Source organism: Streptomyces sp. SudanB52_2052 (assembly GCF_964272415.1).
In the GTDB taxonomy this organism is placed as follows: domain Bacteria; phylum Actinomycetota; class Actinomycetes; order Streptomycetales; family Streptomycetaceae; genus Streptomyces; species Streptomyces olindensis.
In genome coordinates, this window is record NZ_OZ186796.1 from 5,158,771 (window position 1) to 5,382,710 (window position 223,940).

The window sequence follows — 223,940 nt, forward strand, 5'->3', positions numbered from 1 at the left end:
CCGGGGCTACGCCGGTGCCGTGACGGCCGAGGTCAGCCGCGCCGCCCGTGCCGCCGGGGCGAAGGAGGTGGTCCTCTTCACGGACCTGGCGAACCCGACCAGCAACGGCCTGTACCAGCGGATCGGGTACCGGCCGGTCGCGGACTTCGCGGTCCACGACTTCGCGTAGGCCGGGGCGTCAGGCGGTGGTTCGGGGGACGACCTTGATGTTGAACGTGTGGGATCCGAGGCCGTTCGCGATGCCCATGAAGAGCAGGGCGAAGTGCTCCTGGCCGCGTGCCGTGGTGATGCCGCCGATGTCCAGCTGGGACGACTCGGGCCAGCCGAGGTCGGTGAGCAGCCGGCCGGTGGTGCGCTTGGCCTCGGCGTCGTCGCCGGAGAGGAAGACGGTGCTCGGGCCGTCCAGGCTGCCCGGGGCGATCATCGCGGTCGAGTCCATGGTGCACAGCGTCTTGACGACGGGCGTTTGCGGGAAGGCTTCCTGGATCTGTTCGGCCAGGCTGCTGTTCGGGTGGGAGAGCTCGGTGTAGTCGTCGGAGAGGCCGACGCCCACGTCGACGAGCACGGTGCCGGCCAGCGCCGGTGCCCCGAGGGAGCGGAGCAGGTCCAGGGAGACGTTGCCCGGGGTGGCGTTGACCAGCACCTCGGCGTGTGCCGCCGTCTCGCCCAGGCCCGCCACGGGCAGGCCCAGGCCGGTCCGCTCCGCAGGCCGGCGGGAGCCGAGGAGTACGTCGTGTCCGGCCGCGCTCCAGCCCTGGGCCAGTGCGCGGGCGACATGTCCGGTGCCGAGTAGTCCGATTCGCATGCTGTGACGCTAACCGGCGTCAGGGGACGGTGGATCGGGCCGCGGGCCCAGCCGCGACCGGCCCAGAGGCGTAGGCCCGAAGTCGGTGGTCCGCGTACGTCAGAAGCCTGTTCAGGGCCACAGCAGCTCCCGCGCCCAGCCCTCCCCGTCACGCCGGTAGCGGAGCCGGACGTGCCGGCGCCGTTCGTCGCCCTGGAAGAACTCGACCTCCTCGGCCCGCAGCCGGTACAGCGTCCAGGACGGCACCGGCGCCCGAGGCTCCCGGGACGCCCGCTCCCACGCCGACTCCGAGGCCCGGGCCAGGTCGTCCAGCGACTCCAGGACCTCGCTCTGCCTCCCGGTCAGCGCCGCCGCCAGCGCACCCGTCGAGCGGGCGTGGAGGTCGCCCTGGGACTCCTCGGAGGGGGCGGCCGAGACGGGGCCGCGCACCCGGACCTGGCGGCCCAGCACCGGCCAGTAGAAGCCGAGCGCGGCGTACGGGCGGGCGGCGAGGTGGCGGCCCTTGCGGCTGCCCGCGTGGGACGCGAAGGACCAGCCCGTCTCGTCCGCGCCGTGCAGCATCACGATCCGCACGTCGGGCAGGCCCGACTCGTCCGAGGTGGCCAGGGACATCGTGTGCGGCTCGGTCTGCCCGGCCGCCACCGCCGCCGCGAACCACTCGGTGAACAGGGGCAGGGGAGCGGCGGGGGCGGTGGCCGGGTCGAGGGGCGGGAGGTGCGTGATCTCCGGGTCCCAGACCCGCAGGGACCTCAGCAGCGCGTGAAGATCGGTTGCCATGCCCCGATTGTCACCGGTGGCGGTGGCGGTGGCGGTGGCGGTGGGGGTGGCGGTGGCGCCAGGGGCTCACACCTGCCCCAGGTCCGACGACACCCACCGCTCCGGCCGCATGCGCAGCACCAGTTGCTCACCGTGGTTCTTGGAGGCGAAGTCCACATAGCCGTCGACCTTCTCAGCCGGCAGGTAGCGCGCCGACAGCTCCCGGAGCTGGTCGAGGGTGGCGGGGGCCGTGTCGACGACCGGGCCCTCGACCGACACGTAGCGGATCGTCGGTTCGAGCCGGTCGACCATCAGGGAGAACCGGCCCGCCGCTTTGATCAGCTCGTACTTGCGGGAGTCGAGGCCGGTCATGATCCAGATGTCGCCGCCGGGCTCGTACTGGTACCAGATCGGCACCGTGAGCGGGGCCCGGCCCGCTCCGGCGTCGACCGCGAGGGCCGCGATGTGCGGCTCGGCAAGGAACTGTTCACGCTCTTCGCGGGTCAGGGCCATTCCGGTCTCCTTCGAACGGGGCGGTCGGTGTGCGGAGCATCACAACGCCCGTGCCGGGGGCGGGTGTTCCCCGGCCTCGTGCGGGTTCACCAGCGGACCGCCGTGAAGTCGACCGGCCGCGGCCGCAGCCGCCGGGTCCGTTCCGCCAGGGACCGCAGCCGCCCGGACATCTCCTCCACGGGCAGGCGGCGCCGGTCGCCGTGGCCCGGCAGCAGCCACTCGAAGCGCAGCCGTCCGGCCACCCCGGCCAGGGAGCGGGCCAGTTCCTCGACGGAGTACCAGGTCACGCTCTCCGCTACTTCCAGATCGCCGGTCGTGCGCGACCAGTAGAAGCTGTCGCCGCTGAAGCAGTACCGGTCGTCCGCGAGGTAGAGCACGGAGCCCCGGGTGTGGCCGGGCAGCGGATACGCGGTGACGCCGTCGCCGATGTCCTGCGGCTCCGTCCCGCGCAGCACCCGGTCCGCGTCCGGCGCGGCGTCCAGGTCGCCCTCGTGGATCCACAGCCGGGCGCCGAAGTGGTCCGCGTAACGGCGGCCGTGCGCGGCGTGGTCGCGGTGGGTGAGCAGGACGTCGGTGACGGGGCCGCCGGCCGCCTCGTACCGGGCCGCGAGGTCACGGCTCCAGCGCGGGGTGTCGATCATCATGGCCGTGCCGGACGGGCGTGCGAGCAGGTAGGAGTTGGCTCCGGCGGTGTGGGCGGAGTTGTGGCCGCACAGCAGCACACCGTCGTCCAGGGGCATCGGGAACGGGTCCAGCGACGGGTCGGGGCGGCCCGATGCCGGGCGGATGGAGCGGGTGGGGCAGGAGAACGCGGCCGCGTGTAACCGCCGTTCCTCCGCGGTGTCCTCGGGCTGCCGCAGGATCCGCGACCGTCCCTCCCGTTCGGTGATCAGCTCGGGTGCCAGTTGCCGGGCCGCGTCGCAGTTGAAGCAACGGTCGTCCACGTACCAGCCGTCCATGGCGGGGCTCCTTCGCGCCGGGGGGTGCGGCCCGGACCTCGGGGCCGCCGGACCAGGGTCCCCATCCGCCGCCCGAACCGGAAGCCCCTGCCGATCTTGTGGTTTCGTCCCTGAGCCCATCTCCCGACCGGCTACGACCGGTGAGGGTATGTGCTGGTTTGTCCGCAGACGGGTCTCACCCCGCCGCCAGCACCACCGTCCCCGACGAGCAGAACCAGCCCCCCGTGCCGGAGGCGACGGCCAGCCGTGGCAGCGCGCCGCCCCTCCGCCGCACCTGCCGCTGTCCGCATTCCCCGCGCAGCTGCCGTACCGCCTCCACCAGCAGGAACAGCCCCCGCATGCCGGGGTGCTGGGCCGACAGCCCGCCCCCGTCGGTGTTCACCGGCAGCGCGCCGCCCTCGACCCGCAGCCGCCCCTTCTCCACGAACGCCCCGCCCTCGCCCTTCCCGCAGAAGCCGAGGTCCTCCAGCGTCACCAGGGTCATGTAGGTGAAGGCGTCGTAGATCTCGGCGAAGTCGACCTCCGTCGGCCGCACTCCCGCCCGGGCGAACGCCAGCCGTCCGCTCACCGCCGCCGGGGACACCGTGAAGTCCGGCCACTCGGACATCGCCGCGTGCGAGACGGACTCCCCGCTCCCCAGCACCCACACCGGCGAGGTGCGGCAGTCCCGTACGTACTCCTCCGCCGCCAGCAGCACCGCGGCCCCGCCGTCGGAACGGAGGCAGCAGTGCAGCTTGGTGAAGGGGTCGGCGATCATGGGGCCGGACAGGACCTCGTCCACCGTGACCGGGGTGCGGAACATGGCCTCCGGATTCAGGGCCGCGTTGGCCCGGGCCTGTACCGCCACCTCCGCGAGCTGCTCGATCGTCGTGCCGTACTCGATCATGTGACGGCGGGCCGCCATGGCGTACTTGGCGATCAGGGTGTGGCCGTAGGGGGCCTCGAACTGCAGCGGGCCGCGCGCGCCGAAGGACAGCGTCCCGGTGCGACGGCCCGCCCTGATGTCCGCCCGGGCCGTGGAGCCGTAGGCGAGCAGCACCACGCGCGCGTGCCCGGCCGCGATCGCGTCCGCCGCGTGGGCCGCCATGACCTCCCAGGTGGAGCCGCCGACCGAGGTGGAGTCGACCCAGGTGGGGCGCAGTCCCAGGTACTCGGCGACCTCGACGGGGGCGAGGGTGCCCAGGCCCGCCGAGGCGAAGCCGTCGACCAGCGACCGGTCCAGGCCCGCGTCGGCCAGGGCGCGGCGGGCGGCCTGGGCGTGCAGGGCGTACGGGGTCGCGTCGTCCACGCGGCCGCAGTCCGAGAGGGCCACGCCGACGACGGCCACTTTCCTCCGGGCAACCATGAATCTGACGGTACATCAGATATGGCCGCCGGCGGGAGCGGCAGGACTCTGGGCATCGTCGCACCGCCGCCCTAATATGACGCCCCGTCAGATACGGAGGTGGTCATGGACGCCCGCTTCACCGCCGAGCAGGACGAGATCCGCCGCACCCTGCGCGACCTGCTCCACAAGCGGTGCGGCCCCGGAGAGCTGCGGGCCGCCGTCGACACCCCGGCCGGACACGACCCGGCCCTGTGGACCGCCCTCGCCGAACAACTCGGCCTGCCCGGCCTGGCCCTCCCCGAGCCCTACGGCGGTGTCGGCTGCTCGGTGACGGAGCTGGCCCTGGCCTGTGAGGAGACGGGCCGGGCGCTCGCCCCCTCCCCGCTGCTGGCCACGGCCGTTCTCGCCGCCCCGCTGCTGCTGGCCCTCGGCACCGACGCCCAGCGGGCGGCCCTGCTCCCGCGCATCGCCTCCGGCGCACTGACCGCCGCCCTCGCCGTACCGGGCCCCGCCCTCGCCACCGCCCTCGCGCTCACCGGCCACGACCCGGGCGGGGGCTGGGCGGGTGGCGGACGGGCCGGGGGCGTGCAGGCCCGGCGGGCGGAGGGCGGCTGGCGGCTGTACGGGCAGGCCGACCAGGTCCTCGACGGGCACAGTGCCGGTCTCCTCGTGGTCGCCGCGCACGCCGGAGGGTTCGCCCGGTCCCGGGTCCTGCTCTTCCTCGTGCACGCAGACGCGCCCGGCCTCACCCGCGTACGGCAGACCGCGCTGGACGCCACCCGGCCGCAGGCCCGCGTCCAATTCCGCGACGTCGAAGCCGAGTTGCTGGGGCGGGACGGCGACGACGTGCTCGCCGCCCTCGCCCGGCTCGGCGACACCGCTGCCGCCTGTCTCGCCGCCGAGGCCGTCGGGGCCGCCGACCGGGTGCTGGAGCGGACCGTGGAGTACGTGCGGCAGCGCGAGCAGTTCGGGCGGCCGATCGGCTCCTTCCAGGCGGTCAAGCACCGGCTGGCCGACGTCCACGTCCAGGTGCAGGCGGCCCGCTCGGCGGCGTACTACGCGGCCTGGGCCGCCGCCCGGGGGGAGGCGGCCGGCGGGCCCGCCCTGGCCCAGGCGCTCCAGGCCCTGCGCGAGGCCGCCGCCGAGGGGATCCAGTCGCACGGCGGCATCGGTTTCACCTGGGAGCACGAGGCCCACCTGTACTTCAAGCGCGCCGCGGGCGACGAGTTGCTCTTCGGGCCGGTGCACCGGCTGCGGGCGCACGCCGCCGACGTGGCGCACGTCTTCGAGGAGGCCGGCCGATGAGGGGCGCGCGGATCGTGCAGAAGGTGTCCTCCACCCGGGGCTTCGCGCGGGTGGCGCCGTACGTCGTCCCGGCTCTCGACCGGGCCGTGCACCGGCTCACGCGCGGAAAGGTGCTGCTCAGCGCCCAGCTCCTGCCGGGCGTGGTGCTGACCTCGACCGGGGCGAGGAGCGGGCAGCGGCGTCGTACGCCGCTGGCCTGCATGCCGGAGGAGGGCGGGCGCGGCTGGATCCTGGTCGGGTCCAACTTCGGGCGGCCGGGGCACCCCGCCTGGAGCCACAACCTGCTCGTCCACCCCGAGGCCGAGATCAACTTCAAGGGCCGGGACATCCCGGTCACGGCCCGGCTGCTGGAGGGCGAGGAGCGGGCGGCGGCCTGGAAGGCGGTACTGGCGTTCTGGCCGCCGTACGCGGCGTACCAGGCGCGGGTGGACCGGGAGATCCGGGTGTTCCGGCTCGTGCCGCGGTGAAAGCGCGACAGGCGGTGGTCCACGCGGGTGGACCACCGCCTGCCAGACAGGACTGGGGTAAGGGAAAAGGGCCGCCGGGGCCGGTTACTACTTCGTCGGCTTTCTCCCGGTGATGCCCAGGTGCACCAACAGCGCGAGGTTCGGCTTCAGTTCGGCCTGCTTCACGCCCCAGGAGGAGAAGCCCTTCTGGTGGGAGGCGACCGCCGCGAGCATCGCGACCAGCGAACCGGCGACGGCCGCCGGGTTCACGTCCTTGTCGACCCGGCCCTTGGCCTGGAGCTCGGCGACGGCGTCCGCGAGGGAGTTGTTCACCGAGTTGAGGATCTTCATGCGGAGCTTGTAGAAGCGCTTGTCGCCCTCGGCGGCGCCGAGATCCACGACCCGGAGGATCGCGTCGTTCTTGCGCCAGAACTCCAGGAACCCGTCCACGAGTTCCTGAGCCGTCTGCCAGCCGGCCTTCCCGGCCCAGGAACGGCCCTGAAGGAGTTCGGTCAACGCGGCGCCCTCGGTCGCCATTTGCTCGGCGATCTCCAGGACGGCGCCCTCGACGTCCGGGAAGTACTGGTAGAAGGTCGCGGGCGAAGTGCCCGCCTTCCGGGCGACATCGATGACTTTGACGTCCCGGTACGGGGAGGAGCTGAGCATCTCGCTGAGGCAGTCGAGCAGCTTCTGCCGGGTCGCCTGCCCACGCCTACCGGCCACGCGGCCGTCGACGGTACGCACTTGTCCTGTCATGCCGTCAGCTTACCGAGGCGTGATCGGGGCGCGATTCGGCCGACTGCAAATGGGGTGTAAGGGAGTGCGGGGGCTGGTGTGCCTGGTCTGCGGGGTGCGGCCTTCGCGGTTACGTTGGCGGCATGGCCGAAAACAGGGCATCGGTGTACGCAGAGGGCGTCCCCTGCTGGGTGGACGCGCAGCTTCCCGACGTGGAGGCGGGCAAGCGGTTCTACGGCGAGCTCTTCGGATGGACCTTCGAGGACTGGTTCGGCCCCTTCGCGCAGGCGCTGAAGGACGGTGAACCCGTGGCCGCGCTGGTCCGCAAGATGGACGGCCGGCTGCCCACCGTGTGGACGGTGTACTTCGCCACCCCGGACGCCCCGGCCCTGGCCCGGCGCATCCGGGACGCCGGCGGGCAGATCGTCTCGGCGCCGGTGCCGGCCGGCGAACTGGGCGTCACCGCGCTCGTCACCGACCCCGAGGGGGCCGTCTTCGCCCTGTGGCAGCCGACGGAGCACCCCGGCTTCGGCAGGCGGCACGAGCCGGGCACCTTCGCCTGGGCCGAGCTGTACGCCCGGGACACCGAGGCGGCCAACGCCTTCTACGGCGATCTCTTCCAGGAGGCTCTGTTCGGCCCCGAGGCCGAGCCCGACTTCGGCCGCGCCCCGGTCTCCGACGTCTTCCCGGCCGAGATGCCGCCCCACTTCCTCGTCCACTTCGCCGTCGAGGACGTACCGGCCGCGCTGGAGGACGTCACCCGGCTCGGCGGCCGGATCCAGGCCCCGCCCTTCGAGACGTCGTACGGCACGGTCGCCGTCGTCACCGACGATCAGGGGGCCTCCTTCGCGCTGCTGCGCCGCTGAGCAAGCACCCGCGGACACCCTATGGTCATCTTTTGTCCCTGTATATGGCGAGACACCCCAATGGTCACCAGGTTCGCAACCGCGGCTCCGGCCAGGAAGAATCGGGGTGCGTGCCGCCATGGCGGTGCGGTGGTGAGACGCTGCACGGGGTCGCGTGGAACATGTGGCTTGGCGCGGCTCGTACGGGGAGGTGGCAGGCAGAGTGGTGGATCAGCTGACGCAGCACGATCCGCGGCGGATCGGGCCGTTCGAGGTGCTGGGACGGCTGGGTGCCGGCGGCATGGGGCTGGTCTATCTCGCGCGCTCGGCGTCCGGCCGGCGCGTGGCGATCAAGACCGTCCGGACGGAGCTGGCCGAGGACCAGCTGTTCCGGGTCCGCTTCACGCGTGAGGTGGAGGCGGCCCGGGCCGTCTCCGGCTTCTACACGGCCGCCGTCGTGGACGCCGACCCGCGCGCCGCCGTGCCGTGGCTGGCCACCGCGTACGTCCCCGCGCCCTCCCTGGAAGAGATAGTGAACGACTGCGGGCCGCTCCCGGCCCAGGCGGTGCGCTGGCTCGCGGCGGGCGTGGCCGAGGCGCTGCAGTCCATCCACGGGGCCGGGCTGGTGCACCGGGACCTCAAGCCGTCGAACGTCCTGGTGGTCGAGGACGGACCCCGGGTGATCGACTTCGGTATCGCGTCCGGCGTCTCGAACACGCGTTTGACGATGACCAACGTCGCCGTCGGCACGCCCGCCTACATGTCCCCCGAGCAGGCCAAGGACTCCCGCAGCGTCACCGGCGCGAGCGACGTCTTCTCCCTCGGCTCCATGCTCGTCTTCGCCGCCACCGGCCACCCGCCCTTCCACGGCGCCAACCCGGTCGAGACGGTCTTCATGCTGCTGCGCGAGGGCCCGGACCTCGAAGGACTCCCGGACGAGCTGCGTCCGCTCATCGAGTCCTGCATGCAGATGGACCCCACGGCCCGCCCCAACCCGGCCGACCTCCAGGCGCAGCTGGCCCCGCACCTCTTCGGCTCCGGCTCCGACGACAGCGGCACGGCCTCCGCGTGGCTGCCCGAGCGGGCGGTGCACCTGATCGAGTCCCGCCGCAACGGCCGCCCGGCCGGCAAGCCCGCCACCGGCTCCGGCCGCAGCGGCGGCGGACGCCCCGCCCCCGGCCCGGCGCCCATCCCGCCCCCGCCCTCGCACGACCCCGTCGTCCCGGCGCCCGCGCCGGTGCCCGCGCCCGTCGGCGGCCCCGACACCGGCCCCGTCCGGCTGGCCGGCGCCCAGGTGCCCATCGGCCCGGGCCCGCGCGTCGCCGACGTCCGTGCCGCCGCCGTCAAGGCACCCCCTCCGGAGGCCGCCCTCGCCGCCTCCTGGTCCAAGCCCCGCCCCGGCGTCAACGGCACCGACCCCGCCGTGGGCCCGGCCGTCGCCGCGCCCCCGGCCCCGGCCGCGCCGCCCGAGCAGGCCGGCGGCTGGCGCCCCTGGCGCTTCCGCATGTCCAACGACGTCTGGGGCACCCCCGCCGTCGCCGACGACCTCGTCTACGTCACCTCCTTCGAGGTGCACGCCCTGGACGTGGCCACCGGCCGCCGCCGCTTCAAGACCCGGGACGTCGCCTGGTCCATGGCGGTCGCGGACGGCCGCATCCACGCCTCCGACGGGCCCACCCTGTTCGCCCTCGACGCCCGAGAGGGCACCGACCTGTGGCGCCTGCAGACGGACGCCTGGGTCTACTCCCTCAAGGCCGGCCGCGGCACCGTCGTCACCGGCACCCGGGGCGGCGGCGTCCAGGGCTGGGAGGCCTCCGGCGGCCAGAAGCTCTGGGAGATCACCGGCTGCCAGACCGACTTCGAGTCCCCCGAGGCCGGACCCGCCCTGCACGACGGCACGGTCTACGTGTGGCAGGACGCCCGGCTGCGCGCCCTGGACGCCCGCACCGGCGACGAGCGCTGGTCCTACCCGATCGGCGACGCGGCCTCCTGCGGCGGCGTCCCGGTCCGGATCGCCCCGGCGACCGACGGGTACGTGTACGTCTGCGCCGGCACCCGCGTCCTCGCCCTCGACGTGGCGGCCGGGCACGTGAAGTGGCACTTCGAGGCCCCGGCCGTCTTCCTCTCCCCGCCCACCTTCGTCCCGGGCCCGGCCGTCACCGGCGGCGGCATCTACCTGGCCGACTACCTCGGCACGGTCTACGCCCTCGACGCCACCGACGGCCGCGACCGCTGGCGCATCGCCACCGAGTCCCGCGCCTCCGTCGAGCCGGTCCTGGTCGCCGCAGGCCACGTCCACGTCGGCAGCGGCAAGGGCCTCTACACCCTCGACGCGGTCACCGGCACGCCCAAGTGGCGCTTCCAGGCGGGCGGCGACATCGTCGGCGCCCCCTCGGTGGCCGAGGGCCGCATCCACTTCGGCTCCACCGACCACCTGCTCTACACCCTGAAGGCCGACGACGGCCGGCTGCGCTGGAAGCTCGCCACCGGCGGCGAGATCACCGGCTCCCCGGTCGTCCGGGACGGGGTGGTGTACGCGTGCAGCAAGGACCGCTGCGTGTACGCGCTGGACGCGGAGAAGGGCACGGGCACGGCGCGCACCGCCTGACGCGCCCGGGGACGGCCGTCGCACGGCGTACGGAAGGGGTTCGGACGGCGGCCGTCGCATGGGGGAGCGGCTGGGGAGCGACCCGTTCACCGCTCTCACCCAAGACGCTACGCCCGGTACGCGACGGCCGCCAGGCGGTGGCATGACCGCGACAGCGCTGCCCGTCAGTGCCGCAGCTCTGCCGCGTCAGTCCCGCAGTTCGGTGAGGAAGCCGAGCAGCGCCTCGTTCACCTCGTCGGGCCGCTCCTGCTGCGTCCAGTGGCCGCAGCCCGGCAGCACGAGCGGCTTCCGGCGCAGGTTCGGCATCAGCTCGGGCAGCTTGTCGATCAGTTCGGGCGTGCCCGGGAAGGCGGGCACGAGGTCCCGGTCGCCGTACACGTACAGCGCGGGCGGGGACACCACCGCGCCCTGCCAGGGAGCGGTCAGCTCCCAGTTGCGGTCCAGGTTGCGGTACCAGTTGAGCGCGCCGGTGAAGCCCGGCGCGAAGCTCTCGGTGAGCCGGTCGAGGTCCTCCTCGGTGAGCCACGGGGGCAGCACCTCGGGGTTCGCGGCGTCCGCGAGCCAGCCGCGCTCCGGGTCGACGAGGGCCTGCTCGGGGCGGCCCGCGCCCGGGGCGTCACCCGAGGCGGAGTACAGCAGCTTGCGCAGGGTGGTGCGGGTGTCCGCGGTGAACTCGGCCTCCGCGACGCCGGGTTCCTCGAAGTAGTTCCAGTAGAAGCGACCGCCGAACCGCTCCCGCATGGTCCTCAGCGGTGGCTGCCCGCCCCGGAAGGGCGGCGGCACGCTCAGCCCCGCCACCCCGCGCACCACGTCCGGCCGCAGCAGCGCGGTGTGCCAGGCCACCGGCGCGCCCCAGTCGTGCCCGACGACGAACGCCCGCTCCTCGCCCAGCGCGCGGATCAGCCCGACCACGTCCCCCACCAGGTGCAGGATGCTGTAGTCGGCCACGTCCTCGGGGTGGTCGCTGCCGCCGTACCCGCGCTGGTCCGGCGCGACCACCCGGAAGCCGGCCTCGGCCAGCGGCCCGAACTGGTGCCGCCAGGAGTGCCAGGACTCCGGGAAGCCGTGCAGCAGCAGCACGAGCGGGCCCTCGCCCTGCTCCGCGATGTGCAGCTGAATGCCGTTCACGTCGATCATCCGATGCTCAACCACGCGTCGAGCATACGCGTGTAGACGTAAACCATTTCCTAACGCAACCGGTACTCCCGCCGCCGTCCCGCGAACAGCCGGGCCTGTTCCCGGGCTTGCGCGTTCCCGAGCGCGATGAGGTGCGGTGCCTGCGCGATGCCCCGGGAGCGTCCCGCCTCGGTCGCGGCCCACAGCGCCCGCACCGTCCCCTGCACGGCCTGAGTCGGATACCCGGCGACGACGGTGGCGCAGGCGGTCGCCGCCGTCAACGCCTCGCCCTCCTCGACGAGTTCCGACACGAGCCCCACCTCGTGCGCCCGCCGCGCCGAGATCCGCTCGGCCGTCCCCAGCAGCGCCATCCGCGCTACCTCCCCGTACGGCATGCGCTGCGCCATGAGGACGGACTCGTAGGCGCTGACCATGCCGTAGGTGGTGTGCGGGTCGAAGAAGGAGGCGGTGGTGTCGGCGACGACGAACTCCGCCTCGCCGAGCAGGTAGAAGGCGCCCCCGCAGGCCATCCCGCGCACGGCGGCCACCACCGGCTTCCACAGGTCGTTCGCCTTGGGGCCGACGCCGAGCAGCGGATCGTCCTGCGCGTAGGGCGAGTTCGGCTGCGGCACGACGGCGTCCCGGTCGATGCCCGTGCAGAAGGCCCGCTCACCGGCCCCGGTGAGGACGACCGCCCGCACGGCGTCGTCGAACCGCAACCGCCGCCACACCTCCGCCAGTTCGCGGGCCATGCCGAGATCGATGGCGTTGAGCCGCTCCGGCCGGTTCAGAGTCACGACGGCGACCCCGCTGTCCTCGTCGGACCTGACGAGCACCCCGCTCATGACCGCTCCGGGACCCACCGCGGCAGGCCGTCGTCGAAGACGACCCGCACCCGGGCGCCGATCCGGAGGCGCTCCGCGGGCAGGGAGCCGATCGCCGCGCCCGGCTCCGCGACCAGGTTGCCGACGAGCCGGATGCGCGGCGCCTCGTCCAGCTCGACGAGGACCACGTTGTAGGGCGCCAGCGCGGCGTAGTCGGGCAGCAGCGGCGGATGGGCCACCACGTACGACCAGACACGGCCCTGGCCGGACATCCGGCGCCAGTCCGTCGTGAACGACTGGCAGTGCGGGCAGCAGGGGCGGGGCGGGAAGCGGAGCTCGCCGCAGTCGGCGCAGGCCTGGACGCGCAGCTCGCCCTGTGCCGCGTACGTCCAGAAGGGGGCGCCGTCGGTGTCGGTGACGGGTCGCAGCATCTCAACTCCTCAGCAGCAGGGCGGAGGTCGGCACCCCTTCACCGGCGGTGACGAGACAGGTGGAGGCGCCGGGCACCTGCGCGGTGCTGGTGCCGCGCAGCTGCTTCACCCCTTCGGTGATCAGGTTGAAGCCGTGCACGTACGCCTCGGACAGCCCGCCCCCGCCGGTGTTCAGCGGGAGCATGCCGCCGGTCTCCAGCGCCCCGCCCTCGGTGAACGCCCCGCCCTCGCCGCGCCCGCAGAAGCCGTAGCCCTCCAGGGAGAGCAGCACCAGGGGCGTGAAGGCGTCGTAGATCTGGGCGACGTCCACGTCCTCGGGGGTCAGGTCGGCGTGCTTCCACAGATGCCGGGCGGCGCTCCAGGCCGGGCCCGTGAGGGGGTCGTCGTTCCAGTAGTTGACCATCCCGTGGTGCTGGGCGGGCAGCGACTGGGCGGTGGAGTGGACGTAGACGGGCTTCCGGCGGCAGTCGCGGGCGCGCTCGGCGGAGACCACGACACAGGCCAGCGCCCCGTCCGTCTCCAGGCAGTTGTCGAAGAGGCAGAGCGGCTCGCTGATCCACCGGGACGTCATGTACATCTCGCGGGTCAGGGGCCGGTCGTACATGATCGCGTCCGGGTTCTGGTTGGCGCGGTTGCGGCAGGCCAGGGCGACGTTGAACAGGTGGTCGCGGGTGGCCCCGTACTCGTGGAGGTAGCGGCGGGCGAGCATGGCGATCTCGTCGACGGGCCGGAGCAGCCCGAACGGCCGGGTCCACTGGGCCGGGGTCGGGAGCTGGACGGTGGTGTTCGTCCACGGCCGCGGCCCGCTGCCCCGCTTGCGGGACCGCCAGGCCACCCCGACGCTCGCCTGGCCGCTCGCGACGGCGGCGGCGAGATGCGCGACCGTCGCGCACGAACCCCCGCCCCCGAAGCCGACCTTGCTGAAGAAGGTGAGGTCGCCGAAGCCGCAGGCCTTGGCCAGCTCCACCTCGTCCGTCTCCTCCATGGTGTAGGAGGCGAGCGCGTCGACCTCGCCGGGCGCGATCCCGGCGTCGTCGAGGGCGGCCAGCACGGCCCGGCAGGCGAGGGTGCGTTCGTCCTCGGGGAGGTGCTTGGCGAAGGGCGTCTGGCCGATGCCGACGACGGCGGTGGCGTCCTTGAGGCCTGCCGATCCTGCTGCCATGCTGCGCGCACCTCCGGCCCGAACGGTCGCTGACAGGGCGTCAGATTACCGTTAATCTGACGGTCAGTCAGCTCCTCGGGTTCTCGGGAGGCTTGCGGTGCGAGCGGACACGGAGTGGGGAAGCGTTCCGGGCCTGGTGAGGGCGGCGGCCGAGCACTATGCGGACGTCGAGGCGGTCGTCGAGGGCCGGACCCGGATCACGTACGCGGAACTGGGCGCGCGCGTGGACCGCGCGGCGGCGGCCTGCGTGGCGAACGGGCTCGGACCGGGCGACCGGGTCGCCGTCTGGGCGCCGAACACGCTCGACTGGATCGTCGCGGCCCTGGGAGCGGTGTCGGCGGGCGGCGTCCTGGTCCCGCTCAACACCCGCTTCAAGGGCACGGAGGCGGCGGACGTCCTGCGCCGCAGCGGGGCCCGGCTGCTGTTCGTGACGGGCACCTTCCTCGGCACCTCGTACGTGGCCTCGCTGCGCAGGGCGGCCGGGGAGGGCCCGGGCGACGGCCCGCTGCCCGGCCTGCCCGCCCTGGAGCGCGCGGTGGTCTTCGCCGAGGACGCCCCGGCCGCCTTCCTCACCTGGAAGGACTTCCTGGCGAGCGGGGAGGGGGTGGGCCCTGCGGAAGTCCGCCGCCGGGCCGCCGCGGTCGACGGCTCCCACCCCTCGGACATCATCTTCACCTCGGGCACGACGGGCCGGCCCAAGGGCGCGGTCATCACCCACGCGCAGACGCTGCGGGCCTACGACATCTGGGGCGACCTGGCGGGCCTGGCCCGGGGCGACCGCTACCTGATCGTGAACCCCTTCTTCCACACCTTCGGCTACAAGGCCGGGGTGATCGCCTGCCTCATGCGGGGCGCGACGATGATCCCGCAGCCGGTGTTCAACGTGACCACGGTCCTCGCCAACATCGCCGCGGAACGCGTCTCCGTCCTGCCCGGCCCCCCGACCCTCCTGCAGTCCCTCCTCGACCACCCGGCCCGGGACGCCCACGACCTCTCCGCACTGCGCCTGGTGGTGACGGGCGCGGCGGTGGTGCCGCTGCGGCTCGTCGAGCGGCTGCGCGGGGAACTCGGCGTCGACACGGTCCTCACGGCCTACGGCCTCTCCGAGGCGGGCGGCGTCGTCACGATGTGCCGGCGCGGCGACGACCCGACGGTGATCGCGTCGACGTCGGGCCGGGCGATCCCCGGCACCCGGGTGAGGGTCGTGGACGCCGAGGGCCGCTCTGTGGGCCCCGGCACGCCGGGCGAGGTCCTGGTCCGCGGCTTCAACGTCATGACCGGCTACTACGAGGACGAGGCCGCCACCGCCGAGGTCCTGACGCCGGACGGCTGGCTGCGCACGGGCGACGTCGGCGTCCTGGACCCCGCGGGCAACCTGCGGATCACCGACCGCCTCAAGGACATGTTCATCGTCGGCGGCTTCAACGCCTACCCCGCCGAGATAGAGCAGCTCCTCGGCCTCCACCCGGACGTGGCGGACGTGGCGGTGATCGGCGTACCGGACGCCCGGCTGGGGGAGGTGGGCCGGGCCTACGTCGTACGGCGGCCCGGGGCGCTGGTGACCGCCGACGACCTGATCGCCTGGTCCCGCCGCGAGATGGCGAACTACAAGGTGCCGCGCACGGTGGAGTTCGTGGCGGAACTCCCGAGGAACGCGAGCGGCAAGGTCGTGAAGGGGGCGCTGCGCGAGCGGGTCACCGGCTGACCGGCAGGGCCGGGGTCCCGGTCACCGACATCATCAGCGAGTAGAGCGTGGTGTCGGCGGCGATGAACATGCGGTTGCGCCGGGCGCCGCCGAAGCGGATGTTGGCGACGGTGCCGGGGACCAGGACACGGCCGAGGAGCGTGCCGTCGGGGTCGTAGCAGTGCACACCGCCGTCCATGGCGGCGGCCCAGAGGCGGCCGGCGTCGTCGAAGCGGATGTTGTCGAAGTTCCCGTGCGCGCACGCGGCGAAGACCTCGCCGCCGCCGAGCGTGCCGTCGTCGCGGACGTCGAAGACGCGGATGTGGTTGGCGAGGCTGTCGGACACGTACAGCCGGCGCTCGTCGGGCGAGAAGACCAGCCCGTTGGGCCCCTGGAACCCGTCGGCGACCAACCGCACCTCACCGCTGCCCGGATCCACCCGGTACACGTTCCGCGCGCCGATCTCGCTCTCCCCGCGGTGCCCCTCGTAGTCCGTGGCGATCCCGAACTCGGGGTCGGAGAACCAGACCGACCCGTCCGACCGCACCACGGCGTCGTTCGGGCTGTTGAGCCGCTTGCCCTCGAACCGCTCGGCGATCACCGTGACCGAACCGTCGTGCTCCGTCCGCGTCACGCGCCGGTTCCCCTGCTCACAGGTGATGAGACGCCCCTGCCCGTCCAGGGTGTTGCCGTTCGGGAACCCGGCGGGCGAGCGGAAGACGCCCACGGCCCCCGTCGTCTCGTCCCAGCGCAGCAGCCGGTCGTTGGGGATGTCGCTCCACACGAGATACCGCCCGGCGGGCACGTACACGGGCCCCTCGGCCCACCGGCACCCCTCGAACAACGTCTCCAGCGCCGAGTCCCCGGCCTGGCAGCGGCCCGTGCGGAACCGTTCGTCGAGGGTCTCGTACGTCTGGGGTTGCTCACCGGGCATGCCGCCACCTTCGGGTCCGGGCCGATCGTGATCGTCGCGGACCCACTATCGCGCGCCGGGGGCGTCGGCGCACGGGCCGAGACCCCCGGACCCGGGTATGGTGAGCGGTATGGCAACGAAGAAGTACACCGTGACCCTCCCGGAGGAGCTCGCCGAGGAGATCCGGCAGGAGGTCGGGTCCGGCGGCTTCAGTGCCTATGTCACGCGGGCCATAGAGCGTCAGCGGGAGCAGGACCGCCTGGGTGAGCTGGTGGCGTGGCTGGAGGAGGAGCACGGCCCCGTCACCGACGACGAGCTCGCGTCGGCCGAAGCCGAGCGCAGGGAGTTCGAGAGCCACTTCACGGAGCAGGGTGAGCATCGCCGGAAGGCGAGCTGATGCTGCCGTCCTGCTATGTGCTGGATTGTGAGGCGCTCTCGCGGGCCGTGCTGGGGGACCGGGTGATGCTGGCGCGGCTCAAGGACGCCCATCGCTCGGGCATTCGCGTCGTGACCAGCTCCATGACGCTGATCGAGGCGTACCACGGTCGGGTACGGCGTGCCGCTTGGGCGTGGGCGATGTCGCGGGTCGTGGTCGAACCCGTGACGCGGGACGTCGCCGACGCCGCCGTCACCCTGCTCCAGGACACGGGCCTGCACGGTCACAAGTACGCCATCGACGCGGCCCTGGCCGTCATCGCGGGCCGGCAGCCCGGAGGTGTCGTGCTCTTCACGTCCGACGAGGACGACATGGGAAAGCTCTGCGGGCCGGGCGTCAGGTCCGTTCCGCTGTAGCGGAGCGCCCCCGCGTCCGGGCACACATCGGCCGCGACGGCTCCCCCTCCGCGCCGCCGCGGCCGAACCCCGTGTGGAGGTGGCTTACTTCGTCGGCTTGAACGGCTCCGACGTGGCGTGCAGGTCCTTGGTCTCCAGCGGCTCGCCGGTGGCGTGCAGGTCCTCCGTCTTCGCGGTGCCCTCACCCGTGGCGTGCAGGTCCTCCGTGGAGGCCTCGCCGTCCGTCGTACCGGTCGCGTGCAGGTCCTGCGGCTTGAGCTCGTCGCCCATGATCGTCAACTCCCCTTGGCATGGATCAAGCAGTGCGGTCGAACGGGCCCGCCCGGTCACTCCCCCGAGTCCGACCGGACGGGCCCTGCGCGGCGACCCGTCTGCCCCCCGACGCGACGGATCGACTACGTCCAGCATGTCGGGCGGCGATAAACGAATGATGAACGCCCCGAACGGCCTCAGGCCGCCCGCACCGGAGTGAGCAGCGCGCGTACCTCGGCGGCCTCCGGAGAGCCCAGTTCCTCGTAGATGACGGCCGCTTCCTGCCAGCAGACCTGGGCCCGGCCGGTCTGGCCGATGCTGCTGAGCGCCCGGCCGAGGACGGTGAGGACGTTGCCCCGCCGCCACTCCCCGCCGATCCCGCGCAGCACGGTCAATGCCATCTCGGCGTTGGCGGCGGCCTGGGCAGGACGCCGGGCGGCGAGGTCCACCTCGGCCAGCCGGAACAGGCTCATGCCCTCCCACAGGCGCTGCCTGCTGTCCCGGAACACCTCCAGCGCCTCCTGGAGCCGGTCGGCCGCATCGCCCAGCTCGCCGCTCTGGGTGAGGGCGAGCCCCAGGGCGTAACGGGCGTTCGCCCCGCGCATGGTGTTGCCCATGGCGTCGTAGATGTCGATGCCCTCCTGGGCCAGTTCGACCGCGCTCTGGGTCCGTCCGGTCGCCAGATGGATCCGGGAGAGGTTGCACAGCGCGGCGGCCTCGCCCGGGTGGTTGCCCAGCGCCCGGAAGTGTTCGATGGCCCGGGAGAGGTGCTCCTCTCCGTCCTCGTGCCGGTTCTGGTACAGCGCGATGATGCCGCGGGCGTTGCGGGCCCAGCAGACCGTGAACAGGTCGTCGGCCTCCTGCGCGAGGAGGATGGCCCGCTCGGCCTCCTGGTCGGCCCGCTCGAAGCGGCCGCTCACGTGGTGGACGTTGACGAGGGTCGTCAGCGCACGGGCCTCCGCCTTCGCGAGGTCGAGCTGCCGGGCCGCGCCGAGGAGCGCCTCGGCCGTCGTCTCGTACTCCTTGGAGTTGGCCCCGGACTCGGAGAGGTCGTGCGCGGCCCACAGCAGATCGATCGCCCGCGGGAGGGTGTCCGGCTGCCCGGCGGACTGCCGCACGCACGCGAGGAGGCAGATGGCCTCCGCGTACAGCCAGTCCTGCGCCGCGTGCCTGCTGTCGAAGCGCAGCCCCGGGTACGAGGTCGGTTCGAGGTGGTCCACCAGCCGGTCACCCGGCCGTTCGATGGCGTACACGCCCGCCGACGACGCCAGGTAGAAGTCCAGCAGACGGGACAGGGCCGCGCCCCGCTCGCTCGGCGGCAGCTCGTCCCGCTCCGCGCACGCACGCGCGTAGAGCCGGACCAGGTCGTGGAAGCGGTAGCGGCCGGGGGCCGCCGATTCGAGGAGGGACGTGTCGACGAGGGACTCCAGCAGGTCCTCCGTGCCCTCCGCGGGCAGGTCCAGCACCGCGGCCGCCGCCGCGAGGGAGATGTCCGGGCCGTCCGCCAGGCCCAGCAGACGGAACGCGCGGGCCTGGGCCGGCTCCAGCTGGCCGTAGCCCAGTTCGAAGGTGGCCTTGACCGCGAGGTCGCCGGCCTGGAGTTCGTCCAGGCGGCGGCGTTCGTCGGCGAGCTTCGCCGCGAGGACCGACACCGTCCACGTGCGGCGGGCCGCCAGGCGGGACGCCGCGATGCGGATGGCCAGCGGCAGGAACCCGCAGGCCGCCACCACGTCCAGGGCGGCCTCCCGCTCGGACGCCACCCGTTCCTCGCCCACGATCTTCGTGAACAGCGCCAGCGCCTCGTCGGGGGACATGACGTCCAGGTCGACCAGGTGGGCGCCCGCCAGGTCCACCATCCGCACCCGGGAGGTGACGAGGGCGGCGCAGCCGTCCGTGCCGGGCAGCAGGGGGCGTATCTGGGCGGCGTCGCGGGCGTTGTCGAGCAGGACCAGGACGCGGCGGCCGGCCAGCACCGAGCGGTACAGGGCCGCGCGTTCCTCCAGGGAGTCGGGGATCGCCGAGTCGGCCGTGCCGAGCGCGCGCAGGAACGAGCCGAGGACCGTCTCCGGCTCCGCCGCCCGCGCGCCCGCGCCCTGGAGGTCGACGTACAGCTGCCCGTCCGGGAACGCCGCGCGCGCCTGGTGGGCCACGTGCACGGCGAGGGTCGTCTTGCCCACGCCGCCGATGCCCGCCAATGCCGAGACCGCCATGACCCGGCCCTCGGCGGAGGCCAGGAGGTCGCCCAGCTCGCGGACGAAGCCGGAGCGGCCGGTGAAGTCCGGCACCGTCGCCGGCAGCTGCGCCGGGCGGACCGGGACGGAGGCCGGCTCGGGGGCCGGGGAGGAGGGCTCCGCCAGGCCCGGGTCGGCCCGGAGGATCCGCTGCTGCAGCTCGCTCAGGCCGGGGCGCGGGTCGACGCCCAGTTCGTCGGCGAGCAGACGGCGGGTGTCGGCGTACACCGCGAGGGCCTCGGCCTGGCGGCCGCTGCGGTACAGCGCCAGCATCAGCAGCTCGCGCAGCCGCTCGCGGAGCGGATGGGCCGCCGTGAGGGCGGTGAGCTCGGAGACGGCCTCCGCGTGGCAGCCCTGCTCCAGGTCCATGTCCAGCCGGGATTCCAGGAGCTGGAGCCGCCACTCCTCCAGGCGGACGCGCTGGGCCTCCGCGTACGGGCCCGGTATCCCCGCCAGGGTCTCCCCGTCCCACAGGGCGAGGGCGCGCCGCAGCACCTCACGGGCGTGGCAGAGGTCGCCGGCCGACCGGGCCTTCTCCGCCTCGGTCGCCAGGTCCTGGGCGACGGCCAGGTCCAGGGCGCCGTCGGCGAGGCCGCGGACCGCGTACCCGCCGGACTCGCTGACCAGGACGCCCGGGTCCAGCACCTTGCGCAGCCGGGAGGCGTACGTCCGCAGCGCCGCCAGGGCCTGCGAGGGCGGTTCCTCGCCCCACAGGGCGTCGATCAGCTCCGCCGCCGTCGCCGTACGGCCCTCGCGCAGCAGCAGGGCGGCGAGCAGGGCGCGTTGCTGGGGGGAACCGGTGGTGATCGCCTCGTCGCCGCGCCAGGCGCGCACCGGTCCGAGCACGCCGAAGCGCAACGCCGCGGAACCCCCCGACCCCGCCGACCCCGCCGGGAAGCCGGTACGCCGCTGCTCCGGTACGCGCGGCACACCGTCCGGTACACCGTCCATGCAGTCCCCCTAGACATCCTGAGCAACCCCGCCAGTTTGCCTTGTGTGCGGCGGATACGTCAGCCGTGGGAGACACCGATCACAGGGCGGCACACGGGAGTCCACGAGGTCTGCACAGTCTCTCCGCAGGGGCCCGTGGGCGGATGGAGCCGATCAGGCCATGCCGTCCGGAACCGGCCCCCGTACGCGTAGCTGACGACCCGTCAGATCAGCGCTACCGTGAACCGCATGGACACCCACGACAGCACGTTTCCGCTGATCATCTCCGTGGACGACCACACCGTGGAGCCCGCGGACGTCTGGCAGGACCGGCTCCCGCGGCAGTACCGGGGCGCCGGTCCGCGGATCGTCCGGGCGCCCGTGAAGGAGATGACCTTCCTCGGCGGGCGCTTCAGGCCCGTGATGGGTGAGCCCGGGGACGACGGTCCCGTCGGTGACTGGTGGGTCTACGAGGAGTTGCGCCGGCCCCTGACCCGGCTCGACACCGCCGTCGGATACGACCGGGACGAGATCAGGCTGGAGGTCATCACCTACGAGCAGATGCGGCCCGGCTCCTACGACGTCACCGCGCGCCTCGCCGACATGGACGTCAACCACGTCCAGTCCGCCCTGTGCTTCCCGACCTTCCCGCGCTTCTGCGGCCAGACCTTCACCGAGGCGAAGGACCACGAGCTGGGCCTGCTCTGCGTCCGCGCCTACAACGACTGGATGGTGGAGGAGTGGTGCGGCCCGAAGGCGCGGGGCCGGCTCATCCCGCTCACCCTCATCCCTCTGTGGGACGCCGAGCTGGCGGCGGCGGAGGTGCGGCGCAACGCCGCCCGCGGCGTCCGTGCCGTCGCCTTCTCCGAGATCCCGCCCCACCTCGGCCTGCCCTCCGTCCACACCGACGACTGGGACCCCTTCCTCGCCGCGTGCGACGAGACCGGCACGGTCGTCGCCATGCACATCGGCTCCTCCAGCCGTATGCCCTCCACCTCAGCCGACGCCCCGCCCGCCGTCGGCTCCACCATCACCTACGCCAACTGCTGCTTCTCGATGGTCGACTGGCTGATGAGCGGCAAGTTCGAGCGGTTCCCGAACCTCAAGGTCATGTACGCCGAGGGGCAGATCGGCTGGATCCCCTACATCCTGGAGCGCGCCGACGTGGTGTGGGAGGAGAACCGGGGCTGGGGCGGCGTCGCCGACAAGGTGCACCGGCCGCCGTCCGAGCTCTTCGCCGAGCACGTGTACGGCTGCTTCTTCGACGACGCCTTCGGGCTGCGCAACCTCGACTCCATAGGCGTCGGCAACGTCCTCTACGAGACCGACTACCCCCACTCCGACTCCACCTGGCCCAAGTCCCGCGAGGTCGGCGAGGCGCAGATGGGGCACCTGGAGCCGGACGTCGTGGAGCGCATCGTGCGCGGCAACGCCATCGACCTGCTGGGGCTCACGGCCGAGGGGCTGTGGCCCGGCGCCGGCGGTGCGCAGTGACGCTGCCGTACGGGATGCAGCTTCCCGTCCAGTCGCAGAGCACGATCTACGCCGAGTCCTGGGAGGCGGGCGCGGGCCCCGAGGACCTCCTCGGCATCGCCCGCGCCGCCGACCGGGCCGGCTTCGCCTACCTCGCGAGCTGCGACCACGTCGGCATCCCGCGCCGGCTGGCCGCCGCGATGAGCACGGTCTGGTACGACCCCGTCGCCACGCTCTCCTTCCTCGCCGCCGCCACCTCCCGCGTCCGGCTGCTCAGCCACGTCGCGGTCGTCGGCCTGCGACACCCCCTGCTCACCGCCAAGCAGTACGCCACCCTCGACCACCTCAGCGGCGGCCGGCTGATCCTCGGGGTGGGCGCGGGGCACGTCCAGGAGGAGTTCGAGGCCCTGGGCGTGGACTTCCGGCAGCGCGGGCCCGTGCTCGACGAGTGCCTCGACGCCCTGCGCGCCGCCCTCGGACCCGACGAGTTCCCCGAGCACCACGGCAAGCTCTACGACTTCGAGGGCCTCGGGCAGCGGCCCCGCCCCGCACAGGAACGCGTACCCCTGTGGGTCGGCGGCTCCTCGCCCGCCGCCGTACGACGGGCCGCGCTCAAGGGCGACGGCTGGCTGCCGCAGGGGGATCCGAGGGAGCGGCTGCCCGGGCAGATCGCCCGGATCCGGGAGCTGCGCGAACGGGCGGAGGCGCGGGGCCCGTTCACCGTGGGCGCGATCACCGAGCCGCTGTACGTCGGCACGCCCGGCTGGGACGTGGGCCGACGGACCCTCACCGGCCGTCCGCGGCAGCTCGCCGAGTCCCTGCGGGCGTACCGGGCGATGGGCGTGCACCAGATCCAGGTGCGCTTCCGCAGCCGGAGCCGTACCGAACTCACCGACCAGATCGCGGCGTTCGGCGCCGAGGTCGCCCCCGAGCTGTGAGGAGAGCGCCATGGGCAAGCTCGACGGACGGGTCGTCATCGTCACCGGCGCCGCCCGCGGCCAGGGCGAGCAGGAGGCCCGGCTGTTCACGGCCGAGGGCGCCCGGGTGGTCGTCGCCGACGTCCTCGACGAGCAGGGCGAGGCCCTCGCCAAGGAGATCGGCGCGACGTACGTCCATCTCGACGTCGGCCGGGAGGACGACTGGCAGGCCGCCGTCGCCGCGGCCAAGGATGCCCACGGCCATGTCGACGGGCTCGTCAACAACGCCGGCATCCTGCGCTTCAACTCCCTCCTCGACACACCCCTCGACGAGTTCATGCGGGTCGTCCAGGTCAACCAGGTGGGCTGCTTCCTGGGCATCCGCGCGGTCGCCCCGGAGATGGCCGACGGGGGCACGATCGTCAACACGGCCTCCTACACGGGCCTGACCGGGATGGCCGCCGTGGGTTCCTACGCGGCCACCAAGCACGCCGTCATCGGCCTGACCCGGGTCGCCGCCCTGGAGCTGGCCGGCCGGGGGATCCGCGTCAACGCCGTCTGCCCCGGGGCCATCGACACGGCGATGTCCAACCCGGCGCGGCTCGACCCGGACGCCGACCTCCAGGAGACCGCGAAGGGCCTCGACCGGCTGTACCGCAAGCTCGTGCCGCTGGGGCGGGTCGGTCAGCCGGAGGAGGTGGCGAGGCTCGCGCTGTTCCTCACCTCGGAGGACTCGTCGTACATCACGGGGCAGCCGTTCGTGATCGACGGGGGGTGGCTGGCGGGCGTCAGCATTATCTGACGGCTCGTCAGCTATTGACGCTCATGAGGGCCGGTGGAACAGTCGGAGCCATGCATCTGACGAACCGTCAGATAAGACCCGTGGGGCGGTGAACCTCCTTGGAATTCGGCATCTTCGTACAGGGATACGTCGGCAAACGGGCCGAGATCGACCCGCTCGCCGAGCACAAGGCGCTGATGGAGGAGACCGAGTACGTCATCCAGGCGGACAAGTCGGGCTTCAAGTACGCCTGGGCCTCCGAGCACCACTTCCTGGACGAGTACTCGCACCTCTCCGCCAACGACGTCTTCCTCGGCTATCTGGCGCACGCCACCGAACGGATCCACCTCGGCTCGGGGATCTTCAACCCGCTGGCCCAGGTCAACCACCCCGTGAAGGTCGCCGAGAAGGTGGCCATGCTCGACCACCTCAGCGGCAACCGCTTCGAGTTCGGCAGCGGGCGGGGCGCCGGCTCGCACGAGATCCTCGGGTTCCTGCCGGGCATCACCGACATGAACCACACCAAGGAGATCTGGGAAGAGACCATCGCCGAGTTCCCCAGGATGTGGCTCCAGGACGAGTACGAGGGCTTCCAGGGCAAGCACTGGTCGCTGCCGCCGCGGAAGGTCCTGCCGAAGCCGTACGGTCCGGCGCACCCGGCCATGTGGTACGCGGCCGGGTCCCCGCCGTCCTACGCGATGGCGGCGCGCAAGGGGCTCGGGGTGCTGGGCTTCAGCGTGCAGAAGGTCTCCGACATGGAGTGGGTGCTGGAGCAGTACAAGACGGCGATCGTGGACGCGGAGCCGGTCGGGGCGTTCGTCAACGACAACGTGATGGTGACGACGACGGCGATCTGCGCCCCGACGCACGAGGAGGCCGTGCGGATCGCCGCCAACGGCGGGCTGCACTACCTGCCCTCGCTGGTGTTCCGCTACCACGACACGTTCCCGCGGCCCGAGGGGTTCCCGGTGTGGCCGGAGACGCTGCCGGAGTACACGGAGGAGCTCGTCGAGGCGCTGATCGAGGAGGAGTTGCTCATCTGCGGGGATCCGGACGAGGTGCTCAGGCAGTGCAAGCGGTGGGAGCAGGCCGGGGCGGACCAGTTGAGCTTCGGGTTGCCGGTGGGGGTGCCGAAGGAGGAGACCCTGCAGACGATCCGGCTGGTCGGGGAGCACGTGATTCCCAAGATCGATACGGATCCTGTGCATCGGACTTCGCGGTTCCGGCGGGGTGGTTGAGCGTTCGTTGGCGGGTGCGGGTGGTGTGTGGCTGGTCGCGCCCACGCGGCGGAGCCGCAAATCGACACAGCCCCGCGCCCTGAAGGAACCGGACTCAGGGAGTTGAGTGGTCATGCTCGATCACGTCATCAAAGGCGCGACCGTCGTGGACGGGACGGGCGCCCCGGCGTACACCGCAGACGTCGGCATCCGCGACGGCCGGGTCGCCGTCATCGGTCGGGTCACCGAGGGAGCGCGCACCAGTGAGGACGCGACCGGCCTCGTCCTCACCCCCGGCTTCGTCGACCCCCACACCCACTACGACGCCCAGCTCTTCTGGGACCCGTACGCCACCCCGTCGCTCAACCACGGGGTCACCACCGTCGCCGGCGGGAACTGCGGGTTCACGCTCGCGCCGCTCAACCCGGAGCGGCCCGAGGACGCCGACTACACGCGGCGGATGATGTCGAAGGTCGAGGGCATGGCGCTGGTGGCGCTGGAGCAGGGGGCGCCCTGGAACTGGCACTCCTTCGGGGAGTACCTGGACGCCCTGGAGGGGCGGATCGCGGTCAACGCCGGTTTCATGGTGGGGCACTGCGCGCTGCGGCGGTACGTGATGGGCCCGGAGGCCGTGGGCGGGCAGCCGAGCGCAGCGCAGCTCGATGCCATGGTGCGGCTGCTGCGGGACGCCATGGACGCGGGGGCCTGGGGGCTGTCCACCACCCAGTCGAGGAGCCACTCGGACGGCGACGGGCAGCCGGTCGCCTCCCGGCACGCCCGGCCGGCCGAGCTGCTCGCGCTGTCGCGGGCCGTCGGGGAGCACGAGGGCACGCAGATCGAGGCCATCGTCGCGGGCTGCCTCGATCAGTTCAGCGACGCCGAGATCGACCTGTTCGCCGAGATGAGCGCGGCGGCCGGGCGGCCGCTGAACTGGAACGTGCTGACCATCGACGCGGCGGTGCCCGAGCGCGTGCCCCGCCAACTCCTGGCGAGCGAGCGGGCGAGGAAGGCGGGCGGCCGGGTCGTCGCCCTCACCATGCCGATCCTCACGCCCATGAACATGTCGCTGGGCACCTTCTGCGCGCTCAACCTCATCCCCGGGTGGGGGCCGATCCTCGGCCTGCCCGTCCCCGAGCGGATCGAGAAGCTGCGCGACGCGGACGTGCGGGCCGAGATGCTGCGGCGCGCGAACTCCAAGGAGGCGGGCGTCTTCCGGCGGCTCGCCGACTTCGGGCGGTACGTCATCGGCGACACCTACAGCGAGGCGAACGCCGGGCTGACCGGGCGCGTGGTGCGCGAGATCGCCGAGGAACGCGGCCAGGAACCGTTCGCGTGCCTGGTGGAGATCTGCGCCCACGACGGGCTGCGCACGGTGCTGTGGCCGATGCCGCCCGACAACGACCCGGCGTCCTGGGCGCTGCGGGCTCAGACCTGGCGGCACGAGGACGTGCTGCTCGGCGGGTCCGACGCGGGCGCCCATCTGGACCGCATGTGCGGGGCGCCGTACACCACCCGGTTCCTCGGGGACTGCCTGCGCGGGCGGAAGCTCGTCCGGCTGGAGCAGGCCGTGAGGATGCTGACCGACGACCCGGCCCGGCTCTTCGGGCTGCGGGAGCGGGGGCAGGTCCGGGAGGGCTGGCACGCCGACCTCGTCCTGTTCGACCCGGAGCGGATCGACGCGGGCCCGGCCACCCTGGTGCACGACCTGCCGGGGGACAGCCCACGACTGGACTCCCGGGCGCTCGGCGTGCGGGCCGTGTGGGTCAACGGGGTCGAGACGATCCGGGACGACGTGGTGACGGGTGCGGTGCCGGGGCGGGTGCTGCGGTCGGGCCGGGACACGGAGACGGTGAGCACCGGGTGAACCAGGTGAACCAGGCGACGGGCCGCCAGTCGCTGTTCGTCGGCGGTTCCTGGGAGGAGCCGGACGGCGGGCACTACGAGGTGGTCGACCCGGCGACGGAACGGACCGTCGGGTGGGCGCCGGAGGCCTCGCGGGACCAGGTGCTCGCGGCGTGTGCCGCGGCCCGCGAGGCCTTCGGGCCCTGGTCGCGGACGTCTCCCGAGGAGCGGGCGGCCCTCCTGGGCCGGGCGGCGGGCGTCATCCGGGAGAACCTGGTGGCCTACGCGGAACTGGCCCGGGCCGAGACCGGCGCGACCACGGGCACCGCACGCGGCATGCAGGTCGGCGTCGCCGCCGCCCGCTTCCGGCGCTACGCGCGCGTGGAGCCCGCCGAGTGGGCGATCCCGCCGCAGATCAACGAGGCCGGGCCGATGGGGAGGGCGGGTGTCATGGGCGCCCTGGCCGTCCGGCAGCCCGTCGGGGTCGTCACCTGTATCACCTCGTACAACAACCCCTGGGCCAACCCGGCCGGCAAGATCGCCCCCGCCCTGGCGATGGGCAACACGGTCGTGGTGAAACCGGCCCCGCAGGACCCGCTGTCGGTCTACCGGATGGCGGAGGCGCTGGAGGCCGCCGGGGTGCCGCCGGGCGTGGTGAACGTGGTGTCCGGCCGGTCGACCGGGGTCGGCGAGGCGGCCGTCGCGTCCCCGGACGTTGACATGGTCAGCTTCACCGGCTCCACCGCGGTCGGGCGGCGCATCGCCGAGGTGTGCGGGCGCGACATGAAGCGGCAGCTGATGGAGCTGGGCGGGAAGGGCGCGGCGATCGTCTTCGACGACGCCGACCTCGCCTCGGCCGTGGCCGGCATCGGGACCACGTTCTCCTTCTACAGCGGACAGATCTGCACGGCACCGACGCGGGTGCTGGCGCAGCGAGGGGTCTACGACCGGCTGGTGGAACAACTGGCCGCCTACGCACGAAGGTTGAAGGTGGGTGACCCGAGGGAGCCGGACACGGTGGTCGGGCCGGTGATCTCCGCGGCCCACCGGGACCGGGTGGAGTCGTACCTCGAACTGGGCCGCAAGGAAGGCGCGGTGGTCGTCACCGGCGGCGACCGCCCGGACCTGCCGGCCGGCTTCTACGTCGCCCCGGCCCTCCTCGCCGACTGCACCAACGACATGCGCGTGGCCCGGGAGGAGATCTTCGGGCCGGTGGTGGCCGTCATCCCCTTCGACGACGAGGAGGAGGGCGTCGCGCTCGCCAACGACACGGACTACGGCCTGATCGACTACGTCTGGTCGGGCGACGTGGCCCGCGCGTTCCGGGTGGCGCGGCGGCTGCGGGCCGGGGGCGTCGGCATCAACACCGTGGGGCGGAACATGGAGGCGCCCTTCGGCGGCTTCAAACGGAGCGGCGTCGGCCGGGACGTCGGCTCGTACGCGCTGCACGCGTACAGCGAGGTGCAGGCGATCGTGTGGCCGGGGTGAGGGCCGTCAGGAGCCGTTGCCCGGGCGCAGATCCACCCGCACCGTCAGCAGATCCGTCCCCAACGCCCGCACCCCCAGGCTGTTGACCCGGGGCAGCCGCCGCAGTCGCGCCACCGGATCGTCGTCCGGCATCAGCCGCGCCGTCCCCTCGTGCCACCGGCCCCGGATCCGCACCCGCACGCGCGGGTCGGCCTTGATGTTGCGCACGTACTGGGAGCGTTCGCCGAACTCGGACACCAGCCAGAAGGAGTCGCCGACGCGGCGGCCGCCCACCGGTGTCCGGCGGGGCAGTCCGGAGACGCGGCCCCTGGTCTCCAGGACCGTCTGGAACGGCAGGCGCCGCAGCAGCGGGTTGACCCGGCGCTGGAAGGTCGTGGTGGCGCGGAACCTCAGATCGGTGCGGCGGGGCATCGGCGGGGGCACTCCTTCACACGAAGCTCTCACGGTTTCTGCAATGGTTCCTGCTTCAATGATGCTCGCCGAAGAGGCGGGACGGGAGCGGGTGACCGGTGATGCGGATCGTGACCTGGAACCTGTGGTGGCGCTTCGGGCCGTGGCAGGCCCGGCAGAAGGCCATCCTCACGGCCCTGCGGGAGCTGCGCCCCGACGTCGTGGGACTGCAGGAGGTGTGGGCCGCCGACGGCGAGAACCTCGCCGAGTGGCTGGCCGGTGAGCTGGGCCTGCACTGCGCCTGGGCCGCCTCGCACGCCCCGGAGCGCTGGCGGCGGCGGATCGGGGACCCCACCGTCGACATAGGCAACGCCGTGCTCAGCCGGTGGCCGGTCGTCGACCGGGACGTGCTGCCGCTGCCCGCCCCGGCGGACACGGACGACGGCCGGCTGGCCCTCTACGCCCGCCTGGCCGGCCCCGGCCACGACATCCCCTTCTTCACCACCCACTTGACCTCCGCGGTCCACGCCTCGGCGGTCCGCCGCGGCCAGGTCGCCGCGCTCGCCGCGTTCATCGCCCGGCACCGCGGCGACACCCCGTTCCCCACCGTCGTCACCGGCGACCTCAACGCCTGGCCCGACTCCGACGAGGTCCGCCTCCTCGGCGGCTACAAGACCGCCCCGGCCGTGCCCGGCCAAGTGCTCCTGGACGCCTGGGAGTACGCCGACCCGGCCGCCCCCTCCGCCACCTGGGACGCGGCCAACCCGTACGTCGCGCCGAGCCACGAGCCCAGCGTGCGCATCGACTACATCCACGTGGGCCCGCCCGGCCCCCACGGCCTCGGCCACGTCCGCTCGGTACGCCGCGCCTGCGCCGGCCCGGTCGACGGCGTCTGGCCCTCCGACCACGCGGCGGTCGTCGCCGACCTGGCGGCCACGGACGGCGACTGACCCTCGGGAGGGGTCCCGGCCGGGGCCGGGTTTCATGGCGGGCATGATGCGCAGAACGTCATCCACCGCCGTCGCCCTCGTCGCCGCCGGTGTGTTCACCGCTCTCACCTCGTGCTCCTCGGACTCTGCGGACGGCTCCGCGGCCGAGGCCCGGCCGGGCGTGTCCGGCTCCGGGTCGCCGGCGACCGGCCCCACGCCGACTCCCACCGAGACGGCCCGGCCGTCGCCCTCGCCGACCGGGCCGTGCGCCGACGGGACGTGCGAGACCGAGGTCGCCGTGGGGGACGTCGTGACGGTGCCGGCCAGGTACGGCCTCGGGCCGATCGAGGTGACGGCGATCACCGGCGAAGGGGTCGAGATGGCCGCGCCGCTGACGGGGCCGGGCTACAGCGTTTCGGGCTGTTCCGGTGGCGGCGGCGTGTCGTCGGCGGGCGGCGGCGGCGTCGAACTGCGCTGCGACCGGGGAACCGTGGCGACCATCAACGACGCCATGAGCCTGGAGATCGTCGAGATCCGCGACACCACCGCCGTCCTCCGTATCGAACCCGCCGGGTGACGTACGGCCCTCACGCCGAGCCGCGCCCCAGGAAGATCGGGTTCGTGAAAGCCGCCAACGCCCCGGGCACCGGGCCCGCCGCCGCCTCGTGGCGCAGTTCCGCCCGAACGTAGGCCGCGTACGCCGGGGTCGTCCGCCACTCGACGGTGCCCGAGCCGGACACCGGCAGCGGGGCGCTGGTGTGCAGGACGCCCTGGTCGGTGACGAAACGGACCGTGCAGCGCGGGGCGCCCGTGACCTCCAGGCGGACGGTGACCGGGGTGTCGGGGGCCACCCGCAACCGCTCGCCGATGCCCGCGTGCTCGCCGCGCCCGCCGGACGCCCGGAACGACAGCTCGACCCTGGCGGACTCGGCGACGTACGACCGTCCCGCCCGGATGCCCTCCTGGATGGCCCGGCGGGTCAGGTCGTCGGCGAGGACGACGGTCTGCGGGCTGCCCACCGGGTCCGGGGAGCGGTGCGCGTCGCTGCTGCCCATCGCCGGGATCCAGTCGCGGCCGTCCCGCACGGACGCCACCAGCATGCTGTCCCAGTCGGCCAGGGCCACCTCGTCGTCGGGCGTGTACGGGCCGTTCCACACCTCGATGGCGTCGGCCTCGCCGAAGCCGAACTTCCAGTTGCAGCCGACGCAGGTGGCGTGCGGGTGGGCCGGGACGACCAGGCCGCCGGCGCGCCGGATCTGCCGGGCGAACCGGCCGAAGCGGTTGTCGCGGGCCCGGTAGCGCCAGTCGACGAACGTGCCCGGGTCGGTGCCGAGCGCGACCACGTGGCCGTTGCGCGTGGTGACCTCCTCGCCCAGCATCACCAGCAGGTCGTCCCCGGCGACGTCGGCCCAGTGGGCGTGCGCGGAGTGCGTGTTGTGCTCGGAGGAGTTGATGAAGTCCAGCCCCGCCGCCCGCGCCAGTTCGCCGATCTCGGCGGGGGTGCGGCGGCCGTCGGAGTACCAGGAGTGCAGATGGCAGTCGCCCCGGTACCAGGCACGCCCCCGGCCCCTGGCCCGCTCCGGCGGATACACCGGCCGGGCGGTCTCGCCCGGCTCGCCGTACGTCAGCGTGATCGTGATCTCGTAGTTCAGGCCCTGGGGGGTGACCGTGTACGGGCCGAGCGCGATGTGCCACGTGCCCTCGCGCACCGGGCCGGGGAGGTAGCCGGGGGTGGCCTCGTCGGCGCGGAGGAAGAACTCCGTGCGCGCCCCGCCCGACCAGCCCCGGAAGCCCCGGCCGCCCAGTTCGGTGCCGCGCTCGTCGAAGACGCCGATGTCGAGGGCGTTGCCGGTGGTGCCGGCCGGGACGGACGGTCGGTCGTAGGTGTAGGCGACCTTGATCTCCCGGACCCCGGCCGGGACCTCGACCGGCACGTACACGAAGTCGGGCGACCCGGGCGGCAGCGTGCCCCGCACCGTTCTGGTCTCCTGGTCGCCGTCGTCCTGGCCCCGGCCGGCCGCTGAAGCGAAGCTCACGCTTCCCAACGTAAGGGCGGCGGCCGCTCCCGTCACGAACAGAGCGCGCCGGCCGGGTCCGCCGTGGTGGTCCTCGCACATGCTGCTGCTCCCAAGGTGTCGTCCGCTGACATGACATGGGTGGTGCAGGGGTGGTGCGCGCAACCCTGGTATTCAGCCGTGAACCGGCGTGCAAGGGAAGGGAACCCGGCGGCGGGCAGGAGCGGAACAGGCCATCCGACGGTGGGCACAATGCCGACCAGTCGGTATGGACAGGGGGCACTACCTGGGGTAGGGATGACTCATGCGCATCGCCGTGACGATCTTCCTCACCGACGAGACGATCACTCCGACCCGGCTCGCCCGGGAACTGGAGGACCGCGGTTTCGCCGGGCTGTACCTTCCGGAGCACACGCACATCCCCGTCGAGCGGACCACCCCGTACCCGGCGGGCGGCGAGCTGCCGCGCGAGTACGGCCGAACGCTCGACCCGTTCGTGGCGCTCGGCCAGGCCGCCGCCGTCACCGAGCGGCTCGGGCTCGGCACGGGCATCACGCTCGTCGCCCAGCACGACCCGATCGACCTGGCCAAGCAGGTCGCGACCCTGGACCACCTCTCCGGCGGGCGCTTCACCCTCGGGCTCGGCTTCGGCTGGAACGTCGAGGAGGCCGCCGACCACGGCGTGGAGTGGCGCACCCGGCGCGAGCTGGTCCGGGACCGGATGGGGCTGATGCGGGCCCTGTGGGCGGAGGAACCCACTCCCTACGAGGGGGAGTTCGGCGGCGTCCGCGCCAGCGAGGCGCATCCCAAGCCCGTGCAGCGGCCGCGCGGCCCGGTCGTCGGCCCGCGCACACTGCTCGGCGGGGCCGCCGGGCCCAAACTGTTCGCCCACATCTGCGCGTACGCCGACGGCTGGCTGCCCATCGGCGGACGCGGCCTGTCCGAGGCCCTGCCGCGGCTGCGCACCGCCTGGACCGAGGCGGGCCGCGACCCCCGGGCCCTCCAGGTCGTCCCGTACGCCGTGCACCCGACCCCGGGCAAGCTCGCCCACTACGCCGACCTCGGCATCGAGGAGGTCGTGGCGCAGTTGCCGCCGGCGGGGGAGGCGGAGGTGCTGAAGGCGCTGGACGGCCTCGCCGGGTCTCTCTGACAACTGCCTTTCCCGGCAGCCCAGTTCTCCCTACATATACTGCGAGTAAAGAACCGGGTCGGGCACAGGCCCCAGCGCGGCTGACCACCGCGCCCGAAGGGCGTGCTGCACCCGGCGTCGAGTCGCCCACGGGGGGAGCGTCATGAGAATCGCCTGGCTGTCCTGGCTTGTCCGGCATTTCAACGAGTACGGGTACAGCCAAGGGCTGCTGCGCGCCGCCATCGGCACGCTGGCCGTGCTCGTGACCGCCGCGCTGGTCTGGTTCGCCCTGCACCGCAACAGACCGGCCGCGACAGCCGCCGCCGGCCTCACCGCCGCGCTGGGCATCGGGTGGCTGGCCTTCCACTGACGGGGCCACCCGGGCTGATCAGCGCACTCGTATGCTCGAAGGATGACGACTTCCGCGACCTCCGGAACCGGCCCCACCGAGAACTCCCTGCGTCGCGCCCTGAAACGGGCCAGGGACGGCGTCTCCCTCGACGTCGCCGAGGCGGCGGTCCTGCTCCAGGCCCGGGGCGAGCAGTTGGAGGACCTGTCGGCCTCGGCCGCCCGGGTGCGGGACGCGGGCCTGGAGGCGGCCGACCGGCCCGGCGTCATCACGTACTCCAAGAGCGTCTTCATCCCGCTGACCCGGCTGTGCCGGGACAAGTGCCACTACTGCACGTTCGTCACCGTCCCCGGCAAGCTCCGCCGGGAGGGCCACGGGATGTTCATGTCCCCGGACGAGGTGCTGGACATCGCCCGCAAGGGCGCCGCCCTCGGCTGCAAGGAAGCCCTCATCACCCTCGGCGACAAGCCCGAGGACCGCTGGCCCGAGGCGCGCGAGTGGCTCGACGCGCACGGCTACGACGACACCCTCGCCTACGTCCGCGCCATCTCCATCCGCATCCTGGAGGAGACGGGCCTGCTGCCCCACCTCAACCCGGGCGTCATGTCCTGGACCGACTTCCAGCGCCTCAAGCCCGTGGCGCCCAGCATGGGCATGATGCTGGAGACCACCGCGACCCGCCTGTGGTCGGAGCCGGGCGGCCCCCACCACGGCTCGCCCGACAAGGAGCCCGCCGTCCGGCTGCGCGTCCTGGAGGACGCCGGGCGTTCCTCCGTCCCCTTCACCTCCGGGGTGCTGATAGGCATCGGCGAGACCTACGAGGAGCGCGCAGAGTCCCTGTTCGCGCTGCGCAAGGTGTCCCGGGCCTACCACGGGATCCAGGAATTGATCATCCAGAACTTCCGTGCCAAGCCGGACACCGCGATGCGCGGCATGCCCGACGCGGAACTGGACGAACTGGTCGCCACGGTCGCCGTCGCCCGCCTTCTGATGGGCCCGAGCGGCAACATCCAGGCCCCGCCCAACCTCGTCGACGACGAGTACGAGCGGCTGATCCGGGCCGGCATCGACGACTGGGGCGGCGTCTCCCCGCTCACCATCGACCACGTCAACCCCGAGCGCCCCTGGCCGCAGATCGAGCAGCTCGCCGAGAAGTCCCGCGCGGCCGGGTTCGAACTGCGCGAACGGCTCTGCGTGTACCCGGAGTTCGTGCGGCGCGGCGAGCCCTGGCTGGACCCGCGGCTGCGCCCGCACGTGGCGGCGCTGGCCGACCCGGAGACCGGCCTGGCCCGCCCCGAGGCCCTCCCGCGGGGGCTGCCGTGGCAGGAGCCGGAGGAGGTCTTCGTCGCCTCCGGCCGCACCGACCTGCACACCTCCATCGACACCGACGGCCGTACGTCCGACCGCCGGGACGACTTCGACGAGGTCTACGGCGACTGGGGCGCCCTGCGCGAGGCCGCCGCCCCGGGCATGGCACCCGAGCGCATCGACACCGACGTACGCGAGGCCCTGCGCACGGCCGCCGACGACCCGACCCGGCTCACCGACGACGAGGCGCTGGCCCTGCTCCACGCGGACGGACCGGCCCTGGACGCCCTCGCGCGCGTCGCGGACGACGTCCGCAAGTCGGCCGTCGGCGACGACGTCACCTACATCGTCACCCGCAACATCAACTTCACCAACGTCTGCTACACCGGCTGCCGCTTCTGCGCCTTCGCCCAGCGCCGCACCGACGCCGACGCCTACACCCTCTCCCTCGACCAGGTCGCCGACCGGGCCCAGCAGGCGTGGGACGTGGGCGCGGTGGAGGTCTGCATGCAGGGCGGCATCCACCCGGACCTGCCCGGCACGGCCTACTTCGACATCGCGCGGGCGGTGAAGGAGCGCGTCCCCGGGATGCACGTGCACGCCTTCTCGCCGATGGAGGTCGTCAACGGCGCGACCCGCACCGGTATGTCGATCCGCGAGTGGTTGACCGCCGCGAAGGAAGCCGGCCTGGACACCATCCCGGGCACGGCCGCCGAGATCCTCGACGACGAGGTCCGCTGGATCCTCACCAAGGGCAAGCTGCCCGCCGCCGACTGGATCGAGGTCGTGACGACCGCCCACGAGCTGGGCATCCGGTCGTCCTCGACGATGATGTACGGGCACGTGGACCAGCCCCGCCACTGGCTCGGGCACCTGCGCACCCTCGCCGGTATCCAGCAGCGCACCGGTGGCTTCACGGAGTTCGTGACGCTGCCGTTCGTGCACACCAACGCGCCCGTGTACCTGGCGGGGATCGCCCGTCCGGGCCCGACGATGCGGGACAACCGCGCGGTCACGGCCATGGCCCGGCTGCTGCTGCACCCGCACATCCCCAACATCCAGACCAGCTGGGTGAAGCTGGGCACGGAGGGCGCGGCCGAGATGCTCCGCTCCGGCGCGAACGACCTGGGCGGCACGCTCATGGAGGAGACCATCTCCCGGATGGCGGGCTCGTCGTACGGCTCGTACAAGTCGGTCAAGGACCTGATCGCCGTGGCGGACGCGGCCGGGCGGCCCGCCAAGCCCCGTACCACCCTCTACGGCGAGGTCCCGGAGGAACGGCAGCGGGCGGCACAGGCGTCGGACGGGCACCTGCCGGAGCTGCTGCCGGTGCTGGACTGACGCAGCTCGCTACTGGCCCCCGGCGTCCGCCGGCTGATGTGCCGTCACGGCGCGGTCGGCCGGGGCGCCGGGGGATGCCGACCGCGGCGGAGGGGTGCCCCGGCCCAGCAGGAGCAGGAGCAGGCCGAGGGCGCAGGCGATCGCCGGCCAGTAGACGTAGCGGTAGTTCGTGGCGGGCATGATCGGCAGATAGCCGAGGATGTAGGCCGCCGAGCTGATGCCCAGCGCCCGGACCGGCATCGCGAAGGTTCCCCGGCCGGGCCGGACGGCGAGCATGAGCGCCACGGCGAGCCAGAACCAGCCGCGGAACAGCCACCGCACGTCCGTGGCCATGCCGGTGACGTACGTGTCGAGCATGTCCTCCAGCCGGGGGTGCGCCACCTCGATGCCCTGGTCGTTGCGGCTGACCCCGGGGTGGTACGGGTAGCCGGTCTCGAACAGCAGGCTGGTGAAGAGCTGCAGCCGGTACTGGAGGTAGTGCGGCACGTGCCCGCTCATCTCGCGCAGCCACAGGGACGTGATCTCGCCCGAGTCCCCGCGCAGCCCGTCCGCCGGGCGTTCGTAGCAGGCCCAGTAGGCGTCCGACAGGGCCCCGACGCGACGGCACTCCCGCGCGGCGGCCACGAGCCGGTCCCTGAGGCCGGGTGACACGTCCGCCGACCGCAGCTCGTCCACCCTCAGCACGTGCACCAGGTCGTCGATCATGATCTGCGCGCCCTGTTTGGTCTGCAGCGGCTGCGAGAACAGGGAGATGGCGGCGGCCGGCACGACGAGCCCGGCGACCAGCGCCGCCGTGCACGTCACCCACGTACGGCGCCCGGGAGCCCGCCACAGGGCGAGGACCAGCATCACGAAGACGGGGATCGCGGCGACGAAGGCGTTCTTGCGCACGAGCATCGCGTAGGCCAGGAACAGCACGCCCAGCCAGAGCAGCCCCCACCGCACGGCGGGACGCGGACGCCTGTCCCGCAGCCGCAGCCCGGTGAACGCGACCGCGCACGCGGCGAGCAGCGCGAACGCCGCGTGCACGTCCTTCCACACCACCCCGGCGAAGGTCAGCACGAACGGCGTCAGCCCGAGGCCGAGCACGGCGAGCGAACCGCCCCGGCTCCCGGTCAGCCCCCACACGCACCAGGCCAGCACCCCGAGCGCGCCCCAGAAGACGACGGCCTGGAGGACGAGCATGGAGCTGATCGAGCCGGTCACCGCGATCAGCGCCCGCCACACCAGGCTCAGTACGGGCGGATGCCAGTCGGTCAGGGGCCTCTTGCGCTCCGCCTGCTGGAGCTGGTCGAGGCTGTCGGGGCTCAGATAGCCCGGGGCGAAGACCAGGATCGTGCTCAAACAGCAGAGTGCGGCGACGGCGGCCAGACTCCACATCCAGCGCTGCGCGAACGGCAACCGTCCCTTTTGTCCCATATGTCGGATGCTAACGGCTCAGGGAGCGACGAAGACGTAGCGCCGGTAGGCGTAGAAGCGGAACAGGGTCGCCAGCGCCCAGCCGAGGATGCGGGCGGTGTTGTCGCTGAGCGCCGAGTCGAGCCCGAGCAGATGCCGGGAGGTGAAGACCGTCCCCGCGGTGATGGCCAGCCCGACCCCGTTCGCGACGAGGAACAGGGCGAGTTCGCGCGTCACCTGCTCGCGGTGCCGGTGGCGGTAGGTCCAGTAGCGGTTCCCGGCCCAGCTGAACAGGGCCGCCGCGGCCGTCGCGACGACCGACGCCTGGACGGGGGAGTCCCGCATCACCCCGCCCCCGGCGCCGCCGGGCAGCCCGAAGACGAGCAGGTTGTAGCCGCCGTTGTCGACGACGAACGCCAGGGCCCCGATGACGCCGAACTTGGCGGCCTCGCGCCAGATGCCCCGGAGGGTGTCGCGCACGCGCAGTGTCACAGATGCGAGGACCGGCACACGGCGAGCGTAACGACCCGGCGCGCCCTCACCGTACAGACGCGCTCATATCGCATGATTTCCTACCGAATGAGACATCGGTCCGAGGGAGGAGTGGTCGTGGAACCGACGATCGCGTGTGTCGTGCCGTGTCACAACGAGGAGGCGGCCGTCGGCAAGGTCGTCCGCGACCTGCGGGCGGCCCTCCCCGAAGCCGACATCTACGTCTACGACAACGCCTCCACCGACCGCACCGTGGAGATCGCCCGGGAAGCGGGCGCGATCGTCCGGACGGAGCCCCGCAAGGGCAAGGGCAACGTCATCCGCCGCGCCTTCGCCGACGTCGACGCGGACGCCCTGCTCATCGTCGACGGCGACGACACCTACGACGCCTCCCGCGCCCGCGACCTCGTCGACCTGCTCTTCGAGGGGCCGTACGACCAGGTCGTCGGCGCCCGCCGGGTGACGGTCGACGGGGCCTACCGGGCCGGGCACGCGGCCGGCAACAAACTGCTCACCGGGGCGGTGCGGTCCCTGTTCGGCAACGACGTGACCGACATGCTCAGCGGCTACCGGGTCTTCTCGCGGCGGTTCGTGAAGTCCTTCCCGGCCCTGGCCCGCGAGTTCGAGACCGAGACCGAGATGACCATCCACGCGCTGCACCTGCGGCTCCCCACGGCGGAGGTCGCCGTCGACTACCGCGTCCGGCCCGCGGGCGGCGAGAGCAAGCTGCGCACCTACCGGGACGGCTGGTGCATCCTGCGGGTCATCCTCGACCTGGCCCGCCGCGAGCGGCCCTCCCTCGTGCACACCCTGATCGCAGGCGTGCTGGCCCTGGTCTCGGTCGTCCTCGGCATCCCCGTCGTCACCGAGTTCGTGCGGACGGGCAGCGTGCCCCGCCTCCCCACGGCGGTCCTCGCCGCCGCCATCATGACCATCGCGGCGCTCGTCTTGCTCGTGGGCTACATCCTGGAGTCGCTCACGCACATGCGGCAGGAGCAGTCCCGGCTGGTGCACCTCGCCTACCCGGCGCCGGTGCGCTCCCCGCGCCACATCGCCCACGGCGTCGGCACCGGCCCCGTCCCGGTCCGCAAACCCCTCGGCGGGCCCTGAGCCGCCAGGGGACCGGCACGCGCGCAGTACGATGATCGGAACCCCGGGGTGTGCGGGGTCCCGTGACTGAGGAGATGCGTGCCGGTGCCTGCCCGACTTCCTTCGTGGGCCTGGGTGACCGGGCTGACCGTGGGAGCGATAGCCGCGGTGACGGTCCTGGCCGTGCAGGCGGACCTGGGCCCGCACCCCACCGCCACCTCGGCCAAGCCGAGCAGCACGGCATCGGCGGGCGTGCAGCCCACTCCCACCGCCTCGGCCCCGGCGCGGGTGCCCGACGGCTCCGGCACCGGCCGGCGCATCGTCTACTCCCTCGGTGAGAAGCGGGTGTGGCTGGTCGACGCGAGCGAGGCGACCCGCCGCACCTTCACGGTGTGGCCGGGCACGGTCAGCCCCGACCCCGGCACGTACACGGTGTCGTCGCGCAACGCGGCCACGACCGGCTCGGACGGCGTCCAGATCGAGCACATCGTCTACTTCGCCGCGAAGTCCGGCGTCTCCGTCGCCTTCTCCAACGCGGTCGACGGGGCCTCGCCGCCGCCCGCCGCGTCCGGCACGCAGACGGGCGGGGTCCGGATGCGGAAGGCGGACGGCTCGGCCCTGTGGGCGTTCGGCACGGTCGGCACGACCGTGACCGTGGTCAAGTAGCGGACGACTCCGAGCGCGGGGCCGACAACTGGTTGACGATCAGCACGACCCCGCTGAACAGGAAGATCCGGGTCGCGGCGTCCAGCCCGTTCCAGCTCTTCGACTGCCACATCGAGAACCACTCACCGCCGATCGCGATGAACCCGGCCCCGAACAGCAGCATCACCATCAGCAGCCCGTACGTCGACATCCGCCGGGCACGCGCCGCGTCGCGTCTGGCCCACAGCCAGCTCCCGTATATGAGGACGAGCGCGGCGACGGTCTCCCACACGATGATCGCGACATAGGCGGCGTCCTGGAGCCCCTGGTTCGTGATGGCCCGCCACATCAGGTCCTCGTCCTTGAACGTGGTGTCCATGGCCAGCACATGACGGACGAACTGCTGGTTGGTTCCGAAGTCGGTGATGTTCCCGAAGGCGACGAGCGCCATGTAGAGGGCGATGGTGGCGGTGAGCAGCAAGGCGGCGAGGGACAGCCCGCCGCGTGAGGTTGTGGAGGTGGCCATGTCGATCATTCTTCCCGGGCACGACCGCGGTTGTCCCCCCAACCGCTGAGCGAGAATGACGACGCGGGACGGCCGGCGAGGCGAGGGGGACGGAACGGATGGCGCAGACGAGACCGTCGGTGCAGGAGCTGATACGCCGGCGGAGCCGGGCCGGATTCGTCGGCCGGTCCGCCGAACGGTCCGCCTTCCGCGCCAACTTCGACACCGCGCCGCACGACGAACGCCACCGCTTCCGCTTCCACGTGCACGGCAACGCCGGCGTCGGAAAGACCTTCCTCCTCAGGGAGTTGGAGCAGATCGCCCGCGAACGGGGCGCGCTGACCGCGTACGTCGACGACAGCGCCGGCAGCGTGCCGGAGGTGATGGCGGAGATCAGCCGCCAGTTCGCCGCCCAGGGCAGCCGCCTGAAGGACCTGGACCGCCTGCTCGCCGCCCACCGCGAGCGCCGGCACGAGGCGGAGCTGGCGGCCCTCACGGCCCTGCACACGGAGACGGAGGAGACCGGCGGGCCGTCGGCGGGCGGGCGGCTGGTGGCCCGGGCGGGGGTGGTGGCCGCCGGGATGGTGCCGGTCGTCGGCCCGCTGGCGGGACTGCTGGACCCGGACCAGGTCGCCGAGGGCGCGGGCCGGTTGCGCGCGAGCCTCGTCGCCCGCTTCCGCGACCACGAGGACCTCCAACTGGTCCTCGCCCCGGAGCAGGTCCTCACCCCGGTCCTCCTGCGCGAGCTCTCCGACGCGGCCGCGCCCTGGATCGCGCTCTTCCTCGACACGTACGAGCGGACGGGCCCCTACCTGGACCCCTGGCTCCACACCACGATGACGACCGACCGCCACGGCCCCCTGCCCGCCACGACCGTGGTGGTCACGGCGGGGCAGCGGCCCCTGGACGGCTCCCGCTGGGGCGGCCTGGCGGACTTCGTGACGGACCTGCCCCTCGCTCCCTTCACGGAGGCGGAGGCGCGCGGCCTGCTGGCCGCCAGGGGCGTGACCGCCGAACCCGTCGTCGAGGAGGTCCTCCGCCTCACCGGCGGCCTCCCCGTCCTCGTCTCCACCCTCGCCGAGGCCCGCCCCGCCGACCCGGACGACGTCGGCGACCCGAGCGCCACGGCGGTGGACCGTTTCCTGAAGTGGGAGCGCGACCCGGCCCGGCGCGCCGCCGCCCTGTGCTGCGCCCTGCCCAGATGGCTCGACGGCGACGTGTTCCGGGCGGCGGCCGACTGCCCCGACGAGGACGCGGACGCCGTCTACGACTGGCTGCGGTCCCTACCGTTCGTCACCGACCGCGACGGCGGCCGCCTGCGCTACCACGACGTCGTACGGGCACCGATGCTGCGCGCCGAGCGGCGCCGGTCGCCGCGCGGGTGGGCGGAACGACAGCGGCGGCTGGCGCGGGCGTTCCGGGACTGGCGCGAGGAGACCCGCGCGGGCCGGGACACCGGGGAACTGTGGGCGGACGAGACCTGGCGCGAACTGCGGCTGGCGGAGACGTACCACCTGCTGTGCGCCGGGGAACGGGACGCGCTGGCGCGGGCGTTGCGGGACTTCGTCGCCGCGTGCGACGCCGGTGCGGGCGTGGCGGCACGGTGGGCCCGCGCACTGCTGGACGCCGGGCAGGACGCGGACGCCGAGGAGACGGCCCGGTGGGGCAGGGACCTGACGGCGGCCCTCGACACCGAGGGCGTCACCACCGCGCTCGGGCTCCTCCTGCGCCACGCGGCCCTCGACGCGCCGACCCAGGCCCGGGCCCGGGTCGTACGGGGCGACGAACTGCGCGGCGCGGGCGCCCACGCGCAGGCCCTCGCCGAGTACGACCGGGCCGTCGCCCTCGACCCCGAACTGGCCCTCGCCCACCGGCACCGCGCCGCGGTCCGGGGAGAACTCGGCGACCACGAGGCGGCCATCGCCGACCTGGACCGGGCCGTCGCGCTGGAGCCCGGCGACGCCTGGCACGTCGCCCTGCGCGGCGAACACCACCGGATCGCCGGGCACGACGCCGAGGCGATCCGCGACCTGACCGAAGCCGTCCGCCTCGACCCCACCGCCGAGTTCGCCTGGGCCTCCCGGGGCGCCACCCACGCACGCGCCGGAGACCTGGACGCCGCCCTCGCCGACCTGGGGCGGGCCCTGGACCTCAAGCCGGACTACGCCTGGGCGCTCGCCCGCCGCGCCCGGGTGTGGCGAGCCCGGGGCGACTCCGCACGCCAGCTGGCCGACCTCGACGACGCCCTCGCCCAGAGCCCCGACTGGGCCTGGGCCCGCTGCGAACGCGCCGACGCGCTGCGGGCCCAGGGCCGCGACGAGGAGGCGGTCGCCGACCTGGACGTCGCCCTGGCCCTGGACCCCGCCTACGCCTCGGCCTACGCGAGCCGGGGCGCGTCCCTGGCCCACCTCGGCCGCCCGGCGGAGGCACTGGCCGACCTGGACCGGGCGGTGGAGCTGCGGCCGGGGTACGTCTGGGCGCTGTGCCGCCGGGCCGTCCTTCACGCGGCCATGGGCCGGCAGGAGGAGGCCCGGGCCGATGTGGAACGCGTTCGCGCGCTGGATTCCGAGGCGGCGCAGCACTTTTCGGATACCGACCGCGCGGTACTGGGCTCTGTCCTCGAGGGGTGAACAGCATGCGAATTACCTGTGTGCGGGCGTAATCCGACCGTGACGAATTGCGTGCCGCTGGGGTAACCTTCGAGTCAAGAGGCATGTGGTCTGGTCGAGTTGTTTCCGGGAGGTGTGCGATGGTGCGGCGGCTGATCCCTGACGAACCCCACCGTCCGGCACCCTCACTCCCGGCTCCCAGCCTTCCCCGGTCCTAGCGCGCCCCTGCCGGGCTGCCGGACCGTCCCCACCCCCCCTGGGTTTTTCCTTCCAACACCCCTGCATTCAAGGAGGCATCGGTGTTCGACGAGCGCAAAGAAGCGGAAATGAGGCTGTACTCGGAAAGGCTGGCACGGGAACTCGCGCAGAAGAAGCAGGGCGAGGAGACCGCCGAGACGGAGGACAGCGAGACCGCGCCTGAAACACCCCTCGGCCAGGGTTGAAGCAGTACACAAGCCAAGGTGCTCAAGGCAGCTGCTGAGGCGGACGATCGTCCGGTCTCCTGTCTCAGCAGCTGCCTTCTTTTTGTTATGGCGGGATGTGCGGTTGCCGAGCAGGGTTCACCCCAGGTGCAGATCAGTTTTGGCCAAAGTGCCGAGGGGGCGCCAGGGAAACAGCGCTGGCAGACCCCGGCGCGGTGCCTGCCTTGCGTGCCGATCTTCCTGGACGTTCATGGTGCAGCGTGAGCGGCCGCCGGGCGGCGACCGGTTGATTGATCGCTCCCTCGGCGCGCAGGCAAGGCAATGGGAGGACAGCGTTCCGCGCAGTGTGCGGGTTTGAAGAGTTCTGGTTGGTTACAGTCTCCGAGCACCCAAGAAGTGGCAAAATCTCTACACCCGGGGGATCCGTGTTAACCCACAAGGGAGACATGTCCATCCGTATTGGAACGCTGACCTCGCGTGAGCGGCAAGTTCTCTCGCTGCTCCCTACCGGCATGACCAACCGGAGGCTCGCGGCGGAACTCGGGGTTGCCGAGCGGACGATTCGGGCGCATTTGACACACATAGTGCGGAAGTTGGACGTGGAGTCGCGGGTGGCTGCGGCTGTGGTCGCGGACAGGCATCGCGACATTCTCCTGGGAATGCGCGACATGCCTGATGCGGCAACGCCTGAAGAGGCAATATCCCGCTCCGGAGCGCATGTGCCAGGCTCCTAGGGGTCAACACCGGCAGGCATAAGCAGACAGCTGCTCAATGTCTGTTATGGAAGGGAGTTGTCCGGTGAACAGGAAATTGGCTGCGGTCGTCGGCATGACTGTATGCGGCGCCGCTCTCATGGTGTCCACTCAGGCGTGGGCCCAGGAGACGCCTGATGCACGACTGGCGTCCGAAAACGCGGTTGCGCAGATGGCGGGCAGAAATGACGCCGAGCCACAGGCGCTGCTTTCTGTCGCAGCGAAGGCCGCAAAGGCGGCGCGCTCAGTGACGCGCAACTTGGCCGGCGGCGACAACGTATCGCCGGTCACTGTCCCGGACGTACCTGTTGACCGCGCGTTCGATCAGTAGACGAAACGGGAGAGGCAACCATGAAGATGAAGAGGACTGCTGCCGCCGTGGGTATCGCAGTGGCCGGCGCTGCCGTTGCCGTTGCGGCCCAGAGCTCGGCCCAGGCTGCGCCGGTGAAGCCGGTCTCCGCACCGGCGGCTGTTCAGCCGGCGGCGGCCAACGCCGAGGAGCCCCAGGCGATCCTGTCCGCGGTGACCAAGGCGGCCCAGAAGGCCGCCGTGCACGCGAAGGCTGCTGCCAAGTCGGGTGCCGGCAAGAGCCTCGGCAACATCAGCGAGATCGGTAGCCTGTTCGGGGCCCCGCCTGCCAACGGAGCCCCGCAGGGCGGCGTGGACTCCGTGGACGTGGCCTTCGACAAGTGACCCACACGCACCGCAAGGCCAGGAGGGCGGCGCTGCTCATCGGCGGCGCCCTCCTGGGCGTCCACATGCTCATGTCCGCTCTTTCACAGGCGCCCTTGAGTCCCGCAAAGCTGCGCTACTACGACACGGTCTCCGGTTACCTCGACCCATACTTCACGCAGAACTGGATGCTCTTCGCACCCGATCCGCTGATGGACGACCGGGGGATCCTTGCCCGTGCACGGTGCGCGGACGGGAAGACAACCGAGTTCTACGACGTCACGACACCGTTCGTGGAGCAGGTGCGCGCCAATAGATTCTTTCCGTCGCGGATGTCGCGCATTGTCACAGCCAGTGTCCAGCAACTCAGCAACGGGGACGAACTGCTGATGCGACTGCGAAAGGAGGCCAGAAACGACAAGAAGCCGGTCATGCCACTGCTGCCGCACGAAAGGCGGTCGCAGAGCGAGGCCGTCACCTTCGTGTCTCGCTTCGCCCTGGATCACATGTCCTCCGCGTGCCAGGGCGACCCCGAGAAGGTACAGATCCGTATGTACATCCACGAGTTGCCTCCGTGGTCCAAACGGAACGACTCCAAGGCGGAAGGAAAGGTCAGCGTCCAGGACTTCCCCTGGAACAGCGTGAGGGGACTGCGATGAGCAATTTCATGGCGACGGTCGACCGATGGTCCATCCGTCCGGTGAGCGTCCTCGGCGCCTCGGGAACCCGATGCCTGCTCGGTTTCGTGGGCTTCATGTACTACGCGAGCCAGTACGCCGATCGCCGGTACCTGTTCGGCCCGGACGGGGTCCTGCCGCACCGTGATTTCACCGAGCAGATCGCTGGCACATTCAATCTTTACGCGTGGAGCGACTCGTCCGCCTGGTCCGAAATCCTATTCCACGCGGGAGCGTTGGCCGCCTTGGCGGTGATGCTCGGTATCGGCGGTCGGGTCGGCTTGGCGGTGCACTGGGCGCTGCTGTGGTCGGTCTATCAGCGTCAACCCGCCCTGCTGGACGGCGGCGACAATCTCGCCTACGTAGTGATTCCGATGCTTCTGTTGACGCGTTGCTACGACCGTTTCAGCCTCTCCGTGGGACTGGTGGACCGGCTGAAGACCCGCCTGCCGGGTGCGGTCCGGGCGCTGTCGACGCCCCTCCACAATCTGGGCGTCCTGGCCATCGCCGCACAGATAAGTTTGGTCTACGTGGTCAGCGGGCTGTACAAGGTGATGGGGGACGTATGGCAGGACGGCACAGCGCTCTTCTATATCATGCGGGTGCCTGAATTCGAGCTGCCGGGCGTTTCCAGCCTCGTGTACGGAAACGACTGGCTTGTCTACCTGGGCACATACGCGACGGTTCTGTTCATGGTCTACTTCCCGCTCGGAATCCTCATCCCGGTCCTACGGCCCTGGACTGCTGTGATGTCCATCGGCTTCCACATCTCGATCGCCGTGTTCATGGGGTTGACCGGGTTCGCTTTGACGATGGTCGCCTGCGACCTCGTCTTCCTGTCCGCCTCCCTGGATCGTGCCCTGTCCTGGGTCCAACTCGTGCGCCGACGTGCGGCACATCAATGGCGCGCCACGCGTGCCGGAGTGACCGCAGCCGATACAGCTGCGCTGTCGGCGCCCGAGGCGGAAGGAGTGCCCCGTTGACGGTCGCCACCTGCGTCCTGGCGAGTGAGGGCATCCGATCGCACACCACACCAGGGCACGATCCGGACGTGTTCGCGGAGATGGGCTCCCTGACCAAGGTGGTGACCGGCACCATCCTCACTCAACTGGCCAAAGCCGGTGCGCTCAACGTGCACGACCCGCTCAGCACCTGGTTGCCGACCGCCGCCGACACCAAGATCACGCTCGATCATCTGGTACGCCACACCTCTGGCCTGCCGCGCCTGCCACCCGATATCCACTTCAGAGACCCCTACCGGTCCTTCGGCGACGACACACTGCAAGCCCTCCTGCCGAACCTGGACGCCCTCGTCACCCGCCCGCCAGGGGAGGAAGAGGAGTACTCCAACCTCGGCTACGCCATTCTCGGCGCCGCTCTGGTCGCCGCAGCCGGCCGCCCCTATGAGGAACTCGTCGGCGAGTACGTCTTGGCACCGCTGGGCATGGAGGCCTCGGCGATGACACCCCGGCCACCTGAGCACAGGTCAGTACGGCGCGGGCTCCTAAGCCGCCCAGTCAAACCCTGGACGCTCGACGGTGCGATCCTGCCCGCCGCCGGGCTCTGGGCTACCCCGCGCACCATGGCCGCACTGCTCAGGCTGGTCACTGACCGGGCCCTCGGCGATCCGGCGCCGACGTGGCAGCACTCCGGACCGTTGACGTGGCACAACGGCGCCACTCGCGCTTCGTCAGTCTTCGCCGGGGCGTTACCTGACGGACGCTGGCTCCTCATGCACCGCCTCCACGGCTCCCCGTCCAAGACGGACGAGGCTGCGATCGCATGGTTCAAGACCGAAGGACACCAGGAGGAACGATGACCGATACGCGGCTCCCAGTTCTCCTCTACGACGGGGACTGCGGGTTCTGCACCCGCACTATCACCACCCTTCTCGCCACGCCCCGCCGACCGGTGAACGTGCGGACGTGGCAGGAGAGCGACCTCGAGGATTTGGGTACGGACCGACCGCGAGCCATGCGGGAGATGCTGTGGGTGCACCGCGACGGGCGAGTGACGGGCGGTGCTTTGGCCTTCGCGGACCTGTTCCGCCATCTCGGCGGCCCGTGGCGCGTAACTGACCTGCTGCTGCGAACTCCGCCCACGAGGTGGCTTGCAGCTGGCGCATACCGGCTCATTGCCAAGAACCGGCACCGCATGCCCGGCGGGACCGCAGCCTGTGCAGTGCCACGACGGTGAGGCCGTCGGCGGGCCGCTGACTCGGGCGCTGCGAGCCCTCCGGGGCGGAGTCAGTGCTCAGTGAATCCGCCCCAGCAACTCCTGGCCTCACTCGGTGCCGGACGACGCTGTCTGGGTGTCCGGAAACATGAGCCTGGCCCCTGCGCTGATAGCTCCCAGGGACCCCAGAGCGAGGCCGTAACGCAGCCACCTCATGCCACCTTGCCAGTCATGAGGGGCCCCGAAGACCACCCATGACGCGATGGCAATGCCGGCCAACATGGTCGCAACGCCGACGACACGACTTAATGCAGGACTCATGCGCCCATGATCTCCTGGACGCCTTGAGTGACTCAAACGCCCGGAGGGCTGAGGATCAGTTTTCCGCCGTGAACCTCAGGAACTCGGACCAGGCACCGTCGCTGAAGGCCAGACGGGCGCCGTCCTTGTTCTTGGAGTCGCGGATGCGGATGGCAGGGTGCGAGGTGGTGGATATCGCGGCTTCGAGGCAGTCAGGGCCGTCGTTGCTGCTGCAGCTGCTCTTGAACCAGACGAGCTCTGTGGTCACCTCACTTCTCCCAGAACTTTTCCGATGAAGGCCAGGGACTCTTCGGGTGAGAGGGCCTGCGCGCGGATCATTCCATAGCGCATGTCGAGGATCTGGGCGTCCCGGGGATCGCTGATCATGCGATTGTGCAACTGGGCCTCGAAGTGCCCCAGGGTCTTGCCCTCGTGCAGCTTCAGCACCCGGAACGGACCTGCCATCCCCGCCTGGTCCTCCCGGTCCGTCGGCATGACCTGGATCGACACGTGCCGCAACTTGGCGACATCCAACAGGTGTTCGAGCTGTCGGCGCAGCACCATTCTGCCTCCGACAGGCCTCCGCAGCGTGGTCTCTTCCTGGACAAAGGTGATGAGCGGTCGAGGCACGCGATCGAACACGGCCTTCCGCGCCATGCGTTGCGGCGACGTGCCGCTCGATCTCGTCCTCGCTCAAGGCTGGTCGCCTCATGGCGTACAACGCCTGGGCGTACTCCTGCGTCTGGAGATTCGCCAGATCCCTCACCTTCTTCGGATACCGCGCCTTCTCTACGTCCTCCTTCATCACGGCAAGCTTTCCGCCCGCCCTCAACACCTCATCCGCCTTGTCGAGAAAATCCGGCTTGGGAATGCGCCGCGCCCGCTCCACGGACGACACCATCTCCTCGCCGTACCCGATGGCCGACCCCAACTCCGCCTGCTTCAGGCCCGCGGCCTCGCGCCACATCTTGATCTGCCGCCCGACCGCCCTGAGTGCGGCCGCCGCTTCCTCGTCCTCCACGCGTTCCCTCCTGACGTACGAGCCGGACGCCCCCGCCAAGTGTCCGGACAGTCACGCTCCGTACCGGGGTCGTTGCTGTTCAGGGTAGGGACGAATGGCCACGCTGGGTGACATGAGTCAGAAATCCCTCGCCGAAATGTCCACCCCCGTACGCCACTTCACGATTCAACTGTCAGCCACTCGGAGGGGAGCACGACTGGCCCGCCTGCTCACCGAGCGCCAACTCGACGAGTGGGGTGAGCCGTACGAGGCCGCGGGGCACGTGGTGGCGGAGCTGGCGTCGAACGCGGTGCTGCACGGACGCGTCCAGGGAAGGGACTTCCGGCTGGGACTGAAGCTGCACCCGGACCGCACCCTCCGCGTCGAGGTCACCGATGCCCGGGGCGACCGGATGCCGCGGATCCCGGACCCGGTGGCGGACGACGCGGAACGGGGCCGCGGCCTGCGGATCGTCTCGGCGTACGCGGCCCGTTGGGGCGTGGAGGCGGCACCGGCTCACGCCAAGACCGTGTGGGCGGAACTGTCGCCGGATCGCGGCCCGTCATGACCCGGCCGGTCCCGACGCCAAAGACCAAAGAACCCGGGAAAGAACCAACCCGCCCCCACCACCCCCGCGGCTCACCCGCAGGAGTGAACATCACCAACTCGGCTGGCGTGGCGGGGAGTCGGTGGTGCACCGTCGGCACAGACAACCGAACAAACGAATACGGCCCCCGCCGGGACTGGCATCCCAGTGCGAGGGCCTGATCACCAAGGAAGACAAGGCCCTTCCCGATGACTGACCAGCAGCCTAGCGCGCCCGCACGCCCGGAGTCCGGCACTTCCGGCGTCCAGCACGTGACGGAACGCCACGACGAGAACTTCACGGTGGTAGGCAACCACCTCGCCCAGCACCCGGACCTGTCGCTCACGGCGATCGGCCTGGCGGTCCACATCCAGTCGCTGCCCGCCGGGACGCCGGTCGGCATCAAGGCTCTGGCGGCCAAGTTCCGCGAGGGCGAGATCCGGATCGCCGCGGCCCTGCGGGAGCTGGAGACCCACGGCTACCTGACGCGCGCCAAGGAGCGTCTTCAATCGGGCCGAGTCGTAACCCGCACGGTCTCGTACAACAAGCCCCACCGCCCGGTCGTCCGAGAGCGCCGCCCGGCCTCCCCGCCGCCCAGGCCGGAGCCCGCCGCCCCGAAGCCCGACGGCCCCGCCGCCGACCTCCTCACCGGGCTGCGCGCACTCGACTCCCGCCTGCTGCTCAGCGAGCGGGACGTGCACCGCCTGGCCCCGCAGGTGTCGGCCTGGCTGGAGCGGGGCGTCCCCGCGACGGCGGTACAGCGCACCCTGACGACCGGCCTCCCCCAGGACCCGATCCAGCACCCGGCGGCCTTCCTCTCCCACCGCCTCACCACCCTCCTCCCACCGCCACTCCCGACGGCACCACCACGCCCGGCCGCCGCCCCGCGCCCGCACCCACTCCAGACGTGCGACGGCTGCGACCGGGCCTTCCGGGCGGCGCGGCCGGGCCGGTGCCGCGACTGCCGGACCGGCGAGCGGAAGGCGGCGTAGCGCAGTGAGTGCTCAGAGCGACGGCCCGTACGGGCCGCTGATCCCCATGCCTCAGCTGACGCCGGACGCGCTGCGTGATGCCGTCGCGCGGATCGCCCCCAGCCGGCTTCCCACGCTCACGCAGCACCTCTTCGAGGCCACGACCAATGCCCAGCAGACCCAGAGCCTGGCACCCCTGCGCGCCTTCGCCCACCCCTGGGGTGTGTTCGTCGCGCTCGAGCGTCACCCTGCTCGGGCCGAGCGCCTGCGCGAGCTGGAGCGCATCGTGGACGCGGGCGAACAGGACTCGACCGAGGCCATCGCGGAGATCCACGCCATCCGGGAGACCGTGGAGGCAGAGGCCGGGCTGTGACGGACTGGTCCTGGGGCCGCCACCCGTGTGCCGGCTGACAGCAGCCCACTCAGAACCACTCACCCCACACCCACACTGTTCCGCCCCCTGAACCCCCCGTCCCCCTTCGAATACAGTGCAGAGCTGTCGGACGTATGGACGGTTCCCTGGGGAGGACTAGGTGGGTGCGACTGCCGGTGCCGTCTGGGGCCGTACGGAGCAGCAGGACTTTCGGAGTCGGGTGCGCGGGACGTTGCTCGGCGTGGCCGTCGGGGACGCGCTGGGGGCGCCCGTCGACGGGATGACCATCGCGGGGATCCGGGAGGCGCACGGGGCGGAGGGCCTCGTGGACCTGGCCCCCGCCTACGGCAGACGCGGTGCCGTCACCCACCTCACGCAGCTCACCCTGTTCTCCGTGGACGGGCTGATACGGGCCCAGGTGCGGCGGGACACCGGCGCCTGGCATCCGCCGACCGATCTGCACCGCGCGTACCTGCGCTGGGCCGCCACCCAGCGGGACTGGGGGCCCGACGAGCGCCGCAAGGACGACGGGTGGCTCGCGCGGGAGGAGTGGCTGTACGCGCGACGGGATCCCAGTCGCGCGCTGCTGCTGGGACTCGGCGACGACACCATGGGGACCCCGGACGCGCCCAAGAACCCCGGCGAGGCCGGGCCCGAGGCGGCTGCCCGGTCCGCGCCGTTCGGGCTGCTCGTGGGGTGGGAGCCGCAGCTCGTCGTCCAGCTCGCGGTGGAGTGCGCGGCGCAGACCCACGGGCATCCCACGGCCTGCCTCGCGGCGGGCGCGTACGCCGTGATCGTGCACGCCCTGGCCCTCGGCGAGAGCCTCGACGGTGCCGTGCAGCGGGCCTTCGCCCTGCTCGCCGCCCGGCCCGGGCACCAGCCCGTGTCCGACGCGCTGCAGCACGCGCTGGGCGCCGTACGGCAGGGCATGCCCGGGCCCGAGCGCGTCGCCGAGCTGAGCGGGGCGGGGACGGCGGAGGGGCTCGTCGGCGCCGCCGTGTACTGCGCGCTGGTCGCCGCCGACGTCCGGCACGGGCTGTGCCTCGCCGTCAACCACGACGGGCCCTCCGCCGCGACCGGCGCGCTGACCGGCGGCCTGCTCGGCGCCCTGCACGGCGAGACGGCCCTGCCGCCGGCCTGGCTGGCCGAGCTGGAGGGCCGTCCCACGATCCTGGAACTGGCCGACGACTTCGCCATGGAGATGACCCAGGGCCCGGCCCTGCACGGCCCGGCGGGCTCCTCCCCGGGCTGGCTGGCACGGTACCCGCGGGGCGCCTAGGCGACCTCTTCCCGCCCGGGCCGCTCCCAGTGCTCATCGGTCTGGCATGGTCGCGTCACCGTGCGGCGGTCGCCCCGTCACCTTCGGTCCTGAGGATCTGCACGGCCCGATCCCGGGATCACCCCCCGGCGCTGCCCCACCGGGTCTCGTCCGTTCATCCCCCCTTCGTGGAGGCACTGTGCGCAACCTGCGCGGGACACAGACGGCCGCGATCCTCGCGGCCCTGACGGCCGTGGCGGTCCTGCCCACCTCGGCCCAGGCGTACGACCCCGGGCTCCCGGGACTGACCGCCACCGCCGAGACCCCGGCCCTGTACGGCGACGACGCGGGCGGCAACGCCGACGCCGACGACCCGGCGATCTGGCGCAACGCCGCCGACCCCGACGCCAGCCTGGTGATCGCCACCGCCAAGGAGGGCGGCCTGCGCGTGTACGACCTGGCGGGCAGGGAGGTGCAGTCGATCCCGGCGCCGCCCGCGCCCACTCCCGACGACAAGCCGGGCCGCTTCAACAACGTGGACCTGATCTCCGGGTTCCCGCTGCCGACCGGCCGCGCCGATGTCGCCGTCGTCACCGACCGGGGCCGCGACCACCTGCGCATCTACCGCATCACCCCGGGCGCCGCGCAGCCGCTGACGGACATCACCGACCCGAACGCCCCGCTGGTCTTCTCCAGGACCCCGGACGAGGTCAACGACCAGGCCACGCCCTACGGCCTGGCCACCTGGACGGACAAGGCGACGGGCCGCTCCTACGCGGTGGTCAGTCAGCGCAGCCGCACCCGCCTCGCCCTGCTGGAGCTGAGGACGACCGCCACCGGAGCCGTCACCTACCGGCAGGTGCGCACCTACGACCTGCCCGCCTCCTTCACCCTCCCGAACGGCACCTCCTGGACCCCGTGCGCCGACCCCGGCGACCTCCCGCAGGTCGAGGGCATGGTCGTGGACCCGGTGAACAAGGTGCTCTACGCCGGTCAGGAGGACGTCGGCATCTGGCGGCTGCCCGCCGACCTCGGGGGCAGGCCGAAGCTGATCGACAAGGTGCGGGAGTACGGCGTCCCGGCGACGTACGACGAGGCGACCGAGGAGTGCGTCGCGGGCGCCGACCCGGGCTACGGCGGTACGCACCTGTCGGCCGACGTCGAGGGCCTCACCCTCCTCGACGAGGGCTCCGGCGACGGCTACCTGCTCGCCTCCAGCCAGGGCGACGACACCTTCGCCGCGTACGACCGCGAGGTGTCCGACGACAACGAGTACGAGAGCGGCTTCCGGGTCGCCGCCGGCACCGTCGACGGCTCCGAGGAGTGCGACGGCGCCGCCGTGCTGAACGCCCCGCTCGGCTCCCGGTACCCGAACGGCCTGCTCGTCGTCCAGGACGGCCACAACACCCCGGACGAGACGGACGCGGACGGGGAGGTCCGCGACAACACGAACTTCAAGTTCGTCGACCTGGGCAAGGTCACCGGGGCCCTGGAGGAGGAGGACTGAGCCGTGCGTACGCCTCCGCCCCGAGTGGCGGAGGCGTACGTCCCTCTCTACCGGCGCACAGGGAGAGGCGGTCAGTCCTTCACCGGCGTGCGGACCGCGTCCTCGACGCCGCCCGCCGGTGCCGGGATCGCGGCCGCCGCGGCCCCGTCCCCGTCCGTGTTGATCTTCTCGATGATGGCGAGCCGCTCCGGGGTGTCCTCAGGCTTCATGAAGCCGACCAGGATGTAGAGGACCAGCGACACCGCCAGCGGGATCGACACCTGGTACTGGAGCGGGACGCCGCCCTCGACGTTCCAGTTGATCGGGTAGTTCACCAGCCAGAAGGCGAGCAGGCCCATCGACCAGCTGACGAGGGCCGCCGTCGGGCCGGAGCGGCGGAAGGGCCGCAGCAGGCCGAGCATCATCGGGATGGCCATCGGGCCCATCAGGCCGGCCACCCACTTGATGACGACCGTGATGATGTCCTTGAAGGTGGGGGAGTTGACCTGTGTCGCCGCCGCCATGGACAGGCCGAGGAAGACGACCGTCGCGATGCGGGCGACCCGAAGTCCCTTCCCCTCGCTCCACGCCCGCGCCCGGCGCCACACCACGGGCGCGCAGTCCCGGGTGAACACCGCCGCGATGGCGTTGGCGTCGGAGGAGCACATGGCCATGGTGTGCGAGAAGAAGCCGACGATGACCAGGCCCAGCAGACCGTGGGGGAGGAGCTGTTCGGTCATCAGGGCGTAGGAGTCGGAGCCGTCGGGCTTCTGCGACTCGACCAGCAGCGGCGACATCCACATGGGGAAGAACAGCACCAGCGGCCAGACCAGCCACAGGATCGCCGACAGCCGGGCCGACCGCTCGGCCTCCTTGGCGTTCGGGGTGGCCATGTAGCGCTGGGCCTGGTTGAGCATGCCGCCGTTGTACTCGAAGAGCTTGATGAACAGGAACGCCAGCAGGAACACCGTGCCGTACGGGCCGACCAAGGGTTTCTCGTGGCCCTGGAGTTCGGGGGAGTCCCAGACGCCGAAGAAGCCGCCGTGGTCGTCGAGCCGCACGAACACCGCCACGAACATCGCGATGCCGGCCAGCAACTGGATGACGAACTGGCCGAGTTCGGTCAGCGCGTCCGCCCACAGGCCGCCGATCGTGCAGTAGATCGCCGTGATGCCGCCGGTGATGAGGATGCCCTGGTTGAGGGAGATCCCGGTGAAGACGGACAGCAGCGTGGCGATCGCCGCCCACTTCGCGCCCACGTCCACGATCTTCAGCAGCATGCCCGACCAGGCCAGCGCCTGCTGGGTCTTCAGGTCGTAGCGGTTCTTCAGGTACTCCAGCGGGGAGGCCACATGGAGCCGTGAACGCAGCCGGTTGATGCGCGGGGCGAACAGCTTCGAGCCGATGGCGATGCCGAGGGCGATGGGGAAGGACCAGGTGACGAAGGACGTGACGCCATAGGTGTAGGCGATGCCCGCGTACCCGGTGAACATCACCGCGCTGTAGCCCGACATGTGGTGCGAGATGCCGGAGAGCCACCACGGCATCTTGCCGCCGGCGGTGAAGAAGTCGCTGACGTTGTCCACGCGTTTGTGCGACCAGACGCCGATCGCGACCATCACGGCGAAATAGCCGATGAGCACGGCCCAGTCGAGACCGTTCATGTGCGCCCTCCCAGGGATCAGCCCGGCGCTCATCGTGGGCGCTACCGCGTGAACACGACAAGTGACCGTATGGTCAAAGGGAGGTAAAAATGTTCGGTGTGCTGGCCTTGGTTCATCTATATGAACTCAGCGCATCAGCTCCCCGGCGTTGACCAGCAACGACTGCCCGGTGATCGCCCGAGCCCGGTCCGACGCCAGGAACACCGCAGCGTCGGCCACGTCCGAGTCCGCGGCCAGTTCGGGTAGGGCCACCCGCTCGGTCAGCCGCTCCAGCACGGCCGCCTCGGGCACGCCCTCCGCCTGCGCGGTGAGCCGGACGAACGCCTTCACCGGCGGCCCCCACATCCAGCCGGGCAGTACGGTGTTGACCCGGATCCGGTGCGGCCCGAGCTCCCGGGCCAGCGAGTACATCGCACTCGTCAGCGCCCCCTTCGACGCCGCGTACGCCGCCTGCCGCACCTGCGACGGGGCCGCCACCGCCGACTGCGTCCCGATGAACACCACCGATCCGCCGCCCGTTTTCAGCGACGGCAGGCAGGCCCGGGTCATCCGCAGGGTGCCCAGCAGGTTCACGTCCAGGACGGCGCGCCAGGCCTCGAAGTCCGCGTCCTCCAGTCCGCCGAAGTGGCCGTCGAGCGCGGCCACGTGCACGACGGCGTCGATCCGCCCGAACCGCTCCACCGCCAGCCCGGCCAGCGCCTCGCACTGCGCCTCGTCGGAGATGTCGGTGGCCCGGTACGCCGTGCGCGCCCCGTCGGGGTCCAGCTCCTCGGCGGTCTTCGCCAGGTTCGCCGCCGTGCGGGCGCCGAGCACGGCACGCCCGCCGTCCCGCACCACGGCCGCCGCGACCTGCCGTCCGAGCCCGGCCCCGACCCCCGACACCACGACGGTCTTCCCCGCGGGCAGCGACATGGCAGGACCTCCCCGGACCTCTGGCGCATTATCTGACGGGCCGTCAGAGTATGGGTCAGCCGCCAACGAAGGGGAAGGGCATGAGCGACGACACCCGCAGCGAGCTGTACGCAGAACTGGCCGCCGTCGGCCCCTACGGCACCCGCCCCGGCCACGCCCTGATCACCATGGTCGAGCCGCATCCGGGCCACGAGTACGCCTACAACCGCTGGTACGAGGACGACCACTACTACGCCGGCGCGATGGCCATGCCCTGGATGTACGCCGGCCGCCGCTGGGTCGCGACCCGCGACCTCCAACTCCTGCGCTACCCGGAGAAGTCGGCGATCGCCCAGCCGGTGACCGCCGGCTGCTACCTCTCCACGTACTGGATCACCGCCGGCCGCTACGACGACCACATGCGCTGGACCGTCGCCATCAACAAGCGCCTCAACCGCGACGGCCGCGTCTACCACGACCGCACCCACGTCCTCACGGCGTTCCAGGACCACGAGGCGACGGTGTACCGCGACGGCGCGGCCGGACCCCGGGACGTCCACGCCCTCGACCACCCCTACCCGGGCCTGGTCCTCCAGGTCGTCGAGTCCGACACCCCCGAGCAGCGCGCCGCACTGCTGGAGTGGCTGCGCACCCGCCACCTCCCGAAACGCCTCGCGGGCTCCCCGGCCGCACTGGTGACCGTCTTCCGCCCCACTCCCCTCCCCGGCGACCGCATGACCTACGTCAAGCAGGTCGAGGGCGTCGACACCCGCCTGACCCTGCTGTGGTTCCTCCAGACGGACCCGAGGGAGTGCTGGGAACACTGCTTCACGGACCTGGACACGGCCGTGGCGGAGTCCGGGCTGGGCAGGGTGGAACTGGTGGCACCGTTCGTCCCCACGGTGCCGGGTACCGACACGTATGTGGACCGGCTGCGCTGAGGGTCAGCGCAGCTCCTCCGGGCAGGGCGTGCCCCGGGGCAGTTGGTACGGCGCGGCCAGGCGGTACGTGCCCGCCTTCGGGGCCAGCAGCTCCGTCCAGCGGTCGCCGTGCGCGTCCTCCTCCGTCTCCGTCAGGCAGCCGTTGACGTTGACGTACGTCTTCGGCTCCCCCTCGGGGCGGTCCCGGGACTCCTCCGTCTCCTGGGGCGGCTTCAGGCTCTTGCCCTCCGCGTCGACGATGCTCAGCCACGGCGAGTACGGGATGCGGACCAGGATCCGGCCCGCCTTCCTCACCTGGAGGACCATCTCGCCCTGCTCGGCCCGGTCGACGACCGCGTTCGGCTCGGCCAGCGGCGTGGGGGCGGTCACCTTGAACAACTGCCAGTTGGCGTCGCCCCAGATCTGTTTCAGATAGGGCAGGCCGCGCTGCACCAGGGCCCGTTCGCGCTCGCCGCCGTCACCGTCCGGCTCGTCCTTCGGCAGCACGACGTAGTGGACCGCCCAGCGCTTCAGCCACTCGTGGTAGTTCGCCGAGTTGAGCGTGTCGTCGTAGAAGAGGGGGTTGCGTTCCATGTCGGCCTGGCGGTTCCAGCCGCGGGCCAGGTTGACGTACGGGGCGAGGGCGGAGGCCTCCCGGTGGGAGCGGGCGGGGACGACCTCGACCCGGCCCTTCTCGGCGCCGACCTCCTGCAACTCGTTCACCAGCGGCGCCAGCTCGCGCGACCAGGACGCCGCCGGCGCCGTGTGGACGACGTCGTCGATCGACTTGAAGCCGATCCACGCCGTGAAGCCGACGAAGGCCACCACGACCGCGTACCACTTGCGGCTGCGCGGCACCGTGAAGGGGAGCGCGGCGACCAGCGCGACACCCGCGAACAGCATGGCCAGCCGCGTGATGTTCGAACCGATCTGGGAGCTGATCAGCCACACCAGCACGACCCCCAGGCCGTACACCGCGGCCGTCAGCCGGACCGTCTTCCAGTCCCGCGGCACCAGCGCGAAGACCAGGATGGAGAACGCGAGCGGCAGGATGACCGAGGCGTAGGTCATCGGCTGCGTCCCGGAGAAGGGGAACAGCCAGGCCGACACCGCCACCACCGCGCTCGGCGCCAGGCCCAGCGCCCAGGCACCGGGGCGGCGCTTCTGCAGGAACAGCGCCACGGCCACGAGCCCCACGAACAGGCCCGCCACCGGGGACGACATCGTGGCCAGCGCGGCCAGCGGCGCCGCGCACAGGGCCTTCGCCCAGCGCTTGTAACGCCACCGGTACGGCCAGCAGAACACCACGGCGACCGCCCCGAGCGCGAACATCATGCCCAGGCCGAAGGTCACGCGGCCCGACACGGCGTTGCAGAACAGCCCGAACACCCCGGCCATGGACGCCCACAGGGGGTTGCGGACGGCGCGGCTGCGGAGCAGGAGCAGCGTGAGCAGCCCGGCCGACACCGTCCCCGCGATCATCATCGTCGTCCGCACGCCGAGCACCGACATCAGGTACGGCGACACCACGCTGTACGACACCGGGTGCATGCCGCCGTACCAGGCGAGGTTGTACGCCGAGTCCGGGTGCCGGCCGACGAACTCGGCCCAGGCGTCCTGCGCGGCCAGGTCGCCACCGCTGTTCGCGAACGTGAAGAACCAGACGACGTGGAGGATGCCGGCGAGCCCGGTGACGGACAGGACCGGATGCCGCAGCATGCGCTCACGCAGGGTCAGCAGGGCGGGGTGCAGCCGGGACACGACGTCACGGCCGGGTGCGCCGGTCTCCTCCCGCGAGGTGCCCTCCGGCCCCGCGGGCACACGTATTCGCGGGCCGGATACCGGGCCCGGATCGGCGTCGTCGGCGCGTGTCGGCTCCGCAGTGGCCACTCGAAGGCACTCCCCGTGTCCCGATCTTCTGTTCTCGGCTCGTTCTTCCTCCCGGCCGTGTTCCGTTCCCCGCGGTTCACGGCCGTGGCCGCCGCGAACGGCGACCTGTCCCGGTTCGGGACGCTAGCACGCACCCCGCCGGGCGGCGCCCGGACGGGCCGTTACCGGCGGGGTGCGGTCGTTGCGGGCCCGCGGCCCGGTCAGCCGAGGCGCGTGAGCTTCGCCCCGAAGCCCGGCTCCACCAGGTCCTCCTGGAGGGCGACCGGGACCTTCACGGCGCTGGTCGTGCCGTCACCGACGGTGAGCGTGCCCACCTTGGTGCCGGCCTTCGCCGTGTGCGGCAGGTCGTCCGCGGCGAACGTCAGCTTGACGGACAGGCCCGCCCAGCCGACGGCCGTGACGTCCTCGGTGACGGCGACCGGCGTACGGCCGCCGAGACCGTCGTCCGCGTAGCCGACGACCGTGCCCTTCTTCAGGATCGTCGCCGACTCCAGCGCGCCCTGCGCGGCCCGGATCAGCTTGTCGCCCTCGTGGAGCGCGGCACCCAGGATGGTGTTGTCCGGCCCGCCGGCGGGCTGGCGCACGACTGCGCCGATGATCCGCCGCGTCTCGCCGTCGACGTCCTTCTTCGCCGAGAAGACGAGGTTGCCGAGGGCCGAGGTGGTGGTGCCGGTCTTGATGCCGGTCACGTCGTTGGAGCCGACCAGGCGGTTCCAGTTGTCGTGCTTGGTGCCCTTGTAGTCGACGTACGACATCATCGCCGCGACCTCGCGGAAGGCGGGCTGCTGCATGGCCGCCTTGGCGAGCTTCACCTGGTCCACCGCCGTGGAGACGGTGGTGTTGTTCAGGCCCGACGGGTCGGTGTACGTCGTGTTCTTCATGCCGAGGTCCTTGGCGGCGTCGTTCATCTTCTGCACGAACGACTTCTCGGACCCCGCGTCCCAGCGGGCCAGCAGCCGCGCCACGTTGTTCGCGGACGCGATCAGGATGCTCTCCAGAGCCTCCCGCTCGGTGATCTTGTCGCCCCTCGTCACGTCGACGGTGGACTCCTGGCCGGCGTCGGACTGGTCCTCGGCGGCCTGGTCGATCTCGATCTTCGGCCCCTCGTCGCCGCTCTTGAGCGGGTGGTCGCGCAGGATGACGTAGGCGGTCATGACCTTGGCGACACTGGCGATCGGCACGGGCTTCTGCTCGCCGGACGAGCCGAACGTACCGATGCCCTGCACGTCCAGCGCGGCCTGGCCCTGGGCGGGCCAGGGGATGTCGACGTCGCCGCCCTCGAAGGTGTAGCTGTCCTTGGCGGTGAGGTCGAGGGTGGGCGTCGGGAGCGGGCGCACGCTCTGCACGACCGCGAAGACGACCACCAGCAGCAGCACCAGCGGCGTCCAGATCTTCACCCGCCGTACGGCCGTCCGCAGCGGGGTGTCCGGGGGCGGCGGGGTGTTCGTCAGCTCGGCCAGCAGATCCAGCGGCGGCTTCGGCGGCAGCGGCTGCTGCGTGGTCCGTTCCGGGCCGACGGTGGGGACGGGGGCGGTCGCGTCGGCGGGGGCGGCCTTGGGCGCCTGCGGGGCCTGTGCGGACGCCGAGGGCTTCCGGGTCGACGGGTCGTCGAGGGGCTTGAGCGCGACGAACTTGCTCGTCCGCTCGGACTCCTTCTCGGGAACGTCCTTGGCGGTGCCGCCGAGCTTCAGCATGGTGGTGGGCTGATCGACGGGCGGTCGCACGGCCTTGAAGACGGCGGTGGGCTGATCGACGCCGCCAGAGGCTTCGCCATCGGGCTCGGCGTCGTCGCCACCGTCGCCGGAGCCACCGTCCGCGTCCGCGTCCGCGTCTGCATCCGCGCCGGGCTTCGCAGCGGCTGCGGCGCCGCCGGGGGCACGGGGGTCGACGGGCTTACCGACCTTGCCGTCCTCGGCGGCACCGACGTCCGACTGAACGTCCGCGTCGGCCTCCGGCTGCGCCTTCTCGCCGGTCTTGGGTTCGGCTTCCGGCTGGGCGCTCGTGTCGGCCTGCGGCTGTGCCTTCTCGTCGGTCTTCGGTTGGGTCTTCTCGGCGGCTTTCGGTTCGGCTTCCGGCTGGGCGCTCGTGTCGGCTTCCGGCTGGGCTTTCGCGTCGGCCTGCGGCTGTGCCTTCTCGTCGGTCTTCGGTTGGGTCGTCCCGTCGGTCTTCGGTCCGGCTTCCGGCTCGGCGTTCGCGTCAGCCTTCGGTTCGGCCTTCCCGTCGTCCACCGGCTCGGTCGTCCCGGCGGGCCTGGGGTCGGTCTTCGACCCGGCCTTCGATTCGGCCTTCGATTCGGCCTTCGACTCGGCCTTCGACTCGGCCTTCGGCTCGGCCGCAGACACGGCAGGGTCCGCTTCGCTGCCGGAGTCGGTCTCCGCAGCTCCCGAACCACCGGCGCTGCCGGAACGGTCCGCCTCAGGCGCACCGGCCCCGTCAGGGCCCTTCCCGGCCTTCTGGGACACCGCTCCTGCGGCTTCCCGGCCGTCAGCACCCTGCCTCGCGTCTCCGGCCGCCTCCTGGCCCTCCTGGGCGTCCGCGCCGTCGACGTCCGTGGTCGCGTCCGGGCGCTCGGCCTCCTGGCCGTCCTCGGCGTCCCTGTCGGCCTCAGGGGACCCGGTGGGCTTCCCGGCCTCCTGGGCGTCCGCGGAGGCCTTGTCGGCGCTCTTGGCGGCAGCAGGCGCCTTGTCCTCGTCCGCCGAAGCGACCCACGCGGCCACGGCGTCCCGCAGCCGCCCGTCACCGGCAGCGGCGTCACCCTCCGGCTCAGCGGAGCCGGAAGCCTTCCCGGAGCCGGAGGACGCGCCGCCCTCGGCAGCCCCGGCGGAACCGTTCTGCCCGGCGTCAGCCGCCGCGTCCTCGGCGCTCGCGTCGCTTCCGTCCCGCTCGGCGTCGTCCGACGCGCGCTCGCTGCCCGAGTCGCTCTCACCCTGCCCGGCGCCGTCCGCCGCAGCCTCGGCGCCCGAGTCGCTCTCGCGCCGCCCGGCGTCAGCCGACGCGCCCTCGCCGCCCGAGTCGGTCTCGCCCCGATCGGTGTCCGTCCGGCGTTTCGCGGGCGGCGGGGTGTCGTCGGACGTGCGTGCGGACAGTACGCGGGTCGCCGTGTCGACACCCCCGCGTCCAGAGGACCTCTCCGCGTCCCGGGCCACCGCGAGGCGCGGGTCGCGCGGTTCGCGCGTGTCCGTCGCCTCGCTCCTGGCCTCGGGAACCGGACCCGCGCTCCCCGACGTCGGTTCTGCCGACGACTCGCGCTGCTTCGACCTGTCGGGGGACTCGCCCGCCACCGATGCCTCCTCCTCGCGCCGCACTCCCCGCGTGCGCGTACGAACCGTGAACCGCCGCCCTGACACCGCTCTCCGGCGCTGTCCGAACCATGTACCAGTGTCCTGTGCGCGGACCGGACCCATCCGGTAGACGAGAACGACATACCTACTGGTTCCACTACGAACCGGTCACGCACCCTCGACAGACCAATGTGAGAGGGGTCACCCTGTCATTCATCCACGCGGGGAGGCATGGATGGGCAGGAGCCGCAGAACACTTCCGGAGGAGCTTCTGTTGCTGGCACTGGACCCGACCACGGGTACCACTGCACAGCCGCAGTCGCTCGACCTCGGTCTGGCCGGAGCACAGCTAGTAGAGCTGGCGCTGGCCGGACGGATAGCCCCAGACGGGGATCGTATCGCCGTGGTCGTACCACGGCCGACTGGAGATCCAACTCTGGACTGCGCGTTGGAGTTGCTGCGAAGGCGCGGCGCTCCCGTACGGGCCGTCCACTGGATCGGCGGGCCACGCTTGGGGCTCCGCCAGACCTACCTCTCGCATCTGGAGCGGTGCGGCATGGTGCACGCCGTGGCCGGCCAGATGTGCGGAGTGCTGCCGACGACTCGCTACCAGGCGACGGACAACGAGATCAGCCGGGAGATCAGGGCCCGGCTGGATTCGGCGATCCGCACCGGCGTACCGCCGGACCCGCGGACCGCGGCGCTCGCCGCACTGGCCCACGCGGTCGGCCTCGGCAAGCACCTGTACCCGGGCAACGAGGGACGTTCGTCCCGCTCCCGCTTGCGGGACCTGATCAGGCACGACCCCATGGGCGGCCTCGTGGCGCACGCCGTGATGGACGTCCAGAACGGCGTGGCGGCCCAGCCGCGCCGCAGCCCGGCCCCGCCCGGCCGTCAGGCCGCCGGCGGAACCCGGGCCGCAGCGGAACCCGCCCGCGGTGTTCCGATGCAGCCGCGCCGCGGCACCATGGCGCGCGCCGCGGCCCACTGAGCCGCGCCGCGCCGGCAGCACGGCAGCGCACCACCAGCACACGGCACCGCACCAGTACGACCGACGACCGGCACACGCAGCACGGGACCCCAGAACCCGGTCACCGGGAGCCGCTGTCCGAGCGGGGCGGAGAGAGCGCGGACTCTCGCCGCCCCGCTCGGCGTGCCGTGCCCGAACTGGCGTGTACCCGTCGCATATCCACCGTTTCCCAGCGGTAGGAAGCACCTTGGTGGCAGTCTGCTCAACAGCAGATACGCAAAGTAGAGGCACGCAGCCGGAGGTGCACGTCCCGTGGCGTCCAATGTCAATCCCACCGTCAGGCGGCGCCGGCTGGGCCAGGAGCTCCGCAGGCTCCGGGAGCTCAAGGGCATGACGGCCGAGGAAGTGGCCGAGCGGCTGCTGGTGTCGCAGTCGAAGATCAGCCGCCTGGAGAACGGGCGGCGCAGCATCAGCCAGCGCGACGTGCGCGACCTGTGCGGGGTCTACGAGGTCGAGGACCAGCGGATCGTCGACTCGCTGATGCAGATGGCCAAGGACTCGCGCCAGCAGGGCTGGTGGCACGCCTTCGGCGACATCCCCTACTCCGTCTACATCGGCCTGGAGACGGACGCCGAGTCGCTCCGGGTCTACGAACCCCAGATCATCACCGGCCTGTTGCAGACGCGGGCCTACGCCGAGGCCATCATCCGGGGCGGTTCGCCCGAGGCGTCGGAGGCGGACAACGACAAGCGCGTCGAGGTCCGGCTGCGCCGGCAGGGCCGTATCACCGCCGAGACGGACCCGCTGCGGCTGTGGGTGGTGCTGGACGAGGCGTCCCTGCACCGGGTCGTGGGCAACAAGGAAGTGATGCGCGAGCAGCTGGAGCATCTGATCGAGATGTCGCAGCTGCCCCACATCACCGTGCAGGTGCTGCCGTTCGATGTCGGCGCGCACGCGGGCATCAACGGCCAGTACTCGATCCTGGAGTTCGCCGACGCGGCCGACTCCAGCGTGGTCTACATCGAGGGCGTCACCAGCGACCTGTACCTGGAGAAGCCGCTCGACGTGCAGAAGTACACGGTGATGTACGAGCACCTGCGCGCCCAGTCGCTCAACGTGGACCAGTCGCGGCAGCGCATCGAGCGCCTCGCGAAGGAATACGCCCGCTGACCTGCCGTCGGACGGGGACCTTTCACCGGGCAAAGCGCGGGATCTTACACCCCTGACACGCCTGACTGGAAGTCTCCGCTGGAATATGCCATCCGGTCGAGTGAATGGCTGCTCCGAACGAGGATGTGGGCGAGTAGCGTCGATCACGCCAACCACCAGCACGGGTTGGCGTAAACGCAACTGGCAACGGAGCGAACATGGCAATTCGTCTGGGCGCCACGGAAACGTGGACGACGTCCTCCTACACCAACAACAACGGCGCCTGCGTGATGGTCAGGTCGACCGTCGAAGAGGCCCTGGAGCTCGGGGACACCAAGATCCCCGAGGGCCCCAAGCTGGCGTTTCCCGCCGACGCGTGGAACGCCTTCGTGGCCTCGGTCAAGGCCTGACCCCGGGATCGACACCCGCACAAGCAGCACCGACAGAGCCCTCTCGACCAGCATCGCCGTCCTTGCCGAGAGGGCTCCGCTTGTGCCCACGGCCGACCGAGCGGGTCAGCCCACCGGGAACGCCACGTCACACACCGGATCCTCGGCCCCCGCCGCCGCCCAGTCCGCGAAGTACAGCTCCCGGCACGGACCGGTCGCGGCCAGCCCCCGCGCCGCCATCCACTCCTCCACCGCCTCGAACGCGGCCAGGATCTGCGGGTACGCCACCTGCGCCTTGGTGATCCTGGTGTACGCCAGCCGCCCGGCGGGCTCCACCCGCACCGCCGTCTCCCAGGCCCGCCCCCGCCGCTCCGCCCAGGCCCGCGCCGCCGCTTCGTCGGCGACCGGCACACACGCCTCCGCCGGGCCGTCGCTCTCCATCGACACCTCGGAGTGGTAGGCGACGTACGGCACCCCGGCCACGCCGCCGCACTCCCGGGCCGCCTCCTCCAGCCGGCCCAGCGCCGCCCCGATCCACGCCGGCAGCTCGTCCGCCAGCGTGTGCCGCTTCTCGGTGATCACCACCTGCGCGGGCGTCTCCACCGTCTCGACCGTGAACGTTCCGTACATCTCGGAGCTCCTCCCCGACAGTCGTCCACGGAGGTACGCGGCGAGCGTCCGCTGTCCCGCCACCCGCACCTCGACATCCGCCCAGTACGCGCCGAGCAACTCGGCCGCCGCGGGCCCGTCGCCCGCCGCGACCACCTCGGCGATCCGGGCGAGCGGCATGTCCAGCCGCCGCAGCATCGCCACCAGCCGGGCCCGTTCCACCTGGCCGACGCGGTAGTAGCGGTAGCCGGTCGCCTCGTCGACGTGCGCCGGGGCCAGCAGCCCCAGCCGGTCGTAGAGCCGCAGGGCCTTGGCCGAGAGCCGGGCGCGCGCGGCGAACACCCCGATGGTGAGCAGGTCCCGGTCCGGTACGTCCACCACGGCATCCTCCGTCATCGGGCGGCTCCTCCGCCCGACGAGGAGGACGCTCGGGCCTGCCCCAGGGGCAAGGTCAAGCGGTGGTGTCTCAGGCCAGCTGGGCCTCGATCGCCGCCACGACCTCCGCCGACTCCGGCTCGGTCTGCGGGGAGAAGCGGGCGACGACCGTGCCGTCCCGGCCGATCAGGAACTTCTCGAAGTTCCAGCGGATGTCCCCGCTGTGCCCCTCGGCGTCGGCGAAGCCGGTCAGGCGCTCGTACAGCGGGTGCCGGTGCTCGCCGTTGACCTCGACCTTCTCGGTCATCGGGAAGGTCACGCCGTAGGTCGCGGAGCAGAACTCGGCGATCTCCTCGGCGCTGCCCGGCTCCTGGCCGAGGAACTGGTTGCAGGGCACGCCGAGCACGGTGAAGCCACGCTCGGCGTACCGCTCGTGGAGCTTCTCCAGCCCGTTGTACTGCGGGGTCAGGCCGCACTTGGAGGCCACGTTCACCACGAGCACCGCCCGACCCGCGTACTGGGCCAGGTCGGCGGAACCGCCCTGGAGCGCACCGATCTCGACATCGAGGGGAGAGGAACCGTTGGTAGTCGTCATGAGCGGATGCTAGCCGCGGCGGGTGTCGGGCCGGTGCTGGGCCTCCACGAGGACCTGTCCCGCCGCCGTCCGCGCGTACAGCACCGATCTGCCCGCCCGCCGCCGCTGCACCAGCCCCGCGTCGAGCAGCACCCGCAGATGCCGCCCGACCGAGCCGAGGCCCTGTCCCGTCACGGCGACCAGTTGGGTCGTGCTGAGCGGGGAGTCGAGCAGGACGAGCACCGCGGCCCGGGCGGGCCCGAGCAGCGCGCCGAGGCTCGCGGGCGCCTCCCGGGCGGCGGGGTCGGTGAGTGCGCCCGCGCACGGATAGATCAGGGCGTACCGGCCGGGCTCCTCCCAGGACACCCAGCCGCCCTTCGGGGTGACCGGCACGAAGAGCAGCTCGGCGCCGGAGATCTCACGCGGCGGATACTCGTGCAGGTTCACCTGCAGCCGGTTGCCGCCGAGCCACCGCGTGCGCCCCGGCCGCAGCGAGTCCACCACGGCCGCCCAGCCGCCCCGGCTCACCCGCGCGGTCCGGGCCACCACGTCGGCCTCCAGGACCCGCCGGCGCCGCTCCCAGTCCGGGCGCACGGCCCGCTCCCAGACGTACTCCAGCAGCGCGGCCGCACGCTCGGGCAGGTCGTCGCGGTCCAGTACGGCGGGGAGCGGGCCGGCGAGGGAGACGGTCAGGTGGGCACGGGCCCGGCGCGGATCGGCCGCGCGCACCCGCGCCACGCCGTCCGCGAAGGTCTCGCCGTCCCGTGGTGTCGGGGTGAGGAAGTCGGCGATCCAGTCCTTGCCGAGCCCGGCCCGCACCAGCCGCGCCGTCACCGGGTCGGCCGCCAGCCGGGCCCGGTAGTCCGGCAGATGGGCGTCCAGCCACACGCGTTCACCGGGGTGGGCGGCGACGCCCGCGTGCAGCAGCTTCAGAGCGGCGAACGTCTCGGCCAGCGGGGAGACGCAGAAGCGGCTCGCGGCGAGGGTGTCGGCGTTGATCTGCCACCAACCCATACTCGCCCCACCACCTTTCGCGCCCCCGCGAAACACTAACGGGGGTATCGGCGCTCCTCACAGACTCTGCGCATGCGCGGCTACCGGCAGCTCTTCCGCACCCCGGAGTTCACCCCACTCTTCCTCGCCTCGTCGGCCAACGTCATGGCCCAGACGGTCGGCGGACTGGCCCTGGGCGTCCTGGTGTTCCGGGCGACGGACTCGCCGCTGCTGTCGGCGCTGAGCATGTTCGGGCAGTCGCTGCCGCAGGTGCTCGGGGCGACGTTCCTGCTGTCGGGCGCCGACCGCCTGCCCCCGCGGGCCGCCCTGACCGGCGTCTCCGTCGTCCTGGCCGCCGGCACGGCCGTCCTCGCCCTGCCCGCGCTGCCCGTCTGGGCCGTGTTCGCCGTCCTCCTCGGGCAGGGCCTGGCCGCGTCGCTCGGCGGGGGAGCGCGCTGGGGGCTGGTGAACGAGATCCTCTCCAAGGACGGCTACCTGCTGGGGCGTTCGGTCTTCAACATGATGGCCGGGGTCGTGCAGATCCTCGGCTTCGCCACCGGAGGTGTCCTGGTGGCGGTCCTCTCACCCCGGGTGTCCCTGCTGCTCGCGGCGGCGCTGTACGGCGTGGCGGCCGTCGTGGTCCGGCTGTGCCTGACCCCGCGCCCGCCCCGCGCGACGGGCCGCCCCTCGGTGTCGGCGACCTGGCGCGCCAACGTGCTGCTCTGGTCGTCCCCGCCCCGCCGCCGGGTCTATCTGGCCCTCTGGATCCCCAACGGCCTGGTCGTCGGCTGCGAATCCCTCTTCGTCCCCTACGCGCCCGAGGCCGCCGGCACCCTGTTCGCCTGCGCCGCGCTGGGCATGCTGGCCGGGGACGTGCTGGTGGGCCGCCTGGTACCGCCACGGCTCCGTCCCCGCCTCGGCTTCCCGCTGCTGCTGCTCCTGGCCGTCCCGTACGTGCCCTTCCTGCTGCGTCCGCCGCTGCCGCTCGCGGTGGCCGCCGTCACGCTGGCGTCCGTCGGCTTCGGCGCGAGCCTCGTGCAGCAGGAGCGGCTGGTGGCCCTGACCCCCGAAGGACTGACCGGCCACGCCCTGGGGCTGCACTCGTCGGGAATGCTCACGATGCAGGGCGTCGCGGCGGTACTCGCGGGATCGGTGGCCCAACTGACGTCCCCGGCCCTGGCGATGACGGCGATGGCGGTGGCGTCGGCCGCGGTGACGCTGGCGCTGACGGCGGCGGGACGGCGGGAACGACGGCGGGAACAGCGGGCGACGACGCCGGTGCCCGAGCAGTGAACCACCGCCCAGGTCCCGCTACTTGGCGCCCATGGTCTTCCCGGTCTCCGCGAAGACCTCGGGAACCTCGTTGTCCACCACGACCCGTGACAGCAGCGCGGCCAGCCGGTCCCGCTCGGCGCCGCTGAGCCCGGACGGCAGCGCCTCCATCCGGCGGCAGGTCTCGGCGTAGAACCTCTCGGCGAGCGCGGCCCCTTCCTCCGTCAGCCCCACCCGCACGGCCCGCCCGTCCCTCGGATCGGCCTCCCGCCGGACCAGCCCCCGCCGCACCGTCCGGTCCACGAGCCCGGTCAGACTCGACTTCGCCAGCCCCAGCGTCTCGCCGAGCTCGCTCATCCCGTACGGCTGCGGCATCAGCACGCAGAGCAGCTGTCCCTGCTGCGGCGTCAGCCCGTACGACCGGCTGGCCTCCGCGTACACCCCGTCCACCAGGAACGCCGCCCGTACCAGCGCGGCCACGACTCCGACCCGCCCGCCTGCCCCTTTCCCCATCCGGTCAGGGTACCGACCGGTCAGTTCCGGAGGTGGGTCCCGGAGGTGGGTCCCGGACGTCACTCCTCGTCCGGGGCCTCGCCCTCGATGAGCCGTTCCGCGATGTCGTCGGCCCACTCCTGCGCCCAGCGGCGGAGCCCCGTGACGGCCCGGACGTCGAGGCCCTGGGCGGCGAACGCGCTGTCGTCGAGCCAGTCCGTGCCCGTCAGCCGGGCCTGGAGGTCGGTGAGGTCGAAGGTGTCGGGGGCGTGCCGGCGGCCCAGTTCCTCCAGTTCCGGGTGGCTCCAGCGGGCCGAGGCGGCGTGTACGTCGACCAGGTCGCGGGCGAGTCCGCGGTCGGCCAGGTCCCGCACCCGGGTGCCGACGACATCGTCGAGGGACAGGGCCGGCCCGAGCTCCGTGACCACGGGCGGGCGCCACAGCACCTCCTTGCGCAGCCCGACCTCGAACTCCACGCCGCTCGCCGCGTCGGTGACGAGGAACTGGGCGGCCAGCGGGTCGGTCTCCAGGGTCCGCACCAGCCAGCCGCGTGCCACCAGCCCGGTCCGGACCGCGTCGGCGATGGCGTCCATGCCGGCGGGGTGCTCGGTGGCGACGTCCACGTCCCGCCCGGCCCGCGCCACGAGCCCGTGGGCCAGCACCGCGTACCCGCCGGCGAGGACGAGCGAGTAGGCGTCCCCCACCGCGATCAGATCACCGAGGAGCCGGCTGACCGGCTCGGGGACAGGGGGCGGGGCGGACATGTCCTGATTATCGCCGTGGGGCCGCGGAGGGCCCGGGTGATCGACCCGGACGGGTGAGGGCACGGATGATCGACCCTGACGGTTGAGGGCCGGGGATGCTCGCGCACGCTCGGGGGGCGCGGCCGGCCCCCGAGGTGCCGCACCGAACCACGGACCTACGGCTTCCGCCCGACACCGCAGTACGCGTCCACAGCGGCCGCCGCCTCGACCCCGTCGGAAGGCCCGGGCCGCCACTCCGGTACCCGCACGACCCCCGGCTCGACCAGCTCCAGCCCGTCGAAGAACCCGGCGATCTCGGCGACCGGCCGGACGTAGTACGGCACGGCCCCACTGGCGTTGTACGCCTCGGACGCGGCGATCATGCCCTCGCTCGTCGCCGTGCTGTCACTGATCACCAGATGGCTCCCGGCCGGCAGCCCGGCCATGAGCCGCCGCACCAGCTCGCGCGCCCGGTCGTACTCGGCGACGTGCCCCAGCGTGTTGAGGATCATCAGACCCACCGGCCGCGAGAGGTCGAGCGTGCCCGCCGCGGCCTTCAGGACGGCCTCGGGGTCGTACAGGTCGGCGTCCAGGTACGCCGTCCTGCCCTCGGGCGTACTGGTGAGGAGCGCACTCGCGTGCGCCAGGACGATGGGGTCGTTGTCGACGTAGACGATCCGGGAGTCCGGGGCGACGCGCTGGGCGACCTCGTGCGTGTTGTCGGCGGTCGGCAGCCCGGTACCCACGTCCAGGAACTGCCGCACACCCTGCTCCCCGGCCAGATACCGGACGGCGCGCCCCAGGAACCGACGGCTCGTGACCGCCACGTCGACCAGACCCGGGAAGATCGACTTGATCTGGTCGCCGATCTCACGGTCGACCTCGTAGTTGTCCTTGCCGCCGACGAAGTAGTTCCGGAAGCGGGCCGAGTGCGGCTTGGAGGTGTCGATACGGGCACGCAGGCTGTCGTCGGGCACGGCAGGGCCTCCTGGGGGTGGGGAAGGGGCACCGGTCCACCAACCTAGGTGAACTTCCCCAGGAGATACGCAAGTTGCCGATCACGTCGGCGACCCGCCGTGGCGTTTCGGCCACGGAGACCGGCCGCCGCCGTCACACTCCCCGGGAGGCGAACCCGCCCAGCTCCCCGCCGCCGGACCGGCCACGGTCCCCGCTCCGGTCGGTCACCAGCCACACGCCCCACGCCAGGGCCCACAGCGTCAGCCCCGCCACGAACGGCGTACCGAAGACGATCAGCAGCCCGGCTCCGATGTTGGCGCCGACACTTCCCGCGGTCAGAATCCGCCAGCCCACACCGACCATGAGCCCGACCGCCACCAGCGGCCCGATCACCCCCCACCAGCGCGGATCCAGCGCCCCGCGCCGCGCACCCCGCACGAGCACGCTCAGCCCCAGCCCCACCAGCACCAGCGCCAGACCACCGACGACGGCGGCGACGCCGTCCCCGATGTCCCACGGCTGAAAGGCGTAGTCGAGCTCACTCGCCGGCAGCCCCTCGTAGTTCTGCTGCCCCATCAGCCCCCAAGCGGCAACGGGCACCCCGACGACGATCGCGGCCCCGGCCGAGAACATTCCCCGATTCCTCATGCGGCCAGGATCCTGGCCGGAGAGGGGGGCGTCATGAGCACGCGTACTCAGGTACGGAAGCCCTGCTCTGTCGGTCCGGTCGCGTAGGGTTCCCGCCATGGCACTCGCGGACATATCGCGCGTCGAGATCGAGAAGGCGATCGAGGAGTGTGACCGGCTCGGACGCGACGCCTTCCTGGCGGCCTACGGGTTCCGGCGGGCCCGCCGCTACGTGTTGGTGCACGGAGGCGGGCAGTACGACTCCAAGGCCATCGTCGGCGCGGCTCACGGCTTCCTGCCCGGCGAACGGCCCCTGACCCCCGACACACCGGGTTTCTCCGGCGGAGCGAAGCACGCCGCCCGCCTGCTCGGGCGCCTCGGCTTCGACGTCGTCGAGGAGCCGACCCATGACGGGCCGACCCACGACGGGTCGACCCACGACGGGTCGACCCACGACGAGTTGATCCACCGCGTCACCCACCTGAAGGTGCACCGTTCCGCCGGCCGGCCGGCCCTGTACAAGCCGATCGTGCTGCTGTGGGCCATGGGGCGGGCCCTGCGCGGCGAGGCCCGACTCCTGCCCTGGTCCGACACGGAGGAAGCCGTCAAGGACCTGTTGGCCAGGCACGGAAGGAGGGGCGAGCGCCTGCGCGCCGACTACCCGATTGCCTCGCTCCACCACGAGGGCGTATGGGAACTGCGCGACTTCACCGGGCCGGTGACCACCGCCCACGGTGACGCGGGGGTGAAGCGGTGGTTCGCCGAGAACCAGCCCCGCGGCGGCCTCGTCCAGCCCCTCCACGAGCTGTTCCGCGACTCCGCCGTGACCCGTCTCGCCGTGCTCGACGACCTCCTGGACACCTTCTTCGAGGACCTCGACCCGGCCCCCCTCCTCGCCGACGTGGGCCTGGACGACGGCGAAAGCGACGGCGACGGCGACCCGGCCGAACCGCGCCCCGCTCCGGCCCGGGCACCGGAGCAGTGGCTCCTCACCGCCGCGGAGTACGAACGCGGTTCCAGGCTCGTGGAGGAGAAGGAGGCCAGGAACCGCGGTCGCCGCCGCGCCCGGACCACCCTCGGTCCGGTCCGTTCCCGGGCCGCCCGCTACCTGGTCCTCGGCCGCAGCCAGGGCCGTTGTGAGAACCCCGACTGCGCGGGCCAGCCCGCCGACGTCACCGACCGCAACCACCCGATCCTCGAGGTCGACCACGTCATCGGCCTCGCTGAGGGCGGCCGCGACCACCCCAGCCAGATGGTGGCCCTCTGCCCCAACTGCCACGCGGTCAAGACACGGGGCCGCACACGGGAGGCGCTGCGGGACGTGCTGCTCAGGGTGGCGAGGGAGCGGCACGAGGCCGGTGGAGGGCGTAGCGCGGAGGCCCCCGAGGCGTCCGGGTAGGACGGCCTACCGCGACGGCAGCGCGACGGCCCGGTTCGGCCGTCGCGCTGGGGTGGGGTGGGCTGGGGGTTTTCCGGCTCGGGGGCTCAGCCGGGGGACACCGCGCGGCCCGTCTGGGGGGAGATCGCGCCCGGGCACAGGCCTCGGGAGGCCAGGGTCTGGGCGATGCGGGGGATCGCGGCGAGGGTGTTGGCGGACCAGTCGTGCATGAGGATGACCTGGCCGTTGGTGAGGCGGGCGGCGGACTGGACGATCGCGTCGGTGCTCGCGCCGTTCCAGTCCTGGGAGTCCACGTGCCAGATGATCTCGGTCAGGCCGTGGCGGGCCGCGACCGACCGCACCGTCGCGTTCGTCTCGCCGTACGGCGGGCGGAACAGTTTCGGGGTGCCGCCTCCCGCGGTGGCGATGGCCTGCTGCGTGCGGGAGATCTCGGAGTCGATCTGCGTCTGGCTCAGCCGGGTCAGGTGCGGGTGCGTGTAGCTGTGGTTGCCGACCCACATCCCCGCGGCCACCTGGGCCCGGACCAGCGACGGGTTGGCGGCGGCGTACTGGCCCTGGTTGAACATCGTGGCCCGCAGCCCGTTGTGCCGGAGCGCGTCGAGCAGTCTCGTCGTGTTGCCGGACGGGCCGTCGTCGAAGGTGAGCCCGACGTACCCGGTGCAGGCCGCGGCCGGTGCCGCGCCGGCGGGGGCGGCGGCGGTGAGGGTGGCGGCGGCGGCCGTCACGAGGACCGTCAGTGCCGTGACCAGTGCGCGCGGGGAGCGTGAGCCGGTGCCCATCGTCACGGTCCCGTGTGCACGGTGATGTTGGAGCTGCCGCTGCTCCGGTACCCCTCGGTCGCCATGATCATGTAGTACTTGAAGCTGCCCATGGGCATGCCGGCGCGCGCCCACGCGTCGAAGTGGTTCCCGGCGGTGATGGTGCCGCCCGTCCGCTTCGACTGCCGGACGCTCCAGTACTGGTCGAAGGTGCGCGTGCCCTCCACGGACGGGGCGTTGTACCGCGTCGTCTTGTAGATGTCGTACGTGCCGCCGTCGCTGGTGACGGTGCCCTTGTACGTTCCCGTGGGCCGGTACGTGCCCCAGTTGTCGACGATGTAGTACTCGACGAGCGGGTTCGCCGTCCAGCCGTAGAGGGTCAGGTAGGCGTTGCCGGACGGGTTGAACGTGCCCGAGTAGGTCACGGTGCGGCGGGCGCCGGTGCTCCAGCCCTTGCCGGCGACGAAGTTGCCGGTGTTCCGCCAGGAGGTGCTGTAACTGCCGGCCCCGGACAGGGTCATGGACACCGTTCCCGGTGCGTCCGTCCAGAACGAGTAGTAGTAGCCGTTGTGGGTGCCGGTCTGGTTCCTGTTGACGACCGTGTCGGCGTGGGCGGTACCCGGCAGCGCGAGGGCCGCCGCCGCGACCAGCAGCATCGTGCAGACACTGCTGATGAGCAGCCGCAGGCGGCCTGATGACTTCTTCATGGGGGTGCTTCCTCCTCGTCCTCGTGGGGTGGGTCGATGGGGGAGCTCTGTCATCGGGAGTGTTGGCCTGGCCCTGTCAACTGTCAATAGTTTCGGCGGGGGTTACGAAATGTTCGTGGTTCGGCAGTGTTCGAGGGCGGAGGGTTTCCGCTGTTCAGCTCGTATGCGGGGTGAGCTGTAACCGTGTTCGGAGGAGGAACCCTGCCCTTCCGGCCCGGAGGGCAGGGTTCCGGTACTCGAATGTTTCGAACCGCTTCCGGATCAGAGGGAGTTGGTGACGCTCCTCCGTGCGCGCATGATCCGCCCCATCCTCTCCTCCAGTTCTGCACGCTCCCGCGCCGCCCGCTCCGCCTGGGCCCGCTGGTGCTCGTGCTCGAGGCGGCGCATGCGGTCGTCCGTGTCCAGCCGGACGCGGTGGCGCTGGACGTCGTGTTCCAGGCGGGCGCAGGTGTGCTGGACCTCCAGTTCCTCCGCGAACAGCCGGCGGCTCGTCCGGTGACGGGCGCCGAGGAGCGTGTCGTACGTCGTGGCGCCGCTGAGGACCTTGGCCAGGACGGGCATCGCGTCCAGGCAGAGCAGCAGCAGGTGCAGCACGATCGTCAGGAAGAGGGCGAAGCCGTCCGACGCGGCGACCTCCTTCAGGCCGTGGGCCCGCGTGAGGATGCCGTCGGTGTCCAGGTCGGCGGCCCGCTGCCGCGTCTTGTCGTCGATGGCCTTCTGGAGCAGGGGCTGATAGTCGTCCGCCGCCCTGTCCTTGCGGGCGGAGAGGGCCTGGCCGTGGTCGACCATGGCCTGAAGCTGCTTCTCGTACGTCTTGACCTTGCTGTTCTTCTCGTACTCCGACGTGGCCTTGCGGGCTCGCTCGCAGGTGATGGTGACGTCCCGGACGCCGCCCCGCCAGATCCAGTACTTCGGGCCGCACAGACGCTGTTCCGTGGCCAGCTTGTCGTCCAGCGTCTTGTTGATGTCGGCGACCTGGGTGCGCAGGGCCGCCGTCCGGTCGCCGTTGGTCCTGATCTGGCGCGCCAGTTCGGCGGGGGAGCCCGCCACCTTCAGTTGATAGCGGGCGCACTCGGGGCGGTCGGTGGTGGCGGCGCCGTCGGTGGGGTTGCAGGAGACGAGCATGCCCCGGTAGTCGGCGACCTTCTGCTCGTTGCCGACGGCTATCTCCTGGCGGATCTCCTTGTCGAAGATCTGGAAGAGGATCGGCTCGGCGATGAACAGGCCCAGCAGCACCGAGAGAAAGAAACGGACGGCCAGCGTCCATTTGCGGACCGTGGTGCCGTGCGTGCTGGACACCAGCCAGCTGTCCAGCGCCAGGACCACCCAGAACCAGATCACGGCGACCCCGACGACCGCCGCGAGGGGCAGGTCGGAGCGGAAACTGGACAGGGCCAGGACCATGGAGAGCGCGCCCAGCAGGGCCGTGTTGACGACGAGCGCCCCGTACCAGGTGTAGCGGGTGCGTTCCTCCGGCACCCAGGCCAGCAGCGGTTCCTCGATGCCGATCAGCCGGCGCAGCCGGGGCGCCCACCCGGAGGCCGGCGGCACCGGCCGCGCCTGGCTGCCCCGGTCCTCGTCGAAGGCGGCGCTGTCGGCCGGGCGCAGCGGGGTGTCAGTGGCCAAGGCTGCCCTCCTGGTTCGCCGGGTCGAAGTCGTCGGCGTCGTCGCCGTCGTCCGCGGTGGGCTCGGCCGCGGGGGCCGTCCGCCCGGGGCCCCCGCGCAGCTGGCCCTTCACCTCGCCCTTCAGCTCCGCGTTCGGCGTCTCCGGCCCGCCGACGCCGACGCCGACGCCGGCTGCGGCGCCCTGCGACGCGGTCTGGTTGAACGGGACGTCGCCGACGCTGTTGATGAAGGCGCCCGCGTCGTACATCGTGCTGTCGAACAGGCCCCGGTCGATGGCCTGCTTGCCCAGGGTGGCCCGCACCGTGAGCTGCTCCTTCGCCCACTCCCGCTGGTCCCGCTGGAGTTCCTTGGCGTCCGTGCGTTCCTCCTGGCGCCGGCGCAGCCGGTCCTCGTGCTCCAGGTCCCAGCGCCGGGCGGCCTCGTGCCGCCGGGCGGCGGTCTCCTCCCGCTCCTCCTTGCGGGTCAGCTCCTGGCGGTGGTCGTCGCGTTCGACCTGCCAGCGCAGGTCCTCCCGGTCCAGGCCGCGGCGGGTCAGCTCGTACTCCCGGCCGAGCCGGAGCCGGTCGTCCTTGCGCGTGTCCCAGCGCTCCTCGGCCGCGTGCAGCCGCTGGGACAGCTCGTCGGCGCTGATGTCGCCGTTGCGCCAGGCCAGATAGTCGGCGGCGACCGGGTCGGAGCCGACCAGCTTGATGTCCTGCTCGATCTCTTCCCGGGTGAAGCGGTTGCGCCGGCGCTCGATCTCCAGCTCGTAGTCCTGCTGCTCGGCACCGGCGCCGCGCTCGAACGCGGTGCGCAGCGTCTCCTCCTCCTGCCGGTGGCGCTCCTTGCGCATCGCCTGGAGGTTGCGGATCTCCTCCCGCTTCAGCTCCAGCTCGGCCTCGCGCAGGGCCCGGTCCAGGGCCGCCTGCTGCTCCATCTCCTCCTGCCGGCGGTCGCGTTCGCGGTTCCGGCGGGCCTTCTCCATCTCCTCGACGTACGCGGACATCTCCTCGGGCGTCAGCACCTCGACCGCCCCGCGCCGGGCCCGGATCCCCGACACGACCGAGGGCCGCATCTCGTGGTACGCGGTCAGCCGTGCGTCGATCCGGGCGCGCACGGCGGCGGCGTCGACGAAGGGCAGGTCGCTGCCGTCCTCGGTGAGCCCGGGCACCTCGCGCAGATGCGCGAGGAGCAGCGCCTCGACGTCGGTGACGCCGTCGCGCACGACCGCGCACGGGTCGGTGACCGTGCAGTAGAACGAGGCCCGTACGGTGAAGTCGCCCGCCTCGGCCGACGGGATCCGCGTCTCCACCACGACCGGGACCTCGATGCGCCGGTCCACGACCGTGACCGAGCTGGCCTCGACGACCACCGGGTCGTCGGCGCGCAGCTGCCCGTGGTCCTCGACGTACTCCTCGCCGACCCGGAAGACCCGCACGTGGTGCGCGGCGACCGTGGGCAGCTCGTCGTCGCCGCGCGTCATCCGCTTGCGCCAGAGGCCGCCGCGCTTCTCCGCCCGCCCGTACTCCCGCTGCTCGACGAGCGGGTAATTCTCAGCCATGCCTGTCAGTCCTCCGTGCTCAGTACGGCGGTAAGGAAGGTCTCGACGAGGCCGGTGACCGCCTCGTCGGCGCGGGCGGCGACCTGCCGCAGGGCCGCGGCCAGCGGCGGACCGTCGTCCGGGGGCAGGGCCGCGCCGAGGGAGCGGCCGAACCGCCCGGCGACCCGCTCGGGCCGTTCCGTCACGGCCGGCAGCTCGCGCAGGGTGGCGTTCAGGGCCGCCAGCGCCCGGCCCCGGCGCGGCAGGTTGTCCAGGACGCCCGCCCAGAGCTCGCCGATCGTGGCGGTCTGCCGCTCGTCCCGCTCCATCAGCGACGCGCACACCAGCCGCCCGGTCCGCGCGTCACGCGCCCGCAGGACCGTCAGGGCGGCCCGGAGGACGTTGTCCTTGTGCCGCCCGGTCAGCGTCTCGCGCTGGGCCCGCAGCCGGTACGCGAGCGGCCGGAACACCGCGCCCGTGTCCTGCCCGCACTCCGCGAGCACCGCGACCAGCCCGGCCAGGGCGAACGCGGCGTCCACGGACCGGCCGCCGCTGCGGATCAGCCGCAGCAGGATGGTGACCGCGTCCGTGGGGAAGCGCACGCCGAGCGCCCCGCTGAACGCGGCCGCCGCGCTCGACCTGAGCGCCGGGTCGTAGGAGCGGGCCCAGCCGCGTGCCACGCCCAGCGCGGTGGCGGCGAGGCTCTCGTCCAGGCACATGCACTGCAGCACCAGCGTGGCCGTCGACTGCCCGGCCGGCCCGGCGGCACCGCCCGCCCAGGGGTGCAGGTAGTTGTCGGCGACCTCGTCGAAGGCGGGCCGGGTGAGCAGCGCGAGCCCCTGGGCGACGGACAGCTGGAGCCCCAGCCCCGGCTGCGCGGCCACGAGCTCGGTGAGCCAGTCCCGTACGCCGTTCCAGTAGGGCGTCGAGCGGCCGGCCCACAGCTCCTGGAGCGCCCACTGCCGGTACTGCGGGTGCGGGAAGACCAGCGCGGTCCGGGTGAGCGCGCCGTTCTTCCGCTCCTCCACCGCGACCAGCTCGTTGCGGGACAGCGACTGCCGCCGGTCGACGGCACGCCGGGCCGCCGCGGCCTGCTCCTCCGGGGTGACGGGCTGCGGGAAGGCCGGGGCCACCCATTCCTCCAGCCGCTCCTGGCAGGTCTCGAAGTCGCGGTAGCCGGCGCCGTTGACGAAGGCCAGCGTGGTGACCTCGGCCCACTCCTGCGGCGTACGGTCCCCCGCGAACCAGTCGCGCACGGGCTGCGCCGCGCTGCTGCCGTAGTCCTGCCAGACCTCGTCCGGCGCGGCCCCGCGGGAGATCCGCTCGGCGGCCGCGGCGACCTCCGCGATCCGGCAGCCGCCGGGCATCAGCGACACGGCCCGCTCCACGGTGTCCCGCGCGCACCCGGCCCGCACCAGCCGCACCCGCAGCACGGCCGCGAGGTCCGGGAGCTGCCAGGGCACATGCTCCACGGACTCCACGGCACCCCCGTCGCCGGAGCGCACGGTGGTGACGACCAGGTGGGCGTCGTGCTCCCGGACGGTGTCCCGCACCCGCCGCCAGTCGAAGTCCGCCGTCTGGGAGCTGTCCTCGCCCATCCGGTCGAGCAGGAGGTAGCCGACGCCCTTCTCGAACGCGACCTTCCCGCTCGCGAGGTCGTCGAGGCTGCGGCCGGGGGAGAGCACGACGTACTCCGATCCGTCCGCGAGGGCGTCGACGAGCGCCACGGCCCCGGACCGCTTGCCCGTGCCGGCCGGCCCGACCAGGACCACGACCCCGTCCTGCTCCAGGGCGAGCGCCGCCCGCTCGAAGCATGCGGGCTTGACGTACGGCGCGAGGATCGCGTCCGCTTCCCCCGCGTCGAGGCGGCCCACGGCACGGCGGCGGGCGTTGTCGGAGCCGGCGGTGCCCAGGCCGAACTGGGCGCCGGAGGCGTTGAGTTCTCCGTAGAAGTACTGGTTGACGTTGTTGTGGTGGACCTGCCCGGGAGGGGTGGTGGCGGGGGCCTGCGGGTCCGCCGCCGTCTCCGGCGCGTCCTGCGGGGCTTCGGGCTCGCTCGTGCCCTGCGGTTCCGGCTTCGAGTTCGGGTTCGGTTCCGCCGCCGGTTTGGGTTCCGTCTCCGGTTTGGGTTCCGTCTCCGGTTCCGGTTCTGTCTCCGGTTCCGCCGCCGGGTGCGTTCGGGCTTCGGCCGGGGGGTCCGGCGCGTCCTTTGAGGGGAGCGCCTCCGGTTCGTTCCGGGGCGCGGCGCGCTGCTCGCTGTGTTCCTCGTGTTCCTCGTTCATCCTTGGCCGTCACTCAGGTCACTTGGAGATCCCGAAGACGGCACCCTGGGCATGAACGGTTCCGTTGATGACCTGAACTACCGTGTCTCCAGGCGCAGTTGGGGCACTCGGGGGGCGCGTGTCGGAGACTGTCGCGCCCCCTGCGCTTCCTGACGCGCCGGGCTGGTCGTCCCCGTGGCCGTGCCCCGCGGCACCCCCGAGGTCCAGGGCCTGCACGTCGTATCCGGGCACCCGGACCCACGCCCGCCCCTCGTACTCCTTCTCCGCGATACGCACCTCGCGGAACTCCTGCGGCCGGATCGTCGTGTACGCCTCGCCGATCACGTCGTTGAAGACGGTCGCGGAGACCGCGAGCGCCAGGTGCGCCTCCGGCGCCGAGGCCAGCGCGGCCTTCAGCACCCTGCTGTCCAGCAGCCGGCCGATCTCGACCGGGGCGCGGCCCTCGAAGCCGTTCGCCGCGGGCGAGGCGGTGCCGAAGTGCACGGCCGCCCGCAGCCGCAGCCAGGCCTCGTCGCGCCGGTTGCGGTTGAACGTACGCAGACCGGCCTCCAGGTGACGCATGAAGGGGTCGACGAGACAGGGCTCGGACGCCCCCTGAGGCAGCACCGCGAACACCGAGTCCCCGCCGACCTGCGTCACCCACTGCTCCCAGTCGAGCCCGGCCTCGGTGGCCGCCTCCCGCAGCAGCCGCCGGATCGCCTCCTGCCACTCGCGCTGCGTCACCACGTCGACGCCGCCGTATCCCTTCGCGTCGACCGCCAGCAGCAGTCTGCGACCGAACGTTCCCATGCCTGAACTCCCCGCTCACTGAAGTGGAGCCGCACCCCGGGATCTGGGCCGGGGGCGCACTCCGGCAGACACCGGCGTCCGCTCCCCCCAGAGGCGGACGCCGGTAGGCCAGTCCTACACGCGCCGTCCGCCGCGAACCCCGTCGAAATACGGGATGCGGAAAGGTGCGGAAACATACAGCGGTCGCCCCAAGTTACGGACGGGTTCGGGTCGTTGGGGCGGACGGTGGCCGGTCACCGTCCCGAATCCCGGAGAAATCCCGGGTTCCGTGGCCGGTTTCAGGGCGTACTGGAGGCGCCGCACAGCCCAGCGGCCACAGACCGAACAGCCCACCGGCACAAGAAGGACCCAAGAAGGACCCAAGAAGGAGCAGCATGCCGTCGTCCACCGGTGCCCGCCCCGACAGCCGTCCCGCGCAGTTCATGTTCACCGCCCTGCAGACCACCCACCAGCACGCCGACACCAAGGCCGGGATCCTCGCGGCGGCCCAGGCCGCGCTGGTCGGCACGGCCGGGTACTGGAGCGCCCCGGCCCTGCGCGCCGCGGCTGAGGGCGGCCCGGTGGGTCTCCTCGCGGGCCTGCTGCTCGCCCTGTTCCTCTGCGCCATGTTCGGCGGTGCCGGCTTCCTCGCCGCCACCCTGCGCCCCCGGGTGCTGCGCCCCGCAGGCGCCAACCGCTACAGCTTCGTCCACCTCGCCTCGGGCCCGGACATCCTGCCCGCCCGGAACGCGGTGGACGCCGACCCGGACAAGGAGCGCGGGGAACTGTCCCAGACCATCCGGTTCCTGTCCCAGGTGGCGGTGCGCAAGTACCGGTGTGTGACGGCGGCGGTGCTGTGCACGACGGTGATGGGGGTCAGCGCCGGGCTGCTCGTGGTGCTGCGGCCGGTGCTGCACTGAGCGTCGCTCTCCGACTGACGGTCACTCTTCGGGCGACAGGTCGCCGATCTCCCTGAGCCGGTCCAGGTCGCGTATGACGGTGGAGCCGTACCCGGTCTCCAGCAGGCCGTCCCGGCGCAGGTCGCGCAGTCCCTTGTGGACGGTCGTCTCGGCCGCTCCGGTGAGCGCGGCCAGCTCGGGCTGGGTCAGCCGGCAGCCGAGCACCATGCCGCCCTCGACCGGACGGCCGTACCGGGTGGCGAGTTCCACCAGGAGCCGGGCCAGCCGCACCTTCGCCGGATAGCCCTTGAAGTCCAGACGCCTGCGGTTGGCCCAGCGCAGCCGGTCCGCGAGGATCCCGGTCAGGGCGAGATGCACCTCCGGGCGCCGGGCCAGCAGCGCGTGCAGGGCGCCCGCTTGCACCACCCGGGCGGTCAGCGGGCCGCACGCCGTCACCGTGGCCGACCGCGGGGACCCGTCCAGCGCGGCCATCTCACCGACGCTGTCACCGCCGACCCGGACCGCGAGCAGCGACTCCTCGCCGTTCTCCACCCGGGCCGTCACCTTGGCGAAGCCGGACAGCAGCACCAGCACGTGCCGGTCCCGGGCGCCCTCGCTGAGCAGGACCTTCCCGGCCTGGAACCGTGTCGGCACGCCCAGGTCGAGCAATTCGGCCCGGGCCTCCGGCGGCACCGCCCCCAGCAGACTGCGCTCGGGCCACTCCACGGAGCTGTACGGCATGGCAGGTTCCCCCGGCCGGTCGGCGAACCACGAGTCAACTGAATCCTGCCCGCTGACCGGGACCGGGGGAGGGGTACTCACGGGTATGGGAGCCGGACTGGGTGGCCAGGTGGTCAGTCCTGGCGGACGATGTTCCTGCCCGGGCCGCCTGAGAGGGTGTCCGTGCCCCGGCCGCCGTACAGTTCGTCGTTCCCGCTGTTCCCGTACATCGTGTCGTCGCCGTCCTCCCCGTGGAGGATGTCGTGGCCCTTCCCGCCGTAGAGGAAGTCGTCGCCGGCCCCGCCACGGATCAGGTCGTCGCCGTCGCCGCCGGACAGGTGCTGCCGGTCGGCCTCACCGAGGAGCGTGTCGTCGCCCGCGCCGCCGTCGGCGTCGCTGTCGTGGCCCGAGGAGCGGATCGTGTCGTCGCCGTCGCCGCCCTGCGCGATGGATCCTGCGCCGCCGCGGAGGGTGTCGTCGCCGGCGTCCCCCCGTACCACGGTGACCTCGCCGACCGTGAGGCCGTCGTTCCCGGCGCCACCGGAGACGCCGTTGCCGCTGACGTCGCCGGTCTCGGTGTACGTGTCCCGGCCGGCGCCGAGGTCGAGTGAAGCGAAGTAGTACGCCTGGTCGGTGGCGTTGGCGTAGGAGACGGCGTCGTCGCCGTCGCCGAGGGACATCCGCAGGGTGGGGTACGGATCCTGGCTGTCCAGGGTGCCGACCGTGCAGGCGACCTTGGTCCGGTCCGTGTCACTGGGGTACGTGCAGTCGGTCCCCGCGTCGACCGGGACGGCGTCGTCGATCAGGTAGGTGATCCGCTCGGAGTCGTCGGTGATCGTCGCGGTGACGGTCACGTCGTTGGTCTGCCCGGCGGCGGCGCTGTAGACGATCGCCCGCCCGTCGGACGCGACGGAGGCGGCGGGTGTCGCCGCAGCGGCGGTGCCGCCGAGGAGGAGCGGGGCGGCCATGCCCGCGCCGATCAGCAGCGTCAGCGCCGACGAGACACGTGACGAAACACGTAAGGAGCGGCGGCCGGCCTGGGAAGAGGACATTGCAAAACCTCCGTGAGAGGAAATGGTTCTTGCAATGTGGTGTGACCGCCGGGAATTGGGTTTGGTTGTGTGACGATATTCCCGAAAGTCAACAGCCCATTCCCCGTCAACCCTGATTAACCGTCAATTCATGTGCTGGACCGGCGATTACGGCGAATCCGCGTCGTGGTCGTCCAGGACCTCCTCGATGACCCGGCGGTGGACGGCCGCCTGCTCGGCGTCCGTGTCGATGTCCTGCGCCAGGCAGATCAGGCCCTTCCACAGGGCCCACCCGCGTGCCCGCGCCCAGGCCGCGCGGTCCTGGCCCACGGCACGGCGGAACGCCTCGCGGCTGTCGCCGGTGAACATCGTCCAGGCGATCACCAGGTCGCAGGCCGGATCACCGACGCCAGAGGTGCCGAAGTCGATGACGGCGGCCAGTTCGCCGTCCCTGACCAGCAGGTTGTTGGCGGCGATGTCGCCGTGGAACCAGACCGGCCGCCCCCGCCAGGTCGCCCGCACCGCCGCGTCCCACACCGCGGCGGCCCGGTCGGTGTCGATGCGTCCGGTGAGTGCCGCCAGGGCGCGGCGCGTCTCCTCGTCGTAGTGGGCCGGGGGTGCGCCCCGGTAGAAGCTGTGCGTCCCGGCGAGCGGCCCGCCGGTGGGGTCGACGGCCCACAGGGCGAGGAGGAACTCGGCGACCGACTCGGCGAACCGCGGCAGGTCGGCGATGCGTTCGGGGCGGGCCACGTCACCGTCCAGCCAGCCGCGGACCGACCAGTCGTAGGGGTAGCCCTCACCCGGCCGGCCCTGTGCCAGGACCGGCGGAACGGGGACCGGCAGCGACGGCGCGAGCACCGGCAGCCAGCGGTTTTCCTTGGCGACGGCGGGGACGTAGTGCTCGGCGGTGGGCAGCCGCACGGTCATCGTGTCGCCGAGCCGGTACGTCCGGTTGTCCCAGCCGTCGACCTCGACCGGCCGCACGCTCAGCCGGCTCCACTGCGGGAACTGCGCGGCGATCAGCCGCCTCACCAACGCCGCGTCGATACCCGCCCGGCCGTCGGCGGGGAAACTGCTCGTCATACCGGAATGGTGTCCACCACCCTCCGGCCCGGGCAACGGAATTTCCCGCGCACCGAAAGGACTTGTCCCGCCCGGCGTCGTGCCAGGGAGTTCGTCGACCGTGCGCCCCCGCTGCTCAGGGCAGCACGCGGTAACGCACGTGGGTGACCTGACTCGCCGACCGCGACGTCACCTGCTCCAGATTCAGCGGCGGTACGTCCTCGAACAGCCGCGTGCCGGCGCCGAGCGTGAACGGCACGATGTGCAGCCGCAGCTCGTCGACCAGACCGGCGGCGAGGTACTGGTTGATGGTGGTCGTTCCGCCGAGGACCAGGACGTCGCCGTCACCGGCCGCCGCACGCGCCCGGTCCAACGCCGACGCGATCCCGTCGGTGACGAAGTGGTACGTCGTGCCGCCCCGCATCGGCTGTGGCTCACGCGGGTGGTGGGTCAGCACGAACACCGGCGCGTGGAACGGCGGATCGTCACCCCACCAGCCGTTCCACCGCCGGTCCCACGCACCCCGCACGGGGCCGAACATGTTCCGCCCCATGACGAACGCCCCGGCGGCGGTCATCGCCTCGACCTCGGCCCGGTTCTCGTCGGGAGTCTCGAACATCCAGGCGTGCAGCCTGTCCCCGGAGCCGTCACCGCCGTCGTCACCGAACGGCCGTTCCTCGCTCTGGTCGACCCCCGCCGCATACCCGTCGACCGAGACGGTGATGTCACAGATGACCCTGCCCATGGCTCTCTCCTCCAGGCGGCGAAGAATCTTCCAGGTCTTCCCGCGCGCGGGTCCCCCCGCGTGCTGGGGCTGCGCCGGACGCTCGGACGCCCGCGCCGGACGCCCGTGCCCGTCAGGTCTCGTCCGCGGTGACGGGCTCACCTCGGCCGGGACGTCCACCGGCAGGCGCGTCCGCGTAGGCGCCGCCGCCGTGTTGCTGTGTGCCGGCGTCCGCGTAGGCGCCGCCGCCGTCCTGCTGCGTGCCGGCGTCCGCGTAGGCGCCTCCATGCTGCTGCGTGCCGGCATCCGCGCCCGCGCCGCCGTGCTCCTGCGGGTCGGCACCCGCCTCCGCGCCACCGTGCTCCTCCGCGCCGGCGTCCGCGATCCGGTTCGGCAGCTTCGCCGCGACGGCGATCGTCAGCGCGGCGAGGGCGGCCGCGACGCCGAAGGCCAGCTTCATGCCGCTCACCTGCGCGGGCACGGCGGCGACGCCGTCGGCGGCCAGACGGCTGGCGCGCGCGGACATCACGGTCACCACCAGCGCGGTCCCGAACGCCGCCGCGACCTGCTGCAACGTGCCGAGCATCGAGCTGCCGTGCGAGTACAGGTGCGGGGGCAGCGCCCCCATGCCGAGCGTGAACACCGGGGTGAACGTCGCCGCCAGGCTGACCATCAGCAGCGCGTGCAGCCCCAGCACCTGCCAGTACGGCATCGTCATCGAGACCTGCGTGAACCCGGCGAGGGCGAGCACCATGCCGATCGAGCCGGGCAGCACCAGCGGACGACTGCCGAACTTGTCGAACACCTTCCCGACGGTCGGTCCCAGCAGTCCCATGACCAGACCGCCCGGCATGAGCAGCAGGCCGGTCTCCAGCGGGCTGAGCCCACGCAGGTTCTGCAGGTACAGCGGGAGCAGGATCATCGACCCGAGCATCGCCAGGAACCCGATGGACATCAGGGCCAGGGACAGACCGTAGGTGCGGTGCCCGAGGGTGCGCAGGTCCATCAGCGGCACACCGGTGCGCTGCAGCTTGAGCTGGCGGAGTACGAACACCGCGATGGCCGCGGCTCCCGCGACGGCGATGCCGATGGCGAGCCCGACACTGCCGTCACTGTCGCCGAAGAGGCTCAGGCCGTACACCAGTCCGCCGAAGCCGAGCGCCGCCACGCCGACGCTGAGCCAGTCGATGGAGCTCACCTGCGGGTCGCCTATGTTCTCCACCTTGCGCAGCCCGAACACGGTCACCAGAGCCGCGATCGGCAGGACGACCACGAACAGCAGCCGCCAGGACCCGACCTGAAGGATCAGCCCGGACACGGCGGGCCCGAGCGCCGGCGCCACCGAGATCGCCAGGGTGACGTTGCCCATGACCCGGCCGCGGTCCTGCTCGGGCACCACGATCATCAACGTGGTCATCAGCAGGGGCATCATCACGGCCGTGCCCGCGGCCTGCACGATCCGGCCCAGCAGCAGCACCTCGAAGGTCGGCGCGACGGCTGACAGGGTGGTGCCGGCGAGGAAGACGCCCATGGCGATGGCGTAGGCCTGGCGGGTGGTGACCCGCTGGAGGAACCAGCCGGTGACCGGGATGACGGCGGCCATGGTCAGCATGAAGGCGGTGGACACCCACTGCGCCGACTGCTCGGTGATGTGCAACGACTCCATCAACCGCGGGATCGCGTTGATCATGATGGTCTCGTTGAGGATCACCACGAACGTGGCCAGCACGAGCAGCCGCACCACCGTCGGTGTGCGGCCCGCCCGCACGGCCGGACGTTCTCGGGTCACAGCTGACATGACAGCACCTCGCTGGGGTTCCTGGTCGCAGTCGCCTCGCAGCCAAGGGCCGCCGGCCGGAAGTGGATCGATGACACCGATGAAGACCGGCACACCCGGCAGAACTCATCGGTCAGCCCCCGAGTCTCCCTCAACCTCGCTCGGATCTCCCACGAATTTCCGCGCCGAGGTGCTGGAACAACTGGGTGGTGAACCCTTGGCCAACGCATTACTCTCCCTTCGACCAATCAAGAACTTCACAAGAACTTCATGGGGGACATGCATGCGCGCATCCACGCGCCTTGCCCTGCTCGGCACCAGCGTCGCCCTGGTGGCCACCGCCATCGGCAGCACCACCGCCCAGGCGGAGGACGGCGGCTCGGGGGACATCACGATCGACAAGGTCGTCGTCAACGGCGGCAAGCCGGTCGTGGTCGGTACCACCAAGGCGGTGACCGCCAAGGTCACCGTGACCGCGTCGGACGACTCCGGCATCAAGGAGACGACGTACATCAGCGCCTCCGGCCCGAAGCCGAACTACGCGCAGATCTGGTACGACGACGGCGAGATCACGTGCGTCGAGGTGAGCGCCACGACGTCCACCTGCACGGGCACGCTGACCTTCGACCCGCAGGCGGCGACCGGCTTCGTCGACAACAACGCGGCGGCCACCTGGAACCTCAGGACGCTGGTCTCCGCCCATGACTACGACTACATCCACCGGGACGCGGCCACCACGTTCAAGGTGCAGCGCCACTCGAAGCTGACGGTCGACGCCTCGCCCGAGCCGGTGAAGAAGGGCAAGACGATCACGGTCACCGGAAAGCTCTCCCGGGCCAACTGGGAGGACAACCTGTACCACGGCTACACGAACCAGCCGGTGAAGCTGCAGTTCCGCAAGAAGGGCAGCGACACCTACACCACGGTGAAGACGATCAAGTCCAACTCGACGGGCAACCTCAAGACGACCGTCACCGCCTCCACCGACGGCTACTTCCGCTACAGCTTCGCGGGCACGGCGACGACTCCGGCGGTCAACGCGACGGGCGACTTCGTCGACGTCCGATAGCCGCGGGCGGCCGGGCCACCAGAGGGCGCACATAGGGCCGACACATAGGGCCGGCTCGGGAGGAGACCCCTCCCGAGCCGGTCTTTCTCTGTGCGAGACGCAGCGTCTTGCGTGAGTGAGGTGCATGGGGTAACGTTCCGCAGCACGACAACCGAGACGGCACGTCTCGTCTCATCGCTCAGCTCCAGACCCTCACACCCTGTCGTCGACGAAAGAAGACACCACTTGTTCCGAACTCCCGAAGCACCCTCCGCCCCCACCGCCGCCTCCCAGCTCACCGTCACCGACGTCAGCAAGCGCTACGGCGATCACCTCGTCCTGGACCGCGTGTCCTTCACCCTCCGGCCAGGGGAGAAAGCGGGGATCATCGGGGACAACGGCTCGGGCAAGTCCACGCTGCTGCACCTGCTCGCCGGCACCGTCCAGCCCGACAACGGAGAGGTCGGCGTCGTCGCACCGGGCGGCACAGGGCACTTGGCGCAGACCCTCGACCTGCCCGACACGGCGTGCGTCGGCGACGCCATCGACCTCGCGCTCGCCGAACTGCGCGCTCTGGAACGACGCCTGCGGACGACGGCTGCCGAGCTCCACGGGGCTGATCCAGCGACCTACGACCGGTATGCCACCCTGGAGGCGGAGTACGAGGCGCGCGGCGGATACGACGCCGACCGCCGTGTCGACGTCGCCCTGCGCCACCTCGGCGAATCGACCGGCCTGGACCGTTCGCGGCGGCTCGGCACCCTCTCCGGCGGCCAACGCTCCCGCCTGGCCCTGGCCGCGACGCTCGCCGCGTCCCCCGAACTGCTGCTGCTCGACGAGCCCACCAACGACCTTGACGACGAGGCCGTGGCCTGGCTGGAGGAGCGGCTGCGCGGCCACCGGGGCACACTCGTCGCCGTCACTCACGACCGGACCTTCCTCGACCGGGTCACCCACACGATTCTGGAGGTCGACCACCACACCCGTTCCGTACGCCGCTACGGCGACGGCTACACGGGCTACCTCACCGCCAAGGCCGCCGAACGCGCCAGGCAGCAGCGGGAGTACGAGGACTGGCGCACCGAGGTGGCCCGTCAGTCCCGGCTGGCCGACTCCCACATCGGACGCCTCGACGCGATCCCGCGGAAGGGACCGTGGGCGTTCAGCGGCGCGGGCGCGTTCCGGGCCCGCTCACGGGCCCACGGCGCCATGAGCCGCATCCGCAACGCGCGCGAGCGGTTGCAGCGCCTCACCGACCACCCGGTGTCGGCGCCCCCCGAGCCGCTGCGGTTCTCGGCGGACATCGAAGGGTCGGCGGACCGCGCGGTGGAGGTGGCGAACGTGCGCGTACCGGGACGCCTGGTCCTCGACTCGCTCCACGTTCCCGCAGGCGGCCGACTGGTGGTGACCGGCCCCAACGGCGCGGGCAAGACGACGTTCCTCCAGGTCCTCGCAGGCGAACTCACCCCCGAGCCGGGCGCCACGGTGCGCCGGCCCGCGAGGATCGGGTTCCTGCGCCAAGTGGCAGCCCCGACCTCCCCCGAGGAGGAGAGCCGCCCGCTGCTCGCGGCCTTCGGGGAGGACCGCGCCGACGCGCTGCTCGCCCTGGGTCTCTTCCGCGAAGCCGACCTGACCCGACCCGTAGGGGCCCTCTCCACCGGCCAGCGTCGCCGCCTCGAACTCGCCCGCCTGGTCACGGGCACACACGACCTGCTCCTCCTGGACGAGCCGACGAACCACCTCTCACCCGCCCTGGTGGAGGAACTCCAGACGGCCCTCGCCGCCTACCAGGGCACACTCATCATCGTCACCCACGACCGACGGCTGCGGTCGGCCCTGCCGGGAGCGGTCCACGAGCTCGGCGCGGTTCGGTGAGCGGAGGGGCCGTGGCAGCCCTCGGTGGGTGAGTGGTTGAGCGGGCCAGTGGACGCTGCCACGCTCAGCTCATGGACCTTGTTGCGTTATTACCGCCGTTCGTGGTCGCTGTGCTGCTCATCTCGGCGTCACCGGGGCCGGCGATGCTCTTGATCTTCCGGCAGGCGGCGTTCCGCGGATGGCGGGCGGCTGTCCCCACCGTCCTGGGGCTCGAAGCGGGCCTGTACTTGTGGGCACTGGCCGCCGGCGCCGGTCTGGCCGCCCTCGTGGCGGCCTCCGAGTTGGCGTTCGTCGTACTGCGCCTGGTCGGCGCGGTGTTCCTGGTCTACCTCGGCATCAAGGCCTGGCGCACGGTGTGGCGTGGCCGGACCGGCCCCGGGCCTGCACCGGCGGACACGGACGCGCCGATCGCGCCGCCCGTGAGCCGAGGGGGATGGTGGACGGCCTTCGGCGAAGGAACAGTGGTGATGCTGGCCAACCCGAAGGCCGCCTTCTTCATGATCGCGTTCTATCCGCAGTTCGTTCCGGCAAGCCGTCCACTGTTCGCCACCACCGCGCTGCTGGCCGCGGTGCAGGTGCTCGTCGAGACGGCGTTCTACCTCGGCCTGGCCGCCGTCGTGGGTCGCACCGGAGCCTGGTTCCGCCGGCCCAGGGTCCGGCGCCGCGTCGACGCGGTCAGCGGAGGCGTACTGGTCGCCCTGGGCCTGCGCCTGGCGACGACCACACGCTGAACCATCGGCTCTTCCTGACTGATCAGGACGAGACAGATCATGGGTCGAGCCAGGGCCGGACGGAGGCGAGGGCCTGCCAGTGCCCTAGGGCCTGTCGTTTGGATCACGCCGCAGACGCGTGGTCTGGCACGCACATCTGCCGCGTTGTCGTCACTCGCCGACGCTCCGCGTCGACTCCCTCCTCCGCCTTGCAGCTGCACGCACCAGACCCCGCTCACCGGCACCGAACAGAACCGTCGCTTTCCTGCGACCTGATCCAAACGACAGGCCCTAATCGTGTTGACCGCCCCCGGCAGGCAGTGCTGGAGTCGGCACGTGGACAGCATCCCCGCCAACCGCCGGTTCTGGAACCGGATCAGCAGCGCCTACCAGCACGAGCACGACCCGCGAATCGGCGCCACACCCCGGCTGTGGGGCATGTACTCCATCCCCGACGCGCACCTGCACGCCCTGGGCGACGCCACCGGCAAGCGCGTCCTCGAACTCGGCTGCGGCGCCGGCCAGTGGTCCAGGGCGCTCGCCGCCGAGGGCGCCACCGTGATCGGGCTCGACCTGTCCGAAGCCCAACTGACCGCTGCCGCCCGCGCGATGGGAGCGGTCCGCTACCCACTCGTGCAAGGCGCCGCCGAACAACTCCCCTTCGCCGCCGACAGCTTCGACCTGGTGTTCTGCGACTTCGGTGGGCTCAGCTGGGCGCCCCCGCACCTGGCCGTCCCGCAGGCCGCACGCGTCTTGCGCCGAGGCGGGCGCCTGGTGTTCAACGTCGCCAGCCCATGGTTCGAAGCCTGCTACGACGAGGCCGCCGCCCGCGTGACCACGACGTTGCAGCAGGACTACTTCGGCCTGAACACCATCGCCGAAGACGACGGCGCGACCAGCTATCAGCTCACCTACGGCGACTGGGTCAGGGTCCTGCGCGGCGCGGGTCTCATCATCGACGACCTCATCGAGCCGCGGCCCGAACTCGGAACACGCAACGGCTACAACGAAACGGACCCATCCGACTGGGCACACCGCTGGCCGGCGGAACTGCTCTGGGTAACCCACAAAGCGTAAATCGCCGCGCCGAGACGTGCTGCATCCCCTCGCCAGGGTGACCGGTTCCGTGGAAGACGTAGGCGCGTTTGTCGAAGCCTGGGCCCGCTGATCTCGGGTCCCAGCGCCAGCGGCCGGCGTCCGCCTTCACCGGCCAGGTGGATCTGCGGGCAGTGAGTACGGCTCCTGGCCGGGAGACGCAATTCCTGATCAAAGATGTGGGGATATGGGTGGTCGTTCGTGCGCCATGCCAGATCGCACCGCCCGCCAGGTCGCACCGCCCCACGAAGCCGCCGTCAGCCGGAGTCGCCGGCATCGGCGGGGCGAGTGGGCTGCCGGCGCCGGTGGCGGGACCGTACGTCCGTTACATCCGTACTCCGCCCGGGAACTCGTCCGCCTCGGTTGTCTCCGCCGGTCGGCGGCGGTGGCCGGTGCGCCCCGTCGAAACGGGAGGCTGGGGCATTGCCCCATCGCGCCGAAAGGCGCGGTACGTGGTCCACCCACGCCATGTCGGCCGTCGCGATGAGCGACTGGCCGGCCACGGTCGCGGGGGTCACACCAGTGAACGCCACGACGTCCCGGTGCAGATGCGACTGGTCGGCGTAGCCGCAGTCGGCCGCGACCCCGGCCGCCTCCTGGCCCCCGGCCAGGCGGGTGGCGGCCCAGTCGAAGCGGACGAGCTTCACGGCGCGCTTCGGCGGCAGGCCGAGCTGCGCGTGGAAGCGGGACCACAGGCGCTTGCGGCTCCAGCCCAGCTCCTCGGCCAGCCCCTCGACCCGCACCTGGCCGTGCCCGGCGACGATACGGTCCCAGGCCCAGCCCAGCTCCGGCTCGATGGCGGGCCCCGCGGCGGTCAACCGGGCGAGCAACGCTTCGACGAGCGCGAAGCGTTCCTCCCACGAGGCGGCCTGGGCCAGCTGCTCGCGCAGCCGGGCCGCCCGCCGCTCTCCCCATAGGTCGTCCAGGGCCACCACCGAGCTCTCCAGCTCAGCAGGGCCCACGCCCAGCACGGCCCGCGCGATGGCGGGGGACAGGCGCACCTGCACCCACTCGACGTTCGCGGCCCGCACCCGCGCCGCACCTCCGACGCCGAACCCGAGCCCGGTGACAAGACTGCCGCGGTGCTGCCGCCCCGTCGACTCGTCGATGCCGAGCCCCGACTCGCCGCAGGCCAGCGCCAGTGTCAGCACGGGGTGCGGGTCGAGCCGGTGGTCGACCGGATCCGGGCCGCGGTCGCGCAGCCCCGCCAGGACGACGCCGGGTACACGGCCGGGCCGGGCCGGGCGCGTGACCTCCCACACAGGGGCAACGACGCGCTGGCGCACGGCAGTCGACATGCGTCCATGCTACGGGCCCGCCAGAACGGAACGTCCGGACGGAACACCCGGACTGACCGTCCGGACTGACCGTCCGGACTGACCGTCCGGACTGACCGTCCGGACGGAACATTTCTCCAATCCAGCGGGCCGCAGCCGCGGCGAAGGTGAGCGCATGACTTCCACCGGAACCACCGCGCCGCCACCACCGGGCGTGGCCCGTCTGTTGCGCCCGTACGCGGGCGGCTTCGCCGTCGTCGTCGTCCTGCAGGTCATCGGCGCCGTCGCCGGCCTGGCGCCGCTGCTCGCGGTCGTCGAGCTCGGCCGTACGCTGCTGGCGCCGGGGCCGACCGACGACGGGCACGTGCGCCACGTCGTGCTCGCGGGAGCGGCAGGGCTGCTCGTACGGCTGCTGTTCACGGCCGCCTCGTCCGGCGTCGGACACCTCCTCGACACCCGGGTGCAGCTGTCGCTGCGCCGGCAACTCGCCGCACGGCTCGGGCGGGTGCCGATCGGCCGGCTGGCGCGGCGGCGGACCGGGGAGCTGGCGAAGCTGGTGGGTGAGGACGTCAGCGCCGTGCACCCGTTCATCGCCCACACGCCGGGCGAGCTGGTCTCCGCCTTCGTGGTGCCCCTGGTCTCGCTCGGCTACCTCTTCACCGTGGACTGGCGGCTGACGCTGATCACGCTGGTCCCCGTGCTGCTGGCGGTCGCGCTGGTGCCGCTGATGATGACTCCCACGCGGCTGCGCGAGCAGAAGGAGTTCGACGCCGCGATGGGGCGGATCTCGGCGTCGGTGGTCGAGTTCGTGCAGGGCATCGCGGTGGTGAAGGCGTTCGGCGGGTCGGAGCGGGCGCACGGCAAGTTCCGTAACGCGGTGGACGACTTCACCCGGAGCTTCTACCGGATGGTGCACGGCCTTTCCGGGCCCGCCGCCGGGATGCAGGTGGCGCTGTCGCCGCCGTTCGTGCTGCTGGCGGTGCTGGTCGGCGGCGCGTACCGGATCACCGGGGGCGGGCTCGCCCCGGCCGACCTGCTGCCTTTCATGCTGCTCGGCCTCGGGCTGACCGCACCCGTGGCCGCGCTCGGGCACGGCTTCGACGACCTGCAGGCAGCGCGGCGTGCCGTCGGCCGCATCCGGGACGTACTCGCCGAGCCGTCGCTGCCCGAGCCCGTACGGCCGGTGGCGCCCGAGGGACACCGGGTGGAGCTGCGGGACGTCCGCTTCGCGTACGAGGGCGCCGGGACCGGGCGCGAGGTACTGCGCGGTGTCGACCTGGTGCTGGAGCCGGGGACGATCACGGCCGTGGTGGGGCCGTCCGGCAGCGGCAAGTCCACGCTGGTGCAGCTGCTGCCGCGGTTCTACGACCCGACGCACGGCTCCGTGCTCCTCGGCGGCGTCGACCTGCGCGAGGTGGACAGCCAGGAGCTGTACCGGCGGGTGTCCTTCGTCTTCCAGGACGTCCGGCTGCTGCGCGCCTCGGTCGCGGACAACATCGCCCTCGCCGTCCCGCACGCCGACCGCGACGCCGTCGTCCGCGCCGCCCGCCGGGCGAGCATCCACGACCGCATCCTCGAACTGCCCCGCGGCTACGACTCGGTGATCGGCGAGGACGCCCGCCTCTCCGGCGGCGAGGCGCAGCGCGTCTCGATCGCCCGCGCCCTGCTCGCGGACACCCCCGTCCTGGTCCTCGACGAGGCAACCGCCTTCGCCGACCCGCAGACCGAGCAGGCGGTGCGCGAGGCGCTGGCGCAGACCCGGGAGAAGCGGACGACGCTGGTCATCGCCCACCGCCTGGAGACGATCGCCGACGCCGACACCGTCGTGATGCTGCGCGACGGCGAGATCGTGGAGCGGGGCACGACCGCGGAACTCCTCGCACGGAACGGAGCGTTCGCCGAATTCTGGAAGACCCACGCCTGTGCGATGGAAGCCGATGCCGTGGAAGCCAGTGCCGTGGAAGCCAGTGCCATGGAAGGGGAAGAGGCCCGATGATCAGCACACTGCTGCGTGTGCTCGGCCACGAGTACGCCGGGCCGGTGCGCCGCACCATCGCCCTGATGACGGCGACCGCCCTCGCCGAGGGACTGTCGTACGCCCTGCTGGTGCCCGTACTGCGCGCGCTCCTCGGCAGCACACCCGAGGACGCCCGGCCCTGGCTGGCCGCCTTCGGCGCGGCGGTCGCGGTCTACGCGGTGCTGCGGTACGTCAGCGACCGCTCCGGTTTCCGCGTGGGCACGACGATGCTGCACGGCATGTACGAGCGCCTCGGCGACCACCTCGCCCGGCTGCCCATCGGCTGGTATCAACCCAGCCGCACCGGCGAGGTGTCCGTCCTCGCGAGCCAGGGCGTGCTGCAGGCGATGAGCGTGATCGCACACCTGCTGGCGCCGTTCATCACCGCCTTGGTGACTTCGCTGACGATCGTCGCCGTGATGCTCGCCGTCAACTGGCAGCTGGGACTCGCCGCCCTGGCCGCCGTACCGTTGGTGGCCGCGGTCCAGCTGCGCACCGCCCGCGCGACGACGGCAACCGACACGGAACGAGTGGAACGCGAGCGCGAGGCCACCGGCCGCGTCATCGAGTACCTCCAGGCCCAGCCGGTACTGCGCGCCGGCGGCCGCACCGGCGAGCGATTCGGTCTGCTGGACGACTCCCTGGAGGAACTGCGCCGCGCCTCGCGTCGCTCTGCCCTTTCGGCGCTGCCGGGTGTGCTGGGTCTCGCGGTCACGGTGCAGGCGGTGTTCACCGCGCTGCTCGCACTCGGTGCGTACCTCGCCCTCGGTGGGGACATCGGTACGGCCGAGGTGCTCGCGGTCCTGGTGCTCGCCGCCCGCTGCGCCGACCCCCTGCTGTCCCTCGCCGAGATGAGCGGTGGTATCCGCGCCGCCCGCGCCGAACTCACCCGCCTCGACGACGTCCTCACCACCGAGCCGCTGCCGGAGCCCCGCGCGCCGCGCGAACCGTCCCGCCACGACATCGAGTTCGACGCGGTCACGTTCCGGCACGGCGACCGCGTGATCGCCGACGGGGTGACGCTCTCCGTACCCGAGGGCGGGCGACTCGCCGTCGTCGGGCCGTCGGGCGCGGGCAAGACGACGCTGCTGCACCTGCTCGCCCGCTTCTACGACGTCGACGCGGGCGCGGTCCGGATCGGCGGCGTGGACGTACGGGAGATGGACACCGCGGCGCTGATGGCGCGGATCGCCATCGTCTTCCAGGACGTCTACCTCTTCGACGGCACGATCGAGGAGAACGTGCGCCTCGGCCGCCCGGACGCCACCGACGCCGAGGTACGGGCCGCGGCCGCCGCGGCCCGCCTCGACGAGGTGATCGAGCGGCTGCCCGGCGGCTGGTCGGCGGACGTGGGCGAGGGCGGGGCGCTGCTGTCGGGCGGCGAGCGACAGCGCGTCTCCATCGCCCGCGCGCTGCTGAAGGACGCCCCGATCGTGCTGCTCGACGAGGTCACTTCGGCCCTGGACCCGCTGAACGAGGCGGCCGTGCACGCCGGCATCGAGGAGCTGATGGCGGGCCGGACCGTGGTGCTGGTGGCACACCGCATGGCGACTGTGCGCCGGGCCGACCGAGTCGCCTTCCTGGACGCAGGGCGGATGGTCGAACAGGGCACCCACGAGGAGTTGCTGCGCCGGGGCGGCCGGTACGCCACCTACTGGGAGCTGTCCCTGGCCGGGGCGCCGGGGGACTGAGACGGCCGTGCGGATTGCGGCCTCCCGGCCGCGCCGGGTTGCCCTTCTACGCCCCCGTCCGGTGTCGTTGATGTCAGCTGTAGATGTCAGAGCCTTCTGATCTGTAGCTCTACGGAGCTCGATCACTACTGGACGCGGACGGTTGCTGTACCCCGCTGTCGTCTCGATGTCTGAACCCGGCAGCCGCCAGCCGTCTGGACCGCTACGCGCCGGGAGCCCGGTACTGGACTTGTCCGGCTTTGCGCAGGGCATCCATGGTTTCGTCAATGGTCAGGAGAACGGTCGTCTCGAACGAGCTGAGTGCGCCGCCTCCGCTGATCGCCAGGGCGACCGCAGCCATGGAGACGTTGTCAGGGGCCTCCCACAGGTTGTAACCGTCGCGGGTGCCGAACGCGTACCAAAAGCCGTGGAGCTTGCCGCCGACGGACTCGATGTACGACTGAGCGGCCTTTGCGCGGTCCTCGGGGTGGCCGATGAGTCTCGCCCAAGTCTCCGGCGTGTAGCTGAACCTCGATAGATAGAGCGGCATCATGTCTCCCTTTCGTCCCAGCAAGGGATGCCCCCGCAGGGTGGGATACCTCTCTGAGGCCGCCCGCGTATCCCCCGAACGGCCGAGATGATGACACCGCATGCTCAAGGACGGCGACCTGGACCTGAACCGCCTCCAGACGGACCTGCACGCGCCGGCTGGGCCCAGGCCCTGCACGAAGCCCGGGAGGCCCTCCAGCGCCGGGTCGCCACGAGGTTCTCGGTGCCGGCCGCTCCACCTGCGCCGACCTCCGCGCGGGAGCCACCCGCCTGCTGGAGATCAACCACACACTGCCCGCTCCTGCCGACCGCCTCTACCTGGTGCTCTCCGAACCGCCCGCCGAGGACTGGTCGGCCGACACCGTGTTCGGTGTCTTCGGGGTTCAGGTCCTGTGGCGCACCCCCGACAGTTGGGGCGGCCACGACGCGGAAACCGCCCTGGGCTCCGGAGAGGCGTAACCACTTTCGACAGAAGGGCACTTCTTCCGTGCCCGCTCGTGCGCTCCTTGGGTGCCCGAAGGGGAGCCAGAGCCCGATGTCCCGGAGAAGACCGGGCCGGGAGTCCGTGCCGGATGATGCTTATCCGCTGGAGAGATTTCGGGGATCAACTCACCGTCCGCTCACGCAAACGGCCCCGGACGAGGAGCCCGAGGCCGAGTAGAACCCCTTCCTGGGGAAGAAACTCCAGGTCAGAGCGGTAACGCGTTGTGCCCCCGGCAGGATTCGAACCTGCGACACCCGCTTTAGGAGTTCGATCCGGGCCTGCTCCGGCTGTGGTCGTCGGCTGGTACGGCAGCCGGACAGGGACGCTGGCGTACGTTCTCGTTCGGCGGCGTTGATGTCAGCCGTGGATGTCAGGGGCTTCCACGATCTGGCGGGCCAACTCGTCAACCACCTGTGAAGGTATGTCCTCACGCCCTCAGGGCGGTGCCACGAGCCGTCTTCATCTCGCCATAGGCACCCCCGCACACGCCCACCTCGTCCGTGTGACGGCCGCTTCGATCTTGGCTGCGTATTAGCCAGCGGCATGGCTCTAGTTCCTCGGCTTCATAGGCACGCAAACCAAGCATGTGGGAGCCGGCGCTTAGAAGATGCGGGCACGCCTTGGTAAGTCCACCCGATCGGCCTACGCCGACACCGTGCTGGGCTGTTGCCGGTCGCACCTGTCCGCCGTCGTTGCCGTCAGGATTGCCGTCACTGCGGGGGATCTGGCCGGGCGGATGTCTGCTGCTGTCGGCACGCGAGCGGTACGTGCGGTGAACCCTGTTCGGGCGGTGTGCGCTCCTTCGTGCGCTGGTTGCGACCTTGTGTGTCTCGCCTGGCCGCAGCACGGTTTCAGTTGGACGCTGCTCGGTGCCTGCAAGACCACCAAGGAAGGGCGGTACGTTGTGGGTTCAGCCAGTCAGTGGGCACGTGAGACCTTCGGAGACATAGCCAGCGAACTGGCCGACATCATCCCAGCCTGCCTCGTCCGGGCTCATGATCGAGCACGCACAGGGCAGGAGGGCGTCCATACCCAGACGCTCGAAGCATACGGGCATGGCCTCTACGCGGTGCAATACGAGGAACTGGCCGCCGGCATCTCGGAGCTTGGGGAACCAGTGCGCCTGCAAGGCCGCACGATGATGCTCGTCCGCGGGCAACTTATCTACCCCCTCCGCTACGCGAAGAAGGACGTGCCCGTCACGGCTGCACGTCTCCGTCGAGCCACAGGCTTCCGAGCAGACCTGATCCGCCGCCACGGCCCGCCGGCCATGCAGCAAGCATTCGACTTGGGCCTGGGGGAGCTTGAGGACACCGAGGTGCACCCAGACCTGGAGCTGCTTCCCGAAGACGTGCGGCTCGTCCTCGTCGCCTACGCCTGCTCCATGGAGAAGGGCGTCATGCGCATTGAGTGGGGCTCTGCGGAGCTACGTCGGGAGGACCGATATCTGATCTGGCACCGTCATGAGCCGCTGCCCGTTGCAGGTTGACCCGAAGCCGTGAGCGGGCCGACACGAGCCCCACCGGCTGGGGATGCCAGTTCCCCGCGTGCAGGCATAACCCTCCCAGTGTGGCAGATCATCGCCCGGAGCCCAGGCCGGAGCGGGGCTGGGGGTGGTCACCTGTGGGTGCCGTCTGTCGGCCTTGGACGGCCCAGGGACGGCCCAGGGGCCTGAGCGGTCGTGCTCACTACCTGGCCTTCTGGAGCTGACACGGAAGGTACGGCAGGGGCTGGACTTAGCGAAAACTGAGAAATCTGCGCCAGGTCGGGTGTTCAATCTCGTCATGTCGGGGCTGCACTAGATCGAGCCCCACTGAAGACGATGCAATGCCGGGAGAGCCGATGATTCTGCGCGAGTTCCTCTACGTTGACACGGATAAAGTCCGCGCCCTGCTCGCTCAACTCGACGGCGGAATCGCGGAAGAATCACGAGAGACGGAGCGCAAGGAGAAAAGGACAACCGTCGGTCCACGCTCGGCGGCTCAACATCTACAGGGAACCGGCAGCGAGAGCTACACCAACAAATCTCTCGGCGACGCACTATTTCCAACGCTGGAAGAAGCATTGGAATCTGAACTCCTGTTGCACGACATCTCAGAGGAAGCGTCGGAGGTGGACCTTTGGGAATCAGGCAACCTGAAGACCAAGTATCCTCCAGGCTCTCTCGTTAGAATCACCGCCCCTGGCTCCCTGTTTGACACAAGGTATGCGGCCTCCGTGTTTGCTGCTTTCGGGTACGTAAATGTTGGACTCAAGGGCATCGGAGCCTCGCCATCAAATGAGCCGCAGCGAGCAGGAAAGGGTAGGCAGGCCCAGCAGCGACCTAAGCCCGTAAAGAAGAGCGACGGGGGCGGCGACCAGCTGGAGGACGCAATCCCGGACTTCCCCGCGATCGATGGGACGGACGGAAACACACTGCGGTCTTTCGTGCAGATTTCAAAGGGTGTATTCACTCCGGGCCTACATATCAATTTGACCCCCGCCAAGGGCGCTCTGGTGAGTGCTCGACTCCAAGAGGGTCGCCAGTATCTCGACACTGAAGCAGAAATTCTCTTCGCCCGCTACGGCACTGAACGTCAGAATTGGACACTCGTCGGTAGCATCGGGAGCTACGGGACTGAAGAAGTCGAGCTACCGGATACGGATTTTCACAATTCAGACGGAAGTATTAATCGCGGAGAATTCGCCGAGGCTATGAACGCCCAGATGCGAAACCTGGGGAGGATGGGTTTTATCGATTTGCCCCAGCATCCGGGATTTTCTCTCATTCCATTCGCCGTCTATCGAACCATTCCTCGCAGTACCGAATTGGCGCAGACGCGACCATAGGCCAGCAAATCTCAATGGCCGATCAAGTCAGCGGGGCGCCCCCCCCCACCGATTAAGGGCGGCGCCCCGTCTGGGACAGGTTTCGAGCCTCATCCTTATCAGGTCGATCGAGGGGCCCCAGCGAGCCTGCTGATTCATAGTCCAGCGGCCCAGTGCTAGTCGCCATAGTCCGTCCTGATCCGGCCCCGTACGCGGCTGTTGGTGTCAACCGCTGATGTCAGGGGTGACCTGGTGCTTGACGGATGCTTGTGCCTCGGTATCCGTGGCAAGTTGCGGAGCGGTACGGCCCCTTCTCCCGGGGAGTAGCAGCTTCACCATTCGCAAGCATCGAGCGCCGACTTCGCGCAACCATCGCGCCACATGACGATGGAGATGCCACCACCTCGGCGCGTACCACAATTCCGCCCGACATGCCTCAATGAAGGCGTTGACCGCATCTTGTGCCTCGTGGACCGCTTTTCCCAAGTCTTCATCGCTCGTCTCGATTCCGAGCTGGTGTGCCCGACTGACGGCTTGGTCCAGGCGCTGGGCAAGAGGAAGGATCGGCTCGGTGCCGACGAGTTCGACCTCGAACTGTGCGTACATACGCTCCGCGTGGGCCCCTCTGGCATAGGCGCCCATCTCCCTGCGAAGAGCTCGTCTCGCCTCAAGGATGCCTACCTCCCCCTCAGCCATGAGCAGGCGGAAGTGCGTAACAAGCTCGACTCTCGCCTGCAAGTCGCCGATCGCGGCTACTGCGAAACGCGTGTACACCTCCCGCCGCTCCTCTCGACTGCCAAGGCGCACAAGGCGAATCTTCGGTTGACGAAGCGCACCGATTGCTTGCCCACCTATCCGAGCAGCACTGTTCAGCATGACAGGATCCACTGGCCCTCCCCCTGCACAGAGGAGCCATCTTGCTGTACGTCCTCACCTAGCCGCCAGTCGTTGGCCATGCCGTGACGGTGCGCTCATGACCTACCTTCACCCCAATAACATCCTTCGCTCCCATCCCGTCCGCCGTCGACCCACACACCGTGGAGCAGGCGTGGTGCATGGCGTCCAGGTGGAGCGCGCCACTGTACGAACGACCTGGACGCCATGCGCCGCGTCTGCTCGGCTCTGCCTGGGTCGATGGCGGACGGGATGGGAGCTCCCCGCGCACGCCACTACGGACCCGCAGTCGGGGACGGCGCCCCCTCCATCCCGGTGCCGGCCGATCCCCCGCCGGAGGCACTGTTCTGACCGCGGGCGTCATGTGCGGTGATCGACTCACGGCTACCGGCCCTATCCACACGTGGGCGCGCGTCGGCGCAGCCCGCCGGAGCGGGCCGAAGGCAGGAGCGGCGGCGGAGCGGAGCCGGGAAGCGCGCCCGGCGGAGCGGAGCGCAGCCGGGGCTTGAACCAGTAGAGAAAGTTGTAACTCAGTCCGTGGCGCGGGGCTTGAAGTCGTATGTGCAGGCTGGGAGATCGACGCCCTGACGGTGAGCCATCGGCAGGAAGACCACTGGCCGGATCGTCCAGGTGATGCGGGTGCTGGCGTGGATCACGGAGACCGTGCAGGGTTCCATGCGTAAGAGGGCTCGTCGTGTATCGATGCGGCCGTCGTAGAGCCAGGCCCAAGCCTCGTCGGAGGCGTCCGGGTCGAGTGCTGGCGAGATCGTGCGCAGGGCGACCGCTACCCATCTGTCGGCCTGCGGTGCCGAGTAGGCGTCGAAGGATGCCCGGAGTGCCGGCCACCCTTTCTCGTCGTTGACGTCTTGCGTCCAGCACTCGCACCAGAAGCCCCGCTGGGGCTTGTCCATCAGCACGGGTGTCCTCCCGGCTGGGTGTCCGTGAAGAGTTCGGCGGTGACGGTGTAGCCGCTGTGGCTGCCGTGGACAACGACCCGGTGTGCGATGACGCTGACCATGCCCAAGCCGCGGCCGTGTACCGCGTCCTCGCTTGGCTGCTTGACCTTCGGGGCGGTGCCCGTCCCTCCCTCGTCGGTGACCGACAGGGCGACCACCTTGGGGGAGACCGCCAGGGCCAGGTGGAAGCTGCCTGCCCCACGGCTCGCCGTGTGAAGGATCGCGTTCGCGCTCAGCTCGCTCACGATCAGTTCGGCGTCGTCGGCCAGGGGAGATCCGCGCAGGATGTCCCGTGTCCAGCGTCGCGCCCGGCTGACCTCTTCCGGAAATCCTGGGCAAGTGAGTCCCCAGACCCGGGCGGTGCTCGTATACTCGTGCATACAAGTTCCTTCGTGCTGGTAGGCCGCCATGTGCAGCGGGTTCGGGCTAGACGAGTTTCACGCCGTCGTGGGCGCGGATGGCCGGCGGGGATACCGCGTCCAATGCGTCCAGGACGCGGATCGCGTATGCCTCGTCGGCGAGTTCGATGACTTCTTCGCGGGTGGCCCAGCGCAGTGCGCGGGTCTCGTCCCCGGTGGTGGGCGTGCCGTCGGCGGCCTCACAGCGGAAGACCATGGAGACGATCAGGCCCTTCATGTTCTTGTAGATACCGGTCAGGGTCGCGGGAAGTGCGATCTTGATGCCGGTTTCTTCGAGAACTTCGCGCTGGAGGGCCTCGGGGATGGTTTCCTCGCGTTCGAGGATGCCGCCCGGGGGTTCCCAGTGGCCGTTGTCGCGGCGTTTGATCAAGAGGGCGCGGTCCTGGTCGTCGACGATGACTCCGGCGACGCTCACGGAGTGCGGACGTTCGGTGCTCACGTTCCTCGGCCCTCTCGGATGGCTAGGCTCTCCACCGTAGCAACAAAGCTCGCCCACTCGTCTAGATACCTAAAGGAGTACACGTGCCGTCTCTTCCTTCCGGCCTCCTCGGCGATCTCGATCCCACGAGCGACCGTGCGGTCTTTCGGCAGATCGCCGACCAGCTGCGCGAGGCCATCGACCGTGGGCGATTCAAGGAGGGCGAAAAGCTGCCCTCCGAGGCCGAACTTGTCGAGCACTACGGGGTTTCCCGTATGACGGTTCGAAACTCCTTCTCGGTCCTCCAGGGCGAGGGCCTGGTGCACGCCGAGCACGGCAAGGGCGTCTTCGTGCGACCACGCCCGCCTGTACGACGGCTCGCCTCCGACCGGTTCGCCCGGCGCCACCGCGAGCAGGGGAAGTCCGCGTTCATCGTGGAGGCCGACGCCGCCGGCAGTCACCCGCAGGTGGACAGCCTGGAGGTCAAGGAGGAGAAGGCGAGCCAGGACGTCTCCACCCGGCTCGGGTCCGTGCGACGGGTGCTGGCCCGGCGTCGCCGCTACCTGCTGGACGGGCGGCCCGTGGAGTTCGCTACCTCGTACCTGCCGCTCGACATCGCGCGCGGTACGCCGATCGCCGAGCCGAACCCCGGGCCCGGCGGCATCTACGCCCGGCTTGAGGAGCTGGGCCACCGCCTCGACCACTTCGAGGAAGAGATCCGTGCCCGGATGCCCTCGCCCGATGAGGTCCGGACGCTACGGCTGGCCTCCGGTGTGCCGGTCATTCACCTGATCCGGACCGCGTTCGACCAGGAGGGGCGGGCCGTGGAGGTCTGTGACACGGTCATGGCGGCGGACGCGTACGTCCTGTCGTACCAGCTCCCGGCGACGTGAGCGCCTGATCGGTGGTGGTGCGCGGGGCTGCCTGCCCGAACTCGTACACCCCAACAGGCTTACTCGTATAGACGAGTGGGCAAGTTGTGTGGCAAGGTGGTCGTCGTTCCCGGAGATCGGGTTCGAACACCGCATCTTGTATAGACGAGTAGATGGGAAGAAGCCTTGCGCACCATCCGTGTAGAGACCTCCGCCGCGACGATCCTGCTGACCGAGGCGCCCGAGCCCAAGGTCCGCGACCGGCAGACGGGCGAGATCGCCAAGGACGCGACCAGCGGTGAGGCCCTGATGACCATGGGCGTCGTCTACCTGGAGGACGGCGAGTCGTCGCTGATCAAGGTCACCGTTCCTGAGAGCGGAGTGTCCGAGGGGCTGACGCTCGGGTCTCCGGTCTCGCTGCCCGGGCTGGTTGCCCGGCCGTGGGAGAGCGTTTTCAACGGGCAGCAGCGGCACGGCATCGCCTACCGTGCCGCCGCCGTGACACCGGCCGCGTTCCCGGCCTCCTCTGGGGCCGCTGCCTGATGACCGATCTGACGACGCTCCTGGAGGTGGGTGGTCCTGTCGCCGCACTCGGCGGCGGGGCCGCCTACGCCCGGGCCAAGCACCCCGGGGTGTACTGGTCCACGGTCGGCCTGCCGATATCCACCACCCGACTCCTCAGCTCGTACAGCTCGGTCATGGAGGCCTGCGGCCTGACCGTGACCCCGTCCCGGCTGCGGATGCTGGCGGTCAAGGCCACCACTCGCCGTGAGGTCCGTCCCGTACCCCCGCGTCGGGGCATCATCCGCCCCACCTCGACCGGGCTGCGGCTTCGGCTCCGGCTTGCTCCGGGGCAGGAACCGGCAGACGTCGCCGCCTCGGCGGAACGGCTGCGGCATGCCTGGGGCGTCCACGCCGTGTACGTGACCACGGTCAAGCCGGGTGTGGTTGAGCTGCGGCTGGTCGGCTTCGACGTGCTGCGGCGAGTGCGGATGCCGCGCAAGGTGGACGCTGGGTTCCTTCAGGTGCCGGTGGCTCTGCGGGAGGACGCCATGCCGTTCATACGCGACTACCGGACCGTGCCCCACCAACTCACCCTCGGCGCCACCCTGTCGGGCAAGTCCATGTACCTGCGGCACCTGATCGCCGGACTCGCCCCTCAGCCGGTCGCCCTGGTCGGGATCGACTGCAAGCGCGGAGTGGAACTGGCGCCGTTCGCCTCCCGCCTCTCCGCGCTGGCGACCGAACCGGAACAGGCAGCCGACCTGCTGCCCGTGCTCGTAAAGGAAATGGAGGACCGCTACGACCTGATCAAGGCCCGGCAAGGCATCGCCCCGGACACCCCGGCCGAAGAGATCACCTCCGACATCTGGGGACTGCCCGAGTCCGAACGCCCCGTTCCCCTCGTGCTGTTCGTGGACGAGGTAGCCGAATTGTTCCTCGTCGCCAGCAGGAAGGACGAGGAACGGCGCGACGAGATGGTGACCCAGCTCATCCGGCTCGCCCAACTCGGCCGCGCCGCCGGTATCTACCTGGAGGTCTGCGGGCAGCGCTTCGGCGCCGAGCTGGGCAAGGGCGCCACCATGCTGCGAGCCCAGCTGACCGGCCGCGTCTGCCACCGAGTGAACGACGAAGCCTCCGCGAAGATGGCGCTCGGCGACATCGCCCCCGAAGCGGTCATGGCCGCCTGTGCCATCGCCCCCGAACGACCCGGCCTCGCCGTGGCAGGTGACACCTCGGGCGGCTGGTCGCGCATCCGGACGCCGTACCTGCCCCTCGGCGATGCCGCCGAGACCTGCCGCGAGTACGCCCACCTGGTGCCGGACCTGCCCGTACTCAAGCCCTTCCAGCCCGAGGTGACGGTACGGCCGGTCGAGTCCCCGGCCCCGATCACCGAACCTCGCCCGGCAACCGGCTGACCTCCTCCACCAACCCGGTCGGCGTGACCGTCTCACGCCAAGTCCCTACCCCTCGCATGCCTGAATCCGGAAGGAGCCGCATCATGCGCGCCCAACTGGCCCGCGTGGACGCGGTGCTCATCCAAGCCGTCATCGCCGCCGCACTGTCCTTCGCCCACCTGCACGACATCGCCTCGGCGGCCGGGCAGGACGGATGGAAAGCCTGGGCCTACCCGATCAGCGTCGACCTGCTGCTCGTCGCCGCCTGGCGCCGACTGCGGTCCGGGGAAGCGAAAGCGGCCGGGTGGTGCTGGTTCCTCATCGCGCTCACCGCCTCACTCGGCGCCAACGTCGCCACCGCCGGCCTTCTCGACATGAACCACGTCCCGGCCTGGCTGCGCATCCTCGTGGCCGGGTGGCCTGCGGTCGCCTTCCTCGGCGGCACCCTGCTCGCACACTCCGCACCGAAGACGATCGACCACGCCGCCGAACCCGACACGGACGACGACGAGGTCCACGACCAAGCGGAGGAACTCGAACTCCTCCCCGAGCCACCCGTCCACCCGGCCTCCGAGCATCCCCCGCGCCAGCGACCGGCGAACGAACCGGAACGGTCTGAGCGTCCCGCCCCACCTGTGCCTGCCGCCCTCGTCGCGCACGCCCGCAAGGTCGCCGCCGAACACCACACCCGCACCGGAACGCCCATCGACACCGCGACCCTGCGCGCCCGCCTCGGCGTCCCCGCACCCATGGCCGAAGCCATCGCCACCCACCTCTGAAAGGAGACCTGCGTGACCGCCAACCGCCGCTTCCGCCACGTCGTCCGCATCGGCCCTGTCCAGGTCGGCACCTACTACGACGGCCGGGGCCGAGAGAAGCACACCGCCGCCTGCACCGCCCCCCGCTGCGGCTTCTCCACCGACTACGACGGCCGTGCCGCCGCTGAGCTTGCCGCCCGCACCCACCGCTGCCCCGTCCGCTGAAAGGGAGTCTGCCCGTGACTGTCAGCCTGCCGCTGGTCGTCGTCCTCGGCTTCTTCGCCTGGGGAGCAGTCAGGTTCCTCGGTGTCCGCGTCTGGATCGTCGTCCTGATCGCCCTCTTCGGCTTCTGGCTCTCCCGCACCTTCCTCGCACCCGCCATCGAGTCCGGCACGCGCTCCGGCGTGAGCGTCATAAACGGCTCACACACCTAGACGAGTAGATAAGGAGTCCCTGGCCCGTGTTTCTCCCGAAGCACCCCGACAGCCCGACCCCGCCGCCCGCTCACACCCACACCCCGACCGAGACAGCACCCGTTCGGCGCTCGCTGCCCTCGGTCTCCATCGATCAGCAGACCGTCGTCGCCCTGGTCGTCGGCGGGGTCGTCCTCACCGCGCTCCTGGCGGCCGTCGCCGTCACGGCCATCTCCGTTGCCGTGGCCGCCGTCGTCCTGCGCTCCATGCTCCGCGACCACCACCGCCGCTGAGGCGCGCTGGCCTCCGGGGCGGCGGCACACGACCAAGCATTTCGCCGCCCCGGGGCCTGTTCCTCCCGACCGAGCCAGTCAGAAGGGGAATCGCCATCTTCACCCGCACCACCCCGGCCCCAGTCCCGGAACTTGCGAACCTGGCCGCGCAGGGCACCCTGCCGGGTATCCTCCGTCAACTCTCCGGACTCGGCGGCTGCACCAACCCGATCCGCCTCGACGGCCACCGCACCGAGTACGACGTCGACACCACGACTGGCGAGATCGGCAACGTCCTCCACCGCCTCGACTCGACCAGCCTCCCGGCCGGGCAACTCCTCGTCCGCTGCAACAACCGCCGCACGACCCGCTGCGCCGCCTGCGCCGAGGTCTACCGCCGCGACACCTTCCACCTGATCACCTCGGGCCTGCGCGGCGGCAAGGGCATCCCGGAACGGGTCGCCGCCCACCCGCGCGTGTTCGCCACCTTCACTGCGCCTAGCTTCGGCCCGGTCCACAACCGCCCTTCCAGCGGGCGTCCCTGCCGCTGTGGCACCCACCACGACCAGGATGACGACGCACTCGGCACCCCGCTCGACCCGGACACCTACGACTACGAAGCCGCCGTCCTCTGGAACGCCCACGCCGGTCCGCTCTGGCGGCGCTTCTCGACCTACCTGCGCCGAGAGGTCGCCAAGCGCGCCGGCCTGTCCCAGCGGCGCTTCCGCGAGCACGCCCGCGTGTCCTTCGCCAAGGTCGCCGAGTACCAAAAGCGCGGAGCGGTCCACTTCCACGCGGTCATCCGCATCGACGGCCCCAGCGGTGGCGACACCCCGCCTCCTCCCTGGGCCACGGCCGAGCTGCTCACGGACGCCATCCGGGCTGCCGCTGCCAAGGTCCGCGTGGACGGCCCGGTCATCGACGGCCGCACCCACACCTTCACCTTCGGCCGCCAACTCGACGTCCGCACCATCCGCTCGGCCGACTTCAACGACGGCCAGGAGCTGACCGAACGGGCCGTTGCCGCCTACATCGCCAAGTACGCCACCAAGGGCGCCGAGGCAGCGACGGGTGCCCTCGACCGCCCGCTCAAGTTCGCCGCCGAACTCGCCCAGCTTGACATCAGCGACCACGCCCGCCGCATGATCCGCACCGCCTGGACCCTCGGCGCACGCAAGGACCTCGAACACCTCCGCCTGCGCGCCTGGGCCCACATGCTCGGCTTCCGCGGCCACTTCTCCACCAAGTCCCGCCGCTACTCCACCACCCTCGGCGCCCTCCGCGACGCACGCGCCGAATGGCGCCGAGCCCAAGCCGCAGCAGCCAACGGCCCCGAGCCCGACACGACGTACGTCCTCGCGCACTGGGTCTTCGCAGGAACCGGCCTGTCCGACACCGAAGCCTGGCTTGCCGCATCCCTTGAACCCGCCCCCGGAACTGAAGGAGAGCCGACCCATGCATGACGACGAACTGCTGACGGTGCCTGACGTGATGGAGCGGCTCAAGCTCGGCCGCTCCACCGTCTACGACCTCATCCGCTCTCGTCGCCTGCCCTCGATCACCATCGGTCGGTGTCGTCGCATACCCGCGCGGGCCGTTCGCGAGTACATCACCAACGAACTGGAGGCGGCCGCCTGATGGCCCAGCAACGCAAGCGGAACCCCAACGGGGCGGGCACCATCACCAAGCGGAAGGACGGCCGCTTCCAGTGCGCGGTCTACGTCCTCCAGCCGGACGGCACACGTGCCCGCAAGTTCGCCTACGGCAAGACCTGGGCCGAGTGCGACGCCAAGCGCCGCGAACTGCTCGACAAGGTCGACCAGGGCGTGCCCGTGCCCACCAAGTCGGCCAAGCTCTCGGACTGGCTCCCGTACTGGCTGGACAACGTCATTAAGCCCCGGCGGAAGCTCAGCACGTTCGACAAGTACGAGGCGCACGTCCGGCTCTATCTGGTGCCCCTACTCGGTTCCAAGCGGCTCGAATCGCTCGGCGTCGCCGACGTCCGCCGCTTCCTCGTCCGCTTGGAGAAGGAGACCACCTCCGCAACGGCCAAGGAATCGCACCGAGTTCTGCGTTCGGCGTTGTCCTCAGCCTGCCGCGAGGAACTGATCACGCGTAACGTCGCCAAGCTCGTCGAGCCGCCCCGCACGGATAAGCCCGACCTGAGCCCATGGGCCCTCGACGAGACGCTCGACTTCCTCGCGGCCTCCCGCAAGGATCCGCTCTACGCGGCCTTCGTCCTCGCCATCGCCATGGGACTCCGCCGGGGAGAGATCGTGGGCCTGCGCTGGTCGGATGTCGACCTGGACAACCGCGTCCTCTACGTCCGCCACCAGGTCCAGCGCCGCCGTGGCGTTCTGTACGACGACGACCCCAAGAGCCGCCGTCGCCGGGCGGTGCCGTTGCCTGCCCTCTGCATCGCGCCCCTACGCTGGCACCGCCTACGGCAGGCGGACGCTCGCGCCAAGGCGGGGGAGAGGTGGCAGGAGTCGGACTACGTCTTCGCCACCCGCACCGGCCGCCCCGTCGAGCCGCGTAACCTGTACCGCTCCTTCACCCGCGTCGCCCAGTCCGCCGGCCTCCGCGTGATCCGGCTGCACGACGCTCGCCACGGGACGGCCACCTTGCTCACGGCGGCCGGGGTCGCGCCCCGCGTTGTCATGGAGATCCTCGGTCACTCTCAGATCAGCATCACCATGGATGTCTACACCCACGTCGTCCAGGACACGCAGCGCGAAGCCATGAGCCACATGGACCGGCTGCTCCGGAGACGCCCCATCCGCGAGTGACTGCGCGCGTTGATGTCAGAAGTGGATGTCAAAGGCCCGGCACCTCCGAAATTTCGGAGGTGCCGGGCCTTTGACCTGGTGCCCCCGGCAGGATTCGAACCTGCGACACCCGCTTTAGGAGAGCGGTGCTCTATCCCCTGAGCTACGAAGGCAGTGGCAGCGGACGCAAGGAGCGGCGTGCCTGTGGTCGGGAAGACCACAGGCGTCAGCGTACCGGATGCGGGTCGGGTGGGTGTGGGGGTCAGGTCAGGGGGACGTGGGTGAAGCGGGTGGCGGTGTGGAGGTCCGATTCGATGTGGGTGGCTGTCGACATGAGTTCGGGGAGGAGGTCCGTGACGCATTCGCGGAGGGAGCGGCGGGCCGCGTGCATCGCCGTGCTCAGGGCTGCCACCACCCGGCCGGCGCGGTCGCGGATGGGGACCGCGAGGGAGCGGAGGCCTTCCTCCAGTTCCTCGTCGACCAAGGCGTAGCCGTCGGAGCGGACCGAGGCCAGAATGTGCTGGCTTGTCCGGTCGTCGGTCCTGTCTGCCAGGAGGACTCGGCCGCCTGCCGTCGCCTTCGCCGGGAGGCGCGTGCCCACCGTGATGTTCACGCTCATCACCCGGCCCGTCGTCACCCTCGCCGTGTACTGGATCTCCTCGCCGGAGTCCGAGAGCACCGCCAGGGACGTCGACTCGTGGATGCGGGACGTGAGGTCGGCCAAGTGGGGCTGGGCGATCTCGGGGAGGGACGTGCGGGAGAGGGGTGGGTAGCCGAGGGAGAGCACCCGGGGGGTGAGGGTGAAGGTGCGGGATTGCCGGGTCGTCACCAGGTTCAGGTGTTCGTAGGTGATCAGGGCCCGCCGGGCCGTCGCCCTGGCCAGGCCCGTCGCCCGGGCCACCTCCGTGAGCGTCAGCTCCGGCCTGCCCTCGCCGAACGCCGTCAGGACCGTCAGGCCGCGCGCCAGGGATTCGATGAAGTCGCGGCCGAGTCGGAGTTTGGACTCGCCCGTCCACAGCGCCAGGTTCGAGGGGGGCGGGCCGGGCTCGGGGGGTGGAGTGCGGCGTAGCTCCTCCTCCATCTCCGTCACCGCCGACCGCAGTCTCGGGAGGAGGGTCGTCCGCAGGTGGTGGGCCGTGTGGCGGCTCGTGTGGCTGACGATGCTGGCCACGCATGCGATCCGGCCCTCCCCAGCGGCTGCTTCGCCGTCCGTGTGAGGGGAGCGGATCGGTGCCGAGATCGCCACCAGGCCCGGTTCGATCAGCTGGTCGTCCACGGCCCAGTCGTTCGCGGACGCCTCCTCCACGCGGCGTACGAAGTCCTCGTCGTACCTCGCGTCCGCCCCGTACGTGCGCGGCGGTACGGCCGTAAAGGACAGGTCCCTCGGGTCCGCCGCCCTGCGTTCGCGCCAGCGCTGCCAGTCCGCCGGCGTCCACTCCGTCGCGAACAGGGGGCCCGGCGCGGTGCGTTCCGCGGGGAGCAGGTCGCCGATGCGGAAGCTCAGGGACATCGCGCGGCGGCGGGTCGCCTGGTGGATGAAGCGGATGCCGTCGCGGTCGGCGACCGCCAGGGAGACCGACTCGTCCAGTTCGTCGGCCAGGGCGTCCGCGTGCGGGGAGAGGAGGGCGGGGAGGCGCAGGGCCGCCAGGTAGGCGTTGCCGAGTTCCATGAGGCGGGGGGCGAGGTGTACGTCCCGGCCGTCCACGCGGACGTAGCCCATGCGGGCGAGCGTGGCCGCGATGCGGTCGACCGTGGAGCGGGCGAGGCCGGTGGCGCGTTCCAGGCCGCTCAGGCTCAGCGTGCCGTCCGCCTCCGTCAGCTCCCGCAGTACCGCGATCCCGCGGATGAGCGGAGTGACCGCCTCCGTCGGCACTGGTGGTTCCTCCGTGGGCACCGGGGGTTCCTCCGCCGGTACCGGTGGTTGCGGTGGCTGCGGTGACTGCGACGTGTCCGGCTCCGCGCTCAGCGCAGACCGCCCTCCGGCGGTCCCCTCCGCCCGCGCAGACCGTCCTCCGGCCGTCCCCTCCGCCCGCGCAGACCGTCCTCCGGCCGTCCCCTCCGCCCGGACAGATCGCCGCGCGGCCGTCGCCCCGCCCCGCTCCCCGTTCTCGTCAGCCGGTCGGGCGGACCCCTCGGGGGTCTCGGGCATGGGCTTCGCTGGCATCGGCTCTCCGGTACGGCGGTCGCGGCACGCCTACGGTAATCCGGACTCGGCTCGGCGGAGGGACCGCCGGTCGGCCGCTGATCCGGCCCTACTCCCTGGTCACCCGTACTCGATAGCCCCCGTCCGGCCCCGCCTTCGCCCCCACCACCGTGATCACGACCCCCCTCCGCGCGTCCCTGAACGTCTCCCCGGCCCTGAACGGCGCGTCCGAGAGTTCCGCATGGACGTTCGGGGCCCGGGTGCAGCCGCCGCTGTCGCGGCGGGAGTCGTGGACCGTGACCGGGCCCATGCCCGTGTCGACCTCCGCGTCGACCTTGTAGATCAGGATGCCGGGGCGGCACACGGTCTCGTCGTTGCCCGCGCGAGTGCGCAGTTCGACGGCGTAACTGGTTCTGGTGTTCAGGGGGACGACGACCAGCTTGGGGCCCCCGGCCCGGGCCAGCGGTGTCAGGGTGTACTCCGTGGTGCCGGGGGAGGCCGCGCAGTGCACCTGGTCGGCGTCCAGCCAGCCCAGTTTCCACTTGTGCCAGCCGAGGAAGTCGTTGTTGGCGCCCCAGTCCTCGCTCATGATGTCCCAGTGGCCGACCGCGCCCCCGCCCTCCGCGGTGTACAGGTCGGGCAGGCCGAAGACGTGGCCGTTCTCGTGGGGGAGGACGCGGTAGCCGGTGCGGCCGTAGGAGCCGGAGCCGTCGTCCTGGCGGGAGTAGACGAACGAGGCGTTGGCGAGGGGGACGCCGTCCGCACGCGGGGCCTCGGGGTTGCCGGCGAAGGTGACGGACAGGACCGTGTCCAGGGCGGAGGGGCCGGCATTGGGGGTCACGAGCACGTTCAGCAGGTCGTAGTTGCGGAAGTCCACCTTCGGGTCGGCGGCGGCGACGATGTCCCGGACCAGCCCGCGGTAGCCCGGGTCGAAGGGGGCGCCCCGCTCTATGCCGTAGTCGCGGAAGGACTTGGGCATCCGCAGCCAGGACGGGATCGGGGTCTCGGGGCGGTAGTCGAGGCGGCCGTAGGAGCTGATGCGGAACCACTGGCGGGTCTGCGGGAAGAACTCCCGGAAGCGGTTCAGGGCCCTGCCCTCGCCGGGAGCGTCGGAGAAGTCGATCATCAGGGTGAGGGCGCGGACGGTGCCGGTGGAGCGGGCGTAGCCGTCGGAGGTGGGGATGCCCTCGGACATCTGGACCTCGCGGGCGCCGCGGATCATGCAGGGGCCGTGCGCGGAGTCGCGGGAAAGGGCGATCGGGCCCGCTCCGGCCGCCGTGCTGCCCGGGGCGAGGCGGCCCGTGCCGGCCGAGGTGCTCACCGTGAAGGTCAGGGCGGTCACGCAGGCCAGCGCGGCCAGGCGGCGCCGGGATATCCGGCGGCCGAGCGGCCCCGCGCTGCCCGTCCGGGGGCGCCGGGGCTGCGGCTGCATGGACGTGACCTGCAAGGGACCTCCCGCGCCGTGGCAGCCGCCGGTGTCCGACTGCACCCTTGCGATCACCCTGCGTCGCGGGGTGTGGAGGCGCGCGCTGGAGAAGACCGGTCGTGGGTTTCCGGCGGGTAGCTCCGCCGGACCGGGGCGCAGCTCCTGCATGTGGGCCAGGTCACAGATAAATTCCCCGACGGTGGGAAATACCGGGGACCCACTCCCCGTTTAGCCATGTGTCGAGCGAAACGGGGAGGCCTTCCCCGGATCCCGGCCCGACAGTTCGAGATCTCAGTACCACTCACCACGAACCAGGAGTACGCCGTGCAGACCGCCACCCCCGTACAGCGCAAGGCGCCCCGGCCGCGCGCCGACGCCCTGCGCAACCGGGAGCGGATCGTCACCGCCGCCCGGGAGATGTTCGTCGAGCACGGCCCCGAGGTGCCGCTCGACGAGATCGCCCGCCGGGCCGGCGTCGGCAATGCCACGGTGTACCGCAACTTCCCGGACCGCGACGCGCTGGTCCGCGAGGTCGTCTGCTCCGTCATGGACCGTACGGCCGCCGCGGCCGAGCTCGCGCTCACCGAGAGCGGCGACGCGTTCGAGGCGCTGGAGCGCTTCGTGCACGCCGCCGCCGACGAGCGGATCAGTGCCCTGTGCCCGATGGTCTCCAGCACGTTCGACCAGCACCACCCGGACCTGGAGGCCGCGCGTGAACGGGTCGAGTCACTGATCGCGGAGGTCATGGACCGGGCCAGGACGGCCGGACAGCTCCGCTCCGACGTGGACGTCGGAGACGTCATGATCGCCGTCGCCCAGCTCAGCAGGCCCCCGGCCGGTACGGACTGCTTCCGTGCCGACCGCTTCGTCCACCGTCATCTCCAGCTGTTCCTGGACGGGCTACGGGCTCCCGCCCGTTCCACCCTGCCGGGTGCGGCCGTGACCATGGAGGACCTGCGCCGCCCCTGACCGAGCAGCCCCTGACCGACCTGACCTGTTAGTTCAGTCCTCCCCGACCGTCTGAAACCGGAGTCTGAGGACCCGGCAACAGTCCCTACGGCCGTCCCCACAGGCACGAGCCGTTCCCTTTCGTCATCTTTTTTCCGTCACGAAGTCCCGAAGTGGGTACCTCCATGTCTGAAACAGCCTCAAAGGCTTCTGTGAACACCCCGGCCGAACCGGATCCGGGCCGCTGGAAAGCGCTCGTCTTCATCGCGCTCGCCCAGCTGATGGTCGTCCTGGACGCCACCATCGTGAACATCGCCCTGCCCTCCGCCCAGCAGGACCTCGGCATCTCCGACGGCAACCGGCAGTGGGTCGTCACGGCCTACGCCCTCGCCTTCGGCGGTCTGCTGCTGTTCGGCGGCCGGATAGCCGACCTGTGGGGCCGCAAGAAGGCCTTCCTTGTCGGCCTGGGCGGCTTCGCCGCGGCCTCCGCGCTCGGTGGCGCGGCCACCAACGAGGCCATGATGTTCGGCGCCCGCGCCCTCCAGGGTGTCTTCGGCGCCCTGCTCGCGCCCGCCGCGCTCTCCCTGCTCGCCGTGATGTTCACCGACGCCAAGGAGCGCGCCAAGGCGTTCGGCATCTACGGTGCGATCGCCGGTGGCGGCGGTGCCGTCGGTCTGATCCTGGGCGGCTTCCTCACCGAGTACCTGGACTGGCGCTGGACGTTCTTCGTGAACATCCCGTTCGCCGTCCTCGCCGCGGCCGGTGCCTACTTCGTCATCCGTGAGCCGGAGGGCGGCCGCAACCGCTCCCCGCTCGACATCCCCGGCGTGATCCTGTCCACCCTCGGCCTGGTCGCCCTCGTCTACGGCTTCACCCGCGCCGAGTCGGACGGCTGGAGCGACTCCGTGACCGTCGGCATGTTCGTCGCCTCGGCCGTGCTGCTGCTGGCCTTCGTGGTCGTCGAGTCCAAGGTCAAGGCGCCGCTGCTGCCGCTGCGCGTGGTCACCGAGCGCAACCGCGGGGGCGTCTACCTCTCCCTCGGTCTCGCGATCATCGCGATGTTCGGCCTGTTCCTCTTCCTGACCTACTACCTGCAGATCGTGAAGGGCTACTCGCCGGTCAAGACCGGGTTCGCCTTCCTGCCGATGATCGCGGGCATGATCACGGGCTCCACCCAGATCGGCACCCGCCTGATGACTCGGGTCGCGCCGCGCCTGCTGATGGGCCCGGGCTTCCTGGTCGCCGCGCTCGGCATGCTGCTGCTGACGCAGCTGGAGATCGGCTCCTCGTACGCGGCCCTGCTGCTGCCCGCGATGCTGCTGCTCGGCCTCGGCATGGGTACGGCGTTCATGCCGGCCATGTCGCTGTCCACCCAGGGCGTCGAGCCGCGGGACGCCGGTGTCGCCTCCGCGATGGTCAACACGTCGCAGCAGGTGGGCGGCGCGATCGGCACGGCCCTGCTGAACACCATCGCCGCCTCGGCGACCACCTCCTACATCGCCGACCACATCGTGGGGGCGACCAGCCGGTCCCAGCAGCAGCTGGTCCAGCTGGAGGGCATGGTGCGGGGCTACACCAGCGCCATCTGGTTCGCCGTCGGCATCCTCGTGGTGGCCGCCGCGATCGCCCTGACCTTCGTCAACGCCGGCCGCCCGAACATGGCCGCGGTGACCGGCTCCGACGAGGGCGCGGCGGACGAGGTGCAGATCCCGGTCGTCGCCCACTGACGGCCGTACCGGGAAACACCCCTTCGGGCCATCCGTAGGCACGGGGAAGGGGACGCCCCGCACCTACGGAATCCAGGACCTGCCCCGGCTCCCGTGTGAGTGGAGCCGGGGCAGGTCCGTGCTCGCTCCCGTGTGAGTGGAGCCCGGGCAGGTCCGTGCTCGCTCCCGTGTGAGTGGAGCCGGGGCAGGTCCGCGCTCGCTCCCGCGTGAGTGGAGCCGGGGCAGGCCCGCTCCCGGTCCCGCGTCAGCGGAGCCAGGGCAGGTCCGCGCCCGCTTCGGTCGGCTGGAGTCCCTCGGCGATGATCCGCATGATCTCGCCGAGGGACTTCTGCTGTTCCGGGGTGAGCCGGTCGAAGACCGCCTGGCGCACGGCCTCGACATGGCCCGGCGCGGTCCGCCGCAGCACCTCGTAGCCCTCCTCCGTCAGCACGGCGAACTGGCCCCGCTTGTCGTCGGGGCAGTCCTCGCGGCGCACCCAGCCGTTCTTCTCCAGGCGCGCGATGGCGTGCGAGAGACGGGAGCGGGTGATCTTCGCCAGCATCGCCAGCTCGGTCATCCGCAGCCGCCGCCGCGGCGCCTCGGCGAGCTTGACCAGGAGGCCGTAGTAGACGTGCGGCATGCCCGCGTCGCGCTGGAGCTGACGGTCGAGATGGTCGTCGAGGAGGGTGGCGCCCTCCATGAACGAGCGCCAGACGCGCTGCTCCTCGTCGGTGAGCCAGCGCGGTTCCTGGGGCTCCGCGGTGGAGCCGGTTGCCGGTGCGGATGCGGGTGCCTTCATGTGTTCCACTCTACGTGGCCCCTCCTTGAACTTTAAACAAATGGCCCGTACAGTTTTGTTAGGGAACCATGTTTTGGAAGGAGCCGCAGCATGTCGGCCGCCACCCAGGAGCGCATGCCCGCTCTGTACCTCAGCCACGGCGCCCCGCCCCTGGCGGACGACCCGGTCTGGCCCGGTGAGCTGGCCGCCTGGTCCGCCGAACTGCCCCGGCCCAAGGCGATCCTGATCGTCTCCGCCCACTGGGAGGAGGCCCCGCTCGCCCTCGGCGCCACCGAGACCGTCCCGCTCGTCTACGACTTCTGGGGCTTCCCGGAGCACTACTACCGGGTGACGTACGAGGCTCCCGGCGCACCTGAGCTCGCCGAGTCCGTACGGAAGCTGCTGCGCGCCCCCGGCATGCCCGTCCAGGACGTCCCCGACCGCGGCCTCGACCACGGCGCGTACGTCCCGCTGGTCGAGATGTACCCGGAGGCCGACATCCCCGTCCTCCAGGTCTCCATGCCGACGCTCGACCCGGTCCGGCTCATGGAGATCGGCCGCAGGCTCGCCCCGCTGCGCGACGAGGGCGTGCTCATCGTCGGCTCCGGCTTCTTCACCCACAACCTGGCCGCGCTCCGGCAGGGCGGCACCCCCGCCTGGTCGGCCGAGTTCGACGACTGGGGCCGGCGGGCGCTGGAGGCGCGGGACGTGGACGCCTTGCTCGACTTCACCCGCACGTCGCCCGCCGGGCGGCTGGCCCACCCGCGCACCGAGCACTTCGCCCCGCTGTTCGTCACCATGGGCGCGGCCGACGCGGCCGGTGAGCTGGGCGCCCAGAAGTCGGTGATCGACGGCTTCTGGATGGGGCTGGCGAAGCGGTCCGTGCAGTTCGGCTGAGGCCCCCGGGTCTACAGCGGCTTCTCGTACCAGGCCACGTCCCAGTACCGCCCGAACTTGCGGCCGACCTCCCGGTACGTGCCGACGTGCCGGAAGCCGAAGCGCTCGTGCAGCCGGGCCGACGCCTCGTTCGGCTGTGCGATGCCCGCGTAGGCGCGGTGCAGGTCCTCGCCGGACAGGGCCTCGAAGAGCGCCTTGTAGAGAAGGGTGCCGATGCCCCGGCCGCCGGCGTCCGGGGCGACGTACACGGTCGTCTCCACGGAGGTCGCGTAGGCGGGCTTCGCCCGGAAGGGGCTGGATGTGGCGTAGCCCAGAATTCCCTGTGTGTCGCGGTCCACGGCAACCCTCAGGCGGTACGGCCCGTCTTCAGGGTGGGAGAGCAGCCAAGGGCGGCGCTCCTCCGGAGTGAAGATCACGGTGTCGAATGTGATCGCTGTCTCACGTACGTAGTGGTTGTAGAGGGCCGTGAGGGCTTCGAGGTCCTCCTCGACTCCCGGCCTGACCTGCACCTCTGTACGTTCCGACGGCATCTCGCCTCCCTGCGTGGCCGGACAGGGTACTGCATGATCAGAAAAATCGGGGGGCGGGTTGGGAATTCTGTCCTGATTCCAGTCGTTGTTTCCATCGGATGCAGGGCACCCGAGGAGAGTCCGGAGAGTCCCGGAGACGGAGTCCAGCGTCCGAAGGACCACCCGCTGACCTCACCATCGCAAGGGAGCACGCATGGCAACCCGTGCCGTCGCCCGTCGTCAGTCCGCCACCGGCGAGACGGTCGACGCGGCAAGCAGTGTTCGCGCCCATGGCGGCGAGATCGCCGACCGCGACCTGGTCGGCATGTACCTCGACGAGATCGCGCGCACACCGCTGCTCGACGCCGCCAAGGAAGTCGAGCTGTCCCAGGTCATCGAGGCGGGTGTGTTCGCGCGGCAGGTCCTCGACGGGTACGAGGAGACCAAGGCGGACGCCACCCGCGAGGAGCTGGAAGCCCTGGTCGCCGACGCGGAGCGGGCCAAGGACGTCTTCATCCGCTCCAACCTCCGCCTGGTCGTCGCCGTGGCCCGCCGCTACCCCCGCAGCGGCCTGCCGCTGCTGGACCTGATCCAGGAGGGCAACGCCGGCCTGGTCCGCGCGGTCGAGAAGTTCGACTACCGCAAGGGCTTCAAGTTCTCCACGTACGCCACGTGGTGGATCCGCCAGGCCATCACCCGCTCGATAGCCGACCAGTCCCGCACGATCCGCCTGCCCGTCCACCTCGTGGAGGAGCTCGGCCGGATCCGCCGTGTGCAGCGCGAGTTCAACCGTGAGCACGGCCGGGACCCGGAGCCCGCGGAGATCGCCGCCGAGCTCGGCTCGACGCCGGAGCGCGTCACCGACGTGCTGGACTGGGCCCGCGACCCGGTCTCGCTGAACATGTCGGTGGACGACGAGGGCGAGACCCAGTTCGGCGACCTCCTGGAGGACACCTCGGCGGTGTCGCCCGAGCAGTCGGTGCTCACGCTGCTGCGCAGCGAGGAGCTCGACGACCTCATCGGCCGCCTCGACCAGCGCACGGCCTCCATCATCAAGATGCGCTACGGCATCGAGGACGGCCGCGAGCGCACGCTGACCGAGGTCGGCAAGGAGCACGGCCTGACCCGCGAGCGCATCCGGCAGATCGAGAAGCACGCACTGCTGGAGCTGAAGAAGCTGGCCCGCAGCACGGGGTTCGACGCGGCGGCGTGACGTCGGCGAGCACGGTGAGCGTCCGGGCGCACCGCTCGTGCCCATGGCCTGTGGGTGACGGGCAGTGTACGCCCGGTGGCGACCGCGTACGCCGGGTGGCGAAAGACCGCGCAAACATGGCGTTGTAACGCCGCTTCAACCCGCAGGGCTCCGGGAACAAGACTTCCGGGCCCACCAGTTCGGGCCCGGGGCCACGCCCCTGGCCCCTCAGAGCCAAGTCCCGTCGCACTCCCCCCGGCGCCGGGACTCTCCCAAGGCCGGGCTTCGGCGTCCCTCCCCCCGGGCGCCGGGGCCCGGCTCTCTTCGTGCCGGGAGTCCTCGCCGGCGGAGTGCTGGTCACGACGGAGTGCTGGTCACGGGCAGAGTGCTGGAGGGCGGGCCACCCCGTACCTGAACCACGGGGTGGCCCGCCAGATGGCAGATTGTGTCACATGGGCATAGCCTGCAGGGCGTGAGCAGCACCACCCCGACCCCGCCGCAGGCCTCGCTGACCGAGCGGCGGAAGGCCGAGACGCGGATGGAGATCGCCCGGGCGGCGGCCGGTCTCTTCGTACGGCACGGCCTGCGCGCCACCCGCGCGGAGGACATCGCCCAGGCCGCGGGCATCGCCCCGCGGACGTTCTACCGGTACTTCGCGACCAAGGAGGAGGCCGTCGCCCCGCTCTACGCGGCCGGCGCGCAGCGCTGGGTGGCGGCGGTACGGGCGGCTCCCGCCGACGCGGGCGTGCTCCAGGCCCTGGAGGAGGGGGTGCGCCACACCCTCACGCCGGGGGTCGGCGTCTCGGCGTCCTCCTGGGAGTGGGTCCGCACACTCCTGCGCCTGGCCGAGGCGAACCCCTCCCTGCGCAGGGTGTGGGCGGAGGTGTGCCAGGACTCGGAACGCCTGCTGGGGGAGGTCCTGGTGGAACGGGTGACACGTGTCGGGACGGCCGGGGGTTCTGCGCGTGCCCTCGGTGACGACAACGTTGCCCGGACGCTGGAGGCGGGGGTCGGCGTGCCGCGATCCGGGGCTCGCGCGTCGGAGACTGGGGCCGGCGTGCCGCGATCCGGGGCTCGCGCGTCGGAGACTGGGGCCGGCGTGCCGCGATCCGGGGCTCGCGCGTCGGAGACTGGGGCCGGCGTGCCGGGTTCCGGGGCCCCCGCCCCGGAAGCCGGGGGCGCCATGCCGCGCCCAGGTGCCCCCACCCCGCGACCTGGCGCCACCGTGCCCGAACCGCGCTTCGCCGCCGCCGTCGCGAGTGCCGCCGTGCGGGCCGCGCTGGAGGGCTGGGCCGAGGGGGACGGGCCCGTGGAGGGCCCGGGGAGCCCGGCGGAACTGGCGCTGCGCAACCTCGCGGCGCTACGGGACTTCCCGTGGGGGCCGTGACGCGGGAAGTCGGGCCGTGACGCCGCGGGTCAGGCAGGTCATGCCCCGTCGGTGGTTCCCCCCGCCGCCCTGCTCAGCCGGGCCCCCAGCTCCCGTACGGCCGTCACGAGTTCCTCCGGTCGGCGGACCGTGAAGTCGCACTCCAGCATCGCGAGGCGGAACGCCACCCACTGCACGGCGTCCCCGACGGAACCCCGCAGGCGGCTGCTGCTCTCGTCCAGCGGCTCGGGCGTGCCCAGCCACCTCGGCAGCCGAGCGGCGACGACGTCGGCGGGCGCGGCGAACTCGACCTCGAAGTCGTAGGACTCCTGGTGCCGCTGCATCGACTGCCGCAGGTACTCCGCCGCACTCCCCGTCGGCAGCTCGCGCGGCATGAACCGCGCCCCGGTGGCGAACGGTTCGCTCACCCGGTCGACGCGGAACGTGCGCCAGTCGTCCCGGTCGATGTCGTACGCCACCAGGTACCAGCGCCGCCCCGTCGACACCAGCCGGTACGGCTCGGTCAGACGCCGCGACTCGGTGCCGTCCGCCGCCCGGTAGGCGAACCGCAGCCGCTCGTGCCCGGCCACCGTCGAGGCCATGACGGTCAGCGTCTCGGGCGCGATGCTCGGCCCGTCCCCGCTGGTCAGCGGGGTCGTCGCGGCCTGAAGTGTGGTCACGCGGTGGCGCAGCCGGCCGGGCAGCACCTGCTCCAGCTTGGCCAGCGCCCGTACCGACGCCTCGTCCAGGCCCTCCACGGCGTGCCCGGCCCCGGCGCGCAGCCCGACCGCGATGGCCACCGCCTCCTCGTCGTCCAGGACGAGCGGCGGCATGGCCTTGCCCGCGACCAGCCGGTAGCCGCCGTCGGCGCCCTTGGTGGCCTGCACGGGGTAGCCCAGCTCACGCAGCCGGTCGATGTCGCGCCGGACCGTGCGGCGGGAGACCCCGAGCCGGTCGGCGAGCTCGCCGCCGGGCCATTCGCGGGGCGTCTGGAGGAGGGAGAGGAGCGTCAGCAGCCGGGCCGGTGTGTCCGTCGTCATACCGATGAGGATGCCGTACGAGTAGGACATGATCTGACCTAATGGCACCCTAGCTTCGAGGTATGACCTCCACCGAGCAGACCCTCAGTACCACCGCGGGCGGCGGCACGGACCGCCGTCGCTGGTTCGCCCTCGCGATCGTGATGACCGCGGCCTTCATGGACCTCGTCGACGTCACGATCGTCAACATCGCCATCCCGTCGATCCAGCGGGAGGAGGGCGCCTCCTTCAGCCAGATCCAGTGGATCACCGCCGGATACGCCCTCGCGTTCGCCGCCGGGCTCATCACCGGCGGGCGGCTCGGCGACATCCACGGCCGCAAGCGGATCTTCCTCGTCGGTATCGGCGGCTTCACCGTGGCCTCCGCGCTCTGCGGCCTCGCGGTGAACCCGGAGATGCTGGTCGCCGCCCGCTTCCTGCAGGGCGGCATGGCGGCGCTGATGGTGCCGCAGGTGCTGTCGATCGTGCACGCGACCTTCCCGGCGCACGAGCGGGGCAAGGTCTTCGGGCTGTTCGGGGCGGTCGTCGGACTCGGCGCGGTGTCCGGTCCGCTGCTGGGCGCGCTGCTGACCGAGTGGAACCTGTTCGGGTGGGGCTGGCGCTCGATCTTCCTGATCAACCTGCCCGTAGGGGTCGCCGGGCTGATCCTCGGCGGCCGTTTCATCACCGAGTCCAAGGCGCCGCGGGCCCTGAAGCTGGACCTGGTGGGCGTCGCGCTCGTGACGCTGGGCCTGCTGATGCTGCTCTACCCGCTGATCCGCGGCCGCGAGCTGGGCTGGCCGGTGTGGGGGTACGGGTCGATGGCCGGCGCGCTCGTCGTCCTCGCGGCGCTGGTGGCGTACGAGCGGCGCAAGAGCGCACGGGACGGCTCCCCGCTGGTCGAGCTGTCGCTGTTCCGGGTCAAGAGCTTCGCGGCGGGGATCGCCGTGCAGACCGTCTTCGGTGTCGGGCTCGGCGTGTTCTTCCTGGTGTGGACGCTGTACATGCAGGTCGGGCTGGGCTGGAGCCCGCTGAAGGCCGGGCTGACCGGGGTGCCGTTCTCGATCGCGGTCTCCGTGGCCGCCGGGATGTCGGTGCAGAAGCTGGTGCCGCGCTTCGGGCGCAAGGTGCTCCAGGCAGGCGCGCTGGTCATGGCGGCCGGGGTGCTGCTCTACGTCTGGGAGTCCGCGCACTACGGCCTCGCCGTGACCCCGTGGCAGATGGCCCTGCCGCTCGTCGTGATGGGCGTCGGCATGGGCCTGATCGTGGCACCGCTGACCGACGCGATCCTCTCCGAGGTGCCGCGCGAGCACGCCGGTTCGGCGTCGGGGCTGATCAACACCGTGCAGCAGATGGGCAACGCGCTCGGGCTGGGGCTGGTCTCGGTGGTCTTCTTCGGCACGATCTCCGAGCACCTGCGGCCGGAACAGGTGGGTCCGGCCTTCGCGGACGCCTTCCGGAACGCGCTGGGCTGGGTGGCCGTGGTGATGGTCGCCATCTTCCTGCTGATGTTCGCGCTGCCGAAGCGGCCCGCGCAGCACGTCGAGGGGGAGCAGGCACCGGCTGGGCATCAGGAACCGGCGCTGGTCTGACGACGGGGGAACGGGCCGGCACCGCAGGGTGCCGGCCCGTCTGCGTTTCCGATCACGCCCGATTGGGTCCGAACCTGTTTACTTTGCGGAAATCTCGGCGTAGCCTCCCGCTGAAACCACACGTTCGGGCACGAGGCGGAGGCGAACAGACATGTACGCACCGGAACGGCAGCAGGAGATCCTCCGGCTCGCCCGTGACGGCGGCCGAGTGGATGTCGTGTCGCTGGCCGAGGAGTTCCAGGTGACGGCGGAGACGATCCGCCGGGATCTGAAGGCCCTCGACCGCGCCGGACTCGTCCGCCGGGTGCACGGCGGGGCCATCCCGGTCGGGCGCCTCGACTTCGAGCCGGACATCGCCGAGCGGGAGTCGACCGCGGCCGACGAGAAGGACCGTATCGCCAAGGCGGCCCTCGCGGAGCTGCCGAGCGAGGGCACGATGATCCTCGACGCCGGCACGACGGTGGCCCGGATGGCCGCCGCCCTCCCGCTGGAGGCCTCGCTCACCGTCGTCACGCACAGCCTGCCCATCGCGGCCCGCCTCGCCGACCACCCCGGCATCCAGCTCCACCTCATCGGGGGGCGCGTACGGCACCGCACGCGCGCCGCCGTGGACGCCTGGGCGCTGCGGGCCTACGGCGAGATCCGCGCCGACGTGCTGTTCGTGGCCGCCAACGGCTTCTCCGCCGAGCACGGCCTGACCACCCCCGACCTCGCCGAGGCCGCCGTGAAGCGCGCGGCTGTGGCCGCCGCCCGCCGCGTGGTGCTGCTCGCCGACTCCTCCAAGCACGGCCAGGAGCACTTCGCCCGCTTCGGCGACCTGAGCGATGTGGACCTGCTGATCACCGACAGCGGGCTGAGCCCCGAAGACGCCGTCGCGATCGAGCGCGGCGGCACGGAAGTAGTGCGCGCATGATCCTCACCGTCACCCCCAACCCGTCCCTGGACCGCACCTACGAGGTGCCGTCCCTCGACCGCGGCGAGGTCATCCGCGCCACCGGCGAGCGGATGGACCCGGGCGGCAAGGGCGTGAACGTCTCGCGCGCGGTCGCCGCGGCCGGGCAGCGCACGGTGGCGGTCCTGCCCCTGGGCGGCGCCCCGGGCGCACTCGTCGCCGACCTGCTCGACGCGCAGGGCATCGAGGTCGCGCCGGTCCCCGTCGCCGGAGCCACCCGCTCCAACATCGCCCTCGCCGAGGCCGACGGCGTCCTGACGAAGATCAACGCGCCCGGTCCGGAACTGTCCGAGGCCGAGCGGGAACTGCTCCTGGAGACCGTACGGCAGCAGTCCGGCGAGGCCTCCTGGATCGCCTGCTGCGGCAGCCTCCCGCGCGGCCTCGCCCCCTCCTGGTACGCCGAACTGGTCGCCCGCACGCACGCCGCCGGGGCGCGGATCGCCCTGGACACCTCAGGGCCCGCGCTGCTCGCGGCCCTGCGCGAGCGGCCCGACGTGGTCAAGCCGAACGCCGAGGAACTCGCGGAGGCCGTCGGCCGCCCCCTCGCCACCGTCGGCGACGCCGTGAAGGCGGCCGAGGAACTGCGCGAGAGGGGCGCCCGGGCCGTCCTCGCGAGCCTCGGCGCGGACGGACAGCTGCTGGTGTCCGACGAGGGCACCTGGTTCGGCAGCGCCCGGGTGGCCGCCGTCCGCAGCAACGTGGGCGCCGGCGACTCCTCCCTCGCCGGTTTCCTGATCGCCGGCGGCAGCGGCCCCGAGGCCCTCGCCTCCGCGGTCGCCCATGGCGCGGCGGCCGTCCAGCTGCCCGGCAGTGTCATGCCCAAGCCCGGTGACCTGGACCCGGCCGCGGTGACGGTCACGGCGGACATCCCGGCGGACCGCGTGTTGAAGGAGCCGGTGTCATGACGTACTTCGAGCTGCCCGGACCGGCCCGTGAGCGGCGAGTCTCCCCGTTACTCCCCGCCCGCACCCCCGCCTCCGCCCCCACCCCCGTCACCCCCCACCGCACCCCCGTCCCCACCCCCGCCCACCCCACTGACCGGGCGATACGCGTGCTAAGGAGCCCGCGATGAGCGACATGATCACCGCGGACCTGGTCGATCTCGACCTGTCCGCCGACACCAAGGAAGCGGCGGCGCGATCCCTCGCCGAGCGCATGGTGGCCCTGGGCCGGGTGACCGACCTGGACGGCTTCCTCGCCGACGTGGCCGCCCGCGAAGCCCAGATGCCGACCGGCCTCGACGGCGGCATCGGCATCCCGCACTGCCGCAGCGAGCACGTCACCGAGCCGACGCTCGCCTTCGGGCGCAGCGCGGCCGGCATCGACTTCGGCGCCGCGGACGGCCCCGCCGACCTGATCTTCCTGATCGCCGCGCCGGCCGGCGCCGACGACGCCCACCTGACGATCCTGTCGTCCCTGGCCCGGCAGCTGATGAACAGCGAGTTCACCGACGCCCTGCGCGCGGTGGACGACGCGGCGGCCGCGGCGGCGCTGATCCGCGGCGACGAACCCGACGCACCCGCCGAAGCGGGGGCCGAAGACACCGTGGCGTCGGCGGGAGCGGCCTCTTCCGCCGCCGCCACGGTCACCGACGACGCCACGGCCGGTGGTGACGGCACGGCCGGTGGTGACGGCACGGCCGGTGGCGAGGAGCGCCCCTTCCGGATCGTCGCCGTCACCTCCTGCCCCACCGGCATCGCCCACACCTACATGGCGGCCGAGTCGCTGGAGAACGCCGGCCGCGAGGCGGGCGTCGAGATCACCGTCGAGCCCCAGGGCTCGGCCGGCTTCACCCGCCTCGACCCGCAGGTCATCGCGGCGGCCGACGCCGTGATCTTCGCCCACGACGTGCCCGTACGGGAGAAGGAACGCTTCGCCGGCAAGCCGACCGTCGACGTCGGCGTGAAGGCGGGCATCAACCGCCCCGCGGAACTCATCGCCGAGGTCCGCGAGAAGGCCGCCCGCGGCGAGGTCACCTCCGGCTCCGCCCCGGCCAGCCCCGTGGAGCGCTCCGGCGACTCCGGCGAGGGCTACGGCACCAAGCTGCGCAAGTGGCTGATGTCCGGTGTCAGTTACATGGTGCCGTTCGTCGCGGCGGGCGGTCTGCTCATCGCCCTCGGCTTCGCGATCGGCGGCTACAAGGTCGACAAGGCCCCGTCGGTGATGGAGCACTTCATCTGGACGCAGGCCGACAGCTGGGCGGCCCTGCTCTTCCAGATCGGCGGCGTCGCCTTCGGCTTCCTCGTCCCGGTCCTGGCCGGCTACATCGCCTACGGCATGGCCGACCGGCCCGGCCTCGTGCCCGGCTTCGTCGGCGGCTCGATCGCACTCACCATCAACGCCGGCTTCCTCGGCGGTCTCGCGGCCGGTCTGATCGCCGGCGGCGTGGTGATGGCGATCCAAAAGGTGAACATCCCGGCGGCGCTGCGCGGCATCATGCCGGTGGTGGTGATCCCGTTGATCTCCTCGGCGATCGTCGGGTTCCTGATGTTCGTCGTCATCGGCAAGCCCATCGCCGAGGCGCAGAAGGGCATGACCGACTGGCTGAACGGCCTGTCCGGCTCCAACGCCATCCTGCTCGGTGCCCTGCTCGGCCTGATGATGTGCTTCGACCTCGGCGGTCCCGTCAACAAGGTCGCCTACACCTTCGCCACCGCCGGTATCGCCGTCGCCAGCCCCAGTGACTCGGCGATGAAGATCATGGCCGCGGTGATGGCGGCCGGCATGGTCCCGCCGCTGGCGATGGCCCTGGCGACGACCGTGCGCAGCAAGCTCTTCAACCAGACCGAGCGCGAGAACGGCAAGGCGGCCTGGGTGCTCGGCGCCTCCTTCATCTCCGAAGGCGCGATCCCCTTCGCCGCGGCCGACCCGCTGCGCGTCATCCCCGCCTCGATGGCGGGCGGCGCGATCACCGGCGCCCTGTCGATGGCCTTCGGCGCCACCCTGCGCGCCCCGCACGGCGGCATCTTCGTGGTCCCGCTGATCGGCAACCCGTTCCTCTACCTGATCGCGATCGCCGCGGGCGTCTGCGTCACCACCGCCCTGGTGATCGTCCTGAAGGGCATGCGCAAGCAGGCCCCCGGCGTCACGCCGGCCTCCGGCGAGGGCGCCGCGGCCCAGGCGGCGGAGCAGAAGCAGCCGGTGGCGGCATAGGGAGCTGGGCCCCTTTGGGGCACTGTGATCCGTTCATGCCACCTGCGAGATAGATCACGAAAATCACGGCCCGGGACCGAAGTCCCGGGCCGTGGTGTCTACTGGGGCGCATGCCCGAGCACGTCTCCCGATGGCCCGAAGGCCACCCTCTCCCCGCCCTCCCGCAGCAGCGGCAGACGGGGCCCCGGTCGGAGTCCGTGGAGCTGACCTCCGAGGAGAGAGACGCTTTCACGGAACTGGTCCGGCAGCTCGGCGACAGAAGCGCCTAGGACCCGTTCAGGAGAGCTGCGCCGCCCGCCGCTCCATCGCCTCGCGCGCCGCGTCCTCGCTGGCGTACACCTCGCACATGTGCCGCCCGTCCGGCGTCGCCGTGTGCTCGACCTCCCAGAGGGAGATCTCCGCGCCGTCGCGCAGCAGGAACGCGTGCTCGTAGAGCGAGAAGCCCAGCCCCGCCCGGCCCGCGCGGCACGGGCGGCCGAAGGCCTGGGTGATCTGGTGACCGGACGCCGTGGCCAGCAGGGCCGCCGTGTCCGCGCCCGGCCGGTCCGCGTTCTCCGCCCGGCGCAGTAAACGGCGCGCGTGGTCCGCGGAGTCGTCCCGGGCGTAGGCGTGCCGCGGTGGGGCGACCGGGGACAGCTGCACCGTCACCGGCAGTTCGAAGTCAGGGGCGTCCGGGGGCAGCGGCAGCCGTGCGGTGGCGGCGCGCAGCTCCTCCTCGTCCACGTACACCTCGTGCTGCGGCTCGCTGCCCGGCGCCGTGTTGTGGACGAGCTCCCACAGGGTGAGTGCCGAGCCGTCGGCGAGCAGCCACGTGTGCCGGTACGTCTCCCGGTGCAGGCCCGCGCTGTGGTGCGCGGAGTGCAGCGAACCGTCGTGCGCCAGCGCGCAGTCCAGCAGCCTTATCGTCTCGTCCGGCAACTCGAAGGAGTTCAGGGCACGGCCGAGGAGTCGCGCGAGGTGCTCCTCCGGAGACTCGGGCGAGTCGTGGGGTTCGTACGCTGCCGTCTCGTACGGAACGCTCAAGGTTTCTCCCGGCGTTGCTGCATGTCACCTTGTGGGTGCATACCGTAGCCCCTCGGTCGGACATCATGTCCGGGAACCGAGAAAACGTACGTCCGGGAAAACGCGCGGGCCGCGCGAAAAGTTCCCGCGCGGCCCGGTCGGTCCGTCAGAATCCCCAGCTGGGGCCCTACTCGAAGTCGATCAGGAGGCGCTGTCCGCGACCCACTGGCTCCACGGCATGTTCCATCCATTGAGCCCGTTGTCCGGCGACACCGTCTTGTCGGGGGAGTTCTTCACGATCACCACGTCCCCGATGAGGGAGTTGTCGTAGAACCACTTGGCGGGCGTGTTGCCCCCGGCGCCCTGGACGTCCGCGAGGCCGACGCAGCCGTGGCTGGTGCCCTGGCGGCCGAAGGGCGGGTTGCCCTTGTTGTACCAGTAGTTGCCGTGGATGAAGGTGCCGGACGTCGTCAGGCGCATCGCGTGCGGCACGTCCGGGATGTCGTACTCGCCGCCCAGCCCGACCGTCCGGCTGTTCATCCGCGTCTGGACGAACTTCTCCGAGATCACCATCTGCCCGTTGTACGTGGTGTGCTGCGGGCTGCCCGCCGAGATCGGGATCGTCTTGATGGTCTTGCCGTCCCGCACGACCGTCATCGTCTGGGTGTTGGCGTCCACCGTGGAGACCTGTGCGCGCCCGACGGTGAAGGTGACCGTCTTCTTCTGCACGCCGTAGACGCCGTTCGCGCCCTCGACGCCGTCCAAGTCGATCTTCATCGTGACCTTGGAGCCGGCCTTCCAGTACTCCTCGGGCCGGAAGTCGAGCCGCTGCCCGTTGAACCAGTGCCCCACGACCTTCTGCCCGCTGCTGGACGTGACCGTGATGTGCGCCTGCACGGTCTTGCGGTCGGTGATGGCCTTGTCGAAGGTGAACGACACCGGCATGCCCACGCCGACCGTGGTGCCGTCGTCCGGCGTGTACGTCCCGATGAAGCTGTTCGCCGACGTCACCGTGGTGAAGATCGAGTTGGCCGCGGCCGTGCGGCCGTCCGCGTCCTTCGCGGTCGCCGATATCTGGTACTTCGTGCCGCGCTCCAGCTGCTCCTTCGGCTTCCACACCTTGCCGTCGGCGGAGACCGAGCCCGGCACGGCCTGCCCGCTGTCCGCCATCGTCATCTTCACGTCGGTCAGCTTCCCGTCGCTGACCTTCACGCCGGTGGTGTTGATGGAGGCGCCGGTCGAACCGTCCTTCGCCGAGATGGCGATCTTCGCGACGGACGTCTTGGTGGCGCCCTTGCCGCCCTTCTCGTCGTCCTTGGCGTTGGCGCTGCCACCGCAGGCGGTGAGCGTCAGGGCGCCGACCATCAGGGCGGCACAGGCCCCCAGTGTGCGCCGCGCTGCAATGTCCGGCGTTGTCACGGGCTGCTCCCAGTTCGTGTGATGTGCGAGATCCGCTCCAGTACGTGAGGGAAGAGGGGGCGGGCGGCCGGTCGGGTTCCGTCCGTGCGCGGTGAACGCCGTCACGTGACAGAACCGCGACAAAGTCCCGTTCCGCTGTCGATCCGCTGTGCGCCGCGAGCCGGTTCGGCGGGACCGGTGCAGTGGGGCCGGTTCCGCGGGGCCGGTTCAGTGGGGCCCGTACAACTCCGCGTACGACGGCCACGTCCCGCCCGGCCCGTCGACCGTCTCCGCGGCCCGCACCGCCCGCACGATCGCCCGGGTCACGACGTCCGCGCCGGCGGCGAGGACCTCGTTGAGGGCGAGCGGGTTCGCGGCGTCCAGGGCGCGGTCTCCCGTCGCCAGGGAGAACACCGTGTCCCCGTCGTTGAGGAGGTGCACTGGACGCACCGCGCGGGCGATTCCGTCATGGGCCGTACCGGCCAGCTTCTGCGCCTGCGCCTTCGTCAGGTCCGCGTCCGTCGCGACCACCGCGAGCGTGGTGTTGAGCGGGGGAGGAGCGCTCCGCGCGGCCGTCCCGGCCAGGCGCCGCCGCGCGGCCTCGTGGACCCGCGCCTCCGGATACTCCACCCGCCCCTGGAACAACTCCCCGTACAGCACCCCCGTCTCCGGATCCACCACCGATCCCGCCGCGTTGGCCACCACCAGCGCCGCCACCGTGATCCCCGAGCCGAGCACGGTGCTCGCGCTGCCGACGCCGCCCTTCACCACTCCGACCACCGCGCCCGTGCCGGCGCCCACGCACCCCTGTGCCACCGGCGCGCCGGCCTCGCTCGCCGCGGCGGCCTCGACCGCGGCCCGGCCGGTGGCCGCGTCCGGCCGGGCCCGGAAGTCGCCGCCCCGGCCCAGGTCGAAGACGCAGGCGGCGGGCACCACCGGCACCACATGCGCCGGGTCCGCCCCGACCCGGATCCCGCGCCCCCGTTCCTCCAGCCACGCCATCACCCCCGACGCAGCGTCCAGCCCGTACGCGCTGCCGCCGGTCAGCACGACCGCCTCGACCTTGCGCACCACGTTGCGTGGATCGAGCGCGTCCGTCTCCTTCGTGCCGGGACCGCCGCCGCGCACGTCCACGGCGGCCACGGCGCCGCCCTCCGGGGCGAGCACGACCGTGGTGCCGGTGAGCCAGCCGTCACCGGCGCGGGTCGCGTGCCCCACGCGCAGGCCGGAGACATCCGTCAGAGCGTCAACCAGAGCCTCAACTGTCATGGCGCACAGTCTTCTCCAGTCGCCCCGGCTCGCGGGCGCACCCAGGCATGCCACGTCGTCGGCCCGCCGCCCGCCCCGGGCCGGCGGCACGCTCATCCGGCCGGCGCCGCCGCCCCCTGCCCCGCGCTCCGCTCAGCCGGCCGGCGCCGCCGATCCCCTGACCCGCGCCCCGCGGACGGCCAGTGTCTCGCCCGCCGCCACCGACAGCGCGCAGACCACGCCCGCCGCGAACACCGCCCAGTCGCCCAGGAAGCTGCAGCAGATCACCAGCAGTGCCGTCGTCGGCAGTACCAGCTGCTGGGTGAAGCCCGCCTTGAAGTGGCGCGAGTGCAGAGCCCACAGCATCAGCAGATAGAGGGCCGTCGGCAGGGTCACGGCGGCCGAGGCCGCGAGCGTGGAGATGTGTGCCTTGCCGACCGTCTGCTCCACCGCGACCTCCAGTCCGGCGCCGATCGCGGCCGCCGAGGCGAAGACGAGGTAGTGCCCGTAGCCCCACAGGAACGCCTGCCGGTTGGAGCGCAGATGGCCGTGGACGGGCACCACGAAGTAGAGCCACCACGCGGCGAAGACGACCAGCAGACCGCCTGCCGCGATGGGGAGGAGCTCGCCCAGCGCGTCGTTCTCGTCGATGCCCGACTTCACCGCGATCGTCGCCGCGGCGATCGTCTCGCCCAGCACGATGATGGTGAACAGCCCGTACCGCTCGGCGATGTGGCGCGGATGCCAGGCCGTGGTGTATCCCCGCTCCGCGATCGGCGGCACGCACATCTCCAGCAGCGCCATCACCAGGAACCACCAGGGCCGGGCACCCTCCGGCAGGAACAGCAGCCCCAGCCAGCCGACCTGGCACAGCAGCACGCCGCCGGCGTAGCGCAGGGCGGTCGTGCGCTCCGGGCCCTCGCTGGAGCGGGCCGCCCGCAGCCACTGCGCCACCAGGGCGAGCCGCATGACGAGGTAGCCCAGCCAGACCACGAGGAACTCGTGCTCCTCGAACGCCCGCGAGACCCCCGCCGCGAGGACCAGCACACCCGCGATCTGCACCAGCGTGACGACCCGGTAGAGGACGTCGTCGTTGTCGTACGCCGAGGCGAACCATGTGAAGTTCATCCACGCCCACCACAGGGCGAAGAACACCATCGCGTAGTCGACGATCCCCTCGCCCGCGTGTCCCTCGGCCACCGAGTGCACCAGCTGGACGCCCGCCTGGGCGACGGCCACGACGAAGCACAGGTCGAAGAAGAGCTCCAGCGGCGAGGCCGTCCGATGCGCCTCGTCGCGGCCGCGGGCCCGGAGCCTGCGCAGGGGGCCCCGGCCGCCGGGAGCGCCGGAGGGGGCGGGCGGGGGAGTGGTGCCGGAGGTCATGATTCCCAGCACAACAGAAGGCGCGGGGTTTTTCTCCGCGACCGTACCCTGGACGCATGAGCACCGCCCCCGAATCCGAGCCGCGCGAGCCGAAGCCCGCGCTGGTCTTCGACGACCCGCTCGACCAGCAGTCCTCCGACGACACCGACCGGGGCTGGGGCGAGCGCACCGACTCCGGCGGCGGCGCCGCCGACCTCAGGCGCTTCCTCGACGAGAAGCCGCCCCACCACCTCTGAAGCAGCCGGGCGGCGCCCCGTGCCCGCGGCGTGATCCGAGCGACAGGACCTAGGACCGGTCGTGTCCCGCACCGCGCTGTGCGACCAGCGCGTCCCGGATCTCCTTGAGCACCTCCAGCTCGGTCACCTCGATGACCTCCTGCGTGCCCTCCTTGGCCTTCCGGCGGGCCTCCACCCGGGCCAGGTACTTCGCCATGGGCAGGACCATCAGGAAGTAGACGACCGCCGCGGTGATCACGAAGCTCAGTGTGGCACCGAGGACGGAGCCCCACAGGATCTGGATGCCCTGCTCGCCCTCGCACGTCGAGCTGAGGCACGAACTGTAGTGGTCGAGGTTCTTGGTCCCGATGGCGCCGACGACCGGGTTGATGATCCCCTTCACCACGGCGTTGACGATGTTGGTGAAGGCGGCGCCGATCACCACCGCCACCGCCAGATCGACGACGTTCCCGCGCATCAGGAAGGCCTTGAAGCCCTCCCAGACACTCGGATCCTTCTTCTCGCTCACCTCGGGGCCTCTCCTCGCACAAGCAGCTTGTGGAACAAAACGCTCCGCAACCTACGTCAACACTGCGCCGAACTGAGCACCTGGGTCCCTCGAACGAGGGACTTGACGGGACCGTGCACAAGCCGATCACCACAACGTCACCGCCAGGCGCGCCGTGGCACTCGCGCCGGCCAGCCGGGCGGCGGTGGCGCGCGGCACCGAGAGCACGACCAGCGCACCGCCGTCGGAAGCGCCCTCCAGGGGCTCCGGCACCTTGGTCACCCTGGCCCCGCGCGCGACCACCCGGGCGTCGCCGCCCGTCACCGTCTCCTCGGCGGCGATGACGTCGACCCGGTCGCCGGGCCGCAGCAGCCGTACGGTGGCCGCGTCGGCGATCCGGACCGGGGCCGTCACCGCCCCCGCGGCGCGGCGTGGGGGCGCGGGCCGCTCACCGGACGGCACCGTGGTCGTGTGCGCGGGCGGGCGGGTCCGGGGATGCCCGCGGGCTCCCTCGGCGTCACGCGGCCCCGCCGCCACGAGTGCGGTCGCGGTGACCGCGAGCCCGACGGCCAGGGCCCGGCGCCGGTGCCGGGTGAGCCGGCCGGAGCGGCAGCGCCCGCCCACCCGTACCGGATCGAATCGCGGCACCTCGCGGGTCGCGGGCACCTCGGCCCCGGGCGGGCACGCGGGGAGGGACCACGAGGGAGACGAGGGCACGTACGAGGACCGAGCGAGGGACACGGAGACCACCACCTGCGACGAGGGACCGGCTTGCGCTCCCCACGATGAGGCTTCGCCGGCCCGGCCGCTCAGGCCTGTGGACGTACCGCCGCCCTGTGGACAACTCCCTCACCCGAACGGCAACTTCCGCTCCCTCGCCCCAACGGCGACTCCCGCTCCCTCACCCGAACCGCGGCCTCGCCGCCACTTCCCACCCGCAGAGCCCTACGGCAGCGCGAACCCCGGATCCATCCCGCCCAGCGCGCTCACGCACAGGCAGTCCCGTTCGTCCACCTCCGGCAGCCCGGCCACCGCGTCGAACAGCACCCCGCGCAACCGGTCCACGTTCGCCGAGAACACCCGCAGCACCTCGTCGTGCGAGACGCCCTCCCCGGTCTCGGCCCCCGCGTCGAGGTCGGTGACCAGGGTCAGGGACGTGTAGCAGAGCTCCAGCTCACGGGCGAGCGCCGCCTCGGGGTGGCCCGTCATGCCCACCACCGACCAGCCCTGCGCCTGGTGCCACAACGATTCGGCACGGGTGGAGAAGCGCGGCCCCTCGACCACGACCAGCGTGCCGCCGTCCACCGGCTCCCAGTCCCGGCCGCGCGCCGCCTTCAGCGCGACGGCCCGCCCGGCGGGGCAGTAGGGGTCGGCCAGCGACACGTGCACCACGTTCGGCACCGACCCGTCGGGCAGCGGCAGCCCGTCGAAGTAGGTGTTGGCGCGGGACTTCGTGCGGTCGACCAGCTGGTCCGGCACCAGGAGCGTGCCCGGCCCGTACTCGGGACGCAGACCGCCCACCGCGCAGGGGGCGAGCACCTGGCGCACGCCGACGGACCGCAGCGCCCACAGGTTGGCCCGGTAGTTGATCCGGTGCGGAGGCAGGTGGTGGCCCCGTCCGTGCCGCGGCAGGAAGGCGACTCGCCGGCCGGCGACCTCGCCGAGGAAGAGGGAGTCGCTGGGCGGTCCGTACGGGGTGTCGACCTGGATCTCGGTCACGTCGTCGAGGAAGGAGTAGAACCCCGAGCCGCCGATGACACCGATCCCGGCGCCCTCCACGTCCGGCCCGCCGCCGGTGCCCGCTCCGCCACCCGCGTTCGCCCTGCCCGCTCCGCCACCCGCGTTCACCGTGCTCGCCCCGCCACCCGCGTTCGCCTTGTTCGCCATGCCCGCACCATAACCGCATGCGGAAACGCCGAGGACCCTGCCGCCGGAAGGGCGACAGGGTCCCGCAGAGATCAGGCGTTACGCGGCGGTGGTGCTGCTGCTCGTGGAGCTGCTGCCCGCACTCGACGAGGAGCTCGACGAGCTCGACGAGTCGGAGGAGGACGACGAGGAGGAGCTCGATGACTTCGACGCCGGCGAGCTGCTCGACGAGGAGCCGCGGCTGTCGTTCCGGTAGAAGCCGGAGCCCTTGAAGACAATGCCGACCGCCGAGAACACCTTCTTCAGGCGGCCCTTGCAGCTGGGGCACTCGGTCAGGGCGTCGTCGGTGAACTTCTGCACCGCCTCGAGGCCCTCGCCGCACTCGGTGCACTGGTACTGGTAGGTGGGCACTGTCTTCCTCCTGGCACTCTCACTCGATGAGTGCTAACGACGGTCCATCTTGACGTATTCCGGCCGTTCAGTCCACTGCCACCGGCACGCGGTGACCCACGCCACGTGCGACGGTCCGGCCGTGGGCCCTCGGGGACAGCCGGGAACGCAGGGCCAGGAGGGTCGCCAGGGCGAGCACCGTGCCGCCCATCGGCACCAGGAAACCGGCGCCGTCCCGGAAGCGGTCCTCCAGCTGTCCGGCGACGGTGACGGCGGCGGCCTGGCCCAGTGCCACCGCGCCGGTCAGCCAGGTGAAGGCCTCGGTGCGGGCACCGGCCGGGACCAGGCTCTCGACCAGGGTGTAGCCGGTGATCAGGGCGGGCGCGATGCACATGCCGACCAGCAGGCCGAGGCCGGCCAGGACCAGGACCGAGTGGGCGGCCCACAGGCCCGACGCCGTGAGGGCGAGCGCCGTGTAGCCGATGACCAGGCGCCGCTGCGGGGCCGCCTTCCAGGCGATCGCGCCGCAGACGATCCCGGACAGCATGTTGCCCGCGGCGAAGACGCCGTACAGGACGCCGTTCAGGCCCGGCTCGCCGATCGACTCGGTGAACGCGGCCAGGGAGACCTGCATCCCGCCGAAGACCGTGCCGATGCCGAGGAAGGTCACGATCAGCACGCGCACCCCGGGAACGCGCAGCGCGGAAGCGTGCTCCACGCGCGCGTGCCCGCCGCCCGACACCGAGGGCTGGGTGCTCTTCTGCGCGGCGAACAGCAGACCGCCGATCAGGGTCAGCGAGGCCTCCGTCACCAGGCCGGCGGCCGGGTCGACGGCCGTGCACAGGGCGGTGGCCAGCAGCGGTCCGACGACGAAGGTCAGCTCGTCCGTGACGGACTCGAAGGCCGCCGCGGTGGTCATGAGCGGCGAGTCCTTGAGCGTGACGCCCCAGCGGGCCCGCACCATGGGGCCGATCTGCGGCACCGAGGCGCCGGTCGGGACGGCCGCGACGAAGACGGCCCACAGGGGGGCGTCGGACAACGCGAGCGTGGTCAGGGTCAGCCCGGACAGCGCGTGCAGCAGCACCCCGGGGATCAGTACGGCACGCTGCCCGTAGCGGTCGGCGAGGCGGCCGCTGTAGGGGGCGAACAGCGCCATGGAGACGCCGGTGACGGCAGCGGCGGCGCCCGCCGCTCCGTAGGAGCCGGTGGTGTGCTGCACCAGCAGCACGATGGAGATCGTCAGCATCGCGAACGGCTGGCGTGCCGCGAAACCGGGGAGCAGGAACGTCCAGGCGCCGCGGGTGCGCAGCAGCCGTCCGTATCCCGGGCGGGCGGAAGCCGTCGAGTTCTTCGAGGTCATCGAGTTCTTCGACTTCTTCGAGGTGACCGTGGACGCCACGGCCCGTGCCTTTCTGCCGCCTGGTAGCGCGGCCCGGTCAGCGGGCGGCGCCGAGAGCTGTCCTCTTGCGCGGAACTGCGGTAGATGCCGGGGCCCGGTGAGGAGGGGCGACCCGACCGCCATACGGTCGCGCCAGCTCTGCGTCAGGCAGAGGTGGTTCGATCTGGGTAGGCCTTCATCGTACAGGGATCACGTGCCGGTGCACCTGTGAAAGAGAGCACCGGCAACCCGCTCGCCTTACAAACACAAACGGCGCGAAACGCCTCTCAGCGGCTCGCCCCGTCCGTGCCCAGCCAGCCGGCCAGCTTGCCGCCGTGCCCGACCGCCCGCAGCCGGCTCTCGGTCGCGTCCCGGACGGGGTCCGTGGCGACCACGAGGAGCTCGTCCCCCCGCTGCAATATCGTCGTCGGCAGCGGGACGAAGGACTCGCCGCCGCGCACGATGAGCGTGACGGCGGCGCCGTGCGGCAGGCGCAGTTCGGCCACCTCCACGCCGTGCATCTTCGACTCCTGGGGGATCGCCACGGACAGCAGGTGCCCGCGCAGCCGCTCCAGCGGGGCCGACTCGATGCCGAGGTCGGCGGCCTCCGAGCCGTCGCCGAGGCGCAGTTTGCGGCCCAGCCACGGCAGTGTCGGCCCCTGGACCAGGGTGTAGACGACGACCAGGACGAAGACGATGTTGAAGATCCGGCGGCTGGCGTCGACGCCCTCCACCATGGGGATGGTCGCCAGGATGATGGGCACCGCCCCGCGCAGCCCCGCCCAGGACATCAGCGTCTGCTCCTGCCACGGCACCCGGAACGGCGTCAGGCAGAGCACCACGCTCAGCGGACGCGCCACCATGGTCAGCACGAGCCCGATGACCAGCGCGGGCACGATGTCGTCGCCCAGTTCGTGCGGCGTGACCAGCAGTCCGAGCAGGACGAACATGCCGATCTGGGCCATCCAGCCGAGCCCGTCGGCGAACCCGCGCGTGGCGGGCCAGTGCGGCAGCCGCGCGTTGCCCATCACCATCGCGGCGAGATACACCGCGAGGAAGCCGCTGCCGTGCGCCAGCGCGCCCGCCGCGTACGCCACCACGGCGATCGCCATGACCGCGATCGGGTAGAGGCCGGAGGCGGGCAGCGCCACGTGCCGCAGACCCCAGGCGCCGAGCCAGCCCACCGCGAGACCGATCGCCGCGCCGATCGCCAGCTCCAGCAGGATCACGCCCAGCAGCACGTACCAGTGGTCGACCGGGCCCGCCGTGGACAGCGAGACCACGAGGATGACCACCGGGGCGTCGTTGAAGCCGGACTCCGCCTCCAGCGTGCCCGTCACGCGCGCGGGCAGGGGGATCTTCCGCAGCACGGAGAACACGGCCGCCGCGTCGGTCGAGGAGACGACCGCACCGATGATGAGCGCCTGCCGCCACTCCAGGCCGATCAGGTAGTGGGCGGCCGACGCCGTGATGCCCACGCTCACCGCGACACCGGCCAGCGCCAGTGCCGTGGCGGCCGGCAGGGCCGGCTTGATCTCCTTCCACTTCGTGCCCAGACCGCCCTCGGCCAGGATCACGACCAGGGCCGCGTACCCGATGACCTGGGTCAGCTCGGCGTTGTCGAAGTGGATGTCCCCGATGCCGTCCTGGCCCATGGCGACGCCTATGCCCAGGTAGACGAGCAGGCTGGGGAGCCCGCTGCGCGAGGAGATCCGTACCGCTGCGACGGCGACGAGCAGGACGAGCGAGCAGACGAGCAGGAGCTGGTTGAGGTGGTGAACAGTCAGCGGCCGAATCCTTCCCTGGCCCTCGCGCACACGCGGGGGCTCACGTACATCGCACATGAAGCTGTGGCGCACCGCGCCAACTACTTCGTTACCTTACCTAACTCTTGACGATTTCTTGACGCTTCGGAGGGCAAGATCGAACGTCCGTCCGTGCCGGTTCCCGACTCCGCGTCAAGGGGCGCAAGGCCCTGCGCCTATCGTTGCTCCAGCGCTCAGTTAAAAGCACAGCCGAACCTGCCGCTCGCGTTAGGACAGCAAGGACAGCGATGCCCCCGAACACCACCGCCTCCACGGGTCAGCAGCCCGGCAAGTCCGGCAGGAGAAAAGGGCGCAAAGCCCGCCTGATCGTCCTCGTCCTGGTGCTGGCCCTCATCGGGGGCGTCGCCTTCGGGGCCTACTGGTCCATCAGCACCGTCCGGGCCTCCTTCCCGCAGACCAAGGGCACCCTCACGCTGGAGGGCCTCTCGGGACCCGTCGAGGTCAAACGCGACAACTACGGCATCCCGCAGATCTACGCCAACTCGGACGCGGACCTGTTCATGGCGCAGGGCTTCGTCCAGGCGCAGGACCGGTTCTACGAGATGGACGTACGCCGTCACATGGCCGCCGGGCGCCTGTCGGAGATGTTCGGCAAGAGCCAGGTCGACAACGACGAGTTCCTGCGCACCCTGGGCTGGGCCCGGATCGCCAAGGAGGAGTACGACACCAAGCTGTCGGACGCCTCGAAGAAGTACCTCCAGGCCTACTCCAAGGGAGTCAACGCCTACCTCCAGGGCAAGGAGGGCAAGGACATCTCCCTGGAGTACGCGGCGCTCGGCTTCACCAACGACTACAAGCCGCAAGCCTGGACCCCGGTCGACTCGGTCTCCTGGCTGAAGGCGATGGCCTGGGACCTGCGCGGCAACATGCAGGACGAGATCGACCGCGCCCTGCTGACCAGCCGCCTCGGCCCGAAGCAGATCGCCGACCTGTACCCGCAGTACCCGTACAGCCGGAACAAGGCGATCGTGCAGGAGGGCCAGTACAGCGAGCTGACGGGAGCGTTCGAACAGGGCGGCACGAGCGGCACGTCCGGTACCTCCGGCACGAGCGGGACCGGCGGCACCTCCGCCGGCGCCGCGGGCACCCAGGGCACCGCTTCCGGCGCGTCCGGCACGAGCGGCACCGCCTCGGGCACCTCGGGCCTGGACAGCCAGCTCGGCGGCCTCACCAGAGTCCTGGACGACCTCCCGCCGGCCGTCGGCGTGAACGGCGACGGCATCGGCTCCAACTCCTGGGTGGTCAGCGGGAAGCACACCATCACCGGCAAGCCGCTGCTGGCCAACGACCCGCACCTGTCGCCCTCGCTGCCGTCGGTCTGGTACCAGATGGGCCTGCACTGCCGCAGCGTCTCCAGCACCTGCCAGTACGACGTCACGGGCTACACCTTCGCCGGCATGCCCGGCGTGATAATCGGTCACAACCAGGACATCGCCTGGGGCATGACCAACTCCGGCGTCGACGTCACGGACCTCTACCTGGAGAAGATCACCGGCGACGGCTACCTGTACGACGGCAAGGTCAGGCCCTTCGAGACGCGCGAGGAGACCATCAAGGTCGCCGGCGGCTCGCCCAAGAAGATCGTCGTCCGCGAGACCAACAACGGGCCCTTGCTGTCCGACCGCGACGAGGAGCTCGTGAAGGTCGGCAAGAAGGCCACCGTCGACACCGCGGCGCCCGATCGGGGCGACGGCTACGGCGTCGCGCTGCGCTGGACCGCCCTGCAGCCGGGCACCACCATGGACGCCGTCTTCGCCATGGACAGGGCGAAGAACTGGACCGACTTCCGCAAGGCCGCCGCCCTGTTCGATGTGCCCTCGCAGAACCTGGTCTACGCCGACACCGAGAACCACATCGGCTACACCCTGCCGGGGAGGATCCCCCTGCGCGCGGAGGGCGACGACGGCTCCCTCCCGGCGCCCGGCTGGGACCCGAAGTACCGCTGGACCGGCTACGTCCCGCAGGACGCGCTGCCCTACGAGTTCGACCCGGAGCGCGGCTACATCGTCACCGCCAACCAGGCCGTGATCGACCCGGACAAGTACCCCTACACGCTCACCACGGACTGGGGCTACGGCACGCGCAGCCAGCGGATCACCGACCTGATCCAGTCGAAGATCAAGGACGGCGGCAAGATCTCCACGGACGACATGCGCCAGATGCAGCTGGACAACAGCAGCGAGATCGCCCGGCTGCTGGTGCCCACGCTGCTGAAGATCGACACCGGCGACAAGGACGTGCGCGAGGCGCAGAAGCTCCTGGAGGGCTGGGACTACACCCAGGACGCCGACTCGGCGGCCGCCGCCTACTTCAACGCCGTCTGGCGCAACATCCTCAAGCTCGCCTTCGGCAACAAGCTGCCCAAGGAGCTGCGGGTCAAGGGCCAGTGCCTGTGGGTCGACCCGGTCAACACCACCGGGCCCGCCGACGAGGCGGAGAAGGTGCGCGAGTGCGGCCAGCGCGACCCCGACCAGGCGCAGCCGGACGGCGGCGACCGCTGGTTCGAGGTGGTCCGCAAGCTGATGGACCAGCCGAAGAACGAGTGGTGGGAGACGCCCAAGGCGGGCACCCGCCCCGGCGCCGCCGACCGCGACCAGCTGTTCAAGCGCGCGATGATCGACGCCCGCTGGGAGCTGACCGCCAAGCTCGGCAAGGACATCGACACCTGGAGCTGGGGCCGGCTGCACCGCCTGTTCCTGAAGAACCAGACCCTCGGCACCGAAGGCCCCGGTTTCCTCCAGTACGCCCTCAACCGCGGCCCCTGGGAGCTCAGCGGTGGCGAGGCGACGGTCAACGCGACCGGCTGGAACGCGGCCGGCGGCTACGGGGTGGTGTGGGTGCCGTCCATGCGGATGGTCGTGAACCTCGGCGACCTCGACAAGTCCCGCTGGATCAACCTCAGCGGCGCCTCGGGGCACGCGTACAGCGCCCACTACGTCGACCAGACGGACAAGTGGGCCGACGGCGAACTGCTGCCGTGGTCCTTCTCGGACCGGGCGGTCGAGAACGGCACGACCGACAAGCTGGTCCTGAAACCGTGAGCCACTGACTCCGGCAGACGGAAACGGCCCTCCACGCGCGCGTGGAGGGCCGTTTCCGCGTCAGGGCTCCGGCCGGAACCGCCGCACCCCCGACGGCGTCACCACCGCGTGCACCGGCCGGTCGTGCGGCTCTTCCGGGACGTGTTCGACGACCTCGGAGTCGTACAGCAGCACCACCAGCGCCGGGTGCGTTCCCGCCCGCTCCAGCCGCGCCAGGACCCGGTCGTACGAGCCGCCGCCCCGCCCGAGCCGCATCCCGCGCGCGTCCACCGCGAGGCCCGGCAGCAGCACGGCGTCCGCGGTCGTCACGGCATCCGGGCCCAGGCGCTCGCCCGCGGGCTCGAAGAGGGCCATCCGGCCGCCGTGTTGGACACGCGCCAGCGAGCCCTCGCCCTCGTACGCGCCCCAGTCCAGGTCGTTGTCGGGCAGCAGCACCGGCAGCAGTACGCGCACGCCCCGGGCGCGCAGAGTGTCCAGGAGCGCGAGCGTCCCGGGCTCACTCCCCACGGAGACATACGCGGCGACCGTGCCGGCCCGCGCCAACTCGGGCAGCTCCAGGGCCCGCCCGGCCAGCGCGGCCGACGTTTCCCGCAGGTCATCCGCCGTCAACCTGTTCCTCACCGCGAGGATCTCGCGCCGCAAACTCCGCTTGTCAGGCTCGCCCGGACGTGCGATGTGCCTCAATGGTTGCTCCCGTACCGTCGCAATACGCTCATATGAGCGCCTATGAACCGGAGCCGCAGATTCCATCCAAAGGCACCGGATAGGGTGGCGGGCATGACTCAGTCGCACCCTCGGATCAGCAAGGCTGTCATTCCCGCAGCAGGCCTCGGCACCCGGTTCCTGCCGGCCACCAAAGCCACTCCCAAGGAGATGCTGCCGGTCGTGGACAAGCCCGCGATCCAGTACGTGGTCGAGGAGGCCGTCGCGGCGGGTCTCGACGACGTCCTCATGGTGACGGGCCGCAACAAGCGCCCCCTCGAGGACCACTTCGACCGGAACTACGAGCTGGAGTCGGCGCTCCAGAAGAAGGGCGACGCCGGCCGTCTCGCCAAGGTGCAGGAGTCCAGCGACCTCGCGACCATGCACTACGTCCGCCAGGGCGACCCCAAGGGCCTCGGCCACGCCGTCCTGTGCGCCGCCCCGCACGTGGGCCACGAGCCCTTCGCCGTCCTCCTCGGCGACGACCTGATCGACCCCCGCGACCCGCTGCTCCAGCGCATGGTCGAGGTCCAGGAGCAGCGCGGCGGCAGCGTCATCGCGCTCATGGAGGTCGCCCCGGAGCAGATCCACCTCTACGGCTGCGCGGCCGTGGAGACCACCGAGGACAGCGACGTCGTCAAGGTCAGCGGCCTGGTCGAGAAGCCGGACCCGTCCGACGCCCCGTCGAACTACGCGGTCATCGGCCGCTACGTCCTCGACCCGCACATCTTCGACATACTGCGCCGGACCGAGCCGGGCCGCGGCGGCGAGATCCAGCTCACGGACGCCCTCCAGCAGCTCGCGGCCGACGAGAAGATCGGCGGCCCGGTGCACGGCGTGGTCTTCAAGGGCCGCCGCTATGACACCGGCGACCGCGGCGACTACCTGCGTGCCATTGTCCGACTCGCGTGCGAACGTGAAGACCTGGGCCCGGACTTCCGGACCTGGCTTCGCAGTTACGTAGCCGAGGAGATGTAACACGTTGAGCAGCGCCGCGCCCCGCGTCACGGACAAGGACCACTCGGGCCCCGACCACCTCTGGTCGGTGGACGAGCACCTGGAGGACATCCTCGCCACCGTCCGCCCCCTGGAGCCGATCGAACTGCACCTGCTCGACGCCCAGGGCTGCGTCCTGGTCGACGACATCACGGTGCCGGTGTCCCTGCCGCCGTTCGACAACAGCTCCATGGACGGCTACGCGGTGCGGGTCGCGGACGTCGCGGGCGCGAGCGAGGAGTTTCCGGCGGCCCTGGAGGTCGTCGGGGACGTCGCCGCCGGCCAGGCCGAGCCGCTCCACGTGGGCCCCGGCCAGGCCGCCCGCATCATGACCGGCGCCCCGCTGCCGCCCGGCGCCGAGGCGGTCGTGCCCGTCGAGTGGACCGACGGCGGGCTCGGCGAGGGCCCGGTGCGAGGGATGCGCGCCCGCAGCCTCGGCCCCGAGGGCGCCACCGGGCATGTGCAGGTGTACCGCCCGGCCGAGGCCCGGGCGCACGTGCGGGCCAAGGGCAGCGACGTGAAGGCCGGCGACCGCGCCCTGGAGGCCGGCACGGTCCTCGGCCCGCCCCAGATCGCCCTGCTCGCCGCGATCGGCCGCGGCACGGTCCGCGTCCGCCCGCGCCCGCGCGTGGTGGTGCTCTCCACCGGCAGCGAACTCGTCCAGCCCGACACGGAACTGCGCACCGGTCAGATCTACGACTCCAACAGCTTCGCCCTCACCGCCGCCGCCCGTGACGCCGGCGCCATCGCCTACCGGGTGGGCGCCGTCGCCGACGACGCCGAGACCCTGCGCTCCACCATCGAGGACCAGCTGGTCCGCGCCGACCTGATGGTCACCACGGGCGGTGTGAGCGTCGGCGCGTACGACGTGGTCAAGGAGGCCCTGTCCCACGTGGGCGACGAGGACGAGCCCGGCAGCGGCATCGAGTTCCGCAAGCTCGCCATGCAGCCCGGCAAGCCCCAGGGCTTCGGATCCATCGGCCCCGACCACACCCCGCTGCTGGCCCTGCCCGGCAACCCGGTGTCGTCGTACGTGTCCTTCGAACTGTTCGTCCGCCCCGCCATCCGCACCCTCATGGGACTCGACGACGTCCACCGGCCGACGACCCGGGCGACCCTGGCCGCCGACAAGGCGCTGACCTCCCCGAAGGGCCGCCGCCAGTTCCTGCGCGGCACGTACGCGGACGGCCGGGTGACCCCGGTCGGCGGTGCCGGATCGCACCTGGTCGCGGCCCTCGCCCACGCGGACGCGCTGATCGTCGTCCCCGAGGACACGGAGTCCGTCGAGCCCGGCTCCGAGGTCGAGGTGGTCCTGCTCGGCCGATAGGCGCTGGTTGGGGGTACCGTGTCGCGCACAGCAGGCCCGGACCGGGAGCGCCACACAGCATGAGCACGCAGGACCCACGCACGCAGGACGGCCCCACGCAGGACCGGCTCACGCACCTCGACGACGCCGGAGCGGCCCGCATGGTCGACGTGTCGGGGAAGGACGTGACCGCGCGCACCGCCCGCGCCAGCGGCCGCGTCCTCGTCTCGCCGCGCGTGATCGAGCTGCTGCGCGGCGAGGGCGTCCCCAAGGGCGACGCCCTCGCGACCGCGCGGATCGCCGGGATCATGGGCGCCAAACGCACCCCCGACCTGATCCCGCTCTGCCACCCCTTGTCGGTGTCCGGTGTGAAACTGGACCTGTCGGTCGCGGACGATGCGGTGGAGATCCTGGCCACCGTGAAGACCACGGACCGCACGGGCGTCGAGATGGAGGCCCTCACCGCGGTCTCCGTCGCCGCGCTCACCGTGATCGACATGGTCAAGGCGGTCGACAAGGGAGCGGTCATCACGGACGTACGGGTGGAGGAGAAGACGGGCGGCAAGTCGGGCGACTGGAGCCGGGCATGACACTGGACGCTTCGATCGGCGGTGCACTGTCCGCGCCGTACGCCGCTCTCGTCATCACGGCCTCGAACAGGGCCGCCGCAGGTGTCTACGAGGACAAGGGCGGCCCGCTGATCGCCGACGGGCTGACGCGCTTCGGCTTCGAGGTCGAGGGTCCGCAGGTCGTCCCCGACGGCGACCCCGTGGAGGCGGCCCTGCGCGCCGGTGTCGAGGCCGGCTACGACGTCATCGTCACCACCGGCGGCACGGGCATCTCGCCCACCGACCGCACCCCGGAGGCGACCCGCCGCGTGATCGACCACGAGGTGCCGGGCATCGCCGAGGCCATCCGGGCATTCGGCCGGGAGAAGGTGCCGACCGCGGCGCTCTCCCGGGGCCTGGCCGGAGTGGCGGACGGCACACTGATCGTCAACCTGCCCGGTTCCAGCGGCGGCGTGAAGGACGGCCTGGCCGTCCTGGAGCCGCTGCTGGTGCACGCCGTCGAGCAGCTCCGCGGCGGCGACCACCCCAGACCCAGTAGTGGGGGTGCGAGCTGAACAGCCCATCCTGGCCCGTCGAGCTGGTGGACGGCGACATCGTCCTCCGGCCGATAAAGCTGCGCGACCAGCGGGCGTGGCGTGAGGTCAACCGGCGCAACCGCGACTGGCTGCGCCCCTGGGAGGCGACCATCCCGCCGCCCTCGCCCGGCGGGCCGCTCGCCCACCGCCCCACCTTCCGCCAGATGGTCCGCCACCTCAGGTCGGAGGCGAACGCGGGCCGGATGCTGCCCTTCGTCATCGAGTACCAGGGGCGGCTGGTGGGGCAGTTGACGGTGGCCGGGATCACCTGGGGCTCGATGTGCTCGGGGCACGTCGGCTACTGGGTGGACGAGGCGGTGGCCGGGCGCGGGGTGATGCCGACGGCGGTGGCGCTCGTCGTCGACCACTGTTTCCGCACGGTCGGACTGCACCGCATCGAGGTCTGCATTCGCCCGGAGAACGGGCCCAGCCGCCGCGTCGTGGAGAAACTCGGATTCCGGGAGGAGGGGATCAGGCCGCGTTATCTCCACATCGACGGGGCCTGGCGCGACCACCTCGTCTTCGCGCTGACGGCGGAAGAGGTGCCGGACGGGTTGCTGAGGCGCTGGCACCGGGCACGATCGGAGAGTAATCCGGGAATCCGGCATCACCCCGGAAATTGAATACGTGTTCGAAATTGATCGCCCGATGACCGGCTCGGGGCAATGAATTCCCGCCCCGGACGGTCTGCTGATCGCATCGATCACAAAAAAGTTCGAAATATCAGCCAGATCGTGCGACACACCGGCTCAATTGGCGGATGGCCTCACGCAAACCCCTCTACGGTGTGAGACGTGAGCAGCAGCGGCCTCATCTACGCAGTCATTGTCGGGGCCTGGGCCGCCTACTTGGTGCCGATGTGGCTCCGTAGGCAGGACGAGCTGAACGAGGCCCGTCCGACGGAACGCTTCAGCACCGCCATCCGGCTGCTGTCCGGACGGGCGGGGATGGAGCGCCGGTACGCCAGGGACCTGCGGGCGCGCTCCACCGACGAGGGGGAGCAGGACGCCGACGACCTGGACGTCGTCACCGAGTCGGTGGACGTCCGGGCCTTCGCCGTGTCCAAGACCCGTCCGCAGACCCAGGCACCCGTACCGTCGCCCGCCCCCGAGCAGCCGGCCCGCCAGGCGCCGCACGCGCCGAACACGGCGGGTCCCGAGCGCGGGGGCGGCCGCGTGCCCGCGGCCCGGCGCGGCCTGTCACCGCAGGCCCAGGCGGCCGCGGCACGAGCCCGGCGCTCGAAGGTACTCGCGCGCCGCCGGCGCACCACCACCATGCTGTTCCTCGCCTTCACCCTCGGTGCGATCGTCGCCGCGGTCGGCGGGCTCGCGTTCCTGTGGGCCCCCGGCGTGCCCGCCGTCATGCTCAGCGTGTACATCGCGTACCTGCGCACCCAGGAGCGCCGCCGCTTCGCCTACCAGATGGACCGCCGCCGGGCCGAGGCCGCGGCCCAGCGGCTGCGGGAGCGGCAGCGCCAGCCCCGCCGGCGCGCCTCGGCCGACGAGGAGACCGACGAACCGGAGGAGGGACCCGAGCCGGTGACCGACCCCGGCCTCTCGGCCCTCGCCGCGGACCGGCGCGCCCTCGTCGAGCAGACCGACCACGCCGAGTGGGTCGACCAGCAGCGCGAGCGGCAGCGGCGGCCCGGCCAGGGCGACAGCTGGGAGCCGGTGCCGGTGCCCCTGCCGACGTACGTGACCGCCCCGGTCGCGCCCCGGGCCACCGGTGACGTGGACCTCGGCGCCCCCGACACGTGGAGCTCGGCCCGCTCCAGCGCGGTCGCCCCGGACGCGGAGCGCGAGGCCGACGCCGCGGACCCGGCCGAGGAGGACCCCCGGCCGCAGGACAGGACGGACGACGACGGGCGTACCGACGCCCGCCGCGCGGCCTCGGCGCGACGGGCCCGGGAGCGCGGGCGCACGCCGCTCTTCGACCAGTACGAGGACGGGGAGCGCCCCCGGGCCGCCAACGAGTAGCCCCGCGAACCCGCAGGTGACCGCCCCTCGGGAACGGATTTCCAAGCAGGCCGATCGGGGTGCTAAAGTTTCACTCGTTGCAAGGGCCTGTGGCGCAGTCCGGTAGCGCACCTCGTTCGCATCGAGGGGGCCAGGGGTTCAAATCCCCTCAGGTCCACGCAGCTCAGAGCCCGGTCGGGAAACCGACCGGGCTCTGACGTGTGTTCAGGGTCACAACTGTCAGAGGCTCTTCGCGAAGCAGCGGCTCGACTCGTAGTGGCGGTAGTAGCCGAACTTGGCGCACGGCTCGTAGCCGCTGGACGTGTACAGGGCGATGGCCTCCGGCTGCTTGGTGCCGGTCTCCAGGACCATGCGGACGCGGCCGGCGGCCCGGGCGTCCTCCTCCAGGGCGGCCAGGATGCGGCGGGCGAGGCCCCTGCCGCGCAGCTGCTCGACCACGTACATGCGCTTGAGCTCGGCGTCGCCGTCCTGGTTGCCCTCGTCGTTCGCGTCCTGCGCGCGCCAGCCGCCGGAGGCGACGGGCGTGCCGTCCTCGTCGTACGCGATCAGGTAGATGCCGTTCGGCGGATCGAAGTCCGCGGCGGCCATGGGCGTGGCGTCGCCGTCGTCCCCGTAGCGGACGGCGTATTCGGCCTGGACCTGGTCGTTCAGCTTCACGGCGTCGGGGTGGTCGAAGGAGACCCGGCGTATGTGCATGCCAACCACCGTATGCGATCCGGAACTGGACTCGGTCCAGAGTGCCGGTATCGTGCCCGGGTGCTCACTGTGACCTCTGTGAATGTGAACGGGTTGCGGGCCGCCGCGAAGAAGGGCTTCGTGGAGTGGCTGGCGGCGACCGACGCCGACGTGCTGTGCCTGCAGGAGGTGCGCGCCGAGCCGGAGCAGCTGCCCGAGCACGTCCGCGCGCCCGAGGGCTGGCACGTGGTGCACGCGCCGGCCGCCGCCAAGGGGCGGGCCGGGGTGTCGCTGTACAGCCGCCGTGAGCCCGACCGGGTGCGGATCGGGTTCGGGTCGGAAGAGTTCGACGGCAGCGGGCGGTATGTGGAGGCGGATCTGCCGGGGGTCACCGTCGCCTCGCTGTACCTGCCCTCGGGCGAGGTCGGCACCGAGCGGCAGGACGAGAAGGAGCGCTTCATGGGCGAGTTCCTCGCCCATCTGAAGGAGCTCCGGGAGCGGGCCGCCGCCGACGGGCGCGAGGTGCTGGTCTGCGGCGACTGGAACATCGCCCACCAGAAGGCCGACCTCAAGAACTGGCGCGGCAACACCAAGAACTCCGGCTTCCTGCCCGAGGAGCGGGAGTGGCTGTCCCAGGTCTTCGACCCCGCGGACGGCGGCTACGTCGATGTCGTACGTGCGCTGCACCCCGACGTCGAGGGGCCGTACTCGTGGTGGTCGTACCGGGGGCGGGCCTTCGACAACGACACCGGTTGGCGGATCGACTACCACGTGGCCACCCCGGGGCTCGCCGGGCGGGCGGTGAAGGGGTTCGTGGAGCGGGCCGCGACGCATGCCGAGCGATGGTCCGACCACGCGCCGGTGACCGTCGTCTACGAGCGTTAGCGCCTGCGCATCCGCCGGTCCAGCGCCAACGACAGTTCCGCCTCCACCACGCTCCGGGCCAGTGGGCGCAGGCGGGGCAGGTCGGTTTCGGAGGCGTGGCGCAGGACCAGGTCGGTGAAGAGTTCGGCGAGGGCGTCGGCGTGGGTGCGGACGTCCTTGGCCGCCGCGAGGACCTCCGCGAGGGGGATGCCCTCGCGGACCAGGGCCGAGGAGACGTCCAGGAGGCGGCGGCTGATGTGGACGATCTCGCCGCCGTCGGCGCCGAGGTAGCCCAGTTCCATGGCGGCCGCGAGGTTCTCGGGGGTGGCCTCGCCCGCGAAGTGGTCGGCGAGTTCCTCGGGGGTGAGGTGGACCGGTTCCTCCTCGGTGGGGGCGCCGACGCCGAGCAGGTCGCCGACGTCCCGGCCGTGGTCGAAGGCCTCCGCCAGCTCCGCGATGCCGCTGAGGGTGTGGCCGCGTTCCAGCAGGGCGGTGATCGTGCGGAGCCGGGCCAGGTGGTCGTCGTCGTACCAGGCGATCCGGCCCTCGCGGCGGGGTGGCGGGATCAGCTTGCGTTCGCGGTAGAAGCGCAGGGTGCGCACCGTGATCCCGGCCAGGCGGGCCAGCTCTTCCATGCGGTATTCACGCTTCTCTGACATCTGGGCACCTTAAGGCGTACCGCGGGTAACTTTCCTCGCCCGCCCCCTACCCATCAGTACGGTACTGCCCTACTCTCCCATTGCGCCAGTGTTCACTGGCGCGGTTCTCGTGGTGTGTGGAGGTGTCGGCATGGGCGAGCGCGAGCACGAGCACGTGCGGGTCGCGGTGGTCGGGTCCGGATTCGGCGGGTTGGGGGCCGCCGTGCGGCTCCGGCGCGAGGGCGTCACCGACTTCGTCGTCCTGGAGCGGGCGGGCAGCGTCGGCGGCACCTGGCGGGACAACAGCTACCCGGGGTGCGCGTGTGACGTGCCGTCGCATCTGTACTCGTTCTCCTTCGCGCCCCACCCGGACTGGCCGCGCACCTTCTCGGGGCAGGAGCACATCCGCGCCTACCTGGAGCACGTGACGGACACCTTCCGGCTGCGGCCGCACCTCCGCTTCGACTCGGAGGTGAAGCGGATGAGCTGGAACGCCGAGCGGCTGTGCTGGGACATCGAGACCAGCAGCGGGAACCTCTCCGCCGACCTCGTCGTGTCGGCGACCGGGCCGCTGTCCGATCCGAAGGTGCCGGACATCCCCGGCCTGGACTCCTTCCCCGGCAAGGTCTTCCACTCCGCCCGCTGGGACCACGACTACGACCTGCGCGGCAAGCGCGTCGCCATGGTGGGGACCGGGGCCTCGGCCATCCAGATCGTGCCGTCGATCCAGCCGGACGTCTCCCGGCTCACGCTGTTCCAGCGCACCCCGCCGTGGGTCATGCCGCGCATGGACCGGGCCATCAGCGGTGCCGAGCGGTGGCTGCACCGGCAGCTGCCCTTCACCTCGCAGCTCAGGCGCGGGCTGCTGTGGGGCATCCGGGAGTTGCAGGTCCAGGCGTTCACCAAGCATCCGAACGAGCTCGGGTTCGTGGAGCAGCTCGCCAAGCGCAACATGGCGCGGGCCATCAAGGACCCGGCGCTGCGGGCCAAGCTCACGCCGGACTACCGCATCGGCTGCAAGCGGATCCTGCTGTCCAGCGACTACTACCCGGCGCTCGCGCAGCCGAATGTGGACGTCGTCGCGAGCGGGCTGGCCGAGGTCCGCGGCTCCACCCTCGTCGCCGCCGACGGCAGCGAGGCCGAGGCCGACGCGATCGTCTTCGGCACCGGCTTCCACGTCACCGACATGCCCATCGCCGAGCGGGTCGTGGGCGCGGACGGGCGGACGCTCGCCGAGGCCTGGAAGGGCGGCATGGAGTCCCTGCGCGGCGCCTCCGCGGCCGGCTTCCCCAACTGGATGACGATCATCGGGCCCAACACGGGCCTCGGGAACTCCTCGATGATCCTGATGATCGAGTCCCAGCTGAACTACCTGGCCGATTACGTCCGCCAGCTCGACGTGCTCGGCGGCCGGGTCGCCCTCGACGCCCGCCCCGGCGCCGTGCGTGCCTGGAACGACCGGGTGCAGGAGCGCATGAAGCGCACGGTGTGGAACACCGGCGGCTGCACCAGCTGGTACCTCGACGCGAGCGGCCGCAACACCACCATCTGGCCCGGCACGACGGCCGAGTTCCGGCGGGCGACACGGCGCGTGGACCTCGCCGAGTACGACGTCCTGCGGGCGCCCGTGGCCGGGACGGGCGAGCAGCAGGCCGCGGAGAAGGCCGGGGTGGACGCGTGAGCCGCCTCCTGCACGTCGACTCCGGTCCCTACGCCCCGCCCGTCCCGGCGCGCGAACTGACCGCCGTCTCGGCGGACGGCGCCCGGCTGCACGTCGAGATCCATGGTCCTGAGGGCGCCCCCGCCGTCGTCCTCGCCCACGGCTGGACCTGTTCCACCGCCTTCTGGGCGGCCCAGATCCGTGACCTCGCGACCGACCACCGGGTCATCGCCTACGACCAGCGCGGGCACGGCCGCAGCCCCGCGAGCCCGGCGTGCGGCACCGACGCCCTCGCCGACGACCTGGAAGCCGTCCTCGGCGCCACCCTCGCCCCGGGCGAACAGGCCGTGATCGCCGGGCACTCCATGGGCGGCATGACCGTCATGGCGGCCTCCGGGCGAGCCGCCTTCCGGGAGCATGCCGCCGCCGTCCTGCTGTGCAGCACGGGCAGTTCGCGGCTGGTCGCCGCCTCCACCGTCGTCCCCATGCGGCCCGGGCGGGTGCGGACCTGGCTGACCCGGCGGATCCTCGGCTCGCGCGCTCCGCTCGGGCCGGTCACGCCCCTGGCCCGCCGGATCCTCAAGTACGGCACGATGGGCCCTGGTTCGGCGCCGCACATGGTCGAGGCGTGCGCCCGGATCGTGCACGCCTGCCCCCGCACGGTCCGCCACGCCTGGTCGCAGGTGCTGGACCTGCTCGATCTCGACCAGGGCGTAAGGGAGTTGACCGTGCCCACGGCCGTCGTCGTCGGTACGGCGGACCGGCTGACCCCGCCGGCGCAGGCCCGGGCCCTGTGCGAGGCGCTGCCGCGCTGCACCGGGTTCACCGAGCTGCCCGGCATCGGCCACATGACCCCGGTCGAGGCGCCCGAGCTGGTCACCGGGAAGATACGCGAGCTCGTCACCACACACATCCAGGTCGTATCCGAGGAGAGCGCATGAGCAGGGTGAGCCTCGAAGGCAAGGTCGCCGTGGTGACCGGGGCGGCGCGCGGCGTCGGGGAGCTGCTGGCCCGCAAGCTCTCCGCGCGCGGCGTGAAGATCGCCCTGGTCGGCCTGGAGCCGGACGTGCTCAAGCAGGTCTCCGGGCGGCTGCACAGCGACAGCGACCACTGGCACGCCGACGTCACCGACCACGAGGCGATGGCCCGGGTCGCCGAGGAGGTCAAGGAGCGGTTCGGCCGGGTCGACATCGTCGTCGCCAACGCCGGTGTGGCGACCGGGGGTCCGTTCGTCGACTCCGACCCGGAGTCCTGGCGGCGGGTGATCGAGGTCAACCTGGTCGGCTCGGCGGTGACCGCCCGCGCCTTCCTGCCGATGCTGCTGGAGAACCGGGGCTATCTGCTGCAGATCGCGTCCCTCGCGGCGATCACGCCGGCGCCGATGATGACCGCGTACTGCGCGTCCAAGTCGGGCGTGGAGGCGTACGCGCACAGCCTGCGCGCCGAGGTCGGGCACCGGGGCGTGAAGGTCGGCGTCGGGTACCTGTCGTGGACCGACACCGACATGGTGCGCGGGGCCGACCAGGACGACGTCATGCGGGAGTTGCGGCAGCGGCTGCCCTGGCCGTCGAACAAGACCTACCCGCTCGGCCCGGCGGTGGACCGGCTGGTGGCCGGGATCGAGCGGCGGTCGAGCCATGTGTACGGGCAGTGGTGGCTGCGCGGGATGCAGGGCGTGCGCGGATACCTGCCCGCAGTCATCGGGACGGTGGGACAGCGGGAGATGCGGCGGTTCGCGGACCGGCTCACGGGCATGCGCACGGGCCTGGTCGGAGCCGGTGGAGCGGCCGATGAGCAGCAGTGGACTACGCTGCGTAAGTGATCGATATGCGCAGGGTCGCGACCCGTGTGAATCTGAACGAGCCAGATCCCCTCACCCCCAACGGGAGTGAACCCACATGGGTATGAAGGACCAGTTCCAGGAGAAGTCCGAGCAGTGGCAGAACCAGGCCCGTCAGAAGGCGGACCAGGCTCGCGAGCAGATGCAGGGCCGTGGCCGCCGGCGTGACGAGGACATGGACCCCTCGCAGCCGCAGCGCGACCGCGAGCGTGACCGTGACCGTGAGCGCGAGCAGGATGACCGCTTCGACCAGGACTACGACGCCTGACGACGCGTGCTGAGCGGACTGGGGCGCCCCCGTGCGGGGCGCCCCTTTCCCCTGTGGGTCACATCCTGGGCGGCAGCTTCGGACGGGAGCGGTCCGGTACGTCGCTGTAGGTGGGCGGCGTCGCGGGCGGGTTGGTCTCCAGCAGCCCGAGGGCCAGCTCCACCGCGTCGGTCAGCTGGGCGTGCCGCCCCTCGGCCCAGTCCAGCGGGGTGCGCAGGACGTCGATGTCGGGGGCGACGCCCTTGTTCTCCACGGACCAGCCGTAGGCGTCGAACCAGGCCGCGTTCATCGGCACCGTGATCACCGTGCCGTCGCCCAGTTCGTGGCGGCCGGTCATGCCGACCACACCGCCCCAGGTGCGCTGTCCGACGACCGGGCCGAGCTTGAGCAGCTTGAACGCGGCGGTGATCATGTCGCCGTCGGAGGAGGTCGCCTCGTCCGCCAGGGCCACCACCGGGCCCCGCGGCGCGTTCGAGGTGTACGACACGGGCTGGGCGTCCCGGGTCAGGTCCCAGCCCAGGATCGTGCGGCTCAGCGTCTCGATGACCAGCTCGCTGATGTGGCCGCCGGCGTTGCCGCGCACGTCCACGATCAGCGCGGGCCGGGACACCTCCATGCGCAGGTCGCGGTTGAACTGCGCCCAGCCCGACCCGCCCATGTCCGGGATGTGCAGATAGCCGCAGCGGCCCCCGCTCAACTCGCGCACCACCGCACGCCGTTTCGCCACCCAGTCCTGGTAGCGCAGCGGCCGCTCGTCGATCAGCGGCACGACGGCGACCCGCCGGGGCGGCCCGTCACCCTCCGCCGGGGCGAAGGTCAGCTCAACCGTCGTCCCGCCCGAGCCCGCCAGCAGCGGATACGGGCCCGCGTCCGGATCCACCGGGCGGCCGTCGACGTGGGTGAGGAGCGCGCCCTCGCGGATGCCCGTACCGGCCAGCGGGGAGCGGGCCTTGGAGTCGGAGGAGTCGCCGGGCAGGATCCGTTTGACCATCCAGCCGCCGTCGCGGCGTACGAAGTTGGCGCCCAGCAGGCCCTGGCGGCGCTGGTAGTGCGGCGGGCCCTCGTTGCGCCGGGCGGGGGAGACGTAGGCGTGGGACGTGCCCAGCTCGCCCAGCACCTCGCGCAGCAGGTCCGCGAACTCGTCCGGGGAGGCCACCCGTTCGACCAGCGGGCGGTACTGGTCCAGCACCCCGTCCCAGTCGATGCCGCACATGCCCGGGTCCCAGAAGTAGGCCCGGATCAGCCGCCCGGCCTCCTCGTACGCCTGCCGCCACTCCGCGGCCGGGTCGACCGTGTGCAGGATGCGGCGCGCGTCGATCCACACCGTCGAGTCGGCGTCGCCGGGCTCGTTGGCTGGGACCGCGCGCAGTTCGCCCTCGTCGACGATCACCATCCGGGTGCCGTCGCCGCTGACCGCGAACCAGTCGAGGTGCACGGCGAGTTCGGACTTCTTGGCCTTGGTGATGCCGAAGTGCTCCAGGGTCGGCCGGCCGCTGGTGTCGTCCGGGTTGGCGAACGTCTCGCCCAGCGCGCCCGAGATCGGCCAGCGCAGCCAGACCAGGCCGCCGCCCGCCACCGGGTGCAGTGCCGAGTACTTGGAGGCGGCCACCGGGAACGGCGTGACCCGGCTCTCCAGGCCCTCGACCTCGACGGTGACGGTCCCGCTGTCGCCGTTCTCGTCGTCCTCCACCGGGTCCAGGCCACCGGCGGCCGGGCGGCCCTCCGGGTTCACCGCGAAGGGGGAGGGCGTCGCCGAGGACAGCGGCACGAGGTACGGGCGGCAGCCCAGCGGGAAGGACAGGTCGCCGGTGTGCACGTCGTAGACGGGGTCGAAGCCGCGCCAGGACAGGAACGCCAGGTAGCGGCCGTCGCGGGTGAAGACCGGGTTCTCGTCCTCGAAGCGGCCGTTGGTGACGTCGACGACGAACCGGTCCTTGATCCGGGCCAGTTTGATCTGCCGCAGTGTCCGCCCGATGCCCGGGTGCGACCAGGTCAGCCACGCCCCGTCCGGGGAGAACGCGAGGTCGCGCACGGGCCCGTTGATCGACCGGATCAGCTCGGTGACCTCGCCGTCGCCCTCCTCCGTGACGTCGACGAGGAGCAGGCGCCCGTCGTGCGAGGCGACCGCCAGCAGCTCGCCCTCCGGGTCCGAGACCAGTTCGCGCACCCGGCCCAGCGCGCCCCGGGCCAGCCTGCGGGGCGCCCGGTCGCCGCTCGCCCGGGGCAGGGAGGCGATCTCGATGGCGTCCTCGCCCTCCGCGTCCGTCACGTATGCCACCCGCCCGCTCCCGCCGAGCATCTCCGGCATCCGCACCCGGACGCCCGGGGTGTCGGTGAGGGTGCGGGCCGGTCCGTCCCGGTGGGTGAGCCAGTACAGGCTGCCGCGTACGACGACGGCGCTGGCCCGCCCCGTCTCGTCGACCGACACCCCGTCGACGTGCTGGGAGGCCGCCACCTGGTACGGGCGCCGCCCGGCGCGCGGTCCGCTCAGCCGGACGTCGAGCCGGCGCGGCTCGGAGCCCGGGGACAGGTCGTCCACCAGCCACAGGTCGCCCGCGCACTGGTACACCACCCGGGTGCCGTCGCTCGCCGCGTGCCGGGCGTAGAAGGCGTCGTGGTCGGTGTGGCGGCGCAGGTCGGAGCCGTCGTAGGCGCACGAGTAGAGGTTGCCGACGCCCTCGTGGTCGGAGAGGAAGGCGATCCGGCCGCCGACGAACAGGGGTGAGTGCAGATGACCGCCGAGGCCTTCGAGCAGTCGTTCGCCGTGCAGCCACAGCCGGCCCGTGGCGCCGCCGCGGTAGCGCTTCCAGGCGGCCGGTTCATGGGGCGGGGTGCCGGTCAGGAGGAGGGTCCTGCGCTCGCCGTCCAGGTCGGCGACCTGGATGTCGGCGACCGGGCCCCAGGGGAGTTTGCGGCCCGGGTCGCCGTCGGGGGAGACCTTGTAGGCCCAGGTGAAGTAGGAGAAGGGCTCGCCGTGCGAGGCCACGGCCAGGATCTCGCCGTCCGGGGTCCAGCCGCAGACCCGGGTGTCGGCGCTGCCCCAGTGGCTCACCTGCCGGCCCGGGCCGCCGCCCACGGGGACGAGGTGGACCTCGGGCACCAGGCTGCGCCAGCTCGTGTACGCGAGGTGCCGGCCGTCCGGCGAGAAACGGGGGTGGCCCGCCTTGGTGCGGTCGACGGTGAGCCGCCAGGCGCGGCCGGGGCCGTCGAGCGGGGCGAGCCAGAGGTCGTCCTCGGCCACGAAGCACAGCAGGTCGTCATGGAGGTGCGGCAGACGCAGATAGGTCACGTCTTCATGCTTTGCCGGGGGACGGAGTGGAGCAAGTCCAGACAAAGAGGATGCCGGGTCGGCTCGTGACCCAGGACACGTACGAAACCGTTTCGTTTTCATAGCGACCTGCGCTACATTCGTCACGTACGAAACCGTGTCGTTCGGAGCAGGAAGGGTGAGAGAGATGGCTGAGGTCGCCACCGCGCGTCGCAGTCGGATCACCCCCGAGCGTGAGGCCGAGCTGTACGAGGCCGTGCTCGACCTGCTCCGCGAAGTCGGCTACGACGCCCTCACCATGGACGCCGTGGCCGCTCGCACCCGGTCCAGCAAGGCCACGCTCTACCGCCAGTGGGGCGGCAAGGCGCAGCTGGTCGTCAAGGCGATCCGGCACACCAAGCCGGGCAAGGACCTCGGCGAGATCGACACCGGGTCGCTCCGCGGCGACTTCCACGCCCTCATGGAGCGCGCGGACGACGCGGAGATGGAGCAGAACGGCGCGCTGATGCGCGGGTTGGCCATGGCGATGCACGCCAATCCGGACCTGCACAGCGAGTTCCGCAGCCAGATCATCGAGCCGGAGGTCGCCGACTTCCGCATCGTGCTGCAGCGTGCCGTCGACCGGGGCGAGGTCCGTCCGGACTGCCCGGCGCTGGACTTCGTGGTGCACATGATGCTCGGAGCGTTCGTCACCTGCGCGGTCCTGGACGACAAGCCCCCGACGCGGGCCTTCCTGACCTCGTACATCGACGCCGTGGTCCTCCCCGCCCTCGGCGTTCCCACTCACTAGTCCCCTGAGCTAGCCCCCACCTGACGTCTCCGCTCACGTCGTCGGGCTGATCACCCCTGCCCTGAAGACCTCACGACCTGACCGGGAGTACGCCCTCGTGGCCACTTTCCTCTACAAACTCGGCCGGATCTCCTTCCGGCGACGGCATCTGGTCGCCCTGATATGGGTGGCCCTGCTGACTCTCGCCGGTGTCGGCGCGGCCAGCGCCCCCGCCGCCGGGAACAGCTCGTTCTCCATCCCCGGCACCGAGGCCCAGAAGGCCTTCGACCTGCTGGAGCAGCGCTTCCCGGGCATGAGCGCCGACGGCGCCACCGCACGCGTCGTCTTCAAGGCGCCGAGCGGCGAGAAGATGACCGACCCCGGCAACAAGGCGACGGTCCAGGAGACCGTGAAGGAGCTGGCCGACGGCTCCGAGGTCGCCTCCGTCACCGACCCGTACCGGGCGAAGGCCGTCAGCAAGGACGGCACGATCGCCTACGCGCAGGTGTCGTACAAGGTCTCCGGCATGGAGCTGGACGACGCCGCGAAGGACGCCCTGCAGGACACCGCCCAGGACGCGCGGGAGGCCGGGCTGACCGTCGAGATCGGCGGCGACGCGCTCCAGGCGGTCCCGCACACCGGCAGCAGCGAGATCATCGGCATCGCCGTCGCCGCGGTCGTCCTCGTCATCACCTTCGGCTCGCTGGTCGCGGCCGGGCTGCCGCTGCTGACGGCCCTCATCGGCGTCGGTATCGGCGTCTCCTCGATCACGGCCCTGGCCAGCGCCCTCGACCTCGGCTCGACCACCTCGACGCTGGCGATGATGATCGGCCTGGCGGTCGGCATCGACTACGCGCTGTTCATCGTCTCCCGCTACCGCGCCGAACTGGCCGAGGGGCGCGACCGCGAGGAGGCGGTCGGCCGGGCCGTCGGCACGGCGGGCTCCGCGGTGGTCTTCGCCGGACTGACCGTGGTGATCGCCCTGGTGGGCCTGTCCGTCGTCAACATCCCGATGCTGACGAAGATGGGCATCGCCGCGGCGGGCACGGTGGCCATCGCGGTGCTGATCGCGCTGACGATGGTCCCGGCGCTCCTCGGATACGCGGGCCGCCGGGTGAAGCCGGCGGGGGAGAAGGGCAAGCTGCTCGGCCGGTCGAAGAAGCAGGACAAGCCGGCCAAGCCCAACCTGGGCACCCGCTGGGCGAGCTTCGTCGTCCGCCGCCCGATCGCGGTCCTGCTGCTCGGCGTCGTCGGCCTCGGCGCGGCGGCCGTCCCGGCGGCGTCCCTGGAACTGGGCCTGCCCGACGACGGCTCCCAGCCCACCTCCACCACGCAGCGCCGCGCCTACGACCTGCTGTCCGAGGGCTTCGGCCCCGGCTTCAACGGCCCGCTGATGGTCGTGGTCGACGCCAAGGGCAGCGACGACCCGAAGGCGGCCTTCACCGCCACCGGCGACGAGATCAAGGGTCTCAAGGACGTCGTGACGGTGACTCCGGCGCAGCCCAACAAGGCGGGCGACACGGCCACGATCACGGTGATCCCCGGCTCCAAGCCGTCCTCCGTCACGACGGAGAACCTGGTGCACGGCATCCGGGACGCCGGAGCCGGCATCAAGGCCGACACCGACGCGAACGTCCTGGTCACCGGCAGCACGGCGATGAACATCGACGTCAGCGAGAAGCTCAACGACGCGCTGGTGCCGTACCTGGTCCTCGTCGTCGGCCTGGCCTTCCTGCTGCTGATCGTGGTCTTCCGCTCGATCCTGGTCCCGCTGAAGGCGGCCCTCGGCTTCCTGCTGTCGGTGATGGCGGCGCTCGGCGCGGTGGTCGCGGTGTTCCAGTGGGGCTGGCTGGCGGACCTCATGGGCGTCGAGCAGACGGGCCCGGTCATGTCGATGATGCCGATCTTCATGGTCGGCGTGGTCTTCGGGCTGGCCATGGACTACGAGGTGTTCCTCGTGACCCGGATGCGGGAGGCCTACGTCCACGGTGAGAAGCCCGCCCAGGCCGTGGTCACCGGCTTCCGGCACGGCGCGCGGGTCGTGACCGCCGCCGCGGTCATCATGATGGCCGTCTTCGCCGGCTTCATCGGCTCGTCCGAGTCGATGGTCAAGATGATCGGCTTCGGCCTCGCGATCGCCGTCTTCTCCGACGCGTTCGTCGTCCGCATGGCGATCGTCCCGGCCGTCCTGGCCCTCCTCGGCCGCAAGGCCTGGTGGCTGCCCAAGTGGCTCGACCGCGTCCTGCCCAACGTGGACGTCGAGGGCGAGGGCCTGCGCACGGCCGACGACAAGGACAAGGAGCTGGTACACGCCTGACGGCACGCCGAGAAACCGGCCGGTGAGGCTCCGTGGGGACGGGGACCCTCACCGGCCTTTCCGTCACGCGTGCGGATGGAGGACGACCTTGGTGTAGCCCTCGACTCGCTTGTCGAACTTCTCGTACGCCGTCGGCGCCTCGTCGAGGGGCAGTTCGTGCGAGACGACGAAGCTCGGCTTCGCACGGTCCTCGATGATCAGGTCACGCAGGTGGCGGTTGTACCGCTTGACGTTGCACTGACCGGTGCCCATGCGGAGCCCCTTCTCGAAGAGGCGTCCGACGGAGACCACCAGCATGCCCTGCTTGGCCTGCTCGTCCGGTCCTCCGGGGTCGCGCGGCACGTACAGGCCCGGCACCCCGAGCGCGCCCGTCGGCCGGACCGTCTCGACGAGCGAGTTCAGCACGGTCGCGGGCTCCTCGCGGTCCTCGTTCTGCGCCTGAGCCTGGTAACCGACCGCGTCGATCCCCTTGTCCGTCCCCAGACCGCCTTCGGTCTGCTCCTTGATCTGCTCCGCCGGGTTGCCCTGGGTGAAGTCGATCGGCACGGCGCCGATCTCCTCCGCCTTCTGCAGCCGCTCCGCCACCCGGTCGACCACGAACACCTTGCTCGCGCCGCGCAGCATCGCGGAGTAGGCGGCCATGAGCCCGACCGGACCGCCGCCGTACACGGCGACGGTGTCACCGGGACGTACGTCGGCCAGCTCGTTGCCGTGGTAACCGGTCGGGAAGATGTCGGCGAGCAGGACGAAGTCGGTCTCCTTCTCGGTGCCCTCGGGGAGTTTGAGGCAGTTGAAGTCGGCGTACGGCACCCGCACGTACTCCGCCTGGCCTCCCACATAGGGCCCCATCGCGACATAGCCGTAGGCGCCGCCGGCGAAGCCCGGGTTCACGGTCAGGCAGAAGCCCGTGAAGCCGGCCGTACAGTTCTTGCAGAATCCGCACGCCACGTTGAAGGGCATGACCACCCGGTCGCCGCGGCTGAGCGAGGTGACCCCCTCTCCTGCCTCCTCGACGACCCCGAGGTTCTCGTGGCCGAACACGATGCCCGGCTCCGCGGCGGTACGGCCCTCGTACATGTGCAGGTCCGAGCCGCAGATGGCGGTCGACGTGACGCGGACGATCACATCGCTCGGGTGCTGGATCCGCGGGTCCTCCACTTGCTCTATCGCTACCTCGAACGGGCCCTTGTACACGACAGCCCTCATCGTCAAGCACCTCCGTCTGTGTGCCCTGGGTCATATACCAGGCTGGTGCAGGATGAGACGATTTGCATGTGCAGAGGAAAGGATCTAGGGCTTTGTCACGACGTATCGGAACGCTGCTCGTAGCGGTCCCCGGGCTGTCCGGCACCGTCTATCCGGTGGGGACGCGCGTGGCCATCCAGGGCACCGGAGGATCCGTCGACGGCTTCGTCGACGGAGACTGGCTGCCGCTCGCCTGGTGGGAGTTCACGGACGTCCGCCCGGAGGACGGCACCGGCTGAAACAGCCTCGCGTGGCCAGTACACGCACCGCTACCGTGCCCTCCATGACGACGACAGCCGCCACTGACGCCGAGAACTCCGGAGCACACCCCCACTTCGTCGAGGCCCTGCGCGGTCTCGGGCTGGAGGGACTGGTCGGCCGGGTCCGCCGGTTCCCGGAGGCCACCCGTACCGCCGCCGAGGCCGCCGCCGCGCTCGGGTGCGAGCTGAGCCAGATCTGCAAGTCGCTGATCTTCGCCGCGGACGGCGTGCCCGTACTGGTGCTCATGGACGGGGCCTCCCGCGTGGACGTCGAACTCGTGCGGAAGGAGCTCGGGGCGGAGAAGGTCACCCGGGCCAGGGCCGACGTCGTGCGGGAGACCACCGGGTACGCCATCGGCGGCGTACCGCCCTTCGGGCACCGGACCAGGACCCGGGTGCTCGCCGACCGTTCCCTCCTCGCGCACGACGTCGTCTGGGCCGCCGCCGGGACGCCCTACACCGTCTTCCCGATGGTGCCGCGGGACCTCGTCACCCACGCCGGCGGCACGCTCGTGGACGTGCGCGAGCGCACCTCGTGACGCCGCTGGTCACCACCGCCGTCCTGCTCGCCGCCGTCACCCACGCCAGCTGGAACGCCATCGCCCACAAGATCACCGACAAGCTGGCCGGCTTCGCGCTGATCTCGGGCGGAGGGCTCGCCATCGGGCTGACCCTGGCGCTGTTCGTGCCGTTCCCGGCGGCCGGGGCATGGCCCTACCTGCTGGCCTCCGCGGCCATCCACATCGCCTACTACGCCCTGTTGATGAAGTCCTTCCGGCTGGGGGACTTCGGGCAGGCCTACCCCATCGCGCGCGGCACCGCGCCCCTCGTCGTGACCCTGCTCGCCGCGCTCTTCGCCCACGAGGTGCCGGACGGATGGGCCGCCGCCGGTGTCGCCGTGTCCTGCGCGGGCCTGACCGGCGTCGCCCTGTGGGGCCTGCGCGGGCACCGGCCCGACTGGGCGGCGATCGGGGCGGCCCTGGCGACCGGGCTGACGATAGCGGCGTACACCGTCGTCGACGGGCTGGGTGTGCGCGCCGCCGGGTCGTCCCTCGGGTACATCGCCTGGCTGATGGCGGTGCAGGGGGCGGCCGTCCCGGCGTACGCCGTGTGGCGGTGGCGCGGGCGGACCGCGGCGACCCTGCGGCCGTTCGCCGCGATCGGGCTGCTCGGCGCCGCGCTCTCCGTCGCCGCCTACGCCCTCGTCCTGTGGGCCCAGACCAGGGCCGAGCTGGCGCCCATCGCCGCCCTGCGCGAATCGTCCATCATCGTGGGCGCGGCGATCGGGGCCGTGTTCTTCAAGGAGCGGTTCGGGGTGCCGAGGATCGCGGCGGCCGGGCTGCTCGTCGTCGGGATCGGGCTGATGCTGCACGCCGGATAGGCGGTGTCAGGCGGGTGCGTTCGACCGGTGCGAGGAGCACCCTGGAACTAGGTGTTCCGGAGGTGATCGTCATGATGCACACCACAATGGGATGGCACGTGGAGCTGGAGTTCATGGAGGACGACCAGCACACCCGGGCGGCCGCGCTGGTCCGCCTGCCCGACGGCACCGAGGTACGGGCGCACGGGCACGCGAGCCGGCACCGGTCCGACGCCAATCAGCCCAGGGTCGGGGAGGAGATCGCCGGGGCCCGGGCGCTCAACGAACTCGCCATGCAACTGCTGACCAAGGCGCACGAGGAGATCGACCAGGCGTCCGGGCGGACCTCCCACCCGATCCACGTCTGAAGGATGCGCTCGGACGCTCTCGCGTCGGGCTGAGTACCGAGGTGTGCCCGGGCGGGCTCGTGGCGGCGGGGCGCGGTCCGGCAGGAGCAGCCCCTCACTCTCCTGGAGCGCCCCGCTGAGCGGTGAGCGCGACCCGGGCCAGGAGGTCTCGAAACTGGCCCCGATCCTCTTCGCTCAACTCCGCGAGAAGCTGTGATTCAGTGGCCGCGACATCGGTTCGCACGCGCTGCAGCTGCGCTCGGCCTTCGTCCGTCAGGATCACGTGGCGAGCCCGCCGGTCCCGCGGATTCGGGCGTCGCGACAGCAGACCCAGCCCTTCCAGGTCGTCGAGAAGGTAGGTCATCACCGTTCGGTCGAGGCCGACCCGGCCGGCCAGTTCGAGCTGCGTGGGGGGCTTTTCCTCGGTCGCGGCCAACGCCATGAGCACCAGGTAGGCGCGTGCTCCGCCGGGCAGTGCCTCCGCGGACTCGTCCGCGGCACGCCGAAGCGCCCCCGAAATGATGCGAATGGCCCACACCAGGTCGTTGTCCAGGTCTGGGCATTCAGCGCTGCTGCTCGCTCGGCCGCGGGGTTCAGAGGACATCCCATCACCGTAGCAGCATTCGGCATGCCGACAGACATTCTTGCCAGAAGATGTTCTGCTAGACATACTATCTGCGTCACAGCAGAACTTTGTGGAGGTACCGCACCGTGAACCTGTTCCGTCTCGACGCGAGCATCCGTACCGAAGGTTCGGCGAGCCGCGCCCTCGCCGACACCGCCGAGCAGGCGTGGCTCGCCCAGCACCCGGGCGGGGTCGTGACCCGGCGCGACCTCGGCGCCCAGCCCCTGCCCGGGGATGCGTGGACCGCGCTCGCCGGCGCCGTCGTCAACCCCTCCGTACCGGCCCCGGACGAGGCGCGCGAGCTCCTCGACCGTCTCGGCGCGGAACTCCTCGACGCCGACGCGTTCCTGTTCGCGGTGCCGATGTACAACTGGAATGTCCCGGCGCAGGTCAAGACCTGGCTCGACCTAATCCTGAATCACCCCCGGCTGGGCGTGCACGGTGACTGGCCGCTCAAGGGCAAGCCGGCGATCCTGACGTTGAGCCGGGGCGGCGGTTACGGGCCCGGCAGCCCGAAGGAGGGTTGGGACCACGCCACGCCCTACCTGCGCAGGATCCTGGCCGACGTCTTCGGCCTCGACCTGCACATAGCCGAGGCGGAGCTGACCCACGCGTTCTGGGATCCGAACATGGAGTCGCTGCGAGGGCTGGCCGAGGAGTCGATGAAGACGGGGCACGAGCAGGCCGCCGAGCACGGCCTGCGGGTCGCCCGGCTGATCACGGCCTGACGCCCCGGGTCTGTCTCGGCCCGAGCTGGGCGCAGGGGCTAGGCCCCCAGCACACCCCGTACCGCCCGCACCAGCCCCTGTGCCCGCGGGTCCGCCGTCACCGTCTTGCGGAAGCCGTTGGTGACGTAGCCGAAGGCGATGCCGGTCTCCGGGTCGGCGAAGCCGAGGGCGCCGCCGCGGCCCGGGTGGCCGAAGGAACCCGGGGTCAGCATCGGCGAGGCGCTGCCGTGCAGCATGTAGCCGAGGCCGAAGCGGGTGCCGACCACCAGGACCCGGTCGGGGCCCGCCGACTCCTCGGCCCGGGCCAGCTCCACCGCCTCCGGCGTGAAGAGGCGGGCGGCACCGGCCGTGTCGCCGATCAGCGTCGCGTAGAAGCGAGCCAGTCCGTCCGCCGTGGCGATGGCGTTGGTCGCGGGCAGGGCCGCGGCGCGGTACGCCGGGTCGTTCTGCTCCGGGAACGGGGTGATGGCGGCGAAGGCGCGGCGGGTGAGGGAGTCCGGGTCCTGGTAGGCCTCGGTGACCGAGCGCTTGGGGCGGGCGCGCAGGCCGCCGGCCGGCTCCGGCCCCTCGACGCGGCCCGCCCGTCCGACCCGGCCGGACTCCGACGCCGGCAGGCCGAGCCAGAGGTCCAGGCCCAGCGGTCCGGTGATCTCCTCGGCGAGCCACTCGCCGGTGCCCTGCCCCGTCACCCGGCGCACCAGTTCGTCGACCAGCCAGCCGTACGTCAGCGCGTGGTAGCCGTGGTCGGTGCCGGGCTCCCAGACCGGGGCCTGCGCGGCGACGGCCTCCGGGCCCCGCAGCGGGTCGAGGGCCTCCTCGGGGGTGAGGGGCCGGTCCAGGACCGGGAGCCCGGCCCGGTGGTTCAGCACGTGCCGGACCAGCACCCGCTCCTTGCCGCGCGCCTTGAACTCCGGCCAGTAGTGGCCCACCGGCGCGTCCAGGTCCAGCTGTCCGCGCTGGTGCAGCAGCAGGAGGACGGCGGCGGCGACCCCTTTCGTCGCCGAGCGCACGACCTGGGCGGTGCCGCGTTCCCAGGGAGTCGTGCCGTCGACGTCCTTGGTGCCGCCCCACAGATCGACGACCTTGTGCCCGTCCCGGTAGACGGCGACCGCCGCGCCCCGGTCCCCGAGCGTGGCGAAGTTCCGTACGAACGCGTCCCTCACCGGCTCGAAGCCCTCGGCCACTGTGCCGTGCACGTCCACGTCCGTACTCCTCCTGGTCTCGCCGACTCGCTCCTCTTCACCCAAGCAGGATCGTCACGTCGATGTTCCCGCGGGTCGCGTTGGAGTACGGGCAGACCTCGTGGGCGGCGTCCACCAGCCTGGTCGCGAGGTCGGGGTCGACGACCGGGAGGGAGACGCTGAGGGCGACCGCGAGGCCGTAGCCGCGCTGCCTGTTGGGGCCGAGGCCGACCTTCGCGGAGACCGTGGAGCCGGTGAGGTCGTAGCCCTCGCGGTTGCCGACCAGGATCAGGGCGTTGTGGAAGCAGGAGCTGTAGCCGGCCGCGAAGAGCTGTTCCGGGTTGGTGCCGTTGCCGTCGCCGCCGAGCTGCGGGGGCATCGCGACCTTGAGGTCGAGCTGTCCGTCCTGGCTGGTGACATAGCCTTCGCGGCCGCCGTGGGCGGTGGCCTCGGCGACGTACATGATCTTCGTGGGACGGGTGTCGTCGGTGGCGACAGCGGTGCCGTCGGTCATGGTGGGCCTTCCCCGGGAACTAAGGCGCGCAAGTACATCGTGCACAAGGTACTGGCCGGTAACCCGACTGTTGTTACCAGGGGGTAGCAACCGGGGGTAACCCGAGATCAGCGGGCCCGGTCCGCCGCCGCCCCGGCCCGTTCCGCCAGCCGCCACAGCTCCTGCCGGAGCCGTACCGCCTCCGGCTCGTCGAGCCCGGTCGCCGCGAGCAGGGCCCCGGGGACCCGCCCCGCGCGCTCCCGCAGTTCCTCCCCGCGCCCGGTCACGGCCACGAGCACCGACCGCTCGTCCCGCGCGGACCGTTCCCGGCGCAGCAGGCCCGCCGCCTCCAGCCGCTTCAGCAGCGGCGAGACCGTGCCGTAGTCGAGGCGCAGGGCCGCGGCCAGGTCCTTGACCGTGGTCTCGCCGCGCTCCCAGAGGACCAGCAGGACGAGGTACTGGGGGTAGGTGAGGCCGAGGTCGTCGAGGAGCGGACGGTAGGCGGCCGTCACCGCCCGCTGGGCGGCGTACAGCGCGAAGCACAGCTGCTGGTCCAGCAGCAGCGGACCGTCGCTCTCCTCGTTCGTCACGCGCCCATTGTCACGGACGGGCTCCAGCCGCCGGCACGGAACGCGGATCGAAACCGAACGGCAGCTCCAGACGGTGGACCCGCATCAGCTCCTCGTCGGACAGCAGCTCACCGGTCGGGCCGTCCGCCGCGATCACGCCCTCGCTGAGGACCAGGGAGCGCGGGCACAGCTCCAGGGCGTAGGGCAGGTCGTGCGTGACCATCAGCACGGTCACGTCCAGGGAGCGCAGGATGTCGGCCAGCTCGCGGCGGGAGGCGGGGTCGAGGTTGGAGGACGGCTCGTCCAGGACGAGGATCTCCGGCTCCATCGCCAGCACGGTCGCCACGGCCACCCGGCGCCGCTGCCCGAAGGAGAGGTGGTGCGGCGGCCGGTCCTTGAACTCCGCCATGCCGACCCGCTCCAGCGCCCGGTCCACGCGCTGCTCCAGCTCCGGGCCCTTCAGCCCGGCCGCCGCCGGCCCGAACGCCACGTCCTCGCGGACCGTCGGCATGAAGAGCTGGTCGTCCGGGTCCTGGAAGACGATGCCGACCCGGCGCCGGATCTCGGCCATGTGCTGCTTGCCCACGGGCAGCCCGGCGACCTTCACCGTGCCGGTGCCGCCGGTCAGGATGCCGTTGAGGTGCAGCACGAGGGTCGTCTTGCCGGCGCCGTTCGGCCCGAGCAGCGCGACCCGCTCGCCGCGCGCGATCGAGAAGTCGACGCCGAAGAGGGCCTGGTGCCCGTCGGGGTAGGCGAAAGCGAGGCCCGAGACCTCGAGAGAAGCAGTCACAGGGTCCATCCCAGCAGACAGACGGCGAGCGCCGCGCCCGGGAGGGCGAGGGCGTACGACCACTGCGCCCGGGACGCGGTCACCTCGTCGATCACCGGCATGGCACCGGCGTAGCCGCGGCTGACCATGGCCAGGTGCACGCGCTCGCCGCGCTCGTAGGAGCGGATGAACAGCGCGCCCGCGGACTTGGCCAGCACGCCCCAGTGCCTCACGCCCCTCGCCTCGAAGCCGCGTGACTCCCGGGCGATCCGCATGCGCCGCATCTCGTCCGTGATGACATCGCCGTAGCGGATCATGAAGGACGCGATCTGCACGAGCAGCGGCGGGAGCTTGAGCCGCTGCAGGCCCAGCAGCAGTTCGCGGAGTTCGGTCGTGGCGGCCAGCAGCACCGAGGCCGCGACCCCGAGCGTGCCCTTGGCCAGCACGTTCCAGGCGCCCCACAGGCCGTTCACGCTCAGGGACATGCCGAGGACCTCGACGCGCTCGCCCTCCGCGACGAACGGCATGAGCACCGCGAACGCCACGAACGGCACCTCGATCAGCAGCCGCCGCAGCAGGAACCCGGCGGGCACGCGCGCGACGGCCGCGACGACGCCCAGCAGCACGGCGTACAGCCCGAACGCCCACATCGCCTCCCGCGGCGTCGACACCACGACCACCACGAAGGCGAACACGGCGGCGAGCTTGGTGTGCGGCGGCAGACCGTGCACGGGCGAGTGCCCGTGCCGGTACAGCCTGTGCGCGTGTCCCGCACCCATGTCAGACGCCCGTGGTGCTGGTCGTGCTGGTCGTACTGGTCGCGCTCGTCGTGCTCGTCGTCTCCGACGGGGAGACGTCGGCCGTGCGGCGCCGGCGCACCGCCCAGAACACCGCGCTGCCCGCGACCACCGTCACGCCCACGCCGATGACCCCCGCCAGCCCCCCGGACAGGCGGGCGTCCTCGACGTCCTTCACGCCGTAGTCGGCGAGCGGGGAGCCGGCCACCGCGTGCTCCTCGGTCTTCCGGTCGATGCCGTGGTCGGCCGCGACCTTCTCCAGGCCGTCGGGGTCGGCCGAGGCGTAGAAGCTGACGAACCCGGCCAGGACCAGGGACGCGACGAGCCCCGCGGCCCACACCTTGCGGTGCGAGGTCCGGGCGGCGGCCGGCACCGGCTCGGGCTCGGCGGCGGGGGCGTCGACCAGTTCCCCGTTCACCCGCAGCTTGAGCTTCCGCGTCAGGCCGCGTGCCCCGTACACCAGGTCCGGGCGTACGGCGATGACCGCGCCGACGGTCAGGGAGGTGATCACGGCCTCGCCGATGCCGATCAGGACGTGCACGCCGACCATGGCGGTGGCGACCTTGCCGATCGAGACGTCGGTGGTGCCGCCGACGGCGTACATCAGCGTGAAGGCCAGGGCGGCGGCCGGGACGGAGACCAGCGCGGCGACGAAGGAGGCCGCGGTGACCGACCGGCGGGTGCGGGGCAGCACCTTCACCAGGCCGCGGAAGAGGGCGTAGGCGACGACCACGGTGACGATCGCCATGTTGGTGATGTTCACGCCGAGCGCCGTCAGGCCGCCGTCCGCGAAGAGGATGCCCTGCATGAGCAGGACGACGGAGACGCACAGGATCCCGGTGTACGGGCCGACGAGTATCGCGGCCAGCGCACCGCCGAGCAGATGGCCGCTGGTCCCCGCGGCGACGGGGAAGTTCAGCATCTGCACCGCGAAGATGAACGCCGCGACGAGCCCGGCCAGCGGCGCCGTGCGCTCGTCGAGTTCCCGGCGCGCGCCGCGCAGGCTCACGGCGACGGCGCCCGCGGCGATCACACCGGTGGCGGCGGACGTGGGGGCGTTGAGGAAGCCATCAGGTACATGCACCGTTCGATGATGTGGCTTGATGCGAACGGTTTGCAAGAGCGTGATGCTCGTTTTATCTCATCCGTGATATGTGCGGTCTCCGGGGGCGCAATCCGGAAAATATGCGACATTGGAGAGGGAGTGGACGCACAGTCTCCGCACAGATTGCGCACGGTGAAAGGGCCGTCCGATGTCCGTAGTCGAGCAGTACGCGCGAGCCCACATCGTCACGGACGCGGACGTGCCGCTGACCGACGAGCTGGAGGCGGTTCCGGTCACCCTCCGGTACGACCCGGAACAGGACCCCCGCGCGGTGCGCATCGCACTGCCCGGGACCGGCGGACGTGAGTGGACCTTCGACCGGGCGCTGCTGGAGGAGGGCCTGCGGGCCCCCACGGGCAGCGGCGAGGTACGGGTGTGGCCCTGCGGCCGGGTGCAGGCCGTGGTGGAGTTCCACTCCGCGCAGGGGGTGTCGGTGGTGCAGTTCGAGCGACAGGCCCTGCTGCGGTTCCTGCGGCGGACGTACATGGCCGCCGCGGAACCGGTCACGCACTGACCTTCCGGCGCTGACCTTTCGGGCACCGACCTTCCGGGCTCAGTCGCCCATCTTCAGCAGCGCCGCCACGATCGGGCCGGCCGTCGAGCCGCCGTGCCCGCCCTGCTGGACCACGCCCGCGGCGGCCAGGTCGCCCCGGTAGGCCGTGAACCAGCCGTTCGGCTTCTTCTGGCCGTCGACCTCGGCGGACCCGGTCTTCGCGCCGACGTCGCCGCCGACCCCGGCCATCGCCTCCGCCGCCGTGCCCGCTGCGGCCGTGTACGCCATCAGCTCGCGCAGCTGGGACAGCGTGCCCGCCGACATCCTGCGCGGAGCCGTCGCCAGCTTGCGGCCGTCGACGTCCGGGGAGACCAGGTAGGGCTGGTGGAAGGTGCCGGACTTGACCGTCGCCGACACCGACGCCATGTTCAGCGGGTTCATCCGGACCCCGCCCTGCCCGATCAGCGAGGCGCCCATCTGCGCCGCCGACTGCACCGGCACCGCGCCGTCGAAGGACGGCACACCGATCGCCCAGTTGTTCATCCCCAGCCCGAACACCTGCTGGGCCTGCTTGGTCAGGTCGTCGTCCTTCAGCTTCGGCGCCTGGCTGATGAAGGCCGTGTTGCAGGAGCGGGCGAAGCTCGCCTTGAACGTGCCGTTCTTGATCTCGAACTTGTCGTCGTTCTGGAACTTCCAGTGCCCGTACGTGAAGTACTTCGGGCACGGGTGCTTCTTGTCCGCCGAGGCGAGGCCCTTCTCGATCAGCATCGACGCGGTGATGACCTTCATCGTGGAGCCGGGCGCCAGGGAACCCTGGAAGGCGGTGTTGAAACCGGGCGAGGCGTTGGCCGCGGCCAGGATCTCGCCGGTCGAGGCACGCATCACCACCACCGACGACCGGGCCTTCTTCGCGACCTGCTGCTCGGCCGCCGCCTGGAGCCTCGGGTCCAGCGTGGTCTTCACCGTGCCCGGCGTGCCCTCGCTCAGCTCCAGCAGGGTCTTGTCGGACAGGTCCTTCGCCTTGGCGGCCTTCCCGCGCACGACCCGCAGCTCGATGCCGGCCTTGCCGCCGGCCTCCTTGCCGTACTTCTCGCGCAGCCCGTCCAGCACGGGGCCGATCGAGGCGTACTTCCGCTTGGTCAGTTCGCCGCCGTCCCGGTCGAGCGCCTTGACCGGGGGCGTGCCCGCCTCGCCGGTGACCAGCTCGTCGCCGTCCTGCAGATCCGGGTGGACGACCGCGGAGTGCCAGTCGACCAGCGGCTTGCCGTCGCTCGTGCGGCGGACGACGGTGAGCGCGCTGTCGTAGGCGAGGGGCTTCTCGGTGCCCTTGTAGGACACCGTGGCCTTGACGGAGAAGGGCACCTTGGCGCCGGTGGGCCGGCCCGGGGTGAGGGTGACGTCCTTGATGCGGGCGTCCTTGCCGTAGCCGGTGAGCAGGGCCCGGGCCGCGGCCGCGTCGTCGGTGGCCGCCGCGGCCTGCGGGACCTTCCCCGACTGCCAGGCGGTGAGGAAGGCCCGCGCGGTGGTGGTGACCTCGGAGGGCGACAGCGGGCCCGTCTTCACCTTGGCCTTCTGATCCGAGGCGGCGCGCGCCCCGTCGTCGGCCGCGGCACCGCCGCCGTACAGCGCGTAGGCGCCGGCGCCGGCTCCGACGACGACCACGGCGATCATCCCGCCGATCACGGCGGGCTTCGTCTTCCGTCGCTCGGCGACGCGCCTTCTGTTGCCCACTTCTGTCCGTTCCTCCGGTGAATCCCCAGGGTCCCCGTTGCCCTCAGCTGTCCCAACGACGGCCACCACCCTAGAGTCCCGTCACGCGGAGGTGAGATCAGCCACCTGTTCGTAGCACGGCTGCGACAATCGGCCCGGCCGCGTCGCCGCCGTGGCCGCCCTGCTCGGTCATGGCCGCCGCCGCGACGTCGTTGCGGAATCCGGTGAACCAGCTGTTGGTGGCGTTGCCGTCGACCTCGGCGGAGCCGGTCTTGGCGCCGATGTCGCCGCCGAGTCCGGCCATGGCCTGCTGGGCGGTGCCCTGGGTCGCGGTGAGCCGCATCATCTGCTTCAGCTGCGCGGCGGTGCTCGCCTTCAGGCCCTCGGCCCGGGCGAGGGGCCGGCCGTCGAGCTCCGGCGAGACGAGGTAGGGCTGGCGGAAGGCACCGGTGATCGCGGTCGCGGTGACCGAGGCCATGTTCAGCGGGCTCATCTGGACCTGCCCCTGGCCGATGGCGCCGGCCGCCCGGTCCGGTCCGCTGACCGCGGGGACGCTGCCGTCGAAGGAGCCGATGCCGGTCTTCCAGTTGTCCTGCCCGAGCCCGAAGTGCTGCTCGGCCTCCTGGGTCAGCGAGGCGTCCGTGAGCGGCTTCTCGTCGATGAGCTTGATGAAGGCCGTGTTGCAGGACCGCATGAAGCTGTTGGCGAGGGTGGCGTTCTCGTTGGGCTCCATGCCCGTCAGGTTCTTGAACGTCTGGCCCTGCCACACGGCGGTGTCCGGGCAGGGCGCGGGGCCGTTCATGGAGGTCACGCCGTTGTCGATGAGCATCGCGGCGGTGATGATCTTCATGGTGGAGCCGGGTGCCGCCTCGCCCTGGAAGGCCGCGTTGAAGCCGTCCGTGCGGTGGTTGGCGACCGCCAGCACCTCGCCGGTGCTGGGCTTGACGGCCACCACCGACGACTGGGCGAACCGCTTGACCGCCTGCTCGGCCGCGGCCTGCGCGCTCGGGCTGATCGTGGTGGTGAGCTTGCCCGGCTTGCCCTTGGCGAGGGTCAGCAGCGGGGTGTCGGGGGCGCTCCCGCCGGCGTGCCGGACGACCAGCTCGATGCCCGGGGTGCCGCCGGCCTCCTTGCCGTACTTGTCGCGCAGGGCGTCCAGGATCGGGCCGAGAGAGGGGTACTTCTCCTTCGTCAGCTCGGAGCCGTCACGCCCCACGGCCTCGATCGGCGGGGTGGACGACGTCTCCGTGACGAGGGTGTCGTCCCGCCTCAGCTCGGGGTGCACGACCGACGGCTGCCAGTCGACCAGCGCCCGGCCGGTGGTGAGGCCGCGCACGACCTTCAGCTCGCTGCCGTAGCTCAGCGGCTTGGACTTCCCGCCGTAGGACACCTTCGCCTTCACGGTGTACGGCACGGTGGTGCCCTTCGCCGCGCCGGGCGTGATCCGCACGTCCGTGATGTGCGCGTCGTCGCCGAATGCGGTCAGCAGCTGCTCGGCGGCCGCGTCGTTGTTCGTGTACGACGCGGCCTGGGCGGCCTGGCCCTTCTCCCAGGCGGCGAAGAACGCGGCCGTCGTCTCCTTGACCTCGTCCTGGTCGGGCGGGCCCGACTTCTTCTCCGCGGCCACCCCGCTGGTGCCGCCCCCGTCACCGTCCAGCGCGCTCACGATGTTGTAGGCGCCGTACCCGGCCCCACCCACCATCACCGCGAACACGCTGCCTATGACAGCGGCCTTGACCCCCTTGCCCATTGGGCGGTCCCCTCCCCGTTGAGCCTCACGCGCCCTCTTGAACGCGTTCAGAAAGCTCGATCCGGGTGCACTCTATGCGCAGGGGGTGTCAACCGGGACGTGAGTTTCGATTTTTGACCGAACAGAGGTCAGACCCAGGTGTCCAGCCACATGCGTGAACGCCAGTCATCGATCGGATGACCTGGCCGGTGTGCAGGGGGCATAAGTGGATGAAGTCACCTATGGCTAGCAGGTCACGGCTCTTACCAGGGTCTTTGTGTCAGCGTAGGTCCCGTGCAGTAGGACGGGCCGCGCTGGCCCGGATCAAGGTTGGGCGGGCTCGGTGCCAGTGACTTGCGGATCACCCGCCATGAGTGGCCAAGCAGTTTCGGACGGTCCTGTTGTAGGCCGAGGCGGCTTCCGAGTCCTTCCTCCTGCGGGGTCGCGCTAGTCGCGGTTCGACGCTGCAGAGGCGCGAGGCCGCGCGGATCACCTGTGCCGTGCCACCGACGTGTTGAGCATGCGTTGGCCGACGCACTGCACTGGAGGGCTTGCGGGGACAATGCGACTCTTTGACGCATGACTGCATGGTCCTGGAAATCTCTGACCTTTCGCCCCTGGACCGACTGCACAACCTCCGCTCAGGAACAATAAAACCTGCGAAACCCATCTGCGGCAGCAGGCGGCAAAGGGTGCTGTTTTCGCCATGAAGGGTGCATGGATTCGGCCAGCGGGTAAGTTGAGATTCTGAAGCAGTCGCCTCTCCAACCTCAAGTTTCCCTCAGTGGATCAGCTTACGACGTACCAACGCGGCAACCATCCTATATATTCCACTCATCCCGCCAATTCGGGCGGCAAGGGAAGGGAATCAACTTGCGTAGAGCACCGGTGCGACGCTTACTCGTTTCGGCCACGGTTTTGGCCCTTGGAGCAACGATGACCGTTGCCTCCTATGCGGTCGAGGAACCGGCTGGTCCAGCTCCTGAGGTAGTTTCGCCGGACGAGATTGCTACCGAGGAGACGAGCAGCAGCGTGGTCGAGGGTCCTGAGATGTCGACCCAAGAGCTTGCGATCGAGACAAAGCTCAACGCGCTGCCGGAAGTGGCTGACGAGGGTGATATAGGAACCCAGCGCTGCGACAACCCCTACAAGAAGTGGTATACGCTCTCCGGGCGCAAGCAGAACTATCACATCCCGTCTTGGTGGAACGGCACCTCCTACAAGGATGGACCGGGTGGGACGATCACCGTCGAGGTCCTGAAATCCGGCAAAATCGGTGCCGAGGTGAGCGGAAGCGTCTCGGCCGAGGCCGGTGTCCTCCTTGCGAAAGCAAAGACGGAGTTTGGGGCCAAGGTGATTGGCGAGGTCGGCATCTCGACAGGCCACAAATACTCCCGAGATATCAAAAACGGGCGCTATGGGAATGTGCAGTACGGCACGTGGGGTGAGAAGTACAACTGGACCAAATACGAAACGAGCGCCAACCGCTGCGGCAAGAAGAAGCTCGGGTCCGGTACTACAAAGATGCCGACCAAGAAGGTCGGATGGCGTTACTGGGAAACCAGGTCATGACGCACGGCCTACGGCACTCGCGCCACGGTGCAGTCCTGCTCGCCTCGATCCTTTCGGCTGCGCTCGTCGTTGGATGCAGTGGCGACCACGAGGACAGAGAGGCAAAGGACCCTAAGCCGAGCACGACACCCTCTGCAACCAGTGATCAGACGGAAGCCCTGGAAAAGAAGGTGGAAGAGGCGCTCGGAATTGCCGATGTGGACGACACCAACGGCCAGTTCGTAGAGTCAGGGTTGGAGCGCGTAAGCGATGGAATCCATGCCCGCTCGGCGCTGACGAATGGCAAGTCCTACACGCTAGCGGTTGTCTGCGCTGGGGTAGGTAAAGTTCGTCTCGCCGTGACTGCGAAACGCCCAGTGCGCCAGACCGTGGAGTGCAACAGCGTGCCGGTCCGTCAACGTATCACGAACGCCCCTGATCAGCTCGTGACCGATGTCGAAGGTCTTGAGGGATCAACGGGAGTCATTGGCTGGCGGATCGATGAACTAAGGGGCGTCCCGTAAATGATCACTTGGGGTCGGCCGCCAGACGATGCCACCTCCTGTCAATCAGAGTTGACGCACCCCATCCTGTCAACCTATGTTGACAGGATGGGCAATCAAGTGCTTCTTGCCTGCGGGATGGCTGCTGGACCTCTCTTCACCATCGCGTATCTCGTAGAAGGCGCCGGCCGTGTGGGCTATAGACCGCTCCGCCATCCCGTCAGTTCGCTCGCCCTCGGCCGCGCCGGGTGGGCGCAGACCGTCAACTTCCTCTTCGCGGGCTTGCTATCGCTGATCTTCGCCGTGGGCCTCTGGCGTGATGGGCCTTCCCGCTGGGGTGCCTTACTGATCGGCGCGTGGGCGGTCGGCCTGCTGGGCGCAGGTGTCTTCCGCACGGATCCGGTGAGCGGTTACCCAGTCGGCACCCCCGATCAGCTTCAGCACCCCACCCGTGTCGGGGCTCTGCATGACCTGTTCTCCCTCATCGGATTCCTCGCCCTTGCCGTAGCCTGTTTCGTCTTCGCCCTGTCCAACTCGCTGGGATGGGCCCTCTACTCGATCGCCAGCGGTGTGCTCTTCGCAACCACGATGGCGCTGGCCAGTGCCGCGTTCAGCCAGCATCAACGCTGGGTGGATCTGGGCGGACTGATCCAGCGCGTCTCACTCACGATCGGCTGGACCTGGCAGACGCTGCTCGCCGTGCGCATTCTGTACACCTGACGGTCGTCTCATATCGCTGCTCACGGCAGAGATGATCTTTCCGTGGCTGGTGTGATCACGGCGTCGGAGCCGTCTTGGACAGGCCCCTTCACCGGGCTGAGCCTGCGATGCTTCACCAAGTTGTGAGCGCACTGCGGCGCGAGGGCGCGGACACGGTCCGGGGGGCAGACGGTCGCCCCCCGAGCGGGTTGGCGCGGTCAGGGTTGCTGCGCAGGCGGCAAGGAGAGGTAGAGGCGGGTGCCTTGCGGTCGGTAGCCAGCGCGCTCGTAGACGCGGCGGGATCCTTCTCCGGAGTACTCCAGCCAGACTGATCCGGCTCCCTGGGCGAACATCGCTTCGGTCAGCGCGGCGGTTACTGCGGCGGCGATGCCGCGACCCCGGTAGGCGGGGCGGGTGCCGACGCCGGACAGCTCTGCGGTGCCCTCAGCCGACGGGGAACAGGACGCCCCGCCGACGATGCCGCCCTGCGGGTCGCGGACGAAGCGCACTGCTCCGCCGCTCTGCTGGGTGCGGCGCAGTCGGGCCGCACCCTGTGCGGAGGGGGTGAAGACGCCACCGAATGCCTCGGCAAGCGCGGCATCGAGCTCGGCGAACTCTTCGTCGGTGGTCGGGCTCTCCACACGCGGAGAGTCGGAGGACTGGGGGAGGATCAGCGTGTGGGGTGTGCAGACGAGGTATTCGTGCACCGCCTCGGTGCCGAAGCCTGCCGCCCGCAGGGCCGGTGCCACGGCGGGGGCGGCCTGCGGTGCGAACTCCAGCCGGGGCGGCAGGCCCCGCTCCCGGAAGATCCCGATCAGCGCCGCGACGTCCTGCTCCATCGGCTTGGCGCCGGGTAGCGGGGTCGCGTAGTTCAGGTAGGGGTTGTCGGTATCGGGGGTGAATCCGGCGACGAAGCCGCCGGTCTCGACGACCACGGGACGGCGGCGGAGGTTGGTGACGGCAAAGCTCTGGACCTGGATGTCCATGGCGGGTGTTGACCTCACGAAGTCTCAGGGGTAGCCCCTAACGAACTGGGAAAGTTCGGGGCGCGGGAGCGTGGCGATGCGTCAGGCACCGCGTCGTGGGGCCGCCGTAGGGAACAGCGTGGCAGGCTGAGGCTGCTGCGGAGCAGCGCTCAGGGCCGACGGCGGCCGCTGGGGGACGCCGAGAACATTGGCTTCGTTCCTCACTGTGAGTGTGTCTGCAAGGGCGCAGAGCGCGGCACACTGTTCCACGACCGACCGGTGCGGGCAAGCAGTTTTTCCCGGCCGGCCAGGGAGCGGACGGTGTCACAGGGCCAGACGCCTGTAGCAGATGAGGATGGCGGCCATGCCCGCGAAAGCGAGGAAGTGTCCCACACCGTGACCAGTTCGCCCGGCCGCCCCTCACTTCACAAGGCCCCCTGTTGCGCTACGGGTTGCGGTAGATGTTGCGCCGTTCTTCACAGCGTCCTGGAGTCCGCCCAGGTCACCATGGGTTATGGCGTGGTCGGGCCGCTGACATCCCCGTCGTTCACAGTGACGGAGGGCATGACCCAGATACGCCAGAAACCCGCCACGGGGTGATCTTGAGGTCCTTAGCGGGGTCGCCCCGTCGCCGCCGAAGGTTGCGTGGGAGCGCCCGGAGCTGCGGTTCACCACCGTCTGACTGGGCGCGGCCGGCCGGACTTCTCACCCCTCGGCAACGACGCTTCCAGCACAGCCCATGGTTCGTCCGTCAGATCTCCATGTGCGGCGAACCAAGATCGTCCCATGGTCAGGATCTGCTTTCGGCACGCGCCCCCAGCGCCCCGGCGTCAGTGCTGGTTCACCGGAAAGACGGCCGCCGGATCGCAACGCGCCGGGCAGGCCAGCAGGTAGACCTCGTTGCCGAGGAACAGGAGGTAGGCGTCGTCCCGGATGCTGTAGGGCTGCACCGGGGCTCCGGGATGGACGCCGAACTCCTGATACTCGGGTACCTGGCAGAGGAACGCCATCTCCGTGCCGCACGCGCACCAATACCGCTCGGGCCACTGTGCCCAGGCCGCCGTACCACCCACCTTGAAATGCACGTCGAACGGCCCGTGCGCGTCCACGAAGGGCCGCAGGGTCAGGGCCAGGGCGCGCACGGCCGGTTCGGGCTCCGCTTCCGGCACCCCCGGGTCACGCTGGAGCAGCACCCGCCAGAACGAGCCCGGGAAGGGCGGCTGCGGAGCCTCCCAGAACCGGGGCCCGAGGCGGCCGTCGGCCGTCACCGGGTCGGACGCGTCGTTGTGGTGGGCGCAGTGGAAGACCGACAGGTGTTCTCCGCCGAAGAACTCGATGTCGTCCGGCAGGTCCAGTTGGAAGAACAGGGCCATCCGCTCGCCGCAGAAGCAACGCGGCCACTCCTGGTCGTCGTCGAAGTAGGGCCACCCGCCCAACGAGTTCCGGGCCGGCCGGTCCAGCGGTTCGGTACCGGTCTCGACCCTGTACGCGGGCAGCGGCGCCCACATCTCCTCCACTCCGCCGTCGCTCACCGGGTGCCCCCGGCCGTCCGGTCGGTGTCCAGGTCGCCTTCGAGGACGGTCCGGGTGATCAGGGGGCGGCCCCACAGGGCGAGGAGCTCGTTGGCGAGGTCGAGGACCGGCAACGGGTGCTGTTCGCCCTGCACATCGATGGCGGCGGCCGACAGGCTCCGGGGGACGGCGCCCGCGTTGAGCAGGACGCGCCACTCCTCGGGGCCGAGGCTCAGGTACTCCAGACCCGTCAGCCCGGCGATCTCCAGTGGATCGGCCAGCGTGCCCGGGGAGGCGGTGAGCGTCCGCAGGCGGGGGAGGCCGGCGACCGGGGAGAGGCCGACCGGCTCGCCCTTCCGACCACCGATCCGGAGCACCTCCAGCTCGGGCCGGGCGGCAGCCACCATGTCGCCTGGGCTGTGGGTGCTCACCTGGGCCACCACCGGCGGACGGTTCCAGTCATCGTCCGAGCGCCAGTCGTCGCGGTGGTTGACCACCATGTCGGTAAGGGAGTCGGCGCGCAGTGCGGCCCCGATGCTCCGCTCGTGGTCGATCATGATGACCTGCCCGGCGTGTCCGCCCGGGCCCGGTGTCAGGTCGAGGGCCAGCCGGTCGCCGCCGCCGTTGTCGCCGAAGGCGATCCAGCCGGGCGAGCCGACGAGGCCCTGCACGGCGGCGTCCGGTGCGGTGACGACCGCGTCCTTGGCGGCGAACTGCCAAGGGCAGGGACGGGACCGGGCGTCCGCGATGTAGAGCCCGTCCAGGGGGAAGAGCTCACAGCCGACCGCTTTGCTGACGCGTTCCTGCGCCGCGTAGTCGCCGCTCCAGTCCTGCCACCGCGCACGGGTGACGCGGTAGAGGGCCTTGAGCTCGTCGGGCAGCGTGACACCGAGGCGCGCCTCCGCTGCGGCTATCTCCTCCTCGGTGGCACCGATGGTGTCGGGGAGCCGCTCGTGAAGGGTCCGCTCCAGCAGCGCCGGGTCCGCCGACGGCGCCGGCGCCGCTTCCGGGAACTCCTCGGGCAGGCGCCGCCAGGGCTCGGGAACGGCGCCCTCGACCAGGAGCAGGGCTCCCACGAAAGGGCTTCTGACACCGTGCTCCACGGCGGGCCCCGCATCGATGACATGGAGCACGGTCTTCCCGTCCGGCGCCGTCTCGACCATGTACGAAACGCCGCTCGCGCCGTCGGCCCTGAGGGCGGCCTGGACCCGTGCCACGGCGGTGAACTGGTCCTGCATGTCTGCCACTTGCAGGGCTCGCCCTGGCACTGAGCGCGGCTGTTGCGCGGGCAGGGTCCAACTGCCGAGACTGATCTGGCCCGTGAAGCAACCACCCGGCGCGGCAAGCTGCTCCGCGTGGGAATCCCGCACCAGCCGCAGCAGCGGCTCCCAGGTCGCGAAGTCATGTATTGAGGACAACTGCGCTCTCCGCTCGGTCGGTTGGTTGGCCGGCAGCACTCCTGATCACTGCGTGCGACGCGATCCTAGGACCGGCCACTGACACTGCCGCTCTGTCTGATCTACTGCCTCCCGAGACACGGAGACCGGGAGAAGAGCGATGGGTGTTCTGACCGACTACTTCCGCGCACCGAACGCCGCAGCGGTGGTGCAGTCGCTGGAGGAGACGGACGGCGGATCCCCGCTCCACGCGGAACCCCCGGTGTTCGACGGAGTCGACGCCAAGCGCGTGGATCCGGTCGTCGTCCTGGGGCAGCTGGTCGCCGCCATTCGCCGGACGGAGTGGCGGGTGGACCTGGTGGAGCAGACGACCGTGTGGGCGACCTCCCCGGAACCGGGTCCGGACGGCCCCGAGTCCGAGGACGACCCGTGGGCGACGGGACCGTGGGTGTCGGAACTCCATCCCCTAAGACCTGTCCCGTAATGATCTTTGGAGGAGAGCGGACGGCCTCGGGAGGTTCATAGCCCTGGAGATTGTGAACGGCTAAGCCTCGCCTGGCGTCAGATACAGCGCGGCAAGTCGGGGCAGGCGGCGGTGCATCTCGCCCGGATCGTCGAAGTCAAAGTCCTCGCCCATGTCAACGCTGTCGCGCTCGGGGCCAGGCCGCGCAGCACAGTGCTGATCCCATGCCTCGTAGAAGTCCTCTTCGTCACCAGCGATCCGCTTGAAGGCGTACGCGCTGGCGTAGTTGACCGACTCGCAGAAGAGGACATAGTCGCCGTTGGGGGCAGCAGTGATGACCGTGGGGTGCTCAGCCAGGCTGTCCGGGGCGTCGGCCGCTCGCTCGTACCACTGGCGGCCCAAGGCGATCAGGCCAGCGCGGAAGTCCATGAAGCTGTCGTCCGAACAGCCACCCCCGATGAGATAGGCAGCGGCCCACACGTCCCAGCGCCCGATGGCACCGTGCAGCTCGTCAAAACACTCCTGGTACTCCAGGATGTCCCGCTTGCAGCGGTCAGCCAGCAGGTCGACCAACACCTCGTCGAAAGCGCGGCCGTCCCCGGTGCGCGAGCGCGCTGTCTCGATGATGTTCCAGAATTCATCCGTTTCCACAGCTGTGCACCCTGCCACAAGGGTCAGACAACCGGCCTTGGGCAAAGCGACAACCTGCTGCCTCTCACGCCTCCTGGAGCAGGTTGTGAAGGCGTGCCACGCCAAGCATGGCGTAGTGGACCCCGGAGCCTCTGAGGCGGCAGTCCCGCAGGATCTTCCAGTGCTTCATGCGAGCGAAGACGTGCTCGATGCGAGCGCGGACCTGCTTGTGCGAGTGATTGTGTGCCTCATTCCAGGTTGGAAGGCCAGTCTCTCCCGGGGCGCGGCGGTGCGGGATGACAAGACCAGCACAGTGCCCTTGCGGAACCGCTGGCGGGGCCGCAGAGCAAGCCGTGGGCCTAACCGATCGATGACCCGGTCGGCAGCGGACTTCGAGACGCCGAACAACGGAGCCAGCTGGCGCATCGTCGAGTTGGTTCGCCAGTACGCGATTACCAACAACACCCGGTCTTTGAAGGGCAGGCCCCAGGGGCGCCCCCGGTGGACGGCGTCAGCACCCTCTCGTAGCAGCGCGGCCACCAACTTCCGGAATTTGCGTGGGCTCAACCCGGTGAACGGGGCTATCCAGGACGGCTCCGACGCCGAGATCACACCAGCCACACCAAGATCATCACACTCGGCAGTCGTTGCGGGACACCACTTAGTAAGAGGTCATCTCAATTGATTCGGCCGCGCGCTTGAATGCGGGTGGCATTGACGGATGGCTCTGCCGCATGATCACGCCATGACGAGTCCTGCCACCTTCCGAGGCCAGAGCAACTGGTCCGGCGGCTACTACGAGCTGGCCATAGAGGTCGGGTCGAGTGATGATGCCCGGATTCAAGCCATCCTGAGTGCTCTGTGGTCTGCCGCAGACGTCCACGGGTGCTTCGGGCGGAGAGACCGCGAACCTGAGGAGCAGGATCCCGTGCCGTGCACGGTGGGATCACTGACCGAGTTCGGACACTTGTACGGTCAGGTTTGCCTGCCGACGGGCCAACTGGTCGTCTGCGGTTGTGTGGCGATCCGGGGCGGCGATGAAAGCAGCGACTGGCTGGACTTCTACGTCCCCGTCGGTGCGCTGGATCAGGCGGGCCTTGCCTACTGGGACGGTCGGCCGTTCTTCAGGTCTGACGTTATGGACGAATGGCTGGCTGCCATCGGGGCCGAAACCTTCAAGAGCGCCTCCTTCAGCCTGGGGGTTATCGGTTTCGAGGTCTCCGGTTGCACTGACGCATCGACCCTGGCGGGGAAGCTGCCGCAGAGGCGTGACATCGGATACCTGCTTCCGCAAGGCGACGTCCTGCATTATGGCGCGGCGAACACCTGAGTCTTGTCGCCCCGCGTGGGCATGAGCCTGCGGTAGCAGGCGAGGGCGCAGGCGATGCTGGTGAAGGCGAGGAAGTGGTCGGCCTTGCGTTCGTAGCGTCGGTGGAGGCGAAGGAGCCTCCGGCACCACCCGTTGGAACAGCTCCCACAACTCGTCCGGCACCAGCCGCTCGACAATCCCCACCACAGCCCGCAGCCTACCGAACCGACCAAATGACATGACCTCTAAGAACCGCTAACGAAATGATTGACGGGGGCACTAACAACGGCTAACACAATGAGCCGAGTTGTCGGTGAGCGATGAGGCAGCAGGCGAGTTTGAGGAACGCGTCGTGCATGTCCGCCCGCCGTTCCCACCGGATCCGCAGGCGTCGAAAGCCGTGCAGCCACGCAAAACTCCGCTCGATCACCCAGCGGTAAGGTACCCAGCCCGGTGCCGTGTCGGGTGCCACGGCGGGCGATGGCCGGCACGATGCCGCGCTCGCGGACCTGGTCGCGGTAGATGTCGTGGTCGTAGCCGCGGTCGGTGAACAGCGAGTCTGGCTTGCGGCGCGGACGGCCCACTCGGCCGCGGACTGGCGGGATCGCGTCGAGCAAGGGCGTGAGCTGGGTGACGTCGTTGCGGTTGCCGCCGGTCAGCAGGACCGCGAGCGGGGTGCCGTGTCCCTCGGTGATCAGGTGGTGCTTCGAGCCGGTCCGACCCCGGTCGACCGGCGACGGGCCCGTGTGACTCCCCCTTTTAACGCCCTCACGTGCGAGGAGTCGACCACACAGCGGGACCAGTCGAGCTTTGCCGCTGCGTTCAGCTCAGCTAGCAGGACCTCGTGCAGCCGCTGCCACACGCCGGCCTCGTTCCAGTCCCGAAGGCGTCGCCAGCACGTCACGCCTGAGCCGAAGCCAAGCTCCTGGGGCAGGTACTCCCACTGGATCCCGGTGTGCAGCACGTAGAGGATCCCGCACAGCGTGTCCCGGTCCGGCAACGGCTTGCGGCCCGGATACCGAAAGCGGCGCTCACGCTGCGGCAGCAACGGCTCCAGGCGGTCCCACAGCTCATCCGACACGATCCACGGCGACATCCCCACGACAGACCGAACGCTCAACTGCCCTGTCAGCAACGGCCATCAGCGCCGATCCACCTCATTGTGTTAGCCGTTATAAGACCTGTCCCGTAACTGATCTTCGACTGCAACAGGTGGGTCCTCCTGCACTGGGGAGCTCCGGCTTGGGTCGGCTGCTCGGCACTTGCTGGCCGGAGCTGCTGCTCGTGATGAGCAGAGCCTCAGTTGTTCTGGATGCGCCGGGCCGCGGCCACGAGTTCGGCAGGCAGCGCGGGACCAGCACACGCGTGATCAATCAGCAGGTCCCGGTACGAGTCGTTCGGTAGATTCGGCGCCAGTTCGATGAGTTCATTCAGGTCGGCACGCGAGCCGGTCAGTCGTGCACGGTAGGCAGCCCCGGCCGCGCGAAGTGAGAGCTCAGTCGGTTCGTACCTCATCCCCTGATCGATCAGCCGGACCGCAGACGTGAAGTCGCCCTGCTCAGCACGCACATCGGCCAGGTCGAGATAGAGCGACCAGTTGGCCGGTTCCAGGGCAAGAGCGCGCTCGAACGCCGCCACGGTCTGCTGAAGATCATCCAGCTTGCGCCACGTGCCCGCTCGCACAACTTCCGTCAGCATGATCCGCTCAACGGAGTCCGCCTGGTCGCAGAGGGCAAACGACGCATCGGTGAGACCACATGCCCGCAGCAAGATCGCCATCTTGGCCAACGCCTCCGGCAACGGCTGGCGGGCAGAGACCACGTCGATGGCTTCGAACCAGGGCCGAAATCGTTCCCGCATGCTTTCGGTGTCCAGATCACGGCCGTAGTCCATCGTCCGCATTGCGGCCTCGGCCAGCGCATCGGCACTCACCACACCGAGAAATCGTGCATCGCTGAACCAGGGGGCTTCGGCCCAGGCGATGTCGGGTCGCACACCCGTGACCGATCCGATCGCCAGCGCCGCGCCGTCCATGTCGTCCTGGAGGAAGCTGATGTACGACTGCGCCAGTACCGTCCTCAAGGAGTCGGCACCCTGAACGACCTCGGCCAGCTCCGACGGCTTGTCCCTCCACAACTCGGCAAGAACCGCATAGGGCTCGGGGTTCTCAGGTGCGGAGGCGATGGCACCCGCCAGATAGTGCACGGCTGCTGATGGGCTGCCCCCGCAGTGCGCCATCACCCGCGCCAGACCTACTCCAGCTGCTACCGCCCGATTCGACATCGTCCGAGGGTATCCCTGGTCCGACCTCTGTCGGCCGTCCCCCCATGGCTCGCTGGGTACGATGCCATGATCTTGTTGTGGCAGGTGTGATTGCGGCGTCGGAACCGTCCTGGATAGTCCCTTTCACCGGGCTGAGCCCGCGGCAGTTCCGCAAGCTGATCACCGCGCTGCGGCGTGAGGGCGCGGACCCGGTCCGCAAGGGCCGGCCCTGGGGGCTGCAATTGGAGGACCGGGTTCTGTTGGTCGCCGCTTACTGGCGCACGAACCTGACACTGAGGCAGCTCGCCCCGCTGTTCGGGATCTCAAAGTCCGCAGCCGACCGCATCATCGGGCATCTCGGTCCCCTGCTCGCGCTCCGGCCGCGCAAGCCGTTCCGCAAGGACGCCGTGCTCATTGTGGACGGCACCCTGGTGCCCACCCGCGACCACACGGTCGCCGAGCAGTCCAAGAATTACCGGTACTCCACCAACCACCAGGTCGTCATCGACGCCGACAGCCGTCTGGTCGTCGTGGTCGGCCGGCCCGTGCCCGGTAACCGCGCCGACTGCAAGGCATGGGAGGAATCCGGCGTTAAGGCCGCCGTCGGCCGCACCATGACCATCGCGGACGGCGGCTACCCGGGCACCGGCCTCGTGATGCCCCACCGGCGCCAAAACGGCGAGGAACTCCCGGACTGGAAGCATGCACACAACAAGTCCCACAAGCAGGTCCGTGCCCGAATCGAGCACACCTTCGCCCGCATGAAGACCTGGAAGATCCTGCGCGACTGCCGCCTCAAAGGTGAAGGCGTACACCACGCCATGAGCGGCATCGCCCACCTGCACAACCTCGCCATCGCCGGGTAGACGAGGGTGCCGCACGGCGACCGACCTGGCCCATACCCATTCGAAGACCAGTTACGGGACAAGTCTTAGACCCACGTGTCCAGCCACATCCGCGCCCGCCAGTCGTCGATCGGGATCGCCTGGCCCGTGTACAGGGGCCAGAAGTAGATGAAGTTCCAGGCGATCAGCAGGACCAGGACGCCCGCGGCCGTGGCGCCCGCGACGCGGCGGGTGTCGGAGGAGCGGGGCGGGCCGATGATCGCGCCGAGGAGCATCGCCACCGCCAGGCAGAGGAACGGCAGGAAGACGACGGCGTAGAAGAAGAAGATCGTGCGCTCCTGGTACATGAACCAGGGCAGGTAGCCGGCCGCGATGGCGCAGGCGATGGCGCCGGCGCGCCAGTCGCGGCGGAAGAACCAGCGCCACAGCACGTACAGGACGGCGAAGCAGGCGACCCACCACAGCAGCGGCGTGCCGAGCGCGAGGACCTCGCGGGCGCACTTCTCGCCGGCGTCGGCGGGGCAGCCGTCCTTGCCGGGCGCCGGGGACTCGTAGAAGTACGACACCGGGCGGCCGAGGACGAGCCAGCTCCACGGGTTGGACTGGTACGTGTGCGGCGAGGACAGCCCGACGTGGAACTCGTACACCTGGTGCTCGTAGTGCCACAGGCTGCGCAGCCAGTCGGGCAGGAAGGTCCAGCTGCCGCCCTTGCCGTCGGTCGCGGCCCAGTTGCGGAAGTAGCCGCCGGAGCCGTCCGTGGCGGACAGGATCCAGCCGGTCCAGGAGGCGAGGTAGGTGACGAGCGCCACCGGGACCGTGGCGATGAAGGCGAGGTTCATGTCACGCCGGATGACGGCCTTGTACGGGTGCCGGGCACCGGCGACCCGGCGCGAGCCGACGTCCCACACCACCGCCATCAGGCAGAACGCGGCCAGGACGTAGAGGCCGTTCCACTTCGTGCCGATGGCCAGGCCCAGCATCAGGCCCGCCGCCCAGCGCCAGGGCCGCCATCCGAGGCGGGCTGTCTCGGCCGTGTGCCGGTCGGGGCGGACCCGGCCGTCGGCGTCCGCCGGGAGCGCGGCGGCGAGTTTCTCCCGGGCCTTGTCCCGGTCGACGAGCAGACAGCCGAACGCGGCCAGCACGAAGAACATCAGCACGCCGTCGAGCAGCGCCGTGCGGCTCATCACGAAGTGCAGGCCGTCCAGCGCCATCAGCGCGCCGGCGAGGCAGCCCAGGAACGTCGAGCGGAACAGCCGGCGGCCGATCCGGCACAGCAGCAGCACCGACAGCGTGCCGAGCAGGGCCGTCATGAACCGCCAGCCGAAGGGGTCGAACCCGAACATCAGCTCGCCGAGCCCGATGACGTACTTCCCGATCGGCGGGTGCACGACGTACGCCGCGTCCGTCGGGAGCGTGACGTTCCCGCCCGACGAGAGGATCAGATCGTTGGCCTTCTTGTCCCAGCTGAGCTCGAACCCGCGGTGGACGAGCGCCCACGCGTCCTTGGCGTAGTACGTCTCGTCGAATATCACCGCCTTGGGGCTGCCCAGGTTCCAGAAGCGCAGTACCCCGGCCAGCAGCGTGACCAGCAGCGGGCCGACCCAGCCCGACCAGCGCACCAGCCGGCCCGCGAGGGCGTGCGGGACGCCGAGCGCCGCCCACAGCCGCGGCGAGGGCTCCGTGTACGGCGGCACCAGCCGGTCACGGACGTCACGGGCGTCGCTTCTGGGCTGCCCCTGGTAGCCGAAGCGGCGCAGCCGCTGCTGCCAGGGCGGCCGCTGCTCGTGCGGCGCCTGGCCCTGCCGGGTGTCCGTCGAGGACGCGGTACTGGTCACCGCGCCATCGTAGGGAACCGTTCTGTGTGAGTCCCGTGCATGGCCGGTATGCGTCCCCAACCTCCGCCCCTGGGAGGATGGGGGCGTGACCGGAACCCTCGTACTCGCAGGCACCCCCATCGGCGACATCGCGGACGCCCCGCCCCGGCTCGCCGAGGAACTGGCCGGAGCCGATGTCGTCGCCGCCGAGGACACGCGGCGGCTGCGGCGGCTGACCCAGGCGCTGGGCGTCACGCCCAAGGGGCGGGTGGTGTCGTACTTCGAGGGCAACGAGTCCGCGCGGACGCCCGAGCTGGTTCAGGAACTGGTGGACGGGGCGCGGGTGCTGCTCGTCACGGACGCGGGGATGCCGTCCGTGTCCGACCCGGGGTACCGGCTCGTCGCGGCCGCCGTCGAGCGGGATGTCCGGGTGACCGCCGTGCCCGGGCCGTCCGCGGTGCTGACCGCGCTGGCGCTGTCCGGGCTGCCCGTCGACCGGTTCTGCTTCGAGGGGTTCCTGCCGCGCAAGGCGGGGGAGCGGCTGGGGCGGCTGCGGGAGGTGGCCGGGGAACGGCGGACCCTCGTGTACTTCGAGGCTCCTCACCGGCTGGACGACACGCTCGCGGCGATGGCCGAGGTGTTCGGTGCCGAGCGGCGGGCCGCGGTGTGCCGGGAGCTGACCAAGACGTACGAGGAGGTGCGGCGGGGCGGGCTGGGGGAGCTGGCCGCCTGGGCCGCGGAGGGTGTCCGCGGGGAGATCACCGTGGTGGTGGAGGGGGCGCCCGACAAGGGGCCCGAGGAGGTCGGGCCCGAGGAACTGGTGCGGCGGGTCCGGGTCCGGGAGGAAGCGGGGGAGCGGCGCAAGGAGGCGATCGCCGCGGTGGCGGTCGAGGCCGGTGTGCCGAAGCGGGTCGTGTTCGACGCGGTGGTCGCCGCGAAGAACGCCGGCTGACAGTCGCGTGGTGCCGTGCAGCCAGGGGCGTAAACACCCTCTGAGCAGGGCGCATGTCGGATGAGCGTGCGCCCCATGGGTCGGCAAAGGCGACGGGGGTCTCGGGCAAGGAACGCCCAAAACAGCGCCAACAGTCGACAGGTCTGCTGCCTTCGGTCCGGCTGAGGAGTCCACTGGGGTGCGGGGACGGAATCGTCCTCACGCCACAGCGGAACAGGAGCTGGCATGAGTGAGATCGCAGGGCAGACCGGGCTCCGCGCCGGTGCGAGCGCCGTCGTCAACGAGTCGTACTCCTTCGCCTGCATGCGCTGCGGGTACGGCTGGGAGCAGTCGTACGAGATAGAGCACCATACGGACGCCGCGGGCCACGAGTTCGTCCTCTACGTCGCGGACGGCCAGGTCGTGCCCTCCCCGTTGAGCAAGCCCACGTGCCAGAACTGTGACGGTCACGTCGTGCGGATCATGCGGCCCGGCCGGGTCGCGTCGGCGCGCAACGCGGCGCACCGGCCCCACCGCGTGCCGCCGCCCGCCGGGCCCGTGGAGGCCCCGGCCGCGGCGGCCGAGTCCGAGTCCGAGTCCGAGTCCGAGCAGGACCGGCCCGAGGGCCACCACTGGCACCTGTCCGACCTGCTGCACCCCTTCCAGCGCAAGGCGAGCTGACCCGTCCGGCTCCCTTGTCCGACGCCCTCCCCGGTCCTCCCCCATCGGGGAGGGCGTACCCCTTTCGTAGGATCGGGGGCATGCCTGCGAACGACCCCGACAAGCACGCCGCGCCCCCGCTGCCGGACCCCCTCCGGGTGCCGGTCGCCGACTCCCACACCCACCTGGACATGCAGTCCGGCACGGTCGAGGAGGCGCTGGCGAAGGCGGCGTCGGTCGGAGTGACGACCGTCGTGCAGGTCGGCTGCGACCTGAAGGGCTCCCGCTGGGCGGCCGAGACCGCCGCCGCGTACGACGCCGTCCACGCGACGGTCGCCCTGCACCCGAACGAGGCGCCCCGCATCGTCCACGGCGACCCCGACGGCTGGTCGAGGCAGGGCGCGCGCGAGCCGGGCGGGCAGGCGGCGCTGGACGACGCGCTCGCCGAGATCGACCGGCTGGCCGGGTTGCCCCAGGTCAAGGGCGTGGGTGAGACCGGCCTCGACTACTTCCGCACCGGGCCCGAGGGCAAGGACGCGCAGGAGCGGTCCTTCCGCGCCCACATCGAGATCGCCAAGCGGCACGGCAAGGCCCTGGTCATCCACGACCGCGAGGCCCACGCCGACGTCCTGCGCGTGCTCAAGGAGGAGGGCGCCCCCGAGCGGACCGTCTTCCACTGCTACTCCGGCGACGCCGAGATGGCCGAGATCTGCGCGAGCGCGGGCTACTTCATGTCCTTCGCCGGCAACGTCACCTTCAAGAACGCCCAGAACCTGCGGGACGCGGTGGCGGTCGCCCCGTTGGAACTGCTCCTCGTGGAGACGGACGCGCCCTTCCTCACCCCGGCGCCCTACCGCGGGCGGCCGAACGCCCCCTACCTCGTGCCGATCACCGTGCGGGCCATGGCCGAGGTGCGCGGCATCGACGAGGACGCGCTGGCCACGGCACTCGGGGCGAACACGGCACGCGCGTTCGGTTACTGAGCCGCGGCATTCCCGAGGCATCGCCGCAGCACCCCTGCGGCACCACGCCGGCACCTTCGCGCGACCTCAGCGCCACCCCGGCCGCACGACTGTGCGTAGTCGCGTCGCTTTGGAGAGTGACGGCCGCTCCGCTAGGTTCTGGGGGCCCGATCCGGACCCCTCTGGACCCCCTCCGGCCCCTGGAGCGTGTCGGCGTGAGCAACTCGCAGTACGAGACGTACGAGATGTACGGCCCGGCCCACGCCGGCCCGGCCTGCACGGACCCCGTGTACGGCGGTTTCGACGCACCGCCCGCCGATCTGCACAGCGCCGAGATGCTCGGGTACGGGACGCCGGGGGCTTCCGGGAAACCAGGGGCTCCCGGGACACCAGAGGCCTACGGGGACACGTACCGGCCCGCCTACGAGGTGCCGACCCTGCCCGAACTCCCCCGGCAGGGCACTCCCGGCGACGAGCCGCTGCCCGAGTCGGGTACGACCGGGGCGCGGGCCGGAGCACGCGCCGCGTCGCGCACCGGCTCGCACCGCAGGTCCGCGCGCCGGCGCAAGACGCGGTACGCCGAGCGCCCGGACGGTTCCAAGCGCCCGGACGGTTCCATGCGGCGGCTGCTCCCGCAGGCCCTGGTCGTCGCCTTCCTGGCGGGCGGCACCACGGCGTTCGTCGCCAAGGACAAGGCGATCGAGCTGAACGTCGACGGCAAGGCACGCACGCTGCACACCTTCGCCGACGACGTCACCGAGCTGCTCGCGGAGGAGGGCGTCGAGATCGGCGCCCACGACGTGGTGGCCCCCGGCCCCGGCACGGAGATCACCAGCGGGGACGAGGTGGCCGTGCACTACGCCCGCCCGGTGCGGCTCACCCTCGACGGTCACCGGCGCGAGGTGTGGACGACGGCGCACACGGTGGAGGGGGCGCTGCGGCAGCTGGGAGTGCGGCAGGAGGGCGCGTACGTCTCCACCTCACGCTCCCGGCGCATCGGGCGCGAGGGACTCGCCCTGGACGTACGGACCGAGCGCACGGTCACGATCATGGCGGACGGCCGGGCCCGGACCGTCCGCACCAACGCGGCGACCGTGCGGGAGGCCGTGGAGGAGGCCGGGATCACCCTGCGCGGCCAGGACACCACGTCCGTCCCGCAGGGGAGCTTCCCGCGCGACGGGCAGACCGTCACGGTGCTGCGCATCACCGGAGGCAAGGAGGTCCGCGAGGAGGTGATCCCCTTCCAGGTGCGGCGCACGGAGGACCCGACCCTGTTCAAGGGCACGGAGGTCGTGGAGCGTGCGGGTGAGCCGGGGCTGCGCCGGGTCACCTACTCCCTGCGCACGGTCAACGGCGTCAAGCAGAAGCCGCGCCGGGTCAGGTCCGAGGTGGTGCGCGAGCCCCGCCCGCAGGTGGTGAAGGTCGGCACCAAGCCGCGCCCCGAGTCCGTGCAGGGCGCCGACCACCTCGACTGGCAGGGCCTCGCGGCCTGCGAGTCCGGCGGCCGCCCCGACGCGGTCGACCCGTCGGGCACGTACGGCGGCCTCTACCAGTTCGACACCCACACCTGGCAGGCCCTGGGCGGCCGGGGCCGCCCCCAGGACGCCCCGGCGGCGGAACAGACGTACCGGGCGAAGAAGCTCTACGTGCGGCGGGGCGCCAGCCCTTGGCCGCACTGCGGGGGGCGGCTGCGCGGGTAGGTCGGTGGCACGGTCGGCCGGCTGCACCGCTAGGCCGGTGGCACGGGCGGGCGGGAACGAAACCCCCCGTACCCTTGTCCCGTGACCAGCCCCACCCCCGACGCCCTCCTCGGCCCCGCCGACATCCGAGAACTCGCGGCAGCCCTCGGCGTACGCCCCACCAAGCAGCGCGGACAGAACTTCGTGATCGACGCGAACACGGTCCGCCGGATCGTCCGCACCGCACAGGTCCACCCCGACGACGTCGTCGTCGAGGTCGGCCCGGGGCTCGGGTCCCTCACCCTGGCGCTGCTGGAGGTCGCCGACCGGGTCACGGCCGTGGAGATCGACGACGTGCTCGCCGCCGCGCTGCCCGCGACCATCACGGCCCGCATGCCCGAGCGCGCCGACCGGTTCGCGCTGGTCCACTCCGACGCGATGCACGTCACCGAGCTGCCGGGCCCCGCCCCGACCGCGCTGGTCGCCAACCTCCCCTACAACGTGGCCGTCCCGGTCCTGCTGCACATGCTCGACACCTTCCCGACCATCGACCGCACGCTCGTCATGGTCCAGTCGGAGGTCGCCGACCGGCTCGCCGCCGCGCCCGGCTCGAAGGTCTACGGCGTCCCCTCGGTCAAGGCCAACTGGTACGCCGAGGTCAAGCGCGCCGGCGCCATCGGACGGAACGTGTTCTGGCCGGCGCCGAACGTGGACAGCGGCCTGGTCTCCCTGGTCCGCCGGACCGAGCCGATCAAGACGACGGCCACCAAGGCCGAGGTCTTCGCCGTCGTCGACGCCGCCTTCGCCCAGCGCCGCAAGACGCTGCGGGCCGCGCTCGCCGGCTGGGCCGGATCCGCCGCGGCCGCCGAGGAGGCCCTCGTCGCCGCCGGGGTCTCGCCGCAGGCCCGGGGCGAGTCGCTGACCGTGGAAGAGTTCGCGCGTATCGCCGAGCACAAGGCGAACCAGCACCAGGAGAAGGAGCCCGCGTGAGCGTCACGGTCCGCGTCCCCGCCAAGGTCAACGTCCAGCTGGCGGTCGGCGCCGCCCGCCCCGACGGCTTCCACGACCTGGCCAACGTCTTCCTCGCGGTCGGCCTCTACGACGAGATCACCGTCACCCCCTCCGACGCGCTCCGCGTCACCTGCGAGGGCCCCGACGCCGACCAGGTCCCCCTGGACCGCACGAACCTGGCGGCGCGCGCGGCGATCGCGCTGGCCGAGCGGTACGGCCGCAGCCCCGACGTCCACGTCCACATCGCCAAGGACATCCCCGTCGCCGGCGGCATGGCGGGCGGCAGCGCGGACGGCGCCGGCGCCCTGGTGGCCTGCGACGCGCTGTGGGAGACCGGCGCCTCCCGGGAGGAACTCCTGGAGATCTGCGCCGAACTGGGCAGCGACGTGCCGTTCAGCCTGGTCGGCGGTGCCGCCCTCGGCATCGGGCGCGGCGAGCGGCTGACGCCCCTGGAGGTCGGCGGCACCTTCCACTGGGTGTTCGCCATGGCCGGGCGGGGCCTGTCCACCCCGGCCGTGTTCCGGGAGTTCGACCGGCTCGGCGAGGGCACGGACATCCCCGAGCCCGTCGCCTCCCAGGAACTCCTCGCGGCCCTCGCCAAGGGCGACCCGGACGCGCTCGCCGCGGCCGTCTCCAACGACCTGGAGCCCGCCGCCCTCTCCCTCTTCCCGGAACTCGCGGACACCTTGGCCACCGGCCGGGCCGCGGGCGCCCTCGCCGCCCTGGTCTCCGGCTCCGGCCCGACCACGGCGTTCCTCGTCCGCGACCCCGAGTCGGCGGCGGCGGTGGCGCAGGCCCTGGTGGCGTCCGGGACCTGCCGGACGGTGCGCACGGCCTCGGGCCCGGCGCCCGGGGCGACGGTCGCCGGACGTTAATCACGTGCCCGGGCCGCCGCCGTCCCCTTAGGCTCACCCTTTTCCGGAGTGGGGGAGCAGGCGTGGCGGACCTGGTCGCGGCCGTACGACGAGGAGACCCGGACGAGGTCCGAGCCCTGCTGGAGTCGGGCGCCGACCCCGAGACCCTCGCCGACGGCCTGCCGGTCCTGTGCCTGGCCGTCGCCGCGTACGACGAACCCGTCGCCGAAGCGCTGCTGGAGGCCGGCGCCGACCCCCTGCGCCGGCTGCCCGACGGCACCACCCCGCTGCTGCGGGCCGTGGACGGCGGGTCCCACCTGCTGACCTACGCCCTCGCCTCGCACCGGATACCGCTCCCGGCGCCGGTCCGCGAGGAGCTGCTGGCCCGTGCCCGGCACTGGACGCAGGCCGGTGTGGAGGCGGAGCTGCGCCGTCTCACCGGCCTCACCGGGCCGATCGAGCGGATCCGGGTCGAGGACGGCGAGGTCGGCTGGTGGTGCGAGCAGCTCACTCTCGGCGGGCTGACCGTGCGCGACGAGCACCGGGCGGTCCTCACCTCCATGGAGGCCCGCTACGGCATCCGCACCCCCTTCGACGACCTGGTCGCGCGGGCCCTCGCCCACCCCGACCGGGACCACGTCGTCTGGTCGGACGTGGTGTTCACGCTCGGCCGCCGGGTCGACGAGGAGACCTGGCAGTGGAGCAGGGACCTGCTCAACCACCCCGACCGGCTGCACCGCCTGCTCGCCGCCGACCTGCTGCTGTCGCTGATCCTCGGCGACATCGCCACGGGACGCGCCCCCTTCTGGGAACGGGGCAGGGAACTCGTGCCCTGGGCCGAGCAGGAGGAGGACCCGGAGGTGCTGGCGGTGATCCTCCAGGCGATGACCCACGACAGCGCCCCGGAGATCGAGGCCGTCGGACTGTCACACCTCGCCCACCCGGACCCCAGGGTGCGTGCCCTGGTGCCGGACACCCTGGGCCACTCCGAGGACGGCCCGTCCCAGGTCCGCCCCGAGAGCCTCACCGCCGTGCTCACCCTGGCCCGCGACGAGGACCCCGCCGTACGCGAGGCGGCGTGCCGCTGGCTCGGGTACCACCGGGGCCGCGAGCCGGAAGTGGGGGACGCGCTGGTCGCCCTCACCCACGACGAACGGCAGCCGATCCGCATCTGCGCCGTGTCCGGCCTCGCCCACCGCGACGATCCGCGCTGTGTGGAGGCCGAGCACCGGATCGGCCCCGTCGACCCCGAGCTGCCGTTCGACGAGCGGCTGATGGACGTGTGGCGCTACCAGCGCCGCCGGGAAGCAGCCTCCCCCTCCTGAACACCCCGGCCGGAGCACCCCGCCGCCCGACTACCCTGGAGGGTCGATCCATCCCCCTCGTCAGGAGCGAAATGGCCGTCAACCTGGTCAATGTCGAGAACGTCAGCAAGGTGTACGGCACCCGCGCCCTGCTCGACGGCATCTCCCTCGGCGTCTCCGAGGGGGACCGCATCGGCGTCGTCGGCCGCAACGGCGACGGCAAGACCACGCTGATCCGGATGCTCGCCAAGCAGGAGGACGCCGACACCGGGCGCGTCACCCACTCCGGCGGCCTGCGCCTCGGCGTGCTCACCCAGCACGACTCCCTCGACCCCGGGGCGACCGTGCGGCACGAGGTCATCGGCGACATGGCCGACCACGAGTGGGCGGGCGACGCCAAGGTCAGGGACGTCCTGACCGGCCTGTTCGGCGGCCTGGACCTGCCGGGCTTCCCCAAGGGACTCGACACGGTCATCGGGCCGCTGTCCGGCGGTGAGCGCCGCCGTATCGCGCTCGCCAAGCTGCTCATCGAGGAGCAGGACCTGCTCGTCCTGGACGAGCCCACCAACCACCTCGACGTCGAGGGCATCGCCTGGCTCGCCCGGCACCTGCAGAACCGCCGCTCGGCGCTGGTCTGCGTCACCCACGACCGCTGGTTCCTGGACCAGGTCTGCACCCGCATGTGGGACGTCCAGCGCGGCACGGTCTACGAGTACGAGGGCGGCTACTCCGACTACGTCTTCGCCCGGGCCGAGCGCGAGCGCATCGCCGCGACCGAGGAGGCCAAGCGGCAGAACCTCGTCCGCAAGGAGCTGGCCTGGCTGCGCCGCGGGGCGCCGGCCCGTACGTCCAAGCCGCGTTTCCGGGTCGAGGCCGCCAACGAGCTCATCAAGGACGTGCCCCCGCCCCGGGACAGCAGCGAGCTGATGCGGTTCGCGTCCTCCCGGCTCGGCAAGACCGTGTTCGACCTGGAGGACGTCACCGTCCAGGCCGGCCCCAAGGTCCTCCTCAAGCACGTCACCTGGCAGCTCGGGCCCGGCGACCGGATCGGCCTCGTCGGCGTCAACGGCGCCGGCAAGACGTCCCTGCTGCGGGCCATGGCCGAGGCCGCCCGGACCGACGGCGAGGCACAGCCCGCGGGCGGCCGCGTCCGCGTCGGCAAGACGGTGAAGCTGGCCTACCTCTCCCAGGAGGTCGCCGAACTCGACCCGAACACGCGCGTGCTGGAGGCCGTGCAGCAGGTGCGCGAGCGCGTCGACCTCGGCAAGGGCCGCGAGATGACCGCCGGGCAGCTGTGCGAGACGTTCGGCTTCACCAAGGAGAAGCAGTGGACGCCGGTCGGTGACCTGTCCGGCGGTGAGCGCCGCAGGCTCCAGCTGCTGCGCCTGCTCATGGACGAGCCCAACGTCCTCTTCCTCGACGAGCCCACCAACGACCTCGACATCGAGACCCTGACGCAGCTGGAGGACGTCCTCGACGGCTGGCCCGGCTCGATGATCGTCATCTCCCACGACCGGTTCTTCATCGAGCGCACCACCGACCGGGTGTTCGCGCTGCTCGGCGACGGCGCCCTGCGGATGCTGCCGCGCGGCATCGACGAGTACCTGGAGCGGCGTCAGCGCATGGAGGAGGCCGCGGCCGCCTCCGCCCCCGCCGCGGCACCGCGGACCGCCACCCCGGAGAAGAGCGCCGCCGACCAGCGCGCCGCCAAGAAGGAGCTGCAGAAGATCGAGCGGCAGCTCGACAAGGTCTCCGACCGGGAGACCAAGCTGCACGCTCAAATCGCCGAGAACGCCACGGACTTCGCGAAGGTGGCCGAACTGGACGCAGAGCTGCGGGAGTTGGCCGGCCAGCGCGAGGAGCTGGAGCTGCGCTGGCTGGAACTCGCCGAGGACGCGTGAAGGGTGCGTGAAGGCGCATAACAACGGCATCACGGGCCGGTCCTCCCTTGGGAACAGGGGATGACACGGCCCGGTGTGCTGTCGGTACCGGGTGATAGAAAGAGCCGTCTGAGAACTTTATGAAACGACTCTGAGCCCATCGCGTACCTCAGGGCGTGGCTAAAAATCAGTGATCGAAACGGGGGAAGCGACTGATGACTCAGCCGCCCAATCAGCCACCGCACGGTGGTTTCGGAGCACCGCAGGACCAGCCGCCGCAGGGCGGAGGTTTCGGAGCACCGCAGACCCCGCCACCGCCCCAGGGCCCGCCCCAGGCCCCGCCCCCGCAGGGCCCGCCGCAGCCCGGGTACGGCTACCCCCAGCAGCCCCCGCAGCAGCCCGGGCCGTACGGCCAGCCCGGACCGTACAACCCCGGCCCCTACGGCCAGCCCCAGCAGCCCGGGCCGTACGGACAGCCCGGCTACGGCTACCCGCCGCAGCCGCAGTACCCCGGCGCGCCCGGTACCCCGCCCCCGGGCGGCTCCCGCAACCCCTTCAAGGGCAAGCCGGCCCTCGTCATCGGCGCGGCCGTCGCCGCGCTGCTCGTGGTCGGCGGCACGGTGTGGGCGGTCACCGACGGCGACTCCGGCGAGGGGCAGAAGAAGCCGGTCGCCCAGCAGAGCGACGACGCCAAGCCGGACGCCTCCGCACCGGCCAACCCCGGTGACGGCAGCGGCGACGGCGGCGAGGACCCGGAGAACCTCAACGAGGGCCGCCAGGCCGGCGAGGCCAGGGTCCTCTGGTACAAGGAGGCGCCCGACGCGCCCGGCTCCGGCGCCGAGGCCCCCGGCATGTGGATCACCGGCAAGACGGCGGTGAAGGCGGCGTACAAACAGCTCCTCGCCTACGACGTCGGTGACGGCAAGCCGTCCTGGGACGCCATCACCTTCCCCAACAAGATCTGCGCGACCACCCCGCAGCAGACGTCCGACGGCAAGATCGTCGTCGCGTACATGAGCGGCAGCAGCGACCGCGCCAAGTGCAACCAGCTGCAGGAGATCGACCTCGACACGGGTGAGAAGGGCTGGACCCAGAAGGTCGCCGACGGCGCCCTGTTCGACTCCACGCTCTCCGTCGAACTGTCCATCACCGGCAAGACGCTGATGGTGGGCCGCTCCCAGTCCGGCACGGCGTACGACGTGACCAACGGCGACAAGCTCTTCGACAAGAAGCGCTACGGCAGCGCCTGCTTCCCCGCCGCGTTCGCCGGCGGCGAGAAGCTCATCGCCGTCTCCTCCTGCGGTGCGGGCACCGACAAGGAGCACGACGAGGTGCAGGAGCTCGACCCGCGCACCGGCAAGGTGAAGTGGACCCAGCCGTTCGACAAGGGCTGGCGGGTCGCGCGCACCTACTCGGTCAGCCCGCTGGTCATCTACAGCACCAACGAGGACAAGAAGGCCTGGAACATCTCCACCTTCACCTCCGGCGGCAAGTTCCGCTCGCAGGTCGCCTTCGACGAGGACTTCGCCCCCGAGTGCGGCTGGGCCATCCTCGAGCGCGACCTCACGGGCTGCCAGGGCGTCGCCGTCGACGACACCACGCTCTACCTGCCGACCGAGGCGACCACCGGCGCCAACGAGATCGTCGCGGTCGACCTCGCCAACGGCAAGGAGAAGTGGCGCGTGAAGTCCCCGGCCGACGAGTCGATGCTGCCCATGAAGGCCGAGGGCGGAAAGCTCATCGCCTACGTGCAGCCGTCGTACGACGCGGGCGGCCGGATCGTGTCCATCCCGACCGGAGGCAGCAGCCACAAGCCGGTCACGCTGCTGCAGAACCCGCAGGGTGCCGCGGACATCGAGGACAGCTTCTTCTCCAAGGACATCGACTGGGTCGACGGGCGCTTCTACATCTCGACCACCCGGCTGAGCGGAAACGACGACACCAAGGAGAAGTTGATGCTCGCCTACGGCAAGTGACGCCGCCGCTGCCTGCTCCTTCTTCTCCTTCTCCGCCCGCTCTTTCGGAATCGCTTCCGCTCGCGCCGCCCGTCCCCTTCCCCGAGGTACTCACGTCATGACCCAGCCGCCGCCTCCGCCGCCCCAACAGCCCCCGCAGCCGGGCGGCTTCGGGCCGCCCCCCGGCCAGCCCCCGCAGACGCCTCCGCCGGCTGCCCCGCAGTCGCCCGCGCCGCCCCAGCCCCAGCCGGGCTACGGCTACCCGCAGTACGGACAGCCGCCGCAGGCGCCCTACGGCCAGCCGGGATACGGGCAGCCCGGGTACGGGCAGCAGCCCGGCTATGCGCAGCAGCCCGGTTATGGGCAGCAGCCCGGCTACAGCTATCCGCAGCAGACGATGCCGCTCCAGCCGCAGGCCGGACAGCCCGGCGGCGGGGGCAAGTTCAACGCGCAGCTGGCCATCATCGTCGCCGCGGTCGTGGCGATCGCCCTGATCATCGGCGGCGGTGTCTGGTACGCCAACTCCGGCAAGGACGACGGCAAGAAGGACGACACGGCCGGCTCCAGCGGCGGTACCGGCGGCTCGGGTGACAACAAGGGCGGCACCACCTCCGGCAAGGAGAAGGCACCGGCCGACCCCAGCGCCCGCGTCCTGTTCCAGGTCCCGGCGCCCGAGGTGAAGAACGACAGCACGGTCGTCGTCTCCGGCTCGTGGCTCACCGACAAGGCGTACGTCAAGAGCGGCATCGCCCAGATCGTCGGCTACGACCGCGACAAGGGCGGCCAACTGTGGAAGATCCCGCTGCCCGGCCCGGTCTGCCAGGCCAGTCGCCATGTCACCGACGACGGCAAGACGGCGATCCTCTACCAGCCCGCGATGCCGACCAAGGCGGACCCGTCGCACGGGTGCAGCCAGCTCGCGGTGATCGACCTCGACGCCGGCAAGAAGCTGTGGACCAAGACGGTCAAGACCGGTGACGATCTGATCAACTTCGACAACGTCACGGTCAGCGGAAAGACGGTCGCCGTCGGCAGCACCAGCGGCGGCGCCGCCTTCGACGTCTCCGGCAAGCTCCTGTGGAGCCCGAAGCCGACCGACACCTGCTACGACGCCGGGTACGGCGGCGGCGAGAAGCTCGTCGCGGTGCGCAAGTGCGGCACGTACGACCAGCGCCAGCTGCACATCCAGACCATCGACCCGAAGTCCGGGAAGGTGATCTCGGAGTACAAGATGGCCGAGGGCATCGAGTACGCGAGCATCGTGTCGACCAACCCGCTGGTCGTGGCCGCCGACGTCGGTGACTCCGCGGGCGACGGCAGCGGCATCTCCGACTTCTTCTCCATCGACAACAAGACCGGCAAGCTGCGCACGCGCATCTCCGCCCCGGGCGAGCAGTTCGCGGCGCGCTGCGAGGGCATCACCCGCATCGAGTACTGCAACCTGCTGGCCGTCGGCAACGACCGGCTGTACCTGCCGACCGAGGAGCACGACGGCACCGGCGAGTACAGCCGGACCAACGAGATCGTCGCCTTCGACCTCACCACCGGCAAGCAGACCGGGCAGCGCGCCGACGCCGGGGACGGCTACACGATCTCGCCGCTGCGGATGGACGGCGGCAACCTGATCGCGTACAAGCGGCCGCCGTACGACAAGGGCGGACAGATCGTCAGCATCGACGGGGGCAGCTTCAAGCAGACGAAGCTGCTGGAGAACCCCGCCTCGGACCAGGTGCGGGACGTGGAGACCAGCATGTCGCCGGAGTACTCCGAGTTCCTGTACGGCGACGGGCAGCTGTACATGTCCAAGGTGTACGCGAGCAACCGGTCCGCAGGCCGGGACAAGGAGTACCTCGCGGTCGGCTTCGGTACGAGCTGATCATCCGGTGACCGGTTCTTGATCGACCGGTGGCCGGAGCGGCCCCGTCCCTGTTCAGGGGCGGGGCCGTTCGCGTTTGGCTCAGTCAACCTCGAATGAGAGGAATTTCGGCGATCCGGGGCGATTCTCGCGGGTAGGGGGAGCGCAACGTCGAACAAGCGTGTAGCTTCCGGGGGCATGAAGGCGGGGGAGCCGGGGGGCTTCCATCTGGGGGGACCGGGGTGACTGGGGGGTTGCTCGATGGGAGTGCGGCTCATGGTGGTCGACGACCACCGACTGCTGGCGGAGGCGCTGGCCTCGGCGCTGAAGCTGCGGGGGCACCGGGTGCTGGCCGCGGCGGCGCCGGCGGCGGGGGCGGCGGAGCTGGTGATCACACGGGCGCCGGAGGTGTGCCTGCTGGGGACGGCCACGCCGGCGGAGCCGGGGATCTTCGACCCGGTGGTGAGGATCAAGCGGGAGCGGCCGCAGGTGGCGGTGCTGGTGCTGGGCCCGGTGCCGAGCCCGCGGGGCATCGCGGCGGCGTTCGCGGCGGGGGCGTCCGGATACGTCCGGCATGACGAGCGCATAGAGGGTGTCGAGCGGGCGATCATGAAGGCGCGGGCGGGGGAGGCGGCGGTGGCGCCGCAACTGCTGCAAGGGGCGTTCAGCGAGTTGCTGAACCCGGCGGCCCAACCCGACGACGAGGGGCAGCGGTTGCTGTCCATGCTCACGCCCCGGGAGGTGGAGGTCCTGGTCCGCGTCGCGGACGGCGAGGACACCCGCCTGATCGCGGCGGGCATGGGCATCGCCCCGTCGACGGCCCGCACGCATGTCCAACGGGTCCTGATGAAACTCGGCGTCGGCTCCCGCCTGGAGGCAGCGGCCCTGGCGGCCCGGACGGGGTTGCTGGACCGGGCGGGGCCGGTGTCGCGAGAGCCGTGAGCCGTCTGACGGCGGGTGTCCGTCCTCGGAACGGCGCGATGGGGTGAGACACCGACTCACTGGCGTTGACGCGCCAACCGCTGCGGGCGGACACCCCCCCGACACGTCCCCTTGCGTCGTCCGGCGGCTGCGGGCGCGCTCTGGCTCAGCCGCGGGCAGTCGTGCCGCTGGGGCGGCACGGGTGGGCGGTGGGGGTCCCCCCTGCTCGAGCGAAGCCGAGAGCTTGGGGGAGGCACCTCGTCGCGCCGAGTCGCGCACCCACCCGGCCCCGGCACCCACGCCGAGCACCGCACGACGCCGGGTTACTCCACCCGCTCGTCCCCCTCCGGCTCAAGTCCCGGCGGCGGCGGAGCCACCGGCCGCAGCTTCAGCCACACCAGGAAGAACAACCCCAGCGCGAGCATCCCCAACCCGGTCCACAGGTTGATGTTCACGCCCTCCGCCTTGTCGATGTCGGCGTCGGACGCCGTGAACCCCGCGATCGTGACGATGACGCCGTACACCACGAACAGCCCACCGATGATCCGCCGGATGTCGAACAACCGCGCAGCGGTCGCCGACTTGCCCTGCAGTTCGGTGACTTCCCGCTGCACGTCCTTCTCGGAGTAGAACTCGGACATGTTCCGTCAACCTCCACGCGTCAGAACGAGAACGGGATGTAGCAGGCCGCGGCCAGGACGACCGCGCCCCAGCCCAGCAGCGCCGGCTTGCGGTACCACGCCTCGTCCCCCGGCGCCGGCGGCTCCGCCATGCCGGGCGAGGTCGTGCCGTAGACGAGTCCCTGCAACTCCTCCACCGGCTTCGGCGCGGTGAACAGCGACACGGCCACCATGACCACCGCGCCCGCGACGAACCCCGCGATCGCCGAGACGAAGTTCGCCCCCTGGTCGGAGGGGATGTCGATGATGCCCTCCTTGTAGATGACGAAGTAGTTGACCATCGCGGCGGTGGTACCCGCGATCAGCCCCCAGAAGCCCGACTTCATGGACGCCCGCTTCCAGAACATGCCGATGATGAAGACCACGAACATCGGCACGTTGAAGAAGGAGAACAGGGTCTGGAGGTAGCTCATGATGTTGGAGAAGGACGACGCCAGGAACGCCGTGCCGATGGAGGCGAGCACGCCGATCGCGGTGATCAGGCGGCCGAAGCGCACGTAGTACTCGTCCTCGCGGTCCTTCACGACGTACTTCGCCCAGATGTCCGTCGTGAACACGGTGTTGAACGACGACACGTTGGCCGCCATGCCCGCCATGAACGCCGCCAGCAGACCCGTCACGGCGATGCCGAGCACACCGTTGGGCAGGAGCTGCTCCATCAGGTAGGGGATCGCGTCGTTGTACTGCAGGTCGGAGCCGGCCGTGCCGATCCTCGGCACCAGGGCCGCGGCGACCAGGCCCGGGATCATCACCAGGAACACGATGAAGATCTTCGGGAACGCGGCGATCAGCGGGGTGCGCTGGGCCGCCGAGAGGTTCTTCGCGGACAGGGCGCGCTGCACCTCGGCGAAGTTCGTCGTCCAGTAGCCGAAGGAGAGCACGAAGCCGAGGCCCAGGACGATGGTCAGCCAGTTCGCGCCCAGCGGGTTGTCGCTGCCGATGCCGGTGCCGCCCCAGGAGGTCATGAAGTCGCCGCCGTGCTGCGCGGTGAGCTTGTCGGACAGCCCGTCCCAGCCGCCGACCGACTTCAGGCCGAGCACGGTGATGGGGATGAGCGCGGCGAGGATCACGAAGAACTGCAGGACCTCGTTGTAGATCGCCGAGGACAGGCCGCCGAGCGTGATGTACGCGAGCACGAAGAAGCCGGCGACCACGATCGCCACCCACTCCGGCCAGCCCAGCAACGCCTCGACGACGATGGCGAGGGCGTAGAGGTTGACACCGGCGATGAGGATCGCGGCGAAGGCGAAGAGGACCGAGCTGAGCAGGTGCGCCGCCTTGTCGAAGCGCAGCAGCAGGAACTCGGGGACCGAGCGCACCTTGGAGCCGTAGTAGAAGGGCATCATCACCAGGCCGAGGAAGACCATGGCGGGGATGGCGCCGATCCAGTACCAGTGGGTGGTGTAGACGCCGTACTGCGCGCTGTTGGCGGCCATGCCCAGGATCTCGGTGGCGCCCAGGTTGGCGGCGATGAACGCGAGACCGGTGACCCAGGCGGGCAGGGAACGGCCGGAGAGGAAGAAGTCGAGGCTGGTCTTCACCGAGCGCCGGGCGGCGAAGCCGATGCCGAGGACGACGACGAAGTAGATGCCGAGGATGGTGTAGTCGAGCCAGTTCGTGGGGAGTCGCAGCTCGGCTGCCAGATATGTGGGGGTATGCACTAGCCCTCGCTTAGGTGCGTGAACTGATACCTCGCGGAATCTACGCCTCTGTGTTCAGTGATTGAACAGTTCGGTTGATGCTCTTTGTTGGATTGTGATGTTGACGATTGAGAGAGGTGGTGTTTTGATATGTTCGGTTATGTTTGAAGGATGAGGAGTCCGGCGTGAAGAAGACCTCGACCCGGCTGGCCGACGGTCGCGAGCTCATCTACTACGACCTGCGCGACGACAGCGTGCGCGGCGCGGCCGACCGCCGTCCGCTGGACCGCACCGTCACCACGTCCGAGATCCGCCGCGACCCCCTGCTCGGCGACTCCGTCGCCATCGCCTCGCACCGCCAGGGCCGCACCTACCATCCCCCGGCCGACGAGTGCCCCCTGTGCCCCTCCGAGGGCGACCGGCTGAGCGAGATCCCGGACTCCTCGTACGACGTCGTCGTCTTCGAGAACCGCTTCCCCTCGCTCGCCGGCGACTCCGGCCGCTGCGAGGTCGTCTGCTTCACGTCCGACCACAACGCGTCCTTCGCGAGCCTCACCGAGGAGCAGGCCGGCCTCGTGCTGGAGGCGTGGACGGACCGTACGTCCGAGCTGTCCCATCTTCCCTCCGTCGAGCAGGTGTTCTGCTTCGAGAACCGGGGCGCCGAGATCGGCGTGACACTCCAGCACCCGCACGGGCAGATCTACGCCTACCCCTTCACCACCCCGCGCACCGCCCTGATGCTCCGCTCGGTCGCGTCCCACAAGGAGATGACGGGCGGGGAGAACCTCTTCGACGCCGTCCTGGAGCGGGAACTCGCGGACGAGCGGGTCGTCCTGGAGGGTGAACACTGGGTGGCCTTCGTGCCGTACGCGGCGCACTGGCCGTACGAGGTCCACCTGTACCCCAAGCGCCGCGTGCCCGACCTGCTCGGCCTGGACGAGGAGGCGCGCACAGAGTTCCCCAAGGTCTATCTGGAACTCTTGAGGCGCTTCGACCGGATCTTCGGTGAGAACGAGCCGCCGACGCCGTACATCGCGGCCTGGCACCAGGCCCCGTTCGGCGCGCTGGAGGAGTTCGACGGCGTCGTGCGCGAGGACTTCGCGCTCCACCTCGAGCTTTTCACCATCCGCCGCACTTCCGGCAAGCTGAAGTTCCTCGCGGGTTCCGAGTCCGGCATGAACGTGTTCATCAACGACGTGCCGCCGGAGCGCGCGGCCGAGCGACTGCGAGAGGTAGCGAGTTCATGAGCGGGAAGTACCTGGTGACGGGCGGCGCGGGCTACGTCGGCAGCGTGGTCGCCCAGCACCTGCTGGAGGCCGGTCACGAGGTCGTCGTCCTGGACAACCTCTCCACGGGCTTCCGCGAGGGCGTCCCGGCGGGTGCCGCCTTCATCGAGGGCGACATCCGCGACGCGGCCAAGTGGCTGGACTCCTCCTTCGACGGCGTCCTGCACTTCGCGGCGTTCTCGCAGGTCGGCGAGTCGGTCGTGAAGCCGGAGAAGTACTGGGACAACAACGTCGGCGGCACGATGGCCCTGCTGGCCGCGATGCGCGAGGCGGGCGTCCGCACGCTGGTCTTCTCCTCGACGGCCGCGACGTACGGCGAACCGGAGCAGGTCCCGATCGTCGAGTCGGCGCCCACCTCCCCGACCAACCCGTACGGCGCCTCGAAGCTCGCGGTCGACCACATGATCACGGGCGAGGCGGCCGCCCACGGCCTCGGCGCGGTCTCGCTGCGCTACTTCAACGTGGCCGGGGCGTACGGCGAGTACGGCGAGCGCCACGACCCCGAGTCCCACCTGATCCCCCTGGTCCTCCAGGTCGCGCAGGGCCGCCGGGACGCGATCTCCGTCTTCGGTGACGACTACCCGACGCCGGACGGCACCTGCGTGCGCGACTACATCCACGTCGCGGACCTGGCCGAGGCCCATCTGCTGGCCCTGAAGGCCGCCGCCCCCGGCGAGCACCTGATCTGCAACCTCGGCAACGGCAACGGCTTCTCCGTCCGCGAGGTCATCGAGACGGTCCGCCGCGTGACCGGCCATCCGATCCCCGAGGTCGTGGCCCCCCGCCGGGGCGGCGACCCGGCGGTCCTGGTGGCGTCGGCCGCCGCTGCCCGCGAGAAGCTGGGCTGGAACCCGTCCCGCGCGGATCTCGCGGGAATCGTCGCCGACGCGTGGGACTTCGCGCAGCGGCGCGGCAACTAGTACGTACGGAAGGTCAGGGGTCAGGGCATGAGCGAGGCTGTTGCCGAGAAGGTCGCCGAGCGGTTCGCGGAGCTGTACGGAGCCGAGCCGCGGGGCGTGTGGGCGGCGCCGGGCCGCGTCAACCTCATCGGCGAGCACACGGACTACAACGACGGCTTCGTCATGCCGTTCGCCCTCCCGCACACGGCGGTGGCGGCGGTGTCACCCCGGGAGGACGGCGTCCTGCGCCTGCACTCGGAGGACGTGGAGGGCGGGGTCACCGAACTCCGCCTGGACGACCTGGCTCCCGAGTCGGACAAGAACTGGACGGCGTACCCGGCGGGCGTGGTGTGGGCGCTGCGCGAGGCCGGCCACGCGGTGACGGGCGCGGACGTCCACCTGGCCTCCACGGTCCCGTCCGGCGCGGGCCTGTCCTCGTCGGCGGCGCTGGAGGTCGTGATCGCGCTCGCGCTGAACGACCTCTTCGCCCTGGGCCTCAGGGGCTGGCAGCTGGCCCGCCTGTGCCAGCGCGCGGAGAACGTCTACGTCGGTGCCCCGGTCGGCATCATGGACCAGACGGCGTCGGCGTGCTGCGAGGCCGGTCACGCGCTGTTCCTCGACACGCGCGACCTCTCGCAGAAGCAGATCCCCTTCGACCTGGCGGCCGAGGGCATGCGCCTGCTCGTGGTCGACACGCAGGTCAAGCACTCCCACAGCGAGGGCGAGTACGGCAAGCGCCGCGCGGGCTGCGAGAAGGGCGCGGCCCTGCTGGGCGTCGACGCCCTGCGGGACGTCCCCTACGCCGACCTGGACGCGGCCCTGGCCCGCCTCGGCGACGACGAGGAGGTCCGCCGCCTGGTCCGCCACATCGTCACGGAGAACGAACGCGTGGAGCGCGTGGTGGCGTTGCTGGAGTCGGGGCGGACCCGCGCGATCGGCCCGGTCCTGGTCGAGGGCCACGCGTCCCTGCGCGACGACTTCCGCATCTCCTGCCCCGAACTGGACCTGACCGTCGACACGGCCCTCGCCTCCGGTGCCCTGGGCGCCCGCATGACCGGCGGCGGCTTCGGCGGCTCGGCGATCGTCCTGGCGGAGGAGGCGGACGTGGACGCCATCACCAAGGCGGTGACGGAGGCCTTCGCGGCAGCGGGCTTCACCGCGCCCCGGGTCTTCGAGGCGGTGCCGTCGGCGGGGGCACGCCGGGTGCGCTGAGGCGACGGCGCCCTCACTCCGGGCGAGGGAGGGCGCGCCTCACCCCAGCCGCTTCGTCAGCAGATACTCCGTGATCCCCGGCGGATAGTCCGGTACCGCGCACGCCACCTCGTACCCCTGCTTCTCGTAGAAGCGGGGTGCCTGGAAGTCCCAGGTCTCCAGGCGGGCCGCGCGGCAGCCGCGCCGGGTGGTCGCCAGGTGTTCCGCCTCCGACAGCAGGCGGGCTCCCAGTCCCCGGCCCCGGTGGCGCTCGTCCACCCACAGGTACGTCACGTGCAGCCAGGTCGCCCAGGTGTAACCGACCAGTCCGCCGGCCAGGTCGCCGTCCGAGTCGTTCACAGCCCACACGTGCAACGGGACGTCCCGTTCGTCCGGTGTTCCGCGCAGGGCGCGCAGGACCGGAGAGGCGGCTGTGTTCGCGTCCCGCAGGCGCGTGCGGAGCAGATCACGTCGGGCCTTGTCGACTTCTGTCTCAAGACGGAACATGCGGCACACCATAAACGCGCTGGACTGTCAGTTCTGCAAATAACCTTCCGCTCCGGGCCCCCGCCCGTACCCTGATGAACAGCACCGGTGGGGGCCGGTGCCGATCAGGGGGGCGAGACAGCCGGGTACGACGCCCGGGGTGGGGGTAGCGGTTTCTGCACGGCGGCGGCCGTGCGGCTGCGGCGACCCGGCCAGGCTGCGGCGAAGGACGGACGGACAACCGCAGCGGTTCTGGACACTCCGGCGTCGTACCCGCGCGGTGTCGTCTTCCGACGATGGGGTATCCCCTGCTCTTCAGGAGCCTGGGGAAGGGGGTTACGTGGTTCGCATCCGAGTCCTGGTCGTCGACGACCATCGCATCTTCGCCGAGTCACTCGCCGCGGCCCTGGCCGCCGAGCCGGATGTCGACGTCTCCGCGGCCGGCAGCGGCCCCGCCGCGCTGCGCAGCCTGGAGCGGGCGGTCGCCGAGGGGCGCCGGTTCGACGTGCTGCTCGTCGACGCCGATCTGGGCGGCAAGGTGCCGGGCGCCCGCCCGGCCGTACCCGTGCAGGAGGGCAACGAGGACGGGCTCGTCGACGGGATCTCCCTCGTCACGGGCGTGCGCTCCGCGCAGCCGAACGTCCGGATCGTCGTACTCGCCGAGAAGGACGACCCGCGGCGGGCGGCGCTCGCCCTGCAGGCCGGGGCCTCCGGCTGGGTCGCCAAGGACTGCTCGCTGTCCCGGCTGCTCACCGTCATCCGGGGTGTGCTGCGGGACGAGACCCATCTGCCGCCCGCCCTGCTGACCGGTGTGCTGCGGGAGCTCACCGCCGCCCGCAAGCACCGCACCGAGAGCGAGCGGCTCGTGGAGTCCCTTACTCCGCGTGAGCGGGAAGTGCTGCGGTGCATGGTGGCGGGGCTGGGGCGCAAGGCCGTCGCCGAGCGCCTGTATCTGTCGCCGCACACCGTGCGGACGCATATGCAGAACGTCCTCGGCAAGCTGGGTGTCCACTCGACCCTCGCCGCCGTCGCCCTGGCCCGCCGGGCCGGGGTCGGGCCGGTCGACCTAGCCGGGGATGTTGTCGAACGGGGCGGTCAGCTGGCGTAGCAGCGCCGCCAGTTCGCTGCGCTGGGCGCGGGAGAGCTCCGCGAGGATCGCGCGCTCCTGGTCGAGCAGACCGGCCAGGGCCTGGTCCGCGCGGTCCCGGCCCTCGACCGTCAGCCGGACCAGCACGCCCCGGCGGTCACTGGGGTCGGGGAGGCGTTCCACCAGGCCCTTCTTGGCCAGGCGGTCGATGCGGTTCGTCATCGTGCCGGACGTGACCAGGGTCTGGGTGAGGAGCTGTCCGGGGGAGAGCTGGTACGGCGTGCCCGCGCGGCGCAGGGCCGTCAGGACGTCGAACTCCCACGGCTCCAGGCCGTGCTCCGAGAAGGCCAGCCGGCGGGCCCGGTCCAGATGCCGGGCCAGTCTGCTGACGCGGCTGAGCACCTCGAGCGGTTCCACGTCGAGGTCCGGGCGCTCCCGGCGCCATGCTGCGACCAGCCGGTCGACCTCGTCCTCCATGACGATCAGTGTAGTGGTTGTGTCGACGTAGAGTCTCTTGATGTCAATTATCTTGACATCGAGAGACTTTGGGGGTCACGCTGGGTATGCGCCCCGTACGGTCACCATGAAGGACACCAGGAGGCCCCATGCCCGCAGCCGCCCCCACCTGGGACCCCGCCCAGTACCTGCGCCACGCCGGCCACCGCGCCCGGCCCTTCGCCGACCTCCTCGCCCGCGTCCCCGACCTCCCCGGCGCCCCTCCCCGCATCGCCGACCTCGGCTGCGGCCCCGGCAACGTCACCACGCTGCTCGCCGATCGCTGGCCCACCGCCCGGATCACCGGCTACGACAACTCGCCCGAGATGCTCGACAAGGCCCACGTGGACCACGAGGGTCCCACCCCGGGCGGCGGGCACCTCGACTCGCCCACGCCGACGCACGCACCTGGACGCCCGGGGAGCCCCACGACCTGATCGTCAGCAACGCCACCCTGCAGTGGGTGCCGGGGCACGTCGAGCGGTTCGGCGACTGGGTGGCCGCGCTGAAACCCGGCGGCACCCTCGCCTTCCAGGTGCCCGGGAACTTCGACGCCCCCAGCCACCGGCTCCTGCGCGACCTCGCCGGTTCCCCGCGCTGGCGCGGCCGGCTCGCCGACACCCTGCGCCACGCCGACGCCGTCCTCACTCCCGAGGCCTACCTGGAGCGCCTCACGGGCCTCGGCTGCGCGGCCGACGCGTGGGAGACGACGTACATCCACCTCCTCCAGGGCGAGGACCCGGTGCTCGACTGGGTGAAGGGGACCGGCCTGCGGCCCGTGCTGACCGCGCTCGCCGACGATCCCGGGGCGCGGGAGGACTTCCTCGCCGAGTACCGGGCGGCCCTGCGCGCGGCCTATCCGGCGGGCCCGCACGGCACGCCGTTCCCGTTCCGCCGGGTGTTCGCCGTGGCGCGCAAGGAGGGCCGATGATCACCGCCGTCGACCATGTCCAGCTCGCCGCCCCGCCCGGGAGCGAGGAGCGGCCGCGGGCGTACTACGTCGGTGTCCTCGGGGTGACGGAGGTGCCGAAGCCGCCCGCGCTCGCCCGCCGGGGCGGGTGCTGGTTCCGGGCGGGCTCCGTGCGACTGCACCTCGGGATCGAGGAGGACTTCCGGGCGGCCGGGAAGGCCCACCCCGGGCTGCGCGTGACCGGCATCGACGCCTACGCCGCCCGGCCGGCCTCCCACGGGGCGCCCCTCACCCGGGACTCCGCCCTGCCGGGCCACAGGCGGTTCTACACCCGGGACCCGGTCGGCAACCGGCTGGAGTTCCTCGAACCCCACTAGGCCTTGCGGCGGCCTATCAGATGGGGCCTGGCCTCCAGGCCGTCCAGGCCGTGCCACGCCAGGTTCACCAGGTGCGCGGCCACCTCGGCCTTCTTCGGCTTGCGCACGTCCAGCCACCACTGGCCGGTCAGGGCGACCATGCCCACCAGGGCCTGGGCGTACAGCGGGGCCAGCTTGGGGTCGAAGCCGCGGCTCTTGAACTCGCGGCCCAGGATGTCCTCCACCTGCGTCGCGATGTCCGAGATCAGCGAGGCGAAGGACCCGGTGGACTGGGGGATGGGGGAGTCGCGGACCAGGATGCGGAACCCGTCCGTGTACTCCTCGATGTAGTCCAGCAGGGCGAAGGCCGCCTGCTCGCACAGCTCCCGGGGGTGACCGGCCGTGAGGGAGCTGGTCACCATGTCCAGCAGACGGCGCATCTCACGGTCCACGACGACCGCGTACAGCCCTTCCTTGCCGCCGAAGTGCTCGTACACCACCGGCTTGGAGACCCCGGCCTTCGCCGCGATCTCCTCCACCGACGTGCCCTCGAAACCTTTCGCCGCGAAGAGCGTGCGACCGATCTCCAGCAGCTGCTGGCGGCGCTCGGCACCGGTCATCCGGGTGCGACGCGCTCGCCGCGGCTTGTCGTTGCTGGGGGTGCTGCTCGAGTCGGTCGCCACAGCGACCATCATGCCGCCTCGACGGGCTCCTTCCCGCGCGGGGAGCCGCCTTCCCCGGTGTTACGGCGCGAATCGATACGCGAGCGTGACGGCCAGCGCACGTCGTACGCCCAGCCCGCCCTCTCGAACCAGCGGATCAGCCGGGCGGAGGAGTCCAGCTGTCCGCGCATCACACCGTGCCGCGCGGACGTCGGGTCCGCGTGGTGCAGGTTGTGCCACGACTCGCCGCAGGACAGGATCGCCAGCCACCACACGTTGCCCGAACGGTCACGCGACTTGAAGGGGCGCTTGCCGACCGCGTGGCAGATCGAGTTGATCGACCAGGTCACGTGGTGCAGCAGGGCCACCCGGACGAGCGAACCCCAGAAGAACGCCGTGAACGCGCCCCACCAGGACATCGTGACCAGACCGCCGATCAGCGGCGGCAGCGCCAGCGACACCACCGTCCACAGGACGAACTGGCGGGAGATGGTGCGGAGCGTCTTGTCCTTGATCAGGTCCGGGGCGTACTTCTCCTGCGGCGTCTGCTCCTCATCGAACATCCACCCGATGTGGGCCCACCACAGGCCCTTCATCAGCGCCGGGAGCGTCTCGCCGAACCGCCACGGCGAATGCGGGTCGCCGTCCGCGTCGGAGAACTTGTGGTGCTTGCGGTGGTCCGCCACCCAGCGCACCAGCGGACCCTCGACCGCCATCGATCCCGCGATCGCGAGGGCGATCTTCAGCGGCCGCTTCGCCTTGAAGGAACCGTGCGTGAAATGCCGGTGAAAACCGATCGTGATGCCGTGGCACCCGAGGAAGTAGAAGAACACCAGCAGACCGAGGTCCAGCCAGCTCACGCCCCAGCCCCAGGCCAGCGGCACGGCCGCCAGCAGCGCGAGGAACGGGACGGTGATGAAGAGGAGGAGGGCGATCTGCTCGATGGAGCGCTTCTGTTCGCCGCCCAGCGTCGCGGAGGCCGCTGCGGCGTCGGTGGCCTGACCGGGCGCCTTCGGGGCGTCCTCGATCACGTCGGAACTACTGGTCATACGCGTCCCCTGGGGGGTATGTGGATGGAGGGTGGCCGGGTGACGGAACCGCGCGATGGTTCCTACGGTTCCGTAACCTACGGCTTCGTAAGTATGGCAGCGCGTCGCCCGGCGGCAAGAGCCCGCGACCCTGCGCGTCCCGGCCGACACCTATCCTGGAGTCGGTCGGACAGCGCGGTCCGCTCTGATTTCTTCCCGGATGCCCGGACCGTATGCGGCGCCCCGCCGCGCGAGACGCCGTCCGGGTACCCCCTCCCAGACGAGCTTCAACACTGCAAGGAGCCGCACCTGTGAGCAGTGCCGACGACCAGACCACGACGACGAGCAGTGAGCTGCGTGCCGACATCCGCCGCCTGGGCGACCTCCTCGGAGAGACCCTCGTCCGGCAGGAGGGCCCCGAGCTGCTGGAACTCGTCGAGAAGGTCCGCCGCCTCACCCGAGAGGACGGCGAGGCCGCCGCCGAGCTGCTGCGCGGCACCGAACTCGAAACCGCGGCCAAGCTGGTCCGCGCCTTCTCCACCTACTTCCACCTGGCCAACGTCACCGAGCAGGTCCACCGCGGCCGCGAGCTGCGCGCCCGCCGCGCCGCCGAGGGCGGACTCCTCGCCCGTACGGCCGACCGCCTCAAGGACGCCGACCCCGAACACCTGTGCGAGACGGTCCGCAACCTCAACGTCCGCCCCGTCTTCACGGCCCACCCCACCGAGGCCGCCCGCCGGTCGGTCCTGAACAAGCTCCGGCGCATCGCCGCGCTCCTGGAGACCCCGGTCCTCGAGTCCGACCGCCGCCGCCTCGACACCCGCCTGGCCGAGAACATCGACCTCGTCTGGCAGACCGATGAACTCCGCGTCGTCCGCCCCGAGCCCGCCGACGAGGCCCGCAACGCCATCTACTACCTCGACGAACTCCACGCCGGCGCCGTCGGCGACGTCCTGGAGGACCTCACCGCCGAACTGGAGCGGGCCGGCGTCAAGCTCCCCGACGACACCCGCCCCCTCACCTTCGGCACCTGGATCGGCGGCGACCGCGACGGCAACCCCAACGTCACCCCCCAGGTGACCTGGGACGTCCTCATCCTCCAGCACGAGCACGGCATCAACGACGCCCTGGAGACCATCGACGAACTCCGCGGCTTCCTCTCCAACTCCATCCGCTACGCCGGCGCCACCGAGGAACTGCTGACCTCCCTCCACGCCGACCTGGAGAACCTCCCCGAGATCAGCCCCCGCTACAAGCGCCTCAACGCCGAGGAGCCCTACCGGCTCAAGGCCACCTGCATCCGGCAGAAGCTGGAGAACACCAAGCAGCGCCTCGCCAAGGGCACCCCGCACGAGCCCGGCCGCGACTACCTCGGTACCAGCCAGCTCCTCGAGGACCTCCGGCTCATCCAGACCTCACTGCGCGAGCACCGCGGCGGCCTCTTCGCCGACGGCCGCCTCGCCCGCACCATCCGCACCCTCGCCGCCTTCGGCCTCCAGCTCGCCACCATGGACGTCCGCGAACACGCCGACGCCCACCACCACGCCCTCGGCCAGCTCTTCGACCGCCTCGGCGAGGAATCCTGGCGCTACGCCGACATGCCCCGCGACTACCGCGCCAAGCTCCTCGCCAAGGAACTCAGGTCCCGGCGGCCCCTCGCCCCCACCCCGGCACCCGTCGACGCGCCCGGCGAGAGGACCCTCGGCGTCTTCCAGACCGTCAAGCGCGCCCTGGAGGTCTTCGGACCCGAGGTCATCGAGTCCTACATCATCTCCATGTGCCAGGGCGCCGACGACGTCTTCGCCGCCGCCGTCCTCGCCCGCGAAGCCGGACTCCTCGACCTCCACGCCGGCTGGGCCAAGATCGGCATCGTCCCCCTGCTGGAGACCACCGACGAGCTCAAGGCCGCCGACACCATCCTCGAGGACATGCTCTCCGACCCCTCCTACCGGCGCCTCGTCGCCCTGCGCGGAGACGTCCAGGAGGTCATGCTCGGCTACTCCGACTCCTCCAAGTTCGGCGGCATCACCACCAGCCAGTGGGAGATCCACCGCGCCCAGCGCCGCCTGCGCGACGTCGCCCACCGCTACGGCGTCCGCCTGCGCCTCTTCCACGGCCGCGGCGGCACCGTCGGCCGCGGCGGCGGCCCCACCCACGACGCCATCCTCGCCCAGCCCTGGGGCACCCTCGAAGGCGAGATCAAGGTCACCGAACAGGGCGAGGTCATCTCCGACAAGTACCTCATCCCGTCCCTGGCCCGCGAGAACCTGGAACTGACGGTCGCCGCCACCCTCCAGGCCTCCGCCCTGCACACCGCGCCCCGCCAGTCCACCGAGGCCCTCGCCCGCTGGGACGCCGCCATGGACGTCGTCTCCGACGCCGCCCACGCCGCCTACCGCCGCCTCGTCGAGGACCCCGACCTGCCGACGTACTTCCTCGCGTCGACGCCGGTGGACCAGCTCGCCGACCTGCACCTGGGCTCCCGGCCCTCCCGCCGCCCCGGCTCCGGCGTCTCGCTCGACGGCCTGCGCGCCATCCCCTGGGTGTTCGGCTGGACCCAGTCCCGGCAGATCGTCCCCGGCTGGTTCGGCGTCGGCTCCGGCCTCAAGGCCCTGCGCGAGGCCGGCCTCGACACCGTCCTCGACGAGATGCACGAGCAGTGGCACTTCTTCCGCAACTTCATCTCCAACGTCGAGATGACCCTCGCCAAGACCGACCTGCGGATCGCCCAGCACTACGTCGACACCCTCGTCCCCGACGAGCTCAAGCACGTCTTCGACACCATCAAGGCCGAACACGAACTCACCGTCGCCGAGGTCCTCCGCGTCACCGGCGAGAACGAACTCCTGGACGCCCAGCCCGTCCTGAAGCAGACCTTCACCATCCGCGACGCCTACCTCGACCCCATCTCCTACCTCCAGGTCGCCCTGCTCAAGCGGCAGCGCGACGCGGCCGCCGCGGGCGAAACCCCCGACCCGCTCCTCGCCCGCGCCCTGCTCCTCACCGTCAACGGCGTGGCCGCCGGCCTGCGCAACACCGGCTGACCCACCGCCCGACACGACCGTGCCCCCGAGCCCGTACAGGCTCGGGGGCACAGTCCGTTCCCACGTCAGCCGCGCCGCGCACTCCGGCGACGGAACACCAGGAACCCGCCGGCCGCCAGCAGCACCGCCGCCACGCCCGACAGCAGACCCACCGGGGCCCCGCTGCCCGTCTCGGCGAGATCACCACCCGCGACACCCTGCGGAGACGGCGACGACGACGGCTCACCCCCGCCCGCCGACGACCCCGGAGACGCCGACGCGCCCGGCTCACCCGACGGCGCCTGCGACGCCCCGGACGACGGCGACGCGGACGCCGACCCGGACGGCGCCCCACCGCCGGGCTCCTCGTCCTCACAGTCCGTCCAGAACACCTTGTGCTTCGCCGCGCCCTTCTCGCCGTCGAAGTTCCAGAACAGCTTGTAGTGCCCGTCGGGCAGCGACAGGTCCTCACTCCGGCCGTGACCCCGACCGTCCAGCGTCAGCGCACCGGACTTCACCGTCTCCCCCTTGTTCGCACTCGGGGGAACGGCGTCGATGTGCCAGTCGACCTGCTGGCCACCGTCGAAACCGAAGGCGTCCAGATAGAACACGCACACGTGCGGCTCGTTCCGGCGCAGCTCCTCACCCGTCGAGGCGTCATGGATCTTGACCGTGCCGTTGTCACCGGGAGGAGAGGCCTGAGCGGCCGGAGCGAGCACGAGGACCGCGGAAGCGGCGGCGCAGACAGCGCCGAAACGCATGGGGGTTCGCATCGAGAGTCGTCCATCTTCGAGAAGTGACCGGGAAGATGTGGAGGGGGCGGCTCAGCTTCCAGCCTCACCCGACAGCACGTCAATCACGAACGCACAACGCTCGGCCCCTCCACAGACCTGGAGAACGCCGCAACCCCTCAGACAGTCACGAAAGCGGCCGTCAACAACGCCACACCCGACAACGCCAGCACCCACGCCGCCCGCGTCCGCAGCAGACCACCCGCCACCACCACCGACGCCAGCAACAGCGCACCACCCAGCGGAATCCACGCGTACAGGACCCCCGCCGGACCCGAACGCACCGCGTCATCACTGTTCGGCTTCATGACCACCGTGTAGGTCCGGCCCTTCTCCACCGCGACCGACTTCTCCAGCTCGACCCTCGACCGCGGCTGCGAACCCTCCGACAACGGCGTGTACCGGCCCCAGCACATCTGCGCACCACACCTCGACACCTCGACCGTGCCGCGCTCCCGGCCCTTCGTCAGCATCACATGCTGCGCCGTACCCCACGACGCCCACACACCCGCGATCAGGATCAGCACCGCGACCGTGGCCATCGCCGCGAACCGCCCGAACCGCAGCACGGCGACCGAGGCCCGACGAGAGGACATGGCAGTGGCAGGCATGGCCGGGATCATTGGCCATGCCTGAACGGCCCGTCAACCTCGCCGGGCGACAAGTCAGGAGTTGTACGTGCTTTGCGCCCGCTCCAACCCCTCGATCACCAGACACTCCACCGCGTCCGCCGCCCGGTCCACGAAGTAGTCCAGCTCCTTGCGCTCCACCGACGAGAAATCCTTCAGCACGAAATCCGCCACCGGCATCCGCCCCGGCGGCCGCCCGATCCCGAACCGCACCCGGTGATAGTCCGACCCGAACGCCTTCGTCATCGACTTCAGACCGTTGTGCCCGTTGTCCCCGCCGCCCAACTTCAGCCGCAACATCCCGTAATCGATGTCCAACTCGTCATGAACCGCCACCACATGCGCCACCGGCACCTTGTAGAAGTCCCGCAACGCGTTCACCGGACCGCCCGACAGGTTCATGTACGACATCGGCTTCGCCAGAATCACCCGCCGGCTCCCCGGCCCCGGCGGCCCGATCCGCCCCTCGACCACCTGCGCCTGCGCCTTACCGGCCCGCTTGAACCGCCCCCCGACCCGGTCCGCCAGCAGATCCGCCACCATGAAGCCCACGTTGTGCCGGTTCCCCGCATACTCCGGCCCCGGATTGCCCAACCCCACGATCAGCCACGGAGCCGCCGCATCGGTCGTCACGTCCATGTCTCCTTCATACGCGTCGGCCGCTGCCCCGCACGGGAACAGCGGCCGACGAAACGACGACGAAGAGGATCAGGCCTCGGCGGCCTCTTCCTCAGCGCCCTCCTCGCCCTCCGGGGCCTCCTCGGCCTGCGCCGACAGCACCTGCAGAACGACGGTGTCGTCATCGACGGTCAGCGTCGTGCCCTTCGGCAGCTTGATGTCCTTCGCGAGAACGGAGTCACCCGCCGCCAGACCCTCGATGGAGACGGTCACCGACTCCGGGATGTGCGTCGCCTCGGCCTCGACCGGCAGCGCGTTCAGCACGTGCTCCAGCAGGTAACCACCCGGGGCCAGCTCGCCCTCGGTGTGCACCGGGATCTCGACCGTGACCTGCTCGCCACGCTTCACCAGCAGCAGGTCCACGTGCTCCAGGAAACCCTTCAGCGGGTCACGCTGCACGGACTTCGGGATCGCCAGCTCGTTCGTCTTGCCGTCGATGTCCAGCGCGATCAGCACGTTCGGCGTACGCAGCGCCAGCAGCAGCGCGTGACCCGGCAGCGTCAGGTGCAGCGGGTCCGAACCGTGCCCGTACAGCACGCCGGGAACCTTGTCCTCACGACGGATACGGCGCGCGGCACCCTTGCCGAACTCGGTGCGCGTCTCGGCGGAGATCTTCACCTCGGACATATTCACTCCTCGAAGTCAGAAACGGACGTGGTCACCCGGCCACGAACGGCCTGCTACGAAGAGCGCGTCGATAACGGACCACCGCATCCCGCCAAACAACGGGAACGGCCTCCCTCGCCGAGCAACTGCAGCAGTCTACTCGGAGAGGGAGGCCGCACCCAAAAGGATCTCTCCCGCGATCTCTGAAGCGATCGCCGACGCGATCTCTACTGCTCGTCGAACAGGCTCGTCACCGAACCGTCCTCGAACACCTCACGCACCGCACTCGCGATCGTCGGCGCGATCGACAGCACCGAGATCTTGTCCAGATCCCGGCTCAGCTCCGCCGGCGTCGGCAGCGTGTTCGTGAACACGAACTCACTCACCCGCGAGTTCTTCAGCCGGTCCGCCGCCGGACCCGACAGCACACCGTGCGTCGCCGTCACGATCACGTCCTCCGCACCATGCGCGAACAACGCGTCCGCGGCGGCACAGATCGTCCCACCCGTGTCGATCATGTCGTCCACCAGGACACACACGCGACCCTTCACCTCACCCACGACCTCGTGGACGGTGACCTGGTTCGCGACGTCCTTGTCCCGCCGCTTGTGCACGATCGCCAGCGGCGCGCCCAGCCGGTCGCACCAGCGGTCCGCGACCCGCACCCGGCCCGCGTCCGGCGACACGACCGTCAGCTTCTCCCGGTCCACCTTCCGGCCCACGTAGTCCGCCAGCAGCGGCAGCGCGAACAGGTGGTCCACCGGACCGTCGAAGAAGCCCTGGATCTGGTCCGTGTGCAGATCCACGGTCAGGATCCGGTCCGCACCCGCGGTCTTCATCATGTCCGCGATCAGACGCGCCGAAATCGGTTCACGTCCACGGTGCTTCTTGTCCTGCCGCGCGTAACCGTAGAAGGGCACGATGACCGTGATGGACCGGGCCGACGCACGCTTCAGCGCGTCGATCATGATCAGCTGCTCCATGATCCACTTGTTGATCGGAGCCGTGTGGCTCTGGATCAGGAAGCAGTCGGCACCACGAGCCGACTCCTGGTAGCGCACATAGATCTCACCGTTGGCGAAGTCGAAGGCCTTCGTCGGGACGACCCCGACACCCAGCTGTTGGGCGACCTCCTCCGCAAGCTCGGGGTGGGCGCGGCCGGAGAAGAACATCAACTTCTTCTCGCCGGTCGTCTTGATCCCGGTCACAGCACTGTCTCCTCAGAGGTGTCGCAGCTGGGTGTCGAGAGACCTCGCAGCCGGCTTGCCGGAGGCCGTCTCAGCTGGTGGGGGTGCGGGTGTGCACTTATCACCGTACGCCGTGTTTGAGGCGGCGGTTTCCGGTCAGCCCTCGTCTGACGGCTCCCGGGACGCCGCCTCCGCCGCCTTCGCGGCCGCGCTCCCCGGACGCTTACGAGCCACCCAACCCTCGATATTCCGCTGCTGACCACGGGCCACGGCCAGCGAACCGGGCGGCACGTCCTTCGTGATCACGGACCCGGCGGCGGTGTACGCACCGTCCCCGACCGTGACAGGCGCCACAAACATGTTGTCCGAGCCCGTACGGCAATGCGACCCGATGGTCGTGTGGTGCTTCTCCTGCCCGTCGTAGTTCACGAAGACGCTCGCGGCACCGATGTTCGTGTGCTCACCGATCGTCGCGTCACCGACGTACGACAGGTGGGGCACCTTCGTCCCCTCACCGATGGAGGCGTTCTTCGTCTCCACGTACGTACCGATCTTGCCCTTCGCCCCCAGACGGGTCCCCGGACGCAAGTACGCGTACGGCCCGACCGTCGCCCCCGCACCCACCTCGGCACCATCGGCCACCGTGTTGTCGACGCGCGCACCGGCACCGACCCGGGTGTCCTTCAACCGCGTGTTCGGACCGACCTCCGCGCCCTCGCCGAGGTGCGTCGAGCCGTGCAGCTGCGTGCCCGGGTGGACGACCGCGTCCTGCTCGAACGTGACGGTGACGTCGATCCACGTGGTCGCCGGATCGACGACCGTCACACCGGCGAGCATCGCCTCCGTCAGCAGCCGGTCGTTCAGGATCCGGCGGGCCTCCGACAGCTGCACCCGGTTGTTGATCCCGGCGATCTCACGGTGATCCCCGGCCACGGAGGCCCCCACCCGGTGCCCGGCCTCCCGCAGGATCCCGAGCACGTCGGTCAGGTACTCCTCGCCCTGGCTGTTGTCCGTCCGCACCTGCTTCAGCGCGTCCGCGAGCAACTGACCGTCGAACGCGAACACACCCGAGTTGATCTCACGGATCGACCGCTGGGCGTCGGTGGCGTCCTTGTGCTCGACGATGGCGGTGACGGCGCCGGTGGCGTCGTCCCGCACGATCCGCCCGTAGCCGGTCGCGTCCGGCACCTCGGCGGTCAGCACGGTGACCGCGTTGCCGTCGGCGGAGTGGGTGGCGGCGAGTTCCTGGAGCGTGGCGCCGGTCAGCAGGGGAGTGTCCCCGCACACGACCACGACGGTCCCGTCGACGGACCCGCCCAGCTCCTCCAGGCCCATCCGGACGGCGTGTCCGGTGCCGTTCTGCTCCGCCTGCACGGCGGTACGGACGTCCGGGGCGATCTCGCCGAGGTGCGCGGTGACCTTCTCCCGCGCGTGGCCGACCACGACGACCAGGTGCTCGGGGTTCAGCTCGCCCGCGGCGGCGAGCACGTGGCCCACGAGACTGCGGCCGCAGAGCTCGTGCAGGACCTTGGGTGTGGCCGACTTCATACGGGTGCCCTCACCCGCTGCGAGAACGACGACGGCTGCCGGGCGGTTGGCGCTCACGGGATGCCCTTCGGCTGTGGATGGGGTGGGGTGACATCCGCAGGATACCGGGGGGTTTTGTGGGGGGTATGAGTGCGGGCCCCGACCAGTTAGTCAGGGCCCGAACCCGGTGCTCCCGGGGAAGGAATCGAACCCTCATTCAAGGGACCAAAACCCTTTGTCCTACCATTAGACGACCCGGGATGGTATGCCCGCTATGTCCGATTCGCTAGATCGGCTGCGGAGCCAGCCCCTACTATGCCGTACCAGGCGCCTTCCATGCGACGGTACAACTCGGCGCTCTTGGTGACGTAAATGGCCAAGCAGCCTCGATAGGAGTCCCCGACGTTCTTGCGTACGGTTCGCGGGTTGTGTTTCTTGAGTGTCGTGCGCTGGAACGTCGACGCGTCCACGCCGACGAGCTCAGCCCAGAAAGTCTCGGCCCCTGTCACGTCTGCCGACTCGTGGATGTAGACGCGGAATCGAAGGCGCTCGTCTTCGACGCCCAGCGACTTGAGCCAGCGCAGGTAGAAGCGAATGACGTTCGGGTCGCTGTTGATGAACTGGAGATTCTCGCGGCGCTGCCGGCCGTGCACCTTGTCCTTGGCGCCTTCGGCCCAGTAGAGGGCGACGCCCGTCAGAAACAGCTCCCGGGGTGACAGGTCGCCGATCGCCTGCTTGGCGGCCTCCTTTGTCTGCTGTCGCTCCTCGTCGCGAACTGCCAGTTCGTGCTCCCACCTCCGCTGTGACGCCAGCTTGGCCTGCTCGGCCGGGGCGCGGCGCTCCGGCTTCGGGAGATCCCGTACCCACAGCGAGATCGAGCTCTTCGAGCACCCCAGTTCCACCTGGATCCGGTCGTACGTCCAGCCCTGGAGGCGTAGCTCCCTGGCCCTGTCCCGGAGGTCGTCCTTCGCGTTGGGGCGCTTCGTCCAGGCCGGTGGGGGCTCGCCCTCCAGCAGGCGGTTGAGGATGTCGTTGTTGTCGACGTGCAGGCGGTCGCGGATCTGGCGCCGGCTCAGGCCTGCGCGGCGCAGCTCCACGGCCCGTTCCCGTAGTCCCTCGAAGTCGGCGTATTTGCCGGTGGCATGTGTCATACGCATACCGTCCGGGCGGAATGGAGGCTTCCGGGGTCGAACGGTGTGCGATTCAGCAGTTCGAGGGATATCGGGCGGTATTGCAGCCGAACGGTCACGCAGTGTGGTGTAGGCCAGTCCGGGAAACTCACCGGAAAACCGGCGGCGGGCGCCCGTAGGCTGGAGGCATGACCGCGACGGGGGAAGACCATGTGACGGCCCGGGGAGGGCCGTGGTGGTGGGCCAGGCGGCGTAGTGCCGTGTTCGATGTGAGTCTGGCCGTGGTGTCCGCGCTGGAGTGCGGGCTGGAAGGGGTTCCGTTCGCGAGGGACGCCGGGGTCCCGGTGGCGGCGGGGGTCGTGTTCGGGCTGCTGGCGGGGGCCGTGCTGGTCGTGCGGCGGCGGTGGCCGATCGCCGTCGTGCTGGTCTCGATCGCGATCACGCCCGCGCAGATGGGTTTCGTGCTGGGCGTCGTCGGCCTGTACACGCTGGCCGCGGCCGAGCTGCCCCGCCGCATCATCGCCTCGCTGGCGGGGATGTCGCTGGTGGGCACGCTGATCGTGACGTTCGTGAAGACGCGGCAGGACATGGTCCGGGGGGATCTGGACCTGGGTGACTGGTTCGTGCCGTTCGCGGCGATCACGATGTCGCTGGGCTTCACGGCGCCTCCGGTGCTGCTCGGCCTGTACGTGGGGGCCCGGCGGCGTCTGATGGAGAGCCTGCGGGAGCGGGCGGACAGTCTGGAGCGGGAGCTTCAGCTGCTGGCCGAGCGGGCGGAGGAGCGGGCCGAGTGGGCCCGGAACGAGGAGCGGACGCGGATCGCCCGGGAGATGCACGACGTCGTGGCGCATCGGGTGAGTCTGATGGTGGTGCACGCCGCCGCCCTGCAGGCGGTCGCCCGGAAGGATCCCGAGAAGGCCGTGAAGAACGCCGCGCTGGTGGGGGACATGGGGCGGCAGGCGCTGACCGAGTTGCGGGAGATGCTCGGGGTGCTGCGCAGCGGTGGGGACGAGCGGCGGGAGCGTGCCGCGTCGGTGCCGTTGGCGGCGGTGGGGGTGGCCGCGGCGGCCGCGGCGTCGCGGGCCGTGGACGACGACGGGCCGTGTCTGGCGGAGATCGAGGAGCTGGTGGGGCAGTCGGCCGCCGCGGGGATGGTGGTCGATCTGTCGGTGGAGGGGGATGCCCGGTCGTATGCGCCGGAGGTGGAGCAGACGGCGTATCGCGTGGTGCAGGAGGCGTTGACGAACGTCCACAAGCACGCGGCGGGGGCGAAGACGTATGTGCGGCTGGCGCATCGGGTGTCGGAGATCGCGATGCAGGTGGAGAACGAGCCGCCCGAGGAGGCGGCGTCGTCCGCGCGGTTGCCGTCCGGGGGGAACGGCTTGGTGGGGATGAAGGAGCGGGTGTCGGCGTTGGGCGGGGTGTTCGTGTCCGGGCCGACGGACGCGGGGGGTTTCCGGGTGTCCGCGGTGATTCCGGCATCGTAGCCCGCTGCGGGTCCGGGTTCGGGGGTCAGCCCGCTGTGAGGCGTGTGGGTTCGGTGCCGGTGATGAGGGTGGTCAGGGCCTGGTCGATGTCGGCGCCGAGGTACCAGTCGCCGGTGTGGTCGAGGGTGTAGACGCGGCCGGCGGTGTCGATGGCGAGGAGGGCTTGGCTGTCGGTCTCCGCGCCGAGGGGGCAGACCTCGGTGCCGAGGGCGCGGCCGAGGTCGCCGAGGGTGCGGGCCATGTGGAGGCCGTGCAGCGGGTCGAGGTGGAGGGTGGCGGGGGCGACCTGGCGGCCGGGGCCGGTGGGGGTGATGTGGAGTCCGCCGAATTCGGCCCAGGCTTCGACCGCGGCGGGGAAGACGGTGTGGCGGTGGCCTGCGGGGGAGGCGTGGTCGCGCAGGGCGTCGGCCCAGATCTCGGCTTGTTTGATGTCCCAGCGTCCGGGTTGCCAGCCGGCGGCGCGCAGGGCGGCGTCGACGGGTACGGCGAAGCGGGTGGTGGAGGTGCGGTCGGTGTGCATCTGCCCTTCGTCTCGTCGAGGTCATGGGGTGGCGCGGCGCGTGCCTGGTGTCTCTGGTGCTGCGGGGGGTGAGGGCGTCAGCGGCGGGGTGGGGGCGTCAGCCGTTCTGGGACGCCGGGTCGACTATGCGGACCCCGAAGTGGGCGCTGAGTGCGGTGCAGGCGCGGCAGGGGGTGGCGAAGCTGCCGTGGAGGGGGTCGCCGTCCTCGCGGATGCGTCGGGCGGTGAGTTTAGCCTGCTTGAGGGCTTTGCGGGCTTCGCCGTTGGTCATGGGTTTGCGGGCGGCGCGTTTGCTGCGGGCGGCGTCGGCGGCGGCGATGTGGCGGGAGATGAGGATGGTCTCGGCGCAGCGGCCGGTGAAGCGGTCGCGTTGGGCGCTGGTGAGGGTGTCGAGGAAGTCCTGGACGAGGGGGTGCAGG

The 223,940-nt window shown here is 71.2% G+C and carries 210 protein-coding genes, 3 tRNA genes and 7 pseudogenes (2 of these 220 only partly in view); 118 read left to right on the forward strand and 102 right to left on the reverse strand.

Annotated features, from left to right (window positions below; translation table 11 throughout):
- On the forward strand, positions 1 to 169 hold the end of the coding sequence (locus ACSUPV_RS23025; RefSeq protein WP_436948438.1) for a GNAT family N-acetyltransferase. Its footprint begins 689 nt before the window's first position; the window shows 169 of its 858 coding nt (coding positions 690-858); the start codon falls outside the window, past its left edge; it ends in the stop codon at positions 167 to 169.
- Positions 170 to 178: 9 nt separating this feature from the next.
- Here the strand turns inward: ACSUPV_RS23025 and ACSUPV_RS23030 are convergent, their stop codons facing one another.
- The 5 genes from ACSUPV_RS23030 to ACSUPV_RS23050 all read right to left on the reverse strand — a co-directional run bounded on the left by ACSUPV_RS23030 (position 179) and on the right by ACSUPV_RS23050 (position 4,378).
- Positions 179 to 805, reverse strand: a complete 627-nt coding sequence (locus tag ACSUPV_RS23030; RefSeq protein ID WP_037759602.1) for an NADPH-dependent F420 reductase — start codon at positions 803 to 805, stop codon at positions 179 to 181.
- Positions 806 to 916: 111 nt separating this feature from the next.
- Entirely contained in the window at positions 917 to 1,582 is a 666-nt protein-coding gene (locus ACSUPV_RS23035; protein WP_436948440.1) for a pyridoxine/pyridoxamine 5'-phosphate oxidase, read from the reverse strand.
- Positions 1,583 to 1,648: 66 nt separating this feature from the next.
- Positions 1,649 to 2,074, reverse strand: a complete 426-nt coding sequence (locus tag ACSUPV_RS23040; protein WP_031113493.1) for a pyridoxamine 5'-phosphate oxidase family protein — start codon at positions 2,072 to 2,074, stop codon at positions 1,649 to 1,651.
- Between the two features lie 86 nt (positions 2,075 to 2,160).
- Complete coding sequence (locus ACSUPV_RS23045; protein ID WP_436948442.1) at positions 2,161 to 3,033, reverse strand: MBL fold metallo-hydrolase; 873 nt, start codon at positions 3,031 to 3,033, stop codon at positions 2,161 to 2,163.
- Between the two features lie 175 nt (positions 3,034 to 3,208).
- A complete protein-coding gene (locus ACSUPV_RS23050) occupies positions 3,209 to 4,378 on the reverse strand; it encodes a thiolase C-terminal domain-containing protein (protein WP_436948444.1) in 1,170 nt (389 codons plus the stop codon).
- 105 nt (positions 4,379 to 4,483) lie between these two features.
- On the opposite strand from ACSUPV_RS23050, the gene ACSUPV_RS23055 reads away from it, so the two are divergent.
- Together ACSUPV_RS23055 and ACSUPV_RS23060 are read left to right on the forward strand one after the other, a co-directional pair.
- Positions 4,484 to 5,665: an acyl-CoA dehydrogenase family protein gene (locus ACSUPV_RS23055; protein WP_382613339.1), complete on the forward strand. Its 1,182-nt coding sequence runs from the start codon at positions 4,484 to 4,486 to the stop codon at positions 5,663 to 5,665.
- A complete protein-coding gene (locus tag ACSUPV_RS23060) occupies positions 5,662 to 6,132 on the forward strand; it encodes a nitroreductase family deazaflavin-dependent oxidoreductase (protein WP_031113488.1) in 471 nt (156 codons plus the stop codon). Before ACSUPV_RS23055 ends, ACSUPV_RS23060 begins: the two co-directional genes overlap by 4 nt.
- Positions 6,133 to 6,219: 87 nt before the next feature.
- Here the strand turns inward: ACSUPV_RS23060 and ACSUPV_RS23065 are convergent, their stop codons facing one another.
- Positions 6,220 to 6,867, reverse strand: coding sequence for a TetR family transcriptional regulator (locus tag ACSUPV_RS23065; RefSeq protein WP_359792429.1), 648 nt, complete (start codon positions 6,865 to 6,867; stop codon positions 6,220 to 6,222).
- Between the two features lie 122 nt (positions 6,868 to 6,989).
- Here ACSUPV_RS23065 and ACSUPV_RS23070 point away from each other — a divergent pair, with 122 nt between their 5' ends.
- Both ACSUPV_RS23070 and ACSUPV_RS23075 read left to right on the forward strand, forming a co-directional pair.
- A complete protein-coding gene (locus ACSUPV_RS23070) occupies positions 6,990 to 7,712 on the forward strand; it encodes a VOC family protein (protein WP_031113485.1) in 723 nt (240 codons plus the stop codon).
- Between the two features lie 202 nt (positions 7,713 to 7,914).
- Positions 7,915 to 10,299 carry an outer membrane protein assembly factor BamB family protein gene (locus ACSUPV_RS23075; protein ID WP_436948445.1) on the forward strand — a complete coding sequence of 795 codons (2,385 nt, stop codon included), beginning with the start codon at positions 7,915 to 7,917 and terminating at the stop codon, positions 10,297 to 10,299.
- 186 nt (positions 10,300 to 10,485) lie between these two features.
- Here the strand turns inward: ACSUPV_RS23075 and ACSUPV_RS23080 are convergent, their stop codons facing one another.
- The 4 genes from ACSUPV_RS23080 to ACSUPV_RS23095 are packed head-to-tail and all read right to left on the reverse strand — an operon-like array spanning position 10,486 to position 13,832.
- On the reverse strand, positions 10,486 to 11,436 hold the full coding sequence (locus ACSUPV_RS23080; RefSeq protein WP_037758506.1) for an alpha/beta fold hydrolase: 951 nt from the start codon (positions 11,434 to 11,436) through the stop codon (positions 10,486 to 10,488).
- 50 nt (positions 11,437 to 11,486) lie between these two features.
- Complete coding sequence (locus ACSUPV_RS23085) at positions 11,487 to 12,260, reverse strand: enoyl-CoA hydratase/isomerase family protein (protein WP_436948447.1); 774 nt, start codon at positions 12,258 to 12,260, stop codon at positions 11,487 to 11,489.
- Positions 12,257 to 12,670: a Zn-ribbon domain-containing OB-fold protein gene (locus ACSUPV_RS23090; protein WP_382613347.1), complete on the reverse strand. Its 414-nt coding sequence runs from the start codon at positions 12,668 to 12,670 to the stop codon at positions 12,257 to 12,259. Before ACSUPV_RS23090 ends, ACSUPV_RS23085 begins: the two co-directional genes overlap by 4 nt.
- A gap of 1 nt (position 12,671) precedes the next feature.
- Positions 12,672 to 13,832 (reverse strand): lipid-transfer protein, encoded by a 1,161-nt coding sequence (locus ACSUPV_RS23095; protein WP_382613350.1) that lies wholly within the window; start codon positions 13,830 to 13,832, stop codon positions 12,672 to 12,674.
- Between the two features lie 97 nt (positions 13,833 to 13,929).
- Between ACSUPV_RS23095 and ACSUPV_RS23100 the strand changes: the two genes are divergently transcribed.
- Positions 13,930 to 15,537 carry a FadD3 family acyl-CoA ligase gene (locus tag ACSUPV_RS23100; RefSeq protein ID WP_037758514.1) on the forward strand — a complete coding sequence of 536 codons (1,608 nt, stop codon included), beginning with the start codon at positions 13,930 to 13,932 and terminating at the stop codon, positions 15,535 to 15,537.
- Here ACSUPV_RS23100 and ACSUPV_RS23105 read toward each other — a convergent pair.
- On the reverse strand, positions 15,527 to 16,450 hold the full coding sequence (locus ACSUPV_RS23105) for an SMP-30/gluconolactonase/LRE family protein (RefSeq protein ID WP_037758517.1): 924 nt from the start codon (positions 16,448 to 16,450) through the stop codon (positions 15,527 to 15,529). The genes ACSUPV_RS23100 and ACSUPV_RS23105 overlap by 11 nt on opposite strands.
- Before the next feature lie 109 nt (positions 16,451 to 16,559).
- Between ACSUPV_RS23105 and ACSUPV_RS23110 the strand changes: the two genes are divergently transcribed.
- Complete coding sequence (locus ACSUPV_RS23110; RefSeq protein WP_031113474.1) at positions 16,560 to 16,826, forward strand: hypothetical protein; 267 nt, start codon at positions 16,560 to 16,562, stop codon at positions 16,824 to 16,826.
- Positions 16,826 to 17,221 carry a PIN domain-containing protein gene (locus tag ACSUPV_RS23115; protein ID WP_037758519.1) on the forward strand — a complete coding sequence of 132 codons (396 nt, stop codon included), beginning with the start codon at positions 16,826 to 16,828 and terminating at the stop codon, positions 17,219 to 17,221. Before ACSUPV_RS23110 ends, ACSUPV_RS23115 begins: the two co-directional genes overlap by 1 nt.
- A gap of 84 nt (positions 17,222 to 17,305) precedes the next feature.
- On the opposite strand, the gene ACSUPV_RS23120 is transcribed toward ACSUPV_RS23115, so the two are convergent.
- Together ACSUPV_RS23120 and ACSUPV_RS23125 are read right to left on the reverse strand one after the other, a co-directional pair.
- Positions 17,306 to 17,491: a hypothetical protein gene (locus ACSUPV_RS23120; RefSeq protein WP_031113471.1), complete on the reverse strand. Its 186-nt coding sequence runs from the start codon at positions 17,489 to 17,491 to the stop codon at positions 17,306 to 17,308.
- A gap of 179 nt (positions 17,492 to 17,670) precedes the next feature.
- Positions 17,671 to 20,655, reverse strand: a complete 2,985-nt coding sequence (locus ACSUPV_RS23125; protein ID WP_436948449.1) for a BTAD domain-containing putative transcriptional regulator — start codon at positions 20,653 to 20,655, stop codon at positions 17,671 to 17,673.
- 228 nt (positions 20,656 to 20,883) lie between these two features.
- On the opposite strand from ACSUPV_RS23125, the gene ACSUPV_RS23130 reads away from it, so the two are divergent.
- The 6 genes from ACSUPV_RS23130 (at position 20,884) to ACSUPV_RS23155 (ending at position 28,352) form a co-directional block, all read left to right on the forward strand.
- Positions 20,884 to 22,128, forward strand: coding sequence for an amidohydrolase family protein (locus ACSUPV_RS23130; protein ID WP_436948451.1), 1,245 nt, complete (start codon positions 20,884 to 20,886; stop codon positions 22,126 to 22,128).
- A gap of 14 nt (positions 22,129 to 22,142) precedes the next feature.
- Positions 22,143 to 23,045 carry an LLM class F420-dependent oxidoreductase gene (locus ACSUPV_RS23135; protein WP_037758831.1) on the forward strand — a complete coding sequence of 301 codons (903 nt, stop codon included), beginning with the start codon at positions 22,143 to 22,145 and terminating at the stop codon, positions 23,043 to 23,045.
- Between the two features lie 10 nt (positions 23,046 to 23,055).
- Positions 23,056 to 23,826, forward strand: coding sequence for an SDR family NAD(P)-dependent oxidoreductase (locus ACSUPV_RS23140; protein ID WP_037758526.1), 771 nt, complete (start codon positions 23,056 to 23,058; stop codon positions 23,824 to 23,826).
- Between the two features lie 98 nt (positions 23,827 to 23,924).
- Entirely contained in the window at positions 23,925 to 25,043 is a 1,119-nt protein-coding gene (locus tag ACSUPV_RS23145) for an LLM class flavin-dependent oxidoreductase (protein WP_436948453.1), read from the forward strand.
- Between the two features lie 112 nt (positions 25,044 to 25,155).
- Positions 25,156 to 26,886, forward strand: a complete 1,731-nt coding sequence (locus tag ACSUPV_RS23150) for an N-acyl-D-amino-acid deacylase family protein (protein WP_436948455.1) — start codon at positions 25,156 to 25,158, stop codon at positions 26,884 to 26,886.
- A complete protein-coding gene (locus ACSUPV_RS23155; protein ID WP_436948457.1) occupies positions 26,883 to 28,352 on the forward strand; it encodes an aldehyde dehydrogenase family protein in 1,470 nt (489 codons plus the stop codon). Before ACSUPV_RS23150 ends, ACSUPV_RS23155 begins: the two co-directional genes overlap by 4 nt.
- Positions 28,353 to 28,358: 6 nt before the next feature.
- On the opposite strand, the gene ACSUPV_RS23160 is transcribed toward ACSUPV_RS23155, so the two are convergent.
- The gene (locus tag ACSUPV_RS23160; RefSeq protein ID WP_436948459.1) at positions 28,359 to 28,763 is read right to left on the reverse strand and encodes a nitroreductase/quinone reductase family protein; all 405 of its coding nucleotides are present in this window, start codon (positions 28,761 to 28,763) and stop codon (positions 28,359 to 28,361) included.
- Positions 28,764 to 28,864: 101 nt separating this feature from the next.
- Here ACSUPV_RS23160 and ACSUPV_RS23165 point away from each other — a divergent pair, with 101 nt between their 5' ends.
- Together ACSUPV_RS23165 and ACSUPV_RS23170 are read left to right on the forward strand one after the other, a co-directional pair.
- Complete coding sequence (locus tag ACSUPV_RS23165; protein ID WP_031113452.1) at positions 28,865 to 29,692, forward strand: endonuclease/exonuclease/phosphatase family protein; 828 nt, start codon at positions 28,865 to 28,867, stop codon at positions 29,690 to 29,692.
- A gap of 43 nt (positions 29,693 to 29,735) precedes the next feature.
- Positions 29,736 to 30,248: a hypothetical protein gene (locus tag ACSUPV_RS23170; RefSeq protein ID WP_436948460.1), complete on the forward strand. Its 513-nt coding sequence runs from the start codon at positions 29,736 to 29,738 to the stop codon at positions 30,246 to 30,248.
- Between the two features lie 10 nt (positions 30,249 to 30,258).
- Here ACSUPV_RS23170 and ACSUPV_RS23175 read toward each other — a convergent pair whose 3' ends face one another.
- Positions 30,259 to 31,788 (reverse strand): CehA/McbA family metallohydrolase, encoded by a 1,530-nt coding sequence (locus tag ACSUPV_RS23175; protein ID WP_436948461.1) that lies wholly within the window; start codon positions 31,786 to 31,788, stop codon positions 30,259 to 30,261.
- A 202-nt stretch (positions 31,789 to 31,990) separates the two neighbouring features.
- Here ACSUPV_RS23175 and ACSUPV_RS23180 point away from each other — a divergent pair, with 202 nt between their 5' ends.
- The 3 genes from ACSUPV_RS23180 (at position 31,991) to ACSUPV_RS23190 (ending at position 35,813) form a co-directional block, all read left to right on the forward strand.
- On the forward strand, positions 31,991 to 32,836 hold the full coding sequence (locus ACSUPV_RS23180; RefSeq protein ID WP_037758538.1) for an LLM class F420-dependent oxidoreductase: 846 nt from the start codon (positions 31,991 to 31,993) through the stop codon (positions 32,834 to 32,836).
- Positions 32,837 to 32,978: 142 nt separating this feature from the next.
- A complete protein-coding gene (locus ACSUPV_RS23185; RefSeq protein ID WP_031113444.1) occupies positions 32,979 to 33,185 on the forward strand; it encodes a hypothetical protein in 207 nt (68 codons plus the stop codon).
- Between the two features lie 42 nt (positions 33,186 to 33,227).
- Positions 33,228 to 35,813: a bifunctional FO biosynthesis protein CofGH gene (locus ACSUPV_RS23190; RefSeq protein ID WP_436948462.1), complete on the forward strand. Its 2,586-nt coding sequence runs from the start codon at positions 33,228 to 33,230 to the stop codon at positions 35,811 to 35,813.
- A gap of 9 nt (positions 35,814 to 35,822) precedes the next feature.
- On the opposite strand, the gene ACSUPV_RS23195 is transcribed toward ACSUPV_RS23190, so the two are convergent.
- Entirely contained in the window at positions 35,823 to 37,232 is a 1,410-nt protein-coding gene (locus ACSUPV_RS23195) for a hypothetical protein (RefSeq protein WP_436948463.1), read from the reverse strand.
- A gap of 18 nt (positions 37,233 to 37,250) precedes the next feature.
- Positions 37,251 to 37,721 (reverse strand): GtrA family protein, encoded by a 471-nt coding sequence (locus tag ACSUPV_RS23200; RefSeq protein WP_436948464.1) that lies wholly within the window; start codon positions 37,719 to 37,721, stop codon positions 37,251 to 37,253.
- A 93-nt stretch (positions 37,722 to 37,814) separates the two neighbouring features.
- On the opposite strand from ACSUPV_RS23200, the gene ACSUPV_RS23205 reads away from it, so the two are divergent.
- Both ACSUPV_RS23205 and ACSUPV_RS23210 read left to right on the forward strand, forming a co-directional pair.
- A complete protein-coding gene (locus ACSUPV_RS23205) occupies positions 37,815 to 38,813 on the forward strand; it encodes a glycosyltransferase family 2 protein (RefSeq protein ID WP_031113436.1) in 999 nt (332 codons plus the stop codon).
- 84 nt (positions 38,814 to 38,897) lie between these two features.
- Entirely contained in the window at positions 38,898 to 39,458 is a 561-nt protein-coding gene (locus ACSUPV_RS23210) for a hypothetical protein (protein ID WP_436948465.1), read from the forward strand.
- Here the strand turns inward: ACSUPV_RS23210 and ACSUPV_RS23215 are convergent.
- Positions 39,451 to 39,963, reverse strand: a complete 513-nt coding sequence (locus ACSUPV_RS23215) for a DUF2165 domain-containing protein (RefSeq protein ID WP_037758834.1) — start codon at positions 39,961 to 39,963, stop codon at positions 39,451 to 39,453. The two genes, ACSUPV_RS23210 and ACSUPV_RS23215, sit on opposite strands and share 8 nt — an antisense overlap.
- Positions 39,964 to 40,061: 98 nt before the next feature.
- On the opposite strand from ACSUPV_RS23215, the gene ACSUPV_RS23220 reads away from it, so the two are divergent.
- The 9 genes from ACSUPV_RS23220 to ACSUPV_RS23260 all read left to right on the forward strand — a co-directional run bounded on the left by ACSUPV_RS23220 (position 40,062) and on the right by ACSUPV_RS23260 (position 47,270).
- Positions 40,062 to 42,572, forward strand: coding sequence for a BREX system ATP-binding domain-containing protein (locus tag ACSUPV_RS23220; RefSeq protein ID WP_436948466.1), 2,511 nt, complete (start codon positions 40,062 to 40,064; stop codon positions 42,570 to 42,572).
- Positions 42,573 to 42,850: 278 nt separating this feature from the next.
- Complete coding sequence (locus tag ACSUPV_RS23225; protein ID WP_382613390.1) at positions 42,851 to 42,994, forward strand: hypothetical protein; 144 nt, start codon at positions 42,851 to 42,853, stop codon at positions 42,992 to 42,994.
- Between the two features lie 425 nt (positions 42,995 to 43,419).
- Entirely contained in the window at positions 43,420 to 43,707 is a 288-nt protein-coding gene (locus tag ACSUPV_RS23230) for a helix-turn-helix domain-containing protein (RefSeq protein ID WP_382613393.1), read from the forward strand.
- A gap of 64 nt (positions 43,708 to 43,771) precedes the next feature.
- Positions 43,772 to 44,056, forward strand: coding sequence for a hypothetical protein (locus tag ACSUPV_RS23235; protein ID WP_382613396.1), 285 nt, complete (start codon positions 43,772 to 43,774; stop codon positions 44,054 to 44,056).
- Positions 44,057 to 44,076: 20 nt separating this feature from the next.
- A complete protein-coding gene (locus ACSUPV_RS23240) occupies positions 44,077 to 44,418 on the forward strand; it encodes a hypothetical protein (protein ID WP_382613398.1) in 342 nt (113 codons plus the stop codon).
- A complete protein-coding gene (locus ACSUPV_RS23245; protein ID WP_382613401.1) occupies positions 44,415 to 45,056 on the forward strand; it encodes a DUF5819 family protein in 642 nt (213 codons plus the stop codon). Before ACSUPV_RS23240 ends, ACSUPV_RS23245 begins: the two co-directional genes overlap by 4 nt.
- Positions 45,053 to 46,057 carry an HTTM domain-containing protein gene (locus ACSUPV_RS23250; protein ID WP_382613404.1) on the forward strand — a complete coding sequence of 335 codons (1,005 nt, stop codon included), beginning with the start codon at positions 45,053 to 45,055 and terminating at the stop codon, positions 46,055 to 46,057. The genes ACSUPV_RS23245 and ACSUPV_RS23250 overlap by 4 nt, the downstream gene beginning before the upstream one ends.
- The gene (locus ACSUPV_RS23255; protein ID WP_382613407.1) at positions 46,054 to 46,893 is read left to right on the forward strand and encodes a serine hydrolase domain-containing protein; all 840 of its coding nucleotides are present in this window, start codon (positions 46,054 to 46,056) and stop codon (positions 46,891 to 46,893) included. Before ACSUPV_RS23250 ends, ACSUPV_RS23255 begins: the two co-directional genes overlap by 4 nt.
- Positions 46,890 to 47,270 (forward strand): thiol-disulfide oxidoreductase DCC family protein, encoded by a 381-nt coding sequence (locus tag ACSUPV_RS23260; RefSeq protein ID WP_382613410.1) that lies wholly within the window; start codon positions 46,890 to 46,892, stop codon positions 47,268 to 47,270. Before ACSUPV_RS23255 ends, ACSUPV_RS23260 begins: the two co-directional genes overlap by 4 nt.
- Positions 47,271 to 47,625: 355 nt before the next feature.
- Here ACSUPV_RS23260 and ACSUPV_RS23265 read toward each other — a convergent pair whose 3' ends face one another.
- On the reverse strand, positions 47,626 to 47,817 hold the full coding sequence (locus ACSUPV_RS23265; protein WP_436948467.1) for a DUF397 domain-containing protein: 192 nt from the start codon (positions 47,815 to 47,817) through the stop codon (positions 47,626 to 47,628).
- Positions 47,814 to 48,570, reverse strand: a pseudogene (locus ACSUPV_RS23270) (helix-turn-helix domain-containing protein). The gene ACSUPV_RS23265 and the pseudogene ACSUPV_RS23270 overlap by 4 nt, the downstream one beginning before the upstream one ends.
- Positions 48,571 to 48,682: 112 nt before the next feature.
- Here ACSUPV_RS23270 and ACSUPV_RS23275 point away from each other — a divergent pair.
- From ACSUPV_RS23275 to ACSUPV_RS23295, 5 genes are all read left to right on the forward strand, one after another.
- Positions 48,683 to 49,117, forward strand: a complete 435-nt coding sequence (locus ACSUPV_RS23275; protein ID WP_382613418.1) for an ATP-binding protein — start codon at positions 48,683 to 48,685, stop codon at positions 49,115 to 49,117.
- Between the two features lie 227 nt (positions 49,118 to 49,344).
- Entirely contained in the window at positions 49,345 to 50,127 is a 783-nt protein-coding gene (locus ACSUPV_RS23280) for a helix-turn-helix domain-containing protein (RefSeq protein ID WP_436948468.1), read from the forward strand.
- A gap of 4 nt (positions 50,128 to 50,131) precedes the next feature.
- Positions 50,132 to 50,479, forward strand: a complete 348-nt coding sequence (locus ACSUPV_RS23285; protein ID WP_436948469.1) for a hypothetical protein — start codon at positions 50,132 to 50,134, stop codon at positions 50,477 to 50,479.
- A 160-nt stretch (positions 50,480 to 50,639) separates the two neighbouring features.
- Positions 50,640 to 51,758, forward strand: a complete 1,119-nt coding sequence (locus tag ACSUPV_RS23290) for an ADP-ribosylglycohydrolase family protein (RefSeq protein WP_031113425.1) — start codon at positions 50,640 to 50,642, stop codon at positions 51,756 to 51,758.
- Positions 51,759 to 51,936: 178 nt separating this feature from the next.
- Complete coding sequence (locus ACSUPV_RS23295; RefSeq protein ID WP_051648384.1) at positions 51,937 to 53,244, forward strand: phytase; 1,308 nt, start codon at positions 51,937 to 51,939, stop codon at positions 53,242 to 53,244.
- Positions 53,245 to 53,315: 71 nt separating this feature from the next.
- Here the strand turns inward: ACSUPV_RS23295 and ACSUPV_RS23300 are convergent, their stop codons facing one another.
- The gene (locus ACSUPV_RS23300) at positions 53,316 to 54,887 is read right to left on the reverse strand and encodes a sodium:solute symporter family protein (RefSeq protein WP_436948470.1); all 1,572 of its coding nucleotides are present in this window, start codon (positions 54,885 to 54,887) and stop codon (positions 53,316 to 53,318) included.
- A gap of 126 nt (positions 54,888 to 55,013) precedes the next feature.
- Complete coding sequence (locus ACSUPV_RS23305; RefSeq protein ID WP_436948471.1) at positions 55,014 to 55,799, reverse strand: SDR family oxidoreductase; 786 nt, start codon at positions 55,797 to 55,799, stop codon at positions 55,014 to 55,016.
- An 80-nt stretch (positions 55,800 to 55,879) separates the two neighbouring features.
- Here ACSUPV_RS23305 and ACSUPV_RS23310 point away from each other — a divergent pair, with 80 nt between their 5' ends.
- Positions 55,880 to 56,719 carry a hypothetical protein gene (locus tag ACSUPV_RS23310; protein ID WP_436948472.1) on the forward strand — a complete coding sequence of 280 codons (840 nt, stop codon included), beginning with the start codon at positions 55,880 to 55,882 and terminating at the stop codon, positions 56,717 to 56,719.
- A gap of 3 nt (positions 56,720 to 56,722) precedes the next feature.
- Here ACSUPV_RS23310 and ACSUPV_RS23315 read toward each other — a convergent pair whose 3' ends face one another.
- Together ACSUPV_RS23315 and ACSUPV_RS23320 are read right to left on the reverse strand one after the other, a co-directional pair.
- Positions 56,723 to 58,588, reverse strand: a complete 1,866-nt coding sequence (locus tag ACSUPV_RS23315) for an MFS transporter (RefSeq protein WP_436948473.1) — start codon at positions 58,586 to 58,588, stop codon at positions 56,723 to 56,725.
- 200 nt (positions 58,589 to 58,788) lie between these two features.
- Positions 58,789 to 61,869: a D-alanyl-D-alanine carboxypeptidase gene (locus ACSUPV_RS23320; RefSeq protein ID WP_436948474.1), complete on the reverse strand. Its 3,081-nt coding sequence runs from the start codon at positions 61,867 to 61,869 to the stop codon at positions 58,789 to 58,791.
- A gap of 235 nt (positions 61,870 to 62,104) precedes the next feature.
- On the opposite strand from ACSUPV_RS23320, the gene ACSUPV_RS23325 reads away from it, so the two are divergent.
- The 3 genes from ACSUPV_RS23325 to ACSUPV_RS23335 all read left to right on the forward strand — a co-directional run bounded on the left by ACSUPV_RS23325 (position 62,105) and on the right by ACSUPV_RS23335 (position 64,398).
- Positions 62,105 to 62,860 carry a GOLPH3/VPS74 family protein gene (locus tag ACSUPV_RS23325; RefSeq protein WP_037758566.1) on the forward strand — a complete coding sequence of 252 codons (756 nt, stop codon included), beginning with the start codon at positions 62,105 to 62,107 and terminating at the stop codon, positions 62,858 to 62,860.
- A gap of 291 nt (positions 62,861 to 63,151) precedes the next feature.
- A complete protein-coding gene (locus tag ACSUPV_RS23330; RefSeq protein ID WP_031113408.1) occupies positions 63,152 to 64,009 on the forward strand; it encodes a helix-turn-helix domain-containing protein in 858 nt (285 codons plus the stop codon).
- 197 nt (positions 64,010 to 64,206) lie between these two features.
- On the forward strand, positions 64,207 to 64,398 hold the full coding sequence (locus ACSUPV_RS23335; protein ID WP_031113406.1) for a DUF397 domain-containing protein: 192 nt from the start codon (positions 64,207 to 64,209) through the stop codon (positions 64,396 to 64,398).
- Between the two features lie 105 nt (positions 64,399 to 64,503).
- Here ACSUPV_RS23335 and ACSUPV_RS23340 read toward each other — a convergent pair whose 3' ends face one another.
- The 3 genes from ACSUPV_RS23340 to ACSUPV_RS23350 form a co-directional block, all read right to left on the reverse strand.
- Positions 64,504 to 65,382, reverse strand: a complete 879-nt coding sequence (locus ACSUPV_RS23340; RefSeq protein WP_037758569.1) for a MerR family transcriptional regulator — start codon at positions 65,380 to 65,382, stop codon at positions 64,504 to 64,506.
- A 70-nt stretch (positions 65,383 to 65,452) separates the two neighbouring features.
- Positions 65,453 to 65,956, reverse strand: coding sequence for a glutathione peroxidase (locus ACSUPV_RS23345; RefSeq protein WP_031113404.1), 504 nt, complete (start codon positions 65,954 to 65,956; stop codon positions 65,453 to 65,455).
- A 9-nt stretch (positions 65,957 to 65,965) separates the two neighbouring features.
- A complete protein-coding gene (locus ACSUPV_RS23350) occupies positions 65,966 to 66,949 on the reverse strand; it encodes an ArsR/SmtB family transcription factor (protein WP_382613448.1) in 984 nt (327 codons plus the stop codon).
- Between the two features lie 72 nt (positions 66,950 to 67,021).
- Between ACSUPV_RS23350 and ACSUPV_RS23355 the strand changes: the two genes are divergently transcribed.
- Positions 67,022 to 68,221 carry an MFS transporter gene (locus ACSUPV_RS23355; RefSeq protein WP_436948475.1) on the forward strand — a complete coding sequence of 400 codons (1,200 nt, stop codon included), beginning with the start codon at positions 67,022 to 67,024 and terminating at the stop codon, positions 68,219 to 68,221.
- 18 nt (positions 68,222 to 68,239) lie between these two features.
- Here ACSUPV_RS23355 and ACSUPV_RS23360 read toward each other — a convergent pair whose 3' ends face one another.
- The 4 genes from ACSUPV_RS23360 to ACSUPV_RS23375 form a co-directional block, all read right to left on the reverse strand.
- The gene (locus ACSUPV_RS23360; protein WP_359791534.1) at positions 68,240 to 68,713 is read right to left on the reverse strand and encodes a MarR family winged helix-turn-helix transcriptional regulator; all 474 of its coding nucleotides are present in this window, start codon (positions 68,711 to 68,713) and stop codon (positions 68,240 to 68,242) included.
- Positions 68,714 to 68,772: 59 nt separating this feature from the next.
- Entirely contained in the window at positions 68,773 to 69,456 is a 684-nt protein-coding gene (locus ACSUPV_RS23365; RefSeq protein ID WP_382613456.1) for a nucleotidyl transferase AbiEii/AbiGii toxin family protein, read from the reverse strand.
- A gap of 155 nt (positions 69,457 to 69,611) precedes the next feature.
- Positions 69,612 to 70,412 (reverse strand): SAM-dependent methyltransferase, encoded by an 801-nt coding sequence (locus tag ACSUPV_RS23370; protein ID WP_436948476.1) that lies wholly within the window; start codon positions 70,410 to 70,412, stop codon positions 69,612 to 69,614.
- 133 nt (positions 70,413 to 70,545) lie between these two features.
- Entirely contained in the window at positions 70,546 to 71,040 is a 495-nt protein-coding gene (locus ACSUPV_RS23375; RefSeq protein WP_359791532.1) for a hypothetical protein, read from the reverse strand.
- Between the two features lie 97 nt (positions 71,041 to 71,137).
- Here ACSUPV_RS23375 and ACSUPV_RS23380 point away from each other — a divergent pair, with 97 nt between their 5' ends.
- Positions 71,138 to 72,418, forward strand: coding sequence for an HNH endonuclease (locus tag ACSUPV_RS23380; RefSeq protein WP_436948477.1), 1,281 nt, complete (start codon positions 71,138 to 71,140; stop codon positions 72,416 to 72,418).
- Positions 72,419 to 72,504: 86 nt separating this feature from the next.
- Here the strand turns inward: ACSUPV_RS23380 and ACSUPV_RS23385 are convergent, their stop codons facing one another.
- The 6 genes from ACSUPV_RS23385 to ACSUPV_RS23410 all read right to left on the reverse strand — a co-directional run bounded on the left by ACSUPV_RS23385 (position 72,505) and on the right by ACSUPV_RS23410 (position 80,099).
- A complete protein-coding gene (locus ACSUPV_RS23385; RefSeq protein ID WP_436948478.1) occupies positions 72,505 to 73,197 on the reverse strand; it encodes a polysaccharide deacetylase family protein in 693 nt (230 codons plus the stop codon).
- Positions 73,198 to 73,199: 2 nt separating this feature from the next.
- Positions 73,200 to 73,883 (reverse strand): glycoside hydrolase family 11 protein, encoded by a 684-nt coding sequence (locus ACSUPV_RS23390; protein WP_031113390.1) that lies wholly within the window; start codon positions 73,881 to 73,883, stop codon positions 73,200 to 73,202.
- A gap of 261 nt (positions 73,884 to 74,144) precedes the next feature.
- Positions 74,145 to 75,509 (reverse strand): DUF4407 domain-containing protein, encoded by a 1,365-nt coding sequence (locus ACSUPV_RS23395; protein WP_031113389.1) that lies wholly within the window; start codon positions 75,507 to 75,509, stop codon positions 74,145 to 74,147.
- Positions 75,499 to 77,049 (reverse strand): hypothetical protein, encoded by a 1,551-nt coding sequence (locus tag ACSUPV_RS23400; RefSeq protein ID WP_436948479.1) that lies wholly within the window; start codon positions 77,047 to 77,049, stop codon positions 75,499 to 75,501. Before ACSUPV_RS23400 ends, ACSUPV_RS23395 begins: the two co-directional genes overlap by 11 nt.
- A gap of 5 nt (positions 77,050 to 77,054) precedes the next feature.
- The gene (locus tag ACSUPV_RS23405) at positions 77,055 to 79,310 is read right to left on the reverse strand and encodes a hypothetical protein (protein WP_436948480.1); all 2,256 of its coding nucleotides are present in this window, start codon (positions 79,308 to 79,310) and stop codon (positions 77,055 to 77,057) included.
- Positions 79,311 to 79,328: 18 nt separating this feature from the next.
- Positions 79,329 to 80,099: a hypothetical protein gene (locus ACSUPV_RS23410; protein WP_031113383.1), complete on the reverse strand. Its 771-nt coding sequence runs from the start codon at positions 80,097 to 80,099 to the stop codon at positions 79,329 to 79,331.
- A gap of 374 nt (positions 80,100 to 80,473) precedes the next feature.
- Here ACSUPV_RS23410 and ACSUPV_RS23415 point away from each other — a divergent pair, with 374 nt between their 5' ends.
- Entirely contained in the window at positions 80,474 to 80,998 is a 525-nt protein-coding gene (locus ACSUPV_RS23415; RefSeq protein ID WP_436948481.1) for a Pycsar system effector family protein, read from the forward strand.
- A 21-nt stretch (positions 80,999 to 81,019) separates the two neighbouring features.
- Here the strand turns inward: ACSUPV_RS23415 and ACSUPV_RS23420 are convergent, their stop codons facing one another.
- From ACSUPV_RS23420 to ACSUPV_RS23440, 5 genes are all read right to left on the reverse strand, one after another.
- Entirely contained in the window at positions 81,020 to 81,718 is a 699-nt protein-coding gene (locus ACSUPV_RS23420) for a Crp/Fnr family transcriptional regulator (protein ID WP_031113380.1), read from the reverse strand.
- 113 nt (positions 81,719 to 81,831) lie between these two features.
- Entirely contained in the window at positions 81,832 to 82,749 is a 918-nt protein-coding gene (locus ACSUPV_RS23425) for a calcium-binding protein (RefSeq protein WP_436948482.1), read from the reverse strand.
- Between the two features lie 147 nt (positions 82,750 to 82,896).
- On the reverse strand, positions 82,897 to 83,811 hold the full coding sequence (locus ACSUPV_RS23430) for an aminoglycoside phosphotransferase family protein (RefSeq protein WP_436948483.1): 915 nt from the start codon (positions 83,809 to 83,811) through the stop codon (positions 82,897 to 82,899).
- A gap of 115 nt (positions 83,812 to 83,926) precedes the next feature.
- Positions 83,927 to 84,535: a dihydrofolate reductase family protein gene (locus ACSUPV_RS23435; RefSeq protein ID WP_037758599.1), complete on the reverse strand. Its 609-nt coding sequence runs from the start codon at positions 84,533 to 84,535 to the stop codon at positions 83,927 to 83,929.
- A gap of 112 nt (positions 84,536 to 84,647) precedes the next feature.
- Positions 84,648 to 86,312 carry an MDR family MFS transporter gene (locus tag ACSUPV_RS23440; RefSeq protein WP_436948484.1) on the reverse strand — a complete coding sequence of 555 codons (1,665 nt, stop codon included), beginning with the start codon at positions 86,310 to 86,312 and terminating at the stop codon, positions 84,648 to 84,650.
- Between the two features lie 262 nt (positions 86,313 to 86,574).
- On the opposite strand from ACSUPV_RS23440, the gene ACSUPV_RS23445 reads away from it, so the two are divergent.
- The 4 genes from ACSUPV_RS23445 to ACSUPV_RS23460 all read left to right on the forward strand — a co-directional run bounded on the left by ACSUPV_RS23445 (position 86,575) and on the right by ACSUPV_RS23460 (position 91,001).
- Positions 86,575 to 87,360, forward strand: coding sequence for a hypothetical protein (locus ACSUPV_RS23445; RefSeq protein ID WP_037758601.1), 786 nt, complete (start codon positions 86,575 to 86,577; stop codon positions 87,358 to 87,360).
- Between the two features lie 225 nt (positions 87,361 to 87,585).
- Entirely contained in the window at positions 87,586 to 89,214 is a 1,629-nt protein-coding gene (abc-f, locus tag ACSUPV_RS23450; protein ID WP_436948485.1) for a ribosomal protection-like ABC-F family protein, read from the forward strand.
- A 71-nt stretch (positions 89,215 to 89,285) separates the two neighbouring features.
- Positions 89,286 to 89,945, forward strand: a complete 660-nt coding sequence (locus tag ACSUPV_RS23455; RefSeq protein ID WP_436948486.1) for a LysE family translocator — start codon at positions 89,286 to 89,288, stop codon at positions 89,943 to 89,945.
- A gap of 315 nt (positions 89,946 to 90,260) precedes the next feature.
- Positions 90,261 to 91,001 (forward strand): class I SAM-dependent methyltransferase, encoded by a 741-nt coding sequence (locus ACSUPV_RS23460; protein ID WP_436948487.1) that lies wholly within the window; start codon positions 90,261 to 90,263, stop codon positions 90,999 to 91,001.
- A 275-nt stretch (positions 91,002 to 91,276) separates the two neighbouring features.
- Here ACSUPV_RS23460 and ACSUPV_RS23465 read toward each other — a convergent pair whose 3' ends face one another.
- The gene (locus tag ACSUPV_RS23465) at positions 91,277 to 92,317 is read right to left on the reverse strand and encodes a helix-turn-helix domain-containing protein (RefSeq protein ID WP_436948488.1); all 1,041 of its coding nucleotides are present in this window, start codon (positions 92,315 to 92,317) and stop codon (positions 91,277 to 91,279) included.
- A 154-nt stretch (positions 92,318 to 92,471) separates the two neighbouring features.
- Here ACSUPV_RS23465 and ACSUPV_RS23470 point away from each other — a divergent pair, with 154 nt between their 5' ends.
- Both ACSUPV_RS23470 and ACSUPV_RS23475 read left to right on the forward strand, forming a co-directional pair.
- Complete coding sequence (locus ACSUPV_RS23470; protein WP_436948489.1) at positions 92,472 to 94,292, forward strand: ABC transporter ATP-binding protein; 1,821 nt, start codon at positions 92,472 to 92,474, stop codon at positions 94,290 to 94,292.
- Entirely contained in the window at positions 94,289 to 96,004 is a 1,716-nt protein-coding gene (locus ACSUPV_RS23475; protein ID WP_436948490.1) for an ABC transporter ATP-binding protein, read from the forward strand. The genes ACSUPV_RS23470 and ACSUPV_RS23475 overlap by 4 nt, the downstream gene beginning before the upstream one ends.
- A 202-nt stretch (positions 96,005 to 96,206) precedes the next feature.
- Here the strand turns inward: ACSUPV_RS23475 and ACSUPV_RS23480 are convergent, their stop codons facing one another.
- Complete coding sequence (locus tag ACSUPV_RS23480; protein ID WP_031113362.1) at positions 96,207 to 96,533, reverse strand: GYD domain-containing protein; 327 nt, start codon at positions 96,531 to 96,533, stop codon at positions 96,207 to 96,209.
- A gap of 209 nt (positions 96,534 to 96,742) precedes the next feature.
- Here ACSUPV_RS23480 and ACSUPV_RS23485 point away from each other — a divergent pair.
- From ACSUPV_RS23485 to ACSUPV_RS23495, 3 genes and pseudogenes are all read left to right on the forward strand, one after another.
- Positions 96,743 to 96,991: pseudogene (locus tag ACSUPV_RS23485) on the forward strand (hypothetical protein); the annotation flags it as partial.
- A gap of 929 nt (positions 96,992 to 97,920) precedes the next feature.
- Positions 97,921 to 98,505, forward strand: coding sequence for a hypothetical protein (locus tag ACSUPV_RS23490; protein ID WP_436949931.1), 585 nt, complete (start codon positions 97,921 to 97,923; stop codon positions 98,503 to 98,505).
- A 353-nt stretch (positions 98,506 to 98,858) separates the two neighbouring features.
- Positions 98,859 to 99,845, forward strand: a complete 987-nt coding sequence (locus tag ACSUPV_RS23495; RefSeq protein ID WP_436948491.1) for a DUF6414 family protein — start codon at positions 98,859 to 98,861, stop codon at positions 99,843 to 99,845.
- 204 nt (positions 99,846 to 100,049) lie between these two features.
- Here ACSUPV_RS23495 and ACSUPV_RS23500 read toward each other — a convergent pair whose 3' ends face one another.
- From ACSUPV_RS23500 to ACSUPV_RS23515, 4 genes are all read right to left on the reverse strand, one after another.
- Positions 100,050 to 100,598, reverse strand: a complete 549-nt coding sequence (locus ACSUPV_RS23500; RefSeq protein ID WP_436948492.1) for a hypothetical protein — start codon at positions 100,596 to 100,598, stop codon at positions 100,050 to 100,052.
- A gap of 650 nt (positions 100,599 to 101,248) precedes the next feature.
- The gene (locus ACSUPV_RS23505) at positions 101,249 to 101,629 is read right to left on the reverse strand and encodes a hypothetical protein (protein ID WP_436949932.1); all 381 of its coding nucleotides are present in this window, start codon (positions 101,627 to 101,629) and stop codon (positions 101,249 to 101,251) included.
- Positions 101,629 to 102,054 (reverse strand): ATP-binding protein, encoded by a 426-nt coding sequence (locus ACSUPV_RS23510; protein WP_436948493.1) that lies wholly within the window; start codon positions 102,052 to 102,054, stop codon positions 101,629 to 101,631. The genes ACSUPV_RS23505 and ACSUPV_RS23510 overlap by 1 nt, the downstream gene beginning before the upstream one ends.
- A 46-nt stretch (positions 102,055 to 102,100) precedes the next feature.
- On the reverse strand, positions 102,101 to 102,508 hold the full coding sequence (locus ACSUPV_RS23515; protein ID WP_062931480.1) for an NUDIX hydrolase: 408 nt from the start codon (positions 102,506 to 102,508) through the stop codon (positions 102,101 to 102,103).
- A gap of 107 nt (positions 102,509 to 102,615) precedes the next feature.
- On the opposite strand from ACSUPV_RS23515, the gene ACSUPV_RS23520 reads away from it, so the two are divergent.
- From ACSUPV_RS23520 to ACSUPV_RS23565, 10 genes are all read left to right on the forward strand, one after another.
- On the forward strand, positions 102,616 to 103,404 hold the full coding sequence (locus tag ACSUPV_RS23520; RefSeq protein WP_436948494.1) for a GntR family transcriptional regulator: 789 nt from the start codon (positions 102,616 to 102,618) through the stop codon (positions 103,402 to 103,404).
- A 165-nt stretch (positions 103,405 to 103,569) separates the two neighbouring features.
- Complete coding sequence (locus ACSUPV_RS23525) at positions 103,570 to 103,926, forward strand: SCO3933 family regulatory protein (protein ID WP_436948495.1); 357 nt, start codon at positions 103,570 to 103,572, stop codon at positions 103,924 to 103,926.
- Complete coding sequence (locus ACSUPV_RS23530) at positions 103,926 to 105,302, forward strand: FtsK/SpoIIIE domain-containing protein (RefSeq protein WP_436948496.1); 1,377 nt, start codon at positions 103,926 to 103,928, stop codon at positions 105,300 to 105,302. Before ACSUPV_RS23525 ends, ACSUPV_RS23530 begins: the two co-directional genes overlap by 1 nt.
- An 83-nt stretch (positions 105,303 to 105,385) precedes the next feature.
- Complete coding sequence (locus tag ACSUPV_RS23535) at positions 105,386 to 106,060, forward strand: DUF2637 domain-containing protein (protein WP_436948497.1); 675 nt, start codon at positions 105,386 to 105,388, stop codon at positions 106,058 to 106,060.
- 12 nt (positions 106,061 to 106,072) lie between these two features.
- Positions 106,073 to 106,264 carry a mobile element transfer protein gene (locus tag ACSUPV_RS23540; protein WP_359768077.1) on the forward strand — a complete coding sequence of 64 codons (192 nt, stop codon included), beginning with the start codon at positions 106,073 to 106,075 and terminating at the stop codon, positions 106,262 to 106,264.
- Positions 106,265 to 106,278: 14 nt separating this feature from the next.
- A complete protein-coding gene (locus ACSUPV_RS23545) occupies positions 106,279 to 106,473 on the forward strand; it encodes a hypothetical protein (RefSeq protein ID WP_436948498.1) in 195 nt (64 codons plus the stop codon).
- Positions 106,474 to 106,499: 26 nt separating this feature from the next.
- Complete coding sequence (locus ACSUPV_RS23550; protein WP_436948499.1) at positions 106,500 to 106,745, forward strand: SpdD protein; 246 nt, start codon at positions 106,500 to 106,502, stop codon at positions 106,743 to 106,745.
- A 140-nt stretch (positions 106,746 to 106,885) separates the two neighbouring features.
- Positions 106,886 to 108,187 carry a replication initiator gene (locus ACSUPV_RS23555; protein ID WP_436949933.1) on the forward strand — a complete coding sequence of 434 codons (1,302 nt, stop codon included), beginning with the start codon at positions 106,886 to 106,888 and terminating at the stop codon, positions 108,185 to 108,187.
- Positions 108,180 to 108,362 (forward strand): helix-turn-helix domain-containing protein, encoded by a 183-nt coding sequence (locus tag ACSUPV_RS23560; RefSeq protein WP_086602848.1) that lies wholly within the window; start codon positions 108,180 to 108,182, stop codon positions 108,360 to 108,362. The genes ACSUPV_RS23555 and ACSUPV_RS23560 overlap by 8 nt, the downstream gene beginning before the upstream one ends.
- Positions 108,362 to 109,513, forward strand: a complete 1,152-nt coding sequence (locus ACSUPV_RS23565) for a tyrosine-type recombinase/integrase (protein ID WP_436948500.1) — start codon at positions 108,362 to 108,364, stop codon at positions 109,511 to 109,513. Before ACSUPV_RS23560 ends, ACSUPV_RS23565 begins: the two co-directional genes overlap by 1 nt.
- A gap of 76 nt (positions 109,514 to 109,589) precedes the next feature.
- Here the strand turns inward: ACSUPV_RS23565 and ACSUPV_RS23570 are convergent.
- From ACSUPV_RS23570 to ACSUPV_RS23580, 3 genes are all read right to left on the reverse strand, one after another.
- Positions 109,590 to 109,665, reverse strand: a tRNA-Arg gene (locus ACSUPV_RS23570).
- Positions 109,666 to 109,754: 89 nt separating this feature from the next.
- Positions 109,755 to 111,365, reverse strand: a complete 1,611-nt coding sequence (locus tag ACSUPV_RS23575; protein ID WP_436948501.1) for an IclR family transcriptional regulator domain-containing protein — start codon at positions 111,363 to 111,365, stop codon at positions 109,755 to 109,757.
- 379 nt (positions 111,366 to 111,744) lie between these two features.
- Positions 111,745 to 113,067: a M6 family metalloprotease domain-containing protein gene (locus ACSUPV_RS23580; protein WP_436948502.1), complete on the reverse strand. Its 1,323-nt coding sequence runs from the start codon at positions 113,065 to 113,067 to the stop codon at positions 111,745 to 111,747.
- Between the two features lie 318 nt (positions 113,068 to 113,385).
- Here ACSUPV_RS23580 and ACSUPV_RS23585 point away from each other — a divergent pair, with 318 nt between their 5' ends.
- On the forward strand, positions 113,386 to 114,030 hold the full coding sequence (locus ACSUPV_RS23585; RefSeq protein ID WP_031113348.1) for a TetR/AcrR family transcriptional regulator: 645 nt from the start codon (positions 113,386 to 113,388) through the stop codon (positions 114,028 to 114,030).
- 164 nt (positions 114,031 to 114,194) lie between these two features.
- Entirely contained in the window at positions 114,195 to 115,736 is a 1,542-nt protein-coding gene (locus ACSUPV_RS23590; protein ID WP_031113347.1) for an MFS transporter, read from the forward strand.
- A gap of 244 nt (positions 115,737 to 115,980) precedes the next feature.
- On the opposite strand, the gene ACSUPV_RS23595 is transcribed toward ACSUPV_RS23590, so the two are convergent.
- Positions 115,981 to 116,514, reverse strand: coding sequence for a MarR family winged helix-turn-helix transcriptional regulator (locus tag ACSUPV_RS23595; protein WP_031113345.1), 534 nt, complete (start codon positions 116,512 to 116,514; stop codon positions 115,981 to 115,983).
- Between the two features lie 90 nt (positions 116,515 to 116,604).
- Here ACSUPV_RS23595 and ACSUPV_RS23600 point away from each other — a divergent pair, with 90 nt between their 5' ends.
- On the forward strand, positions 116,605 to 117,390 hold the full coding sequence (locus tag ACSUPV_RS23600; RefSeq protein WP_436948503.1) for a dioxygenase family protein: 786 nt from the start codon (positions 116,605 to 116,607) through the stop codon (positions 117,388 to 117,390).
- Between the two features lie 11 nt (positions 117,391 to 117,401).
- Here the strand turns inward: ACSUPV_RS23600 and ACSUPV_RS23605 are convergent, their stop codons facing one another.
- Complete coding sequence (locus ACSUPV_RS23605) at positions 117,402 to 117,920, reverse strand: GNAT family N-acetyltransferase (RefSeq protein WP_031113342.1); 519 nt, start codon at positions 117,918 to 117,920, stop codon at positions 117,402 to 117,404.
- Between the two features lie 193 nt (positions 117,921 to 118,113).
- On the opposite strand from ACSUPV_RS23605, the gene ACSUPV_RS23610 reads away from it, so the two are divergent.
- Positions 118,114 to 119,112, forward strand: a complete 999-nt coding sequence (locus ACSUPV_RS23610) for a sigma-70 family RNA polymerase sigma factor (protein ID WP_031113341.1) — start codon at positions 118,114 to 118,116, stop codon at positions 119,110 to 119,112.
- Positions 119,113 to 119,629: 517 nt separating this feature from the next.
- Positions 119,630 to 120,028: pseudogene (locus tag ACSUPV_RS23615) on the forward strand (TetR/AcrR family transcriptional regulator); the annotation flags it as partial.
- A gap of 488 nt (positions 120,029 to 120,516) precedes the next feature.
- On the opposite strand, the gene ACSUPV_RS23620 reads toward ACSUPV_RS23615, so the two are convergent.
- Positions 120,517 to 121,497: a helix-turn-helix transcriptional regulator gene (locus ACSUPV_RS23620; protein ID WP_037758860.1), complete on the reverse strand. Its 981-nt coding sequence runs from the start codon at positions 121,495 to 121,497 to the stop codon at positions 120,517 to 120,519.
- Positions 121,498 to 121,559: 62 nt separating this feature from the next.
- Between ACSUPV_RS23620 and ACSUPV_RS23625 the strand changes: the two genes are divergently transcribed.
- The 4 genes from ACSUPV_RS23625 to ACSUPV_RS23640 all read left to right on the forward strand — a co-directional run bounded on the left by ACSUPV_RS23625 (position 121,560) and on the right by ACSUPV_RS23640 (position 127,173).
- On the forward strand, positions 121,560 to 123,068 hold the full coding sequence (locus tag ACSUPV_RS23625) for an MFS transporter (protein WP_037758633.1): 1,509 nt from the start codon (positions 121,560 to 121,562) through the stop codon (positions 123,066 to 123,068).
- A 151-nt stretch (positions 123,069 to 123,219) separates the two neighbouring features.
- Positions 123,220 to 123,981 (forward strand): DeoR/GlpR family DNA-binding transcription regulator, encoded by a 762-nt coding sequence (locus ACSUPV_RS23630; protein WP_031113336.1) that lies wholly within the window; start codon positions 123,220 to 123,222, stop codon positions 123,979 to 123,981.
- Positions 123,978 to 124,925, forward strand: a complete 948-nt coding sequence (pfkB, locus tag ACSUPV_RS23635) for a 1-phosphofructokinase (protein ID WP_436948504.1) — start codon at positions 123,978 to 123,980, stop codon at positions 124,923 to 124,925. The genes ACSUPV_RS23630 and pfkB overlap by 4 nt, the downstream gene beginning before the upstream one ends.
- A gap of 163 nt (positions 124,926 to 125,088) precedes the next feature.
- Positions 125,089 to 127,173, forward strand: coding sequence for a PTS fructose transporter subunit IIABC (locus ACSUPV_RS23640; protein ID WP_436948505.1), 2,085 nt, complete (start codon positions 125,089 to 125,091; stop codon positions 127,171 to 127,173).
- 276 nt (positions 127,174 to 127,449) lie between these two features.
- Here the strand turns inward: ACSUPV_RS23640 and ACSUPV_RS23645 are convergent, their stop codons facing one another.
- From ACSUPV_RS23645 to ACSUPV_RS23660, 4 genes are all read right to left on the reverse strand, one after another.
- Positions 127,450 to 128,196, reverse strand: a complete 747-nt coding sequence (locus tag ACSUPV_RS23645) for a DUF6227 family protein (protein ID WP_031117848.1) — start codon at positions 128,194 to 128,196, stop codon at positions 127,450 to 127,452.
- A gap of 180 nt (positions 128,197 to 128,376) precedes the next feature.
- A complete protein-coding gene (locus ACSUPV_RS23650) occupies positions 128,377 to 129,594 on the reverse strand; it encodes a L,D-transpeptidase (RefSeq protein WP_436948506.1) in 1,218 nt (405 codons plus the stop codon).
- A gap of 207 nt (positions 129,595 to 129,801) precedes the next feature.
- Complete coding sequence (locus tag ACSUPV_RS23655) at positions 129,802 to 130,842, reverse strand: P1 family peptidase (RefSeq protein WP_436948507.1); 1,041 nt, start codon at positions 130,840 to 130,842, stop codon at positions 129,802 to 129,804.
- Between the two features lie 132 nt (positions 130,843 to 130,974).
- On the reverse strand, positions 130,975 to 132,204 hold the full coding sequence (locus ACSUPV_RS23660; RefSeq protein WP_436948508.1) for a low temperature requirement protein A: 1,230 nt from the start codon (positions 132,202 to 132,204) through the stop codon (positions 130,975 to 130,977).
- A 56-nt stretch (positions 132,205 to 132,260) separates the two neighbouring features.
- On the opposite strand from ACSUPV_RS23660, the gene ACSUPV_RS23665 reads away from it, so the two are divergent.
- A complete protein-coding gene (locus ACSUPV_RS23665) occupies positions 132,261 to 132,440 on the forward strand; it encodes a hypothetical protein (RefSeq protein ID WP_031117852.1) in 180 nt (59 codons plus the stop codon).
- A 49-nt stretch (positions 132,441 to 132,489) separates the two neighbouring features.
- Here ACSUPV_RS23665 and mscL read toward each other — a convergent pair whose 3' ends face one another.
- The 6 genes from mscL to ACSUPV_RS23695 all read right to left on the reverse strand — a co-directional run bounded on the left by mscL (position 132,490) and on the right by ACSUPV_RS23695 (position 138,405).
- Positions 132,490 to 132,948 (reverse strand): large conductance mechanosensitive channel protein MscL, encoded by a 459-nt coding sequence (gene mscL / locus ACSUPV_RS23670; protein WP_031117853.1) that lies wholly within the window; start codon positions 132,946 to 132,948, stop codon positions 132,490 to 132,492.
- A gap of 126 nt (positions 132,949 to 133,074) precedes the next feature.
- Positions 133,075 to 133,593, reverse strand: coding sequence for a hypothetical protein (locus ACSUPV_RS23675; RefSeq protein WP_436949934.1), 519 nt, complete (start codon positions 133,591 to 133,593; stop codon positions 133,075 to 133,077).
- Positions 133,594 to 133,872: 279 nt separating this feature from the next.
- Entirely contained in the window at positions 133,873 to 134,706 is an 834-nt protein-coding gene (locus ACSUPV_RS23680; RefSeq protein WP_031117855.1) for an S-methyl-5'-thioadenosine phosphorylase, read from the reverse strand.
- A gap of 186 nt (positions 134,707 to 134,892) precedes the next feature.
- Positions 134,893 to 135,204 (reverse strand): FmdB family zinc ribbon protein, encoded by a 312-nt coding sequence (locus ACSUPV_RS23685; protein ID WP_078650652.1) that lies wholly within the window; start codon positions 135,202 to 135,204, stop codon positions 134,893 to 134,895.
- Between the two features lie 67 nt (positions 135,205 to 135,271).
- On the reverse strand, positions 135,272 to 136,582 hold the full coding sequence (locus ACSUPV_RS23690) for an MFS transporter (RefSeq protein ID WP_037758643.1): 1,311 nt from the start codon (positions 136,580 to 136,582) through the stop codon (positions 135,272 to 135,274).
- Between the two features lie 266 nt (positions 136,583 to 136,848).
- A complete protein-coding gene (locus tag ACSUPV_RS23695) occupies positions 136,849 to 138,405 on the reverse strand; it encodes a potassium/proton antiporter (RefSeq protein ID WP_078650669.1) in 1,557 nt (518 codons plus the stop codon).
- Between the two features lie 209 nt (positions 138,406 to 138,614).
- Between ACSUPV_RS23695 and ACSUPV_RS23700 the strand changes: the two genes are divergently transcribed.
- Positions 138,615 to 141,428 carry a penicillin acylase family protein gene (locus tag ACSUPV_RS23700; protein ID WP_436948509.1) on the forward strand — a complete coding sequence of 938 codons (2,814 nt, stop codon included), beginning with the start codon at positions 138,615 to 138,617 and terminating at the stop codon, positions 141,426 to 141,428.
- Between the two features lie 60 nt (positions 141,429 to 141,488).
- Here the strand turns inward: ACSUPV_RS23700 and ACSUPV_RS23705 are convergent, their stop codons facing one another.
- The gene (locus ACSUPV_RS23705; protein ID WP_078650653.1) at positions 141,489 to 142,112 is read right to left on the reverse strand and encodes a 5-formyltetrahydrofolate cyclo-ligase; all 624 of its coding nucleotides are present in this window, start codon (positions 142,110 to 142,112) and stop codon (positions 141,489 to 141,491) included.
- 93 nt (positions 142,113 to 142,205) lie between these two features.
- Here ACSUPV_RS23705 and galU point away from each other — a divergent pair, with 93 nt between their 5' ends.
- From galU to ACSUPV_RS23740, 7 genes are all read left to right on the forward strand, one after another.
- Positions 142,206 to 143,108, forward strand: a complete 903-nt coding sequence (galU, locus tag ACSUPV_RS23710; RefSeq protein WP_031117863.1) for a UTP--glucose-1-phosphate uridylyltransferase GalU — start codon at positions 142,206 to 142,208, stop codon at positions 143,106 to 143,108.
- Positions 143,109 to 143,112: 4 nt separating this feature from the next.
- Complete coding sequence (glp, locus tag ACSUPV_RS23715; RefSeq protein WP_436948510.1) at positions 143,113 to 144,453, forward strand: molybdotransferase-like divisome protein Glp; 1,341 nt, start codon at positions 143,113 to 143,115, stop codon at positions 144,451 to 144,453.
- A 59-nt stretch (positions 144,454 to 144,512) separates the two neighbouring features.
- A complete protein-coding gene (moaC, locus tag ACSUPV_RS23720; RefSeq protein WP_037758652.1) occupies positions 144,513 to 145,022 on the forward strand; it encodes a cyclic pyranopterin monophosphate synthase MoaC in 510 nt (169 codons plus the stop codon).
- Positions 145,019 to 145,555, forward strand: a complete 537-nt coding sequence (locus ACSUPV_RS23725) for a MogA/MoaB family molybdenum cofactor biosynthesis protein (RefSeq protein ID WP_382615892.1) — start codon at positions 145,019 to 145,021, stop codon at positions 145,553 to 145,555. The genes moaC and ACSUPV_RS23725 overlap by 4 nt, the downstream gene beginning before the upstream one ends.
- A gap of 23 nt (positions 145,556 to 145,578) precedes the next feature.
- Positions 145,579 to 146,199 (forward strand): GNAT family N-acetyltransferase, encoded by a 621-nt coding sequence (locus ACSUPV_RS23730; protein WP_037758654.1) that lies wholly within the window; start codon positions 145,579 to 145,581, stop codon positions 146,197 to 146,199.
- Positions 146,200 to 146,370: 171 nt separating this feature from the next.
- Positions 146,371 to 147,552 carry a divisome protein SepX/GlpR gene (sepX, locus tag ACSUPV_RS23735; protein ID WP_382615890.1) on the forward strand — a complete coding sequence of 394 codons (1,182 nt, stop codon included), beginning with the start codon at positions 146,371 to 146,373 and terminating at the stop codon, positions 147,550 to 147,552.
- 83 nt (positions 147,553 to 147,635) lie between these two features.
- Positions 147,636 to 147,709, forward strand: a tRNA-Ala gene (locus ACSUPV_RS23740).
- A 62-nt stretch (positions 147,710 to 147,771) separates the two neighbouring features.
- Here ACSUPV_RS23740 and ACSUPV_RS23745 read toward each other — a convergent pair.
- A complete protein-coding gene (locus tag ACSUPV_RS23745) occupies positions 147,772 to 148,248 on the reverse strand; it encodes a GNAT family N-acetyltransferase (protein ID WP_037758656.1) in 477 nt (158 codons plus the stop codon).
- A gap of 60 nt (positions 148,249 to 148,308) precedes the next feature.
- Here ACSUPV_RS23745 and ACSUPV_RS23750 point away from each other — a divergent pair, with 60 nt between their 5' ends.
- Positions 148,309 to 149,112, forward strand: coding sequence for an exodeoxyribonuclease III (locus tag ACSUPV_RS23750; protein ID WP_359787068.1), 804 nt, complete (start codon positions 148,309 to 148,311; stop codon positions 149,110 to 149,112).
- Here the strand turns inward: ACSUPV_RS23750 and ACSUPV_RS23755 are convergent.
- Positions 149,109 to 149,750: a MerR family transcriptional regulator gene (locus tag ACSUPV_RS23755; RefSeq protein ID WP_078650654.1), complete on the reverse strand. Its 642-nt coding sequence runs from the start codon at positions 149,748 to 149,750 to the stop codon at positions 149,109 to 149,111. The genes ACSUPV_RS23750 and ACSUPV_RS23755 overlap by 4 nt on opposite strands.
- Before the next feature lie 130 nt (positions 149,751 to 149,880).
- On the opposite strand from ACSUPV_RS23755, the gene ACSUPV_RS23760 reads away from it, so the two are divergent.
- From ACSUPV_RS23760 to ACSUPV_RS23775, 4 genes are all read left to right on the forward strand, one after another.
- Positions 149,881 to 151,410, forward strand: coding sequence for a flavin-containing monooxygenase (locus ACSUPV_RS23760; RefSeq protein WP_436948511.1), 1,530 nt, complete (start codon positions 149,881 to 149,883; stop codon positions 151,408 to 151,410).
- Positions 151,407 to 152,330 carry an alpha/beta fold hydrolase gene (locus ACSUPV_RS23765; protein ID WP_031117875.1) on the forward strand — a complete coding sequence of 308 codons (924 nt, stop codon included), beginning with the start codon at positions 151,407 to 151,409 and terminating at the stop codon, positions 152,328 to 152,330. The genes ACSUPV_RS23760 and ACSUPV_RS23765 overlap by 4 nt, the downstream gene beginning before the upstream one ends.
- Positions 152,327 to 153,211, forward strand: coding sequence for an SDR family oxidoreductase (locus ACSUPV_RS23770; protein ID WP_031117876.1), 885 nt, complete (start codon positions 152,327 to 152,329; stop codon positions 153,209 to 153,211). Before ACSUPV_RS23765 ends, ACSUPV_RS23770 begins: the two co-directional genes overlap by 4 nt.
- 76 nt (positions 153,212 to 153,287) lie before the next feature.
- A complete protein-coding gene (locus tag ACSUPV_RS23775) occupies positions 153,288 to 153,497 on the forward strand; it encodes a hypothetical protein (RefSeq protein WP_436948512.1) in 210 nt (69 codons plus the stop codon).
- A 58-nt stretch (positions 153,498 to 153,555) separates the two neighbouring features.
- Here ACSUPV_RS23775 and ACSUPV_RS23780 read toward each other — a convergent pair whose 3' ends face one another.
- Complete coding sequence (locus ACSUPV_RS23780; protein ID WP_382615879.1) at positions 153,556 to 156,786, reverse strand: S41 family peptidase; 3,231 nt, start codon at positions 156,784 to 156,786, stop codon at positions 153,556 to 153,558.
- 166 nt (positions 156,787 to 156,952) lie between these two features.
- Between ACSUPV_RS23780 and ACSUPV_RS23785 the strand changes: the two genes are divergently transcribed.
- Positions 156,953 to 157,555 (forward strand): TetR/AcrR family transcriptional regulator, encoded by a 603-nt coding sequence (locus ACSUPV_RS23785; RefSeq protein ID WP_031117879.1) that lies wholly within the window; start codon positions 156,953 to 156,955, stop codon positions 157,553 to 157,555.
- 97 nt (positions 157,556 to 157,652) lie between these two features.
- Positions 157,653 to 159,851: an MMPL family transporter gene (locus ACSUPV_RS23790; RefSeq protein WP_436948513.1), complete on the forward strand. Its 2,199-nt coding sequence runs from the start codon at positions 157,653 to 157,655 to the stop codon at positions 159,849 to 159,851.
- A 63-nt stretch (positions 159,852 to 159,914) separates the two neighbouring features.
- Here ACSUPV_RS23790 and ACSUPV_RS23795 read toward each other — a convergent pair whose 3' ends face one another.
- Positions 159,915 to 161,057 (reverse strand): glutathione-independent formaldehyde dehydrogenase, encoded by a 1,143-nt coding sequence (locus ACSUPV_RS23795; protein ID WP_031117881.1) that lies wholly within the window; start codon positions 161,055 to 161,057, stop codon positions 159,915 to 159,917.
- Positions 161,058 to 161,149: 92 nt separating this feature from the next.
- Between ACSUPV_RS23795 and ACSUPV_RS23800 the strand changes: the two genes are divergently transcribed.
- The 4 genes from ACSUPV_RS23800 to ACSUPV_RS23815 all read left to right on the forward strand — a co-directional run bounded on the left by ACSUPV_RS23800 (position 161,150) and on the right by ACSUPV_RS23815 (position 163,084).
- Positions 161,150 to 161,335, forward strand: coding sequence for a hypothetical protein (locus ACSUPV_RS23800; RefSeq protein WP_037758667.1), 186 nt, complete (start codon positions 161,150 to 161,152; stop codon positions 161,333 to 161,335).
- A 44-nt stretch (positions 161,336 to 161,379) separates the two neighbouring features.
- Positions 161,380 to 161,895, forward strand: coding sequence for a YbaK/EbsC family protein (locus tag ACSUPV_RS23805; RefSeq protein ID WP_436948514.1), 516 nt, complete (start codon positions 161,380 to 161,382; stop codon positions 161,893 to 161,895).
- Positions 161,892 to 162,737, forward strand: coding sequence for an EamA family transporter (locus ACSUPV_RS23810; protein WP_436948515.1), 846 nt, complete (start codon positions 161,892 to 161,894; stop codon positions 162,735 to 162,737). The genes ACSUPV_RS23805 and ACSUPV_RS23810 overlap by 4 nt, the downstream gene beginning before the upstream one ends.
- Before the next feature lie 71 nt (positions 162,738 to 162,808).
- Positions 162,809 to 163,084 (forward strand): DUF1876 domain-containing protein, encoded by a 276-nt coding sequence (locus ACSUPV_RS23815; protein ID WP_031117884.1) that lies wholly within the window; start codon positions 162,809 to 162,811, stop codon positions 163,082 to 163,084.
- Positions 163,085 to 163,178: 94 nt separating this feature from the next.
- Here ACSUPV_RS23815 and ACSUPV_RS23820 read toward each other — a convergent pair whose 3' ends face one another.
- Positions 163,179 to 163,667, reverse strand: coding sequence for a MarR family winged helix-turn-helix transcriptional regulator (locus tag ACSUPV_RS23820; protein WP_037758671.1), 489 nt, complete (start codon positions 163,665 to 163,667; stop codon positions 163,179 to 163,181).
- A 107-nt stretch (positions 163,668 to 163,774) separates the two neighbouring features.
- On the opposite strand from ACSUPV_RS23820, the gene ACSUPV_RS23825 reads away from it, so the two are divergent.
- A complete protein-coding gene (locus ACSUPV_RS23825) occupies positions 163,775 to 164,416 on the forward strand; it encodes an FMN-dependent NADH-azoreductase (RefSeq protein WP_031117886.1) in 642 nt (213 codons plus the stop codon).
- A gap of 38 nt (positions 164,417 to 164,454) precedes the next feature.
- Here ACSUPV_RS23825 and ACSUPV_RS23830 read toward each other — a convergent pair whose 3' ends face one another.
- The 6 genes from ACSUPV_RS23830 to ACSUPV_RS23855 all read right to left on the reverse strand — a co-directional run bounded on the left by ACSUPV_RS23830 (position 164,455) and on the right by ACSUPV_RS23855 (position 169,309).
- Entirely contained in the window at positions 164,455 to 165,618 is a 1,164-nt protein-coding gene (locus ACSUPV_RS23830) for a serine hydrolase domain-containing protein (protein ID WP_436948516.1), read from the reverse strand.
- A 37-nt stretch (positions 165,619 to 165,655) separates the two neighbouring features.
- The gene (locus tag ACSUPV_RS23835) at positions 165,656 to 166,111 is read right to left on the reverse strand and encodes an organic hydroperoxide resistance protein (RefSeq protein WP_031117888.1); all 456 of its coding nucleotides are present in this window, start codon (positions 166,109 to 166,111) and stop codon (positions 165,656 to 165,658) included.
- Positions 166,112 to 166,218: 107 nt separating this feature from the next.
- On the reverse strand, positions 166,219 to 166,680 hold the full coding sequence (locus tag ACSUPV_RS23840) for a MarR family winged helix-turn-helix transcriptional regulator (protein ID WP_037758678.1): 462 nt from the start codon (positions 166,678 to 166,680) through the stop codon (positions 166,219 to 166,221).
- Between the two features lie 10 nt (positions 166,681 to 166,690).
- Positions 166,691 to 167,458 carry an energy-coupling factor ABC transporter ATP-binding protein gene (locus ACSUPV_RS23845; RefSeq protein WP_436948517.1) on the reverse strand — a complete coding sequence of 256 codons (768 nt, stop codon included), beginning with the start codon at positions 167,456 to 167,458 and terminating at the stop codon, positions 166,691 to 166,693.
- A complete protein-coding gene (gene cbiQ / locus ACSUPV_RS23850; RefSeq protein WP_037758680.1) occupies positions 167,446 to 168,207 on the reverse strand; it encodes a cobalt ECF transporter T component CbiQ in 762 nt (253 codons plus the stop codon). Before cbiQ ends, ACSUPV_RS23845 begins: the two co-directional genes overlap by 13 nt.
- Before the next feature lies 1 nt (position 168,208).
- Positions 168,209 to 169,309, reverse strand: a complete 1,101-nt coding sequence (locus ACSUPV_RS23855; RefSeq protein WP_382615868.1) for an energy-coupling factor ABC transporter permease — start codon at positions 169,307 to 169,309, stop codon at positions 168,209 to 168,211.
- A 169-nt stretch (positions 169,310 to 169,478) separates the two neighbouring features.
- Between ACSUPV_RS23855 and ACSUPV_RS23860 the strand changes: the two genes are divergently transcribed.
- Complete coding sequence (locus tag ACSUPV_RS23860; RefSeq protein ID WP_031117893.1) at positions 169,479 to 169,844, forward strand: SsgA family sporulation/cell division regulator; 366 nt, start codon at positions 169,479 to 169,481, stop codon at positions 169,842 to 169,844.
- 39 nt (positions 169,845 to 169,883) lie between these two features.
- Here the strand turns inward: ACSUPV_RS23860 and ACSUPV_RS23865 are convergent, their stop codons facing one another.
- Positions 169,884 to 171,554 (reverse strand): penicillin-binding transpeptidase domain-containing protein, encoded by a 1,671-nt coding sequence (locus ACSUPV_RS23865; protein WP_037758685.1) that lies wholly within the window; start codon positions 171,552 to 171,554, stop codon positions 169,884 to 169,886.
- Positions 171,555 to 171,651: 97 nt separating this feature from the next.
- Positions 171,652 to 173,283 carry a penicillin-binding transpeptidase domain-containing protein gene (locus tag ACSUPV_RS23870; RefSeq protein ID WP_436948518.1) on the reverse strand — a complete coding sequence of 544 codons (1,632 nt, stop codon included), beginning with the start codon at positions 173,281 to 173,283 and terminating at the stop codon, positions 171,652 to 171,654.
- A 915-nt stretch (positions 173,284 to 174,198) separates the two neighbouring features.
- On the opposite strand from ACSUPV_RS23870, the gene ACSUPV_RS23875 reads away from it, so the two are divergent.
- The 4 genes and pseudogenes from ACSUPV_RS23875 to ACSUPV_RS23890 form a co-directional block, all read left to right on the forward strand.
- Positions 174,199 to 174,834: a hypothetical protein gene (locus tag ACSUPV_RS23875; protein ID WP_359787033.1), complete on the forward strand. Its 636-nt coding sequence runs from the start codon at positions 174,199 to 174,201 to the stop codon at positions 174,832 to 174,834.
- Positions 174,807 to 175,337, forward strand: a complete 531-nt coding sequence (locus ACSUPV_RS23880) for a hypothetical protein (RefSeq protein WP_436948519.1) — start codon at positions 174,807 to 174,809, stop codon at positions 175,335 to 175,337. Before ACSUPV_RS23875 ends, ACSUPV_RS23880 begins: the two co-directional genes overlap by 28 nt.
- 87 nt (positions 175,338 to 175,424) lie before the next feature.
- Positions 175,425 to 176,036: a DUF998 domain-containing protein gene (locus ACSUPV_RS23885; protein WP_037758690.1), complete on the forward strand. Its 612-nt coding sequence runs from the start codon at positions 175,425 to 175,427 to the stop codon at positions 176,034 to 176,036.
- A gap of 42 nt (positions 176,037 to 176,078) precedes the next feature.
- Positions 176,079 to 176,215 (forward strand): annotated as a pseudogene (locus ACSUPV_RS23890) (IS5/IS1182 family transposase); the annotation flags it as partial.
- A gap of 18 nt (positions 176,216 to 176,233) precedes the next feature.
- Here the strand turns inward: ACSUPV_RS23890 and ACSUPV_RS23895 are convergent.
- From ACSUPV_RS23895 to ACSUPV_RS23905, 3 genes are all read right to left on the reverse strand, one after another.
- The gene (locus tag ACSUPV_RS23895) at positions 176,234 to 177,001 is read right to left on the reverse strand and encodes a GNAT family N-acetyltransferase (protein ID WP_037758692.1); all 768 of its coding nucleotides are present in this window, start codon (positions 176,999 to 177,001) and stop codon (positions 176,234 to 176,236) included.
- Between the two features lie 809 nt (positions 177,002 to 177,810).
- Positions 177,811 to 178,512: a hypothetical protein gene (locus tag ACSUPV_RS23900; protein WP_436948520.1), complete on the reverse strand. Its 702-nt coding sequence runs from the start codon at positions 178,510 to 178,512 to the stop codon at positions 177,811 to 177,813.
- A complete protein-coding gene (locus ACSUPV_RS23905) occupies positions 178,509 to 179,909 on the reverse strand; it encodes an SMI1/KNR4 family protein (protein ID WP_436948521.1) in 1,401 nt (466 codons plus the stop codon). Before ACSUPV_RS23905 ends, ACSUPV_RS23900 begins: the two co-directional genes overlap by 4 nt.
- Positions 179,910 to 180,048: 139 nt before the next feature.
- Here ACSUPV_RS23905 and ACSUPV_RS23910 point away from each other — a divergent pair, with 139 nt between their 5' ends.
- Positions 180,049 to 180,372: a hypothetical protein gene (locus ACSUPV_RS23910; protein WP_359787020.1), complete on the forward strand. Its 324-nt coding sequence runs from the start codon at positions 180,049 to 180,051 to the stop codon at positions 180,370 to 180,372.
- A 60-nt stretch (positions 180,373 to 180,432) separates the two neighbouring features.
- Here ACSUPV_RS23910 and ACSUPV_RS23915 read toward each other — a convergent pair whose 3' ends face one another.
- Both ACSUPV_RS23915 and ACSUPV_RS23920 read right to left on the reverse strand, forming a co-directional pair.
- The gene (locus tag ACSUPV_RS23915) at positions 180,433 to 181,002 is read right to left on the reverse strand and encodes a DUF4240 domain-containing protein (RefSeq protein WP_037758697.1); all 570 of its coding nucleotides are present in this window, start codon (positions 181,000 to 181,002) and stop codon (positions 180,433 to 180,435) included.
- A gap of 64 nt (positions 181,003 to 181,066) precedes the next feature.
- Positions 181,067 to 181,602 (reverse strand): annotated as a pseudogene (locus tag ACSUPV_RS23920) (transposase family protein).
- A gap of 124 nt (positions 181,603 to 181,726) precedes the next feature.
- On the opposite strand from ACSUPV_RS23920, the gene ACSUPV_RS23925 reads away from it, so the two are divergent.
- A complete protein-coding gene (locus tag ACSUPV_RS23925) occupies positions 181,727 to 182,311 on the forward strand; it encodes a hypothetical protein (protein ID WP_436948522.1) in 585 nt (194 codons plus the stop codon).
- Between the two features lie 268 nt (positions 182,312 to 182,579).
- Here ACSUPV_RS23925 and ACSUPV_RS23930 read toward each other — a convergent pair.
- Together ACSUPV_RS23930 and ACSUPV_RS23935 are read right to left on the reverse strand one after the other, a co-directional pair.
- Positions 182,580 to 183,386: pseudogene (locus ACSUPV_RS23930) on the reverse strand (IS5 family transposase).
- 203 nt (positions 183,387 to 183,589) lie between these two features.
- Entirely contained in the window at positions 183,590 to 184,495 is a 906-nt protein-coding gene (locus ACSUPV_RS23935) for a tetratricopeptide repeat protein (protein WP_436948523.1), read from the reverse strand.
- A 155-nt stretch (positions 184,496 to 184,650) separates the two neighbouring features.
- On the opposite strand from ACSUPV_RS23935, the gene ACSUPV_RS23940 reads away from it, so the two are divergent.
- Complete coding sequence (locus ACSUPV_RS23940; protein ID WP_078650656.1) at positions 184,651 to 185,418, forward strand: transposase; 768 nt, start codon at positions 184,651 to 184,653, stop codon at positions 185,416 to 185,418.
- Positions 185,419 to 185,483: 65 nt separating this feature from the next.
- Here ACSUPV_RS23940 and ACSUPV_RS23945 read toward each other — a convergent pair whose 3' ends face one another.
- Positions 185,484 to 187,232, reverse strand: a complete 1,749-nt coding sequence (locus tag ACSUPV_RS23945) for a dolichyl-phosphate-mannose--protein mannosyltransferase (RefSeq protein WP_359786961.1) — start codon at positions 187,230 to 187,232, stop codon at positions 185,484 to 185,486.
- An 85-nt stretch (positions 187,233 to 187,317) separates the two neighbouring features.
- Here ACSUPV_RS23945 and rsmI point away from each other — a divergent pair, with 85 nt between their 5' ends.
- From rsmI to ACSUPV_RS24000, 11 genes are all read left to right on the forward strand, one after another.
- Positions 187,318 to 188,163, forward strand: a complete 846-nt coding sequence (gene rsmI, locus ACSUPV_RS23950; RefSeq protein WP_359786958.1) for a 16S rRNA (cytidine(1402)-2'-O)-methyltransferase — start codon at positions 187,318 to 187,320, stop codon at positions 188,161 to 188,163.
- Between the two features lie 225 nt (positions 188,164 to 188,388).
- A complete protein-coding gene (locus ACSUPV_RS23955; RefSeq protein WP_436948524.1) occupies positions 188,389 to 188,823 on the forward strand; it encodes a hypothetical protein in 435 nt (144 codons plus the stop codon).
- A gap of 80 nt (positions 188,824 to 188,903) precedes the next feature.
- Complete coding sequence (locus ACSUPV_RS23960) at positions 188,904 to 189,785, forward strand: TatD family hydrolase (RefSeq protein WP_037758703.1); 882 nt, start codon at positions 188,904 to 188,906, stop codon at positions 189,783 to 189,785.
- A 194-nt stretch (positions 189,786 to 189,979) separates the two neighbouring features.
- On the forward strand, positions 189,980 to 191,464 hold the full coding sequence (locus ACSUPV_RS23965) for a ubiquitin-like domain-containing protein (protein WP_436948525.1): 1,485 nt from the start codon (positions 189,980 to 189,982) through the stop codon (positions 191,462 to 191,464).
- A gap of 81 nt (positions 191,465 to 191,545) precedes the next feature.
- The gene (rsmA, locus tag ACSUPV_RS23970) at positions 191,546 to 192,433 is read left to right on the forward strand and encodes a 16S rRNA (adenine(1518)-N(6)/adenine(1519)-N(6))-dimethyltransferase RsmA (RefSeq protein WP_031117901.1); all 888 of its coding nucleotides are present in this window, start codon (positions 191,546 to 191,548) and stop codon (positions 192,431 to 192,433) included.
- Complete coding sequence (locus ACSUPV_RS23975; protein ID WP_037758705.1) at positions 192,430 to 193,329, forward strand: 4-(cytidine 5'-diphospho)-2-C-methyl-D-erythritol kinase; 900 nt, start codon at positions 192,430 to 192,432, stop codon at positions 193,327 to 193,329. Before rsmA ends, ACSUPV_RS23975 begins: the two co-directional genes overlap by 4 nt.
- Positions 193,330 to 193,391: 62 nt before the next feature.
- Positions 193,392 to 194,633, forward strand: a complete 1,242-nt coding sequence (locus tag ACSUPV_RS23980) for a HEAT repeat domain-containing protein (protein WP_436948526.1) — start codon at positions 193,392 to 193,394, stop codon at positions 194,631 to 194,633.
- A gap of 71 nt (positions 194,634 to 194,704) precedes the next feature.
- A complete protein-coding gene (locus ACSUPV_RS23985) occupies positions 194,705 to 196,513 on the forward strand; it encodes an ABC-F family ATP-binding cassette domain-containing protein (protein WP_031117904.1) in 1,809 nt (602 codons plus the stop codon).
- A 194-nt stretch (positions 196,514 to 196,707) separates the two neighbouring features.
- Positions 196,708 to 198,468: an outer membrane protein assembly factor BamB family protein gene (locus tag ACSUPV_RS23990; RefSeq protein WP_037758707.1), complete on the forward strand. Its 1,761-nt coding sequence runs from the start codon at positions 196,708 to 196,710 to the stop codon at positions 198,466 to 198,468.
- A gap of 97 nt (positions 198,469 to 198,565) precedes the next feature.
- Positions 198,566 to 200,323, forward strand: a complete 1,758-nt coding sequence (locus tag ACSUPV_RS23995) for an outer membrane protein assembly factor BamB family protein (protein WP_436948527.1) — start codon at positions 198,566 to 198,568, stop codon at positions 200,321 to 200,323.
- 240 nt (positions 200,324 to 200,563) lie between these two features.
- The gene (locus ACSUPV_RS24000) at positions 200,564 to 201,244 is read left to right on the forward strand and encodes a helix-turn-helix transcriptional regulator (RefSeq protein ID WP_078650658.1); all 681 of its coding nucleotides are present in this window, start codon (positions 200,564 to 200,566) and stop codon (positions 201,242 to 201,244) included.
- Between the two features lie 302 nt (positions 201,245 to 201,546).
- Here ACSUPV_RS24000 and ACSUPV_RS24005 read toward each other — a convergent pair whose 3' ends face one another.
- Both ACSUPV_RS24005 and ACSUPV_RS24010 read right to left on the reverse strand, forming a co-directional pair.
- Positions 201,547 to 201,864 carry a hypothetical protein gene (locus ACSUPV_RS24005; RefSeq protein WP_031117908.1) on the reverse strand — a complete coding sequence of 106 codons (318 nt, stop codon included), beginning with the start codon at positions 201,862 to 201,864 and terminating at the stop codon, positions 201,547 to 201,549.
- Positions 201,865 to 201,884: 20 nt separating this feature from the next.
- A complete protein-coding gene (locus ACSUPV_RS24010; protein WP_031117909.1) occupies positions 201,885 to 203,564 on the reverse strand; it encodes a sodium:solute symporter family protein in 1,680 nt (559 codons plus the stop codon).
- Positions 203,565 to 203,728: 164 nt separating this feature from the next.
- Between ACSUPV_RS24010 and galT the strand changes: the two genes are divergently transcribed.
- The 3 genes from galT to galK are packed head-to-tail and all read left to right on the forward strand — an operon-like array spanning position 203,729 to position 206,940.
- Complete coding sequence (gene galT / locus ACSUPV_RS24015) at positions 203,729 to 204,790, forward strand: galactose-1-phosphate uridylyltransferase (RefSeq protein ID WP_037758709.1); 1,062 nt, start codon at positions 203,729 to 203,731, stop codon at positions 204,788 to 204,790.
- Positions 204,787 to 205,749, forward strand: coding sequence for a UDP-glucose 4-epimerase GalE (gene galE, locus ACSUPV_RS24020; RefSeq protein ID WP_037758710.1), 963 nt, complete (start codon positions 204,787 to 204,789; stop codon positions 205,747 to 205,749). The genes galT and galE overlap by 4 nt, the downstream gene beginning before the upstream one ends.
- Positions 205,750 to 205,776: 27 nt before the next feature.
- Entirely contained in the window at positions 205,777 to 206,940 is a 1,164-nt protein-coding gene (gene galK, locus ACSUPV_RS24025; RefSeq protein ID WP_037758711.1) for a galactokinase, read from the forward strand.
- A 39-nt stretch (positions 206,941 to 206,979) separates the two neighbouring features.
- On the opposite strand, the gene ACSUPV_RS24030 is transcribed toward galK, so the two are convergent.
- Positions 206,980 to 207,438 carry a GNAT family N-acetyltransferase gene (locus tag ACSUPV_RS24030; protein ID WP_436948528.1) on the reverse strand — a complete coding sequence of 153 codons (459 nt, stop codon included), beginning with the start codon at positions 207,436 to 207,438 and terminating at the stop codon, positions 206,980 to 206,982.
- A 307-nt stretch (positions 207,439 to 207,745) separates the two neighbouring features.
- Here ACSUPV_RS24030 and ACSUPV_RS24035 point away from each other — a divergent pair, with 307 nt between their 5' ends.
- Positions 207,746 to 208,513: a LuxR C-terminal-related transcriptional regulator gene (locus ACSUPV_RS24035; RefSeq protein ID WP_031117914.1), complete on the forward strand. Its 768-nt coding sequence runs from the start codon at positions 207,746 to 207,748 to the stop codon at positions 208,511 to 208,513.
- Here ACSUPV_RS24035 and tamR read toward each other — a convergent pair.
- A complete protein-coding gene (gene tamR, locus ACSUPV_RS24040) occupies positions 208,472 to 208,969 on the reverse strand; it encodes a MarR family transcriptional regulator TamR (protein ID WP_031117915.1) in 498 nt (165 codons plus the stop codon). The two genes, ACSUPV_RS24035 and tamR, sit on opposite strands and share 42 nt — an antisense overlap.
- Before the next feature lie 128 nt (positions 208,970 to 209,097).
- On the opposite strand from tamR, the pseudogene ACSUPV_RS24045 reads away from it, so the two are divergent.
- Both ACSUPV_RS24045 and ACSUPV_RS24050 read left to right on the forward strand, forming a co-directional pair.
- Positions 209,098 to 209,918 (forward strand): annotated as a pseudogene (locus ACSUPV_RS24045) (trans-aconitate 2-methyltransferase).
- Positions 209,915 to 210,274: a glyoxalase gene (locus ACSUPV_RS24050; RefSeq protein WP_436948529.1), complete on the forward strand. Its 360-nt coding sequence runs from the start codon at positions 209,915 to 209,917 to the stop codon at positions 210,272 to 210,274. Before ACSUPV_RS24045 ends, ACSUPV_RS24050 begins: the two are co-directional and overlap by 4 nt.
- Here the strand turns inward: ACSUPV_RS24050 and ACSUPV_RS24055 are convergent.
- Positions 210,271 to 210,948, reverse strand: a complete 678-nt coding sequence (locus ACSUPV_RS24055) for a TetR/AcrR family transcriptional regulator (protein WP_031117917.1) — start codon at positions 210,946 to 210,948, stop codon at positions 210,271 to 210,273. The two genes, ACSUPV_RS24050 and ACSUPV_RS24055, sit on opposite strands and share 4 nt — an antisense overlap.
- A complete protein-coding gene (locus ACSUPV_RS24060) occupies positions 210,945 to 211,964 on the reverse strand; it encodes an acyl-CoA desaturase (RefSeq protein ID WP_037758714.1) in 1,020 nt (339 codons plus the stop codon). Before ACSUPV_RS24060 ends, ACSUPV_RS24055 begins: the two co-directional genes overlap by 4 nt.
- 290 nt (positions 211,965 to 212,254) lie before the next feature.
- Here ACSUPV_RS24060 and ppc point away from each other — a divergent pair, with 290 nt between their 5' ends.
- Positions 212,255 to 214,987, forward strand: coding sequence for a phosphoenolpyruvate carboxylase (gene ppc, locus ACSUPV_RS24065; protein WP_436948530.1), 2,733 nt, complete (start codon positions 212,255 to 212,257; stop codon positions 214,985 to 214,987).
- Positions 214,988 to 215,052: 65 nt separating this feature from the next.
- Here the strand turns inward: ppc and ACSUPV_RS24070 are convergent, their stop codons facing one another.
- The 8 genes from ACSUPV_RS24070 to ACSUPV_RS24105 all read right to left on the reverse strand — a co-directional run bounded on the left by ACSUPV_RS24070 (position 215,053) and on the right by ACSUPV_RS24105 (position 221,535).
- Positions 215,053 to 215,739 (reverse strand): LPXTG cell wall anchor domain-containing protein, encoded by a 687-nt coding sequence (locus ACSUPV_RS24070; protein WP_436948531.1) that lies wholly within the window; start codon positions 215,737 to 215,739, stop codon positions 215,053 to 215,055.
- Positions 215,740 to 215,876: 137 nt separating this feature from the next.
- On the reverse strand, positions 215,877 to 216,380 hold the full coding sequence (locus tag ACSUPV_RS24075; RefSeq protein ID WP_382617241.1) for a hypothetical protein: 504 nt from the start codon (positions 216,378 to 216,380) through the stop codon (positions 215,877 to 215,879).
- A gap of 42 nt (positions 216,381 to 216,422) precedes the next feature.
- The gene (pth, locus tag ACSUPV_RS24080; RefSeq protein WP_382617243.1) at positions 216,423 to 217,025 is read right to left on the reverse strand and encodes an aminoacyl-tRNA hydrolase; all 603 of its coding nucleotides are present in this window, start codon (positions 217,023 to 217,025) and stop codon (positions 216,423 to 216,425) included.
- 69 nt (positions 217,026 to 217,094) lie between these two features.
- On the reverse strand, positions 217,095 to 217,691 hold the full coding sequence (locus ACSUPV_RS24085) for a 50S ribosomal protein L25/general stress protein Ctc (RefSeq protein ID WP_031117923.1): 597 nt from the start codon (positions 217,689 to 217,691) through the stop codon (positions 217,095 to 217,097).
- Positions 217,692 to 217,897: 206 nt separating this feature from the next.
- On the reverse strand, positions 217,898 to 218,878 hold the full coding sequence (locus ACSUPV_RS24090) for a ribose-phosphate diphosphokinase (protein ID WP_031117924.1): 981 nt from the start codon (positions 218,876 to 218,878) through the stop codon (positions 217,898 to 217,900).
- A gap of 135 nt (positions 218,879 to 219,013) precedes the next feature.
- Positions 219,014 to 220,462: a bifunctional UDP-N-acetylglucosamine diphosphorylase/glucosamine-1-phosphate N-acetyltransferase GlmU gene (gene glmU, locus ACSUPV_RS24095; RefSeq protein WP_436948532.1), complete on the reverse strand. Its 1,449-nt coding sequence runs from the start codon at positions 220,460 to 220,462 to the stop codon at positions 219,014 to 219,016.
- Between the two features lie 112 nt (positions 220,463 to 220,574).
- A tRNA-Gln gene (locus ACSUPV_RS24100) sits at positions 220,575 to 220,645 on the reverse strand.
- An 11-nt stretch (positions 220,646 to 220,656) separates the two neighbouring features.
- A complete protein-coding gene (locus tag ACSUPV_RS24105; protein WP_382617247.1) occupies positions 220,657 to 221,535 on the reverse strand; it encodes a hypothetical protein in 879 nt (292 codons plus the stop codon).
- Between the two features lie 167 nt (positions 221,536 to 221,702).
- Here ACSUPV_RS24105 and ACSUPV_RS24110 point away from each other — a divergent pair, with 167 nt between their 5' ends.
- Positions 221,703 to 223,001, forward strand: a complete 1,299-nt coding sequence (locus ACSUPV_RS24110; protein WP_359786906.1) for a sensor histidine kinase — start codon at positions 221,703 to 221,705, stop codon at positions 222,999 to 223,001.
- Positions 223,002 to 223,026: 25 nt separating this feature from the next.
- On the opposite strand, the gene ACSUPV_RS24115 is transcribed toward ACSUPV_RS24110, so the two are convergent.
- Positions 223,027 to 223,521, reverse strand: a complete 495-nt coding sequence (locus ACSUPV_RS24115) for an SUKH-3 domain-containing protein (RefSeq protein WP_037758729.1) — start codon at positions 223,519 to 223,521, stop codon at positions 223,027 to 223,029.
- 97 nt (positions 223,522 to 223,618) lie between these two features.
- Positions 223,619 to 223,940, reverse strand: the 3' portion of a protein-coding gene (locus ACSUPV_RS24120) for a YwqJ-related putative deaminase (RefSeq protein WP_359786902.1). Its footprint extends 314 nt past the window's final position; 322 of the gene's 636 nt are visible here — the last part of the coding sequence; the start codon falls outside the window, past its right edge; its stop codon occupies positions 223,619 to 223,621.

Excerpts from the sequence above, each read along its gene's own strand:
- ACSUPV_RS23030 (WP_037759602.1), bottom strand. The coding sequence starts at position 805 with ATGCGAATCGGACTACTCGGCACCGGACATGTCGCCCGCGCACTGGCC.
- ACSUPV_RS23035 (WP_436948440.1), bottom strand. The coding sequence starts at position 1,582 with ATGGCAACCGATCTTCACGCGCTGCTGAGGTCCCTGCGGGTCTGGGAC.
- ACSUPV_RS23040 (WP_031113493.1), bottom strand. The coding sequence starts at position 2,074 with ATGGCCCTGACCCGCGAAGAGCGTGAACAGTTCCTTGCCGAGCCGCAC.
- ACSUPV_RS23045 (WP_436948442.1), bottom strand. The coding sequence starts at position 3,033 with ATGGACGGCTGGTACGTGGACGACCGTTGCTTCAACTGCGACGCGGCC.
- ACSUPV_RS23050 (WP_436948444.1), bottom strand. The coding sequence starts at position 4,378 with ATGGTTGCCCGGAGGAAAGTGGCCGTCGTCGGCGTGGCCCTCTCGGAC.
- ACSUPV_RS23055 (WP_382613339.1), top strand. The coding sequence starts at position 4,484 with ATGGACGCCCGCTTCACCGCCGAGCAGGACGAGATCCGCCGCACCCTG.
- ACSUPV_RS23060 (WP_031113488.1), top strand. The coding sequence starts at position 5,662 with ATGAGGGGCGCGCGGATCGTGCAGAAGGTGTCCTCCACCCGGGGCTTC.
- ACSUPV_RS23065 (WP_359792429.1), bottom strand. The coding sequence starts at position 6,867 with ATGACAGGACAAGTGCGTACCGTCGACGGCCGCGTGGCCGGTAGGCGT.
- ACSUPV_RS23070 (WP_031113485.1), top strand. The coding sequence starts at position 6,990 with ATGGCCGAAAACAGGGCATCGGTGTACGCAGAGGGCGTCCCCTGCTGG.
- ACSUPV_RS23080 (WP_037758506.1), bottom strand. The coding sequence starts at position 11,436 with ATGATCGACGTGAACGGCATTCAGCTGCACATCGCGGAGCAGGGCGAG.
- ACSUPV_RS23085 (WP_436948447.1), bottom strand. The coding sequence starts at position 12,260 with ATGAGCGGGGTGCTCGTCAGGTCCGACGAGGACAGCGGGGTCGCCGTC.
- ACSUPV_RS23090 (WP_382613347.1), bottom strand. The coding sequence starts at position 12,670 with ATGCTGCGACCCGTCACCGACACCGACGGCGCCCCCTTCTGGACGTAC.
- ACSUPV_RS23095 (WP_382613350.1), bottom strand. The coding sequence starts at position 13,832 with ATGGCAGCAGGATCGGCAGGCCTCAAGGACGCCACCGCCGTCGTCGGC.
- ACSUPV_RS23105 (WP_037758517.1), bottom strand. The coding sequence starts at position 16,450 with ATGCCCGGTGAGCAACCCCAGACGTACGAGACCCTCGACGAACGGTTC.
- ACSUPV_RS23110 (WP_031113474.1), top strand. The coding sequence starts at position 16,560 with ATGGCAACGAAGAAGTACACCGTGACCCTCCCGGAGGAGCTCGCCGAG.
- ACSUPV_RS23115 (WP_037758519.1), top strand. The coding sequence starts at position 16,826 with ATGCTGCCGTCCTGCTATGTGCTGGATTGTGAGGCGCTCTCGCGGGCC.
- ACSUPV_RS23120 (WP_031113471.1), bottom strand. The coding sequence starts at position 17,491 with ATGGGCGACGAGCTCAAGCCGCAGGACCTGCACGCGACCGGTACGACG.
- ACSUPV_RS23125 (WP_436948449.1), bottom strand. The coding sequence starts at position 20,655 with ATGGACGGTGTACCGGACGGTGTGCCGCGCGTACCGGAGCAGCGGCGT.
- ACSUPV_RS23130 (WP_436948451.1), top strand. The coding sequence starts at position 20,884 with ATGGACACCCACGACAGCACGTTTCCGCTGATCATCTCCGTGGACGAC.
- ACSUPV_RS23135 (WP_037758831.1), top strand. The coding sequence starts at position 22,143 with ATGCAGCTTCCCGTCCAGTCGCAGAGCACGATCTACGCCGAGTCCTGG.
- ACSUPV_RS23140 (WP_037758526.1), top strand. The coding sequence starts at position 23,056 with ATGGGCAAGCTCGACGGACGGGTCGTCATCGTCACCGGCGCCGCCCGC.
- ACSUPV_RS23150 (WP_436948455.1), top strand. The coding sequence starts at position 25,156 with ATGCTCGATCACGTCATCAAAGGCGCGACCGTCGTGGACGGGACGGGC.
- ACSUPV_RS23160 (WP_436948459.1), bottom strand. The coding sequence starts at position 28,763 with ATGCCCCGCCGCACCGATCTGAGGTTCCGCGCCACCACGACCTTCCAG.
- ACSUPV_RS23165 (WP_031113452.1), top strand. The coding sequence starts at position 28,865 with ATGCGGATCGTGACCTGGAACCTGTGGTGGCGCTTCGGGCCGTGGCAG.
- ACSUPV_RS23170 (WP_436948460.1), top strand. The coding sequence starts at position 29,736 with ATGATGCGCAGAACGTCATCCACCGCCGTCGCCCTCGTCGCCGCCGGT.
- ACSUPV_RS23175 (WP_436948461.1), bottom strand. The coding sequence starts at position 31,788 with ATGTGCGAGGACCACCACGGCGGACCCGGCCGGCGCGCTCTGTTCGTG.
- ACSUPV_RS23180 (WP_037758538.1), top strand. The coding sequence starts at position 31,991 with ATGCGCATCGCCGTGACGATCTTCCTCACCGACGAGACGATCACTCCG.
- ACSUPV_RS23185 (WP_031113444.1), top strand. The coding sequence starts at position 32,979 with ATGAGAATCGCCTGGCTGTCCTGGCTTGTCCGGCATTTCAACGAGTAC.
- ACSUPV_RS23190 (WP_436948462.1), top strand. The coding sequence starts at position 33,228 with ATGACGACTTCCGCGACCTCCGGAACCGGCCCCACCGAGAACTCCCTG.
- ACSUPV_RS23195 (WP_436948463.1), bottom strand. The coding sequence starts at position 37,232 with ATGGGACAAAAGGGACGGTTGCCGTTCGCGCAGCGCTGGATGTGGAGT.
- ACSUPV_RS23215 (WP_037758834.1), bottom strand. The coding sequence starts at position 39,963 with ATGGCCACCTCCACAACCTCACGCGGCGGGCTGTCCCTCGCCGCCTTG.
- ACSUPV_RS23220 (WP_436948466.1), top strand. The coding sequence starts at position 40,062 with ATGGCGCAGACGAGACCGTCGGTGCAGGAGCTGATACGCCGGCGGAGC.
- ACSUPV_RS23230 (WP_382613393.1), top strand. The coding sequence starts at position 43,420 with ATGTCCATCCGTATTGGAACGCTGACCTCGCGTGAGCGGCAAGTTCTC.
- ACSUPV_RS23240 (WP_382613398.1), top strand. The coding sequence starts at position 44,077 with ATGAAGATGAAGAGGACTGCTGCCGCCGTGGGTATCGCAGTGGCCGGC.
- ACSUPV_RS23250 (WP_382613404.1), top strand. The coding sequence starts at position 45,053 with ATGAGCAATTTCATGGCGACGGTCGACCGATGGTCCATCCGTCCGGTG.
- ACSUPV_RS23260 (WP_382613410.1), top strand. The coding sequence starts at position 46,890 with ATGACCGATACGCGGCTCCCAGTTCTCCTCTACGACGGGGACTGCGGG.
- ACSUPV_RS23275 (WP_382613418.1), top strand. The coding sequence starts at position 48,683 with ATGAGTCAGAAATCCCTCGCCGAAATGTCCACCCCCGTACGCCACTTC.
- ACSUPV_RS23280 (WP_436948468.1), top strand. The coding sequence starts at position 49,345 with ATGACTGACCAGCAGCCTAGCGCGCCCGCACGCCCGGAGTCCGGCACT.
- ACSUPV_RS23300 (WP_436948470.1), bottom strand. The coding sequence starts at position 54,887 with ATGAACGGTCTCGACTGGGCCGTGCTCATCGGCTATTTCGCCGTGATG.
- ACSUPV_RS23305 (WP_436948471.1), bottom strand. The coding sequence starts at position 55,799 with ATGTCGCTGCCCGCGGGGAAGACCGTCGTGGTGTCGGGGGTCGGGGCC.
- ACSUPV_RS23310 (WP_436948472.1), top strand. The coding sequence starts at position 55,880 with ATGAGCGACGACACCCGCAGCGAGCTGTACGCAGAACTGGCCGCCGTC.
- ACSUPV_RS23325 (WP_037758566.1), top strand. The coding sequence starts at position 62,105 with ATGGGCAGGAGCCGCAGAACACTTCCGGAGGAGCTTCTGTTGCTGGCA.
- ACSUPV_RS23335 (WP_031113406.1), top strand. The coding sequence starts at position 64,207 with ATGGCAATTCGTCTGGGCGCCACGGAAACGTGGACGACGTCCTCCTAC.
- ACSUPV_RS23340 (WP_037758569.1), bottom strand. The coding sequence starts at position 65,382 with ATGACGGAGGATGCCGTGGTGGACGTACCGGACCGGGACCTGCTCACC.
- ACSUPV_RS23345 (WP_031113404.1), bottom strand. The coding sequence starts at position 65,956 with ATGACGACTACCAACGGTTCCTCTCCCCTCGATGTCGAGATCGGTGCG.
- ACSUPV_RS23350 (WP_382613448.1), bottom strand. The coding sequence starts at position 66,949 with ATGGGTTGGTGGCAGATCAACGCCGACACCCTCGCCGCGAGCCGCTTC.
- ACSUPV_RS23355 (WP_436948475.1), top strand. The coding sequence starts at position 67,022 with ATGCGCGGCTACCGGCAGCTCTTCCGCACCCCGGAGTTCACCCCACTC.
- ACSUPV_RS23360 (WP_359791534.1), bottom strand. The coding sequence starts at position 68,713 with ATGGGGAAAGGGGCAGGCGGGCGGGTCGGAGTCGTGGCCGCGCTGGTA.
- ACSUPV_RS23365 (WP_382613456.1), bottom strand. The coding sequence starts at position 69,456 with ATGTCCGCCCCGCCCCCTGTCCCCGAGCCGGTCAGCCGGCTCCTCGGT.
- ACSUPV_RS23375 (WP_359791532.1), bottom strand. The coding sequence starts at position 71,040 with ATGAGGAATCGGGGAATGTTCTCGGCCGGGGCCGCGATCGTCGTCGGG.
- ACSUPV_RS23380 (WP_436948477.1), top strand. The coding sequence starts at position 71,138 with ATGGCACTCGCGGACATATCGCGCGTCGAGATCGAGAAGGCGATCGAG.
- ACSUPV_RS23385 (WP_436948478.1), bottom strand. The coding sequence starts at position 73,197 with ATGGGCACCGGCTCACGCTCCCCGCGCGCACTGGTCACGGCACTGACG.
- ACSUPV_RS23390 (WP_031113390.1), bottom strand. The coding sequence starts at position 73,883 with ATGAAGAAGTCATCAGGCCGCCTGCGGCTGCTCATCAGCAGTGTCTGC.
- ACSUPV_RS23400 (WP_436948479.1), bottom strand. The coding sequence starts at position 77,049 with ATGGCTGAGAATTACCCGCTCGTCGAGCAGCGGGAGTACGGGCGGGCG.
- ACSUPV_RS23405 (WP_436948480.1), bottom strand. The coding sequence starts at position 79,310 with ATGAACGAGGAACACGAGGAACACAGCGAGCAGCGCGCCGCGCCCCGG.
- ACSUPV_RS23410 (WP_031113383.1), bottom strand. The coding sequence starts at position 80,099 with ATGGGAACGTTCGGTCGCAGACTGCTGCTGGCGGTCGACGCGAAGGGA.
- ACSUPV_RS23415 (WP_436948481.1), top strand. The coding sequence starts at position 80,474 with ATGCCGTCGTCCACCGGTGCCCGCCCCGACAGCCGTCCCGCGCAGTTC.
- ACSUPV_RS23420 (WP_031113380.1), bottom strand. The coding sequence starts at position 81,718 with ATGCCGTACAGCTCCGTGGAGTGGCCCGAGCGCAGTCTGCTGGGGGCG.
- ACSUPV_RS23425 (WP_436948482.1), bottom strand. The coding sequence starts at position 82,749 with ATGTCCTCTTCCCAGGCCGGCCGCCGCTCCTTACGTGTTTCGTCACGT.
- ACSUPV_RS23430 (WP_436948483.1), bottom strand. The coding sequence starts at position 83,811 with ATGACGAGCAGTTTCCCCGCCGACGGCCGGGCGGGTATCGACGCGGCG.
- ACSUPV_RS23435 (WP_037758599.1), bottom strand. The coding sequence starts at position 84,535 with ATGGGCAGGGTCATCTGTGACATCACCGTCTCGGTCGACGGGTATGCG.
- ACSUPV_RS23440 (WP_436948484.1), bottom strand. The coding sequence starts at position 86,312 with ATGTCAGCTGTGACCCGAGAACGTCCGGCCGTGCGGGCGGGCCGCACA.
- ACSUPV_RS23445 (WP_037758601.1), top strand. The coding sequence starts at position 86,575 with ATGCGCGCATCCACGCGCCTTGCCCTGCTCGGCACCAGCGTCGCCCTG.
- ACSUPV_RS23455 (WP_436948486.1), top strand. The coding sequence starts at position 89,286 with ATGGACCTTGTTGCGTTATTACCGCCGTTCGTGGTCGCTGTGCTGCTC.
- ACSUPV_RS23465 (WP_436948488.1), bottom strand. The coding sequence starts at position 92,317 with ATGTCGACTGCCGTGCGCCAGCGCGTCGTTGCCCCTGTGTGGGAGGTC.
- ACSUPV_RS23470 (WP_436948489.1), top strand. The coding sequence starts at position 92,472 with ATGACTTCCACCGGAACCACCGCGCCGCCACCACCGGGCGTGGCCCGT.
- ACSUPV_RS23475 (WP_436948490.1), top strand. The coding sequence starts at position 94,289 with ATGATCAGCACACTGCTGCGTGTGCTCGGCCACGAGTACGCCGGGCCG.
- ACSUPV_RS23480 (WP_031113362.1), bottom strand. The coding sequence starts at position 96,533 with ATGCCGCTCTATCTATCGAGGTTCAGCTACACGCCGGAGACTTGGGCG.
- ACSUPV_RS23495 (WP_436948491.1), top strand. The coding sequence starts at position 98,859 with ATGATTCTGCGCGAGTTCCTCTACGTTGACACGGATAAAGTCCGCGCC.
- ACSUPV_RS23505 (WP_436949932.1), bottom strand. The coding sequence starts at position 101,629 with ATGGACAAGCCCCAGCGGGGCTTCTGGTGCGAGTGCTGGACGCAAGAC.
- ACSUPV_RS23510 (WP_436948493.1), bottom strand. The coding sequence starts at position 102,054 with ATGCACGAGTATACGAGCACCGCCCGGGTCTGGGGACTCACTTGCCCA.
- ACSUPV_RS23530 (WP_436948496.1), top strand. The coding sequence starts at position 103,926 with ATGACCGATCTGACGACGCTCCTGGAGGTGGGTGGTCCTGTCGCCGCA.
- ACSUPV_RS23535 (WP_436948497.1), top strand. The coding sequence starts at position 105,386 with ATGCGCGCCCAACTGGCCCGCGTGGACGCGGTGCTCATCCAAGCCGTC.
- ACSUPV_RS23560 (WP_086602848.1), top strand. The coding sequence starts at position 108,180 with ATGCATGACGACGAACTGCTGACGGTGCCTGACGTGATGGAGCGGCTC.
- ACSUPV_RS23565 (WP_436948500.1), top strand. The coding sequence starts at position 108,362 with ATGGCCCAGCAACGCAAGCGGAACCCCAACGGGGCGGGCACCATCACC.
- ACSUPV_RS23580 (WP_436948502.1), bottom strand. The coding sequence starts at position 113,067 with ATGCAGCCGCAGCCCCGGCGCCCCCGGACGGGCAGCGCGGGGCCGCTC.
- ACSUPV_RS23590 (WP_031113347.1), top strand. The coding sequence starts at position 114,195 with ATGTCTGAAACAGCCTCAAAGGCTTCTGTGAACACCCCGGCCGAACCG.
- ACSUPV_RS23595 (WP_031113345.1), bottom strand. The coding sequence starts at position 116,514 with ATGAAGGCACCCGCATCCGCACCGGCAACCGGCTCCACCGCGGAGCCC.
- ACSUPV_RS23600 (WP_436948503.1), top strand. The coding sequence starts at position 116,605 with ATGTCGGCCGCCACCCAGGAGCGCATGCCCGCTCTGTACCTCAGCCAC.
- ACSUPV_RS23605 (WP_031113342.1), bottom strand. The coding sequence starts at position 117,920 with ATGCCGTCGGAACGTACAGAGGTGCAGGTCAGGCCGGGAGTCGAGGAG.
- ACSUPV_RS23610 (WP_031113341.1), top strand. The coding sequence starts at position 118,114 with ATGGCAACCCGTGCCGTCGCCCGTCGTCAGTCCGCCACCGGCGAGACG.
- ACSUPV_RS23620 (WP_037758860.1), bottom strand. The coding sequence starts at position 121,497 with ATGACGACGGACACACCGGCCCGGCTGCTGACGCTCCTCTCCCTCCTC.
- ACSUPV_RS23625 (WP_037758633.1), top strand. The coding sequence starts at position 121,560 with ATGACCTCCACCGAGCAGACCCTCAGTACCACCGCGGGCGGCGGCACG.
- ACSUPV_RS23630 (WP_031113336.1), top strand. The coding sequence starts at position 123,220 with ATGTACGCACCGGAACGGCAGCAGGAGATCCTCCGGCTCGCCCGTGAC.
- pfkB (WP_436948504.1), top strand. The coding sequence starts at position 123,978 with ATGATCCTCACCGTCACCCCCAACCCGTCCCTGGACCGCACCTACGAG.
- ACSUPV_RS23640 (WP_436948505.1), top strand. The coding sequence starts at position 125,089 with ATGAGCGACATGATCACCGCGGACCTGGTCGATCTCGACCTGTCCGCC.
- ACSUPV_RS23655 (WP_436948507.1), bottom strand. The coding sequence starts at position 130,842 with ATGACAGTTGAGGCTCTGGTTGACGCTCTGACGGATGTCTCCGGCCTG.
- ACSUPV_RS23660 (WP_436948508.1), bottom strand. The coding sequence starts at position 132,204 with ATGACCTCCGGCACCACTCCCCCGCCCGCCCCCTCCGGCGCTCCCGGC.
- ACSUPV_RS23665 (WP_031117852.1), top strand. The coding sequence starts at position 132,261 with ATGAGCACCGCCCCCGAATCCGAGCCGCGCGAGCCGAAGCCCGCGCTG.
- ACSUPV_RS23695 (WP_078650669.1), bottom strand. The coding sequence starts at position 138,405 with ATGTGCGATGTACGTGAGCCCCCGCGTGTGCGCGAGGGCCAGGGAAGG.
- ACSUPV_RS23700 (WP_436948509.1), top strand. The coding sequence starts at position 138,615 with ATGCCCCCGAACACCACCGCCTCCACGGGTCAGCAGCCCGGCAAGTCC.
- galU (WP_031117863.1), top strand. The coding sequence starts at position 142,206 with ATGACTCAGTCGCACCCTCGGATCAGCAAGGCTGTCATTCCCGCAGCA.
- moaC (WP_037758652.1), top strand. The coding sequence starts at position 144,513 with ATGAGCACGCAGGACCCACGCACGCAGGACGGCCCCACGCAGGACCGG.
- ACSUPV_RS23725 (WP_382615892.1), top strand. The coding sequence starts at position 145,019 with ATGACACTGGACGCTTCGATCGGCGGTGCACTGTCCGCGCCGTACGCC.
- ACSUPV_RS23745 (WP_037758656.1), bottom strand. The coding sequence starts at position 148,248 with ATGCACATACGCCGGGTCTCCTTCGACCACCCCGACGCCGTGAAGCTG.
- ACSUPV_RS23755 (WP_078650654.1), bottom strand. The coding sequence starts at position 149,750 with ATGTCAGAGAAGCGTGAATACCGCATGGAAGAGCTGGCCCGCCTGGCC.
- ACSUPV_RS23760 (WP_436948511.1), top strand. The coding sequence starts at position 149,881 with ATGGGCGAGCGCGAGCACGAGCACGTGCGGGTCGCGGTGGTCGGGTCC.
- ACSUPV_RS23770 (WP_031117876.1), top strand. The coding sequence starts at position 152,327 with ATGAGCAGGGTGAGCCTCGAAGGCAAGGTCGCCGTGGTGACCGGGGCG.
- ACSUPV_RS23775 (WP_436948512.1), top strand. The coding sequence starts at position 153,288 with ATGGGTATGAAGGACCAGTTCCAGGAGAAGTCCGAGCAGTGGCAGAAC.
- ACSUPV_RS23785 (WP_031117879.1), top strand. The coding sequence starts at position 156,953 with ATGGCTGAGGTCGCCACCGCGCGTCGCAGTCGGATCACCCCCGAGCGT.
- ACSUPV_RS23795 (WP_031117881.1), bottom strand. The coding sequence starts at position 161,057 with ATGAGGGCTGTCGTGTACAAGGGCCCGTTCGAGGTAGCGATAGAGCAA.
- ACSUPV_RS23805 (WP_436948514.1), top strand. The coding sequence starts at position 161,380 with ATGACGACGACAGCCGCCACTGACGCCGAGAACTCCGGAGCACACCCC.
- ACSUPV_RS23815 (WP_031117884.1), top strand. The coding sequence starts at position 162,809 with ATGATGCACACCACAATGGGATGGCACGTGGAGCTGGAGTTCATGGAG.
- ACSUPV_RS23820 (WP_037758671.1), bottom strand. The coding sequence starts at position 163,667 with ATGTCCTCTGAACCCCGCGGCCGAGCGAGCAGCAGCGCTGAATGCCCA.
- ACSUPV_RS23835 (WP_031117888.1), bottom strand. The coding sequence starts at position 166,111 with ATGACCGACGGCACCGCTGTCGCCACCGACGACACCCGTCCCACGAAG.
- ACSUPV_RS23845 (WP_436948517.1), bottom strand. The coding sequence starts at position 167,458 with ATGGACCCTGTGACTGCTTCTCTCGAGGTCTCGGGCCTCGCTTTCGCC.
- cbiQ (WP_037758680.1), bottom strand. The coding sequence starts at position 168,207 with ATGGGTGCGGGACACGCGCACAGGCTGTACCGGCACGGGCACTCGCCC.
- ACSUPV_RS23860 (WP_031117893.1), top strand. The coding sequence starts at position 169,479 with ATGTCCGTAGTCGAGCAGTACGCGCGAGCCCACATCGTCACGGACGCG.
- ACSUPV_RS23870 (WP_436948518.1), bottom strand. The coding sequence starts at position 173,283 with ATGGGCAAGGGGGTCAAGGCCGCTGTCATAGGCAGCGTGTTCGCGGTG.
- ACSUPV_RS23875 (WP_359787033.1), top strand. The coding sequence starts at position 174,199 with ATGACCGTTGCCTCCTATGCGGTCGAGGAACCGGCTGGTCCAGCTCCT.
- ACSUPV_RS23880 (WP_436948519.1), top strand. The coding sequence starts at position 174,807 with ATGGCGTTACTGGGAAACCAGGTCATGACGCACGGCCTACGGCACTCG.
- ACSUPV_RS23885 (WP_037758690.1), top strand. The coding sequence starts at position 175,425 with ATGGGCAATCAAGTGCTTCTTGCCTGCGGGATGGCTGCTGGACCTCTC.
- ACSUPV_RS23895 (WP_037758692.1), bottom strand. The coding sequence starts at position 177,001 with ATGGACATCCAGGTCCAGAGCTTTGCCGTCACCAACCTCCGCCGCCGT.
- ACSUPV_RS23910 (WP_359787020.1), top strand. The coding sequence starts at position 180,049 with ATGGGTGTTCTGACCGACTACTTCCGCGCACCGAACGCCGCAGCGGTG.
- ACSUPV_RS23925 (WP_436948522.1), top strand. The coding sequence starts at position 181,727 with ATGACGAGTCCTGCCACCTTCCGAGGCCAGAGCAACTGGTCCGGCGGC.
- ACSUPV_RS23955 (WP_436948524.1), top strand. The coding sequence starts at position 188,389 with ATGAGTGAGATCGCAGGGCAGACCGGGCTCCGCGCCGGTGCGAGCGCC.
- ACSUPV_RS23960 (WP_037758703.1), top strand. The coding sequence starts at position 188,904 with ATGCCTGCGAACGACCCCGACAAGCACGCCGCGCCCCCGCTGCCGGAC.
- ACSUPV_RS23985 (WP_031117904.1), top strand. The coding sequence starts at position 194,705 with ATGGCCGTCAACCTGGTCAATGTCGAGAACGTCAGCAAGGTGTACGGC.
- ACSUPV_RS23990 (WP_037758707.1), top strand. The coding sequence starts at position 196,708 with ATGACTCAGCCGCCCAATCAGCCACCGCACGGTGGTTTCGGAGCACCG.
- ACSUPV_RS23995 (WP_436948527.1), top strand. The coding sequence starts at position 198,566 with ATGACCCAGCCGCCGCCTCCGCCGCCCCAACAGCCCCCGCAGCCGGGC.
- ACSUPV_RS24000 (WP_078650658.1), top strand. The coding sequence starts at position 200,564 with ATGGGAGTGCGGCTCATGGTGGTCGACGACCACCGACTGCTGGCGGAG.
- ACSUPV_RS24005 (WP_031117908.1), bottom strand. The coding sequence starts at position 201,864 with ATGTCCGAGTTCTACTCCGAGAAGGACGTGCAGCGGGAAGTCACCGAA.
- galE (WP_037758710.1), top strand. The coding sequence starts at position 204,787 with ATGAGCGGGAAGTACCTGGTGACGGGCGGCGCGGGCTACGTCGGCAGC.
- galK (WP_037758711.1), top strand. The coding sequence starts at position 205,777 with ATGAGCGAGGCTGTTGCCGAGAAGGTCGCCGAGCGGTTCGCGGAGCTG.
- ACSUPV_RS24030 (WP_436948528.1), bottom strand. The coding sequence starts at position 207,438 with ATGGTGTGCCGCATGTTCCGTCTTGAGACAGAAGTCGACAAGGCCCGA.
- tamR (WP_031117915.1), bottom strand. The coding sequence starts at position 208,969 with ATGGAGGACGAGGTCGACCGGCTGGTCGCAGCATGGCGCCGGGAGCGC.
- ACSUPV_RS24050 (WP_436948529.1), top strand. The coding sequence starts at position 209,915 with ATGATCACCGCCGTCGACCATGTCCAGCTCGCCGCCCCGCCCGGGAGC.
- ACSUPV_RS24055 (WP_031117917.1), bottom strand. The coding sequence starts at position 210,948 with ATGATGGTCGCTGTGGCGACCGACTCGAGCAGCACCCCCAGCAACGAC.
- ACSUPV_RS24060 (WP_037758714.1), bottom strand. The coding sequence starts at position 211,964 with ATGACCAGTAGTTCCGACGTGATCGAGGACGCCCCGAAGGCGCCCGGT.
- ACSUPV_RS24070 (WP_436948531.1), bottom strand. The coding sequence starts at position 215,739 with ATGCGAACCCCCATGCGTTTCGGCGCTGTCTGCGCCGCCGCTTCCGCG.
- ACSUPV_RS24075 (WP_382617241.1), bottom strand. The coding sequence starts at position 216,380 with ATGATCCCGGCCATGCCTGCCACTGCCATGTCCTCTCGTCGGGCCTCG.
- pth (WP_382617243.1), bottom strand. The coding sequence starts at position 217,025 with ATGGACGTGACGACCGATGCGGCGGCTCCGTGGCTGATCGTGGGGTTG.
- ACSUPV_RS24085 (WP_031117923.1), bottom strand. The coding sequence starts at position 217,691 with ATGTCCGAGGTGAAGATCTCCGCCGAGACGCGCACCGAGTTCGGCAAG.
- ACSUPV_RS24105 (WP_382617247.1), bottom strand. The coding sequence starts at position 221,535 with ATGACACATGCCACCGGCAAATACGCCGACTTCGAGGGACTACGGGAA.
- ACSUPV_RS24110 (WP_359786906.1), top strand. The coding sequence starts at position 221,703 with ATGACCGCGACGGGGGAAGACCATGTGACGGCCCGGGGAGGGCCGTGG.
- ACSUPV_RS24115 (WP_037758729.1), bottom strand. The coding sequence starts at position 223,521 with ATGCACACCGACCGCACCTCCACCACCCGCTTCGCCGTACCCGTCGAC.